The organism is Streptomyces sp. NPDC127038, from assembly GCF_042725875.1.
In the GTDB taxonomy this organism is placed as follows: domain Bacteria; phylum Actinomycetota; class Actinomycetes; order Streptomycetales; family Streptomycetaceae; genus Streptomyces.
Map to the genome: position 1 here is coordinate 113,908 of NZ_JBHXDQ010000001.1, position 197,311 is coordinate 311,218.

The 197,311-nt window shown below is 72.2% G+C and carries 191 protein-coding genes, 1 pseudogene and 1 riboswitch; of the genes and pseudogenes, 113 read left to right on the forward strand and 79 right to left on the reverse strand.

Translation table 11 applies throughout. The features are described from left to right. Positions 1-46: 46 nt before the first annotated feature. Entirely contained in the window at positions 47-805 is a 759-nt protein-coding gene (locus ACFWI4_RS00520) for an alpha/beta fold hydrolase (RefSeq protein ID WP_387189346.1), read from the reverse strand. Positions 806-980: 175 nt separating this feature from the next. Here ACFWI4_RS00520 and ACFWI4_RS00525 point away from each other — a divergent pair, with 175 nt between their 5' ends. From ACFWI4_RS00525 to ACFWI4_RS00535, 3 genes are all read left to right on the forward strand, one after another. Next, positions 981-1,514, forward strand: coding sequence for a PadR family transcriptional regulator (locus tag ACFWI4_RS00525; RefSeq protein WP_387189348.1), 534 nt, complete (start codon positions 981-983; stop codon positions 1,512-1,514). A 110-nt stretch (positions 1,515-1,624) separates the two neighbouring features. Continuing rightward, complete coding sequence (locus ACFWI4_RS00530; RefSeq protein ID WP_387189349.1) at positions 1,625-1,942, forward strand: hypothetical protein; 318 nt, start codon at positions 1,625-1,627, stop codon at positions 1,940-1,942. 134 nt (positions 1,943-2,076) lie between these two features. Beyond that, entirely contained in the window at positions 2,077-2,952 is an 876-nt protein-coding gene (locus ACFWI4_RS00535; protein WP_387189350.1) for a hypothetical protein, read from the forward strand. Positions 2,953-3,093: 141 nt separating this feature from the next. Here ACFWI4_RS00535 and ACFWI4_RS00540 read toward each other — a convergent pair whose 3' ends face one another. Next, positions 3,094-3,276, reverse strand: a complete 183-nt coding sequence (locus tag ACFWI4_RS00540) for a hypothetical protein (protein WP_385395845.1) — start codon at positions 3,274-3,276, stop codon at positions 3,094-3,096. A 296-nt stretch (positions 3,277-3,572) separates the two neighbouring features. Between ACFWI4_RS00540 and ACFWI4_RS00545 the strand changes: the two genes are divergently transcribed. Then, positions 3,573-4,925 carry an esterase-like activity of phytase family protein gene (locus ACFWI4_RS00545; protein ID WP_387189351.1) on the forward strand — a complete coding sequence of 451 codons (1,353 nt, stop codon included), beginning with the start codon at positions 3,573-3,575 and terminating at the stop codon, positions 4,923-4,925. Positions 4,926-5,058: 133 nt separating this feature from the next. Here the strand turns inward: ACFWI4_RS00545 and ACFWI4_RS00550 are convergent, their stop codons facing one another. Then, entirely contained in the window at positions 5,059-5,322 is a 264-nt protein-coding gene (locus ACFWI4_RS00550) for a hypothetical protein (protein ID WP_387189352.1), read from the reverse strand. A gap of 482 nt (positions 5,323-5,804) precedes the next feature. After that, entirely contained in the window at positions 5,805-6,971 is a 1,167-nt protein-coding gene (gene xylA / locus ACFWI4_RS00555) for a xylose isomerase (RefSeq protein WP_387189354.1), read from the reverse strand. Between the two features lie 198 nt (positions 6,972-7,169). Here xylA and xylB point away from each other — a divergent pair, with 198 nt between their 5' ends. The 7 genes from xylB to ACFWI4_RS00590 all read left to right on the forward strand — a co-directional run bounded on the left by xylB (position 7,170) and on the right by ACFWI4_RS00590 (position 16,661). After that, positions 7,170-8,615 (forward strand): xylulokinase, encoded by a 1,446-nt coding sequence (xylB, locus tag ACFWI4_RS00560; RefSeq protein WP_387189356.1) that lies wholly within the window; start codon positions 7,170-7,172, stop codon positions 8,613-8,615. A gap of 199 nt (positions 8,616-8,814) precedes the next feature. After that, the gene (locus ACFWI4_RS00565) at positions 8,815-10,023 is read left to right on the forward strand and encodes an ROK family protein (protein WP_387189357.1); all 1,209 of its coding nucleotides are present in this window, start codon (positions 8,815-8,817) and stop codon (positions 10,021-10,023) included. Between the two features lie 355 nt (positions 10,024-10,378). Continuing rightward, positions 10,379-11,863, forward strand: coding sequence for an APC family permease (locus ACFWI4_RS00570; protein ID WP_387189358.1), 1,485 nt, complete (start codon positions 10,379-10,381; stop codon positions 11,861-11,863). Continuing rightward, entirely contained in the window at positions 11,860-12,873 is a 1,014-nt protein-coding gene (locus tag ACFWI4_RS00575) for an acetamidase/formamidase family protein (protein ID WP_387189359.1), read from the forward strand. The genes ACFWI4_RS00570 and ACFWI4_RS00575 overlap by 4 nt, the downstream gene beginning before the upstream one ends. A gap of 124 nt (positions 12,874-12,997) precedes the next feature. Next, the gene (locus ACFWI4_RS00580) at positions 12,998-13,597 is read left to right on the forward strand and encodes an N-acetylmuramoyl-L-alanine amidase (RefSeq protein ID WP_385395868.1); all 600 of its coding nucleotides are present in this window, start codon (positions 12,998-13,000) and stop codon (positions 13,595-13,597) included. Between the two features lie 97 nt (positions 13,598-13,694). After that, entirely contained in the window at positions 13,695-15,032 is a 1,338-nt protein-coding gene (locus tag ACFWI4_RS00585; protein ID WP_387189361.1) for a GAF domain-containing protein, read from the forward strand. A 105-nt stretch (positions 15,033-15,137) separates the two neighbouring features. Next, positions 15,138-16,661, forward strand: coding sequence for an aldehyde dehydrogenase family protein (locus tag ACFWI4_RS00590; protein ID WP_387189363.1), 1,524 nt, complete (start codon positions 15,138-15,140; stop codon positions 16,659-16,661). Between the two features lie 54 nt (positions 16,662-16,715). Here the strand turns inward: ACFWI4_RS00590 and ACFWI4_RS00595 are convergent, their stop codons facing one another. Next, complete coding sequence (locus ACFWI4_RS00595) at positions 16,716-17,513, reverse strand: DUF6585 family protein (protein ID WP_387189365.1); 798 nt, start codon at positions 17,511-17,513, stop codon at positions 16,716-16,718. A 231-nt stretch (positions 17,514-17,744) separates the two neighbouring features. On the opposite strand from ACFWI4_RS00595, the gene ACFWI4_RS00600 reads away from it, so the two are divergent. Continuing rightward, a complete protein-coding gene (locus ACFWI4_RS00600) occupies positions 17,745-18,959 on the forward strand; it encodes a metallophosphoesterase (RefSeq protein ID WP_387189367.1) in 1,215 nt (404 codons plus the stop codon). Positions 18,960-19,017: 58 nt separating this feature from the next. Here the strand turns inward: ACFWI4_RS00600 and ACFWI4_RS00605 are convergent, their stop codons facing one another. After that, entirely contained in the window at positions 19,018-19,794 is a 777-nt protein-coding gene (locus ACFWI4_RS00605; RefSeq protein WP_387189368.1) for a hypothetical protein, read from the reverse strand. Between the two features lie 254 nt (positions 19,795-20,048). Here ACFWI4_RS00605 and ACFWI4_RS00610 point away from each other — a divergent pair, with 254 nt between their 5' ends. Next, the gene (locus tag ACFWI4_RS00610; protein ID WP_387189370.1) at positions 20,049-21,128 is read left to right on the forward strand and encodes a GNAT family N-acetyltransferase; all 1,080 of its coding nucleotides are present in this window, start codon (positions 20,049-20,051) and stop codon (positions 21,126-21,128) included. Positions 21,129-21,283: 155 nt separating this feature from the next. After that, the gene (locus ACFWI4_RS00615; RefSeq protein WP_387189372.1) at positions 21,284-22,366 is read left to right on the forward strand and encodes a GNAT family N-acetyltransferase; all 1,083 of its coding nucleotides are present in this window, start codon (positions 21,284-21,286) and stop codon (positions 22,364-22,366) included. A 92-nt stretch (positions 22,367-22,458) separates the two neighbouring features. Here ACFWI4_RS00615 and ACFWI4_RS00620 read toward each other — a convergent pair whose 3' ends face one another. Then, positions 22,459-23,256 carry an alkaline phosphatase family protein gene (locus tag ACFWI4_RS00620; protein WP_387189373.1) on the reverse strand — a complete coding sequence of 266 codons (798 nt, stop codon included), beginning with the start codon at positions 23,254-23,256 and terminating at the stop codon, positions 22,459-22,461. A 523-nt stretch (positions 23,257-23,779) separates the two neighbouring features. Between ACFWI4_RS00620 and ACFWI4_RS00625 the strand changes: the two genes are divergently transcribed. The 7 genes from ACFWI4_RS00625 (at position 23,780) to ACFWI4_RS00655 (ending at position 31,749) form a co-directional block, all read left to right on the forward strand. Then, entirely contained in the window at positions 23,780-25,747 is a 1,968-nt protein-coding gene (locus ACFWI4_RS00625; protein WP_387189375.1) for a glycosyltransferase, read from the forward strand. A gap of 7 nt (positions 25,748-25,754) precedes the next feature. Continuing rightward, entirely contained in the window at positions 25,755-26,279 is a 525-nt protein-coding gene (locus ACFWI4_RS00630; protein ID WP_387189377.1) for a hypothetical protein, read from the forward strand. 240 nt (positions 26,280-26,519) lie between these two features. Then, positions 26,520-27,287 carry a glycosyltransferase family 2 protein gene (locus ACFWI4_RS00635; protein ID WP_387189379.1) on the forward strand — a complete coding sequence of 256 codons (768 nt, stop codon included), beginning with the start codon at positions 26,520-26,522 and terminating at the stop codon, positions 27,285-27,287. After that, positions 27,284-28,558 (forward strand): glycosyltransferase, encoded by a 1,275-nt coding sequence (locus ACFWI4_RS00640; RefSeq protein ID WP_387189381.1) that lies wholly within the window; start codon positions 27,284-27,286, stop codon positions 28,556-28,558. The genes ACFWI4_RS00635 and ACFWI4_RS00640 overlap by 4 nt, the downstream gene beginning before the upstream one ends. A gap of 61 nt (positions 28,559-28,619) precedes the next feature. Then, a complete protein-coding gene (locus ACFWI4_RS00645) occupies positions 28,620-29,915 on the forward strand; it encodes a lipopolysaccharide biosynthesis protein (protein WP_387189383.1) in 1,296 nt (431 codons plus the stop codon). After that, positions 29,912-30,919 (forward strand): glycosyltransferase family 2 protein, encoded by a 1,008-nt coding sequence (locus ACFWI4_RS00650; protein ID WP_387189385.1) that lies wholly within the window; start codon positions 29,912-29,914, stop codon positions 30,917-30,919. Before ACFWI4_RS00645 ends, ACFWI4_RS00650 begins: the two co-directional genes overlap by 4 nt. Next, positions 30,916-31,749: a polysaccharide deacetylase family protein gene (locus ACFWI4_RS00655; protein ID WP_387189386.1), complete on the forward strand. Its 834-nt coding sequence runs from the start codon at positions 30,916-30,918 to the stop codon at positions 31,747-31,749. The genes ACFWI4_RS00650 and ACFWI4_RS00655 overlap by 4 nt, the downstream gene beginning before the upstream one ends. Positions 31,750-31,816: 67 nt before the next feature. Here the strand turns inward: ACFWI4_RS00655 and ACFWI4_RS00660 are convergent, their stop codons facing one another. Genes ACFWI4_RS00660 through ACFWI4_RS00670 form a run of 3 tightly spaced genes read right to left on the reverse strand, consistent with a single transcriptional unit; the run spans position 31,817 to position 35,084 of the window. Continuing rightward, complete coding sequence (locus ACFWI4_RS00660) at positions 31,817-32,638, reverse strand: family 16 glycosylhydrolase (protein WP_387189387.1); 822 nt, start codon at positions 32,636-32,638, stop codon at positions 31,817-31,819. Further along, on the reverse strand, positions 32,635-33,993 hold the full coding sequence (locus tag ACFWI4_RS00665; protein WP_387189388.1) for an NAD(P)-binding domain-containing protein: 1,359 nt from the start codon (positions 33,991-33,993) through the stop codon (positions 32,635-32,637). The genes ACFWI4_RS00660 and ACFWI4_RS00665 overlap by 4 nt, the downstream gene beginning before the upstream one ends. A gap of 35 nt (positions 33,994-34,028) precedes the next feature. Further along, a complete protein-coding gene (locus tag ACFWI4_RS00670; RefSeq protein ID WP_387189389.1) occupies positions 34,029-35,084 on the reverse strand; it encodes an aminoglycoside phosphotransferase family protein in 1,056 nt (351 codons plus the stop codon). 149 nt (positions 35,085-35,233) lie between these two features. Between ACFWI4_RS00670 and ACFWI4_RS00675 the strand changes: the two genes are divergently transcribed. The 3 genes from ACFWI4_RS00675 (at position 35,234) to ACFWI4_RS00685 (ending at position 38,928) form a co-directional block, all read left to right on the forward strand. Then, positions 35,234-36,457, forward strand: a complete 1,224-nt coding sequence (locus tag ACFWI4_RS00675; protein ID WP_387189391.1) for an ATP-grasp domain-containing protein — start codon at positions 35,234-35,236, stop codon at positions 36,455-36,457. A gap of 156 nt (positions 36,458-36,613) precedes the next feature. Beyond that, on the forward strand, positions 36,614-37,933 hold the full coding sequence (locus ACFWI4_RS00680) for a UDP-glucose dehydrogenase family protein (protein WP_387189392.1): 1,320 nt from the start codon (positions 36,614-36,616) through the stop codon (positions 37,931-37,933). Positions 37,934-37,950: 17 nt separating this feature from the next. After that, a complete protein-coding gene (locus ACFWI4_RS00685) occupies positions 37,951-38,928 on the forward strand; it encodes a UDP-glucuronic acid decarboxylase family protein (protein ID WP_387189393.1) in 978 nt (325 codons plus the stop codon). A gap of 117 nt (positions 38,929-39,045) precedes the next feature. On the opposite strand, the gene ACFWI4_RS00690 is transcribed toward ACFWI4_RS00685, so the two are convergent. Beyond that, on the reverse strand, positions 39,046-40,287 hold the full coding sequence (locus tag ACFWI4_RS00690) for a family 16 glycosylhydrolase (RefSeq protein ID WP_387189395.1): 1,242 nt from the start codon (positions 40,285-40,287) through the stop codon (positions 39,046-39,048). Positions 40,288-40,704: 417 nt separating this feature from the next. After that, positions 40,705-42,411 (reverse strand): subtype B tannase, encoded by a 1,707-nt coding sequence (locus ACFWI4_RS00695; protein ID WP_387189397.1) that lies wholly within the window; start codon positions 42,409-42,411, stop codon positions 40,705-40,707. 336 nt (positions 42,412-42,747) lie between these two features. On the opposite strand from ACFWI4_RS00695, the gene ACFWI4_RS00700 reads away from it, so the two are divergent. The 8 genes from ACFWI4_RS00700 (at position 42,748) to ACFWI4_RS00735 (ending at position 50,135) form a co-directional block, all read left to right on the forward strand. Further along, entirely contained in the window at positions 42,748-43,830 is a 1,083-nt protein-coding gene (locus ACFWI4_RS00700) for a hydrogenase expression protein HypE (protein ID WP_339127920.1), read from the forward strand. A 49-nt stretch (positions 43,831-43,879) separates the two neighbouring features. Then, positions 43,880-45,661 (forward strand): nickel-dependent hydrogenase large subunit, encoded by a 1,782-nt coding sequence (locus ACFWI4_RS00705; RefSeq protein ID WP_387189398.1) that lies wholly within the window; start codon positions 43,880-43,882, stop codon positions 45,659-45,661. A gap of 112 nt (positions 45,662-45,773) precedes the next feature. Further along, on the forward strand, positions 45,774-46,697 hold the full coding sequence (locus ACFWI4_RS00710) for a NifU family protein (RefSeq protein WP_387189399.1): 924 nt from the start codon (positions 45,774-45,776) through the stop codon (positions 46,695-46,697). Continuing rightward, positions 46,694-47,323 carry a DUF5947 family protein gene (locus tag ACFWI4_RS00715; protein WP_387189400.1) on the forward strand — a complete coding sequence of 210 codons (630 nt, stop codon included), beginning with the start codon at positions 46,694-46,696 and terminating at the stop codon, positions 47,321-47,323. Before ACFWI4_RS00710 ends, ACFWI4_RS00715 begins: the two co-directional genes overlap by 4 nt. Next, positions 47,320-47,973 carry a DUF6084 family protein gene (locus ACFWI4_RS00720; protein ID WP_387189401.1) on the forward strand — a complete coding sequence of 218 codons (654 nt, stop codon included), beginning with the start codon at positions 47,320-47,322 and terminating at the stop codon, positions 47,971-47,973. Before ACFWI4_RS00715 ends, ACFWI4_RS00720 begins: the two co-directional genes overlap by 4 nt. Before the next feature lies 1 nt (position 47,974). Beyond that, on the forward strand, positions 47,975-49,456 hold the full coding sequence (locus ACFWI4_RS00725; protein ID WP_387189403.1) for a hypothetical protein: 1,482 nt from the start codon (positions 47,975-47,977) through the stop codon (positions 49,454-49,456). After that, positions 49,453-50,013: a hydrogenase maturation protease gene (locus ACFWI4_RS00730; RefSeq protein ID WP_387189404.1), complete on the forward strand. Its 561-nt coding sequence runs from the start codon at positions 49,453-49,455 to the stop codon at positions 50,011-50,013. The genes ACFWI4_RS00725 and ACFWI4_RS00730 overlap by 4 nt, the downstream gene beginning before the upstream one ends. 17 nt (positions 50,014-50,030) lie before the next feature. Continuing rightward, entirely contained in the window at positions 50,031-50,135 is a 105-nt protein-coding gene (locus tag ACFWI4_RS00735) for a DUF6893 family small protein (protein WP_376453418.1), read from the forward strand. On the opposite strand, the gene ACFWI4_RS00740 is transcribed toward ACFWI4_RS00735, so the two are convergent. Then, the gene (locus ACFWI4_RS00740) at positions 50,111-50,566 is read right to left on the reverse strand and encodes a helix-turn-helix transcriptional regulator (RefSeq protein ID WP_387189405.1); all 456 of its coding nucleotides are present in this window, start codon (positions 50,564-50,566) and stop codon (positions 50,111-50,113) included. The genes ACFWI4_RS00735 and ACFWI4_RS00740 overlap by 25 nt on opposite strands. 88 nt (positions 50,567-50,654) lie before the next feature. On the opposite strand from ACFWI4_RS00740, the gene ACFWI4_RS00745 reads away from it, so the two are divergent. The 8 genes from ACFWI4_RS00745 (at position 50,655) to ACFWI4_RS00780 (ending at position 58,706) form a co-directional block, all read left to right on the forward strand. Beyond that, positions 50,655-51,044, forward strand: a complete 390-nt coding sequence (locus tag ACFWI4_RS00745; protein ID WP_385395948.1) for a hydrogenase maturation nickel metallochaperone HypA — start codon at positions 50,655-50,657, stop codon at positions 51,042-51,044. Continuing rightward, on the forward strand, positions 51,028-51,921 hold the full coding sequence (gene hypB, locus ACFWI4_RS00750; RefSeq protein ID WP_387189406.1) for a hydrogenase nickel incorporation protein HypB: 894 nt from the start codon (positions 51,028-51,030) through the stop codon (positions 51,919-51,921). Before ACFWI4_RS00745 ends, hypB begins: the two co-directional genes overlap by 17 nt. Then, positions 51,918-54,278 (forward strand): carbamoyltransferase HypF, encoded by a 2,361-nt coding sequence (gene hypF, locus ACFWI4_RS00755; protein ID WP_387189407.1) that lies wholly within the window; start codon positions 51,918-51,920, stop codon positions 54,276-54,278. Before hypB ends, hypF begins: the two co-directional genes overlap by 4 nt. Positions 54,279-54,313: 35 nt before the next feature. Then, positions 54,314-54,652: a HypC/HybG/HupF family hydrogenase formation chaperone gene (locus ACFWI4_RS00760; RefSeq protein WP_328455029.1), complete on the forward strand. Its 339-nt coding sequence runs from the start codon at positions 54,314-54,316 to the stop codon at positions 54,650-54,652. Further along, on the forward strand, positions 54,649-55,767 hold the full coding sequence (gene hypD / locus ACFWI4_RS00765; protein ID WP_385395958.1) for a hydrogenase formation protein HypD: 1,119 nt from the start codon (positions 54,649-54,651) through the stop codon (positions 55,765-55,767). The genes ACFWI4_RS00760 and hypD overlap by 4 nt, the downstream gene beginning before the upstream one ends. 73 nt (positions 55,768-55,840) lie before the next feature. Beyond that, positions 55,841-56,830 carry a hydrogenase expression/formation protein HypE gene (gene hypE, locus ACFWI4_RS00770; RefSeq protein ID WP_387189597.1) on the forward strand — a complete coding sequence of 330 codons (990 nt, stop codon included), beginning with the start codon at positions 55,841-55,843 and terminating at the stop codon, positions 56,828-56,830. Positions 56,831-57,023: 193 nt separating this feature from the next. Continuing rightward, positions 57,024-57,380 (forward strand): DUF779 domain-containing protein, encoded by a 357-nt coding sequence (locus tag ACFWI4_RS00775; RefSeq protein WP_387189408.1) that lies wholly within the window; start codon positions 57,024-57,026, stop codon positions 57,378-57,380. A 75-nt stretch (positions 57,381-57,455) separates the two neighbouring features. Beyond that, positions 57,456-58,706, forward strand: a complete 1,251-nt coding sequence (locus ACFWI4_RS00780; RefSeq protein WP_387189409.1) for a phosphodiester glycosidase family protein — start codon at positions 57,456-57,458, stop codon at positions 58,704-58,706. Here ACFWI4_RS00780 and ACFWI4_RS00785 read toward each other — a convergent pair. The 5 genes from ACFWI4_RS00785 to ACFWI4_RS00805 all read right to left on the reverse strand — a co-directional run bounded on the left by ACFWI4_RS00785 (position 58,698) and on the right by ACFWI4_RS00805 (position 63,580). After that, positions 58,698-58,892, reverse strand: coding sequence for a hypothetical protein (locus tag ACFWI4_RS00785; RefSeq protein WP_103550650.1), 195 nt, complete (start codon positions 58,890-58,892; stop codon positions 58,698-58,700). The genes ACFWI4_RS00780 and ACFWI4_RS00785 overlap by 9 nt on opposite strands. A gap of 456 nt (positions 58,893-59,348) precedes the next feature. Then, positions 59,349-60,455, reverse strand: a complete 1,107-nt coding sequence (locus ACFWI4_RS00790) for an acyl-CoA dehydrogenase family protein (protein WP_387189411.1) — start codon at positions 60,453-60,455, stop codon at positions 59,349-59,351. Then, the gene (locus ACFWI4_RS00795; RefSeq protein WP_387189413.1) at positions 60,452-61,642 is read right to left on the reverse strand and encodes an acyl-CoA dehydrogenase family protein; all 1,191 of its coding nucleotides are present in this window, start codon (positions 61,640-61,642) and stop codon (positions 60,452-60,454) included. Before ACFWI4_RS00795 ends, ACFWI4_RS00790 begins: the two co-directional genes overlap by 4 nt. Next, positions 61,639-62,616, reverse strand: coding sequence for an NADPH:quinone oxidoreductase family protein (locus tag ACFWI4_RS00800; protein WP_387189415.1), 978 nt, complete (start codon positions 62,614-62,616; stop codon positions 61,639-61,641). The genes ACFWI4_RS00795 and ACFWI4_RS00800 overlap by 4 nt, the downstream gene beginning before the upstream one ends. A gap of 310 nt (positions 62,617-62,926) precedes the next feature. After that, positions 62,927-63,580, reverse strand: a complete 654-nt coding sequence (locus ACFWI4_RS00805; RefSeq protein WP_387189416.1) for a helix-turn-helix domain-containing protein — start codon at positions 63,578-63,580, stop codon at positions 62,927-62,929. 77 nt (positions 63,581-63,657) lie between these two features. Here ACFWI4_RS00805 and ACFWI4_RS00810 point away from each other — a divergent pair, with 77 nt between their 5' ends. The 5 genes from ACFWI4_RS00810 to ACFWI4_RS00830 all read left to right on the forward strand — a co-directional run bounded on the left by ACFWI4_RS00810 (position 63,658) and on the right by ACFWI4_RS00830 (position 68,532). Continuing rightward, positions 63,658-64,662 (forward strand): NAD(P)/FAD-dependent oxidoreductase, encoded by a 1,005-nt coding sequence (locus ACFWI4_RS00810; protein ID WP_387189417.1) that lies wholly within the window; start codon positions 63,658-63,660, stop codon positions 64,660-64,662. A gap of 88 nt (positions 64,663-64,750) precedes the next feature. After that, on the forward strand, positions 64,751-66,289 hold the full coding sequence (locus ACFWI4_RS00815; RefSeq protein ID WP_387189418.1) for an ATP-dependent DNA ligase: 1,539 nt from the start codon (positions 64,751-64,753) through the stop codon (positions 66,287-66,289). Continuing rightward, complete coding sequence (locus ACFWI4_RS00820; protein WP_387189419.1) at positions 66,286-66,762, forward strand: NUDIX domain-containing protein; 477 nt, start codon at positions 66,286-66,288, stop codon at positions 66,760-66,762. Before ACFWI4_RS00815 ends, ACFWI4_RS00820 begins: the two co-directional genes overlap by 4 nt. 113 nt (positions 66,763-66,875) lie before the next feature. Further along, the gene (locus ACFWI4_RS00825) at positions 66,876-68,267 is read left to right on the forward strand and encodes an NADP-dependent succinic semialdehyde dehydrogenase (RefSeq protein WP_387189420.1); all 1,392 of its coding nucleotides are present in this window, start codon (positions 66,876-66,878) and stop codon (positions 68,265-68,267) included. 25 nt (positions 68,268-68,292) lie between these two features. Continuing rightward, positions 68,293-68,532, forward strand: coding sequence for a DUF6213 family protein (locus ACFWI4_RS00830; RefSeq protein ID WP_151470505.1), 240 nt, complete (start codon positions 68,293-68,295; stop codon positions 68,530-68,532). A 109-nt stretch (positions 68,533-68,641) separates the two neighbouring features. On the opposite strand, the gene ACFWI4_RS00835 is transcribed toward ACFWI4_RS00830, so the two are convergent. The 3 genes from ACFWI4_RS00835 to ACFWI4_RS00845 form a co-directional block, all read right to left on the reverse strand. Further along, positions 68,642-69,337, reverse strand: a complete 696-nt coding sequence (locus ACFWI4_RS00835) for a transcriptional regulator (protein WP_387189422.1) — start codon at positions 69,335-69,337, stop codon at positions 68,642-68,644. Positions 69,338-69,476: 139 nt separating this feature from the next. Continuing rightward, on the reverse strand, positions 69,477-69,716 hold the full coding sequence (locus ACFWI4_RS00840; RefSeq protein ID WP_387189423.1) for a hypothetical protein: 240 nt from the start codon (positions 69,714-69,716) through the stop codon (positions 69,477-69,479). Between the two features lie 296 nt (positions 69,717-70,012). Next, on the reverse strand, positions 70,013-71,242 hold the full coding sequence (locus ACFWI4_RS00845; RefSeq protein ID WP_339127945.1) for an acyl-CoA dehydrogenase family protein: 1,230 nt from the start codon (positions 71,240-71,242) through the stop codon (positions 70,013-70,015). A gap of 169 nt (positions 71,243-71,411) precedes the next feature. Here ACFWI4_RS00845 and ACFWI4_RS00850 point away from each other — a divergent pair, with 169 nt between their 5' ends. Next, positions 71,412-72,056 (forward strand): TetR family transcriptional regulator, encoded by a 645-nt coding sequence (locus ACFWI4_RS00850; protein WP_385395986.1) that lies wholly within the window; start codon positions 71,412-71,414, stop codon positions 72,054-72,056. Between the two features lie 268 nt (positions 72,057-72,324). Here the strand turns inward: ACFWI4_RS00850 and def are convergent, their stop codons facing one another. Beyond that, complete coding sequence (def, locus tag ACFWI4_RS00855; protein WP_387189424.1) at positions 72,325-72,864, reverse strand: peptide deformylase; 540 nt, start codon at positions 72,862-72,864, stop codon at positions 72,325-72,327. Positions 72,865-73,017: 153 nt separating this feature from the next. Between def and ACFWI4_RS00860 the strand changes: the two genes are divergently transcribed. The 5 genes from ACFWI4_RS00860 (at position 73,018) to ACFWI4_RS00880 (ending at position 77,678) form a co-directional block, all read left to right on the forward strand. Beyond that, a complete protein-coding gene (locus ACFWI4_RS00860) occupies positions 73,018-74,256 on the forward strand; it encodes a MurT ligase domain-containing protein (RefSeq protein ID WP_339127947.1) in 1,239 nt (412 codons plus the stop codon). Positions 74,257-74,275: 19 nt separating this feature from the next. Then, the gene (locus tag ACFWI4_RS00865) at positions 74,276-75,004 is read left to right on the forward strand and encodes a type 1 glutamine amidotransferase (protein WP_387189425.1); all 729 of its coding nucleotides are present in this window, start codon (positions 74,276-74,278) and stop codon (positions 75,002-75,004) included. 273 nt (positions 75,005-75,277) lie between these two features. Then, positions 75,278-76,303 carry a 6-phosphofructokinase gene (locus ACFWI4_RS00870; protein ID WP_385395995.1) on the forward strand — a complete coding sequence of 342 codons (1,026 nt, stop codon included), beginning with the start codon at positions 75,278-75,280 and terminating at the stop codon, positions 76,301-76,303. A 136-nt stretch (positions 76,304-76,439) separates the two neighbouring features. Beyond that, complete coding sequence (locus ACFWI4_RS00875) at positions 76,440-77,393, forward strand: cytochrome c oxidase assembly protein (RefSeq protein WP_387189427.1); 954 nt, start codon at positions 76,440-76,442, stop codon at positions 77,391-77,393. 126 nt (positions 77,394-77,519) lie between these two features. Then, positions 77,520-77,678, forward strand: a complete 159-nt coding sequence (locus ACFWI4_RS00880) for a hypothetical protein (RefSeq protein ID WP_387189428.1) — start codon at positions 77,520-77,522, stop codon at positions 77,676-77,678. Between the two features lie 60 nt (positions 77,679-77,738). Here ACFWI4_RS00880 and ACFWI4_RS00885 read toward each other — a convergent pair whose 3' ends face one another. The 4 genes from ACFWI4_RS00885 to ACFWI4_RS00900 are packed head-to-tail and all read right to left on the reverse strand — an operon-like array spanning position 77,739 to position 81,950. Then, on the reverse strand, positions 77,739-78,944 hold the full coding sequence (locus tag ACFWI4_RS00885; protein WP_385396003.1) for a sensor histidine kinase: 1,206 nt from the start codon (positions 78,942-78,944) through the stop codon (positions 77,739-77,741). After that, the gene (locus ACFWI4_RS00890) at positions 78,941-80,785 is read right to left on the reverse strand and encodes a cation acetate symporter (protein WP_387189430.1); all 1,845 of its coding nucleotides are present in this window, start codon (positions 80,783-80,785) and stop codon (positions 78,941-78,943) included. Before ACFWI4_RS00890 ends, ACFWI4_RS00885 begins: the two co-directional genes overlap by 4 nt. A gap of 3 nt (positions 80,786-80,788) precedes the next feature. Further along, positions 80,789-81,184: a hypothetical protein gene (locus ACFWI4_RS00895; protein WP_387189431.1), complete on the reverse strand. Its 396-nt coding sequence runs from the start codon at positions 81,182-81,184 to the stop codon at positions 80,789-80,791. A gap of 10 nt (positions 81,185-81,194) precedes the next feature. Beyond that, positions 81,195-81,950 carry a LytR/AlgR family response regulator transcription factor gene (locus ACFWI4_RS00900; RefSeq protein WP_385396009.1) on the reverse strand — a complete coding sequence of 252 codons (756 nt, stop codon included), beginning with the start codon at positions 81,948-81,950 and terminating at the stop codon, positions 81,195-81,197. A gap of 98 nt (positions 81,951-82,048) precedes the next feature. Between ACFWI4_RS00900 and ACFWI4_RS00905 the strand changes: the two genes are divergently transcribed. From ACFWI4_RS00905 to ACFWI4_RS00920, 4 genes are all read left to right on the forward strand, one after another. Continuing rightward, positions 82,049-82,552: an Lrp/AsnC family transcriptional regulator gene (locus ACFWI4_RS00905; protein WP_387189432.1), complete on the forward strand. Its 504-nt coding sequence runs from the start codon at positions 82,049-82,051 to the stop codon at positions 82,550-82,552. Between the two features lie 125 nt (positions 82,553-82,677). Beyond that, on the forward strand, positions 82,678-83,490 hold the full coding sequence (ddaH, locus tag ACFWI4_RS00910; protein WP_387189433.1) for a dimethylargininase: 813 nt from the start codon (positions 82,678-82,680) through the stop codon (positions 83,488-83,490). Further along, the gene (gene rocD, locus ACFWI4_RS00915; protein WP_387189434.1) at positions 83,487-84,737 is read left to right on the forward strand and encodes an ornithine--oxo-acid transaminase; all 1,251 of its coding nucleotides are present in this window, start codon (positions 83,487-83,489) and stop codon (positions 84,735-84,737) included. The genes ddaH and rocD overlap by 4 nt, the downstream gene beginning before the upstream one ends. Positions 84,738-84,837: 100 nt before the next feature. After that, positions 84,838-85,563, forward strand: coding sequence for a lysophospholipid acyltransferase family protein (locus ACFWI4_RS00920; RefSeq protein ID WP_385396017.1), 726 nt, complete (start codon positions 84,838-84,840; stop codon positions 85,561-85,563). A gap of 98 nt (positions 85,564-85,661) precedes the next feature. Here ACFWI4_RS00920 and ACFWI4_RS00925 read toward each other — a convergent pair whose 3' ends face one another. From ACFWI4_RS00925 to ACFWI4_RS00960, 8 genes are all read right to left on the reverse strand, one after another. Next, complete coding sequence (locus ACFWI4_RS00925; protein WP_387189436.1) at positions 85,662-87,272, reverse strand: alpha/beta hydrolase; 1,611 nt, start codon at positions 87,270-87,272, stop codon at positions 85,662-85,664. A gap of 168 nt (positions 87,273-87,440) precedes the next feature. Beyond that, complete coding sequence (locus tag ACFWI4_RS00930; protein ID WP_387189437.1) at positions 87,441-88,199, reverse strand: urease accessory protein UreD; 759 nt, start codon at positions 88,197-88,199, stop codon at positions 87,441-87,443. Further along, entirely contained in the window at positions 88,196-88,873 is a 678-nt protein-coding gene (gene ureG / locus ACFWI4_RS00935) for an urease accessory protein UreG (protein WP_387189439.1), read from the reverse strand. The genes ACFWI4_RS00930 and ureG overlap by 4 nt, the downstream gene beginning before the upstream one ends. Positions 88,874-89,110: 237 nt before the next feature. Beyond that, positions 89,111-89,785, reverse strand: coding sequence for an urease accessory protein UreF (locus ACFWI4_RS00940; RefSeq protein ID WP_387189441.1), 675 nt, complete (start codon positions 89,783-89,785; stop codon positions 89,111-89,113). After that, entirely contained in the window at positions 89,785-91,506 is a 1,722-nt protein-coding gene (locus tag ACFWI4_RS00945; RefSeq protein ID WP_387189442.1) for an urease subunit alpha, read from the reverse strand. The genes ACFWI4_RS00940 and ACFWI4_RS00945 overlap by 1 nt, the downstream gene beginning before the upstream one ends. Then, positions 91,499-91,810 (reverse strand): urease subunit beta, encoded by a 312-nt coding sequence (locus ACFWI4_RS00950; protein WP_385396275.1) that lies wholly within the window; start codon positions 91,808-91,810, stop codon positions 91,499-91,501. Before ACFWI4_RS00950 ends, ACFWI4_RS00945 begins: the two co-directional genes overlap by 8 nt. Positions 91,811-91,823: 13 nt before the next feature. Further along, the gene (locus tag ACFWI4_RS00955; protein ID WP_103550668.1) at positions 91,824-92,126 is read right to left on the reverse strand and encodes an urease subunit gamma; all 303 of its coding nucleotides are present in this window, start codon (positions 92,124-92,126) and stop codon (positions 91,824-91,826) included. Between the two features lie 313 nt (positions 92,127-92,439). After that, positions 92,440-92,718, reverse strand: coding sequence for a type II toxin-antitoxin system Phd/YefM family antitoxin (locus tag ACFWI4_RS00960; protein WP_385396028.1), 279 nt, complete (start codon positions 92,716-92,718; stop codon positions 92,440-92,442). Positions 92,719-92,906: 188 nt separating this feature from the next. Here ACFWI4_RS00960 and ACFWI4_RS00965 point away from each other — a divergent pair, with 188 nt between their 5' ends. From ACFWI4_RS00965 to ACFWI4_RS00975, 3 genes are all read left to right on the forward strand, one after another. Continuing rightward, the gene (locus tag ACFWI4_RS00965) at positions 92,907-93,542 is read left to right on the forward strand and encodes an ATP-dependent Clp protease proteolytic subunit (protein ID WP_387189443.1); all 636 of its coding nucleotides are present in this window, start codon (positions 92,907-92,909) and stop codon (positions 93,540-93,542) included. A gap of 7 nt (positions 93,543-93,549) precedes the next feature. Continuing rightward, on the forward strand, positions 93,550-93,855 hold the full coding sequence (locus tag ACFWI4_RS00970) for a hypothetical protein (protein ID WP_387189444.1): 306 nt from the start codon (positions 93,550-93,552) through the stop codon (positions 93,853-93,855). A 336-nt stretch (positions 93,856-94,191) separates the two neighbouring features. Beyond that, positions 94,192-94,388, forward strand: a riboswitch (cyclic di-AMP (ydaO/yuaA leader). 3 nt (positions 94,389-94,391) lie between these two features. Next, entirely contained in the window at positions 94,392-94,865 is a 474-nt protein-coding gene (locus ACFWI4_RS00975) for a C40 family peptidase (RefSeq protein ID WP_385396034.1), read from the forward strand. A gap of 236 nt (positions 94,866-95,101) precedes the next feature. Here the strand turns inward: ACFWI4_RS00975 and ACFWI4_RS00980 are convergent, their stop codons facing one another. Beyond that, the gene (locus ACFWI4_RS00980; RefSeq protein WP_387189446.1) at positions 95,102-95,560 is read right to left on the reverse strand and encodes an ATP-binding protein; all 459 of its coding nucleotides are present in this window, start codon (positions 95,558-95,560) and stop codon (positions 95,102-95,104) included. A 212-nt stretch (positions 95,561-95,772) separates the two neighbouring features. Here ACFWI4_RS00980 and ACFWI4_RS00985 point away from each other — a divergent pair, with 212 nt between their 5' ends. Continuing rightward, positions 95,773-96,630: a helix-turn-helix domain-containing protein gene (locus ACFWI4_RS00985; protein ID WP_385396038.1), complete on the forward strand. Its 858-nt coding sequence runs from the start codon at positions 95,773-95,775 to the stop codon at positions 96,628-96,630. 11 nt (positions 96,631-96,641) lie between these two features. Further along, positions 96,642-96,866, forward strand: coding sequence for a DUF397 domain-containing protein (locus ACFWI4_RS00990; RefSeq protein WP_365734592.1), 225 nt, complete (start codon positions 96,642-96,644; stop codon positions 96,864-96,866). Positions 96,867-96,965: 99 nt separating this feature from the next. Here the strand turns inward: ACFWI4_RS00990 and ACFWI4_RS00995 are convergent, their stop codons facing one another. Next, a complete protein-coding gene (locus tag ACFWI4_RS00995) occupies positions 96,966-98,090 on the reverse strand; it encodes an 8-amino-7-oxononanoate synthase (RefSeq protein ID WP_387189448.1) in 1,125 nt (374 codons plus the stop codon). A 170-nt stretch (positions 98,091-98,260) separates the two neighbouring features. Here ACFWI4_RS00995 and bioB point away from each other — a divergent pair, with 170 nt between their 5' ends. The 4 genes from bioB (at position 98,261) to ACFWI4_RS01015 (ending at position 102,364) form a co-directional block, all read left to right on the forward strand. Further along, positions 98,261-99,517: a biotin synthase BioB gene (gene bioB, locus ACFWI4_RS01000; protein WP_387189449.1), complete on the forward strand. Its 1,257-nt coding sequence runs from the start codon at positions 98,261-98,263 to the stop codon at positions 99,515-99,517. Continuing rightward, entirely contained in the window at positions 99,510-100,790 is a 1,281-nt protein-coding gene (locus ACFWI4_RS01005) for an adenosylmethionine--8-amino-7-oxononanoate transaminase (protein WP_387189451.1), read from the forward strand. Before bioB ends, ACFWI4_RS01005 begins: the two co-directional genes overlap by 8 nt. A 1-nt stretch (position 100,791) precedes the next feature. Continuing rightward, positions 100,792-101,508: a dethiobiotin synthase gene (bioD, locus tag ACFWI4_RS01010; protein ID WP_387189452.1), complete on the forward strand. Its 717-nt coding sequence runs from the start codon at positions 100,792-100,794 to the stop codon at positions 101,506-101,508. A gap of 166 nt (positions 101,509-101,674) precedes the next feature. Next, on the forward strand, positions 101,675-102,364 hold the full coding sequence (locus ACFWI4_RS01015) for a class I SAM-dependent methyltransferase (RefSeq protein WP_387189453.1): 690 nt from the start codon (positions 101,675-101,677) through the stop codon (positions 102,362-102,364). Positions 102,365-102,396: 32 nt separating this feature from the next. Here ACFWI4_RS01015 and ACFWI4_RS01020 read toward each other — a convergent pair whose 3' ends face one another. Both ACFWI4_RS01020 and ACFWI4_RS01025 read right to left on the reverse strand, forming a co-directional pair. After that, the gene (locus ACFWI4_RS01020; RefSeq protein WP_385396050.1) at positions 102,397-102,771 is read right to left on the reverse strand and encodes a fic family toxin-antitoxin system, toxin component; all 375 of its coding nucleotides are present in this window, start codon (positions 102,769-102,771) and stop codon (positions 102,397-102,399) included. 4 nt (positions 102,772-102,775) lie between these two features. Then, a complete protein-coding gene (locus ACFWI4_RS01025; protein WP_339127977.1) occupies positions 102,776-103,015 on the reverse strand; it encodes a toxin-antitoxin system HicB family antitoxin in 240 nt (79 codons plus the stop codon). Between the two features lie 209 nt (positions 103,016-103,224). Here ACFWI4_RS01025 and ACFWI4_RS01030 point away from each other — a divergent pair, with 209 nt between their 5' ends. From ACFWI4_RS01030 to ACFWI4_RS01060, 7 genes are all read left to right on the forward strand, one after another. After that, complete coding sequence (locus tag ACFWI4_RS01030) at positions 103,225-104,160, forward strand: ABC transporter ATP-binding protein (protein WP_387189454.1); 936 nt, start codon at positions 103,225-103,227, stop codon at positions 104,158-104,160. Between the two features lie 7 nt (positions 104,161-104,167). Further along, the gene (locus tag ACFWI4_RS01035; RefSeq protein WP_387189455.1) at positions 104,168-106,732 is read left to right on the forward strand and encodes an ABC transporter permease; all 2,565 of its coding nucleotides are present in this window, start codon (positions 104,168-104,170) and stop codon (positions 106,730-106,732) included. A 95-nt stretch (positions 106,733-106,827) separates the two neighbouring features. Continuing rightward, positions 106,828-107,748, forward strand: a complete 921-nt coding sequence (locus ACFWI4_RS01040; RefSeq protein ID WP_387189457.1) for a TIGR03621 family F420-dependent LLM class oxidoreductase — start codon at positions 106,828-106,830, stop codon at positions 107,746-107,748. A gap of 57 nt (positions 107,749-107,805) precedes the next feature. Then, positions 107,806-108,231 carry a GNAT family N-acetyltransferase gene (locus ACFWI4_RS01045; protein WP_387189458.1) on the forward strand — a complete coding sequence of 142 codons (426 nt, stop codon included), beginning with the start codon at positions 107,806-107,808 and terminating at the stop codon, positions 108,229-108,231. Positions 108,232-108,452: 221 nt separating this feature from the next. After that, positions 108,453-109,778, forward strand: coding sequence for a hemolysin family protein (locus ACFWI4_RS01050; RefSeq protein ID WP_385396060.1), 1,326 nt, complete (start codon positions 108,453-108,455; stop codon positions 109,776-109,778). Next, entirely contained in the window at positions 109,775-110,788 is a 1,014-nt protein-coding gene (locus ACFWI4_RS01055; RefSeq protein ID WP_387189460.1) for a hemolysin family protein, read from the forward strand. The genes ACFWI4_RS01050 and ACFWI4_RS01055 overlap by 4 nt, the downstream gene beginning before the upstream one ends. Before the next feature lie 149 nt (positions 110,789-110,937). Continuing rightward, the gene (locus ACFWI4_RS01060) at positions 110,938-111,735 is read left to right on the forward strand and encodes an SGNH/GDSL hydrolase family protein (protein WP_387189461.1); all 798 of its coding nucleotides are present in this window, start codon (positions 110,938-110,940) and stop codon (positions 111,733-111,735) included. A gap of 708 nt (positions 111,736-112,443) precedes the next feature. On the opposite strand, the gene ACFWI4_RS01065 is transcribed toward ACFWI4_RS01060, so the two are convergent. Together ACFWI4_RS01065 and ACFWI4_RS01070 are read right to left on the reverse strand one after the other, a co-directional pair. Beyond that, positions 112,444-114,093, reverse strand: coding sequence for a BN159_2729 family protein (locus tag ACFWI4_RS01065; RefSeq protein WP_387189462.1), 1,650 nt, complete (start codon positions 114,091-114,093; stop codon positions 112,444-112,446). Beyond that, positions 114,090-114,671 carry a sigma-70 family RNA polymerase sigma factor gene (locus tag ACFWI4_RS01070; RefSeq protein ID WP_339127986.1) on the reverse strand — a complete coding sequence of 194 codons (582 nt, stop codon included), beginning with the start codon at positions 114,669-114,671 and terminating at the stop codon, positions 114,090-114,092. Before ACFWI4_RS01070 ends, ACFWI4_RS01065 begins: the two co-directional genes overlap by 4 nt. A 432-nt stretch (positions 114,672-115,103) precedes the next feature. Here ACFWI4_RS01070 and ACFWI4_RS01075 point away from each other — a divergent pair, with 432 nt between their 5' ends. The 4 genes from ACFWI4_RS01075 (at position 115,104) to mug (ending at position 118,428) form a co-directional block, all read left to right on the forward strand. Further along, entirely contained in the window at positions 115,104-115,571 is a 468-nt protein-coding gene (locus ACFWI4_RS01075; protein WP_385396068.1) for a transcriptional regulator, read from the forward strand. Positions 115,572-115,703: 132 nt separating this feature from the next. Beyond that, a complete protein-coding gene (locus ACFWI4_RS01080) occupies positions 115,704-116,153 on the forward strand; it encodes a hypothetical protein (protein WP_387189463.1) in 450 nt (149 codons plus the stop codon). Positions 116,154-116,440: 287 nt separating this feature from the next. Beyond that, complete coding sequence (gene purB / locus ACFWI4_RS01085; RefSeq protein WP_387189465.1) at positions 116,441-117,883, forward strand: adenylosuccinate lyase; 1,443 nt, start codon at positions 116,441-116,443, stop codon at positions 117,881-117,883. A gap of 44 nt (positions 117,884-117,927) precedes the next feature. Then, positions 117,928-118,428: a G/U mismatch-specific DNA glycosylase gene (gene mug, locus ACFWI4_RS01090; protein ID WP_387189466.1), complete on the forward strand. Its 501-nt coding sequence runs from the start codon at positions 117,928-117,930 to the stop codon at positions 118,426-118,428. A 270-nt stretch (positions 118,429-118,698) separates the two neighbouring features. On the opposite strand, the gene ACFWI4_RS01095 is transcribed toward mug, so the two are convergent. The 3 genes from ACFWI4_RS01095 to ACFWI4_RS01105 are packed head-to-tail and all read right to left on the reverse strand — an operon-like array spanning position 118,699 to position 120,870. Further along, positions 118,699-119,154 (reverse strand): hypothetical protein, encoded by a 456-nt coding sequence (locus ACFWI4_RS01095; RefSeq protein WP_387189468.1) that lies wholly within the window; start codon positions 119,152-119,154, stop codon positions 118,699-118,701. 58 nt (positions 119,155-119,212) lie between these two features. Beyond that, positions 119,213-119,938 (reverse strand): ABC transporter permease subunit, encoded by a 726-nt coding sequence (locus ACFWI4_RS01100; protein ID WP_387189469.1) that lies wholly within the window; start codon positions 119,936-119,938, stop codon positions 119,213-119,215. 2 nt (positions 119,939-119,940) lie between these two features. Then, positions 119,941-120,870, reverse strand: a complete 930-nt coding sequence (locus ACFWI4_RS01105) for an ATP-binding cassette domain-containing protein (RefSeq protein ID WP_387189471.1) — start codon at positions 120,868-120,870, stop codon at positions 119,941-119,943. A gap of 108 nt (positions 120,871-120,978) precedes the next feature. Between ACFWI4_RS01105 and ACFWI4_RS01110 the strand changes: the two genes are divergently transcribed. The 3 genes from ACFWI4_RS01110 to ACFWI4_RS01120 all read left to right on the forward strand — a co-directional run bounded on the left by ACFWI4_RS01110 (position 120,979) and on the right by ACFWI4_RS01120 (position 124,075). Beyond that, on the forward strand, positions 120,979-122,142 hold the full coding sequence (locus ACFWI4_RS01110; protein ID WP_387189472.1) for a sensor histidine kinase: 1,164 nt from the start codon (positions 120,979-120,981) through the stop codon (positions 122,140-122,142). A gap of 14 nt (positions 122,143-122,156) precedes the next feature. Further along, positions 122,157-122,819, forward strand: coding sequence for a response regulator (locus tag ACFWI4_RS01115; RefSeq protein WP_385396084.1), 663 nt, complete (start codon positions 122,157-122,159; stop codon positions 122,817-122,819). Positions 122,820-122,917: 98 nt separating this feature from the next. Then, a complete protein-coding gene (locus tag ACFWI4_RS01120) occupies positions 122,918-124,075 on the forward strand; it encodes an ROK family transcriptional regulator (RefSeq protein WP_387189473.1) in 1,158 nt (385 codons plus the stop codon). Between the two features lie 165 nt (positions 124,076-124,240). Here the strand turns inward: ACFWI4_RS01120 and ACFWI4_RS01125 are convergent, their stop codons facing one another. Beyond that, positions 124,241-125,002: a GntR family transcriptional regulator gene (locus ACFWI4_RS01125; protein ID WP_387189474.1), complete on the reverse strand. Its 762-nt coding sequence runs from the start codon at positions 125,000-125,002 to the stop codon at positions 124,241-124,243. Between the two features lie 343 nt (positions 125,003-125,345). Between ACFWI4_RS01125 and ACFWI4_RS01130 the strand changes: the two genes are divergently transcribed. Continuing rightward, positions 125,346-125,999: an NADPH-dependent F420 reductase gene (locus ACFWI4_RS01130; RefSeq protein ID WP_387189476.1), complete on the forward strand. Its 654-nt coding sequence runs from the start codon at positions 125,346-125,348 to the stop codon at positions 125,997-125,999. Between the two features lie 208 nt (positions 126,000-126,207). After that, positions 126,208-127,050 carry an alpha/beta fold hydrolase gene (locus ACFWI4_RS01135; RefSeq protein WP_387189477.1) on the forward strand — a complete coding sequence of 281 codons (843 nt, stop codon included), beginning with the start codon at positions 126,208-126,210 and terminating at the stop codon, positions 127,048-127,050. Between the two features lie 96 nt (positions 127,051-127,146). Here the strand turns inward: ACFWI4_RS01135 and ACFWI4_RS01140 are convergent. Continuing rightward, positions 127,147-128,082 (reverse strand): annotated as a pseudogene (locus tag ACFWI4_RS01140) (DMT family transporter); the annotation flags it as partial. A 48-nt stretch (positions 128,083-128,130) separates the two neighbouring features. Then, positions 128,131-128,322 (reverse strand): hypothetical protein, encoded by a 192-nt coding sequence (locus ACFWI4_RS01145; protein ID WP_387189478.1) that lies wholly within the window; start codon positions 128,320-128,322, stop codon positions 128,131-128,133. On the opposite strand from ACFWI4_RS01145, the gene ACFWI4_RS01150 reads away from it, so the two are divergent. The 5 genes from ACFWI4_RS01150 to ACFWI4_RS01170 all read left to right on the forward strand — a co-directional run bounded on the left by ACFWI4_RS01150 (position 128,313) and on the right by ACFWI4_RS01170 (position 137,493). Then, positions 128,313-129,797: a PLP-dependent aminotransferase family protein gene (locus ACFWI4_RS01150; protein WP_387189479.1), complete on the forward strand. Its 1,485-nt coding sequence runs from the start codon at positions 128,313-128,315 to the stop codon at positions 129,795-129,797. The genes ACFWI4_RS01145 and ACFWI4_RS01150 overlap by 10 nt on opposite strands. A gap of 45 nt (positions 129,798-129,842) precedes the next feature. Next, complete coding sequence (locus ACFWI4_RS01155) at positions 129,843-131,438, forward strand: alkaline phosphatase D family protein (protein WP_387189480.1); 1,596 nt, start codon at positions 129,843-129,845, stop codon at positions 131,436-131,438. A gap of 238 nt (positions 131,439-131,676) precedes the next feature. Then, positions 131,677-133,149 carry an SWIM zinc finger family protein gene (locus ACFWI4_RS01160; RefSeq protein ID WP_387189481.1) on the forward strand — a complete coding sequence of 491 codons (1,473 nt, stop codon included), beginning with the start codon at positions 131,677-131,679 and terminating at the stop codon, positions 133,147-133,149. Further along, positions 133,146-135,857 (forward strand): DUF6493 family protein, encoded by a 2,712-nt coding sequence (locus ACFWI4_RS01165; RefSeq protein ID WP_387189482.1) that lies wholly within the window; start codon positions 133,146-133,148, stop codon positions 135,855-135,857. The genes ACFWI4_RS01160 and ACFWI4_RS01165 overlap by 4 nt, the downstream gene beginning before the upstream one ends. 151 nt (positions 135,858-136,008) lie before the next feature. Beyond that, positions 136,009-137,493, forward strand: a complete 1,485-nt coding sequence (locus tag ACFWI4_RS01170) for a GNAT family N-acetyltransferase (protein WP_387189484.1) — start codon at positions 136,009-136,011, stop codon at positions 137,491-137,493. A gap of 315 nt (positions 137,494-137,808) precedes the next feature. Here the strand turns inward: ACFWI4_RS01170 and ACFWI4_RS01175 are convergent, their stop codons facing one another. After that, positions 137,809-139,017, reverse strand: coding sequence for a trans-sulfuration enzyme family protein (locus tag ACFWI4_RS01175; RefSeq protein WP_387189485.1), 1,209 nt, complete (start codon positions 139,015-139,017; stop codon positions 137,809-137,811). 60 nt (positions 139,018-139,077) lie between these two features. On the opposite strand from ACFWI4_RS01175, the gene ACFWI4_RS01180 reads away from it, so the two are divergent. Together ACFWI4_RS01180 and ACFWI4_RS01185 are read left to right on the forward strand one after the other, a co-directional pair. Next, positions 139,078-139,584 carry an Lrp/AsnC family transcriptional regulator gene (locus tag ACFWI4_RS01180; protein WP_387189486.1) on the forward strand — a complete coding sequence of 169 codons (507 nt, stop codon included), beginning with the start codon at positions 139,078-139,080 and terminating at the stop codon, positions 139,582-139,584. 62 nt (positions 139,585-139,646) lie between these two features. After that, positions 139,647-141,338, forward strand: a complete 1,692-nt coding sequence (locus ACFWI4_RS01185; protein ID WP_387189487.1) for a DUF885 domain-containing protein — start codon at positions 139,647-139,649, stop codon at positions 141,336-141,338. 140 nt (positions 141,339-141,478) lie between these two features. Here ACFWI4_RS01185 and ACFWI4_RS01190 read toward each other — a convergent pair whose 3' ends face one another. Both ACFWI4_RS01190 and ACFWI4_RS01195 read right to left on the reverse strand, forming a co-directional pair. Then, on the reverse strand, positions 141,479-141,994 hold the full coding sequence (locus ACFWI4_RS01190) for an immunity 21 family protein (protein WP_387189488.1): 516 nt from the start codon (positions 141,992-141,994) through the stop codon (positions 141,479-141,481). A gap of 121 nt (positions 141,995-142,115) precedes the next feature. Then, the gene (locus tag ACFWI4_RS01195; protein WP_387189489.1) at positions 142,116-142,634 is read right to left on the reverse strand and encodes a rhodanese-like domain-containing protein; all 519 of its coding nucleotides are present in this window, start codon (positions 142,632-142,634) and stop codon (positions 142,116-142,118) included. A 187-nt stretch (positions 142,635-142,821) separates the two neighbouring features. Between ACFWI4_RS01195 and ACFWI4_RS01200 the strand changes: the two genes are divergently transcribed. After that, entirely contained in the window at positions 142,822-143,268 is a 447-nt protein-coding gene (locus ACFWI4_RS01200; protein ID WP_387189490.1) for an Lrp/AsnC family transcriptional regulator, read from the forward strand. A 61-nt stretch (positions 143,269-143,329) separates the two neighbouring features. Here ACFWI4_RS01200 and ACFWI4_RS01205 read toward each other — a convergent pair whose 3' ends face one another. The 5 genes from ACFWI4_RS01205 to ACFWI4_RS01225 form a co-directional block, all read right to left on the reverse strand. Continuing rightward, on the reverse strand, positions 143,330-146,326 hold the full coding sequence (locus ACFWI4_RS01205; protein WP_387189491.1) for an AAA family ATPase: 2,997 nt from the start codon (positions 146,324-146,326) through the stop codon (positions 143,330-143,332). Positions 146,327-146,381: 55 nt separating this feature from the next. Further along, on the reverse strand, positions 146,382-147,545 hold the full coding sequence (locus ACFWI4_RS01210; RefSeq protein WP_387189492.1) for an exonuclease SbcCD subunit D: 1,164 nt from the start codon (positions 147,543-147,545) through the stop codon (positions 146,382-146,384). 109 nt (positions 147,546-147,654) lie between these two features. Beyond that, positions 147,655-148,281, reverse strand: a complete 627-nt coding sequence (locus ACFWI4_RS01215) for a YigZ family protein (protein ID WP_385396122.1) — start codon at positions 148,279-148,281, stop codon at positions 147,655-147,657. Positions 148,282-148,599: 318 nt separating this feature from the next. Next, positions 148,600-149,142 (reverse strand): SixA phosphatase family protein, encoded by a 543-nt coding sequence (locus ACFWI4_RS01220; RefSeq protein WP_387189494.1) that lies wholly within the window; start codon positions 149,140-149,142, stop codon positions 148,600-148,602. Next, positions 149,139-149,915 carry a hypothetical protein gene (locus ACFWI4_RS01225; protein WP_387189495.1) on the reverse strand — a complete coding sequence of 259 codons (777 nt, stop codon included), beginning with the start codon at positions 149,913-149,915 and terminating at the stop codon, positions 149,139-149,141. The genes ACFWI4_RS01220 and ACFWI4_RS01225 overlap by 4 nt, the downstream gene beginning before the upstream one ends. Positions 149,916-150,190: 275 nt before the next feature. On the opposite strand from ACFWI4_RS01225, the gene ACFWI4_RS01230 reads away from it, so the two are divergent. The 4 genes from ACFWI4_RS01230 (at position 150,191) to ppk2 (ending at position 153,106) form a co-directional block, all read left to right on the forward strand. Further along, complete coding sequence (locus ACFWI4_RS01230) at positions 150,191-151,063, forward strand: alpha/beta fold hydrolase (RefSeq protein WP_387189599.1); 873 nt, start codon at positions 150,191-150,193, stop codon at positions 151,061-151,063. Positions 151,064-151,085: 22 nt separating this feature from the next. Beyond that, positions 151,086-151,493 carry a CoA-binding protein gene (locus tag ACFWI4_RS01235; protein WP_385396128.1) on the forward strand — a complete coding sequence of 136 codons (408 nt, stop codon included), beginning with the start codon at positions 151,086-151,088 and terminating at the stop codon, positions 151,491-151,493. Positions 151,494-151,561: 68 nt separating this feature from the next. Further along, positions 151,562-152,002 (forward strand): GNAT family N-acetyltransferase, encoded by a 441-nt coding sequence (locus ACFWI4_RS01240; RefSeq protein ID WP_387189496.1) that lies wholly within the window; start codon positions 151,562-151,564, stop codon positions 152,000-152,002. Positions 152,003-152,173: 171 nt separating this feature from the next. Beyond that, positions 152,174-153,106, forward strand: a complete 933-nt coding sequence (gene ppk2, locus ACFWI4_RS01245; protein ID WP_387189497.1) for a polyphosphate kinase 2 — start codon at positions 152,174-152,176, stop codon at positions 153,104-153,106. 27 nt (positions 153,107-153,133) lie between these two features. On the opposite strand, the gene ACFWI4_RS01250 is transcribed toward ppk2, so the two are convergent. Further along, positions 153,134-153,493: an ArsR/SmtB family transcription factor gene (locus tag ACFWI4_RS01250; protein WP_385396134.1), complete on the reverse strand. Its 360-nt coding sequence runs from the start codon at positions 153,491-153,493 to the stop codon at positions 153,134-153,136. Positions 153,494-153,839: 346 nt separating this feature from the next. On the opposite strand from ACFWI4_RS01250, the gene ACFWI4_RS01255 reads away from it, so the two are divergent. Beyond that, the gene (locus ACFWI4_RS01255; RefSeq protein WP_387189601.1) at positions 153,840-154,808 is read left to right on the forward strand and encodes a cation diffusion facilitator family transporter; all 969 of its coding nucleotides are present in this window, start codon (positions 153,840-153,842) and stop codon (positions 154,806-154,808) included. A 47-nt stretch (positions 154,809-154,855) separates the two neighbouring features. On the opposite strand, the gene ACFWI4_RS01260 is transcribed toward ACFWI4_RS01255, so the two are convergent. Together ACFWI4_RS01260 and ACFWI4_RS01265 are read right to left on the reverse strand one after the other, a co-directional pair. After that, on the reverse strand, positions 154,856-155,416 hold the full coding sequence (locus ACFWI4_RS01260; protein ID WP_387189499.1) for a YbaK/EbsC family protein: 561 nt from the start codon (positions 155,414-155,416) through the stop codon (positions 154,856-154,858). 113 nt (positions 155,417-155,529) lie between these two features. Next, positions 155,530-156,102 carry a helix-turn-helix domain-containing protein gene (locus tag ACFWI4_RS01265; protein WP_387189501.1) on the reverse strand — a complete coding sequence of 191 codons (573 nt, stop codon included), beginning with the start codon at positions 156,100-156,102 and terminating at the stop codon, positions 155,530-155,532. A gap of 93 nt (positions 156,103-156,195) precedes the next feature. Here ACFWI4_RS01265 and ACFWI4_RS01270 point away from each other — a divergent pair, with 93 nt between their 5' ends. Further along, a complete protein-coding gene (locus ACFWI4_RS01270; protein WP_385396140.1) occupies positions 156,196-157,053 on the forward strand; it encodes an EamA family transporter in 858 nt (285 codons plus the stop codon). 25 nt (positions 157,054-157,078) lie between these two features. Here the strand turns inward: ACFWI4_RS01270 and ACFWI4_RS01275 are convergent, their stop codons facing one another. Continuing rightward, positions 157,079-157,897, reverse strand: a complete 819-nt coding sequence (locus ACFWI4_RS01275; protein ID WP_387189503.1) for an acyltransferase — start codon at positions 157,895-157,897, stop codon at positions 157,079-157,081. Positions 157,898-158,040: 143 nt separating this feature from the next. On the opposite strand from ACFWI4_RS01275, the gene ACFWI4_RS01280 reads away from it, so the two are divergent. Then, positions 158,041-158,571 (forward strand): gamma carbonic anhydrase family protein, encoded by a 531-nt coding sequence (locus ACFWI4_RS01280; protein ID WP_387189505.1) that lies wholly within the window; start codon positions 158,041-158,043, stop codon positions 158,569-158,571. A 117-nt stretch (positions 158,572-158,688) separates the two neighbouring features. On the opposite strand, the gene ACFWI4_RS01285 is transcribed toward ACFWI4_RS01280, so the two are convergent. The 3 genes from ACFWI4_RS01285 to ACFWI4_RS01295 form a co-directional block, all read right to left on the reverse strand. Then, a complete protein-coding gene (locus ACFWI4_RS01285) occupies positions 158,689-159,339 on the reverse strand; it encodes a DedA family protein (protein ID WP_385396146.1) in 651 nt (216 codons plus the stop codon). A 133-nt stretch (positions 159,340-159,472) separates the two neighbouring features. Then, complete coding sequence (locus tag ACFWI4_RS01290; protein WP_387189508.1) at positions 159,473-160,525, reverse strand: NAD-dependent epimerase/dehydratase family protein; 1,053 nt, start codon at positions 160,523-160,525, stop codon at positions 159,473-159,475. Between the two features lie 113 nt (positions 160,526-160,638). Continuing rightward, entirely contained in the window at positions 160,639-162,516 is a 1,878-nt protein-coding gene (locus ACFWI4_RS01295) for a LamG-like jellyroll fold domain-containing protein (protein ID WP_387189509.1), read from the reverse strand. 203 nt (positions 162,517-162,719) lie between these two features. Here ACFWI4_RS01295 and ACFWI4_RS01300 point away from each other — a divergent pair, with 203 nt between their 5' ends. After that, on the forward strand, positions 162,720-163,148 hold the full coding sequence (locus tag ACFWI4_RS01300; protein ID WP_387189510.1) for a PaaI family thioesterase: 429 nt from the start codon (positions 162,720-162,722) through the stop codon (positions 163,146-163,148). Here the strand turns inward: ACFWI4_RS01300 and ACFWI4_RS01305 are convergent. Both ACFWI4_RS01305 and ACFWI4_RS01310 read right to left on the reverse strand, forming a co-directional pair. After that, entirely contained in the window at positions 163,126-163,461 is a 336-nt protein-coding gene (locus tag ACFWI4_RS01305) for a hypothetical protein (RefSeq protein ID WP_385396154.1), read from the reverse strand. The genes ACFWI4_RS01300 and ACFWI4_RS01305 overlap by 23 nt on opposite strands. A 542-nt stretch (positions 163,462-164,003) precedes the next feature. Further along, positions 164,004-164,441, reverse strand: a complete 438-nt coding sequence (locus ACFWI4_RS01310) for a DUF4442 domain-containing protein (protein WP_385396281.1) — start codon at positions 164,439-164,441, stop codon at positions 164,004-164,006. A gap of 438 nt (positions 164,442-164,879) precedes the next feature. Here ACFWI4_RS01310 and ACFWI4_RS01315 point away from each other — a divergent pair, with 438 nt between their 5' ends. Then, positions 164,880-165,926, forward strand: coding sequence for a hypothetical protein (locus tag ACFWI4_RS01315; protein WP_387189511.1), 1,047 nt, complete (start codon positions 164,880-164,882; stop codon positions 165,924-165,926). 174 nt (positions 165,927-166,100) lie between these two features. Then, positions 166,101-167,423: an MFS transporter gene (locus ACFWI4_RS01320; protein WP_387189512.1), complete on the forward strand. Its 1,323-nt coding sequence runs from the start codon at positions 166,101-166,103 to the stop codon at positions 167,421-167,423. Between the two features lie 544 nt (positions 167,424-167,967). Here the strand turns inward: ACFWI4_RS01320 and ACFWI4_RS01325 are convergent. Beyond that, the gene (locus ACFWI4_RS01325; protein ID WP_387189513.1) at positions 167,968-169,212 is read right to left on the reverse strand and encodes an ROK family transcriptional regulator; all 1,245 of its coding nucleotides are present in this window, start codon (positions 169,210-169,212) and stop codon (positions 167,968-167,970) included. A 220-nt stretch (positions 169,213-169,432) separates the two neighbouring features. Between ACFWI4_RS01325 and mmsA the strand changes: the two genes are divergently transcribed. The 3 genes from mmsA (at position 169,433) to ACFWI4_RS01340 (ending at position 173,462) form a co-directional block, all read left to right on the forward strand. After that, positions 169,433-170,980 (forward strand): multiple monosaccharide ABC transporter ATP-binding protein, encoded by a 1,548-nt coding sequence (gene mmsA, locus ACFWI4_RS01330; protein ID WP_387189514.1) that lies wholly within the window; start codon positions 169,433-169,435, stop codon positions 170,978-170,980. After that, the gene (gene mmsB / locus ACFWI4_RS01335) at positions 170,977-172,275 is read left to right on the forward strand and encodes a multiple monosaccharide ABC transporter permease (protein ID WP_387189516.1); all 1,299 of its coding nucleotides are present in this window, start codon (positions 170,977-170,979) and stop codon (positions 172,273-172,275) included. The genes mmsA and mmsB overlap by 4 nt, the downstream gene beginning before the upstream one ends. Before the next feature lie 80 nt (positions 172,276-172,355). Further along, complete coding sequence (locus ACFWI4_RS01340; protein ID WP_387189517.1) at positions 172,356-173,462, forward strand: substrate-binding domain-containing protein; 1,107 nt, start codon at positions 172,356-172,358, stop codon at positions 173,460-173,462. Between the two features lie 67 nt (positions 173,463-173,529). Here the strand turns inward: ACFWI4_RS01340 and ACFWI4_RS01345 are convergent, their stop codons facing one another. The 3 genes from ACFWI4_RS01345 to ACFWI4_RS01355 form a co-directional block, all read right to left on the reverse strand. After that, on the reverse strand, positions 173,530-174,375 hold the full coding sequence (locus ACFWI4_RS01345) for a spermidine synthase (protein WP_387189518.1): 846 nt from the start codon (positions 174,373-174,375) through the stop codon (positions 173,530-173,532). A gap of 175 nt (positions 174,376-174,550) precedes the next feature. Next, positions 174,551-175,720 (reverse strand): elongation factor Tu, encoded by a 1,170-nt coding sequence (gene tuf, locus ACFWI4_RS01350; RefSeq protein WP_385396170.1) that lies wholly within the window; start codon positions 175,718-175,720, stop codon positions 174,551-174,553. A 370-nt stretch (positions 175,721-176,090) separates the two neighbouring features. After that, the gene (locus ACFWI4_RS01355) at positions 176,091-176,825 is read right to left on the reverse strand and encodes a DNA alkylation repair protein (RefSeq protein ID WP_387189520.1); all 735 of its coding nucleotides are present in this window, start codon (positions 176,823-176,825) and stop codon (positions 176,091-176,093) included. Positions 176,826-176,874: 49 nt separating this feature from the next. Between ACFWI4_RS01355 and ACFWI4_RS01360 the strand changes: the two genes are divergently transcribed. Next, complete coding sequence (locus ACFWI4_RS01360) at positions 176,875-177,693, forward strand: TVP38/TMEM64 family protein (RefSeq protein WP_387189522.1); 819 nt, start codon at positions 176,875-176,877, stop codon at positions 177,691-177,693. 36 nt (positions 177,694-177,729) lie between these two features. On the opposite strand, the gene ACFWI4_RS01365 is transcribed toward ACFWI4_RS01360, so the two are convergent. Next, positions 177,730-178,905, reverse strand: a complete 1,176-nt coding sequence (locus ACFWI4_RS01365; protein WP_387189524.1) for a thiolase family protein — start codon at positions 178,903-178,905, stop codon at positions 177,730-177,732. A 107-nt stretch (positions 178,906-179,012) separates the two neighbouring features. On the opposite strand from ACFWI4_RS01365, the gene ACFWI4_RS01370 reads away from it, so the two are divergent. The 6 genes from ACFWI4_RS01370 (at position 179,013) to lnt (ending at position 183,447) form a co-directional block, all read left to right on the forward strand. Beyond that, complete coding sequence (locus tag ACFWI4_RS01370) at positions 179,013-179,474, forward strand: winged helix-turn-helix transcriptional regulator (RefSeq protein WP_387189526.1); 462 nt, start codon at positions 179,013-179,015, stop codon at positions 179,472-179,474. Positions 179,475-179,610: 136 nt separating this feature from the next. Beyond that, the gene (locus ACFWI4_RS01375; RefSeq protein ID WP_387189529.1) at positions 179,611-180,486 is read left to right on the forward strand and encodes an undecaprenyl-diphosphate phosphatase; all 876 of its coding nucleotides are present in this window, start codon (positions 179,611-179,613) and stop codon (positions 180,484-180,486) included. Between the two features lie 106 nt (positions 180,487-180,592). Continuing rightward, positions 180,593-180,766 (forward strand): hypothetical protein, encoded by a 174-nt coding sequence (locus ACFWI4_RS01380; protein WP_385396182.1) that lies wholly within the window; start codon positions 180,593-180,595, stop codon positions 180,764-180,766. 130 nt (positions 180,767-180,896) lie between these two features. After that, positions 180,897-181,076 (forward strand): hypothetical protein, encoded by a 180-nt coding sequence (locus ACFWI4_RS01385; protein ID WP_103552016.1) that lies wholly within the window; start codon positions 180,897-180,899, stop codon positions 181,074-181,076. A gap of 118 nt (positions 181,077-181,194) precedes the next feature. Beyond that, positions 181,195-181,680: a nuclear transport factor 2 family protein gene (locus tag ACFWI4_RS01390; RefSeq protein WP_387189533.1), complete on the forward strand. Its 486-nt coding sequence runs from the start codon at positions 181,195-181,197 to the stop codon at positions 181,678-181,680. Between the two features lie 180 nt (positions 181,681-181,860). Beyond that, positions 181,861-183,447 carry an apolipoprotein N-acyltransferase gene (gene lnt, locus ACFWI4_RS01395; protein WP_387189536.1) on the forward strand — a complete coding sequence of 529 codons (1,587 nt, stop codon included), beginning with the start codon at positions 181,861-181,863 and terminating at the stop codon, positions 183,445-183,447. On the opposite strand, the gene ACFWI4_RS01400 is transcribed toward lnt, so the two are convergent. Then, positions 183,365-184,276: a Gfo/Idh/MocA family protein gene (locus ACFWI4_RS01400; protein WP_387189538.1), complete on the reverse strand. Its 912-nt coding sequence runs from the start codon at positions 184,274-184,276 to the stop codon at positions 183,365-183,367. The two genes, lnt and ACFWI4_RS01400, sit on opposite strands and share 83 nt — an antisense overlap. Positions 184,277-184,515: 239 nt before the next feature. Here ACFWI4_RS01400 and ACFWI4_RS01405 point away from each other — a divergent pair, with 239 nt between their 5' ends. Next, complete coding sequence (locus ACFWI4_RS01405) at positions 184,516-184,977, forward strand: hypothetical protein (RefSeq protein ID WP_387189540.1); 462 nt, start codon at positions 184,516-184,518, stop codon at positions 184,975-184,977. Between the two features lie 15 nt (positions 184,978-184,992). Here ACFWI4_RS01405 and ACFWI4_RS01410 read toward each other — a convergent pair whose 3' ends face one another. The 7 genes from ACFWI4_RS01410 to ACFWI4_RS01440 all read right to left on the reverse strand — a co-directional run bounded on the left by ACFWI4_RS01410 (position 184,993) and on the right by ACFWI4_RS01440 (position 191,221). Then, positions 184,993-185,550 carry a hypothetical protein gene (locus ACFWI4_RS01410; RefSeq protein WP_387189542.1) on the reverse strand — a complete coding sequence of 186 codons (558 nt, stop codon included), beginning with the start codon at positions 185,548-185,550 and terminating at the stop codon, positions 184,993-184,995. A gap of 122 nt (positions 185,551-185,672) precedes the next feature. Beyond that, positions 185,673-186,356 carry a uracil-DNA glycosylase gene (locus ACFWI4_RS01415; protein ID WP_387189544.1) on the reverse strand — a complete coding sequence of 228 codons (684 nt, stop codon included), beginning with the start codon at positions 186,354-186,356 and terminating at the stop codon, positions 185,673-185,675. A gap of 135 nt (positions 186,357-186,491) precedes the next feature. Continuing rightward, on the reverse strand, positions 186,492-188,072 hold the full coding sequence (locus tag ACFWI4_RS01420) for an ABC transporter substrate-binding protein (RefSeq protein ID WP_387189546.1): 1,581 nt from the start codon (positions 188,070-188,072) through the stop codon (positions 186,492-186,494). A 262-nt stretch (positions 188,073-188,334) separates the two neighbouring features. Beyond that, positions 188,335-189,096, reverse strand: coding sequence for an SDR family oxidoreductase (locus ACFWI4_RS01425; RefSeq protein WP_365495146.1), 762 nt, complete (start codon positions 189,094-189,096; stop codon positions 188,335-188,337). A gap of 17 nt (positions 189,097-189,113) precedes the next feature. Further along, positions 189,114-189,875, reverse strand: a complete 762-nt coding sequence (gene fabG, locus ACFWI4_RS01430) for a 3-oxoacyl-ACP reductase FabG (RefSeq protein WP_385396199.1) — start codon at positions 189,873-189,875, stop codon at positions 189,114-189,116. Positions 189,876-190,076: 201 nt separating this feature from the next. Beyond that, entirely contained in the window at positions 190,077-190,460 is a 384-nt protein-coding gene (locus ACFWI4_RS01435) for a DUF3037 domain-containing protein (RefSeq protein WP_387189549.1), read from the reverse strand. Further along, complete coding sequence (locus ACFWI4_RS01440) at positions 190,457-191,221, reverse strand: HipA family kinase (RefSeq protein ID WP_387189551.1); 765 nt, start codon at positions 191,219-191,221, stop codon at positions 190,457-190,459. The genes ACFWI4_RS01435 and ACFWI4_RS01440 overlap by 4 nt, the downstream gene beginning before the upstream one ends. Before the next feature lie 223 nt (positions 191,222-191,444). Between ACFWI4_RS01440 and ACFWI4_RS01445 the strand changes: the two genes are divergently transcribed. Next, the gene (locus tag ACFWI4_RS01445) at positions 191,445-191,894 is read left to right on the forward strand and encodes a Rieske (2Fe-2S) protein (RefSeq protein ID WP_387189553.1); all 450 of its coding nucleotides are present in this window, start codon (positions 191,445-191,447) and stop codon (positions 191,892-191,894) included. A 12-nt stretch (positions 191,895-191,906) separates the two neighbouring features. Here ACFWI4_RS01445 and ACFWI4_RS01450 read toward each other — a convergent pair whose 3' ends face one another. After that, positions 191,907-192,545: a cysteine hydrolase gene (locus ACFWI4_RS01450; RefSeq protein WP_387189555.1), complete on the reverse strand. Its 639-nt coding sequence runs from the start codon at positions 192,543-192,545 to the stop codon at positions 191,907-191,909. 198 nt (positions 192,546-192,743) lie between these two features. On the opposite strand from ACFWI4_RS01450, the gene ACFWI4_RS01455 reads away from it, so the two are divergent. Continuing rightward, the gene (locus ACFWI4_RS01455; protein WP_385396209.1) at positions 192,744-193,211 is read left to right on the forward strand and encodes a pyridoxamine 5'-phosphate oxidase family protein; all 468 of its coding nucleotides are present in this window, start codon (positions 192,744-192,746) and stop codon (positions 193,209-193,211) included. A gap of 22 nt (positions 193,212-193,233) precedes the next feature. Here ACFWI4_RS01455 and ACFWI4_RS01460 read toward each other — a convergent pair whose 3' ends face one another. Then, entirely contained in the window at positions 193,234-194,136 is a 903-nt protein-coding gene (locus ACFWI4_RS01460) for a LysR family transcriptional regulator (RefSeq protein ID WP_387189558.1), read from the reverse strand. 75 nt (positions 194,137-194,211) lie between these two features. Between ACFWI4_RS01460 and ACFWI4_RS01465 the strand changes: the two genes are divergently transcribed. After that, complete coding sequence (locus tag ACFWI4_RS01465) at positions 194,212-195,147, forward strand: DMT family transporter (protein WP_385396213.1); 936 nt, start codon at positions 194,212-194,214, stop codon at positions 195,145-195,147. A 37-nt stretch (positions 195,148-195,184) separates the two neighbouring features. Here ACFWI4_RS01465 and ACFWI4_RS01470 read toward each other — a convergent pair whose 3' ends face one another. Continuing rightward, entirely contained in the window at positions 195,185-196,516 is a 1,332-nt protein-coding gene (locus tag ACFWI4_RS01470) for an aminotransferase class I/II-fold pyridoxal phosphate-dependent enzyme (protein ID WP_387189563.1), read from the reverse strand. A 23-nt stretch (positions 196,517-196,539) separates the two neighbouring features. On the opposite strand from ACFWI4_RS01470, the gene ACFWI4_RS01475 reads away from it, so the two are divergent. Next, positions 196,540-197,241 carry a pyridoxamine 5'-phosphate oxidase family protein gene (locus tag ACFWI4_RS01475; RefSeq protein ID WP_387189567.1) on the forward strand — a complete coding sequence of 234 codons (702 nt, stop codon included), beginning with the start codon at positions 196,540-196,542 and terminating at the stop codon, positions 197,239-197,241. Positions 197,242-197,311 lie beyond the last annotated feature (70 nt).

The window sequence follows — 197,311 nt, forward strand, 5'->3', positions numbered from 1 at the left end:
ATCCCTCGAACCCGGTGAACGGCTCTCGAACCCGGTGGCCCGGCACTCAGTCCGTGCCGACGACAGCCGCGGCGAAGGCGTCGGGGTTGTCGAACATGATGTTGTGCCCGGCCCCCGGCACGGTCACGACGCGAACTCCCGCCGCTTCCAGGTCTTCGGCGCCCGGCAGTTCGCCGCTGAGCTCGCCCTGGAGGTAGACGCGCTCGGCCGTCAGCCCGACGAGCAGGTGACGCATCGTCGGGGTGGTGCCGCGGACGAGTCCGGTCGCCGAGCGGTGCAGGGCCCGCGGATCGGCGAGGCGCATGGTCGCCGCCCAGGGGTGGCCGACCTTCGCGAGCACGCGCGCGTGGCCGCCGTTTTCGACGTAGTCGTCCTCCTCGTAGGAGGCGATCCCGCTGCTGCCCGCGGTGACCGGCGGGTGCGGATCGAGGTTGGCCTCCACGAGGACGAGCCGGGAGACGAGTTCGGGCCGCCGGTGGGCGAGCACGATGGCGACTGCGCCGCCCATGCTGTGGGCGACGAGTTCCCCGGCGGTGACCTCGGCCGCGTCCAGGGCCGCCGCCAGAGCCGTGGCGTGGCCCTCCAGGGTGTAGCCGAAACCGGCGGGCCGGTCGCTGATGCCGTGGCCGGGCAGATCGACGAACAGCGTGCGCCGGCCCGCCAGTTCGGGCCGGGCCGCGATGTGGGCGTTGTAGACCGTCGAGGCCGACCCCAGCCCGTGCACGTACACGCGCGCGGGTCCGCCGCCCGCCGCCTCCGTCCAGCGGATCATGCTCCCGTTGCCGTCGAACTCCGCCTGCCGCACGCCGCTCTCCCCCTGTTGCCGTTCCTTCGTCTTCCCTCCGTCCGAAGAGAATACATCGGTTCCGATATATTAAGGATCCGATGTATTGGTTGATCGGCGTATCGATGGTCCGGTATATCGATGGTCCGGTGTATCGATGAGTCGACGTACAGCGGCGGTGCGACAGACTGGGCGCATGCTGGAACTGGCCATCCTCGGATTCCTGTACGACGCCCCGCTGCACGGCTACGAGCTGCGCAAGCGCATCACCGCGCTCACGGGGCACGTGAAGCCGGTGGCGGAGAGCACGCTGTACCCCGCGATCAAGCGACTGGAGAACGCCCGGCTCCTGGAACGGGCCACGCAGCCCGGTTCCGTGGCCGCCCCCCGCCACGTCCTGACGCTCACCGAGGAGGGCGCCCGCGATCTGCGCCGCAGGCTGGCGGAACCGTCCCGGCGGGACATCACGGACGAGAACCGCTGGTTCACGGTGCTCGCCTTCCTCGGGCGTCTCGAGAACCCCGAAGCACAGGCCGCCGTCCTGCGCCTGCGGCTCGCCTTCCTGGAGGAACCCGCGAGCTTCTTCTACGACGGTGACCGGCCGCTGCGCGCCGAGGAACTGGACGACCCCTTCCGCGCCGGCATCCTCACCATCGCCCGGGCCACCAGCCAGGCCGAACTGGCCTGGCTGCGGACCATGCTCGCGGCACTCGACGCGGCCGGCCGCTGACACGGAGGTTCCGCTTCACCGTGCCGCCCCTCTTCTGTCGCCGCGACTCCATCTCTACGTTGAGTAGCAGCAACCACACGATCGGCGACGGGACAGGGGATGGTGACCGGATGACCGGCATACTCGGCAGGCTCCGCTCGATCGGGCGCGGTACCGTCGTCGACTCGCCCGAGGGATCGCCGCGGAGGACGGCGCGGGACGAGAGAAAACGCACATACAACCTGTTCGAAGCAGCCTCGGTCTATGTGGCCGCGTGCGTTGAGGACGACCAGGACCGGATCGACGAGGCGGCCGCCTGGGTGTCGCCCGAGGCCCTGTCGTTCGGGGTGAACGAGCTTGCCTGCCGGGCAGTTGTCGCCCTCGCCCGCGAACGCGGCGAGTCGCCGCAGGTGGTCGCCCGCACCCTGCTCGGACTGCCCGTCGCCTGACCGGGTGGGCGTGTGAGGGCGTTTCGCCCCTGTCCAGCCGGATACTTGCAGCTCCGCACGGGTTTCGGGCCCGTGACAAGCGCCTCCCCGTCGCTTAGGGTGCGCCGACAGATGGAGCGATCGGGAGGCTGGAAATGGCCGGGACGGACGAAGACGCCGTCGCCACCGGGGACGACGACGCGCTGTATGTGCTGACGGCGGTGCTGTTGACACCGGCGAAGTTCCCCAGCGTGCTCGGTGACGACTACCCGGAGGCCTGCGCGACGCTCGACCTCGCACCGCTCGCCGAGGGGTACGGGCTGGTGCTCGGCCAGGACGGGGAGGGCGCGCGCTGGACCGTCGTCATCGACGACGTCTCGCTGGTGGCCGTCGCCATCGCGTCCTGGGACTGCGGGATGGAACACGAGCTGTCGCCGGACGAGCGGACGGTCGTCGCCGCGCTGCCCGGCTGGCCCCTGGAGGTAGCCGTCTCGGCTCCTGGCGTACCGGCTCCGCACGATCCGTCGACCGAGCTGACGGAGCGGCCTCCGCTCAGCCCGCCGGACACCACCGCCTGGGGTCCCGCCCAGCGACGCCTCGGTGCGGACGAGATCGCGCTCCAGTGGGCCACCTGGCGATCCCAGATCGACGACAGCGAGTTCGCTCCCGCGGGGGGCGCCGATGACGCCTCCGGCGACGCCCAGGACGCTCCGAGCGAGGACGCGAAGGAGGGCGAGGGCGAGAAGGACGGCAAGGTGGTGAACCGTGCCGGCATCCGCCGCGTTCTCGCCGAGGTCCGCTCTTACGTGGACACGCCGCCGCCGCTGGGCCGCGTCCGCTCGTCCTTCGCCACGGGGGACGCTCGCACCCTGCGCGCCGACGGTCCCGGCTGGTCCCTCGTCGCCAGGACCGACGACATCGCGTTCGTGCTGCTCGACGATGAGCCCGGCGAGGTCCTCCCCGTCGGTCGCGGACCGGAGCTGCCCGGCCTCCTGGAAGCCCTGGACAAGATGGCGGTCCGCCCCAGCTGAAGGACCGCGTCACACGGAATCCCGGTGACGCGGTCTTCGACCGGTGTCCCGCGCCGGCCGCGCCGACCCTCCCGGATCTCACCGGTCACGGTGAACCGGGGGGATCGTCCGAGCGGCCGAGCGCCCTCGGGCGATCACTCCTCAGCGGCCGAGCTCCTTGCGGGTGACACGGCGCAGCCTGCGCCGCTGCGAGGGGTCCAGCGCCAGATACGCGACCGCCGGAACCCCCAGCACGATCAGGAAGGCGGCCCACCAGGGCAGCCAGATCAACAGAATCAGGCCGACCGCCACACCTCCTGCGGCGATCTTCGCGTTCTTCGACATGTGTCGCCTCCTCCGCGGCTGCTGCCGCTCTCTGTCCTGAGAACGGGTCCCCGCCTCCCACGGTTCCGGACCCCGACCCTGATACGTCCCTGACCCGCACCCCCGAGTCAACCCTGAGCGCGCCACGGACGCACGCGTCAGCACAGCGCCGGTCCCGTCAGCCGCGCCGGTCCCGCCGGTCCCGCCGGGAAGACCGATGACGGGTCGACGCGCGGCGTTCACCCTCACGTCGCAAGCCGTTCGACGCCAGGGCCAACTCTGGCCGCTGTCAACGTACTTGTGACTCAGGAGGCCTGATGTCCCCGCATGTCGCCGGCAAGCAGCACATCCACCGGTCCGTCGCCCTCGGCGTGCCGCTCGCCGTGCTCGCCGCGTTCGTGACGGCCGGCACCGCGGACGCGACCTCCGGCCCCGCGCAGCCGCGCGTGACGCACACCGCGACGCTCGGAGACATCCCCCTCGGCACGTTCAGCAACGGACTGCTGCCCGGCACGGTGGACGACGACCGCGGTGTCCACCTCGGCGGCATCGGCAGCGACATCTACCCGGCCGGGCGCAAGGGCGAGTTCTGGACGGTCACCGACCGGGGCCCGAACGGCCAGATCAAGGTGGACGGCAAGAAGCGCCGCACGTTCCCGGTTCCGGGATTCGACCCGGCGATCGTGAAGATCCGGGTGTGCGGTGACGCCGTGAAGGTCATCGGCTCGATCCCGATCACCACGTCCTCGGGGAAGCCGGTCACCGGCCTGTCCAACCAGGCGGGGCGCGACGAGGCCCCGTACTCGTACGACGCCGGGAGCCCGCTCCCGTACGACGTGAACGGTCTGGACACCGAGGGCATCGTGCGGGCGAAGGACGGCTCCTTCTGGCTCGTCGACGAGTACAGCCCGTCCCTGGTCCACGTCTCCGCGCGCGGGAGGGTCCTCGCACGGTACGTCCCCAAGGGGCTCCATCTGACCGGCGCGGACTACCCCGTCGTCGAGGCGCTCCCGGCCGTTCTGCTCCACCGCAAGACGAACCGCGGTCTCGAAGGGCTCGCCCAGCTCCCCGACGGTGATCTGGTGATGGCGCTCCAGAGCCCCCTCTCGCTGCCCGACGCGGACGCGGGTGACGCGTCGCGCAACACGCGGCTGCTGCGCTTCTCCCCCAGGAAGCACGCCGTGACGGCCGAGTACGCGTACCGCTTCGACCCGGTCGACGTGGTCGACGTGGTCGACCCCAGTGAGGACGACACCTCCGAGCTGAAGATCTCCTCCGTGGTGGCCGTCGGCGGCGACCGGCTGCTCGTCGAGGAGCGCACCGACAAGGCGGCCCGGCTCCAGTCGGTACGGCTCACGCGGGACGCCGACATCCTCGGCGGCCCCTGGGACGACGACACCACGTCCCCCTCGCTGGAGCAGCTGGACGACCCGGCGTCGGCCGGTGTTCCGGTGCTGGCGAAGCGTCTCGTGGTCGATCTGGGGCCCGTCGCGGGAGTCCCCGGCAAGATCGAGGGCGTCGCGCGCGTGGACCACGACACGCTCGCCGTCATCAACGACAACGACTTCGGGATGACCGACGGCCCGGGCGCCTTCGACGCGCAGGGGCGGCTCGTGGACAGCGGCGTCAAGACGACCGTCGTCTACGTGCGGCTGCCGCGCGGGATCTGATCCCGCGATCCCTTGGACACGGCACGCGCGCGTGGGCGATGGACAGCAGCCACGCGCGCGTGCCGCCCGCTTCGGTCGCCCGGTGAGGAACTGCCGGTCGGCCGGCCCCTGCGGAGACCGCGGGCGGGCGACCTCAGCCGTTCGTGAGGGACGGGAGGAGGGATCGGAGGTCGCCGGGCACCAGCCCGGAGGGCAGGTCCGACGGAAGCGACGGCACAACGGTCGGCAGGCCTGAAGGAAGCGAGGGCAGGCCCGACGGGAGACTCAGCGAGGGCCTCGGCGACGGTCCGGTGCTCTCGGTGGGGGACTTTTTGTCGCTGCCGCCGCCTCCCGTGGTGGCCACGACCACGGCGACGACGACGGCGATGCCCACGATCAGCGCGATGACAAGAAGCACGCCTGTGGGACGGCGCCCGCCGTTTCGGCCACCCGACCCGTCCGGCGGTCCGGGTGGAGGCCCGGACGGCGGCCCCGCTGGAGGCCCGGAAGGCGGCGGTCCGTAACCGCCGGAGGGCGGCGAACCGTAGCCCCCGGACGAGGGGGGACCGTAGCCCCCGGACGACGGAGGGCCGTAGCCGGCCGAGGACGGAGGGCCGTAACCCCCGTAGGGCGGAGTGTCGTAGCCTCCCGGGTCCGGGCTGTGGACATCACCCCCAGAGCGGGTCGGGTCTCCCTGCGGCCCTGGGGGCTGAAGCGGTTCCGGCGGTATGGCCATACCGCCAAGAGTCGCCTCGAATCCGGGCATCGCGCGACCCCTGTGCGGAAGTTGATACGGACTCATGCCGTGGATCGCATGATTCCGGGAAGTTCCGCGCGAGGATCAGCCGCCGCGGACCGGACCCGCCCGGAGGCGGGTCCGTTCCCCGGGGATGCGTACGGTCAGCCGCGCGCGCCCAGGAGGTGGTCCATGGCGAGCTGGTCCAGCTGCTCGAACGCCATGCCCCGGGCGGCCGCCGCCTCGACGTCGAAGTCCTCGAAGGCGCCACGGTCCGCGAGCAGCGCCGCGAGGCCGTCCTCGGCGGTGGGCTGCGACAGCTCGTGCAGGCGCGAGGCCCGCAGCGCCGCCTGGACCTCGGGATCGGCACGGAAGGCCGTCGCCCGCTCGCGCAGGACCAGGTAGTTGCGCATGCAGCCGGCCGCCGACGCCCACACGCCGTCGAAGTCCTCGGTCCGCGGCGGCTTGAAGTCGAAGTGCTTCGGGCCCGCGTAACCGGCGCTCTCCAGGAGGTCGACCAGCCAGAAGGCGGATCGCAGGTCGCCCGCGCCGAACCGCAGGTCCTGGTCGTACTTGATGCCGGACTGACCGTTGAGGTCGATGTGGAAGAGCTTGCCCGCCCACAGGGCCTGCGCGATGCCGTGCGGGAAGTTCAGTCCGGCCATCTGCTCGTGGCCGACCTCCGGGTTGACGCCGTACATCTCCGGGCGCTCCAGGCGCTCGATGAAGGCCAGGGCGTGGCCGACGGTGGGGAGGAGGATGTCGCCGCGGGGCTCGTTCGGCTTGGGCTCGATCGCGAACTTGAGGTCGTAGCCCTGCGAGACCACGTACTCGCCCAGGAGGTCGAAGGCCTCCTTCATGCGGTCGAGGGCGACGCGTACGTCCTTGGCTGCCCCGGACTCGGCTCCCTCGCGGCCGCCCCAGGCGACGTACGTCTCGGCGCCGAGCTCGACCGCCAGGTCGATGTTGCGGACGGTCTTGCGCAGCGCGTAACGGCGCACGTCGCGGTCGTTCGAGGTGAACGCGCCGTCCTTGAAGACGGGGTGCGTGAACAGGTTGGTGGTCGCCATCGGCACCTTGAGGCCGGTCGCGTCCAGCGTCTGCCGGAAGCGCTTGATGTGCGCCTCGCGCTCACTGTCCGAGGACCCGAAGGGGATCAGGTCGTCGTCGTGGAAGGTCACACCGTAGGCGCCGAGCTCGGCCAGGCGCTGGACCGTCTCGACCGGGTCCAGGGCACGCCGGGTGGCGTCACCGAACGGGTCCCGTCCCTGCCAGCCGACGGTCCACAGGCCGAAGGTGAACCTGTCCTCGGGGGTGGGCTGGTAGTTCATGCAGCGGCTCCTTGCTAGCTCCGACTATTTCGTCATGGCAGTTTACAAATTAGTATGCGGACGCGTCTCTGGGAAGAGACGGGGTAGGAAACCTGGTCACATCGGTCCAGGAACGAACTGCGGGAGCCGGGCCGTGACGGTCCGGAAACGCCCGTGACCGGCACAGATCCCGCGGAGCCGCGGAAGAGGGAGAGTCCGATGTCAGCAGCCGAGGGTCCGCTCGTCGTCGGGGTGGACTCGTCCACCCAGTCCACCAAGGCCCTGGTCGTCGACGCGTCGACGGGACAGGTCGTGGCGAGCGGACAGGCGCCGCACACCGTGTCCACCGGAGCGGGGCGCGAGAGCGACCCCCGGCAGTGGTGGGACGCGCTCTGCGAGGCGCTGCGCCAGTGCGGTGACGCCGCCCACGAGGCCGCGGCGGTGTCGATCGGCGGGCAGCAGCACGGGCTCGTGACGCTCGACGCGCGCGGTGAGCCCGTACGGCCCGCCCTGCTGTGGAACGACGTGCGCTCGGCGCCGCAGGCCCGTCGTCTGGTCGAGGAGCTCGGCGGAGCGAAGTCCTGGGCGGAACGGACCGGCAGCGTGCCCGCCGCCTCCTTCACCGCGACGAAGTGGGCCTGGCTGGCCGAGCACGAGCCGGACGCCGTCCGGGCGACGGCCGCCGTCCGGCTCCCCCACGACTACCTCACCGAACGGCTCACCGGGCAGGGCTCCACCGACCGCGGCGACGCCTCGGGCACCGGGTGGTGGGCCTCCGGGACCGAGGCGTACGACGAGGAGGTCCTCGCGCACATCGGTCTCGACCCCGCCCTGCTCCCCCGTGTCGTGCGGCCCGGCGAGGTGGCCGGCACCGTGCACGCCAGGGGTGAGCTGCCGTTCTCCAGGGGCACCCTGGTCGCGGCCGGAACGGGGGACAACGCGGCCGCCGCGCTCGGCCTCGGGCTGCGCCCCGGCACTCCGGTGGTCAGCCTCGGCACCTCGGGGACCGTGTACGCCGTATCGCGGCACCGGCCCACCGACCCGACGGGCACGGTCGCGGGTTTCGCGGACGCGCGCGGCGACTGGCTCCCGCTGGCCTGCACGCTGAACTGCACCCTGGCCGTCGACCGGTTCGCCGCGCTGCTCGGCCTCGACCGCGAGGCCGTCGAGGCCGGCTCGTCGGTGACGTTCCTCCCGTACCTGGACGGCGAGCGCACTCCGAACCTGCCGCACGCCTCGGGTCTGTTGCACGGGCTGCGGCACGACACGACGGGCGGGCAGCTGCTCCAGGCCGCGTACGACGGTGCCGTCCACTCGCTGCTGGGCGCCCTCGACCTCGTGCTGGACGCGGACGCGGACCGTTCGACGCCGTTGCTGCTGATCGGCGGCGGGGCGCGGGGCAAGGCCTGGCAGCAGACGGTTCGCCGGCTCTCGGGCAGGCCCGTGCAGGTGCCCGAGGCGAAGGAACTGGTCGCGCTCGGCGCCGCCGCCCAGGCGGCGGGCCTGCTGACGGGTGAGGACCCGGCGGCGGTCGCCAGGCGCTGGGGCACGGCCCACGGGCCGGTCCTCGAGGCCGTCGAGCGGGACGAGGAGACGCTCGCCCGGATCAGCGGGGTACTCTCCGACGCGGCCCCGCTGCTCGACCGGGAGCCGAACGGGAACTGACCATGCCCAGGCGCGGCGGCCCGGCTCCCACGAGTGGCACCGGGTCGCGTGGCGGCGGAACCGGCCGGGCGGCCCGGCGGGGCCGGTGGCCGGTGACCAGTGGCTGGTTGCCGGTGGCCGTCGCTCGGCCACGGACCGCCCGACGGGACCGACATCGAGACAGGCCGACGGGACCGGCCGGACGAGGACTGACGGAAGCATGACCGCACCCCCGCACGAGGCCCATCCGACGGGTTCCGGCCGACGACTGCCCGACAACCAGCAGGGCATGCGCCGCCGCAACCTCTCCCGGGTCATGCACACCGTCAACGACGAGGGGCCGCTGTCGCGTGCCGCCGTCGCCTCCCACATCGGTCTGACCCGGGCGGCCGTGTCCACCCTCGTCGACGAGCTGATCCGCATGGGGCTCCTCGAGGAACTGGGGCCCGAGCGGCCGGGCCGAGTGGGACGGCCCGGTTCCGCGCTCGCCGTCAGCGGTCACGGCCCCGCCGGGATCGGCGCAGAGGTGGGCGTCGATCATCTGGCGGTGTGCGCGGTCGATCTCCGTGGAGCGGTGCGGGCCCGCGCCGTGCGCCACGGCACGAACCGCGGCCGGCCGGCCGGACCGGTGATCGAGGAACTGACCGCCTTGATACGTCAGGTCGTCACGGACGCCGACCGGGAAGGGCTGTGGCCCGCCGGCCTCGCCGTGGCCGTCCCCGGGCTGGTGGCACGTGACGCCCGGACCGTGGTCCAGGCCCCGAACCTCGACTGGCACGGCACCGACCTCGGCGAGCTGCTGCCCGCCGAGTGGCCCCTGACCGTGGACAACGAAGCCAACTTCGGCTGCCTCGCCGAACTCTGGCTCGGCGAGACGACCCCACGCGACTTCCTGCACGTGTCCGCGGAGATCGGCATCGGTGCGGCCGTACTGGTGGACGGGCGGCTGCTGCGCGGGACCCGTGGATTCGCGGGCGAGCTGGGGCATGTCCCCGTGCGTCCGGACGGACCCGAGTGTCCGTGCGGCGGACGCGGATGCCTCGAACAGTACGCGGGCGAGGAGGCCGTGCTGCGTGCCGCCGGACTCGAACCGGGCGAGGACCGGGTCGGGCTGCTGTCCCGGCTCGCCACCGACGGCGATCCCGGCGTACGCCGTGCCCTGGACGACGCGGGCACCGCGCTCGGCATCGCCCTGACCGGGGCGGTCAATCTGCTGGACCCGGAGACGGTCGTGCTGGGCGGGGCCCTCGCCGGGCTCGCGCCCTGGCTGCTCCCGTCGCTGGAGGACGAGCTGGCGCGGCGGACGGCGGGTCCCGCCTGCCCCGTGTCCGTGTCCCTCCTCGGATCCGAGGGGCCGTTGCTCGGTGCGGCGCATTCGGTGGTTCGCGCCGTGCTCGACGACCCGGCGATGGTGGCAGCACGGTCCTAGGGCCTGTCAGACAGGCCCTGGGGCGTCTCCGCCAAGGCAGATGAGACTCGCGGGCCCGCCAAGGCACGCGCAACTCGCGGATCCGGCAGGGTCGACGAGACCCACGGACCCGCCAGGGCCGACGAGACCCACGGGCCCGGGCCGACGAGACTCGCGGACCCGCCCGGTCGGAGCGCGGCCCTGCTTCGCACGACGGCCGTTCCCTCCTGCGGGTGATCGGGTTGTCCACATCTCGCGGGCCGTCCACGGACTCGCGTCCGGCCCTTCCTGCCCAACCGGCAAGCGCCGTACCGTGATTCACGCGAGGCGCAGCCGTCCTGCCGACGGCCGCGTTCGGGTCGGATCGGGGGTTCGGATGTCGGAGGAGGCGGTTCCGGGACTGCGGCGCGAGGCGGTCGGCCTGCGCGAGGTCCTGTTCCAGAGCATCACGGCGATGGCGCCGGCCGCGGCCGTCGCCGCGTCCATCCCGTCGGGGGCGGCGTTCGCGGGCGGCAGTCTGCCGCTGTCCGTGCTGATCGCGCTGGTGGCCTGTCTGTTCACCGCGTCGTGCGTGGCCGAGCTGGCGCGCGAGATGCCCGCCGCGGGTTCGGTGGCCACCTACACGGCGCAGGGGCTGCATCCGGCCCTCGGGTTCCTCGTGGGCTGGGGCTATGTGTTCGTCGAAGCCCTGGTGCCGCCCCTGCTGCTGCTCCAGCTCGGATTCACCACGGCGGGCACACTGCACCAGGAGTGGTCCTCGTATCCGGACGGCCTCTGGTGGCCGTGGTCCCTCGCGGGCGCGGTGGTCATAGCGGTGGCGGGCTATTGGGGAGTGCGTGCCTCGGCCCGGTTCGGGACCGTCCTCGGCGTCTTCGAGGTGCTGGTCTTCCTCGTCTTCGCGGTCTGGCTCGTCGTCCGGGCCGGCGGGGCCAACACCCTGTCGGTGTTCGGGACTTCCCATACGGCCTCCGGCTACGGCGGGATCAGCGGGGTGTTCGCCGGATCGGTGTACACGATCCTCGCCTTCGCCGGGTTCGAGGCCGCGGCCCCGCTCGCGGAGGAGACCAAGGACCCGCGCCGCACGATGCACCGGGCCGTCCTCGGCGCGGCGCTCGGCATCGGACTCGTCTACGTCCTGACGACGTACGCCATGTCGGTGTACTTCGGCCCCGACAGATTCTCGCGGTTCGGTGCCTCGGGTGCCGCCTCCTGGGAAGGGGTCGCGCGGGCTTCGTTCGGACTGTTCTGGGTGCTCGTGTTCCTCGCGGTGGTCAACTCGACGATCGCCAACGCCAACGCGTGTGCCACCGTCTCCACCCGAACGGCCTTCGCCCTGGCCCGGATCCGGGTCCTGCCCGCGCTCTTCGCGCGCGTGCACCCCAGACACCGCTCCCCCGCGGCCGGGGTGGCCGTGCAGTGCGCGGTGGCCGTGGCCGTCATGCTGGGACTCGGCCTCGCGTACGACCCGGTGACCGCGTTCCTGCTCCTGGCGACGGTGATCGTCACCGTGGTGATCGGTGTGTACATCGTGGTGAACCTCGCCTGTACGGGCTACTTCCTGCGCCGCCGACGCGCGTTGTTCAACCCTGTTCGGCATCTGGTCTTCCCGCTGCTCGGGATCATCGCCTTCGTTCCCGCGCTGCTCACGGCGGCGGGTCTGCCGGTCTTCGACTTCGTGACCGAGCTGACCGCGCCCGTGTCGTACGCCGGGCCGGTCGTGGGTGTCTGGATGTCGGCCGGTGCCGTGATATTGATCTTCCTGCTGCGCCGCCATCCGGAGCGCATAGCCGAGACCGCCCGTGTCCACCTCGACGAGACCTCGACCCCCGCCCCCTCGCAGAGCGGAGCCGTGCAGCCATGAGCGACACCCGGATCCTGACCGTGCGCCCCGCGCCGGGCGAGTTCGCCTGGACGTTCGGCGGGGCACCGCCCGTGGCCCGTATCGCGCCGGGGACCGTGCTCGACCTGTACACCGAGGACTGCTTCGCCGGACGGGTACGGTCCGAGAAGGACCTGGTCTCCGAGGTCTGCGAGTTCCCGTTCCTCAATCCGCAGACGGGGCCCTTCCACATCGAGGGAGCGGAGCCGGGTGACACGGTCGCGGTCCACTTCGTCTCGATCGAACCGGCCCGTGACTGGGCCGCGTCGACGACGGTCCCCCTGTTCGGCGCGCTGACCTCCACCCACACCACGGCGTCCCTCCAGCCTCCGCTGCCGGAGACGGTGTGGATCTGGCGGCTCGACCGGGAGCGGCGGACCGCTCTGTTCAGCGCGCGCGACAGCGACCTGCGGATCGAGCTCCCGATGGATCCGATGCACGGCACCGTGGGTGTCGCGCCGGCGAACCTGGAGGTGCGCTCGGCGCTGGTCCCCGACGCGCACGGCGGGAACATGGACACACCGGAGATGCGGGCCGGAGTGACCTGCTATCTCGGGGTGAACGTCGAGGGCGCCCTGCTCAGCCTGGGCGACGGGCACGCGCGCCAGGGCGAGGGCGAGACCTGCGGGGTCGCGGTCGAGTGCGCGATGAACACGGTGGTGATCGTCGAACTCCTCAAGGGAGTCCCCACTCCCTGGCCTCGCATCGAGTCCGACACCCACATCATCTCGACGGGTTCGGCCCGCCCGCTGGAGGACGCCTTCCGGATATCCCAGCTCGACCTCGTGCAGTGGCTGGTGCGCGACTACGGGTTCAGCGAGCTGGACGCGTACCAGTTCGCGACGCAGACGGTCGAGTCCCCCGTCGCGAACGTCTGCGACACCAACTACACCTGCGTCGCCAAGCTGCGCAAGGAATGGCTGCCGGCGCGTGAGACCCATCGCGGGCTGCACGCCCACCTGCGCGAGACGGCCGCGGCGCTCCGGCACTGACGAGGCGACCGCACGGCCGCACGATCCGCGCGGCCTCATGATCTGCGCGGCCTCGTGACCTGCGCGGCCTACGCGACCTGCGTGACCCGCGGCCACACCCCCACCGACGAAAGGCCAACCCTCCATGGAGCGAGCACGGTCGTTCCCGAGCCGACGACGGCTGCTGAAGGGAGCTGCCCTCGCGGCTCTCCCCTACGCGCTGCTCCCCGACGTCAAGGCGTCCGCGCAGGCGGCGGCCGTCGACTATCCGGGCGCCGAGTGGATTCCGGCGACGGACTCCAACTACACGTCCTCCGACCGCCCCTACAGCTACGAACTCGACTACGTGGTCATCCACGTCACCCAGGCCTCGTACGTCACGACCCTGTCCATCTTCCAGAACCCGCAGAAGAAGGTGTCCGCGCACTACCTCGTGCGTTCGGCCGACGGCCATGTCACCCAGTGCGTGAGAGAACGCGACGTCGCCTGGCACGCGGGCAACTGGGACTACAACACCAGAAGCATCGGCATCGAGCACGAGGGCTGGGTGGACCGGCCCGCCTACTTCACCGACGCGCTGTACGAGGAGTCGGCCAAGCTCACCGCCGCGATCTGCGACCAGTACGGGATCCCCAAGGACCGCGCCCACATCATCGGTCACTACGAGGTGCCGGGCACCGATCACACCGACCCGGGGCCGAACTGGGACTGGACGCGCTACATCCGGCTCGTCAACTTCGCCTGACCTGGGCGGCCTCGCGGCGGCCCGGGCGGCGCGCCGCGGGGCACCGGGCGGAAGGAGGGCGTCACACGGGTTGTCCAGGCCCGCACCGGGAGTGACGATGGGACCCAGTCGCATCGCCTTCCGGGAGGCCGAGTTGACCGATCCTTGGGTGGCCCTGGAACCGGGGACCGATCCCGCCGAGCGGGGCCGGCTGCTGCGCCGCGCGTACGAGTCCTTCACCGAGGCCGGCACGGTGCCCCGGCCGGTGCGTGCCGTGGTGGCGGATTCGTGGCGGCGGTCGGCGCGGGCCGGCGTCGTTCCGGAGGCCACCGCGAGGGTGGAGCTCATGGACGGGGAACTCGGCTCCTACCGGGCGGAGCACCCGCTCGCGCGGGTGATGCCGCTGTTCCGGGAACTCATGGGGACGTTCGCGGCGGACGGGGAGCACCTTCTCGCCGTGTGCGACGCGCAGGGCAGGCTCCTGTGGGTCGAGGGCCATCCGGGGACACGGCGGGAGGCCGGCCGGATGAACTTCGTTCCGGGCGCGCGGTGGTCGGAGTCGGCGGTCGGAACGAACGCGCCGGGCACGGCGGTCGCCGTCGACCGGCCGGTGCAGGTGTTCGCGGCCGAGCACTTCATCCGGCGGGTGCAGCCCTGGACGTGCGCGGCGGCCCCGGTGCACGACCCGCGGACCGGTCGGGTGCTCGGCGCGGTGGACATCACCGGCGGGGACGGGCTCGCGCATCCGCACAGTCTCGGCTTCGTCCAGGCGGTGGCGCGGGCCGCCGAGGCCCAGTTGGCGCTGCTCGCGCCGCCGCGGGCCCTGGCGGATTCCCTCGAACTGACCGCTCTGGGGCGTGACGAGGCCCAACTGGTCGCGGACGGAAGGAAGATCAGGCTCAGCCGCAGGCACAGCGAGATCCTCGTGCTGCTGGCCCGGCATCCGGAGGGTCTGACCGGTGACGAGTTGCAGTGCGCGCTGTACGAGGACGAGTCGGTGACGCCCGTGACGCTGCGGGCCGAGCTGGCGCGGCTGCGCAGGATCCTCGGTCCCGGTCTGCTGGGGTCGCGGCCCTATCGGCTCACCCGGCCGGTCGAGTCCGACGCCGCGGTGGTGGAGCGGCGGCTCGGGACCGGCGCGGTGACGGCGGCCGCCGCGGTGTATGCGGGTCCGTTGCTGCCGGGGTCGACGGCGCCGGCGGTGGTACGGCTGCGGCGCAGGCTCGCCGACGGGCTGCGGACGGCGATCATCGCCCGGCGGGATCCCGATCTGCTGGCCGACTGGGCCCGCGCGCCCTGGGGCGAGGACGATCTGGACGTCTGGCGAGCGCTGTCCGCGCTGCGTCCGGCGGCGGCCGTGCACGCGCGCGTGGCGGAGCTGGAGTCCGAACAGGGCGCGCCTGGGGGATGGGTGCGTCCCGCGCGCGAGGTCCGGGTCCGGCAGCGGCCGCGCTGACCTCAGGGACCGGGCGGCGCGCAACGTCGTTGCAACGTCCGGGTTCCTAGCCTCGCGGCGAGAGCTGCCCAACGGCGGGCGGCGCTTCCCCGGGAGGCAACCAGCATGACCCGTTACGCGGCGCCCGGCAGCGAAGGCGCGATCGTCTCCTACCAGGCGCGATACGACCACTTCATCGGCGGAGAGTATGTGGCGCCGGCTCGCGGACAGTACTTCGAGAACCCGAGCCCGTTGAACGGGCAGCCGTTCACGGAGGTCGCGCGAGGAACCGCCGAGGACGTGGAGCGCGCGCTGGACGCGGCGCACGCGGCGGCACCCGCGTGGGGGCGCACCTCCGTGACCGCCCGCGCCGACATCCTGCTGAAGATCGCCGACCGGATGGAGGCGAACCTGGAGAAGCTGGCGGTCGCGGAGACCTGGGAGAACGGCAAGCCGGTCCGCGAGACGCTGGCGGCCGACATCCCGCTCGCGATCGACCACTTCCGCTACTTCGCGGGGGCGATCCGCGCCCAGGAGGGCGCGCTCAGCGAGGTCGACGACGACACCGTCGCGTACCACTTCCACGAGCCGCTGGGCGTGGTCGCGCAGATCATTCCGTGGAACTTCCCCATCCTGATGGCGGTGTGGAAGCTGGCCCCCGCGCTCGCGGCGGGCAACGCGGTGGTCATCAAGCCGGCCGAGCAGACGCCGGCGTCCATCCACTACCTGATGAGCCTGATCTCGGACCTGATCCCGCCGGGTGTGGTGAACATCGTCAACGGCTTCGGTGTGGAGGCGGGCAAGCCGCTGGCCTCCAGCGCGCGGGTGGCGAAGGTCGCGTTCACGGGTGAGACCACCACGGGACGGCTGATCATGCAGTACGCCTCGGAGAACATCAAGCCGGTCACGCTGGAGCTGGGCGGGAAGTCCCCGAACATCTTCTTCGACGACGTGTGGGCGCAGAACGACGACTTCCGCGACAAGGCGCTCGAGGGCTTCACGATGTTCGCGCTCAACCAGGGCGAGGTGTGCACGTGTCCCTCGCGCGCGCTGGTGCAGCGCGGCCACTACCGCGAGTTCATGGAGGCGGCGGTCGCCCGCACCGAGCTCATCAAGCCCGGCAACCCGCTCGACACGGACACGATGATCGGCGCCCAGGCGTCCAACGACCAGCTGGAGAAGATCCTCTCCTATCTGGACATCGGCCGGCAGGAGGGCGCCAAGATCCTCACGGGCGGTGAACGCATCGAGCACGACGGGGAGTTGAAGGGCGGCTACTACGTCCAGCCGACGATCTTCGAGGGCGACAACCGGATGCGGATCTTCCAGGAGGAGATCTTCGGCCCGGTCGTCTCGGTGACGTCCTTCGACGACTTCGACGACGCCATCAAGATCGCGAACGACACGCTGTACGGGCTCGGTGCCGGCGTGTGGACGCGGGACATCAACACCGCCTACAGGGCCGGGCGTTCCATCCAGGCCGGCCGCGTCTGGACGAACTGCTACCACGCGTACCCGGCGCACGCCGCGTTCGGAGGCTACAAGCAGTCCGGTATCGGCCGGGAGAACCACAAGATGATGCTGGAGCACTACCAGCAGACCAAGAACCTGCTGGTGAGCTACTCGCCGAAGAAGCTGGGCTTCTTCTAGGGCCTGGAGTCGGGTCGCCCGGAGGCCTCGTCGTGCTCCGGGCGACCCGCTCGCCTACGTCTCCTCGGAGAAGAAGCCGGGCGCCGTCTTCATGAACGACGCGAGCTGGATCAGGGCCAGGAGGTCGGGCACCTTCGCCGAACGGATCAGGAAACGCCGCCCCTGCGACGAGATGCCCGTGAGGCCCGGCCTGACAGAGACCTGGTAGGGCGGGACGACGCGGATGTGGTCGATCGCCGCCCACGGCAGCGTTTCCTGCCGGTACACCAGGCCCTCCGCCCCGATGGCCGTCAGCGGCCCGAACGGTACCGCCTCGCCCGAGCGCAGGAGGCGGGCGAGCACGGGCGTGCGCTTGGCCTCGGACAGTTGCCGCATGATCAGTCCGGGTCCGGAGTTGGCCGGCTCACCGTGCCGCAGCACGGTCCTGCCGTCGGCGACCAGCCGGTACTCGTCCCGCAGCGGGCCGAACCCGTTCCAGCCGGTGCGCATGGTCCCCCAGTACAGCCGGATGTCCTCCCAGCGCGCCGCGCCCGCGATGTGCCCCGTGCCCCACGTGGCCACGACCCCCTCGGGGTACAGATAGAAGGCACGGTTGCGCCTGATCCGCTCGCCCAGCAGCACCATCCCGACCGTGAGCCCCAGCAGGACGGCCCCGGCCAAGAGCGCGGCGGGGTCACCCGCCTTCGCCCCGCCGAAAACGGTGAAGACGAAGGTCATTGCGAACAAGGCGCCGTACCCGCGGAGCAGCAGCACCAGGATTTTGTTGATCGCCTGCGGATACCGCCCGATCGGCTCGCCCAGTTTGCGATCCTCGGCCTCAAGGGCCACGAGGAGCGGGATGTCCACCGTCATCGGACGCCCTTCCCGCGGCCGGGGCGACCGCCGCCTCCCACCATGATGTGCGGGACCGGCCCCCACATCCAGAGCGGGGCCCGTCGTCTTCGCGCCACTTTCCCCGCAACGCCGGCACCCGTCCCCGGGCACGGCCGCCCCGGGCACAACCGTTCCGTGAACGCCCGTCCGGTCGGCAACCGGGTGACCGGATACAGTGCGGGGACGGCAGCCTGGTTTGTGAGGGGAAGCGTGACCGACACCAGCAACACCCGACCCGCCGACAGCGAAGCGCGAGGGCCTCGGCAGAGCCGACTGCACCGCCTGATGCGCTACATCCCCCTGGTCGCCCCCGTACTGCTGTGGGCCGTGCCCTGCTGGGTGCTCCTGTACACGGGCCAGCACTGGCCGTTGCCCGTCACGCTCGCCGGCACCGCCCTGTTCGTCCTCGGCCTCGTCGCCATGCCGCTCGGGATGGTGCGCGGCCACGGCCGGCGCCAGCAGGACCGGGCCGCGATCCTCGGCGACACCCTGCTGGGCACCAGCTGGATCCTGTTCGCCTGGTCCGTCCTGCTCGGTGTCCTGCTGCGCCTCGCCCTGACCGTGGCCGGCGTCGGCGGGGGCCAGGACCGGGCCCGTATCGTCACCTGGACCATCCTCGGCGTGGCCGCCGTCCTGCTCGCCTGGGGGTACGCCGAGGCCCGCCGGGTGCCTCGCGTGCGCCGGCTCGACGTGCAACTCCCCCGGCTGGGCGCCGGGCTGGACGGCACCCGGGTCGTCCTGATCACCGACACCCACTACGGCCCGCTCGATCGCGCCCGCTGGTCGGCCCGGGTGTGCGAGACGGTCAACAGCCTGGAGGCCGACCTGGTCTGCCACACCGGCGACATCGCGGACGGCACGGCCGAACGGCGCCGCGCCCAGGCCACCCCGCTCGGCACCGTGCGGGCGAAGCGCGCCCGCGTCTACGTCACCGGCAACCACGAGTACTACAGCGAGGCCCAGGGCTGGGTCGACCTGATGGACGAGCTGGGCTGGGAGCCGCTGCGCAACCGCCATGTGCTGCTCGAAAGCGGGGGCGACACCCTCGTGGTCGCCGGAGTGGACGACGTCACCGCCGAGTCCTCCGGCCTCGCGGGCCACCGCGCCCACCTGGACGGGGCCCTGGACGGCGCCGACCCCGATCTGCCCGTCCTGCTCCTCGCGCACCAGCCCAAGTTCGTCGACCGGGCGGCGGCCGCGGGCATCGACCTCCAGCTCTCCGGCCACACCCACGGCGGCCAGATCTGGCCCTTCCACTACCTGGTCCGCATCGACCAGCCCGTCGTCGCCGGTCTCAGCCGGCACGGCGCCCGGACCCTTCTGTACACCAGCCGTGGCACCGGGTTCTGGGGGCCGCCGTTCCGCGTCTTCGCCCCCAGCGAGATCACCCTGCTCGTGCTCCGCTCACAGCAGCCGACCGCCTGACCCGCCGCCCCGTTGCCCCTCTGGCCGGCCGACCGGCCGACCGCGGCGGCAACGGGCGCTAGGCGTCCGGTGTCTCCCTCCGGATGACGGCGAAGAGCGCCCGGTCGGTGGGGAGACCGTCGGCGTCGAAGGCGCGGTGCCGGCCGAGGTGTTCGACCCGGCCGCCCGCGCAGTTCTTCTCCAGGTACTCGGTGAGCCAGGCGTCGGGCGTCGGCACCATGCGGGGCAGCCCGAACGAGCCGGGCATCTCGTCCTCACCGCTGTCGAAGAACATCACCTTGCCGGTCCGGTCCCAGAGTTCCCGGAGCAGGTCGGTGGCGGTGCCGAGACCCAGCTCCCGCACCAGGTGATGCCACAGGGACAGCAGGAGGGTGCAGTCCGTCGCCGGCAGGAGCCCGACCGTGTCGGGGCGGAACTCGAGGCTCATCACCGCCACGTTGTCCAGGCCGTTCCGTCGTACGGCCGTCATCGCCGTACGGACGCACTTCGGGTCCGCCTCCAGGGCGACGGAGGGAATCCCGCGCTGGGCGAGCTTGATCGGGAAGTAGCCGACGTTCGCGCCCACGTCCAGCGCGCTCCGTACGCCGAGCCGCTCGACGACCGGTGCCATCGCCGCCCAGCGCGACCCGGTGCCGACCGACCGTTTGGCCTTGCGGACGTGGACACCCGGGACCGGCTGGTAGACGCCGTCCGGCAGCGCGTCGAGTTTGAGGCGGAGCAGATCGATGCCGTCGTCGAGGACGCGGCGCGCGTCGCTCAGGAACCGGAGCGCGGGGAATCTCTGGTGGATCCGCACCATGCGCGTGGAGGTCTGGGTTCCGGCCAACTGGTCCACGGGTACCTCTATCGGCTGGCGATATGTGGTCGCTCGTTTTGCCACGTCAGAACAACAAAACAGTACCTTTCACGGCAATCTCCCACAATTCGCCACCGATGGATCGATCAGCCGGTGCTCCCGGCCGGCGTGCCGGTGTCCTTGGCCCTCGTGCCGCTGCTCCTGGCCGAGGTGCGGCCCGGTGGGCGGCAGAGCACCCTTGAGGGTGAAGGTTCAGAACGCCCACCGTCCGCGACGCGTGAGGAACTGGCGCCATGCGCTTTTCGGGCCCTCGAACCTCGTCGATCCTGGACGGCCTGCGCGTGACGACCCCGGCGCCCCGGGACGCGTGGCAGCGCTTGGCCGACGAGAGCGACGAGGCACTGATCACCCAGACCCCGGACTGGCTGGACTGCATCTGCGCGACGGATTCCTACGACGACGCCAGCCGCTTCTACGAGTTCGGCGATTCCGGCGGACTCGTCGTGCCGCTGGCCCGCCGCCGCGGCTGGCCCGCCCGGCTCGTCGCCCAGGACGCCTGGCCCTCCGAGTGGGGCATCGGAGCACCGGTCGCCGCTGAAGCACCCGCCCCACGACTGGCGCGTGCCGTCTTCGAGGATCTGGCCCGGCTCCCCTCCAACCGCGTGTCGGTGCGGTTCGGGCCGAACGCGGACCCCGTGTGGCAATCCGCGGTGCCGTCCGCCTTCACCACCCTGCCCCACACGACGTACATCCTGGACCTCGGTGGCGGATTCGGTGATGTGTGGGGGCAGTTCAGGGGGTCGGTCAGAACGGCGGTGCGCAAGGGCGAGAAGGCGGGGGTCGACGTGGAGGTCGACCGCACCGGGCGTCTGGTGCCGGCGTTCTACGCGCTCTACCAGCACTCCATCGCCCGTTGGGCGGAGCAGGCGAACGAGCCGTTGGCACTGGCCCGCTGGCGCAGGAACCGGATCGACCCGCTGCGCAAGTTCCAGACCGTCGCCGACACGTTCGCGGAGTCCTGCGCGGTGTGGCTGGCCTCGTACGAAGGCCGGCCCGTGGCGGCCATCATGGTGCTCCGCCACGGGCCGCACGCCAAGTACTGGCGAAGCGGCATGATCAAGGAACTGGCGAATCCGATCCGGGCCGGCACGCTGCTGCACAAGCTGGCCATCGAGGACGCCTGCGCGACCGGCTGCCGCTTCTACCACTTCGGCGACTCGCCGCCGGATTCCTCCGTCAGCGTCTTCAAGGAACGGCTCGGCGCTCGGGGCTACCCGTCGTTCGGCTACCGCAGGGAAGTGCTTCCGCTGACGGCGGGCGACCAGCTCCTGCGGGGTGCGGTGAAGCGGCTCATCGGTTTCAAGGAGGAGTGACACCCGCGTACGAGGTTCCCCGTCCGGCGTTCCCGATCGGAGATCCCACCGAGATGCCCGGCCCTGGTGCCCCGCCTAGCATCGGACGTGGGCACGTGGGACCTCGGTCCGCGAGCACCACCTCGCGGGGCCCCCGCGCCGGGCGGGAGAGGCCCGTGAACGCACCTGCTCAACTCCTCGTCGACACACCGGCCGGTGTCGCCCGGATCACCACACCGGCTCCGCGTGACGTCTGGTGGGAGCTCGCGGGAAAGGACCCGGACACCAACCCGAGCCAGACCCCGCACTGGCTGGACTGTCTGTGCGCCACGGGGCCCTACCGGGACGCGAGCCGACTCTACGAGTTCGAGCGGGGCCGGCGGCTGGTGCTGCCCCTCGTCGGCAGAAGGCGTCTGCCGCGGATCCTGGGCGCCGAGGAGTCCTGGCCCGCCCAGTGGGGCATCGGGGGTCCGGTGTGCCCGGAACGGGTGAGTCCGGCGGAGGCGCGCGCGGTCTTCGCCGACCTCGCGGCGCTGCGCGCGCTGCGGGTCGGTGTACGGCTGCGGCCGGCGGACCAGGCCGTCTGGGCGGACGCGGCGACCGGCTTCGGGGTCGAACCCCACATGACGCAGATGGTGAACCTCGACGGCGGCTTCGGCACCGTGTGGGAGCGCCGCATCGGACGTCGTATGCGACGGGAGGTCCGCCGGGCCGAACGCTCGGACGTCGAGACGGAGGTGGACCGTACCGGCAGGCTCGTTCCCGCGTTCTACCACCTGTACCGGAAGTCGATCGTGCGCTGGGCCGAACAGCAGCACGAGCCGCTGGCGTTGGCCCGGTGGCGCCGGACGCGGGAGTTCCCCGTGAGCCGGCTGGAGGAGGTGGCGGCGCGGTTCGGCGAGGGGTGCGCGATCTGGATGGCCTGGCGCGGGGGTGAGCCGGCCGGGGCGTGCATCGTCCTGCGGCACGGCGGTCACGCCAAGATGTGGCGCAGTGCCATGGACCGGGAACTGGCCCATCCGGTCCGCGCCGTACCGTTGCTCTACCGGCTGGCGATCGAGGACGCCTGCGAGGCGTCCTGCCGGACGTTCGACATGGGTGAGTCCGCCCCCGGGTCCTCCCTCGCCGAGTTCAAGGCGGGGTTCGGGGCGGAGGGCTTCCCCTCGCCCCGCCTGCTCCGGGAACGCCTTCCCGTCTCGGCGGCCGACCGCCGGCTGCGGACAGCGGTCAAACGCCTGATCCGCTTTCAGGACCCCTGAGGGCACCGCGGTCCAGGCCAACCCCGGTCCACGGCACCTCGGTCCACGGCACCCCGATCCACCGCACCGCCGAGAGCACCGCGCTCCGGCCGTCATCCCACGTCGACGGGTTCCACGTCGGCGCTGTGGTGGAGGGCCTTCAGGCCGTACGTGTCCAGCAGCATGCGCAGCAGTCCGAACTGGTTGTTGGGCTGGTCGTCGTCGCCCCGCCTGACGTGTTCGCCCACCAGAATGGTGGGGATGTGGTTGGGTCCCCGGGAATCGTCCTCGTCCCAGGTGACGACGAGCAGGCTGTTGTGGGTCATCGCCCAGTCGGCGTAGCCGCCGAGACCGTCGCGCAGCCAGTCGTCCGCCCGTCGCACATCGCCGTCGTGCATGTCGTGTTCGAGGTCCGGGACGACGAACGCGATCGTCGGCAGCCGCGTGTAGTCGCGGGGGAAGTCGGTCCACGGGCGGTTGACGGACGCGGGCAGGTTGTCGAAGTTCACCCAGGGGTTGTGCCTGCGCACATAGGGACCGTCTGCGCAGCCGGTGAAGCCGACGCGCGGCATGCTCTGCGCATAGCCCGCGAAGGTCAGATGGGCCTGGAGGAGCTGGGAGCCGAGATTCCGCGAAGTGAGCCGGTGCGGGCAGGAGTCGTCGTCGACCCCCAGGAAGGAGCCCGAGAAGAGCGCCAGGTAGTTGGGCTGGCTGGGGTGGGTGAGGGCGTAGTACTGGGTGAGCGACGCGCCGCGCCGGGCGAGTCGGTTGAGGTACGGGGCGTCCGCGTTGCCGATGATCCCGTCGTACGACTGGTCCTCCTCGATCACCACGACGATGTGGTCGGGCCGGGGAAGCCCGCTTCGAGCCGGTGAGCCGCCGCAGCCCGCCGCCAGGAGCACCGCCAGCACGGCGGCCGGCGCGAGGACCCCTCGGGCGGTTCGGCGGCCCGAGGTGCGGAACCCGCGCGTTGGAAGGCGGCGCGGAGCAAGAAGCCCTCTCCCCGGAAGGCGGCACGCGGCGAGAAGCCCTCCCTCCCGAAGGCGCCACGCGGCGAGAAGCCTTCTCCCCGGCACGCGCCACGCGGCGAGCAGACCTCCCTCCGGAAGGCCGCGCCTGCCGAGTCCTCCCTCCGTACGGCGCTCCCGCCCCCGTCGTACGCCTCTCACCTGTCGCTTCACCGCTCCCCGTCCGGGCTCCGTCTCGACGCCTGCCGCGCCTGACCGCTGCGAGCTGCCACTTGCAGCAATCGGAAATACCGTCACAATCGGTATTGATACCTCTTACTGGTCGACATCCGGCGCTGATGCGGACCGACGAGCGGAAGTGCCGACGGCCGTACCGACGGTGGGAGGACGCCCGGTCGCCTCGAGGAGTCGGCGTTCCGCGTCAGGAACGCCGCAGCCGGTGCGCCGGTCCCCGGGAGACCTCTTCATGGGCAGACTCCAGACGCTGACAGGCGGGCGCGTGGCGTCCTTCACCAACGCCGTGGCCCGGCGGCCCGGTTCCGCCGCGGAGGAACGGCGCCCGTCGGCACCGCTCACGGCGTTCCAGTGGGCGACCCGTCTGATCCTCCCCGCCGCCCTCACCCTCTGGCTGCTCTCGCTGCGCCACGTGGATCTCGGCGCCATGCGCGACTACGGTCTGCTCCAGGTGCTGCCGGTGCTCTACTGGGTCGCCCTCGGCCTGCTCGCCCTCGGCTTCTGCCTGGCGCTGGCCGACCGGCGGACCGGCAGCGGATGGTTCGCCGGGTACGTCCTGGGGCTGATCGCGGTCATCCACGCGACCCCCACGCTCCTCTACCCGACCCTGCGCTACAGCTGGGCGTGGAAACACGTCGCCGTGGTCGACGCGGTGATCCGCCACCACGGCGAGGTGCCACACGCCGACAAGCTCGCCATCTACAACCAGTGGCCCGGGTTCTTCGACCTCAACGCCTTCTTCCTTCAGGCCACGGGCCTCCATTCGGCCCTCGGCTACGCGACGTGGACCCCGCCCGTCTTCAACGCGGTGCTGCTCGCTCCCCTGCTGCTGCTCTACCGGACGGTGACGCGCGACCGCCGGCTGCTCTGGGGGGCCGCGTGGATCTACTACTCGTGCTCCTGGGTGGGACAGGACTACTTCGCCCCCCAGGCCTTCGCGTTCCTGCTCTTCGTCACGGTGATCGCCCTGGTCATGGGCCAGTTGCCCGGCTCCGTGCTGTACCGCACGGGCGAGGACCGGACGGGCGACACCCGGACGGGAGGCACGCGTGCGAGCGGCACCCGCACCAGCGGCACCCGTGCGAGCGGCACCCCCTCGGACCGATGGCCCGTCGGCCGCTTCGTGGCGGTCATGGTGATCGCGGCCGTCATCATCTCCTCGCACCCGCTGACCCCGTTCATGCTGATCAGCGCGCTGGTGGTGCTGTCGCTCCCCCGGCGCAACCGCCGGGTCGTCCTGCCCGTGCTGGCCGGGACGGTCGTGCTGGCCGCGCTGTGGGACGCCACGGTCGCCCGCCCCTATCTCTCGCAGAACCTGGGCGACTTCCTGAACTCCCTGCTGAAACCGGACACCAACGTCGTCTCCGGGCTGGCCGCCCTCGGCAGCGCGGCCCCGGGCCAGGTCGTGGTGTCCTGGGTGGACCGGGGTCTGTCCGCGGCGGTGTTCGTGCTGGCGGCCGTCGCCTTCCTGGCCCGCCCCTGGGTCCGCCGCACCGGCCTGCCGCTGCTCGTGGTGGCCCCGCTGCCGCTGCTGGCGGCGAACGCCTACGGCGGCGAGATGATCTTTCGCGCGTATCTCTTCGCCCTGCCGGCGGCCTCGCTCCTGATCGCGGTCCTCCTCCTGAAGGGCAGGGCGCGCCCGGAGACCGGCACGCGTCCGGAGGGGGGCGACGGTTCGGAGCGGAGCGCCGGTCCACGGCCGGACACCCGTCCGCGCCTGCGGACACTGGCCGCCTATCCGCTGCTGGTCGCCCTGCTCGGGGGACTCATGTTCGGCTACTACGGCAAGGAATCGGCGAACTACTTCACCGAGGAGGAGGTCGCGGCCGGCCGGTTCGTCGCGGCCACCGCACCGCCCGGGTCCACCGTCGTCTCCCTGACATCGGCCGTGCCCGGCCTGTACCTGCGCTACGACGAGAACCCGCAGGTGCAGATGGACGAGCAGGACCTCCGCGACCGGGAGCGCCTGGTGAAGGACCCGGTGAAGGGCCTGGAGGGGTTCATCCAGCGGGCCAGCCCGGAACAGCCCGCCTACATCATCCTGAGCCGCGCCCAGGCCGCCGACCTCTACGAGCGGGGCATCCTGCCCGGCGGTACCGTGCAGCGCATGGACTCGGCCCTGTCGAAGACCCCGGGCTTCATCCCCGTGTACCGCAGCAAGGACGCCGTGGTCTACCGGTACCAGGGCGCGAAGAGCTGAGCCGGCCATGACCTCGCTGCGTTGGGGACTCGCACTGTCCGGCTGGCTGACCCTGGCCGTGGTCACCCTCCTGGCGGACGCCTCGGTGCTGCGCGCCACGGTGACGACGGCGTTCGTGCTCGTCTGCCCCGGCCTGGCGGCCTCGCGGTGGGCGCGGTCGGACGCGGGACGCCTCACGGACCGCACCGCGGCTCTGGAGACGGGAGTGCTGACCCTGGCGCTGAGCCTGTCGATCGGGGTGCTCGTCGTGGAACCCCTGTTCCTCAGCGGCACGTTCTCCGTCACCCGGGCGCTGCTCGCGCTCGCCGCCGTCACCTCCGCCCTGGCCCTGTCACCCAGGCCCGGCCGAGGCCGGCGCCGGGAGGCACCCGGCGCCCCCGGCCCGGACCCGCGGCCGGCCGGCACCGGCCGCACCGAGCCGCCCCCCACCGACCGGAGCCCCCACTCCGAGCCCACCGCCGACCGGGACCCCCTCTCCGAGCCCCCCACCGCCGGCCAGGGCCCCCGCTCCGAGCCTCCCGCCACCGACTGACGCCGGCGCTCCGAGCCGTCTGCCGCCGGGCGGTACCGCCGCCGCGAACCCCCGGTCTCCGGGCGCGGCCCCACACCGGCCGGCCCCGGCGTACCGCAACGCTCCAGGTGAAGGCCCCGCCGCGGTCCCGCGCGCCCCGCCGCACCGCCTCCGCCCCGCTCGCTTGACGTCGGTCGCAAATCGGGTGAAGGTGTAGATATACGTCGTAAACATATGCCGTATGGGCGCACTCGGAGATGCATGAGCATGTACAAGGACCCGATCATCAGTGACGAGCGAGGGGCCGGAACACAGTCCACGCAGTCCACCGTCAGCCTGGTCGTCCCGGCCCTCAACGAGGCACGCAACATCGCGTGGGTCTTCGAGCAGATCCCGGCCTGTGTGGACGAGGTCATCCTCGTCGACGGCGACTCCACCGACGCCACCGTCCCCATGGCGCAGCACTGCCTGCCGACGGTGCGCAACGTACGGCAGAGCGGCCCCGGCAAGGGCAACGCGCTGCGCACCGGCTTCCTCGCGGCCAAGGGCGACTACGTGGTCATGATGGACGCCGACGGCAGCATGTCGCCGGCGGAGATCCCGCACTTCGTGCACTTCCTCGAGCACGGCTACGACTTCGTCAAGGGCTCGCGGTTCGTCGCAGGCGGCGGTTCGCTCGACATCACGCGCATCCGCAAGCTGGGCAACCACGTCCTCCTGCTCGCCGCCAACCGGCTCTACGACGCCAGCCTGACCGACCTGTGCTACGGCTTCTGCGCCTTCCGGCGCAGCTTCCTCGACCAGCTCGACCTGCACGCCGTCGGCTTCGAGATCGAGGCCGAGATGATCGTGCACGCCCTGCGCTCGGGGCTGCGCATCGCCGAGGTCCCCAGCCTGGAACTCCCCCGCCGCAGCGGCTGCTCGAACCTCCACGCCATCTCCGACGGGCGCCGGGTGCTGCGCACCCTGCTCTCCGAACGGCCCGGCGCCCGGTCCTCCGCCGCACGGTCCGAGCGGAGCGCGTCGTGAGGCACGCCCCGGCCCGCTCCCCCGGGGTCCGGCCCCCGGTGCCGGTCGTCGACATCGACCTGGCCCGTCCGGGGGAGTTCCGGCTGCCCGGCGACCGCGGGCCCGCCCGGCCGCGGAACAGCGCCCGGGCGCTCGTACGACTGCACGGCCACCCCCTGGGCATGGTCAGCGCCGGGAACGCCTCGGACCCCGAGGGCCTGTGGCGGGCGCTGGCCGACACCGCCCGGCTGGAACTGGGAGGCCGGCTCGCCGGGCAGCGCCCCGCGAAGGCGACCGGCGCCCCTGACGGCGCGGTCCGGCACCCGACGCTCCAGCAGGCACCCGTCATCAGCGTGATCGTGGCCACGCGGGACCGGCCGGAGCAGCTGCGGCACTGTCTGCACTCGCTGCTGCGCTCGACGTACCCCACGTTCGAGATCATCGTCGTCGACAACGCCCCGGCGGACCGCACGACCGAGGTCCTCGTCCGCTCGGAGTTCACCGGGCGCGTCCACTACGTCCACGAGCCCGTCGCCGGGCTGGCCCGCGCCCACAACCGGGGGCTCGGCCGGGCCCGCGGATCGATCGTCGCCTTCACGGACGACGACACGCTCGTCGATCCCGGATGGCTCTCGGCGCTGGCCGGGACGTTCGCGCTCGACCCGCGGATCGGCTGTGTCACCGGGCTGATCCTGCCCGCCGAACTGGAGACCCGGGCCCAGACCGCCCTGGAACGCCAGGGCGGTTTCGCGAAGGGGTACGAGCCGCGCAGCTGGTCGCTGTCCGATCCGCCCGCGGACCCGCTGTTCCCCTTCACCGCCGGACGCTTCGGCTCCGGCGCCAACATGGCCTTCCGTACCACCGCGCTCCGCGCCCTCGGCGGATTCGACCCGGCGACCGGCGCCGGGACCCCCGGCCGGGGCGGTGACGACCTGCTCGCCTTCTTCGAGATCCTGACGGCCGGTCACACCCTCGCCTACCAGCCGGGCGCCATCGTCTGGCACTGCCATCACCGCACGATGGACGCCGTGGCCGCGCAGGCCTTCGGCTACGGAGCGGGACTCGGCGCCTATCTCGCCGGCGCGCTGCTGCGGAACCCCCGCCGGCTGCCCGCCCTGCTGCGCCGGCTGCCCGGCGGCGTCCGCTACGCCATGACCCGCTCACGCGCCCGCGGCGCCGACCCCGAGGCCGGCTGGTCCCGGCGGCTGGCGCTCCTGGAGGTGCGGGGGATGCTCTACGGCCCCTGCGGCTACCTGCGCGGACGCCTCACCGGCGCCGACGCCGGAAACTGACGGCGGGGTGAGCGGCGTGGACACCAGCCGGGTGACCGACTCCGCCGCGAGAGGCGCCGGGATGCGACGACGGCCCCTGGACATGCTGCGCGCCGGTGTCGCCGCCGTGCTCCCCGGAGAACCCGTCCTGCGCACCGGACACGTCCTCGCGGTCAGTTCCCTCGTCAACGCCGGACTGGGCTTCTTCTTCTGGACCTTCGCGACCCACTGGTACGACGAGCGGACCGTGGGCCTGAGTTACTCGGCGCTCATGGCGTCCCTCCTGCTCACCGGCATCGGGCAGCTCAACCTGAACGACTTCCTGGTGCGGTTCGTGCCGACCGCCGGGCGCCGCAGCCGACGTCTGGTCCTCCTGTGCTACGCGGCCAGCGTCTCGTTCAGCGTCGTGGTGTCCCTGGTGTTCCTCGCGCTGGTGCCGGTGATCTCGCCGAGGCTCGGCTTCCTGCTGACGCCGGTCACCGCGACCTGCTTCGTGGTGGCGACCGCCGGCTACGCCGTCTTCGTCCTCCAGGACGGCGCGCTCACCGCGGTCCGCATGCCGGGCTGGGTCGTGGGCGAGAACCTGATCTTCGCCCTGGTGAAGATCGTGCTGCTCGGCCTCGGCGCCGCCCTGGGCTTCTTCTCCGGGATCCTCCTGTCGTGGGCGGGGGCCCTCCTGGTCTCACTGATCGTGGCCAACTCCGTCCTGATGGGCAGAGGCATCCCCCGGCACGAGCGGGAGACGACGACCGCGCCGCCACCGCCCCGCATGCTCAAGTACGCGGCGGCCGACTACCTGGGCTCCCTGTTCCGGGTCGCCGGATACACCGTGGTCCCGCTGATCGTGCTGAACAGCTGCGGTGCCGAGCAGAGCGCCTTCTACTCGGTCGCCTGGGGTGTCGCGTACGTGCCCTACCTGATCGCCCGCAACATGGGCACCTCGCTGCTCGCCGAATCCGTGCGCGGGCCCGGGCGGCTCGTGGAGCACTCCCGGCGCGTCCTGCGCCACTCGGGTCTGCTGCTGGGCGGCATCACCCTCGTCCTGGTCGTCGCGGCCCCGCAGATCCTGTCGATCTTCGGTTCGTCCTACGCCGCCGAAGGCAGCACCCTGCTGCGGCTGCTGGCCCTGTCCGCGCTGCCCAACCTGCTGCTGAGCGTGGCCATCGACGTCGTCCGTGCGCAGCGACGGCTGAGCTGGGCGGTGTGGCTGCAGGGCGCGATGTGCGTCCTGGTGCTCGGTCTCACCCATCTGCTGCTGCCGGTGGTCGGCCTCGTGGGCGCGGGCATCGCCTGGCTCGTCACCCAGTGCCTGATCGCCGCGTTCCTGCTCCTGTCCCGGTCCCGCTGGCTCGTCCCCGTCGCTGAAGGGTCATCATGAACAGCGCACTCTCCGCCGAGCGCACCGTCCCCACCCTCGCGGTCGTCATCTGCGCCTACACCCTGGACCGCTGGGACGACATACGGGCCGCGATCGGCTCCGTACTGGCCCAGGATCCGCCCGCCGACGAGGTCCTGCTCGTGGTCGACCACAACCGGGAACTCCTGGAGCGTGCCGAGCGCGAACTGGCCGGCGTCCATGTGGTGGCCAACGCCCGGCGCCGCGGTCTGTCGGGGGGCCGCAACACGGGAGTCGCGGTGTCGCACGCCGACGTTGTGGCCTTCCTCGACGACGACGCCACCGCGGAACCCGGCTGGACGGACCGGCTGCTGGCGCCCTACCGCGACCCCCGGGTGGTGGGCGTGGGCGGGTTCGTCCGACCGTGGTGGCTGACCGGACGACCGGTGTGGTTCCCGCCGGAGTTCGACTGGGTGGTCGGCTGCTCCTACCGCGGACAGCCCCGGCACTCCGCTCGCGTCCGCAATTTCATCGGCGCCAACATGTCCTTCCGCAGAAGCGAACTGATCGCCGTCGGCGGCTTCTTCGACGCGTTCGGGCGCGTGGGCAGCCGACCGGTCGCCAGCTGCGACGAGACGGACCTGTGTCTGCGGCTCGCCGCCCGTGACCCGCGGGCCGTGCTGCTGTACGAGCCGGCCGCCGAGATACGGCACCGGGTCCCCGAGTCCCGTACCAGCTGGGCCTACTTCCGCAACCGCTGCTACATCGAAGGGGTGTCCAAGGCCCTGGTGGCACGGCGCTGCGGCCGGGGACCGGCCCTGGCCAACGAGCGCGTGTACGTGCGGTCGACCATCTCGCGGGCCCTTGCCCGCAAGGTGACCGGCATCCGGCAGCCCGGCGCGCTGCGCACGATCGGGGCGCTGACCGGGGGTGTGTGCGCGACCGTGTCCGGCTATCTCGTCGGCTCCGTCAGGCCGTTGGGATCCCCGGCCCCCTCCCGGGTCCGGCAGGGTGGCGCGGAGCCGGCCGCGGCGGCCCGGTCATGAGCGTCGTCCCCGTCTTCCTGTATCACGCGGTGGCGGACGACGCGCCGTCATGGCTGGCCCCGTACACCGTGAGTCCCCGTACGTTCGCGGAGCAGCTGGACATGGTCGCCGACAGCGGGCTGACGGTCGTCCCGTTGCGGCGGCTGGTCGCCGCCCTGCTCGGCGGTCCTCCGGTTCCCCCGCGGTCGGCGGTGCTCACCTTCGACGACGGGTACGCGGACTTCGCCTCCACGGTGGCTCCGCTGCTCGCCGCCCGCGGGCTTCCCTCGACCCTGTACGTGACGACGGGCGCCCTGAGCCCCGAGGGCGGGCCGCCGGGCCGCGGGCCGTTCCCGTCGGTGGCCACGCTCGACCGGGCCCGGGTCAGGGAGCTGGACGCGGCCGGGGTCGAGATCGGCGGACACTCCGTCACGCATCCGCAGCTGGACACGTTGCCCCGGGCGTCGGTCCGGGAGGAGGTGACCGGCTGCAAGCGGGACATCGAGGACACGCTCGGGCACCGGGTGGACGCCTTCGCCTATCCGCACGGCTACTCCAGCCGCGCCGTGCGCGCGCTGGTACGCGAGGCCGGATGGACGTCGGCGGCCGCCATCCGGGCGGACTCGGCGTTCAGTTCGGAGACGGACGACCCGCTGCGGTTCGCCCGGCTCATGGTCCGCGCCGACACCGGCCGGGAGCGCTTCGCGCGCTGGACCGGTGGCGAGGGAGCACCCGTGGCACCGTTCGCCGAGGGCGCGCGGACCAGGGGCTGGCGGGCCTACCGGCGGACGAGAGCGGCGATCGGACTGCCGTACCGGGCGCTTCCCGCCTCACCCGCCCGATCAGCCTGACCCGTCTGACCTGGCCGAGCGGCCGAACCGGGGAACCAGCGCACCCGGCGACACGGCCGACGGTCCGTCAATGCTGCCAGACCCGGACCCAGTCCACGAGCAGACGTGCCGAGTCGGTGCCCGGGGGCGGGGGGTACGGGAGGCCGACGGCCAGGTTCATGATGACTTCCATGGGCACATGGGGAATGCGTTCGGGCTGGGTCACCCGGAACCGTTCGATCCCGTCGACGTACCACACGAGCCGGTCCTTCTCCCAGAGCAGCCCGAAGAGGTGGTAGCCGTCGGGAAAGCCGTTCGCCGTGAAGGTCCCCCGCTCCTTGCGCTCGGCGCCCTCGGCGTTCTTCCAGTGCACGAACATCGACAGGGTGCGCGTGGTGCCGAGGAACTCCATGATGTCGATCTCGGGCGGGGTGTAGCGGCTCGCGGGCATCATCCAGAACTCCGGTGTCATCCCGCCCTGCGCCGGGATGCGGACCGCGGCCTCGAAGTAGCCGTAGGTGAAAGTCTTCCGCGGCTGTGCGTACCAGTCGTCGCGGCCGGTGGAGACCATGCCGGACACCCACGGGTAGACCTTCCCGTCGCTGCCGCGGACGGCCCGGCGCTGGGCGGTGAGCGTCAATTTTCCTCCGCCCACGGCGACCTGGCCCGGCTGGTACCACTCCAGTTCGTTGTTGGTGCTGATGGTGCAGCCGTGCTTGTTCCAGTCGTAACAGGTGGCCCAGCGGCCCGTGTCGAGACGCGAGCCGGCGAACTCGTCGTGGAAGACCAGCCGCCAGTGACCGGGCGCCACCGGCCGGGGCGTCGCCGTTCCGGGCGCGGGCCCGCCGGCACCGCAGGCCACCGCCAGCAGCAGCATGAGCGCCCCGAGCGCCGTGCCCCGTGATCTCATGGGCGGGCGCGGTTCCCGGCCGCGACCGAGCCGGCCAGCCGGCGCGCGGCGAATCCGGTGCCGGCGACGAACCGCAGCACGGGTCCGAAGGTGGGGGCGGCGGCCAGTCCGGTGAAGAACAGCCCGGGCACGGAGGACTCGAACCCGGACGACAGCCGCGGCGCGCCCCGGAACGTCTCGATCTCCCGGCGGAGTTCGGGTGCCAGCAGCGTGAGCCGGCCGACGTCGACCCGGTATCCGGTGGCCAGCAGCAGATGGTCGGCCACCAAGGTCTCCGTCGTCCCGCCGCCGCCCGGCCGACGCCCTCCGCCCGACCGACCGACGCCGTCCGACGGACCGCGGTCGCCCGACGGTCCGGTTTCGCCGTCCATGATCTCGACGTCGAGCCGCACCCTGCCGTCCTCGGCCTCCGCTGAGCGGACCGTACGGCCGCACAGCACCGGGATCCGGTCGTCCACGCGGTCCCGCAGCCACCAGGCGCCGGACGGACCGAGCACGGTGTGCAGCAGCCGCAGCCGTGACCCCCGCGGCAGACGGCGGATCGCTCCGCCTCCGTGGGTGCACGCCAGCAGCGACCAGCCCGGTCCGAGCGGGGAGGCCGGCTTGGCGATCCGTACCGGACGCGGACGGTCGGAGGGCCGGTCGGTGTCGGGCGGGCTGCCGAAGGCGACGGAGGGCGCGCGGGCGATCACGGTGGGAAGGGCCCCGGCCTCGCGCAGCAGCGCGGCACTCTCCAGGGCCGACTGCCCGGCGCCGAGCACGGCGATCCGCTGCCCCGCGAACCGGCCCAGGTCGTGGTGCCGGCTGGTGTGGGAGACCAGCTCCGCCGGGAGGCGCCCGGCCAGTTCCGCGGGCTCGTGGGCGAACGGGACCAGTCCGGTGGCCATCACCACGTTCCCGGCGAGGAACTCCTCCCCGGAGTCCAGGGTGACGCCGAACAGCCCGTCGGCACGGCTGACCGTACGGACCCGACGGCGCTCCAGTTCCGGTACGCGGCGCTCCTGGAACCACTGCCCGTAGGCGATCATCTCCTCGACGGGGACGGGGTACCGGTCACCGACGGGCCCGCGTCCCCGTGCGGCGCGGAAGGCGTCCAGACCGTACCCGGACTCCGGCGCGGAGATGGAGGAGGCGGAGGGGACGGACTTCAGGTACATGCCTTCGGGCATGTTGGCGCGCCAGCACTCCATGGGGTCGCCGAAGACCCGCCGCGGTGTTCCCGCCGTGCTCAGCCAGGCGGCCGTGGCGAGCCCGTAGGGGCCGGCCCCGATCACGACCGTGGGCGGCCGTCGGGGAGAGCCGTGGGCGCCCCCGGCCGCTCCGTGCCGGAGGCCGAAGCGGGTGGTCCTGGGCATGGTCGTTCCCTCCGTCCCGAGCGGCGCGGCGGCCGTCATGTCCGTGCACCGGCCCAGCGGGCGCATTCGGCGAGCACGGGAGCGACCGTGTGGGTGAGCCACCCGTAGCTGAGGCCGAACCTCGGTGACTTGCGGACGTTGTTCGCCACGTGCCACAGCCAGCTCAGCAGGGGAATCGCCACCGGATCGACGACACCGTCGTCCGGGTCGAGACCGGCCTGTGCCAGCAGGGCACGGTCGGTGTCCGGCACGCGGCCGGCCCGGAGCGTCTCGGCGACCAGGACGCCGAGGGGGCGGCCGGTGAGGGTGGCGCGCAGGGCCAGGACGAAGGAGTAGGCGTCGATCTCGCAGGGCCCGTCGGCGCGGCCGCTGCTCCAGTCGAAGACACCGGTCACCCGCAGGGGCGCCCGGCCGAGGAGCACGTTGCCTGCGTGGTAGTCGCCGTGGGTCCAGCCCTCCGTGAGCACGGCGCCGGTCAGGGCCGCGTCCAGCCGGTGGCGCAGGGCCTCCAGTTCGGCCGCCCGCCGCCCGGTCCGGTAGCGGGGCATTCCCGCGGCCAGGTCCGAGAGCTGCTCCTCGCACCAGGCGGGGGTCCGGTCCGCCGCCTTGCGGGGACGCCCGGTGGCGGCCCTCAGGTCGGCCAGCAGGCGCAGGGCGGGGGCCATGGCGGTGTACGGGTCTCCTGCGGGGGCCATGATGAGCCGCTCGGCCGGGACGCCCGGGAGCGCGGTCTGGGCGAGGGTCCCCGCGGGTCCGGGCGAACCGGCGACCTGCGGCAGGAGGGCGCGCCAGGGGTCGAGCCTGCCGTCCTCGGCGAGCTCCAGCAGGACCTCCCGCTCCCGCGCCGTGACGGCCGCGCCGGCCGCGTCCCGGGGATGTTTGATCACCAGGCTCCGCCCGCCGTCCCGCAGCTCGAACACCAGCAGGCCGGCCTTGGGCAGGGAGGGGCGCCGGACCACGGTGATGTCCCTGGGTCCGGCGCCGCGTACGAGCCAGTGGGCCCGCAGACGGTCGTCGAGACCGGCCAGAGCGCGGGGGAAGTAGAGGGGCAGCAGACCGGAGAGCGAGGACATCTTGGCGGGTGTCTTCATACCAGACCTTGCCGGGCTGTCAGCGGCACGACCCGTGCTTGCCGGGGATAATGATGACGGGCGATCCATCACCTTCGAGTCGATCTACGAGCTTTGTCCATGTTAGTGCCTTCCGGGGGAAGCTTCCCGGAGAGGGACGGGTGGTCCCCTTGCTGGACACCGGCGTACCCGTGCTCCTCGCCCGCGTCGGCAACTATCCGCTGCACCACGGCAGTCTGGGCGTCGTGCGCACGGTCGGACGGCTCGGCGTCCCGGTCCACGCCGTCGTCGAGGACCGCTTCACCCCGGTCGCCCTCTCGCGCCATCTGACGAGCGCGATCGTGTGGCGGACCACCGGCTGCGAGGAACCCGAGCGGCTCGCCGACGGCCTGCTGTCCCTGGGCCGGAGGATCGGCACCCGCTGCGTGGCGGTGCCCACCGACGACGAGGCGGCGATCGTGCTCGCCGAGCACGCGCACCGGCTCAAGGAGTGCTTCCTGATCCCGCCCGCTCCGCCCGGTCTGCCGCGGCTGCTGGCCTGCAAGGCGAGCCTGCACCGGATCTGCGCCGAGGCCGGCGTCCCCTCGCCGTCGTCGAGAGCGCCGGAGAGCCGCGACGAACTGGTCGACGCGGGCCGCGAGCTCGGCTATCCGCTGGTGCTGAAGAACCTGGCGCCGTTCAGCAGGCTCCGCACCCCGGCCGTCAGCGGCACCACCACCGTCGTCCCCACCGAACGGGCGCTGCTCGCCCGCTTCCCGGGGGCCGTGCCGCCGCCCGTCCTCGTGCAGGAGTACATCCCGCGGCAGCAGGCGGAGGACTGGATCACCCATCTGTACTGCGGTGCGGGCGGTGTTCCGCTCGTCCTGTTCACCGGCCTGAAGCTGCGCTCCTGGCCTCCCTACGCGGGGATGACCGCCCGGGCGGTGGCCCTGCGCAACGCCGAACTCGCCGTCCTGGCCGAGCGGCTGTGCCGCCGCACCGGCTACAGCGGGCTGGCGGATCTCGACTGGCGCTACGACCGCCGGGACGGTCAGTACAAGCTGGTCGACTTCAATCCGCGCGCCGGCGCCCAGTTCCGCCTCTTCGAGAACGTCCACGGGGTCGACGTCGTCCGGGCCATGCATCTCGACCTGACCGGCCGGGCCGTTCCGGACGGCGAGCAGGCGGAGGGCCGGGTCTTCGTCGCCGGCCAGCTGGACTTCGCGTCGGCCGGGGCCTGGCTGCGCCGCGAGCGCCGGCTGCCGTCCGACCTGCTGCACGTGCGGCCCACCGAGCGGGCCTGGCTCGCCTGGGACGATCCCGTGCCGGCCGCGGCCGAAGCGATGCGGTTCACCGGGCTGGTCACCTGGCGCCTGCTCCGGCCGGAGCACCCCGGCCCGGCGGCCCGCGCCTGACCGACGCCCTCCCGGCCACGGCCGGCGCGACCTGCCGACCCCGCACGACCGCCGAATTCACGGCCTTTCCTCCCTGCGCTTTGACCTGAGCCCGTCCTGGGGTGAACATGTACGTATACGTCGTAAATATACGGGCGGAACCCCTCGGAGACAGACATGCGCCTCACAGTCATCGGCACCGGGTACGTAGGAGCGGTCCACGCCGCCTGCATGGCGGAGGCAGGCCATGAGGTGCTCGGCGTCGACGTCGACGAGGAGCGGGTCGCGGCGCTCGCGGCGGGGCATCCCCCGTTCCACGAGCCCGGCCTCCCGGCGATGCTCCAGCGGACGGTGGCCGCGGGCGCGCTGCGCTTCACCACCTCGCTGGACGAGGCCGCCCGGTTCGCCGACACGCACTTCATCTGCGTCGGCACCCCGCAGCGGCCCGACTCGGGCGCCGCCGACCTGCGCTACGTCGAGGCCGTGGTGGACGGGCTCGCGCCCGGTCTGCGCGAGGCTGGCCACGAGGGTGCCCTGGTCGTCGGGAAGTCCACCGTCCCCGTCGGCACGGCGGACCGGCTGGCCGCGCGGCTGGACGTGCCCGGCGCCGAGATCGCCTGGAACCCGGAGTTCCTGCGCGAGGGATCCGCCGTCCAGGACACGCTCCGGCCGGAACGCATCGTGGCGGGCGTACGGTCGGCGTGGGCCGAGGAGCGGCTGCGCGCGGTCTACGCCCCCCTGACGGCGGCCGGCGCGCCGTTCATCGCCACCGACACCGTCACCGCCGAACTCGTCAAGGTCGCCTCGAACTCCTTCCTCGCCACCAAGATCTCCTTCATCAACGCGATGGCCGAGATCTGTGACGTCATGGGCGGCGACGTGCTCACCCTCGCCGCGGCGATGGGCGGCGACTCCCGTATCGGCCCCTCGTTCCTGGCCCCCGGTCTCGGCTTCGGCGGCAGCTGCCTGCCCAAGGACATCCGGGCCTTCACCGCACGGGCGGAGGAGATCGGCCGGGGCGAGTCGGTGGCCTTCCTCCGCCAGGTCGACGAGATCAACACCCGCCAGCGCCTGCGCACCGTCGCCCTCGCCGAGCGGCTCACCGGCGGAAGCCTCGAAGGCCGCGACGTGGCGGTGCTCGGGGCCGCCTTCAAGCCCGGCAGCGACGACGTGCGGGACTCCCCCGCGCTCGCCGTCGCGGAGGCGGTGCGCCTGCGCGGGGCCCGGGTCCGGGTGCACGACCCGGAGGCGATCGACAACGCCCGGGCCGTCTGTCCCGAGCTGCAGTACGCCCTGGACGTGACCAAGGCCTGCGAGCAGGCCGATGTCGTCCTGCATCTCACCGAATGGCCCCAGTACCGGGAGCTCGACCCCGCCGCCCTCGCCACCGTGGTGCGCAGCCCGGCCCTGGTCGACGCCCGCAACACCCTCGACGCCCCGAGCTGGCGCTCGGCGGGCTGGCGGCTGAGCGCCCCGGGCCGTCCGCGGCTCGGCTGAGCGGAAGGACGAGTCTCATGCGTGTCGTGGTGTCCGGTGGCAGCGGATTCCTGGGGTCCCATCTGTGCGAGGAACTGGTCCGCAGAGGTGACACCGTCTACTGCCTGGACAACTTCTCCTCGGGCCGCAAGGCCAACATCACCCCGCTGCTGAAGCGGCCGGGCTTCCACTTCGTTCCGTGCGACGTCACGGAGCGGTTCCGCTTCCCCCGGACGGTCGACGCCGTCGCGCATCTCGCGTCTCCCGCCTCCCCGTCCGACTACCACCGCCATCCGCTGGAGACGCTGGCGGTGGGCAGCCGGGGAACGGAGAACATGCTGCGGCTGGCCGAGAGCCAGAAGGCCCGCTTCGTCCTGGCGTCCACCAGCGAGGTCTACGGGGACCCCGCGGTGCATCCTCAGGAGGAGGGCTACTGGGGGAACGTCAATCCGATCGGCCCGCGCAGTGTCTACGACGAGGCCAAGCGTTTCGCGGAGGCCCTCTCCATGGCGTACCGGCGCAGCCGTGGGGTCGGCACCGGGATCGTCCGGATCTTCAACACGTACGGCCCGCGCATGCGCCCCTACGACGGCCGGGTGATCTCCAGTTTCATCCGGCAGGCGCTCCGGGAGGAGCCGTTGACGATCTTCGGCGACGGCAGCCAGACCCGAAGCTTCTGCTACGTCGACGACCTGGTCCAGGGCCTGGTGGCCATGCTCGACTCCGACGATCCCGGCCCGATCAACCTGGGCAATCCGGAGGAGCACACGGTTCGGGAACTGGCGGAGCTGGTGGCGGGGATCACCGGATCCGGCGGCGGGCTGCGCCGTCTTCCGCTGCCCGTCGACGATCCTCTCCGCCGGCGCCCGGTCATCACCCGGGCCAGGGAGACGCTCGGCTGGGAGCCGCGGGTACCTCTGGAGCAGGGGCTCCGGCGCACCGTCGACTGGTTCGTGGCGGAGGCCCGTGAATCCGCGCGGGCGCCGGAGCGGGCCGTGGCGGCCGGCCCGTCGTGACGCGGGACGGCGGGTGGCGTGCACCGCGCCGTCACGCGGGTGTCGGCGGCCCGGGGGCCGGCAGCCCGGAGGGCGCCGGCCGCGTGATGCGGCCGGCGCCCCGGCACGTCCGTGGGGTCAGTGCTGCCAGACCCTGACGTAGTCGACCTGCATGTCGGCGGGCGCCACATTGGTTCCGCTGTGACTGGGATTGACGGCGTTGTTGAGGATCAGGTACATCGGGGCGGACGTGATCCCCGAGGTGATCTGACCGACCTGCTTCCCGTCGTAGTAGTACGTGACGGAGCCCTGCTTCCAGTCGGCGCCGAAGGTGTGCCAGCCGCCGGAGTAGGTGCCGGAGGCGCAGCCTCCCGGACCGCCCGCGGTGGAGTGGAAGTGGTAGCAGGCGGACCCGCCCAGGCCCTCAAGGACGTCCAGCTCGCCGTCGGTCGGCCAGTTCTGTCCGTCCGCCCAGAACGAGGGCCAGTTGGCCATCTGCGATCCGGACGAGGGCGTGTGGATACGGGCCTCGAAGGCGCCGTAGGTGAACTGGGCCTTGCCGTTGCTGGTCACCAGGCCGGAGACGTAGGGATACGTCTTGCCGCCGACGGTGGTGGGCTGCTGGGCGAGCTTGAGATGGAGGGAGCCGTCGCCGACCGAGACCTGCGACGGCGAATAGGCGGATCCCTCGGCGGAGTTCGGCGGCTTGGTGACGCACGTGGCGCAGCCGAACCAGTTCGCGTTCCACTTGGACGTGTCCAGGCTGCCGCCGTTGAACTCGTCGCCGAACACCTGGTGCCAGGTGCCGGGGATGCCGACGGGCGCGGTTCCGGTCGTGGCGCCGGTCGTGGCCGGCGCGGAGGACGGCGTGCTCGGGGCGGGCGAGGAGGCCGTCGCCGCGGGTGCCGGTGTCGAGGACGCGGTGGCCGCGGGCGTCGTCCCCGTGGCCGTCCCCGAGGGAGTCGAAGCCGTCGGCGCGGGGGTCGCGGTGCCGGCGCCGCCGCCGGATCCGGCGGTGAAGGACTTCACCGGGGAGACGCTGTGCCAGTGGTCGTGGACCTTGTACGCGACGTAGTACGTGTAGGTGCCTGCGGGGAAGGTGCGGGAGCCCGAGGTGAACGTGGTCGGCCCGGTTCCCAGGGTGGTCGAGACCGCTCCGGGGAAGTCGCGGTTGGCGCCGTCCGCGGACCGTACGGCGACGGTCAGCGCCTGCAGCTTGACCGTCCTGGCGCCGTGGACCGTGGCGGTGGCCTTGGACTTTCCGTTCGCGGCCGACACCACGGACAGGGAGTCGACCACGACGTCGGGGGTGGAGGCCTCGGCCCGGTCCGTCTGCGTGAGGACGCCTCCGGCGAGCGCGGTGGTGGTGACCGCGAGCACGCCCAATGTCGCTCGCAGGGTGCGAGGGCGACGGTGTTTCCGTTTACCAGGTGTGCAATTCATTGGCATGTACGCGTGACCTTTCGCCCCCCAGGCGACAGCTGGACCATGTGCCGGACAAGTGGCCCATGGCGGACTGAACGGTCATGGACTCTGCGCGAGGCGAACCCGTTCCGCAAGTGCCTCACCGGCGTACGCGCACGCCCGCGCCGCCCGGATTCACGTGCCCCGCGACCGAGTTGGCCGCACCGGGCCCGCCCCAGTGACGTCCGACACGCGAGGGAACAATTCGGTCATACATCCCCAATTGGTCGCCGCTGGCGATATCTGACACCGCGTAGGCCGGGGCGGGGCGCCGGCCCGCCCCCGGAGGCGGCGTCCGGGAGCGGGAGGAACGCCTGGTGATCGGCTCGGGGCCTAGCCGCGGGCGGAACCGTGGTGACGGGCGGCGAGCGGGTCGCCTGCCTTGCCGACCACCTCGGCGATCCAGGCCATGGCTTCGGGCACGTCGTAGTTGCCGGCGTGCGGCTGGTTCCAGGCGAGCCGGTAGTCGACGTTCTCGACCTGCTCGTCCGCCTCCAGCGCCCGGTCCAGGTTGACCGAGACGATGAAGGAGGTGTCCCGGTCCCGGGTGCCGTTGCGGACGTACCAGTTGGGCGCGGTGTCGGCCTTCGTGCCGATGAAGTCCATCGGGTCGATCAGGTGGATCTGGTCGTCGAGGGTCGTGCTCCTCTTGCCGGTGTACTGGTCCCAGGTCAGCCCGGTGTCGTCGATGCCGCTGCCGTCGCCGGGGACGTCGTTGTGGTTCCAGCTCCACTCGGTGTAGTTCATGTACTTCTGGGTGTACGGGCCGAAGAGGTTGGTCTCGGTCCCGCTCGTGGTGTTCCCGTGGACGCCCACGGCGTCGAAGGCGGGCGTCGACTTCAGGGCGGCCTGGGTGGCGACGAACCTCAGGTACTTCGCCATGTCGACCGACAGCACCGTGTCCGTGGCGTTGTCGACGTCGATCCAGTCGTTCACGTACGACTTCGTGGTGGTCCCGCCGGGCCCGCCGGACGTGATGTCGAAGGTGGCCCCGAGCGCCGGAACGGTGTTGGCGGGGTCGGCCTTCATGAAGGTCTCCGCGGAGCGGATCACCTCCTTCCTGATCGTGTCGAGCATGTCGTCGGCGGTGAGCCGGGAGCCGTCGGGGTTGCGGAGCTTGAGACTCTTCTCGTACGCCGGGAAGCGGGCGGCGATCTCGGCGGCGTCCTGGGGCGTGGCGTTCGAGCCGGTCGCGTCACGGGTGCCGAGGACGTTGTAGAGCCACTCGTAGGCCGTGTCGGCGTCGCCGAGGTCGGTGATCGGGCAGTAGGCGTTCACCGCGAACACGTCGTCGCGCAGGGTGCTGCGGCCCTCGGCGTCGACACCCGCGGCGCCGATCGCGGCGAGGTAGGGGTCGTACGCGGGACTGTTGCCGGAGGCGCCCAGGATCGCGGACAGCGCGCCGCCGCCGCTGGTCCCGTTGACGACGATGCGCTCGGCGCTGCCGGGCATGACGGCGTCGTTGAGGCGGAGGTAGCGGACCGCGGCCTTGGCGTCGACGGCCGCGGCGGGGGCCTTGCCCGGCGAGGAGCCGTCGGCGCCGGCCAGGCCGCGGCTGCGGTTGGCGACGTCCACGAAGACGTACCCGGCCTTCAGCGCCGCACCGACGTTGCTGGTCGCACTGCTGTAGGAGGCGCCGTCGGTGACGCTCGCTCTGATGTAACTGGCCATCCAGCCCGCGTTGTTCACCGCGAAGTAGATCGGCGCGCGCTGGTCGCCGAAGGCGCTCTCGGGCACGAAGACGTTCATGCTCTCGTACCCGCAGCGGGTGTTGTCGATGGTGGTCGTCCCGAAGATGCCGGACTGCTGCGCGGCCGCCGCGACCGGGTCGGCGACGTAGCAGAGTTCGCTGTAGGCCCGTACCTCGACGGGCCGGCCGTCGACCGTGACGGTGAGCGTGGTGTACGCGCCGGGGTCGAAGGCCAGGGCCGCGTCCTGGGGGTCCGCGGCACGGACGTGCGGGACGGTCCGCGCCTCGTCGGCGAGCGCGGACGTGGGCACCGCGAACGCCGTCAGGGCGAGTGAGCCCGCTATCGCCACGCCCCTCACCCGGCGCCCGCGGCCGCGCCCTTTCCCCGTACCCGCCGGGTGGGCGGAGGCTGCTCGACCGGAGGATTCCGAGAGCGACTGCATGGGATCTCCTCTTGTTGCGTGGCGAGTGATCGGCTGGCACCGGGGCCCCGGGCGTCACGCACGCTACAAGATTGTTAACAAAATACCCAGCAATTTTGCGAACATTTCGAGCCATCGCACGGACCGGGAGTGCGGGGCGGCGATAGGGCCCGTCTGCACTTACCGCCGCCGCTCCCGGGCGGTAACCATGGGGAGGACTGTTCGGACAGTTATGACCTGAATGAGCTGAATCCAGGAGGGCTCATGAACGCCCCGACCGAGACGACGGCGGGCCCGGCCGCGCAGGACGACGCGCAGGAGGACCCGACCGTCCACATTCTCTGGATCAACGCGGGGCTGAGCTGTGACGGGGATTCGGTCTCGCTCACCGCCGCGACCCAGCCGAGCATCGAGGAACTGGCGCTCGGCGCCCTGCCGGGACTGCCCAAGGTGGCGGTCCACTGGCCCCTGATCGACTTCGAGTGCGGGCCCGTGGAGGGCGCCGACAATTTCGTCGAATGGTTCTTCAAGGCGGACCGGGGCGAGCTGGAGCCGTTCGTGCTGGTCGTCGAGGGATCCATCCCCAACGAGCGGGTCAAGCCCGAGGGCTACTGGTGCGGCTTCGGGGACGACCCCGAGACCGGCCAGCCGATCACCACGAGCGAGTGGCTCGACCGGCTCACCCCCAAGGCGCTCGCGGTGGTCGCCATCGGCACCTGCGCGACGTACGGCGGGATCCACGCGATGGCCGGTAACCCGACGGGCGCGATGGGCGTGCCCGACTACCTGGGCTGGGAGTGGAAGTCCAAGGCGGGCATCCCGATCGTCTGCATCCCGGGCTGCCCCGTGCACCCGGACAACGCCTCCGAGACCCTGCTCTACCTGCTGTACCAGGCGGCGGGCGCGGCCCCGATGATCCCGCTCGACGAGGAGCTGCGGCCGACCTGGCTGTTCGGGGCCACGGTCCACGAGGGCTGCGACCGCGCCGGCTACTACGAGCAGGGGCAGTTCGCGAAGGAGTACGGATCTCCCGAGTGCCTGGTCAAACTCGGCTGCTGGGGCCCGGTGGTCAAGTGCAACGTGCCCAAGCGCGGCTGGATCAACGGCGTGGGCGGCTGCCCGAACGTCGGCGGGATCTGCATCGCCTGCACCATGCCCGGCTTCCCCGACAAGTTCATGCCGTTCATGGACGAGCCGCCGGGCGGTCATGTGTCCGCGACGGCGAGCGGCATCTACGGATCCGTCATCCGGCGGCTGCGGAACATCACCGCGAAGACCGTCGACAAGGAACCGAAGTGGCGCGGCAGGAGCGAGGAGCTCACGACCGGCTACAAGGCCCCGTGGTGACCACGGTCGCCCGCTGAGCAGACACTCGACAGGAAGGTGGCGCGGCACCATGGCGACGGCGACGAACAAGCCGGCCGGTGACGGCCTCACGGAGATGTCGTGGGACCCGATCACCCGCATCGTCGGCAGTCTCGGCATCCACACGAAGATCGACTTCAAGGCGAAGCGGGTCGCGGAGTGCTACAGCACCTCGTCCGTCTTCCGCGGGTACAGCGTGTTCATGCGCGGCAAGGACCCGCGCGACGCGCACTTCATCACCAGCAGGATCTGCGGCATCTGCGGCGACAACCACGCCACCTGCTCGGTGTACGCCCAGAACATGGCGTACGGGGTGGCGCCCCCGCACCTCGGCGAGTGGATCATCAACCTCGGTGAGGCCGCGGAGTACATGTTCGACCACAACATCTTCCAGGAGAACCTGGTCGGCGTGGACTACTGCGAGCGGATGGTCCGCGAGACCAACCCCGGGGTGCTGGAACTGGCCGAGCGCACCGAGGCCCCGCACGCGGCCGACCACGGCTACCGCACGATCGCCGACATCATGCGCTCGCTCAACCCGCTGGAGGGCGAGTTCTACCGTGAGGCGCTCCAGGTCAGCCGTTACACCCGGGAGATGTTCTGCCTGATGGAGGGCCGCCATGTGCACCCCTCCACGCTCTACCCGGGCGGCGTCGGCACCGTCGCCACGATCCAGCTCTTCACCGACTACCTGACCCGGCTCACCCGCTACGTGGAGTTCATGAAGCGGGTCGTCCCGCTCCACGACGACCTCTTCGACTTCTTCTACGACGCCCTGCCCGGCTACGAGGACGTCGGCAGACGCCGGGTGCTGCTGGGCTGCTGGGGCGCCCTGAACGACCCGGAGTACTGCGACTTCCAGTACGCCAACATGGAGAACTGGGGCCGGCGGATGTTCGTCACCCCGGGCGTCGTCGTGGACGGCAAGCTGGTCACCAACAGCCTCGTCGACATCAACCTCGGCATCCGCATCCTGCTCGGCAGTTCGTACTACGAGGACTGGGCGGGCATGGAGAAGTTCGTCGAGCGGGACCCGCTCGGGAACCCCGTCGACGAACGGCACCCGTGGAACCAGCACACCATCCCGGCCCCGCAGAAGCGGGACTTCGACGACAAGTACAGCTGGGTCATGTCTCCGCGCTGGTTCGACGGCACCGACCACCTGGCCCTGGACACCGGCGGCGGCCCGATCGCCCGCCTGTGGTCCACGGCCCTGTCCGGACTCGTCGACATCGGCTACATCAAGGCCACCGGGCACAGCGTGCAGATCAACCTGCCGCGCACGATGACCAAGCCGGAGATGGCGCTGGAGTGGAAGATCCCCCAGTGGAGCAACGCCCTCGAACGCAACCGGGCCCGCACCTACTTCCAGGCCTACGCCGCCGCTGCCGCCCTGCACTTCGCCGAACAGGCGATGGAGGAGGTCCGAGCCGGACGCACCCAGACCTGGGAGAAGTTCGACGTGCCGGACGAGTCGATCGGCTGCGGCTTCACCGAGGCGGTCCGGGGCGTGCTCTCCCACCACATGGTGATCAGGGACGGCAAGATCGCCAACTACCACCCGTACCCGCCGACCCCGTGGAACGGCAGCGTGCGCGACAGCTACGGCACACCGGGCCCGTACGAGGACGCGGTGCAGAACACCCCCATCTTCGAGGAGAACCCGCCCGAGAACTTCAAGGGCATCGACATCATGCGGGCCGTCCGCAGCTTCGACCCGTGTCTGCCGTGCGGTGTGCACATGTACGTCGGCGGCGGCCGGACCGTGGAGCAGACGCACCTGCCGACAGGGCTGAGCGGACTGGCGGTCTGACCTTCCCGGGATCCGACGTTCACGTCCATCGCGATCCGGTCCGACGCCTCGCGCGACCCGGGCACCACCGCGATGCGACCTTCCTCAGGAGCCTCACGAGAGGGGCTTGCCGATGGCCGGACAGGAGACGGGCGAGCGGATAGGCGCGCTGCTCGACGAGCTGGCGCAGCGGGCGGGACCGGAGGCGCGCGACGTCGCGGACGAACTGGTGCGCTGCCTCATGGAGTTCTACGGCGAGGGCCTGGCCCGGGCCGTACGCCTGCTGCGCTCCGCGCCCGACGGCGCGGACCCCCTCGCCGTCCTCACCGCCGACGAACTCGTCGGCGACCTGCTGATCCTGCACGATCTGCACCCCGAGGACACCGCGACCCGGGTGGGACGGGCCCTCGACAAGGTCCGCCCCTACCTCGGCTCGCACGCGGGCGACGTCGAGGTGGCCGGACTCGACCTCGACGCCGACGACGGTCCGACGCTGCGCCTCAGGCTGCGCGGGAGCTGCGACGGCTGTCCCTCCTCCACCCAGACCGTGCGCTGGACCATCGAGGAGGCGGTCGCCCGGATCGCCCCCGAGGTCGCGCACATCGAGGTCGAGGGCATGACCGCCGAGAGCGCGCAGCCCGCGCTGCTCCAGATCCTGCCGCACCGCCCGGACGACGCCCCGGGCGACGCCCCAGGCGAGCCGGCGCCCGCCGGGGAACCGGACGGGACGGCACGCTGGTACGAACTGGGCCCGCACGCGCTGCCGGTGGGCGACGGCACCACCGGGGTCACCGAGGTCGCCGGCCGGGCCCTGCTGCTGGTGCGTCTGCCGGGGCAGCTGTACGCCTACCGCGACCACTGCCCCCTGTGCGCGGCCGGTCTCGCTCCCGCCGTCCTCGACGGTGAACTGCTGCGGTGCGCTGGCTGCGGCGCCGCGTTCGACGTCCGCATGGCCGGCCGCGGCGACCGGGGTCACCTGGATCCCGTACCGCTGCTCGCGGAGGGCGGGTCGGTACGGGTGGCGCTGCCCGGCCAGCTGCTGGGGGCGGGCCCGTGACCACCGACATCCTCAGGCAGTTCACCCGCAGGCCCCCGCCCGAGGGCGAGCGCTGCGACCTGTGCGGGGAGCCGCTGCCCGCCGGGCACCGGCATCTGGTCGACACCTCCCGGCGGTCCCTCAAGTGCGCCTGCCCTCCCTGCCATCTGCTCTTCACCCGGCCGGGCGCGGGGCAGGGCCGCTTCCGGGCGGTCCCGGACCGGTACCTCGCCGACCCCGGGTTCGAGCTGGACGAGGCGGACTGGAACCGGCTCCAGATCCCGGTCGCGCTCGCCTTCTTCTTCCGCAACTCCGAACTCGGCCGGCTCGCCGCCTTCTATCCGAGCCCGGCGGGCGCCACCGAGAGCGAACTCGACCCGGCGACCTGGGACGCGGTGCTCGGCCGCAGCCGGCTGGCGGAGCTGCTGGAGCCGGATGTGGAGGCACTGCTGCTGCACCGCGGGCGGAGCGGACCGGTGACGTGCACGCTCGTCCCGGTCGACGTCTGCTACGAACTGGTCGGCCGGATGCGGCTGCACTGGAAGGGCTTCGACGGCGGCGCCGAGGCCCGCGCCGACATCGCGGAGTTCCTGGAGCGGATCACCACGGCGGCCCGCCCGCTGGAGAGCACCGGGGGTGCGCCGTGACCGATCTCCAGTTCACCTGCACCGGTGTGCGCCCCGAGCCGTACGGGGCCGGGCCCACGCTGCTGTTCGGGCTGCGCATCGAGGAGGCGGACCACCAACCGGTGCACGCCCTCGCGCTCCGCTGCCAGATCCGTATCGAGCCGGCCGGACGCTCCTACGAGCCGGAGGAGGTCGGCATGCTGGGCGACCTCTTCGGTGAGCCGAGCCGCTGGAACAGCACGCTGAAGCCGTTGCAGTTCGCCCACGCCTCCATCACCGTCCCGGGGTTCACCGGTTCCACCGAGGTCGATCTCCCGGTGCCCTGCACGTACGACACCGAGGTCGCGTCCGCTTCGTACTTCCGGGCGCTGACCCGCGGCGAGGTGCCCCTGCTCCTGCTGTTCTCCGGCACGGTGTTCACCGGCCGCGAGGGCTTCCGGGCCGAGCCGGTGCCCTGGCACAAGGAGACGACGTACCGGATGCCGGTGGACGTGTGGCGGAACATGATCGAGCAGTACTTCCCCAACTCGGGCTGGCTGCGGGTACGTCTCGACGTGCTCGACGCGCTGCGCCGCTACCGTTCCTCCCGCGCCCTGCCGTCCTGGGAGCGGGTCTTCGACGAACTCCTCGCCACCGCCGAGGCGAAGGCCGACGCGAAGGGGGCCGACTGAGATGAGCCATCCCCTGGAGGACCGCTTCGAGCGGGCCCGCACGGTCGCGGACGCCGTCCTGTTCGAGGGATACGTCCTGTACCCCTACCGCGCCTCCGCGGCGAAGAACCAGCTGCGCTGGCAGTTCGGCGTCCTGGTGCCGCCGGCCTGGACCGCCACGACCGGAGAACACTCCGTCCAGCGCACCGAGTGTCTGCTGGAACCCCGCAAGGGCGACCGGCTGCACGCCGAACTGCGCTTCCTGCACGTCAGGCGGCGCACCGTCGAACGGCTCGAAGCCGACGGCGGGTACACGGAGGTTCCCGAACTGGAGCTGCCCGACCGCGTGTTGGTGCCCTGGGACGAAGGACACGAGGAACGCGTCCTGATCCACGAGACGCTCGAGGAACTGACGGGCGATCAAGCCTCCGCACACGCCGTACGGTTCGACCTCCCGGACGCCGTCGAGTACGAACCGGTGACCGACGCCGAGGGCCGGACGGTGGGCCGGCTCGTGCGGCGCAGACAGCGGCTGACCGGCGAACTGCGCCCTCATGTCGAGGAGTTGCCGGGTCCGTACCGGGTGCTGCGGCTCACGGTGAGCGTGCACAACACCACCGCCGTGCCGGAGGAGGCCGGCGCCGACCGCGAGACCGCCCTCGCCCACAGCCTGATCGGCACCCATCTGCTGCTCGGCATCCCCGGGGGACGGTTCCTGTCGCTGACGGACCCGCCGGAGTGGGCCCGTCCGGCCGCGGCGACCTGTCACAACGACCGCACCTGGCCCGTGCTCGCGGGCCCGCCCGGCACGGACGACGTCATGCTGTCCTCGCCGATCATCCTGGAGGACCATCCGGCCGTCGCGGAGGAGAGCCCGGGGCCCCTCTACGACGCCACCGAGATCGACGAGATCCTCTCGCTGCGCACGGCCGCGCTCACCGACCGGGAGAAGCGCGAGGCCCGCGGCACGGACGCGCGCGCCGCCGGGGTGATCGACCTGGTGGACGAGATGCCGGACGCGGTCCGCGAACGGCTGCACGGGGCGATCCGCGGGCTGCGCGAGATCACCGGCGAGGACCCCGCGGCCGAGCCCGTCCCGGCCGCTCCCGGCACCACCACCAGCACCGGTCTGCGTCTGCCCGAGGGGTCCGGCCATCCCTGGTGGGACCCGGCCCAGGACGCCGGGGCCGCCGAGGTGCCCGCCGTCGTCGTCATCGACGGCGCGAGGGTACGGGCCGGCAGCAGGGTCAGACTCACCCCGGGCGCCCGGCGCTCCGACGCCCAGGACGCCTTCCTGCACGGCCGGCACGCCACCGTCGAGGCGGTGGTCGGCGACCTCGACGGCGAGACGCACCTGGCCGTCGTCGTGGACGACGACCCCGGCACCGACGTGCGCAGGGCCCAGGGCCGCTTCCTGTACTTCAAGCCCGACGAGGTGGCCCCGCTCACGGACACGGACGAGGACACGGACACGGACAGGGACAGGGAGGAGGGTGCGCCATGACCGGATCCGACCGGCCCGGCCCGTCCGGCGGGACCGAGGAGCACGCGACCGGCCGCGTCCTCGTCGCCGGGGTCGGCAACGTGTTCCTCGGCGACGACGGCTTCGGGGTGGAGACCGTACGGCGCCTCGCCGCCCGGACCTCCGAACTGCCGCCCGGCGTCGAGCTGATGGACGCCGGCATCCGCGGGGTGCACCTCGCCTACCGGCTGCTGGAGGGCTACCGGGCGCTCGTCCTGGTGGACCTCGTCGCCCGCGAGGGTCCGCCGGGCACGCTCCACACGATCGACGTCGGCCCCGAACCCCCCGCCGCCCGGACCGGACCCGGCCCGCTGGATACGCACGCCATGGACCCCGCCACCGTCCTGGCCCTGCTCCACGACCTGCACGCCGGCGCGGGCGGCACCCTCCCCCAGGAGGTGTACGTCGTCGGCTGCGTCCCCCTGGACACCGGCGAGGGCATGGGGCTGACTCCCCCGGTGGCCGGTGCCGTGGACGCCGCCGCCGGCCTCGTTCTCGACCTGGTACGCCGCGCCACCTCCGTACCCCAGCGGAGCTGACCACGATGGAGGCAACGATGGAATGGCAATGGGTTGGCCTGGCCGCGGGCCTCGTAGTGGCCTACGGAGTCGCGAGGAACCTGTCGGACATCCGCCGCTACTTGCGCATGCGGCGGATGTGATCCGGCGGACCTGAATGACCGGGCGGCCGTGCGTGATCCGGGGGACGCGCCCCCGCGCGGGGACCCCCGCCGTCACGCCCGGCGCGGCCACCGACGTCCTCGAGCTGTACGTACCGCTCCAGGAAGAGATGCAGGGTGCCGTGGAGTTCACCCAGACGGACGAACCACAGGGCGAGGTTCATGGCGCCCTGCTGCGTGATCGCGTAGACACGGCGCGCGGGGCCGCTCTCCGAGGCGTGCCAGTGCGAGGTGACCTCACCACTGCTCTCCATGCCCCGCAGCAGCCGGTACACATGCGCCTGGTCCGCGTCGCCGCAGCCGAAAGCGCCCAGGCGCTGCACCAGTTCATAGCCATGACCTTGGCGTTCGGCCAGCAACAGGAGCAGCACCGGGGTGAGCAGAGCGCGTCGCTCGACCTCGTGCCCGGTCATCGTGTCCTCAGGGTAACCAGCCATGCGCGGGCCTCACATCCGGGCGGGGCCGTCCCGCGCGAGGGACGGGCGGCGGGAGGTGGGCGTGATGCATGAACTGTCGATCGCGGTCGCGGTCGTGGAACAGGTCGAGGAGGCCGTACGGGACCAGGGGCGCGAGGTCGCCTCGCTGACCCTGCGGATCGGCGAGCTGGCGGGGGTCGTGCCCGAGGCGCTGGACTTCTCGTTCGGGCTCGCGGCCGAGGGCACCGCGCTGGCGGGGGCCCGGCTGCTGATCGAGACTGTCGAGGCACGGGGCCGCTGCGAGGGCTGCGGCCGCGAGGCGGCGACCGGGATGCCTCCGGTGCTGTGGTGCGCCGGGTGCGGGGCACCGCTGACCCTGCTCGGCGGCCGGGAGCTGGAGATCGTCCGGGTGACGCTGGCCGACGGCCCCCCGGAGGTACGCGACGAGGAGGCGAGCCATGTGCCGCACCGTTGACCTGCATCAGGCCGTACTCGCCAAGAACGACGCGAACGCGCTGGCCCTGCGGGGCTATCTGGGTGACCGCGGCACTGTGGCGGTGAATCTGCTGTCCAGTCCGGGCAGCGGCAAGACGGCCCTGCTCGAACAGCTGCTCGCGCGCGCCGTGGCCGGAGGTGTCCCCGCCGCCGCCGTCACCGCCGATCTGGCGACCGAGAACGACGCGACCCGGCTGGCCCGATCCGGCGCGCCGGTGCGGCAGATCCTCACCGACGGGCTGTGCCATCTGGAGGCGGGGATGCTCAGGCGGCGGCTCGAGGGGTGGCTGCCCGAGGGCACCCGGCTGCTGTTCGTCGAGAACGTCGGCAATCTGGTCTGTCCCGCCTCCTACGACCTCGGGGAGACCCTGCGGATCGCGCTCGCGTCGGTGACCGAGGGCGAGGACAAGCCGGTCAAGTACCCGACGGCGTTCGGGCTCGCGCAGCTCGTCGTGGTCACCAAGACCGACCTCGCGGACGCCGTCGGCTTCGACCGGGAGGCGTTCCTGCGGGGTGTGCGGCAGGTGAATCCCGGAGTGCCGGTGCTGGAGACCTCGGCCCGTACCGGCGAGGGGGTCGAGGCCCTGCTGGAGCACGTCCTGCGCTGCGCGGCCGGCGAGCCCGCGCACGTACCGGTCCTGGCGCGGCAGCACGAGCGCCAGTTGCACCACCACGAGCACGAAACGGTCGACGGGCACGACCCGGACGACGGGCACGGCCGGGCCGACGGGCACGAGCCCTCCGACCGGCGACACCCCGCCGACGGCCACGAACACGCCGACGGACACGGCCACGGCGACCGCCACGACCACGCCGACGGGCACACGCGTCCCGGCGTCCGGGGGCACGTCCGGTGAACGGGTCCCCGGGGCGCGAGCGCCGGCACGTCGTCGTCACGGGGGTGGTCCAGGGAGTGGGGTTCCGGCCCTTCGTGTACACCCTGGCGCAGGAGCTCGGGCTGACCGGCTGGGTCACCAACAACGCGCGGGGCGTCGAGGCCGAGGTCGAAGGCCCGGCCGCGGGCGTGGCGGAGTTCTGCGCGCGGATCGGGACGCGGCCCCCGCCCCTGGCGGTCGTCGAGTCGGTCGAGCACCGGCCCGTGCCCCTGGGGAACGACGGCCCGGTGTTCACCATCCGGCCCTCCTCCGGCGGGCCGGGCCGCACCCTGGTCTCCCCCGACACCGCGACCTGCGACGCCTGTCTGGACGAACTCGCCGACCCCGGCGACCGGCGGTACCGCCACCCCTTCATCACCTGTACGCACTGCGGGCCGCGGTTCACCATCGTGACCTCGCTGCCGTACGACCGGGACAGCACCACCATGGCGGGCTTCCCGATGTGCGCGGACTGCGCCCGTGAGTACGCGGACCCGGCCGACCGGCGGTTCCACGCCCAGCCGATCGCGTGCCCCGCCTGCGGTCCCCGGCTCACCCTGCGCACCGGCGCGGACGATCCCGGCGAGCTGCGCGACGGGGACGCGCTCGCCGAGGCCCGCCGGCTGCTGGCCGAGGGTGCCGTGGTCGCGGTCAAGGGGATCGGCGGCTACCACCTGGCGTGCGACGCGGGAGATCCCGCGGCCGTACGGTCCCTGCGCAAGCGCAAGAACCGCGGCGGCAAGCCCTTCGCGGTGCTCGCCGGATCGCTGGACACCGTCCGGCGGCTGGCCCATGTCGGGCCCGAGGAGCGGGAGTTGCTCCTCGGGCCGCGCAAGCCGGTGGTCCTGCTGCGGCGGCGGCCGACGGCGGGCGACGAGATCGCCGCGGGCGTCGCGCCGGGCAGCCCCGACCTCGGCTTCCTGCTCCCGTACACGCCGGTGCACCGGCTGCTGCTCGGGCTGCCCGGTGATCCGCCGGGTCCCGCCGTCCTCGTGCTGACCAGCGGGAACCGCTCGGGCGAGCCCATCGTCACCGACGACGAGGAGGCGCTGACCCGGCTGGCGGGGCTCGCCGACGCCTGGCTCGGCCACGACCGGCCCGTCCATGTGCCCTGCGACGACTCGGTGGTGCGGGTGTGCGCGGGCGCCGAGCTCCCGGTGCGCCGGTCGCGCGGTTACGCCCCCTTCCCGGTCGCGCTGCCGGTTCCGGTGGTCCCGGCCCTGGCCGTGGGCGGGGACCTGAAGAACACCTTCTGCGCCGGGGACGGCCGCTACGCCTGGCTGTCCGCGCACGTCGGGGACATGGACGACCTGGCCACCCTGAACGCCTTCGAGCGGGCCACCGGCCATCTCACGGACCTCACCGGCGTCAGACCGCGGCTGCTCGTCGCCGACCGGCATCCCGGCTACCGCTCCACCCAGTGGGCGCGGCGCGCCGCCGCCGCCCTCGGGCTGCCCCTGCGCCAGGTGCAGCACCACCACGCCCATGTCGCCTCGGCGATGGCCGAGCACGGTCTCGACGGTTCGGCGCCGGTGATCGGGGTCGCCTTCGACGGGACCGGGTACGGCGACGACGGTGCCGTGTGGGGCGGCGAGGTGCTGATCGCCGACTACGACGGATACCGGCGGTTCGCCCACTTGGCCTATGTCCCGCTGCCGGGCGGCGACGCGGCCGTACGCAATCCCTACCGGATGGCGCTGTCGCATCTGCGGGCCGCGGGACTGCCCTGGCACGACGGGCTGCCGTGCGCGGCGGCGGCCACCCCGGAGGAGCGGCGACTGCTCGGACGGCAGCTGGAACGCGGGCTGGGCTGCGTTCCCACGTCCAGCATGGGCCGGCTCTTCGACGCGGTGTCCTCGCTCGCGGGGGTGTGCCACCGGGTGGAGTACGAGGCCCAGGCGGCGATGGAGCTGGAGAACGCGGCGCTGGCCGACCTGGCCGGACCGCTCGCCGACGACGAGCGGAACGACGCGTACCGGTTCATTCTGAGAGCGGTCCGTCAGGACCCCGGGGCGCCGCTGGTCGCCGATCCGGCGCCGGTCCTGGCCGCCGCCGTCGCGGACGTCGGTGCCGGTGTCACGGCCGGTGCCGTGGCCCGCCGGTTCCACCGGGCCGTCACGGACCTGGTCCTGGACGTGTGCGCGACGGCACGGAAGCGGACCGGCATCGGCACCGTCGCCCTCAGCGGCGGGGTGTTCTGCAACGCCCTGCTCACCGAGGGCTGCGGGGCCGTCCTGGAACGGGACGGCTTCACCGTGCTGAGGCACCACAGGGTTCCCCCCAACGACGGAGGTCTGGCCCTCGGCCAGCTGGCCGTCGCCGCCAGGTCGCCGGACTGACCGGGCGGAGCGCACGAGCGAGGCAGGAGCGACTCATGTGTCTGGCCGTACCCGGCCGAGTGCTGGAGATCGAGGAACGTGACGCGACACGGATGGCCAAGGTGGACTTCGGCGGTGTCGTCAAGGACGTGTGTCTGGAGTACGTGCCGGACATGAAGGTCGGTGACTACGCCATCGTCCATGTGGGATTCGCGTTGCAGCGGCTGGACGAGGAATCGGCGAAGCAGACCCTGGAGCTCTTCGAGAACCTCGGAGTGCTGGAGGAGGAGTTCGGCGACGCCTGGGGCAAGGCGGCCCGGGACGCGGGCGCCGAACGCCCCGCGGGAACCGGACTTCCGCCCCTGGAGGGCGCCGAGAAGGAGGCGCGGTCATGAAGTATCTGGACGAGTTCAGCGACCCGGTCCTCGCCAAGCGGCTCTTCGACGACATCAGGGCGGTCACCACCCGGCCCTGGTCGCTCATGGAGGTCTGCGGCGGCCAGACCCACTCGATCATCCGCCACGGCATCGACCAGCTCCTGCCCGAGGAGATCCAGTTGATCCACGGACCGGGCTGCCCGGTCTGCGTGACCCCGCTGGAGATCATCGACAAGGCGCTGGAGATCGCCTCCCGGCCCGACGTCATCTTCTGCTCCTTCGGCGACATGCTGCGAGTGCCCGGCAGCGGCCGCGACCTGTTCAAGGTCAAGAGCGAGGGCGCGGACGTGCGGGTCGTGTACTCGCCGCTGGACGCGCTGAAGATCGCCCAGGAGAACCCGGACCGGCAGGTCGTGTTCTTCGGCATCGGCTTCGAGACCACGGCACCGCCCAACGCGATGACCGTCTACCAGGCCAAGAAGCTGGGCATCGCCAACTTCAGCCTGCTCGTCTCGCACGTCCGGGTGCCCCCGGCCATCGACGCGATCATGAACTCGCCGGACTGCCGGGTACAGGCGTTCCTCGCCGCCGGGCACGTCTGCACGGTCATGGGCACGGCCGAGTACCCCGAACTCGCCGAGCGGCACCGGGTGCCGATCGTCGTGACGGGCTTCGAGCCGCTCGACATCCTGGAGGGCATCCGCCGTGCGGTGATCCAGCTGGAGGCGGGGCAGCACACCGTGGAGAACGCCTATCCGCGCGCGGTGCAGCCCGAGGGAAGTCCCGCGGCGCGGGCCATGCTCTCCGACGTCTTCGAGGTGACCGACCGGGCCTGGCGCGGGATCGGCATGATCCCGGTGAGCGGCTGGCGGCTGTCGCCCAAGTACCGCGAGTTCGACGCCGAGCACCGCTTCTCGGTGACGGGCATCGAGACCGAGGAGTCGACGGTCTGCCGCAGCGGCGAGGTGCTCCAGGGACTCATCAAGCCGCACGAGTGCGCCGCGTTCGGCAAGGAGTGCACCCCCCGCAATCCGCTGGGCGCCACCATGGTCTCCAGCGAGGGCGCGTGCGCCGCGTACTACCTCTACCGGCGTCTGGAGACCCCGGACAAGGAGGCGAGTTCCGTTGGCTGACTCGGCTTACGCTCCCGCCGACTTCTCCTCGTGGACCTGTCCCGCGCCGCTGCGCGACCACGACCGGATCGTGATGGGGCACGGCGGTGGCGGCACCCTCTCCGCGGAACTCGTCGAGCACCTGTTCGCGCCCGCCTTCGGCAACAAGGTGCTGGCCGAACTCGGCGACTCCGCGCGTCTGCTGATGGGCGGTGCCCGGCTCGCCTTCTCCACCGACTCCTTCGTCGTACGGCCGCTGTTCTTCCCCGGCGGCAGCATCGGGGACCTCGCCGTCAACGGCACGGTCAACGACCTGGCCATGGCCGGGGCCGTACCGGCCTATCTCTCCTGCGCGTTCATCCTGGAGGAGGGGGTCGAGCTCTCCGTCGTGGGGCGGGTGGCCGAGGCGATGGGCGAGGCGGCGCGGACGGCCGGGGTGACGGTCGCGACCGGCGACACCAAGGTGGTCGACGCCGGTCACGGAGACGGCGTCTTCATCAACACGGCCGGGATCGGCCTGATCCCGGACGGCGTCGACATCCGTCCGCAGCGCGCGGCCCCCGGTGACGTGGTGCTGGTCAGCGGCCCGATCGGCGTGCACGGGGTGGCGATCATGAGCGTGCGCGAGGGTCTTGAGTTCGGCGTCGAGATCCAGAGCGACACCGCGTCGCTGGCCGGCCTGGTCGCCGACATGCTGGCCGTCTGCCCCGACATCCACGTGCTGCGCGATCCGACCCGCGGCGGTCTGGCGACCTCGTTGAACGAGATCGCGGCGGCGGCCGGGGTCGGCGTCCGGCTCGACGAGCGGTCGCTTCCGGTCCCGGAGACGGTCGCCAACGCCTGCGCCTTCCTGGGCCTCGACCCGCTGTACGTGGCCAACGAGGGCAAGCTGGTGGCCTTCGTGGCGGCCGAGCACGCGGACGCCGTCCTCGCCGCGATGCGCGCCCATCCGCTGGGCAAGGAGTCCGTGGCGATCGGGCACTGCGTCCCCGACCATCCCGGCATGGTGGTCGCGGCCACCGGTCTGGGCGGCACCCGGGTGGTGGACATGCCGCTCGGAGAGCAGCTGCCCCGCATCTGCTGACCCACCGCCGGGCCCGCCGCCGACGGGCGGGCCCGGCGTCGCACCCTCCCGAGGCCGGTCCTCGGTGACGGCCCGCACCCCCCGGGCGTCAACGGGGACCGGCCTCCTCCGTGTGTCCGGCGCGTGCAACCCTCTCGCAACGTCCGGTCTGGTCGGCTGATCCGCGACAGCCGCGAGACCCGAGGGGAAGCCGATGGACGTCGTCCCGCGCGTGGAACTGACACCCGCGGCCGCCGAACTGCTGCGGCGGCTGCGCACCGAGCACGGACCGCTGATGTTCCATCAGTCCGGCGGCTGCTGCGACGGCAGCGCGCCCATGTGCTACCCGGAGGGCGAGTTCCGCACCGGCGGTTCCGACGTCCTGCTGGCCGATCTGGAGGTCGAGGGCGTCACGGAGCCGGTGTCCTTCTGGATGTCGAAGAGCCAGTTCGAGCTGTGGTCCCACACGCGCCTGATCGTGGACGTCGTACCGGGCCGTGGCAGCGGCTTCTCCCTGGAAGCACCCGAAGGAGTGCGTTTTCTCATCCGTTCCCGCGTCGTCGGCGCCTAGCCACCGCCCCGGGTCCCCGTCTCTGATGCAATTCTGCTGATTCCCGGCAGAGTTGACGAGACATCAGGGGGCACGGTGACGCGTCTTGGCAGACGGTTCAGAACGGCACTCACGGTCTTCACGGCAGGCGGAGCGCTGGCCGGTGCGGCCCTGACGGGGGCGGCGCCGGCCAGCGGCGCGGAGAAGGCGGCCTCCCTCGCACCCGGCGTCGTCTACACGCAGTTGGACATCCCCTCGGCCAAAGGCATGGCCCACGCCCATGTGTTGACCGTGGATCTGCGCAATCCCCGGGTACGGGTCGATCTCCTCCACCCCGGTGCCGTGGCGTCCCGGGCACCCGTGTCCGAACTCGCCGACTCCCGGGGCGCGGTCGCCGGGGTCAACGGCGACTTCTTCGACATCACCGAGACACAGCATCCGGGCGTGGAGGCGACGGGCGCGACGGTGGGCCCGGAGATCGCGAGCGGCCGCGGCCTCAAGGGGGCCGTCCCCGACGGCCAGCGGTTCGGTCCTGCGCTGCCGCCCGGCACGAACACCGAGGAGGTGTTCGGCGTGGGCGTCGACGGCCGGGCCCGGCTGGACCACGTGGCCCTCGAAGGGTCGGTCCGCAGCGCCGCCGGCACCTGGCGGCTCGGGGGCCTCAACCAGTACGCGCTCCCGGTCGGCTCCGTCGGCGAGTTCACCTCGGACTGGGGCGGCGTCTCACGGGTCCGGGCGACCTGCGGCACGGACACGGACCGGGCAGCGCCGTGCAGCACGCGGACCTGGGAGGTGACGCTCCGGCGCGGGCGGGTCGTGTCCACCACCGGGACTCCGGGAAGCGGACCGATCGCCCGGGGCACCACCGTGCTGGTCGGCCGTGAGGCGGGCGCCGGGAAACTGCGGAAGCTGTCGGTGGGCGAGCGGGTCGGGGTACGGCACCGGCTGGTCGCGAAGTCCTCCCGGGTGCCCTACCGGTTCGCGATCGGCGGCTATCCGATGATGACCGGCGGAGTACCGCTGCCGGGTCTGGACGACAGGACCTCCGCCGTACGCACCGCCGTGGGCTTCTCCGACCACGGGCACCGGATGCAGCTCCTGGCCCTGGACGGCGCTCCCCGGTTCCGGGCCGGGCTCACCATCGCCGAGGTCACCCGCGCCATGAGGCGACTGGGGTCCCAGTCCGCGTTCAGCCTGGACGGCGGCGGATCCACGACGATGGTCGCCCGGCCGGCGGGGGCGGACGGCGTCAGTGTCCTCAACCATCCGAGCGGCGGCGCCGAGCGTCCCGTCCCCAACGGCATCGGGGTGTTCACGGACCTTCGAGGCGTCCGCCGGTCAGGGTGACAGGCTGCCGACGAGGTCGGCCGTCGAGGTGATACCGCTGTGGATGGCCGGGGCCATGCTCGTGCTGGCCAGCAGGAACCCGAGCAGGGCGCAGACCAGGGCGTGGGAGACCTTCAGCCCGCCGTTGCGCAGGAAGATCACCGCCAGCACCAGGAGAAACAGCACCGCAGAGATGGAAATGGCCATCGTCAACCTCCTCCGCCACGTCCGCTTCGCGGCGTTCGGCCGTAAGTGTGGCGTAGCGGAGGGTTGGTCCGGGCGGCTGACGTGTCCCCCGATCGGGTGGAGTTGCGCCGTCGTCCGTGAGGGCCCGGAAACGACCAGGTCGCGGCCCCCGGCGGACGAACTGGCCTCAGCCGCGGAGGGCGGAACGGGCTCCGGCACCGGCAGGCGGAACCGGCTCTGGCGCCGGCAGACGGAATGGGCTCCGCCCCCGGCACCGGCAGGGGAACGGGCTCTGGCGCCGGCAGGCGGATCGGGATCCGGCGCCGGCTGGCGGAACTGGCTCTGGCGCCGGCAGGCGGAACCGGCTCCAGCCACGGCACGCGGATCGGCCTCCGGCGCCCGCAGGCGGAGCCGGTTCCGCCCCCGCGCACGGGAAGGGCCCGCCCCGGATCGGGGCGGGCCCTTCGCGGGACGCGGTCAGGGTGCCTGGAGGTCGACCAGTCCGGCCAGGGCCTCGCGGTGGGCGCCCGCCGTGCCGTAGGCGATCGAGTCGGCCTTGGCGCGCTTGAGGTAGAGGTGCGCCGGGTGCTCCCAGGTCATGCCGATGCCGCCGTGCAGCTGGACCGCCTCCTCCGCGGCGTGCACGGCGACGGGTGCCGCGTACGCCTGGGCGACGGCGACGGCCACGTCCCCGTCCGCACTGACGGTAGCCAGGGCGTCGGCGGCGTTGCGGGCCGCGGCACGGGTGCCGACGACCTCCAGCCACACCTGGGCCAGCCGGTGCTTGAGCGCCTGGAATCCGCCGACCGGCCGGTTGAACTGCTTGCGTTCCTTGAGGTAGCGGACCGTCTCCGTCAACGCGTACTCGGCGATGCCGAGTTGCTCGGAGGCGAGCAGTCCGGCACCGGCCCGCAGCGCCCGCCGCACGGCACCCGCGGCATCGGCGGTGAGCTCCCGCGCGGGCGCCGCCTCGAAGGTGATCCGGGCGAGCGGCCTGGTCAGGTCGAGGCTGACCTGCGGCGCGATCGTGACGGCGGCCGCGTCGACGGCGTACAGCCCGCCGTCCTCGGCCGGGACGAGCAGGACGTCGGCGGCGGCCGCGTCCGCGATGCCCGTCAACTCCCCGTGCAGGGAACCGTTCTCCAGCCGGACGGTCCTGTGGGCGGCTCCCGGTCCCACGTTCAGCGCGACCGCGAGGACGCCCACGGTCCGGCCCGAGGCGAGCGCGGCGAGCAGGTCGGCCGCGGCCGCCCCCTCGCAGGCCAGCAGGGCCTCGGTCGCGACAACGGCGCTGGTCAGATAGGGGACGGGCGCGACGGCGCGGCCCAACTCCTCAAGGACCACGGCGGCTTCGCGGTGCGTGGCACCCTGACCGCCCATCTCCTCGGGCACCAGCAGCCCGGCCAGGCCCATGCCCTGGGCGAGCGCCTTCCAGAGTTCGGGGTCGTGCGGGGTGTCGGACTCGCTGCGGGTGATCACGTCGGCCGCGGCGCAGCGGTCGGTGAGGAGGTCGCGGACGGCGGCCCGCAGCGCCTCCTCCTCCTCGGTGTAGAGCAGATCGGGCTCGGTGCTCACCTGGCTCATCGGGCGAGGTCCTTCCATGCGACGTCCTTGTCGGTGCGCGGCTCGGACGGCAGGCCGAGGACGCGTTCGGCGACGATGTTCAGCAGGACCTCGCTGGTCCCGCCCTCGATGCTGTTGCCCTTGGAGCGCAGGTAGCGGTATCCGGCGTCCCGGCCGGTGAAGTCGACCAGTTCGGGCCGGCGCATCGTCCAGTCCTCGTACAACAGGCCTTCCTCGCCGAGTAGTTCGACTTCGAGGCCGCTGATCTCCTGGTTCAGCCGGGCGAAGCCGAGCTTCATGCCGGCTCCGTCGTGGCCGGGCTGGCCCTGGGCGAGCTGCTGGCGCAGCCGTTCGCCGGACAGCCGGGCGACCTCGGACTCGACCCACAGCCTCAGCAGGCGCTGGTGCGTGTCGTGGGTGCGCAGTTCGGGCCGCTCGCGCCAGGTCTTCGCGACCGGGCCGATCATGCCGCCCTCGCGCGGGATGCGCATGCCGCCGATGGAGACGCGCTCGTTCATCAGGGTGGTCTGCGCGACCCGCCAGCCGTCGCCGACCTCGCCGAGGCGGTGGGCGTCGGGAATGCGGACGTCGGTGAGGAACACCTCGTTGAACTCGGCCTCGCCGGTGATCTGGCGCAGCGGCCGGACGTCGACGCCCGGGTCGCTCATGTCGCAGACGAAGTAGGTGATGCCCCGGTGCTTGGGCAGGTCCGGGTCGGTGCGGGCGATGAGGATGGCCCAGCGTGCCAGGTGGGCGCTGGAGGTCCACACCTTCTGCCCGTTGACCACCCACTCGGCGTCCTCGCCGTCCGTGCGGACGGCGCGGGTGCCGAGGGCGGCGAGGTCCGAGCCGGCGCCGGGCTCGCTGAAGAGCTGGCACCACACCTCCTCGCCGGTCCACAGGGGCCGCAGGAAGCGGCGCTTCTGCTCCTCCGTGCCGAAGCCGAGGATGGTCGGGGCGGCCATGCCGAGGCCGATCCCGATCCGGCGCGGGTCGTTGTCGGGAGCGCCGGCCGCCGCGAGTTCGGCGTCCACGACGGCCTGGAGGCGGCGCGGGGCGCCGAGTCCGCCGAGGCCCTCGGGGTAGTGGACCCAGGCGAGCCCGGCGTCGAAGCGGGCCCGCAGGAAGTCCAGCCGGTCCGTCTCCCCGGGCGGGCAGGCGGTCAGCAACTCCTGGGTGCGGCGGCGCAGTTCGGCTGCGTCGGTCATGCGGCGGCTCCGTTCTCCAGTGTGGGCACCACGGCGATCCGTCCGGTGCTGACTCCGTCGGCGACCCGCTGCACGGCGGCCGCGGCCCCGCTCAGCGGCACCCGCTCGCTCACCAGCGGCTTGATCGCGCCCCGTGCGGCCAGCTCGGTGAGCTGCTCGTGGCAGTGCAGGACGAGCTTCGGGTTCTTGGTGTTGTACAGGCCCCAGTGCAGGCCGAGGATCGCGTAGTTCTTGACGAGGGCGTGGTTCAGCGCGGGGCTCGGGATGGAGCCGCTCGCGAAGCCGACGACCACGATCCGGCCCTCGAAGGCGACGACCTTCGTGGACTGGGTGTAGGCCTCGCCGCCCACGGGGTCGTAGATCACGTCCGCGCCGCGTCCGCCGGTCGCTTCCTTGACGGCGCCGATCACGTCCTCGGAGCGCCGGTCGACGACGACGTCGCAGCCCAGTTCGCGTGCCACGGCCGCTTTGTCGGCCCCGCCCACGACACCGATGACCCGCGCGCCCGCGGCCTTTCCGAGCTGGACGGCGGCGCTGCCGACCCCTCCGGCGGCGGCGTGCACGAGGAGCGTCTCGCCGGCCTCCAGGCGGGCCCGGCGGTGCAGGCCGAACCAGCCGGTCTGGTAGCCGATGTGCAGGGCGGCGGCCTCGGCGTCGTCGAGGGAGTCGGGGGCCGGCAGCAGTGCGGCGGCGTCGGCGACCGCGTACTCGGCGAAGCCGCCGTGGGGCAGCGCGGGGTTGGCGATCACCCGGCGGCCGTCCTCGGTCTCGCCGCAGATCTCCACGCCGGGCGTGAACGGCAGCGGCGGCCTGACCTGATACTGGCCGCGGCACATTAGCGCGTCCGGGAAGTTGATGTTCGCGGCGCGCACCTTGAGCAGGACCTGGCCGTCACCGGGCGTCGGCCGGTCCACCTCCACCAGGCGCATCGCCTCCGCGGGCTCGCCGTTCTGGTGCACTTGCCATGCCTGCATGCGGGGCCTCCAGGGGGACTGCGTCTGCTGACCGGGGTCCTTCGCATACTAAGCGGTCGCTTGCCACCCTGGGAACAGCGGACCGCCGTCGTCTTCGCCACGCGGGACACCGACGCCCCCCGATGGGCCACGGATCGACCGCCGACGCCCCCGTGGCGCCTCGGATCGACCGCCGACCGCCCAGCGGCCCGCCTGCCGACCTCCCTGCGGCCCACCCGGTGACCGCTCTGCCGGCCGCCTTCGCCGGCCGCTCCACCGACCGTCTCGCCCGCCGCACCGCCGACCGCCTCGCCGGCCCCGTCGGCCGTCCTCAGGCGTCCGCGGACCGCGTCTTCGGCCGCGCCCGCACATGCATCCGCTCGCCCTGCGGCCCGAACAGGCTCAGGAACTCCGCGGGCCCCTCCCCCGTCGACCCGAACCAGTGCGGCACGCGGGTGTCGAACTCCGCCGCCTCTCCGGCCTCCATGACGACGTCGTGCTCGCCGAGGACCACGCGCAGCCGCCCGGAGAGCACGTACAGCCATTCGTAGCCCTCGTGCGTGCGCGGATCGGGCTCCGCCGTCCGCTTCGGTTCGCGCACCTTGTAGGCCTGGAGTCCGCCCGGCTGGCGGGTCAGCGGCCAGTAGGTGCGGCCGTGCCGCACGATCGGCTCGGCACGCACCCGGGGGTCGTCGGCCGGCCGCGCGCCGACCAGCTCGTCCAGGGCCACCTGATGGGCCCGCGCGATGGGCAGCAGCAGCTCCAGGCTCGGCTTGCGCAGACCCGACTCCAGGCGCGAGAGGGTGCTCACCGAGATGCCGGTCGCCTCGGACAGCCCGGCCAGGGTCGCCCCGCGCTCCTTCCTGATCCGCCGCAGCCGCGGACCCACCTCGGCGAGGACAGCGTCCGTCGTGTCCTCCCCGGCCGCCGCCTCGCGTCCGCTCCGGTCCCGTTCGCTCTCGCCCGCACGGGCCGCGTCAGTCATCCCTCCATTGCAGAATCGGCAAAGCCATTTGTCAATACGGCGGGTTCCGGGCGACCTTCTGGGTGGAGGTGGTCAGCATGACCGAGACATCGACCGAGACATTGCCCGAGACATCGACCGGAGCATCCACCGGAACGTCTGCGGGGACCTACGAAGTGGTCGTCGTCGGCGGCGGCACGGCGGGGCTCTCCGCGGCCCTGGTCCTCGGACGGGCCCGGCGCCGCACGCTCGTCGTCGACGAGGGCGAGCCGCGCAACGCCCCGGCCGCGCACCTGCAGGGATATCTGACCCGCGACGGCATGCCGCCCGCCGAGTTCCTCGCCCAGGGCCGGCGCGAGGTCGAGGGGTACGGGGTGGAGATCGTCAGGGGCCGGGTGGTGGACGCCGTCCGGGACGGCGCCGGGGAGTTCGACGTCACGATCGGCTCCGGAACCACCTTCCACGCCCGCCGGGTGATCGTCACGACGGGGCTGGCCGACGAGATGCCGCCGGTGCCCGGAGTCGCCGAGCGCTTCGGACGCGATGTGCTGCACTGCCCGTACTGCCACGGCTGGGAGGTGCGCGACCAGGCCTTCGGCGTCCTGGCCACGACCCCGCTGAGCGTGCACCAGGCGCTCATGGTCGGCCAGTGGTCGAAGGACGTCACCCTGTTCCTGCACACGGTGGCGGAGGACGAGCTCTCCGACGAGGACCTGCGCCGGCTGGCCGCCGCGGGTGTCGCCGTGGTCCCGGGCGAGGTCGCGGAGCTGGTGGTCGCGGAGGACCGGCTCACCGGCGTACGGCTCGTGGACGGGAGCACGCACGCGCGCTCGGTGCTGTTCGTGGCACCGCGCCCGGTGCCGCGGACCGGCCTGCTGGAGCGGCTGGGCGCGGAGCTGCGGGAGACGCCGTTCGGCAGCTACCCGGTGACCGACCCGACCGGCCTGACCAGCGTCCCCGGCGTCTGGGCGGCCGGCAACGCCGCCGGTTTCGCGGAGCAGGTGGTGAACGCGGCGAGCGGCGGCTACCGCGCGGCGGCCACGCTCAACGGCGAGCTCCTCTTCGCCGACCTCGACGCGTCGATCACGCGCGGACAGGGCTGAGACACGATATGCGGGGACACGACGTGCGGGGACACGCCCCGGACGCCGTACAGGTGTGCGGCGGGCTCCCGCGTTGCACGATGGCTGCATGCTGCTGAGCCGGCTCGCCCATGTGTCCCAGGAGGTCGCCGCCACCTCGGCGCGGTCCCGGAAGACCGCTCTGCTCGCCGAGCTGTTCCGGGACGCCGAGGCGGACGACGCGCCGATCGTGATCCCGTATCTGGCGGGCCGCCTGCCGCAGGGCCGCATCGGCGTCGGCTGGAAGGTGCTGAGCGCACCGGTCACCCCGGCGGCCGCCCCCACCCTCACCGTGCGTGAGGTCGACGCCCGGCTCACCGCGCTCGGCGAGCTGTCCGGCACCGGCTCGCAGGCCGAACGGGCGCGCCTGGTCGGCGAGTTGATGGCGGCGGCCACGGAGGCGGAACAGCGTTTCCTGTTCGGGCTGCTGACCGGCGAGGTGCGGCAGGGCGCGCTGGACGCCCTCGCGGTCGAGGGGCTCGCGGAGGCGACCGGCGCGCCCGCGGCGGACGTGCGGCGGGCGGTGATGCTGGCGGGCTCGCTGCGAGCGGTGGCGCGGGCGCTCCTGGCGGACGGGCCGGAGGCCCTGGCCGGCTTCCGGCTGACCGTCGGCCGGCCGGTGCTGCCGATGCTGGCGCACTCCGCCTCCTCCGTCGCCGAGGCGGTCGGCAAGCTCGGCGCCTGCGCGGTCGAGGAGAAGCTCGACGGCATCCGGGTGCAGCTGCACCGGGACGGCGAGGAGGTCAGGGTCTACACCCGCACCCTCGACGACATCACCGACCGGCTGCCTGAACTGACCTCAGCGGCGCGGGAGTTGCCGGGCGAGCGGTTCATCCTGGACGGCGAGGTGATCGCGCTGGACGACCAGGGGCGGCCGCGTTCCTTCCAGGAGACGGCCGCCCGGGTGGGCTCGCGCGTGGACGTGGCGACGGCGGCCGGGACGGTGCCCGTCTCCCCCGTCTTCTTCGACGCCCTGTCCGTCGACGGGCGGGACCTGCTCGATCTGCCGTTCACCGAGCGGCACGCGGAGCTGGCACGGCTGGTTCCCGAGCCGATGCGGGTCCGGCGCACGCTCGTGCCGGGGGCCGAGGACGCCGGGCGGGCGGAGACCTTCCTCGCCGACACCCTGGCCCGCGGGCACGAGGGGGTGGTCGTGAAGGCCCTCGACGCCTCGTACAGCGCGGGGCGGCGCGGTGCCGCCTGGCTCAAGGTCAAACCCGTGCACACCCTCGACCTGGTCGTCCTGGCGGCCGAATGGGGCCACGGACGGCGCACCGGCAAGCTCTCCAACCTGCATCTCGGCGCCCGCACCGGCGACGGCTCCTTCGCCATGCTCGGCAAGACGTTCAAGGGCATGACCGACGCGATGCTCACCTGGCAGACGGAACGCTTCCGGGAGCTGGCCGTGGATGACGACGGCCTTGTGGTGACCGTACGACCCGAGCTCGTCGTGGAGATCGCGTACGACGGGCTCCAGCGGTCCACCCGCTACCCGGCCGGTGTCACCCTGCGCTTCGCCCGGGTCGTGCGCTATCGCGAGGACAAGCCGGCGGCCGAGGCCGACACCGTCGACACCCTGCTGGCGGCCCACCCGGAGGTGACGCGATGAGCGGAGGACAGCGCGGAAAGAGGAGCGCCGGACTGCTGTTGTTCCGACACACCGATCATGGCGTCGAGGTATTGGTCGGCCATATGGGAGGCCCGTTCTTCGCACGGCGCGACAGTGGGGCCTGGACCCTCCCCAAGGGCGAGTACGAGCCCGGCGAGACGGCCTGGGACGCCGCCCGCCGGGAGTTCCGCGAGGAGCTCGGGCTGCCACCGCCCGACGGGGAGGCGCTGGCGCTCGGCGAGGTCACCCAGACGAACGGCAAGGTGGTCACGGCCTGGGCGATCGAGGCGGACCTCGATCCCGCGGCCGTGGTCCCCGGCACGTTCACGATGGAGTGGCCGCCCGGATCGGGACGGCGGCGGGAGTTCCCCGAGCTGGACCGGGTGGAGTGGATGAGCCCGGAGCGGGCCAGGACCCTGCTGGTGACCGCCCAGACCGTGTTTCTCGACCGGCTGGCGGAGCACTCGGCCTGAGAGCCGGCGTTCGGCAGCCAGCGCCGGCTCGCCAGGGAACCCCGCCGCCCGCGTTGCGCCGCGGCGCGCCGCGCGGGAGGGTCGGGGAACAGTCAGCTCTCAGGAGGTCGGCCATGCCCATCGCGACGGTGAACCCGGCGAACGGCGAGACGCTCAAGACGTACGACGCCCTCGGCGCCGAGGAGATCGAGCGCAGGCTCGCTGCCGCCGAGGCCACGTTCCGCACGTATCGCACCACGCCCTTCGCCGAGCGTGCCCGGCTCATGCACCGCGCGGCCGCGCTCCTGGACGAGGACGTGCCCGACATCGGCCGGGTGATGACAACCGAGATGGGCAAGCCGGTCAAGCAGGCCAGGGCGGAGGCCGCCAAGTGCGCCAAGGCGATGCGCTGGTACGCCGACCACGCCGAGGACCTCCTCGCCGACGAGCTCGCCGCCCCCGCCGACGCCGCCGACTCCGGGGCCTCCCGGGTGATCGCGCGCTACCGGCCGCTCGGGCCCGTGCTCGCGGTGATGCCGTGGAACTTTCCGCTCTGGCAGGTGGTCCGGTTCGCCGCGCCCGCGCTGATGGCGGGCAACGTGGGCCTGCTCAAACACGCCTCGAACGTGCCGCAGACCGCCCTCTACCTGGAGGATCTGTTCCGGCGCGCGGGCTTCCCCGAGGGCTGCTTCCAGACGCTGCTGATCGGGTCGGGGGCCGTCGAGGGCGTCCTGCGCGACCCGCGGGTCAAGGCGGCCACCCTCACCGGCAGCGAACCGGCCGGCCGTGCGGTCGCCTCGGTCGCCGGGGACGAGGTCAAGAAGACGGTGCTGGAGCTGGGCGGCAGCGACCCGTACGTCGTGATGCCGTCCGCGGACGTGGAGCGCGCCGCGACCGTCGCCGTCACCGCGCGTGCCCAGAACAACGGGCAGTCGTGCATCGCCGCCAAGCGGTTCATCGTGCACAGGGACGTGTTCGACGCCTTCGCGGAACGGTTCACGGCGGGCATGCGGGCCCTCAGGATCGGCGACCCGCTGGAGGAGGACACCGACATCGGGCCGCTCTCCACCGAGCAGGGGCGCGCGGACCTGGAGGAACTCGTGGACGACGCCGTCGACAACGGGGCGACGCTGCTGTGCGGCGGCGAACGACCCGACGGTTTCGGCGCCGGGTACTACTACGCGCCGACCGTGCTCACCGACATCACGCCCGACATGCGCATCCACCTGGAGGAGACGTTCGGGCCGGTCGCCACGCTGTACCGGGCCGAGGACCTGGACGACGCGGTCGCCCTCGCCAACGACACCCCGTTCGGGCTGAGCTCGAACCTGTGGACCCGTGACGAGGCCGAGGTGGAGCGGTTCGTACGTGATTCCGAGGCGGGTGGGGTGTTCGTCAACGGGATGACGGCCTCCCACCCTGCGTTCCCCTTCGGCGGGGAGAAGCGGTCCGGCTACGGGCGTGAACTGTCGGGACACGGAATCCGCGAGTTCTGCAACATCACCACCGTATGGCACGGAGCGTGAGCGTTCCGCGGCTACGATCCCTCGTGTGAACCGCGAAGTGACCCTCCCCCTGATCGTCGACGACCGCGGCACGTTGCAGGTGGCCGCCGCCGACGTCAGCAAGCTGCTGCGCACGGTGGGCGGCCGGTGGCTGCATCTGGTGGAGGCCGGCCAGGACGGCCTCGACGAGGACACGGTGGCCGCGCTCACGATCGAACTGGCCAAGCTGGCCGACCGGATCGACGTGGCCTGCATCGCGCACAGCAGCGGACCCAGCGGCCGCTGAACCCGGGCGGCGGTGCCCGACCGGCGCTCGGCCCAGTCCCCGCCCGAGGGGTACGCGGCGCCATCCGGGCCCGCCGGGACGGCGGCGTCCCGGGGCGGCGGCGCCGGGGTCAGGCGACCCGCTGGTCCAGCTCCCACAGCGCGTGCCAGAACCTCGACTCGTAGGCCTGGAGCAGCCGGCCCTGGCGCAGGACCTCGTCCCGTGAGATGCGGTCCGCGTCGAGGCCGGCCTGGACGGCGGCCAGGGCCCGGTCCTCCAGGTCGGGCGCGGGCGCGGCGAAGAGGTCGAAGAAGCCGCAGGCCTCGTCGTCGAAGCCGTAGTGCCGGCGCAGGGCCTCGGCGATGGTCTCGCAGTAGCCGCCCCACGCGGCGACGTTGGCGCCGAGCGCGAGGACCACGTCGGCCGGTTCCCCGTTCAGGGCGAGCCAGGCGACGTACGCGGGATAGGCCTGGCAGTCGGCGAGCGGTTCGTACTCCGCCGCCTGCGCGTCGTCGGCTCCCACCGCCGCGGCGAACGCGCCGAGCCGGTCCGCCGCGAGGGCCTCGCCCTCGGCGAGCAGCTCGAAGAACGCGGCGCTCGCCGGGTCGGGGGCCGACTCCTTCGTGCCGGCGGCCGAGCGTTCGGCCAGGTGGACGAAGGCCCGGTGGTCCGCGGCGATGACATGGCGCTGTTCCAGGGCGAGGGCCGCGAGGGTTCCGGGCTGGGCGGCGCCCCTGGCGATCAGGGGCAGCAGCCGGTTGGCGTGGGGATCGGGGGCGAGCTGCCCGGTGACGCCCTCCAGCAGTTCCCTGGCCGTCCGCACCATCACGCACTCCTTCGGTCGCCCGACTCCGACCCCCCGCGACCAGAGTGCACGGTCACCCCCACTTCCCCCCGCTGCGACGCGAATTCCCAGGTCCGCTGGGGTGACACTCCCGCGACCGGCCGACGAGCGCGGACACGACCTAGGCCCCCGGGGGCGCCGGGCGGTTCCCCGGCCTGTCCGCCGGGCCCGGGAGCCGGCGGTCCTGCGCCTCCCCGACGACGATCTGCCGCTTGTAGTTCCAGAGCCTTTGCCGCTCGTCCCTCGTCAGGTAGTCCGCCAGACGGTCCACCTCGTCCCAGGCAGCCGCCCGCGCCGCACGAGCCGCACGCCAGTCACGCCGTTTCACGGCGTCGTCCAACGCGGCCATGAGCCCGGTCAACGGCTTCCGCGCATCCTTCTGCCGCCTCGTGAAACCGGTGTCCCCGGGCACGGCCCGCCGCTCTTCCCAAGCCGGGCCACCGGCGACCAGATGCACCCGCGGCCGCACCCTGCGCACCACAGAAACCCACCTCCCCGTGCAGTCGTCCCCCCGAACCTATCGCCACGTCACATCACTGTGGGTACGGGTCAAGGCGAGCCCGGTCCCGGATCCGGGCACGCCCGAGCGGCCCTTCCCGGGACCGGGAGGGCCGCTTGCGGGGAGGCACGCGATGCGCGTCCCGGCGGGGATCCGCGTCAGCGGATCGGCATGCCCGAGAGGGTGCGGGCTATCACCAGGCGCTGGATCTCGCTGGTGCCCTCGAAGATCGTGTAAATCGCCGCGTCGCGGTGCATCCGCTCGACCGGGTACTCGCGCGTGTATCCGTTGCCGCCCAGGATCTGGATCGCCTGGCCGGTGACCTTCTTCGCCGTCTCGCTGGCGAACAGTTTCGACATCGAGCCCTCGGCCGCGGTGAACTGCTTGCCGTTGACCGCCATCCAGGACGCCCGCCAGACCAGCAGCCGGGCCGCGTCGATGGAGGTGCGCATGTCGGCGAGCTGGAAGGCGACGCCCTGGTTGTCGATGATCGGGCGGCCGAACTGCTCACGGGTCTTGGCGTAGTCGAGGGCCACCTCGTACGCGGCCCGCGCGGTGCCCACCGCCATGGCGCCGACGGCCGGACGGGAGGCCTCGAAGGTGGCCATCGCGGCGTTCTTCACCCGCTCGCCGCCTCCGGCCCTGGCGCGCTCACGGGCCCGGGCCAGGCGCTCGTCGAGCTTCTCCTTGCCGCCGAGCAGGCAGGAGCCGGGGATCCGGACGTTCTCCAGGACGACCTCGGCGGTGTGCGAGGCGCGGATGCCGTGCTTCTTGAACTTCTGGCCCTGGGACAGGCCGGGCGTGTTCGGGGGCACGATGAAGGAGGCGTGGCCCTTGGAGCCGAGCTCCGCGTCGACGACCGCGACGACGACGTGGACGTTGGCGATGCCGCCGTTGGTCGCCCAGGTCTTCGTGCCGTTCAGGACCCACTCGTCCTTGGCCTCGTCGTAGACGGCACGCGTACGCATCGAGGCGACGTCGGAGCCGGCGTCGGGCTCGGAGGAACAGAAGGCCGCGACCTTGACATCGTTGGCATCGCCGTACATCTGGGGGATCCAGGTGCCGATCTGCTCCTCGGTGCCGTTGGCGAGGACGCCCACGGCGGCGAGGCCGGTGCCGACGATGGACAGCGCGATGCCCGCGTCGCCCCAGAACAGCTCCTCCATCGCCATGGGTATGCCGAGCCCGGTGGCGTCGAAGTACTGCTGCGCGTAGAAGTCCAGGGAGTAGATGCCGACCTTGGCCGCCTCCTGGATGACCGGCCAGGGAGTCTCCTCACGCTCGTCCCATTCGGCGGCAGCGGGACGGATCACATCGGCGGCGAAGCCGTGCAGCCAGTCCCGGACCTCCTTCTGTTCGTCGTTGAGCTCCATGGTGAACTCGGCCATGTCCCCTCCAGCGCTGCACTAAACTGTTACTTGCGGTAACTGGAGTGTGTTACTGGCTAGTAGGAAAAGTCAACTCCCGGGCTCGGCTCGGCATCCCGTTCGATACCCATACGCCGGTGAGTGTTAGTTTGCGCAGGCGTCACCGAATCACCACGGGTGGGGAGAGCACATGGACACCACACAGCGGACCGATCAGCAGAGGTCCGCCGACCGCCGCCGGCGCGAACTGCTGGAAGCCGCCGACCGAGTGGTGCTGCGCGACGGCCCCGGGGCCTCCATGAACGCCATCGCCGCCGAAGCAGGCATCACCAAGCCCATCCTGTACCGCCACTTCGGGGACAAGGGCGGCCTCTACGCCGCGCTCGCCAAGCGCCACACGGACGCCCTCCTCGAAGCGCTGCGGGCGGCACTGGACGCCCCGGCCGAACGCCGTGAGCGTGTCGAGGCGACGCTCGACACCTACCTGGCGGCCATCGAGGCGCGACCCCAGGTCTACCGGTTCCTGATGCATCCGGCGGAGGGCGGCCAGCCGGGCGACGCCGGATTCGACATCGGCAAGTACTCCGCGCCGGTGCTGCGCCGCATGGGCGAGGAACTCGCCGAGGTGATCGAGGAGCGGGTGGACCTCGGGCCGGGCAGCCAGCAGCTCGCACGGGTGTGGGGACACGGCATCGTCGGCATGATGCACGCGGCCGGGGACTGGTGGCTCGGCGAACGCCCGTGCACGCGGGCCGAGTTGGTACGGAGCTTGGCCGACCTGCTGTGGGGCCGCCTCGCGGCGGCCGGCGACCGGGTCGGCGGCCCTGGCTTCTGACCGGGGTTCACACGGACACCCCGTCAGCGGGCCCGGCCGCGACGGCCGGAGACAGGACCGGCACGGCCCGGCACCCAACGGCGGGATACGGGACCGGCGCGGCCCGGCGCCGGCGGCGCGAACGCGGGAGAACAGGACCGCGCGGCCCGGCACCGACGGCGGGAGACAGGACCGGCACGGCCCGGCACCGGCACCGGCTCCGGCGGCCGGGACCCGGAGACCGGCCGGGCTGGGCCCAGCTCCGCCCAGCCCTGCCCCGGCCCCTCCGTCACCCGCTCCAGGAGGCCTTCGCCACCTGGCGCAGCAGACGGCTCCGGCGCCACCCGGTGAGCCGGTCCGCGTACACCCCGCCGTCGAGGTGGTCGCACTCGTGCTGGAGGCACCGCGCGAACCAGCCGGTGCCGTGCACGGTGACCGGCTCGCCGGTGACCGTGCGGCCCTCGACGAGCGCGTGGTCGAACCGCTCGGTGCCGGCTTCCAGGCCGGGCAGCGAGAGACAGCCCTCCGGCCCGCGCAGGACCACGCCGTCCGCCTCGACCAGACGGGGATTCACCACATGCCCGACATGACGGACATCGTCGTCGTCCGGGCAGTCGTACACGAAGACCCGCAGGCCGACGCCGATCTGGTTCGCGGCGAGGCCGACGCCCTCGGCGGCGTACATCGTCGCGAACATGTCCTCGACGAGCTCCGCGAGTTGGGGGCCGAACTCGGTGACGTCCGCGCAGGCTGTACGCAGGACGGGGTCACCGAGCAGGATGAGGGGCCGGACGCGCCCATGGGTGCCCGGGATGGATCCGTGTCGCATGGCGGCAAGGGTACGGTCCTGGTAGGCGCGCGCAGGTCGCGCCGGCACCGAGGTGGTGCCGCGATTCGGGCCCGTGAGTGGATCTCGATAGGCTGAGCCCCACATGTGCCGGGGGCAGGGGCGCGGCGCGTACGCAAGGAGGATCGAGAAACGATGTCAGGCAACTCGGACCCGCTGTCGCCGCGGGCCAAGCTGGCCGTGACGGCGGGCAAGGCGGCGGCAGCCGTCTCGCGAGCCGCCGGACGCGGCAGCGGATCGGTGATCGGCGGCCGGGTGGCGCTCAAGCTCGACCCCGACCTGCTGGCGAGGCTCGCCACGCACCTGGACGTGATCCTGGTGTCGGCGACCAACGGCAAGACCACGACGACCCGGCTGATCGCCGAGGCGCTGCGCGCCGCGGGCCCGGTCGTGTCCAACGCTCTCGGCGCCAACATGCCCGCGGGCATCACCTCGGCGCTGGCCGGGGGCTCGGACGCCAAGTTCGCGGTCATCGAGGTCGACGAGAAGTACCTCGCCGGTGTGGCCCGTGACACGGACCCGAAGTGCATCGCGCTGCTGAACCTCTCGCGCGACCAGCTCGACCGTGCCGCCGAGACCCGGATGATGGCCGAGCACTGGCGCGAGGGGCTGGCCGGATCCAAGGCCGTCGTGGTCGCCAACGCGGACGACCCGCTGGTCGTCTGGGCCGCCTCCTCCTCGCCGAACGTCATGTGGGTGGCGGCCGGCCAGATGTGGAAGGAGGACGCCTGGTCCTGCCCGTCGTGCGGCGGCGTGATGCAGCGCCCCGGCGACGACTGGTTCTGCGGCGAGTGCGGCTTCCGCCGTCCGACGCCGACCTGGGCGCTCTCCGGTGACCACGTCCTCGACCCGCACGGTTCCGCGTGGCCGATCCACCTCCAGCTGCCGGGCCGCGCCAACAAGGCGAACGCCGCCTCGTCGGCCGCCGTGGCCGCCGTCTTCGGGGTGCCGCCGCAGGTCGCCCTGGAGCGCATGTACCAGGTGCAGGCGGTGGCCGGACGCTACGACGTGGTCCAGTTCATGGAGCGCGATCTGCGTCTGCTGCTGGCCAAGAACCCCGCGGGCTGGCTGGAGACCTTCTCCCTGATCGACCCGCCGCCGACCCCGGTCATCCTGTCGGTGAACGCGCGCGGCGCCGACGGCACGGACACCTCCTGGCTGTGGGACGTCGACTACACCCGCCTGACCGGACACCCGATCTTCGTCCTCGGCGACCGCAAGCTCGACCTCGCCGTCCGTCTCGAAGTCGCCAACCAGCAGTTCCAGGTCTGCGACACCCTCGACCAGGCCGTGCAGATGGCACCGCCCGGACGCATCGAGGTCATCGCGAACTACACCGCATTCCAGGACTTGAGGCGTCGTGTCGGCAACTGAGCCACGGAGGACGAAGAGAATGACTGACAACAGCCTGCGCCTGGTGTGGATCTACCCGGACCTGCTGAGCACCTACGGCGACCAGGGCAACGCCCTCGTCGTGGAGCGCCGGGCGCGTCAGCGCGGCCTCGACGTGGCCCGTGTCGACGTGCGCAGCGACCAGCCGGTCCCGACCTCCGGGGACATCTACCTCATCGGGGGCGGCGAGGACCGGCCGCAGCGGCTGGCCGCGGAGCGTCTGCGCCGCGACGGCGGTCTGGAGCGCGCGGTCGGCAACGGCGCGATCGTGTTCTCCGTCTGTGCCGGCTACCAGATCCTCGGGCACGAGTTCATCAACGACCTCGGCCAGCGCGAGCCGGGCCTCGGCCTGCTCGACGTGGTCTCGGTGCGCGGCGAGGGCGAGCGGTGCGTCGGCGACGTGCTCGCGGACATCGACCCGCGGCTCGGTCTGCCCCAGCTGACCGGCTTCGAGAACCACCAGGGCGTCACCCACCTCGGCGCCACGGCCCGTCCGTTCGCGAACGTGCGGCTCGGCAAGGGCAACGGCACGGGCGACGGCACCGAGGGCGCGTACAACGACACCGTGTTCGGTACGTACATGCACGGGCCCGTCCTCGCCCGCAACCCGCAGATCGCGGACCTGCTGCTGAAGCTGGCCCTCGACGTCAACGCGCTGCCGCCGACCGACGACCGCTGGTACGAGGCGCTGCGCTCCGAGCGCATCGCGTCCGCCACGCAGCCCGCGTAGCGCCGGCCCGCCCCGGCGGGTCAGAGGAACCGTTTCTCGTGGAGGAACGGTTCCTCTTTGCGTGGGCCGCGAAGAACCGTTTCCTCGCGTCGGAACGGTTCCTTCCGGCCGAGTCCGCAGCGCGTCTGAAACGGCATCCGCACAGGTGAGCGGGGGCGTCCAGCAGGCGGACGCACGGTAGGGCGCGGCCCCCTTCCGCCGGTAGGCTGGCGCCGATCCTCACCGGACAACGTGGTCCGGTCCCCGGACCACGTTGAGAAGGTATTTCGGGCTATGCGCATTGGTGTCCTCACGTCCGGCGGCGACTGCCCCGGCCTGAACGCCGTCATCCGGTCGGTCGTACACCGCGCCGTCGTCGACCACGGCGACGAGGTCATCGGCTTCCGGGACGGCTGGAAGGGTCTCCTGGAGTGCGACTACCTCAAGCTCGACCTCGACGCGGTGAGCGGCATCCTCGCTCGCGGCGGCACCATGCTCGGCTCCTCCCGGGTCCAGCCCGCGCATCTGCGTGACGGCGTGGAGCGGGCCAAGGGCCATGTCGCCGACCTCGGGCTCGACGCGATCATCCCGATCGGCGGCGAGGGCACCCTGAAGGCGGCCCGGCTGCTCTCGGACGGCGGCCTGCCCATCGTCGGCGTGCCCAAGACCATCGACAACGACATCGCGGTCACGGACGTCACCTTCGGCTTCGACACGGCCGTCGGCGTCGCGACCGAGGCCCTCGACCGGCTGAAGACCACCGCCGAGTCCCACCAGCGCGTCCTGATCGTCGAGGTCATGGGCCGCCACACCGGCTGGATCGCCCTGCACTCCGGCATGGCCGCGGGCGCCCACGCCATCGTCGTACCGGAGCGGCCCTTCGACATCGAGGAGCTGGCCGCGCGGGTCGGCGAGCGGTTCGAGGCGGGCAAGCGGTTCGCCATCGTCGTCGCCGCCGAGGGCGCCAAGCCCCGCGAGGGCTCGATGCGCTACGACGAGGGCGGCAAGGACGTCTACGGCCACGAGCGCTTCGCGGGCATCGCCCGGCAACTGTCCATCGAGCTGGAGGAGCGGCTCGGCAAGGAGGCCCGGCCGGTCATCCTCGGGCACGTCCAGCGCGGCGGCACCCCGACGGCGTACGACCGCGTCCTCGCGACCCGGTTCGGATGGCACGCCGTGGAGGCCGTGCACCGGGGCGAGTTCGGGATGATGACCGCGCTGCGCGGCACCGACATCGTGATGGTCTCCCTCGCGGAGGCGGTCGAGACCCTGAAGACGGTCCCGGACGAGCGCTACGCCGAGGCGGAGTGCGTGCTCTGAGACGTACGCCGTCGGAACCGCCCCCGGTCGCAGCCGCGACCGGGGGCGGTTCTACTCTGGTGCGGACAGACAGCGCACAACCTCCCCCAGTGCCTTAAAAGGGCCTCGGAGGCACCCCAGAAACAGGAGCCGGCGGATGGATCACAGCGGGCACGGCATGACCATGGACCTGCCGCCGTTCACGCTGGGGCGGGGGCTCGCGTGGTCCGCCGACCCGTTCTTCCTCGTCGCGTGCCTGCTCGGGCTCGGGCTCTACGGCTGGGGGGTCGTACGACTGGCCCGGCGCGGCGACGCGTGGTCGTGGGGCCGTACGGCCGCCTTCGTCGTCGGCGTGCTGACGGTGATGCTCGTCATGTGCACCCGGCTGAACGACTACGGCATGGTCATGTTCAGCGTGCACATGGTCCAGCACATGGTGATCAGCATGCTCTCCCCGATCCTGATCCTGCTCGGGGCGCCGATCACGCTGGCGCTGCGGGCGCTGCCGGTGGCCGCGAAGCGCGGCGGCAAGGGCCCGCGCGAACTGCTGCTGATGTTCCTGCACAGCCGGTACATGAAGATCGTCACGCATCCGGCGTTCACCATCCCGATGTTCATCGCGAGCCTCTACGGGCTGTACTTCTCCCCGCTCTTCGACTTCCTGATGGGCTCCACCGCCGGCCACATCGTGATGATGTGCCACTTCCTCCTCGTCGGCCTGTTCTTCTTCTGGCCGATCATGGGTGTGGACCCGGGCCCGCACCGGCCGGGCTATCTGATGCGGATGCTGGAGCTGTTCGCGGGGATGCCGTTCCACGCGTTCTTCGGCATCTCGCTGATGATGGCCTCGGGGCCGATGGTCGAGTCGTACAAGAACCCGCCCGCCTCCCTGGGCATCGACGCGCTCGCCGACCAGACCGCCGCCGGCGGGATCGCCTGGGCCTTCAGCGAGATCCCCTCGGTCCTCGTCCTGCTCGCGCTGCTGTTCCAGTGGTACAACTCCGAGCAGCGGCAGTCCCGGCGCCTGGACCGCGCCGCGGACCGGGACGGCGACAAGGAACTCGAGGCCTACAACGCCTATCTGGCGTCCCTCAACGCACGCGGCCGCTGACGGGGCACCGCCCGTCACGGTGGCCCCGGTGAGCGGCACGGCCCTGGCGATGTGACTCCCTCCGGGTGAAAATGGCCCCAGAGGCCACGGCCCGCGTCGCGGACCCGCCTGGAGGAGGGTGCTGCGATGCCCGGATCGACGAAGACGATGGGGGTGCTCACCGTGGGCGGGCTCGTCGTGGTGACGGCCTACACGGTGGCGCTGGGCAGCAACGGCTGGCTGTGGTTCGGCTGGGTGGTGCTCGGCCTGATCACGCTCGGGATGGTGGTCTCCAGCAGCGCCTGACCTCACGGACCGGGACCCGGACCCGCCCGGTGCCACGGCCGGGGCGGCGCCCGGGGTGGTTCACTGCACGGGGCGCCCGGCCGCGGAGTGGACGCCGGGCTGGTACTTGGGGAGCCGGGCGGTGATCTTCATTCCCGCTCCCACCGCGGTCTCGATGACCAGCCCGTGATCGTCGCCGTACACCTGGCGGAGACGCTCGTCGACGTTGGACAGGCCGATCCCCCCGGAGGCGCCGGCCTCCCCCGACAGGATGCGGCGCAGCCGCCCGGGGTCCATGCCGACGCCGTTGTCCTCGATCACCACGAGCGCCTCGGCACCGGCGTCCCGCGCGGTGATGCTGATGTGGCTCTTGTCGGTCTTGCCTTCGAGGCCGTGCTTGACGGCGTTCTCCACCAGCGGCTGGAGGCAGAGGAAGGGCAGCGCGACGGGCAGCACCTCGGGGGCGATCTGGAGGGTGACGGACAGCCGCTCGCCGAAGCGGGCGCGCACGAGCGCCAGATAGTGGTCGATGGCGTGCAGCTCGTCGGCCAGGGTGGTGAAGTCGCCGTGCCTGCGGAACGAGTAGCGGGTGAAGTCGGCGAACTCCAGCAGGAGCTCCCGGGCGCGTTCCGGATCGGTCCGCACGAACGAGGCGATCACGGCGAGCGAGTTGAAGATGAAATGCGGGGATATCTGGGCTCGCAGCGCCTTGATCTCGGCCTCGATCAGCCGGGTCCTCGACTGGTCGAGATCGGCCAGTTCCAGCTGTACGGAGACCCAGCGCGCCACCTCGCCGGCGGCGCGGACGAGGACCGCGGACTCGCGGGGAGCGCAGGCGACGAGCGCGCCGTGCACCCGTTCGTCGACGGTGAGCGGTGCCACGACGGCCCAGCGCAGCGGACAGTCGGGGGCGTCGCAGGCCAGCCGGAAGGCCTCGCCGCGGCCGGTCTCCAGCGGGCCGCCGAGGCGTTCCATGATCTCGGTGCGGTGGTGGGCGCCGGCGCCGTCCCAGGCGAGGACGGTCTCGTGGTCGGTGAGGCACAGGGCGTCCGTACCGAGCAGGGTGCGCAGCCGCCGGGCGGAGCGGCGGGCCGTCTCCTCGGTGAGTCCGGCGCGGAGCGGGGGCGCGGCGAGCGAGGCGGTGTGCAGGGTCTGGAAGGTGGCGTGCTCGACCGGGGTGCCGAGTCCGCCGAGGTTCTCGGGCCGCGCGGTGCGCCTGCCGAGCCAGAATCCCGCCGCCAGCAGCGGGAGGACGGCCACGCACAGCCCGGCGACGAAGCCGCTCACCCGCTCACCGTCCCGTCCCGGACCGCGTCGGCACCCGCTGTCCCACCCGTGTCGGCGCCCGCTGTCCCGCCCGCGTCGGCGCCCGCTGTCCCGCCCGTGTCGGCGCCCGCTGTCCCGCCCGCGGCGGCGCGGACCTGGTCGTCCGTGAGTTCCTCGGGGAGGTGGAAGCGGGCGAGGATCGCCGCCGTCCCGGCCGGTACGCGGGCGGCGGTGGCCAGCGACACCAGCACCATCGTCACGAAGCCGAGCGGCACCGACCACAGCGCCGGCCAGGCGAGCAGGGTGCGCAGGGAGCCGCTCGTCGCCGGATAGCCGGCCATGGTGGCGCCGACGGCCAGCAGGGCCGCGCCGCCGCCGCCGAGCATCCCGGCCGCTGCCCCGGGCGGGGTGAGCCTGCGCCACCAGATGCCGAGGACCAGCAGCGGGCAGAAGGAGGACGCGGACACGGCGAACGCGAGCCCCACCGCGTCGGCGACGGGCAGCCCGCCGACGAGCACGCTCGCGGCGAGGGGCACGGCCATCGCGAGGACGGTGCCGAGGCGGAAGTGCCGTACGCCGCGGGAGGGCAGCACGTCCTGGGTGAGCACGCCGGCGACCGCCATGGTCAGTCCCGAGGCCGTCGAGAGGAACGCGGCGAAGGCTCCGCCCGCGACGAGCGCCCCGAGCAGGTCGGCTCCGGCTCCGCCGATCATCCGGTCGGGCAGCAGGAGCACGGCGGCGTCCGCGTCGCCGGTGAGGCTGAGTTCGGGGGCGTACAGCCGGCCAAGCGCCCCGTAGACGGGCGGCAGGAGGTAGAAGACGCCGATCAGGCCGAGCACGGCGACGGTGGTGCGGCGGGCGGCGACGCCGTGCGGGCTGGTGTAGAAGCGGACGACGACGTGCGGCAGGCCCATCGTGCCGAGGAAGGTGGCGAGGATCAGTCCGTAGGTGGCGTACAGCGGGCGTTCCCCGTGTCCTGCGGACGGGGAGGTGGACAGGGTGGCGTCGCCGCCCCGTTCCGCCGCCGGGACCGGGGTACCGCGGTCGAAGGTCAGCCGGGTGCCGCCGGCGATGCGGTGGGTGCCGCCCGGGAGCCGGACGCGCGCGTCCTCGTAGCGCCGGCCGTCGACGGTGCCCGTGGCGGTGACGGTGAGCGGCCGGGACAGCTTCAGGTCGAGCGTGGAGTCGACCCGGACGAGACGCTGCTCGCGGAAGGCCGGCGGTTCCCCGAAGACGTCGCGGGGCGCTCCGTGGGACTGCCAGGCGAGGACCAGGAAGAGCGCGGGGACGAGCAGGGCGGTGAGCTTGAGCCAGTACTGGAAGGCCTGGACGAAGGTGATGCTGCGCATTCCGCCCGCGGCGACGGTGGCCACCACGACGACGGCGACCAGGACCCCGCCGAACCAGTCGGGCGCCTCGGTCAGCACCGCCAACGTCAGCCCCGCACCCTGGAGTTGGGGCAGCAGATAGAGCCAGCCGACGCCGACGACGAAGGCCCCGGCGAGCCGTCTGACGGCCTGGGACCCGAGCCGCGCCTCCGCGAAGTCGGGCAGGGTGTAGGCGCCGGAGCGGCGAAGGGGGGCCGCGACGAACAGGAGCAGCACGAGATAGCCGGCGGTGTAGCCGACCGGGTACCAGAGCATGTCGGGGCCCTGGACGAGCACCAGGCCCGCGATGCCGAGGAAGGAGGCGGCGGAGAGGTATTCGCCGCTGATCGCGGCCGCGTTGAGCCGGGGGCCGACGGTGCGCGAGGCGACGTAGAAGTCGGAGGTGGTACGGGAGATGCGCAGCCCGAACGCGCCGACCAGGACGGTCGCGACGACGACGAGGGCGACGGCGGGAACGGAGTAGTTCTCGTTCACGGTTCAGCGGTCCTCGACCAGGCGCACGAGGTCCTTCTCGTTGCGTTCCGCCCGGCGCACGTACCAGCGGGCCAGCAGCACCAGCGGCGGGTAGAGGCAGAAGCCGAGGACGGCCCATTCCAGGGCGGCGCCGTCGGGCATCGCGGCGAAGACCAGCGGCAACGGCCCGACGAGCAGGATGAGCACGGCGAACGTCGAGCAGGCCGCCCGGAGCTGACTGCGCATCAGGGAGCGGACGTAGGTGTGGCCGAGCGTGGTCTGTTCGTCGATCTCGACTCTCGGCCCGTGGTGGCCCGGGACTTGGGGGTGGCGTCCGCGCGAGCGGAGCCGGGCGGGGGGAAGGGTGCGCCGGGGCACTCCGGTGACGACCACACGGCGTTCGGTGGGGTCCTGCGGCACGCTGCGCTCCTCAGCTCGTGGTCCGGCGCAGCAGCAGATCGCGCAGTTGGCGGGCGTGGCGGCGGCTCACCTGGAGTTCGACGGAGTCGACGAGGACACTCACCGTACCGGCGTCCAGGCGGAGTTCGCCGATGTGGCGCAGGGCGACGAGGTGGCGCCGGTGGATGCGGACGAAGCCGCGGGAGCGCCAGCGTTCCTCCAGGGTGGACAGCGGGATGCGGACCAGGTGGCTGCCCTGCGCGGTGTGCAGCCGGGCGTAGTCGCCGTGGGCCTCGGCGTGGGTGATGTCCTCGACGGCCACGAACCTGGTCACACCGCCGAGTTCGACGGATATGTGGTCGGGGTCGGGCTCGTGGACGGGGATCAGCGGTGCGGTGTCGCGCAGTTGGGCGGCCCTGCGGACGGCCTCGGCGAGCCGTTCGCGGCGGACGGGCTTGAGGACGTAGTCGAGTGCCTTGAGGTCGAAGGCCTGGACGGCGAACCCTTCGTGGGCGGTGACGAACACGACGAGCGGCGGCCGGGCGAATCCGCCGAGCAGCCGGGCCAGGTCGAGTCCGTCGAGGCCGGGCATGTGGATGTCGAGGAAGACGACGTCGATGGCCTCGGGTCCGCCGGGTCCGCTCTCCAGGGCCCGGTTGATCCGGCGCAGGGCCTCGGTCGCGTCGCTCGCGCCCTCGGCGCTGCCGATCCGGGGGTCGGCGTTCAGCAGGTACAGCAGCTCTTCGAGGGAGGGTTGTTCGTCGTCGACGGCGAGCGCGCGCAGCATGAGAGTGGAGTGTAGGAGCGAATCGCGCGGCTGGACATGTGCCGGACACGGGCGTCGCGCCCGGCGGGGTGGCGGCCGCCGCTGGATACAGTGCCGCCATGAGCAGCAAGCCCGCGATGTTCGACGAGCTCGACCGCAAGATCATCACAGCCCTGATGGCCAATGCCCGGACGAGCTTCGCGGAGATCGGCGCGACGATCGGGCTGTCCGCGACGGCGGTCAAGCGCCGGGTCGACCGGCTGCGGGAGACGGGCGTGATCACCGGGTTCACGGCGACGGTGAAGCCCGCGGCGCTCGGCTGGCGCACGGAGGCGTACGTGGAGGTGTACTGCGAGGGCGCGGCGCCGCCCCGGCGCCTCGCGGAGGTGGTGCGCAACCATCCGGAGATCACCGCGGCGATGACGGTGACGGGGGGCGCGGACGCGCTGCTGCACGTGCGGGCCGTGGATGTGGAGCACTTCGAGGAGGTGCTCGAACGCATCCGGGTGGAGCCGTTCATCCGGAAGACGATCAGCTACATGGTGCTGTCCCATCTGCTGCCCGAGGCCCCGGAGGCGGGGGCGACCCAGGCGGCCCCGGACGACGCAGGAAACGTGCGCTGAGCCAGCCGATCACGCAGCAGTGCTGCGTATACGCGCAGCTTTTGTCGCTTGTCGCCCGTGTCCTCCGCTTCTTACCGTTGAGGCATCCCACCAGATGACACCGCAGGAAGCGGAGGAACCTCTCTGTGTCCGAAAGCCGTGTGCCGCGCCCCCGGCGCTTCCTCGTCTGTGAACCCAGACACTTCGCCGTGCAGTACGCGATCAACCCGTGGATGCGTCCCGACACCCCGGTGGACGTCGATCTCGCGGGCGTCCAGTGGCGGGCGCTGATCAGCGCCTACCGCGCCCACGGTCACACCGTGGACTCGGTCGAGCCGGTCCCCGGCCTGCCCGACATGGTCTTCGCCGCGAACTGCGCGCTCGTCCTGGAGGGCCGGGTCTTCGGCTCGTCCTTCCACGCGCCCGAGCGCCGCCCCGAGTCCACGGCGTACGAGACCTGGTTCAAGACGGCCGGTTTCGACGTCTACCGTCCCGAGTCGGTGTGCGAGGGCGAGGGCGATCTCGTCCCGACGCGCCGCCACATCCTGGCCGGCACGGGCTTTCGCACCACGCCCGAGGCCCATCGCGAGGTCCAGGAGTTCTTCGGCGTCCCGGTGATCGGCCTGCGCCTGGTGGACCCGCACTTCTACCACCTGGACACCGCCCTGTTCGTCCTCGACGACGACAACATCGCGTACTACCCGGAGGCGTTCTCACCGGGCAGCCGCGAGGTGCTGGCCAGGATGTTCCCGGACGCGGTGCTCGCCACCCGCGAGGACGCCCTGGCCTTCGGCCTCAACTCGGTCTCGGACGGCCGTCACGTCTTCATCGCGCCGCGCGCCGAGGCCCTCGCCGGCCGGCTCGCGGCCCGCGGCTACGTCCCCGTCCCCGTCGACCTGTCGGAGTTCCACAAGGCCGGCGGCGGCATCAAGTGCTGCACACAGGAGATCCGTTCATGACCGCTCCCGCCCGTACGACCACACCCGCAGGCTCCGGCGCGCGCAGCTCCGAGGAACTGATCCGGGCCGAGGAACCCGTCCTGGCGCACAACTACCACCCGCTGCCGGTGGTCGTCGCACGGGCCGAGGGCACCTGGGTCGAGGACGTCGAGGGGCGCCGCTACCTCGACATGCTGGCCGGGTACTCGGCCCTCAACTTCGGCCACCGCAACCCGGTGCTGATCGAGGCGGCCCACCGTCAGCTGGACCGGCTCACGCTGACCTCGCGGGCCTTCCACAACGACCAGCTGGCCGGGTTCGCCGAGTCGCTGGCCGCCCTGACCGGCCTGGACATGGTCCTGCCGATGAACACGGGCGCCGAGGCGGTGGAGAGCGCCGTCAAGGTGGCCCGCAAATGGGCGTACGAGGTGAAGGGCGTCGAGCCCGGCCGGGCCACGATCGTGGTGGCGGCCGACAACTTCCACGGCCGTACGACCACGATCGTCAGCTTCTCCACCGACGAGACGGCCCGTGCGGGCTTCGGGCCGTTCACTCCCGGCTTCCGGGTCGTGCCGTACAACGACCTGGCCGCGATGGAAGCGGCGATCGACGAGACGACGGCGGCGGTGCTGATCGAGCCCATCCAGGGCGAGGCCGGCGTGATCATCCCCGACGACGGCTATCTCGCGGGCGTCCGCGAGCTGACCCGGCGCAGCGGCTGTCTGTTCGTCGCGGACGAGATCCAGTCCGGCCTGGGCCGCACCGGCACCACCCTGGCGGTGGAACACGAGGCGGTGGTCCCGGACCTGCTGCTGCTCGGCAAGGCGCTCGGCGGCGGCATCGTGCCGGTCTCGGCGGTGGTCGGGCGCCGGGACGTGCTGAGCGTGCTGCGTCCGGGCGAGCACGGCTCCACGTTCGGCGGCAATCCACTGGCGGCGGCGGTCGGCTCGGCGGTCGTGGGCCTGCTGGAGACCGGTGAGTACCAGCGCCGGGCGGCCGAGCTCGGCGTGGTGCTGCGGGGCGGTCTCGCGGCCCTGGTGGGCCGGGGCGTCGAGGGCTTCAGGTCCCGGGGACTGTGGGCGGGCGTCGACATCGACCCGTCCATCGGCACGGGCCGGGAGATCAGCCGCGGGCTGATGGAGGAGGGGATTCTGGTCAAGGACACCCACGGTTCGACGATCCGTCTCGCGCCGCCGCTCACCATCACGGCCGAGGAACTCCGGTCGGCTCTCGGGTCTCTGGAGAAAGTTCTGACGCAAGGGGTCTGATACCGGCCAAGTGGCCACAGAGAGTGACACCGTGGCGGTTACGCCCGGCGACGGCCGCGCCTACACTGATCGCTCCCCAGGGGAAAAGAGGAGCGCCCCAGTGTTCTATCAAGTGCTCAAATATGTGCTTCTGGGTCCACTGTTGAGGCTGGTGTTCCGGCCTCGGATCGAGGGCCTTGAGCACATACCGTCGTCGGGTCCCGCCATCGTGGCGGGCAACCATCTGTCCTTCGCGGACCATTTCCTGATGCCGTCCGTCCTGAAGCGCCGGATCACCTTCCTCGCGAAGGCCGAGTACTTCACCGGGCCGGGGATCAAGGGGCGGCTGACGGCCGCCTTCTTCCGCGGCATCGGGCAGATCCCGGTGGACCGCTCCGGCAAGGAGGCGGGCCAGGCCGCGATCCGCGAGGGGCTCGGCGTGCTGCGCAAGGGCGAGCTGCTCGGCATCTATCCCGAGGGCACCCGTTCGCACGACGGGCGGCTCTACAAGGGCAAGGTCGGCGTCGCCGTCATGGCGCTGCGGGCGCAGGCCCCGGTGATTCCCTGCGCGATGATCGGCACCTTCGAGGCCCAGCCCCCGGGCCGGAAGCTCCCGCGGATCCATCCCGTGGTGATCCGGTTCGGCAAGCCGCTCGACTTCTCGCGCTATGCCGGGATGGAGGGCGAGAAGGCGATCCTGCGGGCCATCACGGACGAGATCATGTACGCGATCCTGTCGCTGTCCGAGCAGGAGTACGTCGACCGGTACGCGGCCGTCGTCAAGGCCGAGGAGGCCGCGGGGAAGGCCGAGTCCGGACGCAGGTTCCCGCGGATGCCGCTGAGCTGAGGACGCGTGTCCGTGCCGTCCCCCTCGCCGTGCACGGCGAGGGGGACGGCCGGTTTCCCGGCCGCCCCCCTCGTGTGATCGGTACTACGGCTGCGGCACTACGGCTGCGGGGTGGCGTGCGGGGTGCACGTCACGTCGGCCGCGTCCGTCTTGCCGGTGAGCAGGTAGGTGTCCACCCGCCCGTTGATGCACGGGTTGACCAGGCCGGTCACACCGTGCGAGCCCGCGCCCTGCTCGGTGATCAGGCGGGAGCCCTTGAACCGCTTGTGCAGTTCGACGGCGCCCGGGTACGGCGTGGCGGCGTCGTTGGTGGACTGCACGATGAGGACGGGGGGCAGACCCTTGCCGGTCCTCACCTCCACCGGGGACTGCTGCTTGACCGGCCAGCTGGCGCACGGAAGGTTCATCCACGCGTTGGCCCAGGTCATGAACGGGTACTGGGCGTTGAGCTTCGTGTTGTCCCGGTCCCACTTCTTCCAGCTGGTGGGCCACTGCGCGTCGGTGCACTCGACGGCCGTGTACACGGCGTTGCCGTTCTCCGAGGAGATGTTGCCCGCGGTGTCCGACAGGTCGGGGGACGCCGCGTCCACGAGCGCCTGGGTGTCACCGGCGACGTACTTGCTGAACACCGAGGCGACCGGTACCCACGAGGAGTCGTAGTACGGGGCGCTCTGGAAGAAGGAGATCAGCTCGGCGGGTCCGACGACGCCGCCCAGCGGGCTCTTCTTCGCGGTGGCGCGCAGCTTCAGCCACTGGTCCTGCACCTTGGCGCGGGTGTCGCCGAGGTGGAAGGACGCGTCGTTCTTGGCGACCCAGTCCTCCCAGTCCTTCCAGCGGCCCTCGAAGGCGATGTCCTGCTCCAGGTTGGCCTGGTACCAGATGTTGTCGCGCGACGGGTTGACGACGCTGTCGACGATCATGCGGCGCACATGGCCCGGGAAGAGCGTGCCGTAGACGGCTCCCAGGTACGTGCCGTACGAGACGCCCAGGTAGTTGAGCTTCTTCTCGCCGAGCGCGGCCCGGATGACGTCGAGGTCGCGTGCCGTGTTGGGCGTGGTCATCTGCGCCAGCACGGCCTTGCCGGTGCGCTCCGCGCAGCCGTCGGCGTACTCCGCGGCCAGCTTGCGCTGGGCCAGCTTGTCGGCCTCGGTGTCCGGGACCGGGTCCGCCTTCGGAGCCTTGACGAACTCCTGCGGGTCGATGCAGGAGATCGGCGCCGAGTGGCCGACGCCGCGCGGGTCGAAGCCCACGAAGTCGTACGCCTTGGCGGTGTTCACCCACAGGGGGCTCTTGGTCGTGACACGGCGCGGGAAGCGCATGCCGGAGCCGCCGGGGCCGCCGGGGTTGTAGACGAGCGCGCCTTGGCGCTCCTCCTTGGTCCCGGTGCTGCCGATGCGGTCGACGGCCAGCTTGAGCTGCTTGCCGTAGGGGTGTGCGTAGTCCAGCGGCACGCTCACCCAGCCGCACTGGATCGGCTTCTCGAAGCCCCAGTCGGCCGGGCAGTCCTGCCAGTCGATCCCGGCCTTGGCGGCACGTTCGGCGGCGACGGCCGCTCCGCGCTGCTCGCGGCTCTGCCCGTGGCCCTGCCCGTGCCGCGCGTCGGCGGTGGCCGACGGCGCCGCGACGGCTCCGGCTATCAGGGTCGCCGTGACGAGCACGCCGGCCGAACCGAACGCCGCCACGCGATTCGTCGGTCTCTTGGACCTCAAGTGTGACCTCCCCGTACACAATTGCGATTGGTACGGGGATCCTTTCGGCTGTGAGGTCCCTGAGAACAGACGCGACCGGTGTTCTTTACCAATCCGATAGCCGGTATGCCTTGTTCCGTTGAGCGGTGAAGTCGGCGTGAACTGGCCTTCTCGGCCATATTGTTGACATCACGTCAGTTCGTCCAGTGCTTCGTCCAGCACGCGCCGCAGCCGCAGCGCGTCGGGGGCGAGCGCGGTCACGAGCACGGCCGGTCCGGCGAGCGGGGTGAGGGCCGCGTACTCCCCGAGCGGCCTGGCGGCCGGCACCTTCTCCCCGAACTCCGGTCGTACGACGACGAGCTGGCCGAGTGCCCGGTGCCCCGCCAGGACGGCGGGCCCGTCCCATCCGCCGGGGGCGCCGGGACCGCAGGACAACTCCTGGTCGAGCAGGGCCCGTCCGTCGTGCCGCACGGTGAGACGGCTGGTGAGGCGTCCGGGTTCCTCTCCCACGCGGCCGAGCACCTGTTCCTCCCGGAGGACGAGCCGGGCGGTGCCCCGGAGGTCCACGCACGAGGAGACGGACAGTTCACTGCCTCCGGCGGAGATCAACTGCTCCGGCAGCCAGTGCAGTTCGCCTCCGTCGGCGATGTCGAGGCGGACGTCGTAGCGGGCTTCCCCCTTGGCCTGCCCGGGCAGCGCGATGGTGGCGGCGGCCGAGCCGACCCGCAGCCGCGCGCCCGGGCCGACCCGGGCCTCGACGGCGAGGCGGTCACCGCCGAGCGGTCCGCTCATCGCTCCGACCAGCATGACGCGCGCCTCGGCACCGCTGCCGCGGATCCGGCGCAGCGCGAGGGGTCCCTCACCGTCCAGCACCGGCAGCGCGGTTCCGCCGCGGCCGTCGGCGACGGCCTCGATCCGGGCGGTCGCGCGCACCCCTGCCGTGGTCACGCGGTCCACGCCACGAGCTGCTCCCGCACCCAGCCGGCGACCGCCGTGACACCGGGCCCGGTGCGCAACGACTGGAAGATCACGGGGAGTTCGGCTCGCTGCGTCCTGGCGTCGGCCGCCATCCTGGCCAGGTCGGAGCCCACGTACGGCGCGAGGTCCGTCTTGTTCACGACGAGCAGGTCGGCCGTGGTGACCCCGGGCCCGCCCTTGCGCGGGATGTCGTCACCGCCCGCCACGTCGATGACGAAGATCTGCGCGTCGACCAGGCCGCGGGAGAAGGTCGCGGTGAGGTTGTCGCCGCCGGACTCCACGAGGATCAGGTCGAGCGGCCCGACCTCGTCCTCCAGGTCCTCGACCGCTTCGAGGTTGGCCGAGATGTCGTCGCGGATCGCGGTGTGCGGGCACGCGCCCGTCTCGACGGCGGTGATCCGCTCGGGCGGCAGGACCGCCTCGCGCAGCAGGAACTCGGCGTCCTCGCGGGTGTAGATGTCGTTGGTGACGACGGCGAGGGACAGTTCGTCGCGCAGCGCCCGGCAGAGCGCGGCGACGGTGGCGGTCTTCCCGGAGCCGACGGGCCCGCCGAGCCCGATGCGCAGGGCACGGCGCCGTCCGTCGGGCCGCCGGGCATCGGCACTGACCGCGGACGGCCCGCCGTGAGGATGATCGAGGTGCATGGTGACTCCAGTTCGGGGGGGGGAGGTGACGGGGCTGAGGCCCGGGCCAGGGGGTGAGGTCGGGACCGGGGTCGGGGTTGGGGCCTGGGTCGGAACGTGCGCTGGGGTCGGGTCCCGGTTCAGGTTCGGGTGCGGGTTGTTACGGCGGCCCGGCAGTCCTGCGCTCCGGCAGGTCGGCAGGTCGGCGGTCCGGCATTCCGCTGGTCCGGCGCTCCGGAACGCGGCGGTGTGTGGTCGTCAGGACGCGAAGAGCCGGGCAGGCCAGGCCGCGTGGGCCTCGGCGCCGATCTCCAGCAGGGGTGCCGACGCCGCCGGAAGTATGCCGACGCCCTCGTCGAGGGAGCACCGCGCCGCACTCACCGCCGCGTGGGCGACGACGTCCAGTTCCGGCGCCAGCCGGGCCAGCACGGCCGTCGCGTCGAACGGGTCGAGGCTCAGCAGCCGCACCGTCGCCGACGCGGGCCCGCTGACACACTCGTACACCGAGCAGTACGCGGCGTCCTCGGGCCCGAGTCCGGCCGCCCGCGCGGTCACGCCCAGCACGACCGGCTGATGCGCCCCCTTGGGGAACTCCCCCGCCAGCGCGTCGAGTTCGGCGCACGGCCAGGTCGCCCTCGCCGCCCGCAGGAGCTGCCGGCCCAGACGACGCGCGGCGATGCGCAGCGCGGCCGACGGCGTACGGGCGTCGGCGGCCGCGTCCAAAGACGCAGGCTCGCCCCCGAGCGCCGCCGCGGCCGCCAGCGCGGCCGAGACGAGACCGCTCGTGTGCAGCCGGCCCCGGCAGAAGGCCTCCAGGCTCGCCCCGTCGGTGATCCGCCCGGCCCTGACCGCCGCCTCGGCCCCGCCGGAGTGCGCGTGCCCTCCGGCGGGAAACCGGCCGTCGGCCAGGACGAGAAGTGCCGCCCGGGACATCAGAAGAGGAAGTAACGCTGGGCCATGGGCAGTTCGGCGGCCGGAGTCGCCTCGACGAGTTCCCCGTCGATGTGCACGGCGAAGCTGTCGGGGTCGATCCGCACCTCGGGCCGGGCGTCGTTCTCCCGCATGTCCGCCTTGGTCACCGCCCGGGTCGACTCGATGGCCACGAACCGTTTGCCGAGCGAGAGCCGTTCCGGCAGCCCGTCCTCGATGGCGAGCGGCGCCACGAAGTTGAACGAGTTGGCGGCCGGAGCCCGTCCGATCGCCCCGAACATCGGCCTGGGCAGCACCGGTTGGGGTGTCGGGATGGACGCGTTGGCGTCGCCCATCTGCGCGTACGCGATCTGGCCGCCCTTCATCACCAGCAGCGGTTTGACCCCGAAGAACGCGGGCTCCCACAGCACCAGGTCGGCCAGCTTGCCGGTCTCCACCGAGCCGATCTCGCGGGCGAGCCCCTGCGCGAGCGCCGGGTTGATCGTGTATTTGGCGACATAGCGACGGACCCGGTGGTTGTCCGCGCGTCCGTCGCCCGGCAGGGCCCCCCGGCGCCGCTTCATGACGTGGGCCGTCTGCCAGGTCCGCATGACGACCTCGCCGACGCGGCCCATCGCCTGGGAGTCGGAGGAGATGATCGAGATGGCGCCGAGGTCGTGGAGTATGTCCTCGGCCCCGATGGTGGACGGCCGGATACGGGACTCGGCGAAGGCCAGGTCCTCGGGCACCGCCGCGTTCAGGTGGTGGCAGACCATCAGCATGTCGAGGTGTTCCTCGGCGGTGTTGACGGTGTAGGGACGCGTCGGGTTGGTCGAGCTGGGCAGGACGTACGGCTCGGAGACGACGGACATGATGTCCGGCGCGTGCCCGCCGCCCGCGCCCTCCGTGTGGTACGCGTGGATCCCGCGTCCGGCGATGGCCGCGAGGGTGTCGGCGACGAACCCGGCCTCGTTCAGGGTGTCGGTGTGGATGGCGACCTGGATGCCGGTGCGGTCGGCGACGGTGAGCGCCGCGTCGATCGCGGCGGGCGTCGAGCCCCAGTCCTCGTGGATCTTCAGGCCGAGTGCCCCGCCCCGGATCTGCGAGAGCATCGCCTCGTGCGAGACGGTGTTGCCCTTGCCCAGCAGCCCGAAGTTGACCGGATACCCCTCCATCGCCTCCAGCATCCGGGCCAGGTGCCAGGGGCCGGGGGTGACGGTGGTCGCCTTGGAGCCCTCTGCGGGACCGGTGCCGCCGCCGACGAGCGTGGTGATGCCGGAGGCGAGGGCCTCGTCGGCGATCTGCGGACAGATCAGATGGACGTGGGCGTCGATGGCGCCCGCGGTCATGATCCGCCCGTTGCCCGCGATGATCTCGGTCTCGGGGCCGATCACCAGGTCGGGATGGACCCCGTCCATCGTGTCGGGGTTGCCGGCCTTGCCGATGCCCGAGATCCGGCCGTCGCGGATCCCGACGTCGGCCTTGACGATCCCCCAGTGGTCGACGACGACGACGCCGGTGACGACCGTGTCCGGGGTGCCTTCCGCACGGGTGGCGCGGGCCTGGCCCATGGACTCCCGGATGACCTTGCCGCCGCCGAACACCGCCTCCTCGCCGGCGAGCCCGGGGCCGCCGCAGCGGTCCTCCTCGATCTCGATCAGCAGGTCCGTGTCGGCGAGGCGGATCCGGTCGCCGGTGGTCGGGCCGAACAGATCGGCGTACGCGGCACGCGAGATCTCAGGCATCGAGGGCACCCCCGGTCTCCCCGCGCAGCCCGGGCACCACACGGGCACCGGCGATCGGGACGAGTTCGACCTCGACGGGGATCCCGGGCTCGAAGCGCACGGCGGTGCCGGCGGCGACGTTGAGCCGCTTGCCGTGCGCGGCGCCGCGGTCGAACTCCAGACCGGGGTTGGCCTCGGCGAAGTGGTAGTGCGAGCCGACCTGGACGGGGCGGTCGGCGGCGTTGAGGACGGTCAGGCGGGTGGTCTCACGGCCCTCGTTGAACACGACGGGCCCGTCGGCGAAGAGGATCTCTCCGGGGATCACGGCGTACTCCCCCTCAGACGATCGGGTCGTGGACGGTGACCAGTTTGGTGCCGTCCGGGAAGGTCGCCTCGACCTGGACGTCGTGGATCATCTCGGGGATGCCCGTCATGACGTCGTCCCGGGTGAGGATCTTGCGCCCGGAGGACATCAGTTCGGCGACGGTACGGCCGTCCCGGGCGCCTTCGAGGATGTGCGAGGTGATCAGGGCGACGGCCTCGGGGTGGTTCAGTCTCAGCCCGCGGGCCCGGCGCTTCTCGGCGACATCGGCCGCCACATGGATGAGCAGCCTCTCCTGCTCGTGCGGGGTCAGTTGCACGACGTCCCACCTCACATCCTCGCTCCGGGCCGTGCGGGGCCCGGTGGCCGCAGCCACCGAAACCCCTGGTGGCGTGGAGGGGCACGCTAGTTGGCCGGGGTTTCGAGGACGTTAACCGGACCGTGATCGTCTCGGGCCGGACCGGGGGAGTCGTCGGAGCCGCCTGCACCGTCCCGCTTGCCCGGTCCGCCCGGGCGGACCGCCGCCGCGGCCCTGGGCGCGGTGAGGCCGTCGGAGGCCTGGCCGTATACGGCGAACCGCGCGCGGGCCGGACATGGGCGCGGGGGACCTCGTGGTCCACTCCCGCGAGCGGCTACGAGGCGCTGGGCCCCCGGTGTTCCGCGGCGATGCCGAACCGCTGGCGCTCGCGGGGCGCGGAGGCCACGTCACGGACGCTGGACAGCGAGCTGACCACCTGGTCGTCGGCGGGCTCCGGGAGCTCTTCGAGGCGCTCCAGGTCGGCGGCCGAGACGAGGGCGACGAGTGGCTTGCCGTGCCGCGTCACGACGACGCGCTCACCGCCGTACACGACGCGGTTGATCAGTTCGGCGAGCTCAGCCCTGGCTTGCGTCACCGGAATCTCGTAGGCCATGACGTCCAGCTTAGACCGGGGCTCCGGCACTCCGCGGGGCGCGAGATCCCCCGGGCCGGCCGTACGCGGCGCCGGTCGGCCGCGTCCGCTCCCGGGATCCGGCCGTTTCGCTCTCAGCATGGCCCCCTCCCCCGGCGACGTACGTCCTGTACATTTTTTACAGACGTCGATCCGAGGAGGCGCTCGTCATGGACAGTCCGTCCGCCCGCCATGTCCTGCCCGAGTTCACCGAACGCACGACCTGGGGGGCGCGGACCCTGGATCCGTACGCGAAGCTGCTCGCCGAGCGGATCGTGTTCCTCGGGACACCCGTCGACGCCACCGCGGCCAACGATGTGACCGCCCAGTTCATGCACCTCGAACACCAGGCACCCGACCAGGACATCTCGCTGTACATCAACTCCCCCGGCGGCTCCTTCGGCGCGATGACCGCGATCTACGACACGATGCGGTTCGTGACCTGCGACGTCGAGACGGTCTGCCTCGGCCGGGCGGAGGCGGCCGCGGCGGTGCTGCTCGCGGCGGGCACCGAGGGCAAGCGGCTCGCGCTGCCGGGGGCCCGCGTGCTCCTCCGGCAGCCGTCGATCACGGAGCCGGTCGAGGGACCCGCGAGCGATCTGGCCATCCGGGCCGAGGAGTTGATCCGCACCCGCGCTCTCCTGGAGGAGATGCTCGTACGGCACACCGGTCAGAGCCCGGAACGCGTCGCGGCGGACCTCGAGCGCGACAAGATCCTCGACGCCCCGGCGGCACGGGACTACGGGCTGATCGACCGGGTCGTGCCGGGCCGCAGGGCCTCGCGCGAGACGCCCGGCGCGAGGTGAGCGGCCGATGATCCCGGACCTTCCCCCGCTGCCCGCGCTGACCCGCGCCGAGGCCGAGCTGATCGACCGCTATCTCGACGTGGTCGACCTGCTCGGCCGCATCAACCCGTCCCGTCCCGGAGACACCTATCGCGGCCTGAGGGCGGCTCAGGCCCTGGTCGGCAAGGCGGAGGCCCTGAGGGACGCACTCACTCTGATGCACCAGCGGGGCGAGAGCGAGGTGCACGCCCCCACTTTGGCCCAGGCCCTGCGGGTGCTCGACGGCGAGCGGAGGGCGGCCCGGGTCACCGTGCCTCCCGGGCCGGGAAGTTGACGGACCGGCACCGGAGGCCGGTACGCGCCGAGGCTCCGTGACGTCCAGCGCACGACTCAAACGGACCGGATGGTGTACCCACCGATGGCGTATTCCTGGCTCCTTTCCACGACCCCTCCGAGTTGCGCAACACGCGTGGTCCGGAGGCCGGATGAGATCCGTCGCCGCAGGTGCGGGCCTCATCGGTGTCCCCAACACGTGGTCGAACAGAGGGGTGTTCACTCGAACGGCTGATTGGTGAGTAAGCCCACAAAACACCGGTTCCGCTCGGAATTTCCGACTCTGATGAGTGAAGATCCCTTCCGACGACAAGCCCCCGCCACAGCGGCGGGGCGGTCCGGGCGGACGCCGAGTCCTGCCGCCGCCCGGATGCCCGGTCGACAGGAGTGCATCGGCAGGAGTGGAGGACCCAGCTAGACGGGCCGCCGGAACAGTTCCGGGCGGTCCTTGGGGTGAAGCCGCAGCCGCGGCCGGGCAACTTCGCCAGCCCGAATCCGACAGGTCATCCTTCACAGGCGGCTGACGAAGGGTTGCGCATGACTGCGCTCAATCGTGTCCCGTCGCTGTGGACCCGGGCCGGTACGGCCTCGGCCCTCACCCTTGCCGCGGTGGGCGGCAGCCTCGTGGTCCCCGGTGTCGCACCCGACGCCGAGGCGGCCACGCTCGCGACGCGGGCACTCCAGGTCGCGGCGTCGAAGCACGGCTCCCCCTACCAGTGGGGCGCCACCGGACCGCACCGCTTCGACTGTTCGGGGCTCACGCTCTACTCGTACAAGAAGGCGGGCAAGACGCTGCCTCGTACGGCCGCGGCCCAGTACAACAAGACGCACCACGTCTCGGCCTCGCACCGCAAGGCCGGTGACCTGGTGTTCTTCCACTCGGGCCGGAACGTCTACCACGTCGGCATCTACGCCGGTAAGGGAAAGATCTGGCACTCCCCGAAGTCCGGGGAAGTGGTGAAGCTCGAGCGCATCTGGACGAGGAGCGTCTGGTACGGCAGGGTCGGCTGATCCACACGCCCGGGGCGGCGATCCGTCGCCGCCCCGGGCGTGTGCATCGCCGCAAGGGAGCCCCTCTCCGCCCCAGGCCGACGCTCGCCCCTCCCGAGCGGCCCCACGCCCCTCCGCGTGGCCCCTGCCCCTCCACCGGGGCCCTCGGCCGGCGCGGACGCTCCCCACGGCCGCCCTGACGCCCGCTCGGCCCTTCAGGGGCTCAGCGCGCCGGGGCGATGCCGCCAGGGTGTCCCTCAGGGCTCCTGGGGCCAGCCCGCCGGTACCGGGCGGGCCGGGGCCGTCCAGGGGAGTTCGATGGAGACCGTCTTGCCGCCCTCCCGGGTCGGCAGCACCGTGAGTCTGCCGCCGCTCTCGGCGGTCAGCCAGCGGATGATCACCATGCCGCGGCCGTTGTCCTGCTGCACGGCGGCCGGCAGCCGCTTCGGAAAGCGCGGATGACTGTCGGTCACGCCGATGCACAGCCGCTCCTCCCGTTCGAGACGCACCCCGACCGTGAAGGTGGGCGACTGCCCGAACGTGTGCTGGACGGCGTTGGTCGCCAGTTCGGACACGATCAGACGGACGGTCTCGGCCGCTTCGGCCTCGCGCGGCAGGCCCCATTCGGCCAGAACTTCGGCGACGAATTTCCGGGCCACGGAAACCGAGGCCGGTTCGCTCGGCAGGGTGACGGATGCTTCCTGATGGTCTGCCATGGCGACGCTCGTCCCTTTCCCACGGGACCGGAGCCCGACACCGAGCGGATGGTTCGAGTACGGTCCCGGACTGGTGCTTGCGCCAGACTGCCATTACCGGGCCGGTCGCGGGTGCGATCCACCGAGTAATGCATATATCTGTCGCTCGATGCGGTGAACTCTGCGTCGGCAGAGCGTATTCGGGCGACTTGGAAGGAGTAAGGAGAACGAACATGCAGCACGGTCCCGCGGTCCGCCGCCGCAAGCTCGGTGCCGAACTGCGCGCGCTGCGCGCGGGCACGGGTCTCACGAGCGGCGAGGCGGCCCGCCTGCTCGGCTGGCACCAGTCGAAGGTGAGCCGCATCGAGACGGGCACCAGCGGAGTGAAACCGGCCGACGTGGAACGCCTGTTGCACGCATACGGTGTCGAGGACCCGGAACTGCGCGAGCTCCTCGTGGTGTTGGCGGGAGCCGAGGGCAACGGGCGTCACCACTGGTGGCACGCGTACCGCGGCCTGCTCCCCCCGGCCTACCGCGACTTCATCAGCCTGGAGTCGGGAGCCAGCAGCATGCGCACCCTGGAGACCTCTGTCGTACCCGGACTGCTCCAGACGCCGGAGTACGCCCGCGCGGTGACGCGGGCCGCGGTGGACGGACTGGAGGAGAGCAAGCTCGACGCCCTGGTCGAGGTGCGCCTGGCCCGGCAGGACGTCCTGCGCGCGGACCCGCCGCTGGAGCTGTCCGCCGTGCTGGACGAGGCGGTGTTACGGCGCGAGGTGGGCGGCCCCGACGTCATGGCACGCCAGCTGCGCCGGCTGCGGGAGGCCGCCGCACTGCCCCAAGTACGGCTCCAGGTACTGCCGTTCGCCGCCGGGGCACACATCGGTGTAACCGGCCCTTTCGTTATTTTCTCATTTCCGAACACAACCGATCTGGATGTGGTTGTTCTCGACCACTTGACGAGTAGCCTCTATCTCGAACGGAAAGAAGACCTCCAGGCCTACACGGAGGCCTTCAACGCCCTTCAGTTCCACGCACTTTCGCCCGAGGACTCGTCGGACTACATCGCCGCGATAGGTGACGCCGCGTAAGGAGGCACGTCATGCCCGCAATGCCTCGGTACGTACCTTCCAGCACTTCACTGCGCCATGTGCGATGGCTGCGCAGCAGCCGCAGTACCGGGATGAACAACTGCGTCGAGACCGCGCGCCCGAGCACCGGACCCTGGTCCGGAATGGTCGCCGTGCGGGATTCCAAGAACACCGCGGGACCTGCCCTGCTGTTCACCCCGGACGTCTGGGAGGGGTTCATCACCGGGCTGAACTGACCCCGCACGGTTCACCGCTCCACCGCATCACCGGCCGGCCACCCCTGCACCTGACCGGCCGCACGCTCCACCCGCTCGTCGATCCATGGCTCCAGAGGTTCACCGGTTCCTGCTGATCACGTCCACCGCGTGCTCGATCTGCTCCTCGGTGAGGTCCGCGCGGGCCGTCAGCCGCAGCCGCGAAACACCGTCGGGCACCGACGGGGGACGGAAACAGCCGACAGCGAGGCCCGCCTCGCGACAGTCGGCCGCCCATCGCACCGCCCGTTCGGGGGACGGTGCCCGCACGGAGACCACCGCCGCGTCCGGTCGTACCGCGGACAGGCCTTCCGCCGTCAGCCGCGTGTGCAGAGCCGTGGCCACCTCGCGCGCCCGGGCGGCCCGCCCGGGCTCACGGCGCAGCAGCCGCAGCGCCGACAGCGCCGCGCCCGCCGCCGCGGGTGCGAGACCGGTGTCGAAGATGAAGGTACGCGCGGCGTTGACGAGGTGGTCGATGACCGCCGCCGGGCCGAGGACGGCCCCGCCCTGGCTCCCGAGCGACTTGGAGAGCGTGACGGTCACGACGACGTCCGGGTCCCCCGCGAGCCCGGCGGCGTGCGGCGCGCCCCTGCCGCCGTCGCCGAGGACACCGAGTCCGTGCGCGTCGTCGACGATCAGCCCCGCGCCGTACTCACGGCAGGCGACGGCGAGTTCGGCGATCGGGGCCGCGTCCCCGTCCACCGAGAAGACCGTGTCGGAGACGGTGACGGCGGGGCCGTCGTGGGTGCCGAGCGCCTTGCGCACGCCCTCCGGGTCCGCGTGGTCGACGACCTGCGTGGTCCCGCGGGCGAGCCGGCAGCCGTCGATCAGGGACGCGTGGTTGCCGGCGTCCGAGACGATCAGCGAGCCGTGCGGCGCGAGCGCGGTGACGGCGGCGAGGTTGGCCGCGTAGCCGGAGGACAGGACGAGCGCGGACTCGAAGCCGCAGAAGTCGGCGAGCTCGCGTTCCAGTTCGGTGTGGAGTTCGGTGGTGCCGGTGACGAGCCGGGAGCCCGTCGCGCCGCCGCCCCACCGGCGCGCCGCCTCTGCCGCGCCCTCGGTGACCTCCGGATGGCGGGCGAGCCCGAGATAGTCGTTGCTCGCGAGATCCAGGAGCGGCGAGTGGGCGGGACGGGGGCGCAACGTACGGACGAGTCCGGCCCGGCGGCGCGCCTCGGCCTGCTCGTCGATCCAGCCGAACGCCATGTGTCCTCCGGGTCTCGCCGCACCTGCGGTGTCGCTGATTTGTAGGCTGTGAACAGACCCTAGCGGGCGCTTCGACGGCGCATGATGTGGCAATACCCACACGTCGAACCATCTCTGTTGTGCAAACTCTCCTTGGCCGGGAGCGGTCGCATGGTCCAGGATCGGACCTCATGGACCTGCTGAACACGCTGGTGGACAAGGGGCTTCGGCGCGAGCTGCCGACCCGCGACGAGGCGCTGGCCGTACTGGCCACCTCCGACGACGACGTACTCGACGTGGTGGCCGCGGCCGGCAAGGTGCGCCGGCACTGGTTCGGCCGACGGGTGAAACTGAACTATCTCGTCAACCTGAAGTCGGGCCTGTGCCCGGAGGACTGCTCGTACTGCTCGCAGCGTCTGGGCTCCACGGCCGGGATCCTCAAGTACAGCTGGCTCAAGCCCGACGAGGCGTCCAAGGCCGCGGCGGCCGGGCTCGCCGGGGGCGCCAAGCGGGTCTGTCTGGTGGCCAGCGGGCGCGGCCCGACGGACCGTGACGTGGACCGGGTCTCCGACACGATCAAGGCGATCAAGGAGCAGAACGAGAACGTCGAGGTGTGCGCCTGCCTCGGTCTGCTCTCCGACGGCCAGGCCGAACGGCTGCGCGAGGCGGGCGCGGACGCCTACAACCACAACCTGAACACGTCCGAGGGGACGTACGGGGAGATCACGACCACCCACACGTACGCCGACCGGGTGGACACGGTCCAGAAGGCGCACGCGGCGGGACTGTCCGCCTGCTCCGGTCTGATCGCGGGCATGGGCGAGTCGGACGAGGACCTCGTGGACGTGGTGTACGCGCTGCGCGAGCTCGACCCCGACTCCGTTCCGGTGAACTTCCTGATCCCGTTCGAGGGAACGCCCCTCGCCAAGGAGTGGAACCTCACCCCGCAGCGCTGTCTGCGGATCCTCGCCATGGTCCGCTTCGTCTGCCCGGACGTCGAGGTCCGTATCGCCGGCGGCCGCGAGGTGCATCTGCGCACCCTCCAGCCGCTCGCCCTGCACCTCGCCAACTCGATCTTCCTCGGTGACTACCTCACCAGCGAGGGCCAGGCGGGCAAGGCCGACCTGGAGATGATCGCAGACGCCGGCTTCGAGGTGGAGAACGCGGGCGAGGTGACGCTCCCCGAGCACCGCGCACCGTCCGGCGGCGGCTGCGGCTCGCACGCGGAGAGCGGCTGCGGCTCCGACGCGGAGGCCGGGTGCGGCTCGCACGGCGCCGCCGGCTGCGGCTCGCACGCCGAGGCGGGCTGCGGGTCCCAGGAGGGCGGTGGCGCGTGCGGTTCGGTGCCCGCGCCCGCGACGGTGGCCGAGGCGCCCGCCGACGCCCGGACGGACCTGGTCTCCGTACGTCGCCGTGGTGCCGGAACGGACCTCGCGCCCAATGCCTGAGCTGTCCGTGCGGGAACTGCTCGACCTCGACCGGCGGCACGTCTGGCATCCGTACGGGCCCATGCCCGGACGCCAGGAGCCGCTGGTCGTGGAGTCGGCGAGCGGGGTCCGGCTGCGGATGGCCGACGGCACGGGCGAGCTGGTCGACGGCATGTCGTCCTGGTGGTCGGCCATCCACGGCTACAACCACCCGGTCCTGAACGACGCGGTCCGCGGCCAGCTCGACCGGATGAGCCATGTCATGTTCGGCGGGCTCACCCACGAGCCCGCCGTCCGGCTGGCGAAGCGGCTGGTCGACATCTCGCCCGAGGGACTTGAGCACGTCTTCCTCGCCGACTCCGGCTCGGTCTCGGTCGAGGTCGCGGTCAAGATGTGCCTCCAGCACTGGCGCTCCCTCGGCCGTCCCGGCAAGCAGCGGCTGCTGACCTGGCGGGGCGGCTACCACGGGGACACCTGGCAGCCCATGTCGGTGTGCGACCCCGAGGGCGGGATGCACGAACTGTGGCAGGGCGTGCTCCACCGGCAGGTGTTCGCCGACGCGCCGCCGGCCGCGTACGAGGAGTCGTACGCGGAACATCTGCGTGAGCTCATCGGACGGCACGCCGACGAGCTCGCCGCGGTCGTCGTGGAGCCGGTGGTCCAGGGCGCCGGCGGGATGCGCTTCCACTCCCCCGCGTATCTGCGGGTGCTGCGCGAGGCCTGCGACGAGCACGACGTGCTGCTGGTCTTCGACGAGATCGCGACGGGTTTCGGCCGTACGGGTGAGCTGTTCGCTGCGGACCACGCGGGCGTGACCCCGGACGTGATGTGTGTCGGCAAGGCGCTGACCGGCGGTTACCTGACGATGGCGGCGACGCTGTGCACCGCCCGGGTGGCCGACGGCATCTCGCGCGGTGAGGTCCCGGTGCTGGCGCACGGCCCGACCTTCATGGGCAATCCGCTGGCCGCCGCGGTGGCCTGCGCCTCGGTCGACCTGCTGCTGGCGCAGGACTGGCGGACCGAGGTGAAGCGGATCGGGACCGGCCTGCGGGACGGCCTCGCGGAGGCGGCAGGGCTGCCGGGCGTACGGGACGTGCGCGTGCTCGGCGCGATCGGGGTCGTCCAGCTCGACCACGAGGTGGACATGAAGGCGGCGACGGCGGCAGCGGTGCGCGAGGGCGTGTGGCTGCGGCCGTTCCGCGACCTCGTCTACACGATGCCGCCGTACGTCACCGGCGACACGGACCTGGCGCGGATCGCCCGCGCGGTGTGCGCGGCGGCGCGGGAGGGCTGAGATGACGGTACTGGTGATCACGGGGACGGGCACGGAGGTGGGCAAGACGGTCGTCACGGCCGCCGTGGCCGCCACGGCTCTCGCGGCCGGACGGTCCGTGGCCGTCCTGAAGCCCGCGCAGACGGGGGTGGGGCCGCACGAGCGCGGCGACGCCGACGAGGTGGCCCGGCTCGCCGGTGCCGTCACGACGCTCGAACTGGGCCGCTATCCGGAGCCGCTGGCGCCCGCTACGGCCGCCCGGCGGGCCGGTCTCGCACCGGTGTCGCCCGTGGCGGCGGCGGAGGCGGCGGCGAAGCTCGCGACCGAGCACGACCTGGTGCTGGTCGAGGGCGCGGGCGGTCTGCTCGTCCGGTTCGACGACGAGGAAGGGACGCTCGCGGACGTGGCCCGGCTGCTGGACGCGCCCGTGCTCGTGGTGGCTTCGGCGGGGCTCGGAACCCTCAACACGACCGAACTGACGGCTCGTGAACTGCGGCTGCGGGAGCTGGAGTTCGCGGGGGTCGTGATCGGCAGCTGGCCGGACTCCCCGGATCTGGCGATGCGGTGCAACCTCGCGGACCTCCCGGCGGTGTCCGGGGCGCCCCTGCTGGGCGCGGTCCCGGCGGGCGCGGGTGCCCTGTCCCCCGCGGACTTCCGCGCGGGAGCGCCGAGTTGGCTGGACCACCGGTTCGGCGGACGCTGGAACGCCGGGGTCTTCACGACGGCACACCCGGCCTGACCCGATCACGACCGCCGAGCGGCGCCCCGACGGCGACCACCGGGGCCGGCCTCGTATCGGCGCCGCCGCACGCCTGTGCCAGTGTTCGCCCTTATGGTGCGCGGTGCGTGCGGCGGAGGTCCCGGGGGGACACTTCCAGTGAGCCCCGTCTCCCGGGAGGTCCGACATGCCGTTCAAGCCGTTCCGGCCGGCCGACTCCGGCAAGGTCTCCGCGAAGGCCGCGCAGCATCCGGTCTTCGCCCGCTACTACGCCCGCTTCAGCACCAAGGCCGAGACCCGCATGGGGATCGGCCTGCTGCGTGAGCGGCTGCTCGCCGGGCTGTCGGGCCGGGTGATCGAGATCGGCGCGGGCAACGGCCTGAACTTCGCCCACTATCCGGGCACGGTCTCCGAGGTCGTCGCCATCGAACCCGAGCGGCTGCTGCGGCAGCTGGCGGTGGAGGCGGCGCTGCGCTGCGAAGTGCCCGTCGACGTGGCGCCGGGCGCGGCCGAGGCCCTGCCGGTCAAGAGCGAGGCCTACGACGCCGCCGTGCTGTCGCTGGTGCTGTGCAGCGTGCGGGACGTGCCGCGGGCGCTCTCCGAGGTGCGGCGGGTGCTGCGCCCGGGCGGCACGGTGCGGTTCCTCGAACACGGCAGGGGCGGCGGGCGCGCGATGCGGTCCCTCCAGCGCGGCCTGGACGCCACGGTGTGGCCCCGGCTGTGCGGCGGCTGTCACGTGGCCCGCGACCCGGTCGCCGCTCTGCGTGAGGCGGGGTTCGAACTGGGCCCGTACCGGCGGCTGTTGCTGCCGGAGAAGGGCCCGCGCCTGCCCACGTCGTACTGCATTCTGGGCACGGCCCACCGGCCGCTCGACTGACGACCGCGCCCGCGGAGCCCCCGGTCTCGCGGTCACAGACTCCAGCGGCGCAGTTCGTGGGCGATGTCGTGCACGGTCGCCTCGCCGTTCTTGACCAGCCGGGCCAGTTCCCGCACCTGCTCGGGCGAGGTGACGACCTTCAGGCCGCTGGCGACGAGATAGGCGTAGGCGACGGCCGAGGCGAACATCGCGTTGGAGCGTTCGAGCGCCGGGACGTGCAGCAGGAGCTGGAGCAGCGCGGCGGCACGGGCGTGCGGACTGTCGTACACGGGAATGCCGAGGATCTCCGCCTCGTGCCGGCTGACCGCGGCGACGAGCGCTCCCCAGTCGGTGACCTGGGGGTCTCCCGGTGTTTTCTGTTCGGCGATCATGAGGAGCCAGGCAAGATCGACTCTGAGACTGCTCAAGGGATCAACGACGACCTTCGCTGGTGCCTTCGCGCTCCGCGCCGAACTCCTCGGCGAAGACGGACTCGTACTGCTTCATGAAGTCGGCGGCGGCCTCCACGAAGGTGTGGCCGACCTCCCCGGTGTCCTGCCGGACCAGTTCCTCGATGTAGCGGTTCACGCTCATCCCCCGTTCCAGAGCTCTCTCCCGGGCGGCGCGCGCGGTGCCTTCGTCCACCCGGACGTTCAGCTGAGTCTTCGCCATCCTTCGAAGCTAGCGCGGAATCGCTAGCACGGGCAAGGGGGGCCGGGGGGCGGAGCACCGCGGTGGAGATTGCCCCTTACATCCATATCGGGTCCCCACCCTGGGGCGGAGGGCGTACGGCACCTGCGAGGGATACCGGGTGTGCGTCCGATCACACTACGCTCGGGCCGGACCATGTGCCCGGACGTCCATCCCAGGAGGAGGCGGTCTTGTCCACAGCTGCTGCCGAGCAGATTCCCGGCCGCGCGGAGGGGGACGGGATCGCCGCCCGCGCCCGCGGTCTGACCAAGGCCTACGGTTCCGGCGAGACCGCGGTGCTGGCCCTCGACTCGGTCGACGTGGACATCGCGCGCGGCCGGTTCACCGCCGTCATGGGCCCCTCGGGCTCCGGGAAGTCCACGCTGATGCACTGTCTCGCGGGCCTGGACACCGTCTCGGCCGGGCAGGTGTGGCTCGGCGACACCGAGATCACCGGTCTCAAGGACCGCGAGCTGACCCGGCTGCGACGTGACCGGATCGGCTTCATGTTCCAGTCGTTCAACCTCATCCCCACCCTCAACGCGGCCGAGAACATCACGCTGCCGATGGACATCGCGGGCCAGAAGCCCGACCAGAAGTGGCTCGACCAGGTCGTCGACACCCTCGGACTGCGCGACCGGCTCAAGCACCGGCCCGCCCAGCTCTCCGGGGGCCAGCAGCAGCGCGTCGCCTGCGCCCGCGCGCTCGCCTCCCGGCCCGAGCTGATCTTCGCGGACGAGCCGACCGGGAACCTGGACTCCCGGGCGGGCCTCGAAGTCCTCGGATTCCTGCGCGAGGCCGTGGACGAGCTGGGCCAGACCGTCGTCATGGTCACGCACGACCCCGGCGCCGCCGCCCACTCCGACCTGGTGCTCTTCCTCGCGGACGGGCGGATCGTGGACGAGATGGAACGGCCCTCGGCGGAAGCCGTGCTGGAGCGGATGAAGCGCTTCGACACGGCCCGGGTGACCTTCGAGGGCGGACGCGAGGCATCCGGCGCCCCGGCCCACGACAGCACGGCTCCCGGCACCCCGGCCCGCGGCGGGCCCGCCGACCCGGCCCACGGCGACCCCGGCCGCACCGCTCCCGGCGGCGCCCCCGGTGACGTAACCCCCGACAAGGACTGAGGCGGTCGTGCTCAAGGCGACACTGCGAAGCTTTCTCGCGCACAAGGGACGGCTGCTGCTCTCGGCGCTGGCCATCGTGCTGTCCGTGGCCTTCGTCGCGGGAAGTCTCATCTTCTCGGACACGGTGACCCGTACCTTCGACCGGCTCTTCGCCTCCACCGCGGCCGATGTGACCGTGGAGCCGAAGAACGACCTGAAGTCCCAACTGCCCACCGGGGCGACGGAAACGGTCCCGGCCTCCCTCGCCGGCCGGCTCGCGAAGGTCGAGGGGGTCGCCGCCACCCATGTGGACGCCTCGGTGCAGAACGCACCGGTCGTCGACAGCGCGAACAAGTCGGTCGGGCCGACGACGGGCGCCCCCACCATCGTCACCAACTGGCAGATCACCGAACGCAGTCCGGTGAAACTGACCTCGGGACACGCGCCGAACGGGGACGGCGAGGCACTGCTCGACGCGGACACCGCCGACAAGAAGCACCTCGGCATCGGCGACACCCTCACCGTGCAGGCGCAGCCCGGCTCCTTCAAGGTGCGGATCGTCGGGATCGCCACCTTCACCACCACCAATCCCGGTGCCGCGCTGATCTTCCTCGACACCCCGACCGCGCAGACCAAACTGCTCGGCCGCCCCGGACTCGCCACGAGCATCTCCGTGGACGCCGCGAAGGGCGTCGACAACGCCGCCCTCAAGCGACGCGTCTCGGCCGAACTCGGCACCGGCGCCTACGACGTGAAGACCGCTCAGGAACAGGCGAAGTCGTCCGCCGAGCAGCTCGGCGGATTCCTCGACGTCATCAAGTACGTGATGCTCGGCTTCGCCGGGATCGCGGTGCTCGTCGGGATATTCCTCATCGTCAACACGTTCTCCATGCTGATCGCCCAGCGCACCCGGGAACTCGGGCTGCTGCGGGCGCTCGGCGCCGACCGCCGCCAGGTGCGCCGGTCGGTGCTGACGGAGGCGCTGCTCCTCGGCCTGGTCGGCTCGACGCTCGGCCTCGCGGCCGGGATCGGGCTGGCGGTCGGGCTGATCAAGCTGATGACCGCGTTCGGCATGAACCTCAAGTCCACCGAGATGGTGATCGGTTGGCCGACCCCCGTGGCGGCGTACGTCGTCGGGGTCGGCGTCACCTACATCGCGGCCTATCTGCCGGCCAGGCGAGCGGCGGGCGTCTCCCCCATGGCGGCCCTCTCGGACGCCGAAGTCGCGGGCGTGGGAAGGCCGTTGCGGGTACGGGCCGTGGTGGGCGCGGTCGTCGGCGCGGCCGGGGCCGCGGCGCTCGCGGGCTGCGCCTCCTCCACGAAGACCTCGACGGCGGCCTCGCTGCTCGGACTCGGTGTCGTCCTGACGCTGATCGCGACGGTGATCGCGGGACCCCTGCTGGTCCGTCCGGTGATCCGGGTCCTCGGCGGCGCGTTCCCCGCGCTCTTCGGCCCGGTCGGCCGGATGAGCCAGCGCAACGCGCTGCGCAACCCGCGCCGCACCGGCGCCACCGCCGCCGCCCTGATGGTCGGACTCGCCCTGGTCGGCGGGATGTCCGTGGCCAGCGCGTCCATGAGCAAGTCCTTCGACCAGCAGATCGACAAGACCCTCGGCGCCGACTTCGTGCTCCAGAACGCCAACTTCGTACCGTTCTCGCACGAGGTCACGGACAAGGTGCGCGCCACCGACGGTGTCGGGCTGGTCGTCCGGCAGAGGTTCACGCCGATCGCGGTCAGGCTGCCCGACGGCAAGCGGGTGGAGACGACGGCCGCGGCCTACGATCCGCGGCTCGACGACGTCGCCCACATCACGTACGCGGGGGGCGACACCGCGGCGGCGCTCGGCGAGGGCCGCATCGCCATGGACGTGAACTTCGCGAAGGACCACGACGTGCGGATCGGCAGCACGATTCCGGTCGAGTTCCCCGCCGGCCGTACGACCGAGCTGACGGTGGGCGCGCTCACCGACCAGGGCGGCGGCGGGTTCGGGACGCAGGGCGGGCTCGTCCTCGGCTTCGGCACGATCGAGAAGTACGTGCCCGGCGGACAGGACTCGGCGCTGTACGTGAACGCGGCCCCCGGCACCTCCCCGGAGAAGCTGCGCCCGCTGCTGGAGAAGACCCTGGAGCCGTATCCGCAGGTCCAGGTCCGTGACCAGGCCGACTACAAGAAGCTGGTCCACGACCAGATCGCCGTGCTGCTCTACCTCGTGTACGCCCTGCTCGGGCTCGCGATCGTCATCGCCGTGCTGGGCGTGGTCAACACCCTCGCCCTGTCGGTCGTGGAGCGCACCCGGGAGATCGGACTGCTGCGCGCCATCGGTCTCGGCCGGCGCCAGCTGCGCCGCATGATCCGGCTGGAGTCCGTCGTGATCGCCGTGTTCGGCGCGGTCCTCGGCCTGGCCCTGGGCGTCGTCTGGGGTGTCTGCGTCCAGCAGGTGCTCGCTCTCCAGGGCATGAAGGCGCTGGCGATCCCGTGGACGACGATCGTCGCGGTCGTGATCGGCTCGGCCGTCGTCGGCATCGTCGCGGCCCTGCTCCCGGCCCTGCGCGCGTCCCGGATGAACGTGCTGGCTGCGATCGCGCACGAATGACCCGAGCTCGCCCCGGGCCGCCCGGCCCGGGGCGTGACCTGCCGCTTCTCCCCGGTCCGCCGAGGGCCCGGGGATCCACCAGGAAGGGATGTCCGATGCCGCGCCCGTTCCGTTTCGGTGTCAGTCTGATCGCCCCGGCGACAGCGGCCGAGTGGGCCGCCAGGTGCCGCCGCGCCGAGGCGCTCGGCTACGACGTGATCACCGTGGCGGACCATCTGGGCATGCCCGCCCCTTTCCCCTCGCTGGTCGCCGCCGCGGCGGCGACCGAACGGCCCCGGCTCGGGACCTTCGTGCTCAACGCGGGTTTCTGGAATCCCGCGTTGCTGGCCCGTGAGGTGGCCACGACCGCGGCGCTGACGGGCGGCCGTCTCGAACTCGGCCTGGGCACCGGGTACATGGCGGCCGAGCACGCGACGGCGGGCCTGCCCTGGGGCACGGCGCGCGAGCGCGTCGACCATCTCCTGCGCACGGTCGAGGAGTTGAAGCGCCTCCTCGCCCCGGAGGGACCGCTCCGGGACGGCACTCCGTGGCCGGGCGGAAGGGCTCCCGAGTCCGGGGACGGCGGGCCGCCGCGGGTGCCCCTGCTGATCGGGGCCAACGGGGACCGGATGCTCCGCGTCGCCGCGGAGCACGCGGACACCGTGGCCTTCACGGGCGCGCGCACCGGGCGGAACGGCACCCTGGAACCGCTCACGGCAGCCGAGCTCGACGCGCGCGTCGAGGTCCACCGGAAGGCGTCCGTCGGCCGCGAGGAGCCCGCCGAACTCAATCTGCTGATCCAGATCGTCTCCGTCACCGACGACCGGAGTGCCGCCGTCCGGCCGTGGCTGCCCCGGCTGCACGGGCTGGCCGAGCGGGAGGCGCTCGCTCTGCCGGTCGTCCTGATCGGCACGGTGGAGCAGCTCGTCGGGCAGGTCCGTGATCTGCGGGAGCGCTACGGGTTCTCGTATCTGACCGTGCTGGAGCCGAACCTGGAGGCGTTCGCTCCCGTGGTCGGCGAACTGCGCGGACGGTGAGCGTCCGCATGGCGGAAATGCCGTTCCGGCGTTCCGGCGCCGTGGTGGGATCGGATCATGACCGACTTGCGCATACGGGCCGCTCGCCCCGAGGACCTCGACGCCGTGCTCGCCTTCTGGAAGGCGGCCGCCGAGGGCACCAGCATCAGTGACGACCGCGGCGGGGTGGAGGGGCTCGTCGCCCGGGACCCCGGGGCCCTGCTCCTCGCCGAGCGCGACGGGGAGCTGGTCGGCACGGTGATCGCCGGCTTCGACGGCTGGCGCTGTCATCTGTACCGGCTGGCGGTCCGTCCGGACCGGCGGCGCCTCGGCATCGGCTCGGCGCTGCTGGCCGCGGCGGAGGAACGTTTCGTACGACTCGGCGGGCGGCGCGGGGACGCCATGGTGCTGAAGCGGAACGAGACCGCCCACCATGCCTGGCGGGCCGCGGGGTACACGCCGGAGGAGCACTGGCGGCGCTGGGTGAAGCCGCTCACCGACTGAGGGTTCCCCACGGAGACGGGGCTCGAAGGGGCGGGCGGGGACCACCAGCGACGCCGCTTTGCCTGTCCTTTACCATTGTTGGACCGTCCCCCCTTCGACGAAAGGTGTGAGCCTCCGCCCATGGGCGAGCCTCCCGGTCCCCGCGGTCGTGATTCCCACGGCGGCGGCGGACATCGCGCGATCCCCCTGTCCCTGGCCGATCATGGGACGGAGGTGACCCGATGACCGAAGTGTTGCTCCTGCTGGTCGCAGTTCTGCTGTCGCTGGCCTGCGGCGGCTTCGTCGCGGCAGAGTTCTCCTTGACCACGGTCGAACGCAGCGAACTGGAACGTGCCGTGGAGCGCGGCGAGCGGGGCGCCTCCGGAGCCCTGAAAGCCGTACGGAACCTCACCTTCCAGCTGTCCGGCGCCCAGCTCGGCATCACCGTGACGAACCTCGTGGTCGGCATGCTCTCCGAGTCGTCGATCGCCAAGCTCATCGCCGGCCCCCTGGAGTCGCTGGGCGTCCCGGCCTCCGCGTCGGACTCGGTGGCCCTGGTCATCGGCACGGCGCTCTCGACGATCTTCCTGATGGTCGTCGGCGAACTGGTGCCCAAGAACTGGGCGATCTCCTCGCCGCTGGCCGTGGCCAAGCGGGTGGCGACACCGCAGCGCTGGTTCAGCGCCGCGTTCCGTCCCTTCATCGCCCATCTCAACAACACCGCGAACCACGTCGTACGCCGCTTCGGCCTCGAACCGGCCGAGGAGCTGGCGTCCGCCCGCGGGCCCCAGGAGCTGGTGGCGCTCGCCCGGCACTCCGCCAAGGAGGGCGCGCTGGAGGCGGACACCGCCGAGCTGTTCGTACGCACGCTGAACCTCGCCGACCTGACCGCGGAGAACGTGATGACACCACGCGTCCAGGTCATGGCCCTCGACGTCCAGGCGACGTGCGAGGACGTGGCGAACGCGACCCGGGCGACCGGACTGTCCCGGTTCCCGGTCTACCGGTCGAGCCTCGACGAGGTGGTCGGGGTCGCGCACATCAGGGACGTGCTGACCGTGCACGCCGCGAGCCGGACCCAGACGCCCGTCTCGCAGATCATGCGCGAGCCCCTGTTCGTACCGGAGTCGCTGACCGTCGACAGGCTCCTGGACCGGCTGGCGGGCAAGCGCACGATGGCCGTGGTCATCGACGAGTACGGCGGTACGGCCGGAGTGGCCACGCTGGAGGACATCGTGGAGGAGGTCGTCGGCGAGGTGCGCGACGAGCACGACCCGCACGAGACCCCCGACCTGGCCCCGGTCGGCACGGACGCCGACGGGCGGGCGCTGTACTCGGCCGACGGGTCCGCCCGTACCGACCAGCTCGCCCGGGTCGGACTGCGGGTGCCGGACGGCCCGTACGAGACCCTGGCGGGTTTCATCGCGGCCGAGCTCGGCCGCATCCCCGCCGAGGGCGACACCGTCGAGGCCGGCGACTGGCGGCTCGACGTCGTGGACGCCTCGGGGAGGCGAGCGGCGCGTGTCCTGCTGCACGCCCCGCACGACGCCGAGGAGAGCGCGCGATGACCGTCGTCCAGCTGCTGATCGGGTTCGCGACGCTCGTCGTGAACGGATTCTTCGTCGGCGCCGAGTTCGGGCTGATCTCGGTGCGCCGCAGCCAGATCGAACCGCACGCCGAACGCGGCGACCGGCGGGCGCGGAGCGTGCTCTGGGGCCTCGAACACGTCTCGGTGCTGCTCGCGACCGCGCAGCTCGGCATCACGCTGTGCACCCTGGTGCTCGGCATCGTGGCCGAACCCGCCATCGCGCACCTGCTGGAGCCGGTGTTCCACGCGGTGGGCGTCCCCTCGGGCGCGGGCCACGCCGTCTCCTTCGTCATCGCGCTCACCCTGGCGACGTATCTGCACATGCTGCTCGGCGAGATGGTGCCGAAGAACGTGGCGCTCGCGGAGCCCGTGCGGACGGCGCTGGTGCTCGGACCGCCGCTGGTCGCGCTCTCCCGGGCCCTGCGCCCGGTGATCTTCGCGGTCAACGCCTTCGCCAACGCGCTGCTGAAGCTGCTGCGGGTCGAGACGAAGGACGAGGTCGCCGCGACCTTCTCCGACGACGAGCTCGCCCGTCTGGTCAAGGACTCCAGCGCGGCGGGACTCATCGACCACCGCGCCCAGGAGCGGCTGCGGGACGCCCTGGAGCTGGGCCGCCGGCCCGTGCACGACGTCGTGCTGCCGGTCGAACGGGTCGTCTATGCGCGCGTGGGCGTCACCCCGGAGGAGCTGGAACGGCTGTCGGCCGACTCGGGGTTCTCGCGCTTCCCCGTCGTCGACGACGGACGCCGGATCGTCGGCTATCTGCACGTGAAGGACGCGCTGGACGCGGTGCCCCGCGAGGTGCCGTTCCGCGTGGAGGACATGCGGCAGATCGCCCGGGTGCGGGAGAGCACGCCCATGGACGACGTGCTGACCGCGATGCGCCGCAGCCGTACCCATCTCGCGGCGGTCATGGGCAGCGACGGACGGCTCACGGGGCTGGTGACGATGGAGGACGTCCTGAGGGAGCTGTTCGGACAGCCCGTGTGACAGCGGCACGCCGGTCCCGGCCGGGCACGGTCGGGCCGGGCACGGTCGGGCCGGGCACGGTCGGGGACGGACCGCGAGCCGGGGGCCGCTGTCGGGTGGGCGGACCGACAGACCGATGGGTATGTCTTCGGGTTACCATCTTTCTCGCCATGCAGATGAATGCCTCCTACACCAGCCTCGTCGCGGTCGGCGACTCCTTCACCGAGGGCATGTCGGACCTGTTGCCCGACGGCTCGTACCGCGGATGGGCCGACGTCCTCGCGGGCCGGATGGCGGCCCGGACACCCGGTTTCCGCTACGCCAACCTCGCGGTGCGCGGCAAGCTGATCGGCCAGATCGTCGACGAGCAGGTGGACGTGGCGGCCGCGATGCGGCCCGACGTCATCACCCTGGTCGGCGGCCTCAACGACACCCTGCGGCCCAAGGTCGACATGGGACGCGTGCGCGGTCTGCTGGAGGAGGCCGTGGAGCGTCTGGCCCCGGCCTGCGAGCAGCTCGTGCTGATGCGCAGCCCCGGCCGCAACGGTCCCGTCCTGGAGCGCTTCCGGCCGCGTATGGAAGAGCTCTTCACCGTCGTCGACGAGCTCGCGCGCCGGCACGGCGCCCTGGTGGTCGACCTCTACGGGGCCCCCTCGCTCGCCGACCCGCGCTCCTGGGACGTCGACCGGCTGCACCTGACAGCCGACGGGCACCGCCGGGTCGCGGAGGCCGTGTGGCAGACCCTCGGCTACGAGCCGGAGGACCCGGACTGGCACGTGCCGTCGGCGCCCACCGCGCCTCCGGGCTGGGTCTCGCGCCGCACCGCGGACGCGCGTTTCGCCCGGCAGCATCTGCTGCCGTGGATCGGGCGACGGCTGACCGGCCGCTCGTCCGGCGACGGACTTCCGGCGAAGCGGCCCGAGCTACTGCCCTACGAGGCTCCCGCCGCGGACCGTCTCGGCGGCTGACCCGGCGGCCGTGCGGCCGAAACCCGGTGGCCGTGCGGCCGAGGGAACGCGGGCCGGACGGCTTCCGCCGTGTCGCTCTTGCGAGTGACACGGCGGCCCATGCTCCGCATGAAGGAGACGCTACCGGTTACCCCCGGTCCGCCACAGGGCGCACGGGGGGCGCTCGACAGCGCGGGAGTGCCGTTGCCGCGTTCGTTCACGCCCCGGAAGTACGGCCGGGCCCGGCGCGTACGCCGGGCCCCGCCGACACGGCCCCTCCAGCTTTGCGGAGCATGGAGAGGAGCCGTCCCGCCACCCTGGTGGGATGACAAGTAACAGGCCAGCCGAGGGTTCCAGCTGGAATCAACATCAAAGCACTCATGCGGGGGCCTGAGAAGTACGCCCCATAGCACCGTCGAAGGAAGTTCCCGGCGCCTCTCAGCGGTGTGGCCGGGGCAAAGACGTGCGCCGTACCTTTTGGGACCGACACGCCACCGCTGGACCGATCAGGGCCGATGTGCCCCATCGGCCCCCTTGCGGCGGGTCGCCGCAAGGGTGGGAAACCAGCCATGCCGCGCGACCGCACCTACCACGGGCCGATATCGCTCTGCGCCAGGTTCAGTACACGGAACGTGAGCGTGGGTGGACATGGCTGCCCGGTTCACCTCATGCAGAGGCGTGGGTGCCACGAGTGAGAAACAGTCAGCCGGGGCGGCGCCCCGGCCGCGGTCAGGCGCTGTCCCCGGCCATTCCGCCGGAGGGCAGGGGGGTCGCCGTCAACGGGCCGTGCGCCATGACGATCGACGCGAGCGGGTAGGGCGGACCGTCGGTGCCGCGCAGGACCAGCAGGGGCATCCCGCGTTCGTCCTGCCGGCGGCCGAGGGACAGCCAGATCCGGTCGGTCCGGTCGACCTGTCCCATCCCGAGGTCGTAGATCCGCCCCCAGAGATAGAAAGGATCGGTGGCCGCGTCGCTCGCCTCCTGGAGGAGTTCGGGGACGCCGTGCGCGGTGAGGTGGACGGCGACCCCGTCGAGGGTCCCGGCGGCCACCTGCGCGTGTCCGGCCGTCCTGGTCCGCACGTTGCGGGCGGCACCGATCGCGTCGAGCCAGTACTCCCAGTCGTCCAGGCACGTGGCCTTGATGGCCACCGTCACCCGCTCGCCGTCCGCCGTGATCTGCATGGCCTCCAGCCGGGCGAGGTGGTCGGACTGGAGGCTCGCGGCGACGGAGACCGCCCGGGCCGAGGCGCTGCCCCAGCCGACCACGCGCGAGCGCGCGGCGGCTGGCCGCACACGCGGAACCTGGCCCTCGACCCGCTTGGGCACGGGCGCCACCCCGTGCTCGGCCATGGCCCGGCCGGCGCTCCGGTCGGCGAGGTGCAGGACGATCGCACCGCGCGCGGGGGGCACGAGCGGCGAGACCCCGGAAGCCCGGTCGCGCACCTCACCACCGGAAACCGGCCCCATGGGGTCCTGCACGGACACGGGACCGTACTCCGGCCCGAACGAGGACCGCTCACCACCGGAGACCGGTCCCCCGAGGTCCGGCACGGACGCGGGACCGTGCTCCGCCGCGAACGAGGACCGCTCACCACCGGCGCCCGTCACCGTCGGTTCCGGCAGGGCCACGGCGGCGTGATCCCGCCGGGACTCCGGCGGCCCGCCACCGGACAGCAGCTCCACGCGGTCCGGAATGGAGGCGGGGCCGTGGTCGCGCCGGGGCTCGGGCCCCTCGGCGACGGAACCCGGCCCCGTCCGGCCCGGCACGGACGCGTGGGCGTGATCGCGCCGGGACCGGGGACCCTCACCGCCCCGCGCCGGTCCGATGTGGTCCGGAAGGGAGGCGGGGCCGTGGTCGCGGCGCGGCTCGGGGCCTTCACCGGCGGATCCGGGCCCCCTCCGCTCCGGCACGGACGCGGGGCCGTGATCGCGTCGCGCCCCGGGACCCTCGCCGCCGAGCACGGGCTCCCCGCCGTCCGCCCCGGAGGCGGGAGCACGGTCGTGACGGGGTTCGGAGCCGTCGGCGCCGGGGCCCGACTCCTCGGCGTCCGGCGCGGAATCCGGTTCGCCGCCGTGCCGCGGCTCGGCCTCGTCGCCCGGGATCAGCCCCTTGCGGTTGAGGGCGGTGGCGATCCGCATGGCGACCTCGCTCGGGTAGCCGCAGTCCTCGACGATGGTGTCGACCGCTGCGTGGTAGGCCTCCGGGCAGTTCCGTCCGGCCTCGACCCTCGTCCGCAGCTGTTCGAGGACACCGGCGCCGCCCGCCTCCACCAGACGCCCCTGCGCCTCCAGATCGGCGACGAACTCGCGGGCGAATGCGCTGAGTTGCTCGGCGAGATGGGCTTCGACGGCCGAACGGACCCCGGGCACGGTGGTCATGCCGCCACCCCCAGATACTCACTGCGCAGCTTGGCCAGCGCTCTGAACTGCAAGGTCTTCACGGCCCCTTCGGACCGTTCCATCTGCCGTGCCGTCTCCAGCACCGAGAACTCCATCAAGAACCTCCGGGTGAGGACCTCGCGTTGCGGCGGCCTCAGCTGCTCCAGGGCCCGGCGGAGCAGCTCCTCGTCCAGACTGATCAGTACGGTGTCCTCGGTGCTGACCGTGAGGTCCTCGTCGAAGCCGAGCATGTCCTCGACGACGAACTCGCGGCGCTGGGCGCTCTTGCAATGGTCGATGACCTTGTTCCGCGCGATGGTGATCAGCCATCCGACGAACCCGATGCCGCGATAGGTGAAAGTCCCGCGTTTCATCCAGGCGTTGAGAAAGGTCTCGCCGGTGATGTCCTCGGCGACCTGCCGATTGCGTACGCGGCGTTGTACGTAAGCCAGGACCGCGGGGTGGTGCAGAGCGTAGAGCTCCCCGAACGCGTCCCGGTCGCCCGCCAGCGCACGGGCGATAAGGGCCGGTTCTCTGGTGTCGAACCGCGGTGTGGCGGCGTTAGCCTCGGCGATCAAGGCCTACTCCGTTCATGAGTGGACGAACTGTGGTGGGCAGGTGCTGCGACGGTCCGATCCGGCCGTGGCCGCGGGGCCCGGGCACCGGGTGAACCGGTCGTCGCGTCCGAACGTTTTCGAGGCGTCCCCCCGCGGATGCCTCGCAGCTCCGGAGCCTGCTCGAGCCGATGCCGAGGCGGTGCAAATAGGGTCCCCTCAAAGGGACTTGCATACGTGCGACTAACTCACAGTCATGCAACATATGCAACTTGCGTACATGCACGCAAGTTGCTTCGCCGGTATCACGACGAGACTTTTTGCTGGGAACTGGCGTGCGAGCCGTCCCTCTTGGCCTGGCATGACACTCATACACCAATTGACCTGCGAAGATGCACGCATGCAAGTCGCGTGCAAGTTGCATACACGCGCGCTACTCTCCGGACCATGCGGAGCATGGAAGAGTCCCCCCACGAGTCCCGCGACGAGCGACAAGCTCTCGCAAGGAGGGTGGGCGAGTACCTCACGAACGCTGCGACAGCGGCCGGGTACGACGTCCGCCCACGAGCCGGCGGCCGGGTCCAACTGGCCACCTCGATTGGAGTGAGCCTCACGACGATCAGCAGAACGCTGGAAGGCAAGACCCTCCCGCTTCCCTCGCAACTGACGACCTGGGCGTCGGTACTCGGCCTCGACCAGCGAGAGATGTTGGTGAACAGCGGCATGCTTCCGCCGGAACACGGGCCTCAGCCCACGGTACGGAGGGTAGCCTCAGCAACACTCACCCCGGAGGAGGCCATGGACGCATGGGGAATCACTGATCTCAGAATCCGCACAATGCTCAGCGGGAACATCGTCCAAGCGATCGAGCTTCAAAAGGATCTCGATGCCGACGACAGCCGGGGGGCCACTGCAAGGGGGTAACAAGACGTGGCGTACAGACTGGCATTCGCGTCCACCGCCAGCTGCACAGCCGGCTGGACCTTCGTGGGCGAGGGCGTCTGGCACCATACATGGGAGTTGGCGACAGTCGGGATCGGCCTGTTAACCATGGGCGTGGCCGGGGCACTTGCCGCCCTGCTCCGCCACATGGTCAGCCAGGTCGACGCCCGGACACGGCATGATCTCAGCGTCCTGGCGGAGCACCGACGACGCCTTGAGCTGGACATGCACAAGCGCGAGCTGGACCTGGCCCAGCGGGAGAAAGCCATGGCCCGCAGGGCCACCATCACCGCCATCAGACTCGGCAGCCATGCCCGAGCCCTCGACGACGCGCGCAACGCGAACACGGCACTGCGCGCCAAGAACTCCCGGCTCATGCAGGAGATCGAGGAAGTCAACGACGAGCGCAACCAGCTGATCATGGCCGAGCTCACGCTCGCCCACGACCGGTTCACCTCCAAGGCGTACGGGGGCCTGCGCGCCGTGGTCGGCAGCGAGCAGCCCCGCCCGGATCCGCACGCCCAGGCAGGCTACGGAAGCCGTCCCCCGCGGTCGGGTTCCTGAGCACGAACCCTGCGAAAACGTTCCACCAAAAGCGTCCACCCATCCATACGGTGAACAACTCCCTTCTGTTCAAAGGAGTTGAGCGTCAGTCCGCCGAGAGCACCGGCGGACGGCAGGAGCGACGACGTGATCCGTGGTGCGCGCCCCGCGCGACACCTCCCTCCCGTCCCCGCACCTCTCACGCACACCCCGGTCCGCCGGGGGGTGCCGCTCCGCCCTGACCTGCGCATCCGGGACTCGGCGGACATAACAGGAGCCACGCCGGACAGCCGGTAAGCTCCCTACACGTGACAGCCGCGCCTGCAAAGCCCCGTATCCCCAACGTTCTCGCCGGACGCTACGCCTCCGCCGAGCTCGCCACGCTCTGGTCGCCCGAGCAGAAGGTCAAGCTGGAGCGTCAGCTCTGGCTCGCCGTGCTGCGGGCGCAGAAGGACCTCGGGATCGAGGTGCCGGACGCCGCGATCGCCGACTACGAGCGTGTCCTCGACCAGGTCGACCTCGCCTCGATCGCCGAGCGCGAGAAGATCACCCGGCACGACGTGAAGGCGCGGATCGAGGAGTTCAACGACCTCGCCGGCCACGAGCACGTGCACAAGGGCATGACCTCCCGCGACCTCACCGAGAACGTGGAGCAGCTCCAGATCCGGCTCTCGCTGGAGCTGATGCGCGACCGTACGGTGGCGGTCCTCGCGCGGCTGGCCAGGCTCGCCGGCGAGTACGCCGAGCTGGTCATGGCGGGCCGCTCGCACAACGTGGCGGCGCAGGCCACCACCCTGGGCAAGCGCTTCGCGACCGCCGCGGACGAGATGCTCGTCGCCTACGGCCGCCTGGAGGAGCTGCTCGGCCGCTACCCGCTGCGCGGTATCAAGGGCCCCGTGGGCACGGCGCAGGACATGCTCGACCTGCTGGGCGGCGACGCGGCCAAGCTGGAGGACCTGGAGCAGCGGATCGCCGGTCACCTCGGCTTCTCGCGGGCCTTCACCTCCGTCGGCCAGGTCTACCCGCGCTCGCTCGACTACGACGTCGTGACCGCGCTGGTGCAGCTCGCGGCGGCCCCGTCCTCGACGGCCAAGACGATCCGGCTCATGGCCGGGCACGAGCTGGTCACCGAGGGCTTCAAGCCCGGCCAGGTCGGCTCCTCCGCGATGCCGCACAAGATGAACACCCGCTCCTGCGAGCGTGTCAACGGCCTGATGGTCATCCTGCGCGGCTACGCGTCGATGACCGGCGAGCTGGCCGGCGACCAGTGGAACGAGGGCGACGTGTCCTGCTCGGTGGTGCGCCGCGTCGCGCTGCCGGACGCGTTCTTCGCGCTCGACGGCCTGCTGGAGACCTTCCTGACCGTCCTCGACGAGTTCGGCGCGTTCCCGGCCGTGGTGGCCCGTGAGCTGGACCGCTACCTGCCGTTCCTCGCCACGACCAAGGTCCTGATGGGTGCCGTGCGCGCCGGGGTCGGCCGCGAGGTCGCCCACGAGGCGATCAAGGAGAACGCCGTCGCCTCCGCCCTCGCCATGCGTGAGCAGGGCGCGGAGCGCAACGAGCTGCTCGACAAGCTCGCGGCGGACGAGCGGATCCCGCTGGACCGTGCTCAGCTCGACGCGCTGATGGCCGACAAGCTGTCCTTCACGGGAGCCGCGGCCGGCCAGGTTGCCGTCGTCCTCGGCCGTGTCGAGGAGATCGTGAAGCAGCACCCGGAGGCCGCCGGCTACACGCCCGGGGCGATCCTCTGACGGGCCTCACCCGAGCGGACCTGGAGGCCGCCCGCGACCGGCTCGTGCCGGATGTCGTCGCGGCCGGCCTCTCGGTGCTTTTCTGCGGCATCAATCCGGGTCTAATGACGGCGGCCACCGGCCACCACTTCGCCCGGCCGGGCAACCGGTTCTGGCCGGTGCTGCATCTGTCCGGGTTCACCCCGCGGCTCATGAAACCGTCCGAGCAGGAGGAACTGCTCTCCTACGGGCTGGGCATCACGAACGTGGTGGCACGGGCCACCGCCCGCGCCGACGAGCTGAGTGCCGAGGAGTACCGCGAGGGCGGGCGGCTGCTCGAAGAGAAGGTGGAACGGCTGCGCCCGGAGTGGCTGGCGGTGGTGGGCGTGACCGCGTACCGGTCGGCCTTCGGCGACCGTACGGCGCGCATCGGTCCCCAGGAGCGGACGATCGGGTCGAGCCGGGTGTGGGTGCTGCCCAATCCCAGCGGCCTCAACGCGCATTGGACCGCGGAGACGATGGCCGAGGAGTTCGGCCGTCTGCGGGCGGCCGCCCAGGGCCTCTGAGCCGTCGCGGCACCGGCACGTGCCGCGACCCGCGCGTCACCACGGCCGGTCCCCGTGACCACGGGTCGCGCCTCCGTGTCACCGCCGATCAGCGTCCATGACCACGGCGGGACCTCCGGCGTCACCGTGCTCCCCGTACGTGATCACGGTGGGCGTCTCCCGTGTCACGGCGGATCGGTGTCCGTGAACACGGTGGGCGTCTCCGCCGTCACGGCGGACCGGGTACGTGACCGCGGCGGGCCCGCGTCGCCAAGACCGGCGTCCCCCGTGTCACGGGGGATCGATGTCCGTGATCACCGCCAGCAGTCTGAGTTCCTGGTCCTCGCCGAGCCGGGAGATGCCGAGCACCAGCCATCGGCCGGTGTCGTCCCGTCTCCACACCTGCGCGTTCCTCATGTGCGAGCCGAGGGACGCCCAGGGCTCCGGTATGTGCTCGTCGCCCTGCTGCGCGCGCAGGAACACGCCGTCGAAGCTCATCCAGTGCGGCTCCCCCCACCGGTCGCCGAGCCGTTGCGCCAGCGCCTCCCGCTCCGCCTCGTACTGCTCGGCCTCCTCCCCCGCGCCGTCCGGGCCGGTCGGGGATCCGCTGCTCCGCTTCAGCTCCACGACATGGAACCCCGGCCCCCCGGGAGCCCCGTACGACCCGGGGGCCGACCCGCCGTGCCCCGCGGGAAACTCCTCGGCGCACAGCCGGTCGATCGTGGCGAGATGCTGCGCGATGGTCATGACGTCCAGTAAAGCCGCCACCACTGACAATTGGTGAGGCGTCAGGAAGCCGGTGCGGTCACGCGTCCCTGCGCCGGACGCACCAGGCGCCCGCGCCCAGTGCCGCGGCGGTCCACAACGCGGTCACGGCGAGCCCGCTCCAGGGTCCCAGGGCACCGTCCCACGTCTGGTGAAGGACCGTCTGACCCGCCTTGTCCGGCAGGAAGTCCGCCACGCTCCCCGACGCTCCCCCGACGACGAAGGACACGATCAGGAGGAACGGGACGAGGATGCCGAGCGTGGCGACCCCGCTGCGCAGGACGGCCGTCAGACCCGCCGCGAACAGGGCCATCAGGGCCAGGTAGACCGCGGAGCCGGCCACCCCTCGCAACTCCTCCGGCCAGGTCAGGGCATCGGCCCGGGAACCGAGTACGGACGTTCCGACGACCAGTCCGGCCGCGCCCGTGACCAGGCCGATCCCCAGGACCGGTACGCCGATCGCCACCGTCTTGGCCAGGAACCAGCGCCCCCGGTCGGGCACCGCCGCCAGCGAGACCCGCAGCGCGCCGCCCTGGTACTCGGCGGAGACCGCCTGGGCCCCGAAGGTGACGGCCGCGATCTGGCCGAAGACGACACCGAAGAACGTCGTGAAGAGCGGGTCGAAGTCCGGACCGGCCGAGTCGTCGAGCCCGGCGAGCGCGGAGAAGACGACGGTGGCCCCGAGTACGGCCGCCAGGCCCCACAGGAGCGGGCGCAGCGTCCGGACCTTGATCAGTTCCGCGCGGAGCGCGAGTGCGAACGACATGGTCAGGCCTCCTGGGGCTGTGTGGGGGCGGCGGCGAACTCGGCCTCTCCGGCTGTCAGGTCCAGATAGGCCTGCTCCAACGTGCCCTCCTCCGCGGCGAGTTCGAGAACGGTGAGTCCCGCGGCCGAGGTGAGACGGCCGATGTCCTCCGGTCGTGCGTCGAACGCGGTCCAGCGGCCCTCCTCGCCCTCGGCGGCCTCGATGCCGTGCTGGGCGAGCAGGCCGCCGAGGGCGCGGCCGTCGGTGGAGCGGACCCGGACGCGGGGCCGCACGCGCGCGTCGATGAACGCGCGCATGGGCGTGTCGGCCAGAAGCCGGCCACGCCCGAGGACGACGAGATGGTCGGCGAAGGAGGCGGTCTCGTTCATGAGATGGCTGGAGACGAGGACGGTGCGCCCCTCGCGGGCCAGCCGGCGCAGCAGCTCCCGGATCCAGATGATCCCTTCGGGGTCGAGCCCGTTCGACGGTTCGTCGAGGAGCACCACGGCCGGGTCGCCGAGCAGGGCGGCCGCGATGCCCAGGCGCTGACGCATGCCCAGGGAGTACGTCCGCACCCGGCGCCGGGCCACCGGGGCGAGCCCGGTCTCCTCGAGGACCTCGTCCACCCGGCGATCGGGGATGCGGTGGGAGGCGGCCAGCGCTCTCAGGTGGTCCCGTCCGGCCCGCGATCCGTGCGCGGCCCCCGCGTCGAGGAGCGCGCCCACCGTCCGCAGCGGTTCGTCGAGAGTGGCGTAGGCGCGGCCCCCGATCGTGGCGGTGCCGGAGCCGGGCCGGTCGAGGCCCAGCACGAGCCGCATGGTGGTGGACTTCCCGGCGCCGTTCGGGCCGAGGAATCCGGTGACGCGGCCCGGAAGGACGCTGAAGGTCAGGTGGTCCACGGCGCGCGTGCCGCCGTACTCCTTGGTCAGGTCGTGGACGTCGATGCTGGTCATGGGCCCAGCGTGGCCGCCGTGGACCGGCCGGCGCCTCCCCCGCGCGTGGAGACCCTCTCCCCCGCCCGGGGGAGGTCCGTTGTCGGTGCCCGCTGGCACGATGACGGAATGGCCCGGTTCCTGCGCCCGCTGCTGTGGGGCACGACGTACACGCGTTTGCTGCACCTGTGGGTGCCGATGCTGTTCATCAGCGTCTGGCTCTACATCGACGCGACGAGGCCCTGGGTGCCCGCGCTGATGCTCGTTCCGCTGGGGCTGATCCCGGCCGTGCGGCGGGGCGAGGGCGTGCAGGCGCGGTTCATGCTGGCCCCGGGCGAACGGGGCGGTGAGGACACGGCGTTCTCGGTCGCGCCTTCGGCAGCCATGAGGGACCGGTGGCGGACCGTGCTCTGGCTGGAGGCGCGCATGCTGCTGGGCGTGACGGCCTCCATGGCCACCGTGTGGCTGCCCATGTTCGCCGTCGACCTCACCAGGTCGGCCCTCGGCTACTGGCCGTCCGGCGACCCCGTGATCAGGCTCCTGGACCCGCACTGGAGCAGCGCCCTGCTCGTTCCGCTGCCGCTGCTCGCCCTGTACGGGACCGTGGTCGGCCTCGGTGAACTGATCACGGCACTCGCGCGGCGGCTGCTCGGCCCCTCTCCCTCCGAGCGGCTCGCCGCGCTGGAGGAGCGCACGGAACAGCTCCTGGAGCGCAACCGCATCGCCCGTGAGCTCCACGATTCCATCGGCCACGCGCTCACCGTCGCGGTGGTGCAGGCCGGTGCCGCGCGCGCGGCGGGCGACCCGGAGTTCACCGCCCGCGCCCTGACGGCCATCGAGGAGACGGGACGGGACGCCCTGGAGGACCTGGAGCGGGTGCTCGGGGTGCTGCGCGAGGCGGATCGGCCCGTGAGCGCACGTCCCACGCTGACCGACGCCGACCGGCTGCTGGAGTCGGCGCGCACCTCGGGGGCGAAGGTGGACGCCGAGGTGTCGGGCCCGGTGGAGACGGTGGCGGGACCGGTGTCCAGGGAGGGCTACCGCATCCTCCAGGAGTCGCTCACCAATGTGCTCCGGCACGCCGGGAGCGTCCCGGTGCGGGTCCGGATCGAGGTCCGGGACGGCACCCTGTCCCTGGAGGTCCGCAATCCGCTGCCGGACGGCAGATCCGGTGCGGGCCGGGGCAGCGGTCTGCGGGGCATACGGGAGCGGGCCGCGCTGCTCGGCGGCAGCGCCAGGACGGGCCCGCACGAAGGCGACTGGCAGGTGCATGCAGAGCTGCCGCTGCACTGATCTACGCTGGCCGGATGCCGGTCACCGTTCTGCTCGTCGACGACGAGCCCCTCGTACGCGCCGGGCTGCGAGCCGTCCTTGAGGCACAGCCCGACATCGAGGTCGTCGGTGAGGCCGCCGACGGCGCCGCCGTGATCCCGCTGATCAGGCGGTTGCGTCCGGACGTGGTCGCCATGGATGTCCGGATGCCCCTGATGGACGGCATCGAGGCCACCCGCGCGGTGCTGCGGACCGTCGCCGACCCGCCCAAGATCCTCGTCGTGACGACGTTCGAGAACGACGAGTACGTCTACGAGGCGCTCCGCGCGGGAGCGGACGGGTTCCTCCTGAAGCGCGCGCGGCCCGCCGAGATCGTCCACGCGGTGCGGCTGGTCGCCGAGGGCGAGTCCCTGCTGTTCCCCGCCTCCGTACGGAGATTGGCGGCCGACTACGGGGACGACGGGGCCGGCGCGGCGGCTCGGGCGGTCATGGAAAGGGCCGCACTGACCGAGCGCGAGGCGGAGGTGCTGCGGCTGATGGCCCGGGGGATGTCCAACGCCGAGATCGCCGCGCGGCTGGTCGTCGGCACGGAGACGGTCAAGTCGCACGTCAGCTCCGTACTGGCGAAGCTGGGGGCCCGGGACCGTACGCAGGCGGTCATCGCGGCGTACGAGTCGGGGTTCGTGGCACCGGGCTGACGCGGACCCGGACAGCCGAAAGGGTCCCCGGCCCTCGCCGGGGTCCCCCACGACGAGTACGATCCGGCCAACACGCGTACGAGCTGGGAGGACGGACGTTGGGGCAGTTGACCGGCGGGGATCCCTCTCTGCTGCGACGGATCAATTCCGCGGTGGTCCTGCACGCGCTGCGTGCCACGGACATCGCGACCCTCACCGAGATCACCCGGGTGACCGGGCTGTCACGGCCGACGGTCGAGGGAGTCGTCGAGGGGCTGATCGAGAACGGGCTCGTCGTCGAGAAGGCGGCCGAGGAGGGCGCCACGCGGCGCCAGGGGCGTCCCGCGCGCAGGTTCCGGTTCCGGGCCGAGGCGGGGCATCTGCTGGGCCTGGAGATCGGCCCGCACCGCGTCGCCGCGCTGCTCGCTGACCTGGACGGGCGCGTGATGGGCGCGATGGCCAAGGACGTGGAGGAGACGGCGTCCGCCGACGAGCGGCTCGAACGGCTGCGGGTGGCGGTCGCGGAACTGCTGCGCAGGGCGGGTGTCGCCCGCAGCTCGCTGCGCGCGGTGGGCGTGGGGAGCCCCGGCATCGTGGAGGCGGACGGCACCGTACGTCTGGGCACGGCGCTGCCGGAGTGGACGGGGCTGCCGCTGGGCGAGCGGCTGAGCCGTTCCTTCAAGTGTCCTGTGCTCGTGGAGAACGACGCCAACGCGGCGGCGGTCGCGGAGCACTGGAAGGGCGCGGCGACCGACGTCGACGACGTGGTGTTCGTACTCGCGGGGCTGAGTCCGGGCGCGGGCGCGCTGATCGGCGGACGGCTGCACCGGGGGTTCGGCGGGGCGGCGGGCGAGATCGGCGCGCTGCATCTGCTGGGCCGTGACGTCACTCCCGAGACGCTGCTGTCGACGACGGACGAGCCGTTGCACCCGCTCGACGAGCAGGCGGTCGCGAAGGTGTTCGCGCTGGCCAAGGACGGCGACCAGCGGGCCCGCGCGGCGGTCGACCGGTTCATCCAGCGGCTGGTGCACGACGTGGCAGCCCTGGTGCTGGCCCTGGATCCGGAGCTGGTCGTCATCGGCGGCTGGGCGGCGGGGCTCGACGGCGTGCTGGAGCCGCTGCGCCGGGAGTTGGCGCGCTACTGCCTGCGGCCGCCGAGAGTGGCCCTGTCGATGCTGGGCGAGGCCGCCGTGGCGACCGGTGCGCTGCGGCTGGCGCTCGACCATGTGGAGGAGCAGCTGTTCGCGGTCGAGGGAACCGTGACGGCACGCCGCTGAGGCACGAGCGGGCACGGGCGGGGCACGGACACCGGCCGGGGCATCCGTCTCGACGGGGGTCCCGGCCATGGACGTGAAACCCGTCGCACCCCGGAGTGTTCCGGGGTGCGACGGGTGAAGTGCGCGGGCCCGTCCTTGACCGCGAGGCGGCCGGGGACGGGCGACTCAGGAGGCGCGGCGCTCCGGGTCGTGGTGGATCTCCACACCGCCGGAATCACCGAACGTGAGCCGGCAGGTGTCGGCACGGTACGTGGCCACGGACACCGCCGCGGTGCGTCCCTCGGTGAAGAAGCGGGTCGTGACGACGAGGACGGGCGCCCCCGGAAGACGGTCGAGCTCCTTGGCGTCGTCCGCGCGGGCCGAGCCGAGCTCGACGGCACGGTCCTGGCCCTCCAGCTCCAGTCGCTGGAGCTCCCGCAGCACGGCACGCGCGCGTGCGGCACCCGAGGGCGCGTCGATCGCCGACAGGTCAGGCACCGAGGACGCCGGGATGTACAGGAGTTCCGCGGCCACCGGCTGACCGTGCGTCACCCGGGACCGGCGGACGGTGTGCACCGTCTCGCCGTCCGCGAGCTCCAGCATGCCGGCCACCGGCGCGAGCGGTGTCGCCATGGTGCAGTCCGCCGCGTGCCAGGCATCGCCCGCCGCCCCCGGCCACACGTGCTGTTCCGTTCCGACGGCCACGCCCATGCGCGGGGGCGCGACGGTGGTGCCCACGCCGCGACGGCGCTGCAGACGGCCTTCCAGTTCCAGCTGTTCGAGCGCCTGGCGCAGGGTCGCCCGGGCGACGCCGAAGCGGGCCGCGAGGTCACGTTCGTTGGGCAGGATCTCGCCCACGGTGAACTCGGAGTCAAGCGCTTCGCTGAGCACGGTCCTGAGATGCCAGTACTTCGGTTCCGGCACCGTTTCCAACTGCGTGGTCCCCACCCTGTCCTCCGCAATCGCCGTGTCCCGGCGGCGTTTTAACGCCCTTGTTTATTAAAGGTTCCTGCACTATCCCTGCGACCATAGGGCGACCCCCACCCTTGGTCAAGACCAATCCTGGAACCCGTGCGGTTTGCGCGGGCGCCCCGCGGCGGAGCGTTCACGGGGTGTTCGCGCCGGGCGACGTTCGTGACACAACGCCGAAAGCCCCCGTACAAAGTCGGGGGTCGAGTGCCACCGTCCCGCCCGACACTTTCACCGGTGTCCGGGCGAATCAGCCGCTCCGGAGCACAATGACCGCGGGCCGCCGGAGGCCGACGGTCCCGAGGCAACGGGAGGAATGACCATGCGATACGGAGTTCTGGGCACGGGCGACGTGGGACGCACCCTGGCCGGCAAGCTGGTCGAGCTGGGCCACGAGGTCACCCTGGGCTCGCGCACCAAGGACAACGCGGCGGCCGTCGAGTGGGCCGAGGGCGCGGGCCCCACGGCGCATCACGGCACTTTCGCGGACGCGGCGGCGTTCGGCGAGGTGGTCGTGAACGCGGTGGGCGGGCGGATCGCGCTCACCGTGCTCGGCTCGGCCGGGGAGGAGAACCTGGACGGCAAGGTGCTGCTCGACGTGTCCAACCCCATGGCGTTCGAGGACGGTGAACTGCGTCTGTCGCCGGTCGAGTCGGACAGCGTGGGCGAGCAGATCCAGCGGGCCTTCCCCGCGGCCCGTGTGGTGAAGAGTCTCAACACCGTCAACTGCCAGGTGATGGTGGACCCTTCGAAGGTGCCGGGCGAGCACCAGATCTTCGTGTCCGGTGACGACGAGGGCGCCAAGGCTCAGGTGACGGCACTGCTGGGCGAGTTCGGCTGGCCCGCGGACCGGGTCTTCGACCTCGGGGGCATCCGCACCGCGCGGTCCGCGGAGATGTACCTGCCGCTGTGGCTGGACCTCATGCGGGGCATCGGGCACGCGGACTTCAACGTGGAGGTGCGCAGGGCGCGTTAGCGCCGGGGCGCGGGACCACGGGGGGCGGGCGCAGGTTCCGCCGCGGGGAGGCCTGGCGCGGCCGTGTGGTCGTGCGACGGGGCGGCGGGTGCGGGTGTCCGGTGCCTGGTGTGCGGTTCGTACGGGTTCGGGGCTACCCGTCGGTAGCAGTTGCTGACAAGCTGTCTACGAGATGGTTCGTCACGGCGTTCAGACGAGGAGTACTCCCATGTCCGACACGGTCACCGTCAGCCTCCCCTCACCGCGCGGCCCGAAGGCTGTCACCGTGTCCTACGCGCGCGTGGGCACCGGTGAACCGCTGCTCCTGCTGCACGGGATCGGTCACCACCGCCAGGCCTGGGACCCGGTCATCCCCATCCTGGCGGCCGAACGCGACGTGATCGCGGTCGACCTCCCCGGTTTCGGTGCCTCCCCGGCGCTTCCCGACGGGCTCACCCACGACCTCACGACGGTGGTGCCCCTGCTCGGGGCGCTGTGCGAGGCCCTGGAGCTCGGACGGCCGCACGTCGCCGGCAACTCGCTCGGCGGGCTGCTGGCCCTGGAACTGGGCCGCGAGAAGCTCGTACGGTCCGTGACCGCGCTCTCGCCGGCCGGCTTCTGGTCGCCGGTGGAGCGGCGCTACGCCTTCGGCCTGCTGATCGCCATGCGCCAGGCGGCCCGGCGCATGCCCCTGCCGGTCGTCGAGCGGCTCTCCCGGTCGGCGGCCGGGCGGACGGTGCTGACCAGCACCATCTACGCCCGCCCCGGCCGCCGTTCACCCGACGCGGTCGTCGCCGAGACCCTGGCGCTGGCCCACGCCGAGGGATTCGCCGAGACCCTCCGGGCCGGTACGAACGTCCAGTTCACGGACGACATCCCGACGCTGCCCGTCACCGTGGCCTGGGGGACGAAGGACCGCCTCCTGATGCGCCGCCAGGGTGTCCGGGCCAAGCAGATCATTCCGCGGGCCCGGCTGGTGCGGCTGCCCGGCTGCGGCCACGTCCCGATGAACGACGACCCGGCGCTGGTCGCCCGGGTCGTCCTGGACGGCAGCCGGCCCGGCAGCCGCTGAGCCGTCCTCGGGGACGGCGGCCGGACGGCCCTCGGCGGCGGGCCGGGGGCCCCGGCCCCCGAGAAAGCTCAGCGCGCCCGACCCGAGGGCCACTCCGGCACCCACCAGGACACTGCCCGCGGCCTGCGCGAGCCCGTAGGAGCCGGTGCCCACGAGCGGCGCGGTCAGGGCGGCGGAGACCGGGACGAGTCCGGAGAACAGCGTGGCGCGCTCCGCGCCGATGCGCTGCACCGCCATGTACCAGCACACGAAGCCGACGACCGTGACGACCGCCGCCTGCCACAGCAGCGCGGTCGCCTCGGTGACGTCGGGCATCCGCAGCCACGCCCCGCGGCCGCGGATCATCCCGGCCGCGGCCGACTCGACCGCGGCGACACCGCACACGGTGGCCGACAGCAGGCGCGGTCCGAGCGGACGCAGGACGGGCACGGCCAGTACGGCGAAGCCGGCCTCTCCGGCCAGCGCGCCCACGGAGTACGCGATCCCGGCCGCGTCCGTGCGGCCCCACCCCTGAACGGCGAAGGCGCCCAGGGCGACGAGCGATGCCCCGTACAGGACACGGTGCCGCGGGCGGCGTCCCTCCTGGAGCGGCACGAGCACCGCCACGACGAGCGGGGCGCAGCCCACGAAGACTCCGGGGACCGCCGGTTCGGCCGTGCGCTCGGCGGCGAGCACCGCGAGGTTGAAGCCGACCATGCCGACGGCCGCGATCCCGGCGAGGCGGCCCCACTGCCGGAGGGTGAGCCGGCGCAGGGGAGCGGCGCCGGCCCGGCCGACGAGGGGCAGCAGAAGAAGACAGGCGAGGGCGTACCGCAGGAACTGGCCGCCCGCGTACGGGTAGTGGCCCAGCACGCTGTTGGCAGTGAAGGATGCCCCGACGAGCACACAGGCGAGGGCGGCGAACAGGGCGCCCCGGGTGGTGGTGGCGTTCATGCCGTCGACGCTAGGGACGATCGTGGCCCGGTTCGAGGTCCACTTCCGTGGCGGGTTGGCGGACCAATTCCACCGGCACACCCCACAGTCCGGCCTCACGGCTGACGCCGCCGGGTGGAGGGCGAGTACGGCGTCGGCGATGCCGGCTCACAGGTCCAGCTCGATGCCGAAGGCGGCTTCTCCGGTGCCGAACAGGGGGTCGACCTCGGCCTCCTGGATCCGCTTGAGGACGTGCGGATGCGTTTCCGTCGCCTCCAGTCGGTCCAGCGCCCGGCGGAACCCCCGGGTCAGAACTCCAGGCCCGGTAACAGGACATAGGGTCCAGTTCCATGACGTCATCCGGGACCCGTCGCACGGGGCCACCTCCGGGCGCCGCGGAAGGGCCGGGTCCCTCGTCGGCCGCGTGGGAGCTGCTCCTGCCGGCCGCCGCGGCGCCGCCACGCGCGCGTGGGCGCACCCTTCAGGCCGCGCTGCGCGAGGCGGTCCGTTCCGGACAGCTCGCTCCCGGTACCCGGCTGCCGTCCAGCCGGGCGCTCGCCGCTGACCTCGGCGTGTCGCGGGGGCTGGTCACCGAGGCGTACGAGCAGCTGACGGCGGAGGGGTATCTGCGCAGTGGCCGGGGCGCCGGTACCTGGGTGGGCGGGGCGGTCCGCGCGGTCGGCCCACGCGCGCGTGACCGCGCCGCCCGGCCCCCAGGGGTACTGGCCGACTTCGTCCCGGGAACCCCCGACCTGTCCCTCTTCCCGCGCTCCACATGGGCCGCAGCGCACCGCGGGGTACTGTCCGAACTGCCCCACCAGGCGCTGGGCTACCCGGATCCGCGCGGTCTGCCGAGGCTGCGGACCGCCCTCGCCGAACTCCTCGTGCGCCGCCGGGGCGTGGTCGCCGACCCGGAGCGCGTGATCGTGGTCTCCGGGGTCGCCCAGGCGATGACCCTGCTCGGACTCGTGCTCCGCGCGCGCGGGACGACCGGCGTGGGCGTCGAGGACCCGGGAAGTCCGGAGCTGGGCTCGCTGTTCGCCTCGGCCGGCGTTGGCACCGTACCGTTGCCGCTCGACGACGAGGGCCTCGCGATCGCTCCGTTGCGGGCCTCGGGGGTGCGGGCCGTGGTCACGACACCGGCCCACCAGTTCCCCACGGGGATCGCCTACTCGGCGCGGCGTCGTGCCGGACTCCTCGACTGGGCCCGGTCCGTGGACGGGCTGCTGATCGAGGACGACTACGACGGCGACTTCCGCTACGACCGCGCCCCGGTGGGTGCCCTCCAGGGCCTCGACCCCGAACAGGTGGCGTACACGGGCTCGGTGAGCAAATCGCTCGCCCCGGGGCTCCGCCTCGGCTGGCTCCTCGTCCCGGCGTCCCACTTCGAGGAGGTCGTCGAGCGCAAGCGCACCATGGACCTCGGCAACCCGGCCCTCGACCAGGCGCTCCTGGCCCGCTTCGTGGAACGCGGCGACTACGACCGTCAGTTGCGCCGCTGCCAGCGTGCCTACCGGGAGCGGCGCGACACCTTGGTCGCGGCCCTGGAGGAGCACTTTCCGGGCACGGAGGTGTCGGGGATCGCGGCCGGACTGCACGTCGTCGCCGCCCTGCCCGGCCGGTACGGACCCCAGGACCGTTTCCTGGAACGGGTCACGGCGGCCGGGGTCGTGGTCCGGCCCTCGGCGCACTACGGAGCGTCGGCCCCGGACGGCGTACGGCTCGTGCTGGGGTACGCCCATCTGGCTCCCGCGCGGATCCGGGACGGCGTGCGGCTGATGGCGGAGGCGGTGTGTTCATCCACGGTTTCCGTGCGCGCTGCCGCGCGCCAGTAGTTGTGGCTCTGCACACTGGCCGAATCCGTACTCGGAGGCGTATCCATGGCGCACAGTCCGCTCAACTCGTCCCCAGGCCGCCGCAGCGTGCTGCGCGGCTCCCTCGCCGCGTCGGCGGCGCTGGCCCTGCCCACCACGCTGGGCTCGGCGCCGGCGTTCGCCCTGTCCGGCCGGCCGACGGCCGGCTGGGGCGTGCAGGCCGGAGACGTGACCGCCGACTCCGGTCTGGTGTGGGTCCGCTCCGACCGGCCCGCACGGATGATCGTCGAGACCTCGGCGACCGCCTCGTTCCGCGCCCCGCGCAGATGGCACGGTCCCCTGCTCGGCGCCGACACGGACTTCACCGGGACGACCCGGCTTCGCGGGCTGCCCGCGGGCGAACAGATCCACTACCGCGTGCTGCTCGCCGACCCCGACGACCCCCGGCGCACCGGCGAGCCGGTGAACGGGACCTTCCGCACCGTTCCGCACGCGCGCCGGGGTGGTGTGCGCTTCCTCTGGTCGGGCGACCTCGCGGGCCAGGGCTGGGGCATCAACCCGGACCTCGGCGGATACCGCATCTACGACGCGATGGCCCGGCTCGACCCCGACTTCTTCCTGTGCAGCGGCGACAACATCTACGCGGACGGGCCGATCGCGGCGACGGCCCCGCTTCCCGACGGCGGTACCTGGCGGAACGTCACCACCGAGGAGAAGTCCAAGGTCGCCGAGTCCCTGGCGGAGTTCCGCGGCAACTTCCGCTACAACCTGCTCGACGAGAACCTCAGGCGGTTCAACGCCCAGGTGCCCTCCGTCATCCAGTGGGACGACCACGAGGTGCGCAACAACTGGTATCCGGGAGAGGTGATCGCCACCACGGACACGCGGTACACGGAGAAGAGCGTCGACGTCCTGGCGGCACGGGCCCGGCGGGCTTTCAGCGAGTACTTCCCGGTGTCGACCCTGCGGCCCGGGGACCCGGACGGCCGTGTGCACCGGGTCATGCGCCACGGTCCGCTCCTTGACCTGTTCGTCCTCGACATGCGCAGCTATCGCAACCCCAACTCCCCGGACGACCAGACGACCGATCCCCAGGGCATCCTCGGCGCCGCGCAGCTGGAGTGGCTGAAGCGGGAGCTGTCGCGCTCCCGTGCCGTGTGGAAGGTGATCGCCGCGGACATGCCGCTCGGTCTCGTCGTCCCGGACACGACCGAGGGGCGGCCCGACTTCGAGGCGGTGGCCCAGGGCGACCCCGGCGCACCGCTCGGACGTGAGCTCCAACTGGCCGAGCTGCTGCGGTTCGTCAAGCACCGGCGGATCACGGGCACGGTGTGGCTGACGGCTGACGTGCACCACACCTCCGCGCAGCACTATCAGCCGTCGCGAGCCGCGTTCACCGACTTCGAGCCGTTCTGGGAGTTCGTCTCGGGTCCGCTGAACGCCGGGGCCTTCCCGGCCAGCGCGCTTGACGGCACCTTCGGCCCCGAGCGGGTGTTCGTGAAGGCTCCCGTCGCCTCGAACGTCTCGCCCGCCGGCGGCTACCAGTTCTTCGGCGAGGTCGACATCGACGGCGACAGCGGGGAACTGACGGTACGTCTGCGCGAGCAGGACGGGACCGTGCTGTTCACGCAGGTGCTCCAGCCGGGACGCGTGGGGCAGTAGGCGTACGGGCCCGCCGTGCCGGATCCGGGCTCGCCCGCGGCACACGGCACGGCGGGCCGTGACGCCTGACCATCACCGCGGGCAGCCGCCGCGGGCCGTCACCGGGTGCCGTCACCGTGGGCAGCCGCCGCGGGCCGTCGCTGCGAGGCGTCCGCCGGATGCGGCGGGCAGCACCGTCCGGTGAGCAAGTCCTCGCAGGTCAGGAGCGATTGTCAGTGGTCGCGTCTACGGTTTTTCCATGACGCGATCGTTGCAGGCCGTGGCCTACACCCGACCCTCCGCGCTGGAGTCCGCGCCCGGCGGACGACGGCTGGGACTGGAGACCTCACGGGGCTCCACGCCCACGGGGATCCAGGACCATCCGCGGTTCTTCTCCGGCTTCCTGACGTCACCTCAGGTGGCGGCGGCCGGCCTGCTGGCGGTGGCCGACGTCGCCGCGGCCCGCTACTACCAGCCGCAGCTGCGGGCCTCCCTGGACCCGGTGGTCACGGGCAACGGTGACCGGCTGCGGTTCGAGTCCTTCTCCGGCTGCGGCGGGGTGTACGCGCGTCTCGACGTGCTGACCCCCGGCCTCGACGGCGACGAGATCGGCCACGGGACGACGAACGTCGACGTCAACAACCCGCTGCGCGAGGCCCTTTCCCGCATCGGCACGGACGACCCCCTGCACCTCCGGGTCGGTCCGGACGAGATGGCCGTGACCACCCTGGACGGACCGGTGGTGGAGAAGAAGGTGCCGCTTCCTGACCGCTGGCTTCGGGGATTCGCCGAGGCCCAGGTGACGGCCGCCGCCTTCGACCTGAGGGCGGAGCTGCCCGCGGCCGAGGCCGTACGGTTCCTGCGCTCGCTCCCGCGCGGCACGGGGCGCGGCCGGTCGGGCCCCGCCCAGTGGGTGGTGCCGGTGGGGCGGGGGCTGCGTCCGACGACCCGGCCGGTGCCGGGAGCGGTCTGTCTGCCGGGACCCGACCGGTTGATCGCGCTCCAGAGGGTGCTGCGCCACGCGACCGCCCTGCGGGTGTACGGCCCGCCGGTCTCCGGGGACGCGACCCTGGCCGCCGCCTGGGAAGCGGTCCTCCCTGGGATGCGGCTGACGCTCACGCTGTCTCCGGACGCCTCCCGCGGCTTCTCCGGCGAGGGCGGGGTGCTGGACGCCCTCGCCACCGACGAGGCCGCCGACGACGCGGAGCTGATCGCGGTCCTGCTGGCCTGGGAGCCGCGCGTCGACGTGGGCGACCTGGCCGCCGCCTCCGGTCTGCCGGCCGAGCGGGTGCGGTCGGCCCTGGTCCGGCTGGGCACGTCGGGCCGGGTCGGCTACGACACCGCGGAGGCCGCGTACTTCCACCGGGAGCTGCCGTACGACGCGGGGCGGGCCGAACGGCACAATCCGCGCCTGCGGTCGGCCCTCGCCCTGGTGTCGGCGGGCGCGGTCGCGCTGGACGGAGTCATCGGCACGGTGACGGCGGAGGACGGACATGTGCACCGCGTCCGCGACGACGCGGGCACGCTGAGCTGTTCCTGCCTGTGGTGGGCGAAGTACCGGGGTGGCCGCGGGCCGTGCAAGCACGCGCTCGCGGTGCGGATGGTGCGCCGCGGCGCCACCACCGGGGCCGGACACGGGAACGGCCCCGTTCACGTCGCGGCGACGGCCGCGACCGCGGGGCGCATCGAGGAAATGACGGGCGTTCCGGTCGACGGGGGCGATGGGCGATGAGTGGCACGGCACTGCTGGAAGCGGTACGCGCGGGGCGGACCGTCGAGGCCACCGGCCTCCTGGACGGGATGACGGACGCCGAACGCCGTTCCTGTCTGCCCGCGTTGAAGGAGCTCCGCAAGGAACTGCGCTCCGCGCCGTGGAACGCGGCCTCCCGGGCGGCCTGTCCGGCGCTGCACGCGGCGGGGGCCGCGTGTCACACCGGCGCCGCCGGAGCGGCGACCTGGATCGCCGGCGTCGACATGCGCTGGTCCCAGGCCTCGCCGGGTGTCCTGCTCCATGTGCTCGGCGACCGCGAGTCCGACTGGCTCGGTGATCTGGCCCACCGGCTCGCCGCCCGGCCCGCCGCCTCCCGGCTGCCGTTCGCGCTGCTGTCGGGGCTGGTGGGGCTGTCCGGCTGCGAGGTCCCGACGACGGACGCCTATGTGCGGGGCTGGTTCGAGCACATCGGCGCCTCGTGGAACGGCGGCCGTTCCGTGGCGCAGCGGCTGCGCCAGGAACCGCACCTGCCCGTGATGATCAACGCGCTGTTCGAGTCGCTGGAGGTCACCGGGCAGATCGCCTGGCTGTTCGGCGACGGACCGGGCAGTTGGTACAACGCCCTCGCCGAGCTGGCCGAGGAGGGCACTCTCGACCGCAAGGTGCTGGTGGACGCGTGCGTCGCGCGGCTCCTGCGCGGTGGCGCCCCGGCCGACCAGCGGGTGTTCCTGCGTCTGCTGTCGTCGCTGGCCCTGACCCGTGCCGAGGAACGCGAGCGCTCTGCCGACTGGACGGCGCTCGCCTGCCAGGCCGTTCCGGCCGTGGCCTGGCACGCGCAGTCCGTGCTCGCCTCCTTCGCGCTGGACGGTGAACTGACGTCCCGGCAGCTGGCGGAGATGTCGGCGGGCGTGCTCTTCCGCACCGAGAAGAAGCTGGTCCGCGCCCAGCTCGTGCTGCTCGGGAAGGTCCTCAAGCGCGATCCGTCCACGGCCGGGGTGCTGCTGCCCGCGGTGGCGGAGGCGTTCGGGCACGAGGACACGGATGTGCAGGAGCGGGCGCTGAAGCTGGTGGAACGCCACATCGCGGCACTGCCCTCCACATCGGGAACGGACACCACCGACGAGCCGCGCCCCGCGGACGGCACGGGCGGCCCCGAGGCCGCGGACGACGCCCGGGAGCGGCTCTGCGAGCTCGCCGCGGACCTGAGCCCCGGGCTGCGGATCCGGGCGCGGCGCGTCCTCGGCATCGACGTCCCCGGAGCCGCCTCGACGGTCCAGGAGGACGTGCTGCCTCCCGTTCCGGAGCCGGAACGGCTCACGCCCGCACCGGAGTCGGTGACCGAACTGGCCGAGGAGGTCAGCGCGATACTGGCCTCCGGCGGTGGCGTCGCCGCGTTCGAGCGTGCCCTGGACGGTCTGGTCCGGCACGCCCACCGCGACCGCGGCGCTCTGGTGGAGGCCCTCGGGCCGGTGGTCGCGCGGTGCTGGTGGAAGGACCGTGACCCGCGGTACCCGAGCTCGGACCGGGTCTTCCGGGAGTCGCCGCACGGTCTCGAAGTGGTCCTCGCGGCCCTGTTCGAGGAGGTCGGCACGGACACCCTCCACGCGGCGACACAGCACGGACCGACGAGCGGCAACTGCCATCACAGCGCGCTCTCCCGCGCCTTCGAGGCGCGGCTGTGGGAGGCGGCCTACCGGCTCCGCGCGGAGCCCATGCCGTTCCTGCTGGCCACGCCCAGCTGGGACACCGGACTCCTGGAGCCCGGTGAACTGGTCGAGCGTCTCACCGAGTACCGCCGTCTCGACGCCCGTCCGGGAACGGCCGACTTCGCCCAGGCGCTCCTGCGCGTACGGCGCGACGACCCGGCGGTGTCGGCGGCAGCGGCGGCCGGGGCCCGCGCGCTCGACAGCCCGGAGGGGTACCGGCTCGCCCAGTGGCTCTCCGGGGAGGGCCCGCTGCTCCCCACGAGCCGCCGCAGGACGTCCGGCGTCCGGGTCCTGCTGGAGCTTGGTGAACTGGAGGAGATCCAGGATCTGTTCCCCAGCGAGTTCAGACCCTTGGGCCGTCCCCTGACGGTGTTCAAGGACCACTGGTACTGCCGGCACTGGGGTGTCACGGACCAGCAGCACTGGCCGGCCGTCGTCCCGGGCCGCCGTGAGCTGGTGGCCGCGCGCCTGCTGCGCGACATCAGCACGGCGGCGGTCGAGGACACCCGCATGGACGCCATGACGCTGCCGCTGCTCGCGGAGGCGGACGGCACGGCGGGCGAGGCCCTGCATCTGTGCGTGGCGTACGGGCTCGGGGCCCGGCATCCCGAGGACCGACTCGCCGCGGTGGACGCCCTACTGGTTCTCGCGGCCCGGGGACAGCTCGACGCCGGGCGGCTCGGCGCGGACCTCGGGGAGCTGGTCCACAGGGGCGCGCTGAAGAAGTCCCGGCTGGCCGAGTCGATACGCACGGCGGCCGCCACGGGCGCGTACGCCACCGTCTGGTCGGTGCTGCGCGGTCTGCTGCCGGTCCTGCTGGCCGACCTCGCCGCGGACGGGTCGGGCGGCGCGGCGCGGGGGCTCGGCGAGCTGCTGGCCGTCGCCGCCGACTGTGCCGAGCGGTCGGGGGCGCGCGGCGACCTGACGCACCTCGCCGGGACCGCCGGCCGGCAGGGCTCGTCCAAGGTGGTGACCCAGGCCCGGCGGCTGCTCACCGCGCTGACCGGGGAAGCCGCGGCCTGACCCCACCAAGTGGGCAACGGACCCTCACCGCCGAGGCAAAAGACCCGTAAAAAGAACTATAAAAAGGACAGAATGACACTTAACCGATCAGTCACAAGCCGTTCGTGATCACGCAACACCGTTCCTTCACAGTGACTGTATGACTCCAGACATGTCTGATGTGACGCGTGCAAAGCATGGACGGCCCGTTCACCACTGGCGACGGGACCTCGTCGAACTCGCCGCGCTGTTCACGGCGGTGGCCGTCGCCGACGGTGTGGCCAACCTGATCGGGCACGGCCCCGGCGGTCCCACGCTGCTGGCGATCTCGGCGGCCCTGCTGGTCGCCACGGCCGGCTTCCACACCTGGTGGGCACGGCGCCACGGTCACGCTCCGCCGACGGGTGATACCGGCGCCCGGCCGCCCTCGGAGGGGCGAACGGGCGCGGGTTCCGAGGAAGGGGCGGCGGAGCCGCTGGCGGTCGCGGAGGCGACGGCGCTGCTGCGGATGCGGACGACGGTCAAGGACGCGCCGGGTTCGCTCGCCGCGCTGTGCACGGCGCTCGCGCGGCGCCAGGTCGACATCCTGAGCCTTCAGACGCACCCGCTGGCGGAGGGGACGGTCGACGAGTTCCTGCTGCGCGCGCCCGCCGATCTGCCCACGTCCGAGATCTCCCGGAGTGTGGCGCAGGCCGGCGGCACCGCGACCTGGATCGAGCGCGCCGACGCCCACGATCTGGTGGACGCGCCGACCCGGGTGCTCGGACTCGCCACCCGTACGGCCCTCGACGCCTCCGAACTTCCGCTGGCGTTGCGGCAGTTGCTCGGCCGGTGCACGATCCGTTCGCTGCCCGCCACCTCGCCCGTCTCCGGCCGGGCGACGGAGGGCGCCCCTGTGGAGGGGGCCCTGGAGGACACGGTGATGCGACTGCGCGCGCCGGAGGGCGGAGTGATCACGGTCGAGCGGCCGTATCTGCCGTTCACGCCGACCGAGTTCGCCAGGGCGCGGGCGCTGGTCGAGCTGGACGCGCGGCTCGGTCCGCGGATCCCGCGGGGACAGGACATGTTGACGCTGCCCGAGGGCAACCCGATCACCGTGCAGAGGGCGGACGTCTCCGACCTGGAGGCCGCCAAGGCGATGCACGAGCGTTGCTCGCCGCGCACGTTGAGCCTGCGGTACCACGGGCCCGTCGGTGACGCGGACCGGTACCTCAACCATCTGCTCAGCCCGAGCTTCGGGCGCACCCTCGCCGTCCGCACCGCGTCCGGCAGGATCGTCGGGCTCGGTCATCTCCTCTGGGACGGCGACGAGACGGAGGTCGCTCTGCTCGTCGAGGACGAGTGGCAGCGGCGCGGGATCGGCATCGAACTGCTCGGCCGTCTGGTGGCGATGGCCGCCGAGGCGGGCTGCGCGAGCGTGTACGCCGTGACGCAGGCCTCGAACACGGGCATGGTCGCCGCGATGCGCGGTCTCGGGCTCCCCCTCGACTACCAGATCGAGGAGGGCACCCTGGTCATCACCGCCCGCCTGGACACGCCACCGGTGACGACGTCCGCGACGACGCCCGTGACGTCGTCCCTGCCGTACGCCCTCGGCCACGCCCGGCAGGGGGCGGGCAAGTGGACGGTGCCGGGCACGGGGGCCGACCGGGACTGACCAAGCTCCGGGTCCGCACCCGTCCGCGCTGAACCCGAGCGGGCCGGATCCGAGCGTGCCAGACCTGAGCCGGCGGACCCGAGCGGGCCGGACCCGAGCGAGCCCGAGCCGCGTCCGTCGGTGCCGGTGTGCCGACGTGCCTCGGCGGTCACCGCGGCCACCGGCACACCGGCACCGGCTGACCCCACCGGACACGGACGGACACGGACGGACACCGACGGCAGCACCGCAGCGCGCCCCCGGCACACGTCGTGCCGGGGGCTTCGCCATGCCGGCGGAAAGACACCCCTCTCCCGCCCCCCGGGTCCGGGCCCGTCACTTCCCGCCGCTGCCCAGGGCCGCGTCCAGGTCGGACCACAGGTCGTCCACGTCCTCCAGGCCCACCGACAGCCGCAGCAGCCGGTCGCTGACGCCCGCGTCGTGGCGGTCCGCCGTGGGGACGATCCGGTGGCTTATGGAGGCCGGGTGCTGGATGAGGCTGTCGACGCTGCCGAGGCTCACGGCCGGGGTGACCAGCCGGACTCCGGCGATCACGGCATGCGGGTCGCCGTGCACCTCGAACGCGATCATGGCGCCCCCGATGCGCGGGTAGTGGACGCGGGCGACGCGCGGGTCGGCGGCGAGCCGGCGGGCGAGTTCTGCGGCGTTGGCGGAGGCGGCCCTGACCCGGACGGGCAGGGTCGACAGTCCGCGCAGCAGCAGATAGCCGGCCAGCGGATGCAGGACGCCTCCCGTGGCGAACCGCACCTGCCGCAGCTTGCACGCGAACTCCTCGTCGCAGGCCACCACTCCGGCCATCACGTCCCCGTGGCCGCCCAGGTACTTGGTGGCGCTGTGCAGGACCAGCCGCGCGCCCTGTTCGGCCGGGCGCTGGAGCACGGGGGTCGCGAAGGTGTTGTCCGCGAGGAGCGGCACTGATCCGCAGGCGTGCGCCACGGCCCGCAGGTCCAGTTCGGCGAGCGTCGGGTTGGCCGGGGACTCGACCATCACGAGACCCGTGTCGGGCCGCAACGCGTCGGCGATCCCGGCCGGGTCGACCCAGGTGACCTCGCTGCCGAGCAGCCCGGCCGTCAGCAGGTGGTCGCTGCATCCGTACAGCGGGCGTACGGCGACGACATGGCGCAGGCCCATCGCGTTGCGTACGAGGAGGACGGCACTCAGTGCCGCCATGCCGCTCGCGAAGGCGACCGCGCTCTCGGTCCCTTCGAGGCGCGCCAGGGCGGTCTCGAAGCGGGCGACGGTCGGATTGCCGAGGCGCGCGTAGACGGGCGGGCCGTCGGGTTCGGCGCCCTCGGCCGCGAAGGCGTCGATCCGGGCGGCCTCACCGCGGCTGTCGTACGAGGGGTAGGTGGTCGACAGGTCGATCGGCGCCGCGTGCAGCCCGAGAGCCGCCAGGTCCTCCCGGCCCGCGTGCACGGCTTCCGTGGCGAGTGCCCGGGCCGGTGCGGCCGGGACCCGGCCGATTCCGTTCGGGTCGTCCTGCGCGTCCTGCGCGCCCTGCGTGTCGTACACAACGGAGTCCATGCGCGGAAGCCTGAACACCGGGCGGGCTTTCGGCGCCGGATCCCGTGTTACGTTCGCGCCATGGCCGATTCTGTCGTACTTGATCCGGTGGATCTTCATCTGCTGCGGCTGCTGCAGAACGACGCCCGGACGACCTACCGCGATCTCGCCGCGCAGGTGGGGGTCGCTCCGTCGACCTGCCTCGACCGGGTGACCCGGCTGCGGCGGGCGGGAGTGATTCTCGGCCATCAGCTGCGGCTGGACCCGGCGAAGCTCGGCCGGGGTCTGGAGGCGCTGCTGTCCGTACAGGTCCGGCCGCACCGGCGGGAACTCGTGGGGCCCTTCGTGGACCGGATCCGGCTGCTGCCGGAGTCGCGGACGGTCTTCCATCTGACCGGCCCGGACGACTATCTCGTCCATGTCGCGGTCGCGGACATGGCGGATCTCCAGCGGCTGGTGCTGGACGAGTTCACCTCGCAGCGTGAGGTGGCCAGGGTCGAGACGCGGCTGATATTCCAGCAGTGGGACTGCGGCCCCCTGCTGCCGCCCGCCGGGCCCGGCACACCGTCTCCGGCCAAATCCGCCTGACGCGCCGGAAAGCCCGGTTGCGCGGGCTGACGCGGCACCCGTGCCCGTATGAGGATGTGCGCATGTCAGAGACGAAGAACCCGCTGCCCCGCGAGGTCGCCGACGCGTACGTCGACGACCTCATCGCCCTCGACCCGGTTCTCGGTACCTACCTCGGTGTGAAGGAGAGTCACGGCAGGCTTCCCGACAATTCCCCCGCGGGCCAGGAGGCCGTCGCCGAGCTGGCCCGGGTGACCCTCGCGCGGCTGGACGAGGCGGAGCGGCGGCCCGGCGCGGACCGCGACATCGAGCGCCGCTGCGCCCGGCTGCTGCGTGAGCGGCTCAGCGCCGCGATCGCGGTCCACGAGGCAGGCGAGGGCCTGCGGGCGGTCGGCAACCTGCACACACCGGTGCACTCCGTGCGGCAGGTCTTCACCCTGACACCGACGGAGACCGACGACGACTGGGCGGCCGTCGCCGAGCGGCTGCGCGCGGTCCCGGCCGCGCTCGCGGGCTACCGGGAGTCCCTCGCGCTCGGCCTCGACCGCAAGCTGTACGCGGGACCGCGGCCGACCGCGACCTTCGTCGAACAGCTCACGGAGTGGTCGGACACGGACGGAGAGGGCCGCGGCTGGTTCGAGGACTTCGCCTCGTCGGGCCCCGCGTCCCTGCGCGAGGAGCTGGACACGGCGGCGCGCGGCGCGACGGAGGCGGTGGTCTCCCTGCGCGACTGGATGCGTGATGTGTACGCGCCCACGATCGAGGGCGGTCCCGACACCGTGGGGCACGAGCGGTACGCGCGGCTGGCGCGCTACTTCAACGGTACGGACCTGGACCTCGACGAGGCGTACGCGTACGGCTGGGCCGAGTACCACCGGCTCCTGGCCGAGATGCGGACCGAGGCCGAGAAGATCCTGCCCGGCGCGGCGACGCCGTGGGTGGCCCTCGCGCACCTCGACGAGCACGGCCAGCACATCGAGGGCGTCGACGAGGTCCAGCAGTGGCTCCAGGGGCTCATGGACGAGGCGATCACGGCCCTGGACGGCACCCACTTCGAACTCGCCGAGCCGGTACGGAAGGTGGAGTCCCGTATCGCCCCGCCCGGCAGTGCGGCGGCCCCCTACTACACCGCGCCCTCGCAGGACTTCTCCCGGCCGGGCCGCACCTGGCTGCCCACGATGGGACAGACCCGCTTCCCCGTCTACGACCTCGTCTCGACCTGGTACCACGAGGGGGTGCCCGGTCATCACCTCCAGCTCGCGCAGTGGGCGTACGTCGTCGACGACCTGTCCCGCTACCAGGCCACCGTCGGCATGGTCAGCGCCAACTGCGAGGGCTGGGCCCTGTACGCGGAGCGGCTGATGGACGAGCTCGGTTTCCTCACCGACGCCGAGGAGCGGCTGGGCTATCTCGACGCGCAGATGATGCGTGCCGCCCGGGTCATCGTCGACATCGGCATGCACCTGGAGCTGGAGGTCCCCGCCGACTCGCCGTTCCACCCGGGCGAGCGCTGGACCCCGGAACTGGCCCAGGAGTTCTTCGGCGCCCACAGCAGCCGGCCGGCCGACTTCGTGGAGAGCGAGCTGACCCGTTATCTCACGATGCCGGGCCAGGCCATCGGCTACAAGCTGGGCGAGCGTGCCTGGCTGCTGGGCCGTGAGATGGCGAAGCAGCGCCACGGTGACGCCTTCGACGCCAAGGCGTGGCACATGGCCGCCCTGTCCCAGGGCTCCCTGGGCCTGGACGACCTGGTGGACGAACTCTCCCGGCTCTGACGGCGGCGCGCGCGGTGGCCCGGCCCCGGCCACCGCGCGGGCCATCCGGACGCGGGGACGCCGACACATCAGGGCATCGAGGTATCAAGGCCTCAAGGCCTCAAGGCCTCAAGAGGGCTATGTCTCAAGGCGTCAAGGTCTCACGGCGCCAGCCGGCGCAGTTGTACGAGTCCCACCCACGTCTCGGGCCCCGGCTGGACGCGGGCCGCGCGGACCCCGTACCGGCCCGGTTCGAGTTCCACCGTCAGGTGCTCCGTGCTCTCCAGGGCGGCGCCCGGCCAGGTGGCGTCGAAGAGGACGACGGGGCCGGGCACCCTCCACTCCACCTCCGGCTCCCAGACGGCCTCGGCGAGCGCCGCCGGGACGACGGCGAGCAGTTCGTCCTCGGACTCGGCGGCGCACCAGCGGACGAAGGTGGCGTGCTCGGGGAGGTAGGCGGTCGCGGCGGGATCGTCGCCGAGGACCAGCGCCCTGGTGTCGCCCACGGGCAGGAGTCCGACGAACCCGTCGACGTCACAGGCCCGGTCGTAGTCGCAGGACATGTCGTCGCCGTCGGCCCCCGACCAGAACGGCAGGACCGTCTCCGGGATCGCTATGAGCGGCCCGCCGCCCGACTCCACCCACTGGACCGCACCGGGGTCCGCGTATCTTGGCATGCGCAGAAGCTACACGGCACGGGTCCGCCGCCGTACGAGAGGCGGCGGCCCGCGCACCGGATCCGGACACCGTCGGGGAGCCGCGGGACCCGGAGCGCCGGGCCGGCCGCCTCGCCAGAGGTCAGCAGCCGCAGTCGTCGGCGTCCACGGGCGCCGTCAGCGGGTCCGCGGCACGGTTCTCGCTCCCCTGCCAGGTCTCGAACGCGAAGCCCTCGCGCGCCCAGTACTCGAATCCGCCGAGCATCTCCTTGACCTGGAAGCCGAGTTCGGCCAGGGCGAGGGCCGCGCGGGTGGCGCCGTTGCATCCGGGTCCCCAGCAATAGGTGACCACCGGCACGGACTTGTCCAGAAGCCGCTCGGCCTGCTCGGCGATGAGGGCGGTGGGCAGGTGGACCGCGCCGGGGATGTGGCCCTGGTCCCAGGACGCGGTGGAACGGGAGTCGAGGACGACGAACCCGGGATCGCCGCCGGCCGCGAGGGCGGCGGCCACGTCGGACACGTCGGCGTGGAACGCCAGGCTCGCGCCGAAGTAGGCGGCGGCCGCGGCGGGTGAGGCCGGCGGCACCCTCAGGACGGGGTTCGCCGGCGTCGTGGAACCGGTCACCGTGCTGTTCGTGATGTTCTCGGCAGTCGCCGTCATGGCCTGGCCTTTCCTTGCTGTGTGGTCCCGCCGGACGGATGCCGCCCTCGCCATCCCGGTGCTTCCTTCGCACCTCGCCCGCCGGACCGTCCCGGCAAGAAATCTACGGGTGCCGGCCCGTGTGCTGAAGTGGCGTTCCACGGCGCCACGGTTGATCGGCCGGGGATTTCCCTGGTATGCATCCCGGATGACCGCGTATTCCCCTGACGCCACCGACTGGCGCATCCTCGACGTCCTCCAGCGTGAGGGCCGGTCCAGCTTCGCCGAGCTGGCACGGGCCGTCTCCATGTCCGCGAGCGCGGTCACCGAGCGGGTTCGCCGCATGGAGGAGGCGGGCGTCATACGGGGGTACGCGGCCGTCGTCGACCCCGAGAGCCTCGGACTGCCGATCCTCGCGTTCGTCCGGCTCCGGTATCCGAACGGCAACTACAAGCCGTTCCACGACCTCGTCGAGGTCACGCCCGAGATCCTGGAGGCGCACCACGTCACGGGTGACGACTGCTTCGTCATCAAGGTCGCGGCGCGGTCGATGTCCCATCTGGAGACGGTCTCGGGCAAGATCGGCACGCTCGGCTCGGTGACCACGAGCGTCGTCTACTCCTCGCCGCTGCCGAGCCGCCCGCTGGGCCGCTGAAGCGCGGCGGACACGGTGGAGAGCGCGGACGCCGGGTGCGGCGGACCGCACCCGGGGACGATCACGCGCCGCGCTGCCGTACCACCGACCCCGTACGCCCCTTGACGACCTCCAGCTGCGCGTGGATCCGGCGGCGCAGATCGCCGACGTGGCTGACGATGCCCACGCTGCGGTCGCGTTCGCGCAGCGAGTCGAGGACGTCGAGCACCTCGTCGAGGGTCTGGTCGTCGAGGCTTCCGAAGCCCTCGTCGATGAAGAGCGTGTCCAGGCGGACCCCGCCCGCCTCGTCGGTGACCACGTCCGCGAGACCGAGGGCCAGGGCGAGGGAGGCGAAGAAGGTCTCCCCGCCGGAGAGGGTCGCGGTGTCGCGTTCCCGTCCGGTCCAGGCGTCCACGACGTGCAGTCCGAGCCCGCTGCGTCCGCGGCCCGCCCGGTCGTCTGAGTGGACGAGGGTGTAGCGCCCCGAGGACATCTTCTGGAGGCGGGCGGTCGCGGCGGCGGCGACCTGTTCCAGCCGGGCGGCGAGGACGTACGCCTCCAGGCGCATCCTGCGTTCGTTGTCCGCCGACGTTCCGGCCGCCAGTCCGGCGAGGCGGGCCACCCGCTCGTGCTCGTCCCGGAGCGGGGCGAGCCGCCGCGCCCCTTCGGTGGCCTGGGCGGAGAGCGCGTCCAGTTCGGTGCAGCGCCGGGCCGCCGCGTCCCGCGCGGACGCGGTCTCCCGCAGCCGCCGGGCGGCGGACCCGGCGGCCCGCTCGGCGGACTCCAGGTCGACGGGAGGGCGCCGCGCGGCGGCCGCCGTGTCGGCCTCGGCGAGCACCGCGCGGACCGCGGACTCCTCCAACTGCCAGGCGTCGAGCTGCCGTTGGAGATCCCGGTGTGCGGCGTCGTCGAGCATGGCGGCGGCCGCGGCCGCCGGGGTCTCGAATCCGGCGCGGAAGGCCGCGTCGGCCAGACGCGCGTCGGCGTCCTTGAGGCGGCGCGCGATGTCCTCCGCGGCCCGGACGCCGTCCGCGGCCTCGGTGAGCAGGGCGACCTGCCGCTCCAGTTGCGTCGCCCGCTCGGACACGCTCCGGGCGGCGCCCCGCGCCTGCTCCAACTCCGCTTCCAGGGAAGCCTTCTCGCGGTCGAGGGAGTCCCGGTGCGAGGCCCGCGCGGCGACCCGGCGACCGGCCTCCTGCCGGTCGGCCAGCCGTCGCTCGTGTTCCCGTTCGGCGCGCTCGCGGGCCTCGCGGGCGGCGTGCAGGCCGGAGGCGGCCGTACGGGCCTCGGTGTGCTGCCGGTCCAACTCATCGGCCTGTTCCTGGAGTTGCCGGGTCGGGGTGTCGCCCGCCTCGGCGGTCGTGGCGGCCAGCGCCTCGCGTACGACGCCGAGCCGGCGTTCGGCCTCGGCGCGCTCCTCGTCGGCCTCGCGGTGGGCGGCGAGGGCCCGCTCCTCCGTCTCGCGGTCGACATGACCGGCGATCTTCCGTGCGGGCGCGGGGTGTTCGGTGGCCCCGCACACGGCGCAGGACTCGCCGTCGACCAGACCGGCGGCGAGTTCGGCGGCGATGCCCAGCAGGCGCTGTTCCTTGAGTTCGAGCCAGTGGGCGTGCGCCCGCGTCGCCTTTTCGCGCGCGGCCAGGCTCCGGGCGTGGGCCTGCTCGGTGTCCTGGGCCAGTTCGTCGCGCAGCCGGGCCGCGGCGAGGCGCCGGGAGGCGGGTTCGCGCTGGACGGCGAGCTGTTCCGCGCGTGCGGCGGCCTGCTGCGCGGTGTCGATCCGTGCCTCGGCTCCGGCACGGGTCTCCTCCCAGTCGGCCAGCCAGCCCTCGGCCTCCTGGAGGACGTCGTCGTCGGCGCGTTCCTCGCGGTCCAGGGAGGCGCGCTCCGAGGCGAGTTCGCCGAGGCGCCGCTCGGCTCGGCGTGCCGACTCCAGGCCTCCGAGTTCCTCGGCTGCCTTGCGCGCGGCGGTCGCGAGACCGGGCGCTCCGGCACCGGCGAACGTCTCCGGCAGGGCGGCACGTGCGCGGGTCTCCTCGGCGGTCGCGCGCCGGTGCTCGGCCTCGGCCGCGTCGCGCAGGTCGAGTGCCGGGGCCACGGCCTCGGCCTTGCGTGCCCGTTCCATGCGGGTGCGGGCCTGCTGATGGGCGTCGGCCCGCTGTTCCAGGCGTGCGGCCCGTTCCTGCGCCTCGGTGAACCGGCGCTGGAGCCGGTCCACTTCGCGGATGTCGTCGAGCGCGCGGTCGGCGGCGGCCTGCGCGGACTCGGCGGTCCCGCGGGCGCAGTGGGCGACGGCCAGCGTCTCGCGGGCCGTGCTGCGGGCCAGCGCGGCCCAGCCGAGCACGGACTCGGCGAGGCCCGGATCGCCGGGCGCGAGGCCGGGCAGCGGTTCCTCGACCGTGGACCCTGCTGCCTGGTGCATCCGGTGCGCGTCGGCGAGCAACGCGGTGTCGGCGGCCCGCACTTCGGCCTCGGCGGCGCGCCGGCGGTCGGCGAGACGCTTCTCGACCTCGGCGAAGCGGTGGGTGTCGAAGAGGCGGCCGAGGAGTTTGCCGCGGGCCTCGGCGTCGGCCCGCAGGAAGCGCGCGAAGTCGCCCTGGGGCAGCAGGACGACCTGGCAGAACTGCTCGCGGCTCATGCCGAGGAGCTGGGTGATCTCCTCGCCGATCTCCTGGTGGGAGCGGCTGAGGTCCTTCCAGGTGCCGGCCGTGGCGTCGTACTCGCGCAGCCAGCTCTGGGCCTTCTCGGTGGTCATGCCCTTGCCGCGCAGCTTGGGGCGTTCCCAGGGCGGCTGCCGGGTGACCTCCAGCCGGCGTCCGGCGACGCTGAGTTCGAGGCGGATCTCGGTGCGGGCGTCGGGTGCCGCGTGGTCACTGCGCAGGCCGAGGCCCTGAGCGCTCTGCCGGGCGCCGGGGACGGCTCCGTACAGCGCGTAGCAGACGGCGTCGAGGACGGAGGTCTTGCCCGCGCCGGTCGGTCCGTGCAGCAGGAAGAGACCGGCGGAGGACAGCTCGTCGAAGTCGACGTGCTGGGTCGCGCCGAACGGGCCGAAGGCGGTGATGTCCAGGCGGTGCAGCCTCATCGGGTTCCCTCGGTCTCCGGGCGGTCGGCCCCCTGGGTGTGCGGCGGACGTGCGGTCACCTGGCGGTCTCCCGTGCGGTCTCGTCGGCGCGGACGGCGTCGAACGCGTCCCGGAGGACGGCCTGTTCCCTGGCGTCGGGGCCGATACCGCGCACATGGGCCACGAAGTCCTCGGCGATCTGCTCCTCGCCGCGGCCCGCGATCCGGCGGGCGTACGAGACGTCCGGGGCCTGCGGGGAACGTTCGGGGTCGAAGACGAGGCTGAGCGTGTGCGGGAAGCGCTCGGCGAGCCGGGCCATGGGGTCCGCGGGCCGCACCGGGTCGGTGAGGGTCGCCTCAACCCAGGCGTCGGTGTGGCGTTCCAGGGCCGGGTCGGCGAGCAGGTCCTCCAGACGGCCCCGGAGGCGGGCGAGCGGGCGGGGCACCGGGCAGTCGATCCGCTCCGCGGCCAGGGAGCCGTCGGGGCCGAGGTCCACGAGCCACATGGTCTTGCGGTGGTCGGCCTCGGAGAAGGAGTACGGCAGCGGGGATCCCGAGTAGCGCACGCGCTCGGTGATGGTCTGGCTGCCGTGCAGATGGCCGAGCGCGGTGTAGTCGACGCCGTCGAAGACCCCGGCGGGCACGGAGGCGACGCCGCCGACGGTGATGTCCCGCTCGCTGTCGCTGGCCTCGCCGCCGGTGACGAAGGCGTGGGCGAGGACGACGGAGCGGGTGCCGGGCGCGCGGCCGGCGAGGTCGGCGCGGACCCGGTCCATGGCGGCGGCCAGCACGCTCTCGTGGCCGGCCTTCTCGACGCCGAACTCGTCCTTCACGAGGGCGGGTTCGAGGTAGGGCAGGCCGTAGAAGGCGACGTCGCCGTGGGCGTCGGCCAGCACGACGGGGGTGCCGCAGCCGCCGGGGTCGGTCCGCAGGTGGACGCCCGCGCGCCCGATGAGCCCGGCGCCGACGCCGAGCCGCCGCGCCGAGTCGTGGTTCCCGGAGATCATGACCGTGGGCACACCGAGGTCGGCGAGCCGGTGCAGGGCGTCGTCGAAGAGCTCCACCGCGGCCAGGGGCGGTACGGCGCGGTCGTACACGTCTCCCGACACGACCACGGCGTCCACCTCGCGCTCGCGCGCGGTCGTGACGAGATGGGCGATGAAACGGGACTGGGCTTCGAGCATGTTCACGCGGTGGAACGCCCGGCCCAGGTGCCAGTCGGAAGTGTGCAGGAGCCTCATGGTCCCCGAAGGGTATCGGCCGGGTCTGACATCACGGGCGGTTACTCCCGTATCGGCCCACCCCGACCGCAACCGTCCCGAGGCGATTCATAACGAATAGACCGAATTGTCAGGCATCCCCGTAGGCCTCTCCGCCGAGCTCGAAGCCGGCGGTGCCCGCGGTCACGTCGGCCAACCAGGCCCGGAAGGACTCCACATCGGCGTCCGGCAGCCCGATCTCGATGGTGACGGCCTCGCCGTAACGCACATCACGCACCTCGCGGCCGGTCGCGCGGAGGTCGTTCTGCACCTTGCCCGCCCGCTGGTGGTCGACGGTCACGGTGGCCAGCCGGAACCGGCGGCGGGTGATCGTGCCGATCGCGTCCAGCGCCTCGCCCACCGAGCCGCCGTACGCCCTGATCAGCCCGCCGGCGCCCAGCTTGACCCCGCCGTAGTAGCGGGTGACGACGGCGACGACGTACCGCATGTCGCGGCGGAGCAGCATCTGGAGCATGGGGACGCCCGCGGTGCCGCCCGGTTCGCCGTCGTCGCTCGCCTTCTGTACGGCTCCGTCGGCTCCGATCACGTAGGCGAAGCAGTTGTGCGTGGCGTCGCCGTGTTCCTTCCTGACGGCCGCGACGAAGTCCTGGGCCTCGCGCTCGGTGGCGGCCGGGGCGAGGGCGCACAGGAAACGGGAGCGGTTGACCTCGGTCTCGTGCACGCCCGTGCGGGCCACTGTGCGGTACTCGTCCTGCATCGTGCCAGCGTATGCGTTGTAGGCGGGCCCGGCCGCCAGGGCCGGACGGCGACGCTGCCGGCCCTGCGCGGGGCGGTGCTCGGGCTTCGCGCCCGGCGGGGGCTGGAGCGGGCCCGCTCCAGGTCGGGAGCGGATCCGTGTCAGGAGCGAGCCCTGCTCGGGGCGGGAGTGAGCCCTGCTCGGGCCGGGAGCGGATCCGGGGTCCGAGTCTCGGACGCGTCAGGCGTCAGGCGGGGGCATGGGGACGCGTGGGCGCGTGGGACATGGGCGCGTGGGACATAGGGACACGGGGATATGGGGAGCGCCGGGGCGGCGGAGTTACTCCTTCTTGCCCCGCGGCACGACGACGTCCGTCAACAGCGCGTCGCCGGGCCCGAGTTCGTTCCAGTCGCCGCCGTGCCAGACCAGGACCGCGACGGCCGAGGTCGGGAACTTCGTCCGGACCTGGCCCAGCGCGTCGTCGAAACCGTCCCCGGCCAGTTCGAGGATCAGCTTCTCCAGCCCCGGGTTGTGTCCGACGAGCAGCAAGGTCCGTACGTGCTCCGGGACTTCGCGCACGGCTTCCAGCAACTCCGGTACGTCCGCCCCGTACAGCCGGCCGTCCAGCCGTACGGACGGCGGGGTGCCCCACTCCCGTGCCGCCAGCTCCCAGGTCTCCCGGGCCCGTACGGCGGTCGAGCACAGGGCCAGGTCCGGCAGCAGGTCGGCCTCCGCCAGGGCGCGCCCGACCGCGGGGGCGTCGCGGCGGCCGCGCGTCGCGAGCGGCCGCTCGTGGTCGGGCACCCCGTCCGGCCAGGCGGACTTGGCGTGCCGCAGGACGACCAGTCTTCGGCGGGGGCCGGTGGCCGCGCGCGCGTTCACAGGGACGCTCCGATCTCGCGGGTGAGTTCGAGGCCGAGCAGCCGGTCGGCGTAGGCGTACGTCTCGAACCGGGCGCCCTCCGCGATCCCGGAGGTCTCCACCGACCGCAGTACGTCGAGCACGGCGGGCACGTCCAGGTCGTCCTCCCAGGCCGCGCGCAGCCGCAGGCGTACGTCCTCGGGGACCGGCTTGGAGGGCCGGGTCGCCCAGCCCGCGACGGCGGACCGCCAGTGCCCGAGCGTCGCCTCCGCCTCCGCGAGGACCTCGGCGTCGAGGCTCAGCGGCAGGTCACGCGGCCGTGCGAGCAGCGCCAGCCGCAGCGCCGTGGGGTCCCCGGCGGCGGGTGCGGGACCGTCTCCGGTGCCGACCGGCGCCACCTCGACGCGCGGCCCGTCCGTCGTGGCGGCCCCCTGGGCGACGACGTCGACCGTCCGGGTCGCCGCCGGACCCGGTTCGGTGTCCGGGTGATCCTCGAACGGCCGGATCCCGAGTTCGGCGGCGCGCGCCCGGAGACCCGCCTCGCCCCAGGACGCGTCCCGCCCGCCCTGATCCGTCCGGTCCGCGGCTTCCGCCGGGTCCGGCGCCGAAGTCAGTGTCGTCCAGGCGGGGTTGCCGCCGATCTCCAGGGCACGGACCAGGACGTCGGCGACGAGGAGCACGCGCAGACCCGTGAGGTCGGAACCCGGCGGATGCGCATGGACGCGGACCAGGCCTCGGCGGGCGAGGGCGGCGTCGACGGGTTCGCCCGTGCGGGCGTCGAGGATACGGAGCACGGGGTGAGCCTAGGCGGCCGTCGGCGCGGGCGTGGGGAGGTGGGGGCCGTTCCGGACACGCGCCCGCGCGGGGGACGCGCGCCCGGTGCCGGACCCGGGCCCCGGGCCGGCGGACGGGTCTCACGAGGCCCGAACAGTGCGCGCGGTGACGTCCGTTCGTCGCGGCCGGGTCGGGCGGCCGTGGGTCCGAGCCGGCTCGGGAGTCCTTGACAATCCGGTTCCTTCGACGGAAGGCTTACCGACCAGTCGGTATGAGGGAGTGAACCGTGACCGGGATGACCATCTCCACCGCCGCCGGTGTGTTCGACGCCGTCGCGGCGGGTCCGGCGGACGGCCGCCCGGTGCTGCTGCTGCACGGCTTCCCCCAGACGGGCCTGGCGTGGCGGCGGCAGATCGCGGCGCTCGCCGCGGAGGGCTACCGCGTCGTGGCGCCCGACCAGCGCGGCTACTCTCCCGGCGTACGACCCGAACGGCCGGAGGACTATCGCATCGGCCTGCTCGTCGAGGACGTCCTCGCGATCACGGAGGAGCTGGGCTGGCCGGCGTTCGACCTCGTCGGTCACGACTGGGGCGGGGCGGTGGCCTGGTGGACCGCCTCGGCCCATCCCGGCCGCGTACGCACCCTGACCGTCGTGTCGACCCCGCACCCCGGCGCTCTCGCGGAGGCGCTGCGCACCGACGAGGACCAACGAGCGCGCTCCCGGTACATGATCGACTGGCGCGAGACGCCCGCCACCGAGGACCGCATGCTCGCCGACGACGCCGGGCTGCTGCGCACGCTCTTCGCGGGGAAGGTCCCGCGGGACAGTGCCGACGCCTACGTCCGGCACCTGTCCCGGCCCGGCGCCCTCACCGCGGCACTGAACTGGTACCGGTCCGGGCGTCCCGACGGCACGATCCGCCCCATCGAGGTGCCGACGCTGTACGTGTGGAGCACGGGGGACACCGCGTTCGGGCCGGCTCCCGCGAAGGACACCGGCCGCTGGGTCGAGGGGCCGTACCGGTTCGAGATCCTCCCGGACCTCAGCCACTGGATCCCGGAGGAGGCGCCCGAGACGCTGAACCGTCTGCTGCTCGGCCATCTGCGGGCGCACGGTTCGAGGAATCATCACGCTCCGCGCACCGTTGAGACGGATGGAAGCGACTGACCGATTCCCCAGGAGGCCGAGCGTGTACGGCGACGCAGAGACGATCCGCAGGATGCTGACCGAGCAGGGTGACACCTGGGCGATCGTCGGGCTCTCCTCGAACGAGCGGCGCGCGGCCCACGGCGTGGCCGACGTCCTCCAGCGCTACGGCAAACGGATCGTGCCCGTGCACCCGAAGGCCGAGACCGTCCACGGGGAGAAGGGGTACGCCTCGCTCGCCGACATCCCCTTCGAGGTCGACGTCGTCGACGTGTTCGTCAACAGCGACCTCGCGGGCGCCGTCGCGGACGAGGCGGTGGCGATCGGCGCCAAGGCCGTCTGGTTCCAGCTCGGCGTGATCGACGAAGCGGCGTACGAGCGGACGCGCGCCGCCGGACTCGACATGGTGATGGACCGCTGCCCGGCGATCGAGATCCCGCGACTGGGCTGAGACCCGGCCCGCCTCGGGGTGGGCCAATCCTGTTGACGCCGGCGGCCGGGCACCGGTTTTCTGCTCCGGTGTCCATCCTTCGTATAGAAGCGCCGGACGACGAGGCCCGCCTCGCGGACTGGCGGCATGTCCACAACGTGATCGTCCCGCCCGCCGCGATGTCGCTGGACGAGGTGCGCGAGCGCGTCCGGCGCTACCGCCTGGAAGTCGCGTACCTCGACGACGTCCTCGTGGGCTGTACGACCGTGCGTCCGCCCACCGGCGGCGACGCGACGGCGACCGTGATCGCGCGCGTGCTGGCCGAGCACCGCGGCCGGGGCTTCGGCGAGGAGCTGTACGCGCGCGGACTGGAACAGGCCCGCGCCGCGGGCGCCCGGGTGATCGAGACCGTCGTCCTCGCGGCCAACGAGGACGGCCTGCGTTTCGCCCGCCGCCACGGCTTCACCGAGACCGAACGCTATGTGCTCCCCGGGGAGACCGCGGAATGGGTCGACCTGAGACTGGACTGAGCATCCCTCGGCTCCGCCTCGCGCCGGCTTCGCCTCCGGTTCTTCCGCCGTACGCCTCCGCTTGCTTCCATCGGGGACGGGCACCATCACGCCCCTCCACAACGGTGATCACCGGAACGGCGCGAACGAACGGATCGGCGGACAATCGGGGCACGGGCAGAGGAGGGCCGGATGACGGAACTGCTGGCTGGGATGCGGGTGGACTACACCGACCACGACGACCCCGTGCTGATCCGGCCGGACGGCAGCACGGTGGACACCTGGCGCGAGAACTACCCGTACGAGATGCGCATGGAGCGCAAGGAGTACGAGTGGCACAAGCGGCTCCAGCAGATCGAGCTGCTGAAGCTCCAGAGCTGGATCAAGGAGACCGGCCGGCGGCTCGTCGTCGTCTTCGAGGGGCGCGACGCGGCGGGCAAGGGCGGCACGATCAAGCGGTTCACCGAGCACCTCAACCCGCGCGGCGCCCGGGTGGTGGCGCTGGAGAAGCCCACCGAGCGGGAGCGCGGGCAGTGGTACTTCCAGCGGTACGTGGAGCATCTGCCGACCGCGGGCGAGATCGTGATGTTCGACCGGTCCTGGTACAACCGGGCGGGCGTGGAGCGGGTGATGGGCTTCTGCACCGACGACGAGTACCGCCGCTTCATGCGTCAGGCGCCCGCCTTCGAGCGGATGCTCGTCGACGACGGCGTGGACCTGGTCAAGTTCTGGTTCTCGGTCTCCCAGAGTGAGCAGCGCACTCGCTTCACGATCCGTCAGGTCGACCCGGTGAGGCAGTGGAAGCTGAGCCCCATGGACCTGGCCTCGCTGGACCTCTGGGACGACTACACGGCGGCCAAGGTCGCCATGTTCCGCGAGACGGACACCGCGCAGGCGCCCTGGACCGTGGTGAAGAGCAACGACAAGAAGCGGGCCCGCGTCGAGGCCATGCGCAGCGTCCTGGCCCGCTTCGCGTACGCGGACAAGGACCAGGAGGTCGTCGGCAGTCCCGACCCGAGCATCGTGGGCGCGGCGGCGAACCTGCTGGAGGAGGGCGAGGGCGAGGACCACGTCACGCCCGCGCAGGACCGCGCGGTCATGGGCGACGGCACGCTCACCCGCTGACCGTCACCGTTCAGTCGTGCGCCGGGTTCAGTCGTGCGCCGGGCGGTCGGTGAGCCTGTGGTCGGCGAGGCTCAGCGCCTCGTCGACCACCCGGCGCAGATGGCCGTCCCCGAGCGAGTAGATCACCCGGCGCCCTTCCTTCCTCGTGTTCACGAGTCCGGCGAGCCGGAGCCGGGCCAGATGCTGGCTGACGGCCGGACGGGCGGCTCCGCACGTCTCGGTCAGCGTCGTGACGTCCGCCTCGCCGCCGGTCAGGGCGTGCAGCAGCGTCAGACGGGTGCGGTCGCCGAGAAGGGCGAGAAGTTCGGCGGCGAGCGCGAACTGTTCCTCGCCGGGGGTGCGCGGGTGCGCATCGTGCGCAGGTGATAGGTGCATGCGTGCGCTCATACGCACATAATGGTCCCGTGGACGCCGCCGCGTCCACTCCCGCGCACGGAAGGGGACGCACGTGAGGGACCGGCACGACCACGGGCATCACCACGGGGACGACCACCACCACGACGAACACGACGAACACCGACACGACCACGGCACCGGCCTGGAGAGGCGCAGCGGCAGCGGCAGCCTGGAGCACGGTCACAGCCGCGGCCGGAGCCTCGGCGGAGAAGGCACCGACGGGCTGCCGCACAGCCACAGCCACACGCATCCGGCGACCGACGGGCATGCTCACGGCGGCGGCCACGGACCCGAAAACCGGGCCGGTCACGGTCATCCGCACGGCCGCGGGGGCCGGCTGCGCCATCTCCTCTCCCCGCACTCCCACGAAGCGGCCGACAAGGTCGACTCCGCGTTGGAGGCCTCGGCGCGGGGCATGCGGGTGCTCTGGATCTCCCTGGCCGTCCTCGGCTCGACGGCTCTGGCCCAGGCGGCCGTCGTCTCGCTGTCGGGGTCGGTCGCGCTGCTCGGCGACACCGTGCACAACGCGGCCGACGCGCTGACCGCCCTCCCGCTCGCGGTCGCCTTCACGCTGGGCCGCCGGGCGGCGACGCGGCGCTTCACCTACGGCTACGGCAGGGCGGAGGACCTGGCGGGCATCGCGATCGTGCTGACGATCGCGGCCTCCGCCGCCTTCGCGGCCTGGGCGGCGGTCGGCCGGCTGCTCGATCCGCAGCCCGTACGGCACCTTCCGGTGGTGGCGGCCGCCGCCCTGCTCGGCTTCGCCGGCAACGAGTGGGTCGCCCGGTACCGCATCCGCGTCGGGCGCGAGATCGGCTCCGCCGCACTGGTCGCGGACGGACTCCACGCCCGTACCGACGGATTCGCCTCGCTCGCCGTGCTGGTGGGCGCGAGCGGCGCGGCCCTCGGATGGCAACTCGCGGACCCGTTGGTGGGGTTGGCGATCACGGCCGCGATCCTGCTGGTGCTGCGCGACGCCGCCAGGGAGGTCTTCCGGCGCGTGATGGACGCCGTGGAGCCGGAGTTGGTGGACCGGGCCGAGCGGGCGTTGCGGCAGGTCCCCGGGGTGCGTGACGTGGGGGAACTGCGCCTGCGCTGGATCGGGCACAGGCTGCGTGCCGAAGTGGCGGTCGTGGTCGACGGCGAGGCGACCGTGCGCCACGCCCACGACATCGCCGTGGCCGCCGAACACGCCCTGCTGCACGCCGTCCCCAAGCTGACGGCCGCCCTGGTCCACGCCGATCCGGCGCCGGCGCCCGGCGAGGCGGATCCCCACCGGGCCCTGGCCCATCACACCGCCGCGTGACCGGACGGCACACCGTGGGCGGACGGCACACCCTGGGCGGACCGCCGTCAGACGGCGATGCCCAGGCCCTCCACCACCACCGCGTTCGGCAGCTCCGCGAACGCCTTGCCCGGCACCAGGAGTTTGCCGCGCCTGCGTCCGCTGCCCACCAGCACGTAGGGCAGCGCGACCACGGCGGGGTCGATCAACACCGGCCAGTCTTCGGGGAGTCCGACGGGCGTGATGCCCCCGTACTCCATGCCGCTCTCGCCCGTCGCGAGGTCCATCGGGGCGAACGAGGCCTTGCGGGCGCCCAGTTGCCGTCGTACGACACCGTTGACGTCGACACGGGTGGTGGACAGCACGAGGCACGCGGCCAGCGTCGTCTCGCTGCCGCGCCTGCCCGCGACGACCACGCAGTTGGCGGACGTGTCGAGCAGTTCCTTGCCGTAGTGCTCGACGAAGACGGCGGTGTCGGCCCACTCGGGGTCGGTGTCGACGTAGACGATCTGCTCGGCGGGCGTGCCGCCGCGCCACCCGCGCACCGCGTCGGCGACGGGGCCGACGAGTTCGTCCAGACGGTCGGGGGCCGGGAAGACGTGCTCGAAGTGTCCGATGGGTGCGCGCATGACGGCACGCTAACAGTCCGGGAAGCGCGCCCGGAGCGAGCACCCGTCCCTCCGTCGGGCCCGGGCCCTTCAGGTACGGGACCCTCAGGTACGGGACGAAGCGCCGCCGGGGCTCAGTGCACGAGCGGTACCGACACGGCCATGACCATCTCGACCGGAACCTCGCCCTGGTTGCCGTACGTGTGGGGGGTGTCGGCCTCGAACGACGCGCTCGCGCCCTCGGGGACGAGGTGCTCGACCCCGTCGACGGTGAGGGTCAGGTCGCCCGAGATGACGTGCACGAGTTCGACGGTGCCCGCGGGGTGCGGGTCCGACGGGCTTCCCTCGCCGGGCATGAGCCGCCAGTCCCACATCTCCAGCGGTCCGGGGGCCTCGGTCCCCGCCAGCAGCCGGTTGTAGCTGCCCGCATCGGTGTGCCACAGCCGCACGGCCTGGTCGGCGGGGACGATCCGGACCTTGGGCCCCTGCTCGTAGTCGAGCAGCGTGGTGATGCTGACGCCGAGCGCGTCACCGATCTTGACGACGGTTCCCAGGCTCGGATTGGTCCTGGCCTGCTCGATCTGGATGAGCATGCCGCGGCTGACTCCGGCGCGGGCGGCGAGCGCCTCCAGGGTGAAGCCGCGCTCGGCGCGCCAGCGCTTCATGTTGCGCGCCAGGGATTGAGTCAGCAGGTCGAGATCCGACACATTCCGTCCAATATTTTGAATGACAGCGTTCAATCAGCTGAACTATCGTGAGGTGCACCTGATCGTTCACCGAACTGTACTGCGAGGCCCCCCGTGACAGCATTCTTCGCCCTGGCCACCAGCCTCCTGTGGGGCCTGGCCGACTTCGGCGGAGGCCTGCTGACCCGGCGCACCCCCGCCCTCACGGTGGTCGTGGTCTCCCAGTCGATCGCCGCGGTGGTCCTCGGCGCGATCGTGGTGGCCACCGGGGGCTGGAGCGCGGCCGGACCGCAGCTCTGGTTCGCGGTCGCGGCCGGTCTGGTGGGCCCGGTCGCGCTGCTCTCCTTCTACAAGGCGCTCGCGCTCGGCCCGATGGGCGTGGTCTCGCCGCTCGGCTCGCTGGCCGTGGCGGTTCCCATCGGTGTCGGGCTGTTCCTCGGCGAACGCCCGGGCCTGGTGCAGATCGCGGGCATCGCGGTCGCCGTGGCGGGTGTCGCCCTCGCGGGCGGGCCCCAGCTGCGGGGCGCGCCGGTGCAGCGGCAGGCGATCCTGCTGACCCTGATCGCGGCCGCCGGTTTCGGCACGGTGTTCGCGCTGATCGCGGAGGCGTCCTCGTCGGTGACGGGGCTCTTCCTGGCGCTGTTCGTGCAGCGTCTGACCAATGTCGTCACCGGCGGCGCGGCCCTGGCGTTCTCCGTCCGGCGCGGCGCGCGGGCCCTGCCGGAGGGCGGGTTCCCGTGGGCCTCCCTGCCGGCGCTCGCCTTCGTGGGCCTCGCCGACGTCGCCGCCAACGGCACCTACTCGGTGGCCGCGCAGCACGGCCCGGTCACCGTCGCCGCCGTTCTCGCCTCGCTCTATCCGGTGGTCACGGCCCTGGCCGCGCGCGGGGTCCTCAGGGAACGACTGCGGGCCGTGCAGGCCACCGGGGCGGCCCTGGCGCTGGTCGGCACGGTGCTCCTGGCGACCGGCTGAGCGCCCGGACCCGCTCCTCCCGGGGTCAGGACTCGGTGCGGACGTCCCCCGAGGCCGCGTGCACGTCCCCGGCCGCGTCCCGCGCGTCGAGGTCCAGCTCCGCGAGCCGCGCGACGGTCTCCTCGTCCAGTTCGGCGAGCGCCTGGAGCTGCTGGGGGGTCACCCCGTCGGGGATCGGTACCGGCGGCGGCGTACGGAGTGGCGGCTGCCATCCGGCGACCGGGTCCCAGCGCCGTACGACCTTCGCGGGGGCCCCGGCCACCACGGAGTGGTCCGGCACCCGCCCCCGTACGACCGCACCCGCCGCGACCACGACGTTCCGGCCGATCCAGGCGCCGGGGAGGATGACCGCGTTGGTCCCGATCCAGCAGCCGGGTCCGATCTCCACGGGCTCCATCCGCGGCCACTGCTTGCCGATGGGCTCGTGCGGATCGTCGTACGAGTGGTTCGTGGAGGTCACGTACACATAAGGCCCGAAGTAGCAGTCGTTGCCGATCGTGACCGTCGTGTCGGCGATGACATGGCTGCCGCGGCCGAGCACCACGCCGTCCCCGATGCGCAGGATCGGGTCGGGACCGAGGTCCAGGTCGGGCATGAGACCGGCGGTCAGCGTGACCTGTTCGGCGACGATGCAGTACGAGCCGAGGTGGATCCAGGGTTCGCCGAAGACCGTGCCCAGCGGGAAGGCCAGCTTGGTGTTCTCGCCGATGGCACCGAAACGGAAGCGGCCCGGCCGCTCGGCCGAGACCGTACCGGCGCGCCGCATCCAGGCCCAGCCCGCGTGGACGGCGCGCTGCGCGAGGCGTCGCCGCCATGATGAGAACGTGTTCTTGCTCCTGGACACGCGTTCACGGTACTCAGGGCGGGGCACGCGGACGCGGCCCCACGGCTGTGATCTTCGCCCCACCGGAGGTACGCGCGGGCGATGACATACGGTGCCGGTGTACTCAGCGGTACCGGACCACGAGACGACGAGACGGTGACACGGTGACGAGTCAGCAGGCGCTGATCAAGGGGATCGGCGGCAAGGATCCGCGGGTGGACCCGGAGGCGTTCGTCTCCCCCACCTCCGTGGTCATCGGGGACGTCACGCTGGAGGCGGGCGCGAGCCTCTGGTACGGCGCGGTGCTGCGCGCCGACTGCGGCCCGATCGTCATCGGCGCCGGCAGCAATGTGCAGGACAACTGCTCGCTGCATGTGGACCCCGGTTTCCCGATCACCGTCGGGGAGCGGGTGTCGATCGGCCACAACGCGGTGGTGCACGGTGCCACCGTGGAGGACGACTGCCTGATCGGCATGGGGGCCACCGTGCTCAACGGGGCCGTGATCGGAGCGGGCTCGCTGGTGGCCGCGCAGGCGCTGGTGCCGCAGGGGATGCGGGTACCGCCCGGCTCGCTCGTCGCCGGTGTCCCCGCGAAGGTCAAGCGCCCGCTGACCGACGAGGAGCGCGAGGGTCTCTCGCTGAACGGGGTCTTCTACGTGGAGCTGGCGAAGGCACACCGCGAGATCCACGAGTAGGCCTCGCGCCGCTCCCCCGACGGTATGCGTGCCGCGCCCGGACGTGACCGGGCGGCACGCGCCGCGGAGGCCGCCACGAGCCGCCGGCCGACCCGGCGGACCCTGCGCGGGGTCGCTCTACTCCGCGGCGGGGACGGGCTCCGGCTCCGCCGTGCCGTGTTCCGCCGCCGTCTTCCTGGCCTTGCGGCGGACGATCAGCATCGAGGCGAGCCCGACGAGCACCGCGGCGACCAGGCCGAGCCACGAGAAGCGCTTCAGCCAGGACTCGGCTACGACACCGACGTAGTAGATGACCGCGGTGGTGCCGCCGGCCCAGATGATGCCGCCGAGGACGTTGGCGATCAGGAACTTCCAGTACGGCATCCGCAGCACACCGGCGAGCGGGCCCGCGAAGATCCGCAGCAGGGCGATGAAACGGCCGAAGAAGACGGCCCACATGCCCCACTTCTGGAAGGAACGCTCGGCCGTGGCGACATGCGCCTCGCCGAAGTGTCTGGGGAACTTCGCGCCGAGCCAGGCCAGCAGCGGGCGTCCGCCCTTGCGGCCGATGGCGTAGCCGATGGAGTCGCCGACGATCGCTCCGACACTGGCGCAGGCGCCGAGGACGACGGGGTTGATGCCGCCGTGCTGCGAGGAGAGCAGCGCCGCCGAGACCAGGACGATCTCTCCGGGCAGGGGGATGCCCAGGCTCTCCAGGCCGATGACCAGCGCCACGAGCGCGTAGATACTGACCGCGGGCACCGTCTCGAGCCAGTCCTGGACGTGCAACGCCGGTTCCTCCCGTTTCGGTGTACGTGACCCGGCCCACCGCGTTTCGCGAGATCACCGAGGTGCGCTTCCCCGGAGCGCCCGCCGGAAGCCTACCTGGTCGGTGTGAACGGCGGCCGGGACGTGGGACCCGTCACGCCCGCCGCAGCCAGCTCTCGTAGTGGTCGAGCAGGGTCTCCTCGATCGGCCGGTAGGTGATCCCGAGTTCCCGCACGCTCCTGCCGTTGTCCACGGGGAACCGGATGCCGAGGTGTTTGCGGATGTAGTCCTGGGTGAGTCCGAACGCCGGGCCGAGGACGCGGACCGGCCAGTGCGGGAGCGCGGTGCGGGGCAGCCGGAGCGCTCGGGGGTACCGGCCGCGGATGACGCGTGCCATGGCGTGGAAGGACGTCATGGTCTCGGCCGCGACGATGTAGCGGCCCTTGGCTCCGTCGTGCTCCGCCGCCGCGATGTGGGCGTCCGCGACCTCGCGGACGTCCGCCGTGGTGAAGCTGAAATCGGGTGCGCCGTAGAAGAAGTAGCCCTTGAACAGTTCGTCGAGCAGGAAGAGGCTGCCGGACCGCGACGCGGGGGTGAGGGAGGGGCCGAGGATCAGCCCGGGGTTGACCGCCACCAGACGCCAGCGGTCCTGGGCCGCCTCCGCCGCCCACGCCTCGCGCTCGGCGAGCGTCTTCGCGTAGTGGTACGGATTGTTCTCGACCGTGCTGGTGGTGTTGAAGTACTTCTCCGACAGGATCCCGCCGTCCATGTCCCGGACGTCGATGTAGTCGCCGAAGATCGCGCCGACGGTGGAGGTGAGGACGACCTTCCCGACCGTCGGTGTCCGTTCCACCCCGGCCAGTACGTTGCGGGTGCCGAGCAGCGCCGGGTCGACCATGTCCCGGCGGCCGTCCTTGATCTTCTCCGGCATCAGGAACGGCGACGCCACGTGGAAGACCACCGCGCAGCCGCGCATGGCCGCGTCGAAGGACCCCTCGGCCAGCAGATCGGCCTCGAACAGGTCGAGCCTGCCGGGAAAGGCCTCCCGCATCTCCTGGAGCGGTGCCACCTTCGCGGTGTCCGCGGTGCTTCGTACGGTGGTGTGGACGCGGTAGCCCCGCTCCAGCAGCCTTCGCACCAGATGGCTCCCGACGAACCCGCTGCCACCGGTCACCAGGACGGTGTCCCGCCCGCCGCGTATGCCCACGCTCGTACTCCTCGGTCCCGCTCCCGGCGCGTCGCCCGGCCCTGTCCCGCGGGCGGTACGCGCATCGCTCGTAGGCCAGGGTCGGGCATGGACGCCCGGAAGGGAACAGGTGCTCACGTCCCCGCGGGGCGGCCGAACGGCGTGAGGAAGTCCCGCTCGGGCAGGGCGTGGTCGACGATGCGGGTGTCGCCGATCCAGCCGTAGAAGCCCTGCCCGAAGCTCTCGTCGAACTGGGTGGCGCCGATGACGAAGGGCTTGCCGAGCGTCGCGATCCCCGTGGACGGCTGCGTGGGGTTGCGGGCGATCTTCGAGCCGTCCACGTACAGCACGGTGCGCAGGCCGTCGTTGACGACGGCGACATGGGTCCAGCGGCCCACGGGCAGGGCGTGGCTCCACGATGTCGGGTCGGCGTCCTGCCGCTCCGGGTAGACGACGAACTGGAGGAAGCGTTCGGGGGACAGATTGAGGCTGCACGTGGGTTCCAGCGGGGACCAGCCGGTCGTCTTGCCCGCGTCGCCGTTGCGGCCCTCCCAGCTCAGGATGCCCATCCAGGCGTGGTCGCCCTCGAAGGGGTCGGGCAGCCGGATGAACGTCTCGATGGTGTAGCCCCGGGTGAACTTGGCCGCGTTGAGCGGCGCCTGGGCGGTCGTCGTCAGGACGGCGCCGCGGTCCGGGTCCTTGCCGCCGTCGAAGTGGAGGCTGGCGTGGGCGGGCTGGCCCGGGTGGTGGTCCGCGGACCGGGTCAGGGTGTCCGGGCCGCTGCCGTGGAGGCGGCTCACGGTGAGGTCGTTCCCGTGGCCGGTGAGGTCCCGTACGACCGTGCCGTCCGTGACCGGGGCACCCGGCGTCGTGCCGGAGCCGTCGAAGCGCCAGTAGGCCACGGTGCCGCGCGGCATCACGGCGGATGCGGGGCGCGGCTTCGGCGGTACGACGGGCGCGAAGCCCGCGAAGCGCTCGTCGAAGTCGATCCGCAGACCGAACCGGTCGACGGGGCCGGTCAGTTCGATCGTCTCGGCCTCCAGCGGTGTGCGCTTCCCCGGGTCGCGGGCGAGGAACCACGGCGCGAACGTCTCGACGTCGATGACGCCCCGGGCCAGGTCGAAGGAGTAGGTGCGGATCATTCCGGCGCCGCCGTAGTAGCGGTCCTGGTAGTTGGTGATGTGGATGTGGACATCGTTGTCGTGGTCGTTGGCCAGGACGGTGCGCCCGGGCGGCCAGTAGTGGCCGCCGAGCGCGAGGAAGATCTGGTCGTTGCCCCGGACGAGGCCGTCCCACAGGCGTTCGCCGTTGTCCGAGAGCCGGGCCGTGCCGTCGTCGTCCGACCACGCGATGTCGTGCGTGGTCAGCACGGCGGGAAGGGTGGGGTGGGCGTCCAGGACGCTCTGGGCCCAGCGCAGGCCCTTGTCCGAGACCCGCCAGTCCAGGGCGAGCACCAGCCATTCCCTGCCGCCGGCGCGCAGCACGTGGCAGCTGTTGTAGCCGTCGGGCGAGGCGCCGCGGAAGGTGGGCATGGAGGCGTAGCGCTCGGGGCCGAAGGCGGCCAGGTAGGCCGTGTCGCCCCGCTGGTCGTCCGTGGACGACGGGATGTCGTGGTTGCCGGCCAGGACGCTGTACGGGACCTTGCCGTGGAGGGTGCGGAAGGTGTCGGCGGCGCGGGCGATCTCGTCCTGCGTTCCGTGCTCGGTGACGTCACCGAGGTGGGTCATGAAGGCGATGTTCGCCTCGGCACGCTCCGCCACGAGGTAACGGAAGGTCTCGCGCAGCGGCGCCGGGTCGGCGCTGTCGGCGTCGAACAGGTACTGCGTGTCGGGGAGTACGGCCAGCGCGAAGCGCGGGCTCTCGGTGTCGAACCGGCTTCCACGGCCCGTGGTCGCGGCACGCGCCGGAGCGGTCTCGAAGGCCGCGGTCGCCGCGCCGGCCGCCGGAACCGCGACCGCGGCGCGCAGCAACGCCCGTCTGTCCGGCCCGTTCTGCTGTCCTGCCGTGCCCATGTGCCCTCCAGGTGAGCGTAATTGGGGTCAGGAGGCACGGTGGTGACCGGGCATGACAGGACAGTGGCAGCGAGCTGAACGAGGCATGGTGTTCGCCGCACGATCACCGCACTCGGCGTCGGCGTAACACCCCTGTTCCTCAAGGGAGTTGATAGAAAGGATCATCGACTCGCAAGCCCCTCCTCTCCCACAAGGAGCCCGATGTGACCGTCACCGCCGACGACATCTACGCGATGGCCCCCTACGCCCGGACCCTCGGCGTGCGCTTCACCGCCCTGTCCGCGGAGGGCGTGGACGCCGAACTCGACTACGTGCCCGCGCTGTCGACCGTGGGAGGGGGACTGCACGGGGGCGCGCTCATGGGCCTGGCCGATGTCGCCTCGGCTGTGTGCGCGGCGCTGAACGGTCCCGCGGGTGCCGTCCCGGCCACCACCACCTCCACCACGCACTTCCTGCGGCCCCTGCGGGAGGGAACCGCGTTCGCGAAGGCCCGGGTGCTCCGGGTGGGGCGTGACACGGCGGTCGTGGAGTGCGACATCGAGGACGGCCGGCGGCGGCTGTGCACCCGGGTCACCCAGACGGTGAGCATCCGGGTGCCCGGCGCGGAGGTCACGGCCTCCCCTCCACGGTGATCCGCTCCCCGTCCCAGAGGAGCGTGTCTCCCGGCCCGGCGGTGACCGGCGTCTCGTCCCCGCGCCGGATGACGTAGCCGTCGGGCCCGGGGACGGCCTCGTAGCCGTGCCGTCGGCACCAGCGCTGGGGGATGTCGATGAGGGTCGTCCAGGTGATGGTGATCCGGCCGGGGTCGGCGGCCTCGCGGTTGCCGACCATCCGCCGGAACAGTCTCGCCGAGCCCAGGAGCGCGCGCCGGTCGCGCCGCCAGACGGGCAGACCGGCCGCCTCGCCCTCACAGTCACGGGCGAGGTCGAGGAGAGTGCCGCTCACGGCGCCCCCTTCCCCGGCGGGCGACCGGGGTTCCCGGCGGGCTGCCGGGCCGGGTGCTCCGGGGTGGGCACGGCCGGCCGGCGGGGTGCCCGTAGGCGGCCCGCCGGCCCGGGGCGAGCTCGTGTCGTCACCCATGCATCAACGTGGCGGCCCCGCCGGGGACACGCTCGGAGCGGGGAGTGGTCGCGGGGCTTGGCGGAGGGCGGTGGCGAGGAACACGCGGCACACTCCCAGGGAAGCACCCGCAGGCCCGCGGCGCTGCTCGATCGGGGGATCGACGGGTGGGAACCGGGGGCGCGTTCCGACAGCAGCACGCCCCACCCGGGGTTCCACGTCGGGTGGGGCGTCAGCAGCATCCCCGACTGGTAGTCGTTGAACGCTTGTTGGGATCAGCGTATCGGCGGCCACTGACAATGCCGGTGGCGCCGACCGGAGGGGCGCCACGAGCCTCGACCCGCCTCCAGGCCCGGCGCGAGCCCCGGCCGCCCGCCCCCGGCACCCGTCGGCGTTCCGAGGGAGCCGGGGTGTCGCGGGCCGGGACGTCAGCCGTTCGGGCGGAGTGTCCAGATAACCGTCATCTCGCCGGTCACCGCGCCGTCGGCCCGCTGGATGGCGATGGCGACGGGGAACTCGGGACGCTGACCGGCGTCCAGTTCGGCGACGACCTCGGCGGCGGGACGCCCGAGCGTGGCGGTGGCCGTGACCGGGCCCATCGCGAGCTTCTTGTACGCGATCTCGGCGCTGACCGCGAGCGGCACGGCGCGGGAGAGCTGGTCCCCGAAGGCGGCGAGCACGATCGCCCCGCTCGCCGACTCCCCCAGCGTGAACATGGCCCCGGCGTGCGGTCCGCCGACGTGGTTGTGGAAGTCGCCCTGGTCCGGGAGCGCCACGACGGCCTTCTCCGGAGTGGTCTCCACGAACTCGAGGTTCAGGGTCCGCGCCATCGGCACGGTGGCGGCGAGCATCTCGCCGATCGTCATCTGGTCTGCGCTCATACCGCGATGTTACCCATGAGTAGGAATTCTTGGCCAGACCTGTCCTCCGGCACCCTTACCGGGAGGCACCGGAAGAGATCACCAGGCCCGGACATCGGCGAGCCTCCCCGGACACCGGCGGAACCTCCCCGGCCGCCGAGGCGACGACGGCGGCACGGCCGGCGCGGCGGTGCCGGCCCGGCCGGTGCAGCGGCGGCGGTCCGGCCGAAGCGGCGGCAGCGGGGCGGCCCGTACGGACCACACGCCAGGCCGTCCGACCGCATCTGCCTGCCGGGAAAGAAAATCTGACGTGGCGTCAGTCGCCGCCCCAGCCGGAGCCGGGCGGACACCGGGCGGGATCAATGGGACAAGTGGCCCGATGACGCCGTCGTTTCGGGTACCGCCGTGGCACTCGGGTCACAGGCCCCTCTATCGTTACCAGCCATGTGGCCAGGACAGCAGCCGCCCGGGGGCGAGCAGAACCCGCAGGACCAGAACCCGTACCAGCAGCCGGGGTACCAGCAGCCGAATCCGTACCAGCAGCCCGGATACCAGCAGCCGGGGTATCCGCAGCAGCCGGGCCCGTACGGACCGCAGCCGGGGCAGCCGCAGTGGGGAGCGCCGTCGGATCCCCTCGGCACGCCCCAGGTGCCGGGCGGCAACGGCGGTGGCGGCGGCAACAAGACGAAGATCACCGCGATCGTCGCGGCCTCGGCCGTCGTGATCGCCGCCGGGGTCACCGGATTCCTCGTCCTGGGCGGCAACAACAAGAACGACGACAAGGCGGGCGGCGACTCGTCCAAGTCCCCCAAGGCGCCGGCCTCCACGCCCGCGAGCGCGAGCCCGAGCGACGCCGACCCGCGCGGCGGCGACGGCGAGAAGGCGACGATCGCCGGCTGGAAGGTCGTGGTGAACCCGAAGTGGGGCACCGCCTTCGACGTGCCGCCGGACTGGAGCGTCAGCCCTTCCGGCACCTTCATCGGATTCGAGGACGACAAGAAGGGCGACGGCTCCGCGCTCATCGGCATGTCCGCGCCCGCGTTCCTCAAGGAGAAGTGGTGCACGTCCGACGCGAACAAGGACGGCCGCACCGAGGACTCGGCGCTCGCCGCCGCGGGCACCAAGGGCCAGAGCGGCGCCAAGAACACCCAGGACGTGGCGCGCAATGATTCCGCGTGGTGGGTCTTCGGCGGCTACACCGACCAGAAGGCCGCTTCGAAGAAGCTGCTGACGATCGGCAAGCCCCAGGCGTACACCACCGCCTCCGGTGTCGAGGGCAGCGTCGCGACGACGTACTCCAAGGGCGTCGTCAAGAAGAACAAGTGCGACTCCGACGGCAAGGCGACCACCTTCGCCTTCAAGAACTCGGCGGGCGACTTCGTGTCCTGGACGCTCTACGCCGCCAAGGGCGTCTCGGAGGAGATACCCGACGCGACCGTGAAGAAGATCCTCAGCACCGTACGGCTCCACGGCGACCCGACGGACTCCTGAGCACGACGGATCCCAGAGCACGACGGACTGCTGAGCACGGCGGGCTCCTGAGCACGACGGCGTGCGGCGGACGGGGTCACCGGAGCCGCCGCCGGCGCCGGGCGGGCCGGGTGCGGGAAAGGGTGTTTCACCTCGGGTTTGGCAAGTCGGGCACCGGGCGGCGATAGTCTCCCGGTGACCTCAGCCGCCGACCTCGCCCGCCCCTCCCGCCGCCCCTCGTGGGCGGGCCGGAACTACACCCTGCTGACCGCCGCCGCGGTCGTCACCAACCTGGGCAGCCAGGGCGCGCTGATCGCCTCGGCGTTCGCGGTGCTCGGCGCGGGCGGCGACGGAGGCGACGTCGGCCTGGTGGCCGCGGCGCGCACCCTGCCGCTGGTGCTGTTCCTGCTGATCGGCGGAGCGGTCGCGGACCGGCTGCCGCGCCATCGGGTGATGGTCGCCGCCAACGCCCTCAACTGTGTGTCGCAGGCCGCGTTCGCCGCCCTGGTCCTCTCCGGCGAGGCACGGCTGTGGCAGATGATGCTGCTGTCCGCGCTCGGCGGCACCGGGCAGGCCTTCTTCAACCCGGCCGCCGAGGGCATGCTGATGTCCTCGGTCCGCGGTGAGCAGGCGAGCCGCGCGTTCGCGATGTTCCGGATGGCGATGCAGGGCGCCGGTCTCGGCGGCGCGGCCCTGGGCGGCGCTCTCGTGGCCGTGATCGGCCCCGGCTGGGTGCTGGCCGTGGACGCGGTGGCCTTCGCGGTCGCCGGCGCGCTGCGCTCCTTCCTCGACGTCAGCCACATCCCGCCGCGTGAGCCCGGCGGCGGCCTGCTCGCCGATCTGCGCGACGGCTGGCACGAATTCGTCTCACGGCCCTGGCTGTGGACGATCGTCGCGCAGTTCTCCGTGGTCGTCGCGGTGGTCGGGGCCGCGGACGCGGTCTATGGTCCGCTGGTCGCCCGGGACAGTCTCGGCGGGCCGGGTCCCTGGGGCCTGGCGCTCGGCGCGTTCGGCGCGGGGACCGTGGGCGGCGCGCTGCTCATGACCCGCTGGAAGCCCCGCCGTCTGCTGTTCGCGGGCACCCTGTGCGTCTTCCCGCTCGCGGCACCCGCCGCGGCGCTCGCGGTCCCCCTGTCGGTGGGTCCGCTGTACGCGGTGATGTTCGTCAGCGGTCTGGCGATCGAGGTGTTCGGCGTCTCGTGGATGACCGCGCTCCACCAGGAGATACCCGAGGACAAGCTCTCCCGGGTGTCGGCGTACGACTGGTTCGGGTCGATCGCGATGGTTCCGCTGGCCACGGCGCTGGCGGGTCCCGCGGAGCAGACCTTCGGCCGGACGCCGGCGCTGTGGGGCTGCGCCACGCTCGTCGTCGTGGTCACGGCGGCGGTGCTGTGCGTTCCGGACGTACGGAATCTGACGCGGCGGTCCCGGGCGGTGGCACAGGGCGCGCCCGCGCCGGTGTCCGGTACGGAGCGCACGCCGGCGGACGCGGAAGGCCCCGCCGCGCGGCTCGGGTGACGGAACAGCGGCCCGTGGCGTACGAGGGCGATCCCGCCCCCTGAGCTCCCGGCCCGCGTGGCGGCGTTCGCCGTACGGCGCGGCGTTCGCCGTACGGCGGCGGTGGCGGTGGCGGTGGCGAAATCGGCCGCCACATACGAGGCACCCGCCGACAGCGGTGCCGGTGCGGATGCCGGTCCGAGGCGCCCTGCCCAGGCCGGCCCATGGGTCGGCTTCACCCCGACCGAGCCAACCCAACTCCATCGGCCAGCTTCACCCCCAGCCGAGCCAACCCAACACCATCGGGCCAACCCGACTCCACACCCGGGCTAGCCCTGTTCCGCACCCGGGCTACGCCTGTTCCACACCTGGGCCTACCCCTGCCCACCGGCCGGGGCCAACCCGACTCCACAGCCGGGCTAACCCTGTTCCACACCCCGGCCAACCCTGCCCACCGGCCGGGGCCAACCCACCGCACCCCACCAGCCGGCCTGCCCCCTGCCCCACGCCCGAGGACACCCCCGGACACCCCCGCCCGGCCCGGCAGGCCCCGTCCGGCGCCGGCTCAGTCGGACAGCAACGACGACAGCTGCGGCGAGTACGTGGCGTGCAGCACCAGCGCCGCGCTTCCCACCACCGCGGCGTCCGCGCCCAGCGGCGACGCGGCGACCTGCACCGTACGGATGTGCCGGGCCAGCGGTCTGGTGGCCAGCGCCGCGGCGACGATGTCCACGTACCGCGCCTCCACGTGCTGGAGACCGTGGCCGCCCAGGATGATCAGATCCACGTCGATGAAGTTGGCGATGCTGACCGCCAGCGAGGCGACGTGCTCCGCGGCCTGGTCGATGACGGCCGCCGCGAGAGGGTCGCCCGCCCCCGCCGCGCGCCGGATCGCGGCGTGGTCGACGGACGCCGGATCCCGCTCGAACGAGGACGACAGCACGCTCCCGGCACCGGAGTCGGCGGCCAGCCGCCGGTGCGTCTCGGAGACGATCGCGGACGGATTGACGAGTCCCTCGAGACAGCCCCGGTTGCCGCAGTAGCACTCCGGTCCGTCGGGCAGCACCGAGGAGTGGCCGAACTCGCCGGCGTTGAACGAGCCTCCCCTGTACACCTGGTGATTGAGGATCAGACCGCCGCCGATGCCCGTACCGAGGTACAGGTAGGCGAAGTTGGCGACCCCTTTGCCGACCCCGGACCAGCGTTCGCCGATGGCGGCGGCGGTGGCGTCGTTGTCCAGGGTCACCGGCAGCCGGGTGGCGTCGCTGAGCATGCTCTGGAGGGGCACGCGGGTCCAGTGCGCGAGCTGGGGCGGCGCGACGATCACCCCGAGTTCCTGGTCTATGGGCCCCGGGGTGGCGAGGCCGAGCCCGAGGACCTTCTCGCGCGGCATCTTCGCCTCGTCGAGCACCTCGGCGACCAGATCGGCCATGGCGGACACGACGTGCGACGGATCGGTGCCGGGCGGCGTGGGACGCCGGATGACGACGAGCGGCCGGCCCAGCAGGTCGACCACGGCGCAGGTGAGTTCGACCGGGTCGAAGACGAGCCCGACGGCGCTGCCGGCGTCGGCGTTGATCCGCAGGGTGGTACGGGGCTTGCCTCCGCTGGAGACCCGGCTGGCGCCGTCCTCGCGGACGATCCCCTCGTCCAGCAGCCGGCGCACGATCCCGGAGACCGTCTGCGGGGTGAGACCGGTCCGCTGAGCGATCTCGACCCGGCTGATGCCGTCCGTGAGTTGGATCTGGTCGAGGACCACCGCCCGGTTGTATCGCCCGACCTTGGGGAGATTTGTTCCTGCTTGCCGCACGAATCGTCCTCTCTTGCGCCAGCTCACTGACAATACCGCCGCCGGGGCGTTGACTTAGTAAAACAAATGGATTTAAAGTCCGGTCCCGCAGACGAAACACGCAGGAGCTGGAGGCACGAGGCAGTGCCATCGGAGGCAAGTTGATGTCCAAGAGAATTCGCGTCCCGCACCGCACGGGCTCGTGCGGCCGGCGCGGCCTCCGCAGCGCGGGGTTCCTCTCATGAGCGGAACCCCGGTCCTGCTGGAGATGCGATCGATCACCAAGACGTTCCCGGGCGTGAAGGCCCTGGAGGACGTCAGCCTGGTGGTGAACGAGGGCGAGATCCACGCGATCTGCGGCGAGAACGGCGCAGGCAAGTCCACGCTCATGAAGGTGCTGAGCGGGGTGCACCCGCACGGCAGTTACACGGGCGACATCGTCTACCGCGGCGAGGGGGTCCAGTTCCACGACATCCGGGCCAGCGAACAGGCCGGCATCGTGATCATCCACCAGGAACTGGCGCTGGTCCCGGGCATGTCGATCACCGAGAACCTCTTCCTCGGCAACGAGCCGCGCAGACGCGGTGCAATCGACTGGAAGACCGCGCAGCGGCGGGCCGTCGAACTGATGGAACAGGTCGGACTCCGGGAGGACCCGGACACGCTGATCAAGGACATCGGTGTCGGCAAGCAGCAACTCGTCGAGATAGCCAAGGCGTTCGCCAAGGACGTGAAGCTGCTCATCCTCGACGAGCCGACCGCCGCCCTCAACGAGGCCGACTCGCAGCATCTGCTGGATCTGCTGCGCGGCTTCCGGGAGCGGGGCATCACCTCGATCATGATCTCGCACAAGCTCAACGAGATCGAGGCGGTCGCCGACACCATCACGATCCTGCGTGACGGCCGGACGATCGAGAGCCTCGACGTCAAGGCCGACGGGGTCAACGAGGACCGCATCGTGCGGGGCATGGTCGGCCGGGAGCTCAACAGCCGCTTCCCCGACCACACGCCCGACATCGGCGAGGTGTTCTTCGAGGTCCGCGACTGGACGGTGCGGCACCCGACCGCCGAGGACCGGCTCGTGTGCAAGGGCTCCGCCTTCACGGTCCGGCGCGGTGAGATCGTCGGCTTCGCCGGGCTCATGGGAGCCGGGCGCACCGAACTGGCCATGAGCCTGTTCGGCCGCTCCTACGGCCACTACGTCTCCGGCCGGGTCTTCAAGGACGGCAGCGAGATCCGGCTGAAGTCGGTGGCCGACGCCATCGGCCACGGGCTCGCCTACGTCAGCGAGGACCGCAAGTCGATCGGCCTCAATCTGCTGGACGACATCAAGACCTCGATGGTGGCCGCCAAGCTGTCGAAGATCGCCCGGCGCAAGGTCGTCGATCCGGTGCGCGAGCACCGCGTCGCCGAGGAGTACCGCCAGAGCCTGCGGATCAAGACGCCGAGTGTCGACGAGGGCGTGGTGAAGCTCTCCGGCGGCAACCAGCAGAAGGTGGTCCTCGCGAAGTGGATGTTCACCGACCCCGACCTGCTGATCCTCGACGAACCGACCCGCGGCATCGACGTGGGCGCCAAGTACGAGATCTACGGGATCGTCCAGCGGCTCGTGAGCCAGGGCAAGGGCGTCATCGTCATCTCCTCGGAGCTGCCCGAGCTCATCGGCCTGTGCGACCGCATCTACACGGTGTTCGAAGGTGCCATCACCGGTGAGGTGACCCGGCAGGACGCGAACCCGGAACTCCTGATGAAGAAGATGACCTCTCTCACGAAGACAGCGACCACATGAGCCGCATCACAGAGCTGCAGAAGAACCTCTTCGGAGGTACCACCTCCAACGCCCGCCAGTTCGGCATGATCTCCACGCTCGTGGCGATCGTCGTGCTGTTCCAGATCTGGACCGGAGGGCTGACCCTGACCTCCGGCAACCTCATCGCCGTGGTCAGCCAGTACTCCTACATCCTGATCCTCGCGATCGGCATGCTGATGGTGATCGTCGCCGGCCACATCGACCTCTCGGTGGGTTCGGTCGCGGCGTTCACCGGCATCGTGGTCGCCAAGACGATGCAGGAGTATTCGCTCCCCTGGCCCCTGGGCATCGTGCTCGGACTCCTGGTCGGCGCGGTGATCGGCGCCTGGCAGGGCTTCTGGGTCGCCTACGTGGGGGTGCCGGCGTTCATCGTCACCCTGGCCGGCATGCTGCTGTTCCGCGGCGGCAACCAGTACATCGGCAACGCCGACACGGTGCCGGTGCCCACCGGATTCCGTGACATCGGCGCCGGGTTCCTCCCGGAGGTCGGCCCCGACACCGGTTACAACAACCTGACCCTGCTGCTCGGCCTCGCCGCCTGCCTCGGCGTGGTGTGGCGGGAGTGGAGCGCGCGCAAGACCCGGCGCGAGATGAACGCGGACGCCGCTCCGCTGTGGGTGGCCGGGATACGGCTGGCCGTCATGCTGACCGTGATCGTCTTCGCGACGCTGCGCTTCGCCGGCGGCCGGATCGGAACCAGCGTGCCCATCTCCGGCATCATCCTCATCGTCCTGGTGCTGGCCTACTCGTACTACACGCGCAACACCATCGGCGGCCGGCACATCTACGCCGTCGGCGGCAACTCCCGCGCGGCCGAGCTGTCCGGTGTGAAGCTCAAGCAGGTCAACTTCTTCGTCATGATGAACATGTCCGTCCTCGCGGCACTCGCGGGCATGATCTTCGTGGCGCGGTCCGCGGCCTCCGGTCCCCAGGACGGACTGAGCTGGGAACTCGACGCCATCGCGGCCGTGTTCATCGGCGGCGCGGCGGTCTCCGGCGGCCTCGGCACCATCAGCGGCTCCATCGTCGGTGGTCTCGTCATGGCCCTGCTCAACAACGGCCTCCAACTGGAGGGCGTCGGCTCCGACATGGTCCAGATCATCAAGGGCCTGGTCCTGCTGCTCGCCGTCGCCTTCGACGTGTACAGCAAGAAGCAGGGGCGCTTCTCGATCATCGGGACACTGAGCCGCCCCTTCCAGCGGGACGAGGCGGCCGTCCCGGCCCAACCGTCCGGGCAGTCCGCCGATTCCGACAAGGCACAGGTCACGAGCTGAACGCCGAGTCGTCACCCAGCACGCCGTCCTCCACGGCGTCCCACTCACCCCGTACCACCGTAAGAAAGGCTCACCCCACCATGCGCAGAGGCATCATCAGAGGGATCGCCGCCGTCGGCGCCGTCGCACTGCTCAGCCTGGGCACGGCGTGCTCCAACCACCGCGAGGGCTCGACCTCCGGCAGCGGCGACGCCAAGGGGTTCGCGAAGAACTCCCTCGTCGGCGTCGCGCTTCCCGCGAAGACCTCGGAGAACTGGGTGCTCGCCGGTGACCTGTTCACCAACGGCCTCAAGGACGCCGGCTTCAAGGCCGACGTGCAGTACGCGGGGGCCTCGACCACCGTCGCCGACCAGCAGGCGCAGATCTCCTCCATGGTCACCAAGGGCGCCAAGGTCATCGTGATCGGCGCGACCGACGCCTCGCAGCTGTCCACCCAGGTGGCGGCGGCCAAGCAGGCGGGTGCCCAGGTCATCGCCTACGACCGCCTCATCACCAACACCAAGGACGTCGACTACTACATCGCGTTCGACAACTACAAGGTCGGCCAGCTCCAGGGCCAGGCCCTGATCAACGGCATGAAGGCCAAGAAGCCCAAGGGCCCCTGGACGATCGAGCTGTTCTCCGGCTCCCCGGACGACAACAACTCCAAGGTGTTCTTCGACGGCGCGATGAGCGTGCTGAAGCCCCTCATCGACAAGGGCGACATCGTTGTCGGATCGGGCCAGACGGCCATCAAGCAGACCGCGATCCAGGGCTGGAAGGCGGAGAACGCCCAGTCGCGCATGGACGGCCTGCTGACCTCGACGTACAGCGGCAAGAAGAAGCTCGACGGCGTCCTGTCGCCGAACGACACCCTCGCCCGCGCGATCATCACCTCGGTCAAGGGCGCCGGCAAGCCGGTCCCGGTCGTCACCGGCCAGGACTCCGAGGTCGAGTCGGTGAAGTCGATCATGGCGGGTGAGCAGTACTCGACGATCAACAAGGACACCCGCAAGCTCGTCGCCGAGACCATCAAGATGGTCCAGTCCCTCCAGAAGGGCGACAAGCCGCAGATCAACGACACCAAGTCGTACAACAACGGCTCCAAGGTCGTCCCCGCGTACCTCCTCCCGCCGGTCATCGTGACCAAGGAGAACGCGGCCGAGGCCTACGCCAACGACCCGCAGCTGGCGCCCCTCACCAAGTAACGGGCCCCGACGCCGCTGTCCCGCCCCGGAGTTCACCGGGTGCGGGACAGCGGCGTTCCGGGGCGTGTCAGCCGATGCCGAAGGACCCGCCGGGCGGCTCGGGCGACGGAACGGAGTCCTCGTCGCGCACCGGGGCGGCCCCGCCGATGAAGTCCCGCAGCGCCGCCCCGTGTTCGACCCGCGCCGGGAAGGTGTCGGCGGCCGTACGACGGGACAGGACGGCCGTGTCCAGCGGGTGGTGGGAGGCCACGAGCACGGCGTTCCCGAACCGCCGGCCGCGCAGCACACCGGGTTCCGCGATCAGGGCGATCTCCTCGAACACCGTGGAGAACGTGGCGAGTTGGGAGCGGAGGAAGGCGAAGGGCGCCGCGTCCGCGAGGTTGGCGAGGTAGACGCCGCCGGGGCGCAGCACGCGCTCGGCGGCGCTCGCGTAGGCGGTGGAGGTCAGGTGTGCCGGGACCCGCGAGCCGCCGAAGACGTCCGCGATGAGGACGTCCGCGGAGCCGGGGGCGGCGGCCTCGGTCCAGGCGCGGGCGTCGGCCCGGTGCAGCTCGATGCCGGTGCCGTCGGGGACCGGCAGACACTCGGTGATCAGTTCCAGCAGGCCCTTGTCCGCCTCGACGACGTCCTGGCGTGAACCGGGCCGGGTGGCCGCGACGTAGCGGGGCAGGGTGAGCGCCCCGCCGCCGAGGTGCAGGACGTCCAGGGCGCGCCCCGGTTCCGCCACCGTGTCCAGCACGTGCCCGAGCCGACGGGTGTACTCGAACTCCAGGTGCGTCGGTTCGTCCAGGTCCACGTACGACTGGGGCGCGCCGTCCACGGTCAGCAGCCACGCCCGCTCGCGGTCGACGTCGGGCATCAGCTTGGCGGTCCCGTGATCCACGGCCCGTGTCACGGGTATCGGCTCGTCCACGCGTCCATTGTGCGGCACGCCCGGCGGCCCGCCCGGCGACGGCCCGTCCACGGGGAACGGCCCCGGTCGCGTCTACGGGAACGGGGTCCCCGGCGACGGGAACGGGGCCCGCCGTCCTGTGGCGGGCCCCGTTCCCCGGCCGGGGGTGACCGGGCCGCGGTTCCCCGGGCGGGCGTCAGCCGACCGAGGTCACCGTCCCGGCGCCGACCGTGCGGCCTCCTTCGCGGATCGCGAAGCCGAGGCCGGGCTCCAGCGGCACCTCGCGGCCGAGCTCGACCGTCATCTCGACGGTGTCGCCCGGCCGGGCCACGGGCAGCTCGCCGAGGTCGACGTCGCCGACCACGTCCGCGGTCCGGATGTAGAACTGCGGCCGGTACCCGGTGGCGACCGCCGTCGTGCGGCCCCCCTCGCGTGTCGACAGGACGTACACCCTCGCCGTGAAGCGACTGCTGGGCACGACGCTGCCGGGCGCGGCGACGACGTGCCCGCGGCGGACCGCGTCGCGGGGCACCCCGCGCAGCAGCAGCGCCACGTTGTCGCCGGCCTGCGCCTCCTGCATGGGCTTGCCGAAGGTCTCCAGTCCGGTGACCACGGTGTCGACGCCCGCTCCGAGCACCTCGACCCGGTCGCCGACGTGGACCGTGCCGCGCTCCACGGCACCGGTGACGACCGTTCCGCGGCCGGTGATGGTGAGCACGTTCTCGACCGGCATGAGGAACGGCGCGTCGAGATAGCGCTCGGGCATCGGCACGTAGGTGTCCACGGCGTCGAGCAGCGCGTCGATCGAGGCCGTCCAACGGGGGTCCCCCTCAAGGGCCTTGAGGCCGGACACCCGTACCACGGGCACCGAGTCGCCCCCGTAGCCCTGGGCGGAGAGCAGCTCGCGGACCTCCAGTTCGACCAGGTCCGTGAGCTCCTCGTCGCCCGCGTCGGCCTTGTTGAGGGCGACGACGATGTGGTCGACACCCACCTGCCGGGCGAGCAGCACGTGTTCGGCGGTCTGCGGCATGATCCCGTCCAGCGCGGACACGACGAGGATCGCCCCGTCGAGCTGCGCCGCGCCGGTGACCATGTTCTTGACGTAGTCGGCGTGGCCGGGCATGTCCACGTGCGCGTAGTGCCGGGTGTCGGTCTCGTACTCGACGTGCGCGATGTTGATGGTGATGCCGCGGGCGGCCTCCTCGGGCGCCCGGTCGATCCGGTCGAACGGGACGAACGTGCCGGAGCCGCGCTCGGCGAGGACCTTGGTGATGGCGGCGGTCAGGGTGGTCTTGCCGTGGTCGACGTGACCCATGGTGCCGATGTTCAGGTGCGGTTTGGTGCGCACGTAAGCCGTCTTGGGCATGGCGGTTCCTCGAAGCCTCTTCGATGTCGGCGGAGCCGAGTGATGGTCCCGGCGCGTACGGCCGGGACGGGGACCCCCAGGAGTTACCGACCCTCCCCCTGCGGGGTCCGCCGGACGATCCGGGAAGGGTCAGCTTCGGGCGCCGTCGACGGCTGCCGTGATGATCGGGACGGCAGCCTTCGGCGCATCCGCGACCGCGGATGCTGCGAGGAGGAAGGCGTACCGGAACATGAGGAGATCATCTCCGACGGTCCGGGCCGCGTCGAACGATTTTCGGTGCCCGGCGGGCCGGTGGGGCACCGGCGCCGTCCCGGGGGCCGTGGGGTTCGCCGAGAGGGTCCCCGCGGTGGTTCGCCGAGAGGGTCCGGTCTCAGGGGCCGATGTTCTTCAGTGCCTCGCGCACGGACAGCGGGGCGAGCCGCGACCGTTCCGCGGCCACGAAGTCCCTCACGGCGTCCGGGTCGGTCTTGGCGTACTCGCGCAGACACCATCCGATGGCCTTGCGGACGAAGAAGTCCGGGTGCCCCGACTGCCGGACGCAGTAGGCGAAGAGGCGCCCGGTGTCGGTGGCCTCCTTGTAGCGGAGCTGATGGAGGAGCGCGGTGCGGGCGACCCACAGGTCGTCGTCCTCGATCCAGGCGTCCATGTCGGCGCGCAGGCGTGGATCCGCGGCCACCAGGCCTCCCACCACGTGCGCGGCGAGCAGATCGACGGTGTCCCACCAGGAGACGGTGGAGACGAGGTGCCGGGCCACCGGCAGGAAGCCCGACGACAGCCGCGTCACGTGGCGGCGCAGATAGTCGACGGCGAAGTACTGGTACTCGCGTTCCGGCAGCCGCCAGCAGCGCAGGGCGAGCGCGGCGCAGTCCCGCTCGCCGGGCCGCGCGGTGTCCCGGAGCACGGTGCGGGACAGGGCACGGCGCTCGGGGGTCGTCAGCCCGAGGAAGGGCGCGATGTCCTTCATGTACGCGCGCATCGACGCGGCCCGCCCGGGGTCGGCGGCCGCCGGGTAGACGGTCGTGAGCCGGTCCAGGAGGAGGTCCGCGAGGACGCTGTCCGGCACCTCGGACCGCGCACCCGCCGTTCCCGAAGCTGTGACGCCCATGGGACGAACCATACGGCGATCACACACACGCGTCGGATAATCTCGCCGGATGCTCGATGCCACCCTCCGCTCTGGGGGCACCGCCACGGCCACTCCCCAGGCCGTCGCCAAGCAGCTCACCGTCTCCGCCGACCCGGCCGTCGGCCCGGAGACCTCCGTCGCCGCGCCCGTGGTCCCTGCGGTCGTACGCACGGGCCCGGCCGCGCGTCTGGTGAGAGCACTGCTCTCGCCGTGGGCGCGGCTCGCGCTGCTGGTCGTACTGCTCGCGGCGGCCGCGTCGAGCGTGCTCCTCTTCGACCCGCAGCGACTGCTCGCCGACGGCTGGCCGCCCCAGCTCGGCGGCGCCGCCGCGGCCGCGGTGTTCGCCCTGGCCTACGCGCTGTGCACGGTCGCCTTCGTTCCCCGGCCGCTGCTCAATCTGGCGGCCGGGGCCGTGTTCGGGTCCCAGCTCGGGCTGGGAACGGCGCTGGTGGGCACGGTCCTCGGCGCGGGAGCGGCCTTCGGACTCGGCCGGATCCTCGGGCAGGACGCGCTGCGGCCGTTGCTGCGGGCCCGCTGGCTGAAGGCGGCGGACGGTCAGCTCAGCCGGCACGGGTTCCGCTCCATGATGGTGGCGCGGCTGTTTCCCGGGGTGCCGTTCTGGGCCGCGAACTACTGCGCCGCCGTCTCCCGCATGGGCTGGCTGCCCTTCCTGGTCGCGACGGCCCTCGGCTCCGTCCCGAACACGGCCGCGTACGCCGTCGCCGGCGCCCGCGCGTCGTCGCCGACCTCCCCCGCGTTCCTGATCGCGATGGCCCTGATCACCGTCCCCGCCCTGGCCGGAACGGTGGTGGCCTGGCGCAAGCGCCACCACCTGCGGGGCCACTGACACCCGTACGGCACCGGTACGCGGGAACGGCCGCCGCTACGGGCGCACGGACTCCAGGATCATCGCGTTCGCCAGTCCGCCCGCCTCGCACATGGTCTGGAGCGCGTACCGGGCGCCCCTGACCCGCATCGCGTGGACGAGGGTCGTGGTCAGGCGGGTGCCGCTGGCGCCGAGCGGGTGGCCGATCGCGATGGCGCCGCCGTGCACGTTGACCCTGGACAGGTCCGCCCCCGTCTCCTGCTGCCAGGCGAGCACGACGGACGCGAAGGCCTCGTTCACCTCGAAGAGGTCGATGTCGCCGAGGCCGAGGCCGGCCCTGCGCAGCACCTTCTCGGTGGCCGGAACGACCCCGGTGAGCATCAGCAGCGGATCGGAACCGGTGACGGCGAAGCTGTGCAGCCGGGCGAGCGGCCGCAGGCCCAGGCGGGCGGCGTTCTCGCCGGACGTGATGAGCACGGCCGAGGCCCCGTCGTTGACCGGGCTCGCGTTCCCGGCCGTCACGGACCAGTCGATCTGCGGGAAGCGCTCGGCGAAGGCCGGGTCGTAGTAGGCGGGCTTCAGGCCGGCGAGGGTCTCGGGGGTGCTGCCGGGCCTGATGCTCTCGTCCCGGGTGAGGCCTTCGAGGGGCGCGACCTCGGCGCCGAAGAGACCGCCGTCCCAGGCCTGTGCCGCCTTGCGGTGCGAGGCGATCGCGAAGGCGTCCATCCGTTCGCGGGTGATGCCCCACTTGGCGGCGATGAGCTCGGCGCTGATGCCCTGCGGCACCAGACCCTCCGGGTAGCGCTCCGCGACCCCCGGTCCGAAGGGGTCCGCGCCGGCCGGCACGTTGGACCACATCGGCACACGGCTCATCGATTCCACACCGCAGGCCACGACCATGTCGTACGCCCCGGACATGACGCCCTGGGCGGCGAAGTGCACCGCCTGCTGCGACGAGCCGCACTGGCGGTCGACCGTCGTCGCGGGGACCGTCTCGGGGAATCCGGCCGAGAGCAGGGCGTACCGGGTGGTGTTCATGGCCTGCTCGCCGACCTGGTCGACGGTGCCCCCGATGACGTCGTCGACGAGCGCCGGGTCGACACCGGAGCGCTCGACGAGGGTACGGAGGGTGTGTGCCAGGAGTTCCACGGGGTGGACGTGGGCGAGCGAACCGTTCGCCCTGCCCTTGCCCACGGGCGTGCGTACGGCTTCGACGATCACGGCGTCACGCATGGCATGCCTCTCAGATCCGTGAGTGAGTTGGATTTCCAAACCCACTAAGTGACCCAAGAGTAACCTAGTGAGTTGGAACATCCAACCCACCTTCGTAGACTGGCGGCATGAAGGACCCCCGCCCCTGCTCGATCGCCGCGACGCTCGCCCTCGTCGGCGAGAAGTACTCCCTGCTCGTCCTGCGCGAGGTGTCGCTCGGCGCCACCCGCTTCGACCAGCTGGCACGCAACACCGGCGCCCCCCGGGACGTCCTGACGACCAGGCTCAAGCGGCTCGTCGAGGCCGGACTGCTGGAGAAGGCGGAGTACAGCGACCGTCCCAAGCGCTACGAGTACCGGCCGACACGGGCGGGCCTCGAACTGGAGTCGGTCCTGCTGATGCTGATGTCCTGGGGGGACCGGCACCTCCAGGAGGACGGTTTCCGGCCCATGGTGCTGGAGCACGCATGCGGCCACGAACTGGTCCCCCAGGTCGTCTGCCGGGAATGCGGCGAGCGGGTCGAGCACACGTCGGTGACACCCCACCCGCAGGCCCCGGGCTGGACGGTGACGGGCCCCGTCACCCCGTAGCTCCGCGTTCCAGGGCCCCCGGCCGGGCCGCCGCCCACGGAGGTTAGGCTTCCCTCAGCGCCCGTGATCGCCGCACTCCCGCGATCACGCGTGCCCATCTCCCTTTCCGCGATCAGCACTTGGACCAGGTACCTGCATGTCTTGGATTCAATCCCTCGTCCTCGGGCTCGTCCAAGGGCTGACCGAATTCCTCCCCGTGTCCTCCAGCGCGCATCTGCGCCTGACCGCGGCCTTCGCGGGCTGGGACGATCCCGGTGCGGCGTTCACCGCGATCACGCAACTCGGCACGGAGGCGGCCGTGTTGATCTATTTCCGCAAGGACGTGGGAAGGATCCTGTCGGCCTGGTTCCGCTCGCTCACGAACAAGGCGATGCGCCGCGACCACGACGCACAGCTGGGATGGCTGGTGATCGTCGGCTCGATCCCGATCGGCGTGCTCGGCGTCACGCTCAAGGACCAGATCGAGGGACCGTTCCGCGATCTGCGGGTCACCGCCACCATGTTGATCGTGATGGGCGTCGTCATAGGCGTCGCCGACCGGCTCGCGGCACGCGACGAGACGGGCGGCAGGCACCGCGCGCCCAAGCAGCGCAAGGCACTTGAGGACCTGAACACCAAGGACGGCCTGCTGTACGGCATTTGCCAGGCGATGGCCCTTGTCCCCGGCGTCTCGCGGTCGGGCGCGACCATCAGCGGCGGTCTGTTCATGGGCTACACCCGCGCGGCGGCGGCCCGCTACTCCTTCCTCCTCGCCATGCCGGCCGTGCTGGCCTCCGGTACCTTCGAGCTCAAGGACGCGGCCGAAGAGGGCCACGTCTCCTGGGGACCGACCTTCTTCGCGACGGTCATCGCCTTCGCGGTCGGCTACGCCGTCATCTCATGGTTCATGAAGTTCATCTCCCACAAGAGCTTCATGCCGTTCGTCTGGTACCGCATCGCCCTGGGACTCGTCATCCTCGGCCTGGTGGGCGCCGACGCCCTCAGCCCGCACGCGGCCGAGTCGTCGGGCTGAGCGGGCCGCCGACCAGGCGTTCCGTGAGCGATAGGCCGTCTGGCCGAACGCTTCTGCGGACCGGCTTGCGACGATTTAGCGTGGCCTCTCCGACTGGAGGTGGAGCATGCCGAAAGATCCCGCGCTGGGCAGGTTGGGCACCGAAGCGCGCAGTGTGAAGTTCCCGGACGGCAGCCGCGGGGTCATCCTCGTGAGCGCCGGTATCCCTCAGGACGAGGCGGAGGCGCTCGCGGCGCGGGTCTGGGCCGAACGCTCCGAGACGGGCGGCCCGATCGGCTGACGCCGGGAGAGCCGCCGCAGGGCTCACGGGGCACCCCGGGCGGTCGGTCCGGTGCATCGTGACGCAGCACATACGACTTGCGTAGCCGCCCGGTAGCGCAGTGTCAGTCCTTGCGCCTAGGCTGGTCCGCATGTCCCCCGATGCCACCCCGCCTGGTTCCGTGCGGTCTGCCGCCGCGTTGAACGAACAGATCCGCGCCCTGTGGACGCGGACGGGCGGCTCCCTGTCCGCGCAGGAGCGGGCGGAGTACGAGCTGTTGATCGTGAAGTGGGCCGAGGCGATACGCGGCGAGATCATCGAAGCGGCGTAGCGCCCCCGCGGACCGATGCCCGCCCGACGCCGCCCGTTGCCGTGCCGAACCCTTCCCGACACCGAATATCCCCGCCCGGCCCCTTGGCGTGGCGGGCGGAGTGACCAACACTGAGCCGATGACGCAGCGTGTGGAGCTCGCGACCGTACTCGACCGGTTCTCCGTGGACGAGATCGTCACCGCGTACGCGGTGGCTGTGGACGACGGCGACTGGGGCGCGTACCGGGCGCTGTTCGCGCCGAAGGGCCGTGCCGACTACCGCTCGGCCGGCGGCATCGAGGGCGACGCCGCCGAGGTCGCCGCATGGCTCACGCGAAGCCTGGACCTGTTCGCGATGCGCCAGCACCTGATCGTGAACCGGCGGGTCCGGTTCGGTGTCCTGGACCAGGACACCGGTGACACGGCCGAGGTCCGCGCGGACTACATCAATCCGATGCGGTTCACGGGACAGGACGGCGACTCGACCGCCCCCGACCTCGTGTGCGGCGGCCGCTACTCCTTCGGTCTGGTCCGCACCGAGGACGGCTGGCGGCTGCGCCAGGTCGTCGTCGAGGAGAAGTGGCGCCGGCTGCCCCAGCCCCGCCACTCCCCCGCGAACCCCTGAGCCACGGCCGCCCGCCTCTCCACCGCGTCGACTCCCCAGCGGCCCCCTGAGCCGCCGCCGTACCCCTGCGCGCCCGGGGGCACCGCCCGCTCCGCGCGCCCCTCGCCGGTCACCACGCCCCCTGTCGTAGATCGCCGCCTACGCGCACACTGGAGACACCACGGGGCAGGGAGGCGGAAGATGAAAAGGCCCGACCGTGCGTTCGGCCCATGGCTGGTCTCCCCCTGGCGGCGCGGACTCGTCGCCGCCCTGGCGGGCGCGCTGCCGATGCTGGCGTTCCCCGCCCCGTCCTGGTGGTGGTTCGCGTACGTGGCCCTGGTGCCCTGGATGCTCCTGGCCCGCTCGGCCCCCACGGGCCGACGAGCCGCGTACGACGGCTGGCTCGGCGGGTTCGGGTTCCTGCTGGCCGTGCACCACTGGCTGCTGCCGAGCCTGCATGTCTTCCTGGTGGTCATAGCGGCGCTGCTCGGCGCCCTGTGGGCCCCCTGGGGCTGGCTCGTTCGCCGGTTCCTGGCCGGCGTGCCCTCACCCGGCCGGATCGGCGCCGCGCTCCTCGTCCTGCCGTCGGGCTGGCTGATGGTGGAACTCGTCCGGTCCTGGCAGGGCCTGGGCGGCCCCTGGGGTCTGCTCGGATCGAGCCAGTGGCAGGTGGAACCGGCGCTGCGGCTGGCCTCGGTCGGCGGGGTGTGGCTGCTCAGCTTCCTGGTGGTCGCGGTCAACGTCGCCGTCACCGTGCTCGTCTCGGTGCGTCAGTCCCGTATGCCCGCCGTGGCCGGACTGGTCGCGACGGCCGCCGCGACCTCGGCCGCCTGGGTGTGGTCGCCGCGCCCCGAGGTCGACGGCAGGGTGCGGATCGCGGTCGTCCAGCCCGGTGTCGTGGACGGGAGTGCCAGCGGCGACAAGCGCTTCGCGCGCGAGGAGACGCTGACCCGCGAGCTCGTGGGCAAGGGCGCCGACCTGGTCGTCTGGGGCGAGAGCAGCATCGGCTTCGACCTGGCCGACCGGCCCGATCTGGCCCGCCGCGTCGCCACGCTGTCCCGCGAGGTCGGCGCCGACATCCTGGTGAACGTCGACGCGCGGCGGTCCGACCGGCCCGGAATCTACAAGAGCTCGGTCCTGGTGGGACCACACGGCCCGACCGGCGACCGCTACGACAAGATGCGGCTGGTCCCGTTCGGCGAGTACGTGCCCGCGCGCTCGCTGCTCGGCTGGGCCACCTCCGTCGGCAAGGCCGCGGGCGAGGACCGCAGGCGGGGCACCGAACAGGTGGTGATGGACGTGGGGCACGGACTGCGCATCGGCCCCATGATCTGTTTCGAGACGGCGTTCCCCGACATGAGCCGCCATCTGGCCCAGGACGGCGCCGACGTGCTGGTGGCCCAGTCCTCCACCTCGACGTTCCAGCACAGCTGGGCGCCGGAGCAGCACGCCTCGCTCGCCGCGCTGCGCTCCGCCGAGACCGGCCGCTCCATGGTGCACGCGACGCTCACCGGCGTCTCCGCCGTCTACGGCCCGGACGGCGGGCGCATCGGCTCCTGGCTCGGCACGGACGCGAGCAGCGCGGTGGTCTACGACGTGCCGCTGGCCCGGGGGATCACTCCCTACGTCCGGTTCGGCGACTGGCCCGTGCACGGCGCACTGCTGGTGATGGCGGCGCTGTGTGTGAGCGAGGGAACGCGCGCGTTCAGAGTGCGGCGGACCGCTCCTGAACGGCTTGCACCACGCGTTCGCACACCTCGTGAGTCGCCAGCGCGTCCCGGGCGCTGAGCAGCTTCCCCGACCGCACGGCGTCGAGGAACGCCAGAGCCGCCTGTTCGATGCCGCGCTGTCTGGCCACCGGCACCCAGTCGCCGCGCCGGCGCACGGTCGGCTGGCCCTTGTGGTCGATCACCTCGGCGAGGTTGACGACCTGCCGCTTGGTGTCCTGGCCCGAGACCTCCAGGATCTCCTCGCTGGAGCCGCTGAGCCGGTTCATCACACCGAGGGCCGTGAACCCGTCCCCGGCGAGCTGGAGGACGACGTGGTGCAGCAGCCCGTCCTCGGTCCTGGCCCGCACGGTGACGTCGTCGACGGGACCCGGCACCAGGAAGCGCAGGGTGTCGACGACATGGATGAAGTCGTCGAGAACCATGGTGCGGGGTTCCTCGGGCAGTCCCGTGCGGTTCTTCTGCATCAGGATCAGCTCACGGGGGTGCTCGGCGCACTGCGCGTACGCGGGTGCGTGGCGCCGGTTGAATCCGACCGCGAGGCTGACCTCGCGTTCCTCGGCGAGCCGTACCAGCTGCTCCGACTCGCGCAGTTCGTACGCGAGCGGCTTGTCGACATAGGTCGGTACGCCGGCCTCCAGCAGCCGGGTGACGATCTCCGGGTGGACGACGGTGGGCGCGTGCACGAAGGCCGCGTCCAGGTCCTGGGCCAGCAGGTCGTCCAGCTCGGTGTGGCGCCGGTCCCGCGGCAGGTGAAGGGTGTCGGCGACCCGGTCGAGGGTGGCGGGGGTCCGCGTCTGAAGATGCAGTTCGACCTCGGGCTGCACGCCGAGCACCGGCAGATACGCCTTCTGCGCGATGTCGCCGAGTCCGATGCAGCCGACCTTCACAGGGGTCTCCTTCAGTCGCCGACGCGGGTTCCGTCGGAAGCATACGGCCGCCGCGACCGCCGTACGCGGGCAGCCCTCGCCCGGGTGGCGGCGGGCCGGTGCGCGCGGGACGCGTGCGCGGGCAGGGTGTCAGCGTGCCGACGTCCGTGCCCGCCGGAGGAGCGGAAGGATCACCCGTGCGGGGCATCCTGTGCTTCTCGGCTCCCTGGACGCGGCCCCGAACCAGCAGAGTTGCGCGGGTGTACCGAACGACGACGACCGCAACGCTTCTGGTCGCCGTGGCAGTCACCGCCCTCTCCGGCTGTGTGACCGTCCAGCGGCCGCCCGCCCCCGGCTCTCCCACCGCCCCCTCGGGGCACACCGTGCCGCATCCGGACAGCAAGGGGGGACCCCGGATCGAGCAGGCACCGCCGCGGGAGGCGCTGGAGCGGGTCGGCGCCTCGCGAAAACCCTCACCGGACCCGCCGGCCCGGCACCGGGCGACTCCCCCGCCGCGCGCGGTGGCACCTCCGGCCCCTGCGCGCGAGGCCCGTCCGGCCCCGCGCCCCGAGCCGCGGCACCACCGGCGCCGCACCGCCGTACCGCCGGGCGCCCCGTCCGTGCCGAAGCATCCGGACCTGTGCGCGCTCGGCAGGAAGTACGGGGGCTGGAAGGCGAACAGCCCCGAGGCGGTCCTGTGCGCGAGGACGTACGGGCGCTGACGGGCGCGGCGGTGCTCAGGGCCGCTGTCTCGGCGGCCCCAGCGTCTCGCCCCCCGGTCCCTCGAAGCGGTCGGAGCCGCCGGTGTCCGCCGGGGTGACGTCGTCGCTGAGCCTCAGCTCCAGACGGCCGATCGCCGCGCGGACGCCGTCGCCGTACCGGTCGTCCGCGAGGGCGCCGGCCGCGCCGCGGGCCCGGCGCAGATGGGTGCGGGCGGCCTCGGAGCGGCCGAGTTTCGCGTAGTCGGCGGCGAGGTTCAGATGCAGCGAGGGGTAGAACGCGCGCACGGCGAGCGTGCGGTGGGGCTCGGTGACCCGGCCGTCGGTCAGTTCCTCGGCCGCGGACAGGGCCCTCAGGTCCCAGGCGAGCTCGTCGGCGGGGTCGTCCTGGGTGTCGGCCATGTAGTGCGCGAGGGTGCAGCGGTGCAGTGCGTCGCCGCCGTCGCCGATCTCTCCCCACAGGTTCAGGAAGCGGCCCCGGGCCTCCTCGCGGTCACCGGCGTGGTGCAGCATGACGGCCTGTCCGATCCGGGTCATCATGGCGTCCGGCGCCGCCTGCTCCTGTTGCTCCGCCACCGCGTCCTCCAGGCTCGTCACTGTCGCTGACGACGCTAACCGGAGCCGGTGGCAATCACGCTCAGGCGCCCCCGTACGCCGCTGGGCCAGGCCGGTGACGGACCTGCCCAGCGGCCGTGCCGTCAGCCGAGGTCGGGGACGCGCCAGTCGATCGGCTCATGGCCCTGGGCGGCCACGGCCGCGTTGATCTGCGTGAACGGGTGCGAGCCGAAGAACTTCTTGGCGGACAGCGGTGACGGGTGGGCGCCCTTCACCACCACGTGCCGCTCCTCGTCGATCAGCGGGAGCTTCTTCTGCGCGTAGTTGCCCCACAGGACGAAGACGGCCGGGTCGGGGCGGTCGGCGACCGCGCGGATGACCGCGTCGGTGAACTTCTCCCAGCCCTTGCCCTTGTGCGAGTTCGCCTCGCCGGCGCGGACGGTCAGCACCGCGTTGAGCAGCAGCACGCCCTGTTCGGCCCACGGCATGAGATAGCCGTTGTCCGGGATCGGGGTGCCCAGCTCCTCCTTCATCTCCTTGTAGATGTTCCGCAGCGACGGCGGGGTCTTGACCCCGGGACGGACCGAGAAGCACAGGCCGTGGCCCTGGCCCTCGCCGTGGTACGGGTCCTGGCCGAGGACGAGCACCTTCACCCGCTCGTACGGAGTGGCGTCGAGCGCGGCGAAGACCTCCTCCCGGGGAGGGTAGACGGGACCCCGCGCGCGCTCCTCCTCGACGAACTCGGTGAGTTCCTTGAAGTAGGGCTGCTCCAGTTCGTCACCCAGGACGCCGCGCCAGGACTCGGGCAGCATGGCGATATCGGTCACGTCAACTTCCTTCGATGTGCGATGACTTCCTCACCACAGAACCTACCGTCGCCCACTGACAATCGGTTCCGGGCCCGCGTCCCGGCCGCGGGACGGGTACGGTGTGCCCGCACGGGCGCCCGGCGGCCGTGGGCGCTACCAGCTGGTCTTGCGCTCCAGTTCCCACATCATCATGATCGTCGAGGGGTCCAGGGTGCGCTCCCCGCCCGAGATCTCCCCGTTGGCGGCGACGTACTGCCTGCCCTGCCACAGGGGCAGCAGCCGGGCGTCGTCGACGAGGATCCGCTGGGCCTCCTCGAACTCCTTGGCCACCGCCCCTCGATCGCGCACGGCACGTGAGCGCGGCAGCAGGTCGTCGGTGATCCGCGGGGCGGGATAGGGCGTGCCGAGGGCGTTGCGCTCTCCGACGAACGGGGCGATGAAGTTCTCGGCGTCGGGGAAGTCGGGGAACCAGCCGCGGCCGAACACCGGGTACTCGCCGTTGCGGTAGCCCGCTTCGTACGTCTTCCAGGGGCGGCTCCTGAGGGTGACAGTGAACAGTCCGGAGCCGTCGAGCTGGCGCTTGAGCTCACGGAACTCGGGAGCGGTCTCGGAGCCGTAGCGGTCGGTCGTGTACCAGAGGGTGAGCGGGACGCGCCGGTCGATGCCCGCGTCGCGCAGGATCTTGCGGGCCCTGTCCGGGTTCGGGGCCCCGTAGGTGTCGAAGTAGCCGGTGGTGTGCCCGGCGAGGCCGGCGGGGACCATCGAGTACAGCGGGTCGACGGTGTCGCGGTACACGCGGTGCGCGATGGCGGGCCGGTCGACGATCTGGGCGATCGCGTGCCGGACGGCGGGCTTCCCGGCCCACGGGTCCTCGGGGTTGAACACCAGATAGCTGATCTCGGTGCCGGTGCCGTCGATGAGCTGGATGTCCTTGCGGGCGTCCTGGGCCTGGAGGGCGACGACGTCCGAGGCGGCGAGGCCGCGGTAGGTGACGTCGATCTTCTTGGCCCTCAGGGCTCCGACCAGCTGGGCCGAGTCCTGGAAGTAGCGGATCGTCACCGCGCTGTTCCGGCGCTCGGCGAGGCCGTCGTAGCGGTCGTTCCCGACGAGTTCGGCCTTCTTGTCCGGGGTGTAGGCGCCCAGCCGGTAGGGCCCGGAGCCGAAGACCTTGCCGTCCTCGCGCAGGGCGTCGGCGGGGTAGTCGTCGGGGTCGACGATCGACATCGCGGGCGTGGCCAGGACCAGGGGAAACGTGGCGTCCGCCTTGTTGAGGCGGAAGACGACCTCGCGCGCGCCCACCGCCTGGACCCGGTCGAGGCTGCCGAGCAGACCGGCGGGGCCGCCGCGTACACCGATCTTCCTGATGCGGTCGATGGAGTACTTGACGGCCGACGCGTCGAGCGGGTGGCCGTCGGAGAACGTCATGTCCGGGCGCAGTACGCAACGGTAGACGCTGTTGGTTTCATCCGTGAACCCGCACTTCTGTGCGGCGTCGGGCCGGGGGGCGACCGAGCCGGTCGGATAGCTCAGCAGCGTCTGGTAGATGTTGCGGAACAGCTCCCACGATCCGTCCCAGGAACCCGCCGGGTCCAGGGTGCTGGGGGCGCTGGTGGTGCCCACGACGATCGGCCCCTCCTCGGCCGGTGATCCCTTGGTGAGCGTCCCGCACGCGGCCACCAGGGTTATGGACGTGATCGCCGCCAGCTGTCGCAGGTATCGCTTCCGGTTGAACACGCACACGCTCCTCGATCCGCCGTACCAAGGTCGGCCGACGATATCGCAGCGCCCTGCCGGGGGAACCGCGTTTCCCCGGCAGGGCACTTGATCAGCATGTATGTGACCGCGTTGTCGGAATGCTGTGAACGTGTCGACACCTGGGGCGCCGAACTCCGCGCCGCCCGGGGCGGATTGAGTGTTTGTCAACTTTCAACAAAAGACCGGCCGGACACCTCCCGCGCGCGGGGAGCGTCCGACCGGTCCTCGGGTCGTTCTACGGCTATTCGACTCCGGCGTTGAGGAACATCCCGCCGTCGACGACGAGCGTCTGGCCGGTGACCCAGTCCGACTGCTGCGAGGTGAGGAACGCGGCCGCCCCGCCGATGTCGGAGGGGACACCGAGCCGGCCGAGCGGGTAGGCGGCCGCGGCCTCCGCCTCGCGGCCCTCGTAGAGTGCGGCAGCAAACTTGGTCTTCACCACGGCGGGCGCGATGGCGTTGACCCGGACCTTGGGCGCGAACTCGTGCGCCAGCTGAACGGTCAGGTTGATCATCGCGGCCTTGCTGATGCCGTACGCGCCGATGAACGGCGAGGGCGCGAGGCCGGCCACCGAGGCGATGTTGACGATCGCGCCGCCGTTCTCGCCCTGCCAGGCCTTCCAGGTCTGCTGGGCGAAGCCGAGCGCGGAGACGACGTTGGTCTCGAAGACCTTGCGCGCCACGTTCAGGTCCAGCTCGGCGATCGGGCCGAACACCGGGTTCGTACCGGCGTTGTTGACCAGGAAGTCGACGCGACCGAAGGCCTCCATGGTGCGCTCCACGGCGACGGCCTGGTGGGCCTCGTCGTGGGCCTTGCCGGCCACCGCGATGACGCGGTCGGCGCCGAGCGTCTCGACGGCCTCCTTGAGGGCGTCCTCGTTGCGGCCCGTGATGCAGACCCGGTCGCCGCGGGCGATCAGGGCCTCCGCGACGCCGTAGCCGATGCCGCGGCTCGCGCCCGTGATGAGCGCTACCTTGCCCGAGAGTTCGGGGAGCGTGGTCATGTGCGTTTCCCCTGTGTCTAGTTGAGCGGTCCGCCGGCGACGTACAGCACCTGGCCGGAGACGAATCCGGCCGCGTCGCCGGTGAAGAAGGCGATGGAGTTGGCGATGTCGTCCGGGTTGCCGACGCGCTGCACGGGGATCTGGGTGGCGGCCGCGGCCTGGAAGTCGTCGAAGTCCATGCCGACGCGGGCGGCGGTGGCGGCGGTCATGTCGGTGACGATGAAGCCGGGCGCCACGGCGTTCGCGGTCACGCCGAACTTGCCGAGCTCGATGGCCAGGGTCTTGGTGAGGCCCTGGAGACCGGCCTTGGCGGTGGAGTAGTTGGCCTGGCCGCGGTTGCCGAGCGCCGACGAGGAGGACAGGTTGACGATGCGGCCGAACTTGGCCTCCACCATGTACTTCTGGACGGCCTTCGCCATCAGGAAGGCGCCGCGCAGGTGCACGTTCATGACGGTGTCCCAGTCGGACGCGCTCATCTTGAACAGCAGGTTGTCGCGCAGGACGCCCGCGTTGTTGACCAGGATGGTCGGCGCGCCGAGTTCCTCGGCGATCCGCGCGACGGCGGCCTCCACCTGGGCCTCGTCGGAGACGTCGCAGCCGACCGCGAGAGCCCTGCCGCCGGCGGCGGTGATCTTCTCGACGGTGTCCTTGCACGCGGCCTCGTCGAGGTCGATCACCGCGACGGCGCGGCCCTCCGCGGCCAGTCGTACGGCGGTCGCGGCGCCGATGCCGCGCGCGGCACCGGTGACTACGGCGACCCGCTGCTCAGTGGTGGACATTGCTGGTTCTCCTCGCCCTTGGAAAAGCCGGCCCAAGCCCGGCCAAGCTGTCTCGACACCCTTGCGGAGTCCTCGGGGTCCCGCAGGACCCGCGGCTCACGGTACGCCCGTCCGGTGAGCGACCGCTTAGTACCTTCAGCAGACGTGACGCTAGAAGCCCTGGCACCCGGTGTCAACGGCGCACCGCGCGCATGTGATCCATTACCTGACCAGGAGCTGGAGCAGACGCTCGGTCTCGGCCTCGGGATCGGCGGTCAGGCCCGTGTGCACGGGGCCCGGCTGCACCACCGTGGAACGCGGCGCGATGAGCCAGCGAAAACGCCGGCCGGCATCGTCATGAGCGGCCTGACCAGCGGCTTTCCCTCCGGCGCAGACACCCTCGACGGCGTGCAGCGCGGCCCGTACGCCCGCGACGTCGGCATCCGGGTCGAGCGCGAGCAGCTTGCCCTCGTCCAGATGGGTGCGGGCCGCGACGAAGGAGTGGGCCCGGCAGTACACCAGCACGCCCGCGTTGAAGCACTCGCCGCGCTCGATCCGCGGCACCACCCGCAGCAGCGCGTACTCGAAGACGTCCCGCCCGTTCACCTGTCCCCCTCGATGCCCGTGATCCGCTCGTGGATGACGGCGGCGCGTGCCAGCAGCGGCCGCGCGTAGGCGCGGCGCAGTTCGTCGACCGTCTCGAAGCCCGGTTCGTCCGCCAGCCAGGCCTCGGGGATCTGGGCCGTGACCTCGGCGAGCAGTTCCTCGGTGACCCGCGGGGCCAGTTCGGCGGCGGCCGGGGCGATGTCCGGCGCGAAGGGCGCGAGCGCGTGGTCGGAGATGTCGTACGGCTTGGCGGCGGATCTCTCGGCGCCCGGCCAGTGGTGGTGCCAGATCATCGTGGCGCCGTGGTCGATGAGCCACAGATCGCCGTGCCACATCAGGAGGTTGGGGTTGCGCCAGGAGCGGTCGACGTTGTTGACGAGGGCGTCGAACCAGACGATCCGGCCGGCCTCCTCGGGGCTCACCTCGAAGGCGAGGGGGTCGAAGCCGATGGCACGCGGGAGGAAGTCCATCCCGAGGTTCGGGCCGCCGCTGGACTTCAGCAGTTCCTGGACCTCCTGGTCGGGTTCGCCGAGCCCGAGGACCGGGTCGAGGCCGATCGTCACCAGTCCGGGCACCCGCAGGCCGAGCCGGCGGGCGAGTTCACCGCAGACGACCTCCGCGACGAGCGTCTTCCGCCCCTGTCCGGCGCCGGTGAACTTCATGACGTACGTCCCGAGGTCGTCGCCCTCGACGAGTCCCGGCAGCGAGCCGCCCTCGCGCAACGGCGTGATGTAGCGGGAGGCGTTCACTTCCTTGAGCATCGCCCCAGGTTACTGGGGTGGTGCCGGCCGGCGGACGCGCGACCCGGTGGGGCCGGCCGGAGCAGTCGCGGCTTTGCCGGGCCGGGGCGGACGGCGAGCGCGGGCGTCCGGCTGTCGGCGCGCTGTGGATCAGGTCAAGAAGTCGCCATTGCCTGAACGGCCCGCCCCGGCGGACCGTACCTCTGAGCAGATCCAGATCATGTCCGCTGAAGGGAAAGCCAGCATGACCAGCGAATCGCTTCACTCCGCACAGGCCCCTGCCCGGCGCACCGTCGTGGCGGCGGTCGGCGCGGCTGGACTCGCCGTCGCGCTGACCGCGTGCGGGGCGGACGACAAGGCCTCCAGTTCCGTCGGCTCCGACAACGGCGCCGCCGGGAACGCGGGCGGCACGGAGCTCGCCAAGACCAGCGACATCCCGGAGGGCGGCGGCAAGGTCTTCGCCGACCAGGGCGTCGTGGTGACCCAGCCGACGGCGGGCACCTTCAAGGCCTTCTCGTCCAAGTGCACCCACCAGGGCTGTGCGGTCAAGGGCATCGCGAACGGGGTCATCACCTGCCCCTGTCACGGCAGCGAGTTCTCCGCCACCGACGGCAGCGTGAAGAAGGGGCCCGCGACGACCGGACTGGCCGAGGCCGGCATCAAGGTCGACGGGACCTCCATCAAGCTCACCTGACACACGCCCGCGTCAGGGCCGCCGCTTCCCGAAGCAGGCCAGGACGTCGTCGGTGGTCGTGACGGTGGCGACCAGCGCGAGCGTGTTGCGGACCATGGCGGGGGTGTACTCGGAGGGCACCCCCGCGATGGCGTCCGCCGGAACGACGACGGTGTAGCCGCGGTTCACGGCGTCGAACACGGCGTTGGGAATCGCGATGTTGGCCGACACCCCGGTCACGACGAGGGTGCGGCAGCCCAGGTTGCGCAGCAGCGGGTCGACGTCGGTGCCCGAGATGGGCGACAGCCCGTGCAGCCGTCGTACGACGAAGTCCTCCTCCGCGACCTCGACGGGCGGCGCGACCCGCACGGCCGCCGTGCCGGTCAGCTGGCGCACGGGCAGTCGCCCGGCCGCACGGAACAGCCGGGCGTTGCGGTTGGCGCCACGGCCGTCCGGGCGGCGTTCGGCGACCGCGTGGATCACCTGCACCCCGCTCTCGTGCGCGGCCGCCACCAGCCGGCCGATCCGGGTGAGCGCCCCGGACGACCGCACCTCCTGGGCGAGTTCGGGCAGCGCGCTGTCCGGTCCGACGACTCCTTCCTGGCACTCCACAGTGAGCAGCACCGTGCCGACGGGGTCGAGGAGTTCGCTGAGTTGCTCGGACGACGGCATGGCTCTCCTTGACGTCGCGGGTCGGATCGCGGGTCGGGACGGCGGAGCGTAACGAGCATTGCGTGAAGGCGGAAGACGCCGCATCATTTCCTGACGGAACGTCAGAAAGCTTTACGGGCAAGCCCCGACGGACAGAGTCGGTACACCTAGGGAAGATCGGCGGGACATGGCCGATCCAAGTGATCAAGAGGGGACCGTATGACCGTCACCCAGCGCAGGGGCCGGAAGATCATGATGACTCCGGGGGAACTGGACGAGTTCCTCACCACCCAGCGCACCTGCCGTGTCGCCTCCGTGTCCAAGGACGGCGTCCCGCACGTGAGCGCCCTCTGGTTCACCTGGGACGGCACCTCGCTGTGGCTGTACTCGGTGGTGCGCAGCAAGCGCTGGGTGCAGCTGCGGAACGACCCCCGGGTCGCCGTGGTGATCGACTCCGGCGAGGAGTACGGGGAGCTGCGGGGCGTCGAGCTGTCCGGCACCGTGGAGTTCGTCGGCGAGTTCCCGCGCACCGGGGAACTGTGCGCCGAACTCGACGTCCCCGAGACCCTGTTCGCTCGCAAGAACTTCGGCCTGGAGGAGATGCCGCACGACGGCCGGCACGCGTGGATGCGGCTGACCCCCGACGCGATCGCCTCGTGGGACTTCCGCAAGCTCCCTCCGCTGTAGCCCGGGCGGCGCCCGGCCGCCGCTACTCCACGGCCGCACCGGCCCTGCGCAAGGCGTCCACCGCCGCTCTGATGGAGGGTCGGCGGTCGGCGTCGGCCCGCCACACGACGTAGACATGGCGGCGCACCCGCTGTCTGACCGGCACCGTGACGACTCCCTCGGGCATCGGGTGGCGTCCGAGGAGCGGGGCCACGCACACGCCGAGTCCCGCGGCGACGAGTCCGAGCTGGGTGTGGGTCTCCCCGGCGCGGTGCCCGACGCGGGGTTCGACGCCCTGGGAGCGCAGCGTGAACATCAGCCATTCGTGACAGAACTCGCCCTCGCCCCAGGTGATCCACTCGTCGTCGGCGAAGTCCCCGAGGTCCACCTCGCTCCGGCCCGCGAGCCGATGACCGGCCGGCAGCGCCACATCGGCCGGGTCGTCGAGGATCGAGGCCTTGACCAGTCCGTCGGGCAGCGGCATCGGCTTGTTGTACCAGTCGAGCACGACGGCGAGGTCCAGGTCCCCGCGCACCACCCCCGCGACCCCGGCCTCCGGTTCCAGCTCGCTGGAGCGCACCCGCAGCCCGGGGTGTTCGGCGCGCAGCTGCGCGAGCGCCGCCGGGAACAGCCCGCGCGCCGCGGTCGGGAACGCGGACAGCCTCAGCTCACCGGCGACCCGGCCGCGCTGCGCCTCCAGGTCGGACTGCGCGAGTTCGACCTGGGACAGGATGCGGGCCGCGTGCTCGGCGAGCAGCCGCCCGGCGTCGGTCAGACGCACGCCGCGGCCGTTCTTGGCGAGCAGTTGCTGTCCCACCTCGCGCTCCAGCTTCGACATCTGCTGGGAGACGGCGGAGGTGGTCACGTGCAGTCCCTCGGCCGCGCCGCTCACCGAGCCGTGCCGGGCGAGGGCGTCGAGCGTGCGCAGGCGCTCCAGATTCAACATGTAAGCAATGCTACGAGATATCGCGTGAATATTCTCGCTTGTGCTACGAGATCGTTCTGCCGCATTCTTGTGCCCATGAGCACCGTCGCCTCCTCCCGCGCCGTCACCCCGCCCGGCGTCGAACCCCACCGCCGCACCGCCCTCGACTGGCGGATCCGCTTCGGTGTCCTGGCGCTGATCTGGGGATTCAGCTTCCTGTTCATCAAGGTCGGCACGGAGGGCTTCGCGCCGTTCCAGGTCACCTTCGGCCGGCTGCTGTTCGGAAGCGCGGTGCTCGTGGCGGCGATGGCGGTGAAGCGGGAGCGGCTGCCGCGCGGGGCGCGGACGTGGGGGCATCTCGCGGTCGCGGCCTTCCTGCTGAACGCGCTGCCGTTCTCCCTGTTCGCCTACTCCGAGCTGACCATCCCCTCCACGCTCGCGGGCATCTGCAACGCCACCTCCCCGCTGTGGGGCATGGCCCTGTCCCTGGTCGCCCTCTCCGAGGACCGGCCGACCAGACGCAGGGTCGCCGGTCTCGGCATCGGCTTCCTGGGCGTCCTGACGGTGCTCGGCGTCTGGCAGGGCTTCCACGGCCTGGACGCCACGGGCACGGCGATGGCCCTGCTGGCGTCGCTGAGCTATCCGGTGGGCTGGATCTACGTCCGCAGGACCCTGGCGGGCACGGGCCACTCGCATCTGTCGATGACCGGCGCCCAGCTCCTCCTGGCCACCCTCCAGCTGGCGTTCGTGACCCCGCTGTTCACGACGCTCCCGAGCCATGTGGCCTGGGTGCCGCTGCTCGCGATCGCGGCGCTGGGCGCGCTCGGCACGGGGCTGGCCATGCTCGTCCAGTACGGCATCGTCGCCGAGGTCGGCCCGACGACGGCGCAGATGGTCACGTACTTCATCCCGGTCATCGCCACGACCGCCGGTGTCGCGATCCTCGGCGAGTCGCTGACCTGGTCGACGCCGGTCGGCGCGGTGATCGTGCTCGCGGGCGCGGCCCTCACCCAGGCGAAGCCCCGCCGCTGAGTCCCTCCGCCACCGGCGATCGGCCCGCCCTCACGGCTCAGTCGTGGCGGCGGGCCGGGGCCCGGCCCACGGCGGAGGCGACGGCGTCCGCCAGCCTCTCGGTGTCCTCGGGCCGAAGCGTCGAGACGGTGATCCGGATGCCGGGGGGCGAGTTCAGCCTGAAGCGGGCGCCGGGGGCGACCGCCCAGCCGCTGTGCAGCAGCCGGGACACGGCCCCGGTCTCGTCCGGGACGGGGATCCAGACGTTCATCCCGCTGCGTCCGCGCGCCTCGACACCGCGCGCCCGGAGCGCGTCGATCAGCTGGTCGCGGCGTGCCCCGTACGCGGCCGCGACCGCCTTCGCGTCCACCGCCCCCGAGGTCCACAGGTGCACCACGGCCTTCTGGAGCAGCCGGCTCACCCAGCCGGGGCCGACCCGCTGGCGCCCGCGCACCCGGTCGATGGTGACCGGGTCCCCGGTGAGCACGGCGAGCCGGAGGTCGGGCCCGTAGGCCTTGGCGACGGAACGCACGAACGCCCAGCTGTGCGTGACGCCGGCCAGCGGATGCAGGGGCAGGTCGACGATCCGGTGGCCGTGGTCGTCCTCGACGAGCAGGGTCCGCGGGTACGCGCGGAGCACCGAGCGCAGGGCACGCGCGCGGGCGGCGGTGACCGCGGCGCCGGTGGGGTTCTGCGCGCGGTCGGTGACGATCAGGGCCCGTGCCCCGGACTCCAGCGCCCGTCGTACGTCCTCGGGAAGCGGCCCCTCGTCGTCGACGGCGACCCCGGCCGTGCGCAGCCCCAGTGCCGGGAGGAGGTCGAAGACGCTGCCCCAGCCGGGGTCCTCGACGGCCACCGTGTCGCCGGGCCTGAGGTGGGCCATCAGGACGCGCTCGATCGCGTCCAGCGACCCGGACGTGACCACCACGGGCCCCTCGGGCACCTCGTCGGCGTCGAACGCGGCGCGCGCCAGGCGCTCCAGCTCCGGCTCCACGGCGTCCTGCCCGTACTGCACGGGATGCCGGTCCGACTGCCGGGTCGCGGCCGCGAAGGCCTCGGCGAGCGGCGGCAGCAGGGCGGGATCGGGATTGCCCTCGCCCAGGTCCCGCACGCCCTCGGGTGCCTCGACGCGCAGGAGTTCACGCCCCGTGGTGGCCGGCTTCGGGCGCACCCGGCTGCCCCGGCGGCCGGCGGTCTCGATCACCCCCCGCTCGCGCAGGGTGCGGTACGCGGCCGCGACCGTGTTCGCGTTGACCCCGAGCCGCTCCGCCAACTCCCGCATGGGCGGCAGCAGTTGACCCGGCTCCAGTTCTCCGGCCCCGACCGCACGCTCGACATCGGCCGCGATGTCGGCTGCGCGACGCCCTTCGATCCGATACTCTCCTAGCACAAACGAGATTATGCACTAGTGCAATGGAGATGGCAATGTCGGAGACGAGCACCCAGCAGAGGACGACGGGGTCCGCCGCCTACACCCCGACCGACCGCACTGTCCCCACCCGCTCCAAGGAACGCGCCGCGTACGACCGGGAACTGGTGCACGCGATACTCGACGAGGGGTACGTCTGCCATCTCGGATTCGTCCGGGACAGCTCACCGGTCGTGCTGCCCACGCTGTACGCACGGGTCGGCGAGCGGCTCTACGTGCACGGATCGACGGGCTCCCGCCCGCTGCGGATGTCTGGCCAGGCCGACCCCGGGCTCGCCGTCTGTCTGACGGTGACCCACGTCGACGGACTGGTGCTGGCCCGCTCGGCCTTCCACCACTCGATCAACTACCGCTCCGTGGTGGTGCACGGCATCGCCCACCAGGTCACGGACCCCGAGGAGAGGCGCCTGGCGCTGGACGCGCTGGTCGACCACGTCGTCCCCGGCCGCTCGGCGGACTCCCGCCCGGCCAACGCCAAGGAACTCGCCGCCACGGCCGTGATCAGCCTGGATCTCGACGAGGTCTCCGCCAAGCTGCGCGGCGGCGGCCCCAACGACGAGCCCGAGGACCTCTCGCTCCCCCACTGGACCGGAGTGGTCCCGCTCACCAAGGGACACGGGACGCCCGTACCGGCGGACGACCTGGCGCCCGGCATCGACCTGCCCGGCTACCTCAAGGCCCTGTGAGCGACGGCGCCGCTCACAGGGCGTGCCGGGGCGACGGCCCCCGCGCACCCGGTTCCCTGGGACCCGGGTG

Bases quoted from the DNA above. Each gene is read 5' to 3' on its own strand.
- ACFWI4_RS00525 (WP_387189348.1), top strand. From the start codon at position 981: ATGCTGGAACTGGCCATCCTCGGATTCCTGTACGACGCCCCGCTGCAC.
- ACFWI4_RS00530 (WP_387189349.1), top strand. From the start codon at position 1,625: ATGACCGGCATACTCGGCAGGCTCCGCTCGATCGGGCGCGGTACCGTC.
- ACFWI4_RS00535 (WP_387189350.1), top strand. From the start codon at position 2,077: ATGGCCGGGACGGACGAAGACGCCGTCGCCACCGGGGACGACGACGCG.
- ACFWI4_RS00540 (WP_385395845.1), bottom strand. From the start codon at position 3,276: ATGTCGAAGAACGCGAAGATCGCCGCAGGAGGTGTGGCGGTCGGCCTG.
- ACFWI4_RS00545 (WP_387189351.1), top strand. From the start codon at position 3,573: ATGTCCCCGCATGTCGCCGGCAAGCAGCACATCCACCGGTCCGTCGCC.
- xylA (WP_387189354.1), bottom strand. From the start codon at position 6,971: ATGAACTACCAGCCCACCCCCGAGGACAGGTTCACCTTCGGCCTGTGG.
- xylB (WP_387189356.1), top strand. From the start codon at position 7,170: ATGTCAGCAGCCGAGGGTCCGCTCGTCGTCGGGGTGGACTCGTCCACC.
- ACFWI4_RS00565 (WP_387189357.1), top strand. From the start codon at position 8,815: ATGACCGCACCCCCGCACGAGGCCCATCCGACGGGTTCCGGCCGACGA.
- ACFWI4_RS00570 (WP_387189358.1), top strand. From the start codon at position 10,379: ATGTCGGAGGAGGCGGTTCCGGGACTGCGGCGCGAGGCGGTCGGCCTG.
- ACFWI4_RS00575 (WP_387189359.1), top strand. From the start codon at position 11,860: ATGAGCGACACCCGGATCCTGACCGTGCGCCCCGCGCCGGGCGAGTTC.
- ACFWI4_RS00580 (WP_385395868.1), top strand. From the start codon at position 12,998: ATGGAGCGAGCACGGTCGTTCCCGAGCCGACGACGGCTGCTGAAGGGA.
- ACFWI4_RS00585 (WP_387189361.1), top strand. From the start codon at position 13,695: ATGGGACCCAGTCGCATCGCCTTCCGGGAGGCCGAGTTGACCGATCCT.
- ACFWI4_RS00590 (WP_387189363.1), top strand. From the start codon at position 15,138: ATGACCCGTTACGCGGCGCCCGGCAGCGAAGGCGCGATCGTCTCCTAC.
- ACFWI4_RS00595 (WP_387189365.1), bottom strand. From the start codon at position 17,513: ATGACGGTGGACATCCCGCTCCTCGTGGCCCTTGAGGCCGAGGATCGC.
- ACFWI4_RS00610 (WP_387189370.1), top strand. From the start codon at position 20,049: ATGCGCTTTTCGGGCCCTCGAACCTCGTCGATCCTGGACGGCCTGCGC.
- ACFWI4_RS00625 (WP_387189375.1), top strand. From the start codon at position 23,780: ATGGGCAGACTCCAGACGCTGACAGGCGGGCGCGTGGCGTCCTTCACC.
- ACFWI4_RS00630 (WP_387189377.1), top strand. From the start codon at position 25,755: ATGACCTCGCTGCGTTGGGGACTCGCACTGTCCGGCTGGCTGACCCTG.
- ACFWI4_RS00635 (WP_387189379.1), top strand. From the start codon at position 26,520: ATGAGCATGTACAAGGACCCGATCATCAGTGACGAGCGAGGGGCCGGA.
- ACFWI4_RS00645 (WP_387189383.1), top strand. From the start codon at position 28,620: ATGCGACGACGGCCCCTGGACATGCTGCGCGCCGGTGTCGCCGCCGTG.
- ACFWI4_RS00650 (WP_387189385.1), top strand. From the start codon at position 29,912: ATGAACAGCGCACTCTCCGCCGAGCGCACCGTCCCCACCCTCGCGGTC.
- ACFWI4_RS00655 (WP_387189386.1), top strand. From the start codon at position 30,916: ATGAGCGTCGTCCCCGTCTTCCTGTATCACGCGGTGGCGGACGACGCG.
- ACFWI4_RS00660 (WP_387189387.1), bottom strand. From the start codon at position 32,638: ATGAGATCACGGGGCACGGCGCTCGGGGCGCTCATGCTGCTGCTGGCG.
- ACFWI4_RS00665 (WP_387189388.1), bottom strand. From the start codon at position 33,993: ATGCCCAGGACCACCCGCTTCGGCCTCCGGCACGGAGCGGCCGGGGGC.
- ACFWI4_RS00670 (WP_387189389.1), bottom strand. From the start codon at position 35,084: ATGAAGACACCCGCCAAGATGTCCTCGCTCTCCGGTCTGCTGCCCCTC.
- ACFWI4_RS00680 (WP_387189392.1), top strand. From the start codon at position 36,614: ATGCGCCTCACAGTCATCGGCACCGGGTACGTAGGAGCGGTCCACGCC.
- ACFWI4_RS00685 (WP_387189393.1), top strand. From the start codon at position 37,951: ATGCGTGTCGTGGTGTCCGGTGGCAGCGGATTCCTGGGGTCCCATCTG.
- ACFWI4_RS00700 (WP_339127920.1), top strand. From the start codon at position 42,748: ATGAACGCCCCGACCGAGACGACGGCGGGCCCGGCCGCGCAGGACGAC.
- ACFWI4_RS00705 (WP_387189398.1), top strand. From the start codon at position 43,880: ATGGCGACGGCGACGAACAAGCCGGCCGGTGACGGCCTCACGGAGATG.
- ACFWI4_RS00710 (WP_387189399.1), top strand. From the start codon at position 45,774: ATGGCCGGACAGGAGACGGGCGAGCGGATAGGCGCGCTGCTCGACGAG.
- ACFWI4_RS00725 (WP_387189403.1), top strand. From the start codon at position 47,975: ATGAGCCATCCCCTGGAGGACCGCTTCGAGCGGGCCCGCACGGTCGCG.
- ACFWI4_RS00730 (WP_387189404.1), top strand. From the start codon at position 49,453: ATGACCGGATCCGACCGGCCCGGCCCGTCCGGCGGGACCGAGGAGCAC.
- ACFWI4_RS00735 (WP_376453418.1), top strand. From the start codon at position 50,031: ATGGAATGGCAATGGGTTGGCCTGGCCGCGGGCCTCGTAGTGGCCTAC.
- ACFWI4_RS00740 (WP_387189405.1), bottom strand. From the start codon at position 50,566: ATGACCGGGCACGAGGTCGAGCGACGCGCTCTGCTCACCCCGGTGCTG.
- ACFWI4_RS00745 (WP_385395948.1), top strand. From the start codon at position 50,655: ATGCATGAACTGTCGATCGCGGTCGCGGTCGTGGAACAGGTCGAGGAG.
- hypB (WP_387189406.1), top strand. From the start codon at position 51,028: ATGTGCCGCACCGTTGACCTGCATCAGGCCGTACTCGCCAAGAACGAC.
- ACFWI4_RS00760 (WP_328455029.1), top strand. From the start codon at position 54,314: ATGTGTCTGGCCGTACCCGGCCGAGTGCTGGAGATCGAGGAACGTGAC.
- hypD (WP_385395958.1), top strand. From the start codon at position 54,649: ATGAAGTATCTGGACGAGTTCAGCGACCCGGTCCTCGCCAAGCGGCTC.
- hypE (WP_387189597.1), top strand. From the start codon at position 55,841: ATGGGGCACGGCGGTGGCGGCACCCTCTCCGCGGAACTCGTCGAGCAC.
- ACFWI4_RS00775 (WP_387189408.1), top strand. From the start codon at position 57,024: ATGGACGTCGTCCCGCGCGTGGAACTGACACCCGCGGCCGCCGAACTG.
- ACFWI4_RS00785 (WP_103550650.1), bottom strand. From the start codon at position 58,892: ATGGCCATTTCCATCTCTGCGGTGCTGTTTCTCCTGGTGCTGGCGGTG.
- ACFWI4_RS00790 (WP_387189411.1), bottom strand. From the start codon at position 60,455: ATGAGCCAGGTGAGCACCGAGCCCGATCTGCTCTACACCGAGGAGGAG.
- ACFWI4_RS00795 (WP_387189413.1), bottom strand. From the start codon at position 61,642: ATGACCGACGCAGCCGAACTGCGCCGCCGCACCCAGGAGTTGCTGACC.
- ACFWI4_RS00800 (WP_387189415.1), bottom strand. From the start codon at position 62,616: ATGCAGGCATGGCAAGTGCACCAGAACGGCGAGCCCGCGGAGGCGATG.
- ACFWI4_RS00805 (WP_387189416.1), bottom strand. From the start codon at position 63,580: ATGACTGACGCGGCCCGTGCGGGCGAGAGCGAACGGGACCGGAGCGGA.
- ACFWI4_RS00810 (WP_387189417.1), top strand. From the start codon at position 63,658: ATGACCGAGACATCGACCGAGACATTGCCCGAGACATCGACCGGAGCA.
- ACFWI4_RS00815 (WP_387189418.1), top strand. From the start codon at position 64,751: ATGCTGCTGAGCCGGCTCGCCCATGTGTCCCAGGAGGTCGCCGCCACC.
- ACFWI4_RS00820 (WP_387189419.1), top strand. From the start codon at position 66,286: ATGAGCGGAGGACAGCGCGGAAAGAGGAGCGCCGGACTGCTGTTGTTC.
- ACFWI4_RS00825 (WP_387189420.1), top strand. From the start codon at position 66,876: ATGCCCATCGCGACGGTGAACCCGGCGAACGGCGAGACGCTCAAGACG.
- ACFWI4_RS00835 (WP_387189422.1), bottom strand. From the start codon at position 69,337: ATGGTGCGGACGGCCAGGGAACTGCTGGAGGGCGTCACCGGGCAGCTC.
- ACFWI4_RS00845 (WP_339127945.1), bottom strand. From the start codon at position 71,242: ATGGCCGAGTTCACCATGGAGCTCAACGACGAACAGAAGGAGGTCCGG.
- ACFWI4_RS00850 (WP_385395986.1), top strand. From the start codon at position 71,412: ATGGACACCACACAGCGGACCGATCAGCAGAGGTCCGCCGACCGCCGC.
- def (WP_387189424.1), bottom strand. From the start codon at position 72,864: ATGCGACACGGATCCATCCCGGGCACCCATGGGCGCGTCCGGCCCCTC.
- ACFWI4_RS00860 (WP_339127947.1), top strand. From the start codon at position 73,018: ATGTCAGGCAACTCGGACCCGCTGTCGCCGCGGGCCAAGCTGGCCGTG.
- ACFWI4_RS00865 (WP_387189425.1), top strand. From the start codon at position 74,276: ATGACTGACAACAGCCTGCGCCTGGTGTGGATCTACCCGGACCTGCTG.
- ACFWI4_RS00870 (WP_385395995.1), top strand. From the start codon at position 75,278: ATGCGCATTGGTGTCCTCACGTCCGGCGGCGACTGCCCCGGCCTGAAC.
- ACFWI4_RS00875 (WP_387189427.1), top strand. From the start codon at position 76,440: ATGGATCACAGCGGGCACGGCATGACCATGGACCTGCCGCCGTTCACG.
- ACFWI4_RS00880 (WP_387189428.1), top strand. From the start codon at position 77,520: ATGCCCGGATCGACGAAGACGATGGGGGTGCTCACCGTGGGCGGGCTC.
- ACFWI4_RS00900 (WP_385396009.1), bottom strand. From the start codon at position 81,950: ATGCTGCGCGCGCTCGCCGTCGACGACGAACAACCCTCCCTCGAAGAG.
- ACFWI4_RS00905 (WP_387189432.1), top strand. From the start codon at position 82,049: ATGAGCAGCAAGCCCGCGATGTTCGACGAGCTCGACCGCAAGATCATC.
- rocD (WP_387189434.1), top strand. From the start codon at position 83,487: ATGACCGCTCCCGCCCGTACGACCACACCCGCAGGCTCCGGCGCGCGC.
- ureG (WP_387189439.1), bottom strand. From the start codon at position 88,873: ATGCACCTCGATCATCCTCACGGCGGGCCGTCCGCGGTCAGTGCCGAT.
- ACFWI4_RS00940 (WP_387189441.1), bottom strand. From the start codon at position 89,785: ATGTCCCGGGCGGCACTTCTCGTCCTGGCCGACGGCCGGTTTCCCGCC.
- ACFWI4_RS00945 (WP_387189442.1), bottom strand. From the start codon at position 91,506: ATGCCTGAGATCTCGCGTGCCGCGTACGCCGATCTGTTCGGCCCGACC.
- ACFWI4_RS00960 (WP_385396028.1), bottom strand. From the start codon at position 92,718: ATGGCCTACGAGATTCCGGTGACGCAAGCCAGGGCTGAGCTCGCCGAA.
- ACFWI4_RS00965 (WP_387189443.1), top strand. From the start codon at position 92,907: ATGGACAGTCCGTCCGCCCGCCATGTCCTGCCCGAGTTCACCGAACGC.
- ACFWI4_RS00970 (WP_387189444.1), top strand. From the start codon at position 93,550: ATGATCCCGGACCTTCCCCCGCTGCCCGCGCTGACCCGCGCCGAGGCC.
- ACFWI4_RS00975 (WP_385396034.1), top strand. From the start codon at position 94,392: ATGACTGCGCTCAATCGTGTCCCGTCGCTGTGGACCCGGGCCGGTACG.
- ACFWI4_RS00980 (WP_387189446.1), bottom strand. From the start codon at position 95,560: ATGGCAGACCATCAGGAAGCATCCGTCACCCTGCCGAGCGAACCGGCC.
- ACFWI4_RS00985 (WP_385396038.1), top strand. From the start codon at position 95,773: ATGCAGCACGGTCCCGCGGTCCGCCGCCGCAAGCTCGGTGCCGAACTG.
- ACFWI4_RS00990 (WP_365734592.1), top strand. From the start codon at position 96,642: ATGCCCGCAATGCCTCGGTACGTACCTTCCAGCACTTCACTGCGCCAT.
- ACFWI4_RS00995 (WP_387189448.1), bottom strand. From the start codon at position 98,090: ATGGCGTTCGGCTGGATCGACGAGCAGGCCGAGGCGCGCCGCCGGGCC.
- bioB (WP_387189449.1), top strand. From the start codon at position 98,261: ATGGACCTGCTGAACACGCTGGTGGACAAGGGGCTTCGGCGCGAGCTG.
- ACFWI4_RS01005 (WP_387189451.1), top strand. From the start codon at position 99,510: ATGCCTGAGCTGTCCGTGCGGGAACTGCTCGACCTCGACCGGCGGCAC.
- bioD (WP_387189452.1), top strand. From the start codon at position 100,792: ATGACGGTACTGGTGATCACGGGGACGGGCACGGAGGTGGGCAAGACG.
- ACFWI4_RS01015 (WP_387189453.1), top strand. From the start codon at position 101,675: ATGCCGTTCAAGCCGTTCCGGCCGGCCGACTCCGGCAAGGTCTCCGCG.
- ACFWI4_RS01025 (WP_339127977.1), bottom strand. From the start codon at position 103,015: ATGGCGAAGACTCAGCTGAACGTCCGGGTGGACGAAGGCACCGCGCGC.
- ACFWI4_RS01040 (WP_387189457.1), top strand. From the start codon at position 106,828: ATGCCGCGCCCGTTCCGTTTCGGTGTCAGTCTGATCGCCCCGGCGACA.
- ACFWI4_RS01045 (WP_387189458.1), top strand. From the start codon at position 107,806: ATGACCGACTTGCGCATACGGGCCGCTCGCCCCGAGGACCTCGACGCC.
- ACFWI4_RS01050 (WP_385396060.1), top strand. From the start codon at position 108,453: ATGACCGAAGTGTTGCTCCTGCTGGTCGCAGTTCTGCTGTCGCTGGCC.
- ACFWI4_RS01055 (WP_387189460.1), top strand. From the start codon at position 109,775: ATGACCGTCGTCCAGCTGCTGATCGGGTTCGCGACGCTCGTCGTGAAC.
- ACFWI4_RS01060 (WP_387189461.1), top strand. From the start codon at position 110,938: ATGCAGATGAATGCCTCCTACACCAGCCTCGTCGCGGTCGGCGACTCC.
- ACFWI4_RS01065 (WP_387189462.1), bottom strand. From the start codon at position 114,093: ATGACCACCGTGCCCGGGGTCCGTTCGGCCGTCGAAGCCCATCTCGCC.
- ACFWI4_RS01075 (WP_385396068.1), top strand. From the start codon at position 115,104: ATGGAAGAGTCCCCCCACGAGTCCCGCGACGAGCGACAAGCTCTCGCA.
- ACFWI4_RS01095 (WP_387189468.1), bottom strand. From the start codon at position 119,154: ATGACCATCGCGCAGCATCTCGCCACGATCGACCGGCTGTGCGCCGAG.
- ACFWI4_RS01100 (WP_387189469.1), bottom strand. From the start codon at position 119,938: ATGTCGTTCGCACTCGCGCTCCGCGCGGAACTGATCAAGGTCCGGACG.
- ACFWI4_RS01105 (WP_387189471.1), bottom strand. From the start codon at position 120,870: ATGACCAGCATCGACGTCCACGACCTGACCAAGGAGTACGGCGGCACG.
- ACFWI4_RS01110 (WP_387189472.1), top strand. From the start codon at position 120,979: ATGGCCCGGTTCCTGCGCCCGCTGCTGTGGGGCACGACGTACACGCGT.
- ACFWI4_RS01115 (WP_385396084.1), top strand. From the start codon at position 122,157: ATGCCGGTCACCGTTCTGCTCGTCGACGACGAGCCCCTCGTACGCGCC.
- ACFWI4_RS01130 (WP_387189476.1), top strand. From the start codon at position 125,346: ATGCGATACGGAGTTCTGGGCACGGGCGACGTGGGACGCACCCTGGCC.
- ACFWI4_RS01135 (WP_387189477.1), top strand. From the start codon at position 126,208: ATGTCCGACACGGTCACCGTCAGCCTCCCCTCACCGCGCGGCCCGAAG.
- ACFWI4_RS01150 (WP_387189479.1), top strand. From the start codon at position 128,313: ATGACGTCATCCGGGACCCGTCGCACGGGGCCACCTCCGGGCGCCGCG.
- ACFWI4_RS01145 (WP_387189478.1), bottom strand. From the start codon at position 128,322: ATGACGTCATGGAACTGGACCCTATGTCCTGTTACCGGGCCTGGAGTT.
- ACFWI4_RS01155 (WP_387189480.1), top strand. From the start codon at position 129,843: ATGGCGCACAGTCCGCTCAACTCGTCCCCAGGCCGCCGCAGCGTGCTG.
- ACFWI4_RS01160 (WP_387189481.1), top strand. From the start codon at position 131,677: ATGACGCGATCGTTGCAGGCCGTGGCCTACACCCGACCCTCCGCGCTG.
- ACFWI4_RS01165 (WP_387189482.1), top strand. From the start codon at position 133,146: ATGAGTGGCACGGCACTGCTGGAAGCGGTACGCGCGGGGCGGACCGTC.
- ACFWI4_RS01170 (WP_387189484.1), top strand. From the start codon at position 136,009: ATGTCTGATGTGACGCGTGCAAAGCATGGACGGCCCGTTCACCACTGG.
- ACFWI4_RS01175 (WP_387189485.1), bottom strand. From the start codon at position 139,017: ATGGACTCCGTTGTGTACGACACGCAGGGCGCGCAGGACGCGCAGGAC.
- ACFWI4_RS01180 (WP_387189486.1), top strand. From the start codon at position 139,078: ATGGCCGATTCTGTCGTACTTGATCCGGTGGATCTTCATCTGCTGCGG.
- ACFWI4_RS01185 (WP_387189487.1), top strand. From the start codon at position 139,647: ATGTCAGAGACGAAGAACCCGCTGCCCCGCGAGGTCGCCGACGCGTAC.
- ACFWI4_RS01190 (WP_387189488.1), bottom strand. From the start codon at position 141,994: ATGCCAAGATACGCGGACCCCGGTGCGGTCCAGTGGGTGGAGTCGGGC.
- ACFWI4_RS01195 (WP_387189489.1), bottom strand. From the start codon at position 142,634: ATGACGGCGACTGCCGAGAACATCACGAACAGCACGGTGACCGGTTCC.
- ACFWI4_RS01200 (WP_387189490.1), top strand. From the start codon at position 142,822: ATGACCGCGTATTCCCCTGACGCCACCGACTGGCGCATCCTCGACGTC.
- ACFWI4_RS01205 (WP_387189491.1), bottom strand. From the start codon at position 146,326: ATGAGGCTGCACCGCCTGGACATCACCGCCTTCGGCCCGTTCGGCGCG.
- ACFWI4_RS01210 (WP_387189492.1), bottom strand. From the start codon at position 147,545: ATGAGGCTCCTGCACACTTCCGACTGGCACCTGGGCCGGGCGTTCCAC.
- ACFWI4_RS01215 (WP_385396122.1), bottom strand. From the start codon at position 148,281: ATGCAGGACGAGTACCGCACAGTGGCCCGCACGGGCGTGCACGAGACC.
- ACFWI4_RS01230 (WP_387189599.1), top strand. From the start codon at position 150,191: ATGACCATCTCCACCGCCGCCGGTGTGTTCGACGCCGTCGCGGCGGGT.
- ppk2 (WP_387189497.1), top strand. From the start codon at position 152,174: ATGACGGAACTGCTGGCTGGGATGCGGGTGGACTACACCGACCACGAC.
- ACFWI4_RS01250 (WP_385396134.1), bottom strand. From the start codon at position 153,493: ATGAGCGCACGCATGCACCTATCACCTGCGCACGATGCGCACCCGCGC.
- ACFWI4_RS01260 (WP_387189499.1), bottom strand. From the start codon at position 155,416: ATGCGCGCACCCATCGGACACTTCGAGCACGTCTTCCCGGCCCCCGAC.
- ACFWI4_RS01295 (WP_387189509.1), bottom strand. From the start codon at position 162,516: ATGGGCACGGCAGGACAGCAGAACGGGCCGGACAGACGGGCGTTGCTG.
- ACFWI4_RS01310 (WP_385396281.1), bottom strand. From the start codon at position 164,441: ATGACGATCGGCGAGATGCTCGCCGCCACCGTGCCGATGGCGCGGACC.
- ACFWI4_RS01315 (WP_387189511.1), top strand. From the start codon at position 164,880: ATGTGGCCAGGACAGCAGCCGCCCGGGGGCGAGCAGAACCCGCAGGAC.
- mmsA (WP_387189514.1), top strand. From the start codon at position 169,433: ATGAGCGGAACCCCGGTCCTGCTGGAGATGCGATCGATCACCAAGACG.
- mmsB (WP_387189516.1), top strand. From the start codon at position 170,977: ATGAGCCGCATCACAGAGCTGCAGAAGAACCTCTTCGGAGGTACCACC.
- ACFWI4_RS01340 (WP_387189517.1), top strand. From the start codon at position 172,356: ATGCGCAGAGGCATCATCAGAGGGATCGCCGCCGTCGGCGCCGTCGCA.
- tuf (WP_385396170.1), bottom strand. From the start codon at position 175,720: ATGCCCAAGACGGCTTACGTGCGCACCAAACCGCACCTGAACATCGGC.
- ACFWI4_RS01355 (WP_387189520.1), bottom strand. From the start codon at position 176,825: ATGGGCGTCACAGCTTCGGGAACGGCGGGTGCGCGGTCCGAGGTGCCG.
- ACFWI4_RS01360 (WP_387189522.1), top strand. From the start codon at position 176,875: ATGCTCGATGCCACCCTCCGCTCTGGGGGCACCGCCACGGCCACTCCC.
- ACFWI4_RS01365 (WP_387189524.1), bottom strand. From the start codon at position 178,905: ATGCGTGACGCCGTGATCGTCGAAGCCGTACGCACGCCCGTGGGCAAG.
- ACFWI4_RS01370 (WP_387189526.1), top strand. From the start codon at position 179,013: ATGAAGGACCCCCGCCCCTGCTCGATCGCCGCGACGCTCGCCCTCGTC.
- ACFWI4_RS01375 (WP_387189529.1), top strand. From the start codon at position 179,611: ATGTCTTGGATTCAATCCCTCGTCCTCGGGCTCGTCCAAGGGCTGACC.
- ACFWI4_RS01380 (WP_385396182.1), top strand. From the start codon at position 180,593: ATGCCGAAAGATCCCGCGCTGGGCAGGTTGGGCACCGAAGCGCGCAGT.
- ACFWI4_RS01385 (WP_103552016.1), top strand. From the start codon at position 180,897: ATGTCCCCCGATGCCACCCCGCCTGGTTCCGTGCGGTCTGCCGCCGCG.
- ACFWI4_RS01390 (WP_387189533.1), top strand. From the start codon at position 181,195: ATGACGCAGCGTGTGGAGCTCGCGACCGTACTCGACCGGTTCTCCGTG.
- lnt (WP_387189536.1), top strand. From the start codon at position 181,861: ATGAAAAGGCCCGACCGTGCGTTCGGCCCATGGCTGGTCTCCCCCTGG.
- ACFWI4_RS01425 (WP_365495146.1), bottom strand. From the start codon at position 189,096: ATGACCACGCTCCCCGAACTCTCGGGCAAGGTAGCGCTCATCACGGGC.
- fabG (WP_385396199.1), bottom strand. From the start codon at position 189,875: ATGTCCACCACTGAGCAGCGGGTCGCCGTAGTCACCGGTGCCGCGCGC.
- ACFWI4_RS01440 (WP_387189551.1), bottom strand. From the start codon at position 191,221: ATGCTCAAGGAAGTGAACGCCTCCCGCTACATCACGCCGTTGCGCGAG.
- ACFWI4_RS01445 (WP_387189553.1), top strand. From the start codon at position 191,445: ATGACCAGCGAATCGCTTCACTCCGCACAGGCCCCTGCCCGGCGCACC.
- ACFWI4_RS01450 (WP_387189555.1), bottom strand. From the start codon at position 192,545: ATGCCGTCGTCCGAGCAACTCAGCGAACTCCTCGACCCCGTCGGCACG.
- ACFWI4_RS01455 (WP_385396209.1), top strand. From the start codon at position 192,744: ATGACCGTCACCCAGCGCAGGGGCCGGAAGATCATGATGACTCCGGGG.
- ACFWI4_RS01460 (WP_387189558.1), bottom strand. From the start codon at position 194,136: ATGTTGAATCTGGAGCGCCTGCGCACGCTCGACGCCCTCGCCCGGCAC.
- ACFWI4_RS01465 (WP_385396213.1), top strand. From the start codon at position 194,212: ATGAGCACCGTCGCCTCCTCCCGCGCCGTCACCCCGCCCGGCGTCGAA.
- ACFWI4_RS01475 (WP_387189567.1), top strand. From the start codon at position 196,540: ATGGAGATGGCAATGTCGGAGACGAGCACCCAGCAGAGGACGACGGGG.